Annotated in this window: 151 protein-coding genes and 7 pseudogenes; 102 read left to right on the top strand and 56 right to left on the bottom strand. The window is 40.6% G+C overall.

Annotated features, from left to right (window positions below):
* Positions 1-169: 169 nt before the first annotated feature.
* From gmk to HT711_RS07395, 12 genes are all read left to right on the top strand, one after another.
* Positions 170-796, top strand: a complete 627-nt coding sequence (gmk, locus tag HT711_RS07450; RefSeq protein ID WP_000775041.1) for a guanylate kinase — start codon at positions 170-172, stop codon at positions 794-796.
* Positions 797-820: 24 nt separating this feature from the next.
* On the top strand, positions 821-1135 hold the full coding sequence (rpoZ, locus tag HT711_RS07445; protein ID WP_000979235.1) for a DNA-directed RNA polymerase subunit omega: 315 nt from the start codon (positions 821-823) through the stop codon (positions 1133-1135).
* A 65-nt stretch (positions 1136-1200) separates the two neighbouring features.
* The gene (locus HT711_RS07440; protein WP_173249915.1) at positions 1201-3597 is read left to right on the top strand and encodes a primosomal protein N'; all 2397 of its coding nucleotides are present in this window, start codon (positions 1201-1203) and stop codon (positions 3595-3597) included.
* 12 nt (positions 3598-3609) lie between these two features.
* The gene (fmt, locus tag HT711_RS07435) at positions 3610-4545 is read left to right on the top strand and encodes a methionyl-tRNA formyltransferase (protein WP_173249914.1); all 936 of its coding nucleotides are present in this window, start codon (positions 3610-3612) and stop codon (positions 4543-4545) included.
* Positions 4538-5851 carry a 16S rRNA (cytosine(967)-C(5))-methyltransferase RsmB gene (rsmB, locus tag HT711_RS07430; RefSeq protein ID WP_166731952.1) on the top strand — a complete coding sequence of 438 codons (1314 nt, stop codon included), beginning with the start codon at positions 4538-4540 and terminating at the stop codon, positions 5849-5851. Before fmt ends, rsmB begins: the two co-directional genes overlap by 8 nt.
* A gap of 14 nt (positions 5852-5865) precedes the next feature.
* Positions 5866-6609: a Stp1/IreP family PP2C-type Ser/Thr phosphatase gene (locus tag HT711_RS07425; protein ID WP_166732303.1), complete on the top strand. Its 744-nt coding sequence runs from the start codon at positions 5866-5868 to the stop codon at positions 6607-6609.
* Positions 6606-8585: a serine/threonine-protein kinase StkP gene (gene stkP / locus HT711_RS07420; RefSeq protein ID WP_173233165.1), complete on the top strand. Its 1980-nt coding sequence runs from the start codon at positions 6606-6608 to the stop codon at positions 8583-8585. Before HT711_RS07425 ends, stkP begins: the two co-directional genes overlap by 4 nt.
* 114 nt (positions 8586-8699) lie before the next feature.
* The gene (locus HT711_RS07415) at positions 8700-9458 is read left to right on the top strand and encodes a threonine/serine exporter family protein (protein WP_023943605.1); all 759 of its coding nucleotides are present in this window, start codon (positions 8700-8702) and stop codon (positions 9456-9458) included.
* Between the two features lies 1 nt (position 9459).
* On the top strand, positions 9460-9909 hold the full coding sequence (locus tag HT711_RS07410) for a threonine/serine exporter family protein (RefSeq protein ID WP_057487161.1): 450 nt from the start codon (positions 9460-9462) through the stop codon (positions 9907-9909).
* 160 nt (positions 9910-10069) lie between these two features.
* On the top strand, positions 10070-10318 hold the full coding sequence (locus HT711_RS07405; protein ID WP_166732304.1) for a hypothetical protein: 249 nt from the start codon (positions 10070-10072) through the stop codon (positions 10316-10318).
* A gap of 130 nt (positions 10319-10448) precedes the next feature.
* Positions 10449-11621 carry a hydroxymethylglutaryl-CoA synthase gene (locus HT711_RS07400; protein WP_166732301.1) on the top strand — a complete coding sequence of 391 codons (1173 nt, stop codon included), beginning with the start codon at positions 10449-10451 and terminating at the stop codon, positions 11619-11621.
* Positions 11621-12895, top strand: coding sequence for a hydroxymethylglutaryl-CoA reductase, degradative (locus tag HT711_RS07395; protein ID WP_166732300.1), 1275 nt, complete (start codon positions 11621-11623; stop codon positions 12893-12895). Before HT711_RS07400 ends, HT711_RS07395 begins: the two co-directional genes overlap by 1 nt.
* Before the next feature lie 140 nt (positions 12896-13035).
* On the opposite strand, the gene HT711_RS07390 is transcribed toward HT711_RS07395, so the two are convergent.
* Entirely contained in the window at positions 13036-14001 is a 966-nt protein-coding gene (locus tag HT711_RS07390; RefSeq protein ID WP_166732299.1) for a LacI family DNA-binding transcriptional regulator, read from the bottom strand.
* Positions 13982-15436 carry a glycoside hydrolase family 32 protein gene (locus HT711_RS07385; RefSeq protein ID WP_173219990.1) on the bottom strand — a complete coding sequence of 485 codons (1455 nt, stop codon included), beginning with the start codon at positions 15434-15436 and terminating at the stop codon, positions 13982-13984. The genes HT711_RS07390 and HT711_RS07385 overlap by 20 nt, the downstream gene beginning before the upstream one ends.
* 379 nt (positions 15437-15815) lie before the next feature.
* Between HT711_RS07385 and HT711_RS07380 the strand changes: the two genes are divergently transcribed.
* Positions 15816-17702: a sucrose-specific PTS transporter subunit IIBC gene (locus HT711_RS07380; RefSeq protein WP_188109845.1), complete on the top strand. Its 1887-nt coding sequence runs from the start codon at positions 15816-15818 to the stop codon at positions 17700-17702.
* Positions 17703-17851: 149 nt separating this feature from the next.
* Positions 17852-18739 (top strand): fructokinase ScrK, encoded by an 888-nt coding sequence (gene scrK, locus HT711_RS07375; protein ID WP_000164310.1) that lies wholly within the window; start codon positions 17852-17854, stop codon positions 18737-18739.
* A gap of 319 nt (positions 18740-19058) precedes the next feature.
* Here the strand turns inward: scrK and HT711_RS07370 are convergent, their stop codons facing one another.
* Positions 19059-19676, bottom strand: a complete 618-nt coding sequence (locus HT711_RS07370; RefSeq protein ID WP_000076168.1) for a TVP38/TMEM64 family protein — start codon at positions 19674-19676, stop codon at positions 19059-19061.
* 401 nt (positions 19677-20077) lie between these two features.
* Positions 20078-20365: pseudogene (locus HT711_RS07365) on the bottom strand (IS30 family transposase); the annotation flags it as partial.
* Positions 20366-20703: 338 nt separating this feature from the next.
* On the opposite strand from HT711_RS07365, the gene HT711_RS07360 reads away from it, so the two are divergent.
* The 4 genes and pseudogenes from HT711_RS07360 (at position 20704) to HT711_RS11290 (ending at position 23728) form a co-directional block, all read left to right on the top strand.
* The gene (locus HT711_RS07360; protein ID WP_000895303.1) at positions 20704-21597 is read left to right on the top strand and encodes an ABC transporter ATP-binding protein; all 894 of its coding nucleotides are present in this window, start codon (positions 20704-20706) and stop codon (positions 21595-21597) included.
* The gene (locus HT711_RS07355; protein WP_173233163.1) at positions 21594-22793 is read left to right on the top strand and encodes an ABC transporter permease; all 1200 of its coding nucleotides are present in this window, start codon (positions 21594-21596) and stop codon (positions 22791-22793) included. The genes HT711_RS07360 and HT711_RS07355 overlap by 4 nt, the downstream gene beginning before the upstream one ends.
* A gap of 566 nt (positions 22794-23359) precedes the next feature.
* A pseudogene (locus HT711_RS11295) lies at positions 23360-23509 on the top strand (IS630 family transposase); the annotation flags it as partial.
* Between the two features lie 72 nt (positions 23510-23581).
* Complete coding sequence (locus HT711_RS11290) at positions 23582-23728, top strand: hypothetical protein (protein WP_240148993.1); 147 nt, start codon at positions 23582-23584, stop codon at positions 23726-23728.
* On the opposite strand, the gene HT711_RS07350 is transcribed toward HT711_RS11290, so the two are convergent.
* The 8 genes from HT711_RS07350 to HT711_RS07315 all read right to left on the bottom strand — a co-directional run bounded on the left by HT711_RS07350 (position 23725) and on the right by HT711_RS07315 (position 30918).
* Positions 23725-24420: an LrgB family protein gene (locus HT711_RS07350; protein WP_001288954.1), complete on the bottom strand. Its 696-nt coding sequence runs from the start codon at positions 24418-24420 to the stop codon at positions 23725-23727. The two genes, HT711_RS11290 and HT711_RS07350, sit on opposite strands and share 4 nt — an antisense overlap.
* A complete protein-coding gene (locus HT711_RS07345) occupies positions 24417-24791 on the bottom strand; it encodes a CidA/LrgA family protein (RefSeq protein ID WP_173233161.1) in 375 nt (124 codons plus the stop codon). The genes HT711_RS07350 and HT711_RS07345 overlap by 4 nt, the downstream gene beginning before the upstream one ends.
* A gap of 184 nt (positions 24792-24975) precedes the next feature.
* Positions 24976-26523: an ABC transporter ATP-binding protein gene (locus HT711_RS07340; RefSeq protein ID WP_173233159.1), complete on the bottom strand. Its 1548-nt coding sequence runs from the start codon at positions 26521-26523 to the stop codon at positions 24976-24978.
* The gene (locus HT711_RS07335) at positions 26516-27715 is read right to left on the bottom strand and encodes a radical SAM protein (protein ID WP_173219717.1); all 1200 of its coding nucleotides are present in this window, start codon (positions 27713-27715) and stop codon (positions 26516-26518) included. Before HT711_RS07335 ends, HT711_RS07340 begins: the two co-directional genes overlap by 8 nt.
* 238 nt (positions 27716-27953) lie before the next feature.
* Entirely contained in the window at positions 27954-28817 is an 864-nt protein-coding gene (locus HT711_RS07330; protein WP_173233157.1) for an Rgg/GadR/MutR family transcriptional regulator, read from the bottom strand.
* Between the two features lie 252 nt (positions 28818-29069).
* Positions 29070-29837: a hypothetical protein gene (locus tag HT711_RS07325; protein ID WP_057517360.1), complete on the bottom strand. Its 768-nt coding sequence runs from the start codon at positions 29835-29837 to the stop codon at positions 29070-29072.
* Between the two features lie 15 nt (positions 29838-29852).
* Positions 29853-30548: an ABC transporter ATP-binding protein gene (locus HT711_RS07320; protein ID WP_000054197.1), complete on the bottom strand. Its 696-nt coding sequence runs from the start codon at positions 30546-30548 to the stop codon at positions 29853-29855.
* A 4-nt stretch (positions 30549-30552) separates the two neighbouring features.
* Positions 30553-30918, bottom strand: a complete 366-nt coding sequence (locus HT711_RS07315; protein ID WP_000119148.1) for a GntR family transcriptional regulator — start codon at positions 30916-30918, stop codon at positions 30553-30555.
* A 139-nt stretch (positions 30919-31057) separates the two neighbouring features.
* On the opposite strand from HT711_RS07315, the gene nrdR reads away from it, so the two are divergent.
* The 34 genes from nrdR to HT711_RS07150 all read left to right on the top strand — a co-directional run bounded on the left by nrdR (position 31058) and on the right by HT711_RS07150 (position 64470).
* Positions 31058-31531 carry a transcriptional regulator NrdR gene (gene nrdR / locus HT711_RS07310; RefSeq protein WP_001203672.1) on the top strand — a complete coding sequence of 158 codons (474 nt, stop codon included), beginning with the start codon at positions 31058-31060 and terminating at the stop codon, positions 31529-31531.
* Positions 31532-32701, top strand: a complete 1170-nt coding sequence (locus HT711_RS07305; RefSeq protein ID WP_173233155.1) for a replication initiation and membrane attachment family protein — start codon at positions 31532-31534, stop codon at positions 32699-32701.
* A complete protein-coding gene (dnaI, locus tag HT711_RS07300) occupies positions 32702-33598 on the top strand; it encodes a primosomal protein DnaI (protein ID WP_173233153.1) in 897 nt (298 codons plus the stop codon).
* Complete coding sequence (locus HT711_RS07295) at positions 33595-34308, top strand: NADPH-dependent oxidoreductase (RefSeq protein WP_173233151.1); 714 nt, start codon at positions 33595-33597, stop codon at positions 34306-34308. Before dnaI ends, HT711_RS07295 begins: the two co-directional genes overlap by 4 nt.
* 13 nt (positions 34309-34321) lie before the next feature.
* Entirely contained in the window at positions 34322-35632 is a 1311-nt protein-coding gene (gene der / locus HT711_RS07290; RefSeq protein WP_001207696.1) for a ribosome biogenesis GTPase Der, read from the top strand.
* An 81-nt stretch (positions 35633-35713) separates the two neighbouring features.
* Positions 35714-36049 carry a hypothetical protein gene (locus tag HT711_RS07285; RefSeq protein ID WP_173233148.1) on the top strand — a complete coding sequence of 112 codons (336 nt, stop codon included), beginning with the start codon at positions 35714-35716 and terminating at the stop codon, positions 36047-36049.
* A gap of 32 nt (positions 36050-36081) precedes the next feature.
* Positions 36082-36852: a hypothetical protein gene (locus HT711_RS07280; RefSeq protein ID WP_173233146.1), complete on the top strand. Its 771-nt coding sequence runs from the start codon at positions 36082-36084 to the stop codon at positions 36850-36852.
* The gene (locus tag HT711_RS07275; RefSeq protein ID WP_173233286.1) at positions 36845-37486 is read left to right on the top strand and encodes a hypothetical protein; all 642 of its coding nucleotides are present in this window, start codon (positions 36845-36847) and stop codon (positions 37484-37486) included. The genes HT711_RS07280 and HT711_RS07275 overlap by 8 nt, the downstream gene beginning before the upstream one ends.
* Before the next feature lie 3 nt (positions 37487-37489).
* Complete coding sequence (locus HT711_RS07270) at positions 37490-38140, top strand: ABC transporter ATP-binding protein (RefSeq protein ID WP_173233144.1); 651 nt, start codon at positions 37490-37492, stop codon at positions 38138-38140.
* A gap of 10 nt (positions 38141-38150) precedes the next feature.
* Positions 38151-38441: a hypothetical protein gene (locus tag HT711_RS07265; RefSeq protein ID WP_173249913.1), complete on the top strand. Its 291-nt coding sequence runs from the start codon at positions 38151-38153 to the stop codon at positions 38439-38441.
* Positions 38442-38586: 145 nt separating this feature from the next.
* The gene (gene secA, locus HT711_RS07260; protein WP_173233141.1) at positions 38587-41100 is read left to right on the top strand and encodes a preprotein translocase subunit SecA; all 2514 of its coding nucleotides are present in this window, start codon (positions 38587-38589) and stop codon (positions 41098-41100) included.
* An 80-nt stretch (positions 41101-41180) separates the two neighbouring features.
* Positions 41181-42212 (top strand): 3-deoxy-7-phosphoheptulonate synthase, encoded by a 1032-nt coding sequence (locus HT711_RS07255; protein WP_173233139.1) that lies wholly within the window; start codon positions 41181-41183, stop codon positions 42210-42212.
* Between the two features lies 1 nt (position 42213).
* Positions 42214-43245, top strand: a complete 1032-nt coding sequence (locus tag HT711_RS07250; protein WP_173249912.1) for a 3-deoxy-7-phosphoheptulonate synthase — start codon at positions 42214-42216, stop codon at positions 43243-43245.
* Positions 43246-43289: 44 nt separating this feature from the next.
* Positions 43290-43652: a holo-ACP synthase gene (acpS, locus tag HT711_RS07245; protein ID WP_173233284.1), complete on the top strand. Its 363-nt coding sequence runs from the start codon at positions 43290-43292 to the stop codon at positions 43650-43652.
* Positions 43642-44745: an alanine racemase gene (alr, locus tag HT711_RS07240; protein ID WP_173233135.1), complete on the top strand. Its 1104-nt coding sequence runs from the start codon at positions 43642-43644 to the stop codon at positions 44743-44745. The genes acpS and alr overlap by 11 nt, the downstream gene beginning before the upstream one ends.
* A gap of 18 nt (positions 44746-44763) precedes the next feature.
* Complete coding sequence (gene recG / locus HT711_RS07235; protein WP_173233134.1) at positions 44764-46779, top strand: ATP-dependent DNA helicase RecG; 2016 nt, start codon at positions 44764-44766, stop codon at positions 46777-46779.
* 989 nt (positions 46780-47768) lie between these two features.
* The gene (locus HT711_RS07230; protein WP_173249911.1) at positions 47769-48749 is read left to right on the top strand and encodes an acetylxylan esterase; all 981 of its coding nucleotides are present in this window, start codon (positions 47769-47771) and stop codon (positions 48747-48749) included.
* 1017 nt (positions 48750-49766) lie between these two features.
* Complete coding sequence (locus tag HT711_RS07225; protein WP_173234597.1) at positions 49767-50219, top strand: YhcH/YjgK/YiaL family protein; 453 nt, start codon at positions 49767-49769, stop codon at positions 50217-50219.
* An 18-nt stretch (positions 50220-50237) separates the two neighbouring features.
* Positions 50238-51575 carry a sugar ABC transporter substrate-binding protein gene (locus HT711_RS07220; protein ID WP_000738775.1) on the top strand — a complete coding sequence of 446 codons (1338 nt, stop codon included), beginning with the start codon at positions 50238-50240 and terminating at the stop codon, positions 51573-51575.
* A gap of 78 nt (positions 51576-51653) precedes the next feature.
* Entirely contained in the window at positions 51654-52538 is an 885-nt protein-coding gene (locus HT711_RS07215) for a sugar ABC transporter permease (protein WP_000237985.1), read from the top strand.
* Positions 52538-53371, top strand: coding sequence for a carbohydrate ABC transporter permease (locus tag HT711_RS07210; protein WP_000730331.1), 834 nt, complete (start codon positions 52538-52540; stop codon positions 53369-53371). The genes HT711_RS07215 and HT711_RS07210 overlap by 1 nt, the downstream gene beginning before the upstream one ends.
* A 73-nt stretch (positions 53372-53444) precedes the next feature.
* Positions 53445-53717, top strand: coding sequence for a hypothetical protein (locus tag HT711_RS07205; protein WP_173234593.1), 273 nt, complete (start codon positions 53445-53447; stop codon positions 53715-53717).
* Positions 53669-54772, top strand: coding sequence for a Gfo/Idh/MocA family oxidoreductase (locus HT711_RS07200; RefSeq protein WP_173234598.1), 1104 nt, complete (start codon positions 53669-53671; stop codon positions 54770-54772). The genes HT711_RS07205 and HT711_RS07200 overlap by 49 nt, the downstream gene beginning before the upstream one ends.
* Positions 54773-54951: 179 nt before the next feature.
* Positions 54952-55650 carry an N-acetylmannosamine-6-phosphate 2-epimerase gene (locus HT711_RS07195; RefSeq protein WP_001135655.1) on the top strand — a complete coding sequence of 233 codons (699 nt, stop codon included), beginning with the start codon at positions 54952-54954 and terminating at the stop codon, positions 55648-55650.
* A gap of 20 nt (positions 55651-55670) precedes the next feature.
* Positions 55671-57188: a PTS transporter subunit EIIC gene (locus HT711_RS07190; protein WP_025172073.1), complete on the top strand. Its 1518-nt coding sequence runs from the start codon at positions 55671-55673 to the stop codon at positions 57186-57188.
* A 124-nt stretch (positions 57189-57312) separates the two neighbouring features.
* Positions 57313-58641: an ABC transporter substrate-binding protein gene (locus HT711_RS07185; protein WP_000672126.1), complete on the top strand. Its 1329-nt coding sequence runs from the start codon at positions 57313-57315 to the stop codon at positions 58639-58641.
* Positions 58642-58894: 253 nt separating this feature from the next.
* Positions 58895-59761 carry a sugar ABC transporter permease gene (locus HT711_RS07180; protein ID WP_162278974.1) on the top strand — a complete coding sequence of 289 codons (867 nt, stop codon included), beginning with the start codon at positions 58895-58897 and terminating at the stop codon, positions 59759-59761.
* Positions 59762-59776: 15 nt separating this feature from the next.
* Positions 59777-60616 carry a carbohydrate ABC transporter permease gene (locus tag HT711_RS07175; protein ID WP_001192006.1) on the top strand — a complete coding sequence of 280 codons (840 nt, stop codon included), beginning with the start codon at positions 59777-59779 and terminating at the stop codon, positions 60614-60616.
* Between the two features lie 227 nt (positions 60617-60843).
* Complete coding sequence (locus HT711_RS07170; RefSeq protein ID WP_173225697.1) at positions 60844-61296, top strand: YhcH/YjgK/YiaL family protein; 453 nt, start codon at positions 60844-60846, stop codon at positions 61294-61296.
* Positions 61297-61414: 118 nt separating this feature from the next.
* Positions 61415-61546 carry a hypothetical protein gene (locus HT711_RS11430; RefSeq protein ID WP_261013223.1) on the top strand — a complete coding sequence of 44 codons (132 nt, stop codon included), beginning with the start codon at positions 61415-61417 and terminating at the stop codon, positions 61544-61546.
* Between the two features lie 9 nt (positions 61547-61555).
* A complete protein-coding gene (locus HT711_RS11285; RefSeq protein WP_001810112.1) occupies positions 61556-61750 on the top strand; it encodes a hypothetical protein in 195 nt (64 codons plus the stop codon).
* Between the two features lie 82 nt (positions 61751-61832).
* Positions 61833-62477 (top strand): YesL family protein, encoded by a 645-nt coding sequence (locus tag HT711_RS07160; RefSeq protein WP_173234602.1) that lies wholly within the window; start codon positions 61833-61835, stop codon positions 62475-62477.
* 173 nt (positions 62478-62650) lie between these two features.
* Entirely contained in the window at positions 62651-63568 is a 918-nt protein-coding gene (locus HT711_RS07155; protein ID WP_173249910.1) for a dihydrodipicolinate synthase family protein, read from the top strand.
* A gap of 17 nt (positions 63569-63585) precedes the next feature.
* On the top strand, positions 63586-64470 hold the full coding sequence (locus HT711_RS07150) for an ROK family protein (RefSeq protein ID WP_173234606.1): 885 nt from the start codon (positions 63586-63588) through the stop codon (positions 64468-64470).
* A gap of 15 nt (positions 64471-64485) precedes the next feature.
* On the opposite strand, the gene HT711_RS07145 is transcribed toward HT711_RS07150, so the two are convergent.
* A complete protein-coding gene (locus HT711_RS07145) occupies positions 64486-65337 on the bottom strand; it encodes a MurR/RpiR family transcriptional regulator (protein ID WP_173234608.1) in 852 nt (283 codons plus the stop codon).
* Between the two features lie 193 nt (positions 65338-65530).
* Here HT711_RS07145 and pbp2b point away from each other — a divergent pair, with 193 nt between their 5' ends.
* The 18 genes from pbp2b (at position 65531) to HT711_RS07055 (ending at position 93766) form a co-directional block, all read left to right on the top strand.
* Complete coding sequence (gene pbp2b, locus HT711_RS07140; protein ID WP_173234610.1) at positions 65531-67588, top strand: penicillin-binding protein 2B; 2058 nt, start codon at positions 65531-65533, stop codon at positions 67586-67588.
* A 10-nt stretch (positions 67589-67598) separates the two neighbouring features.
* Complete coding sequence (gene recR, locus HT711_RS07135; protein ID WP_000966762.1) at positions 67599-68195, top strand: recombination mediator RecR; 597 nt, start codon at positions 67599-67601, stop codon at positions 68193-68195.
* Between the two features lie 176 nt (positions 68196-68371).
* Positions 68372-69415 carry a D-alanine--D-alanine ligase gene (locus HT711_RS07130; RefSeq protein ID WP_050278361.1) on the top strand — a complete coding sequence of 348 codons (1044 nt, stop codon included), beginning with the start codon at positions 68372-68374 and terminating at the stop codon, positions 69413-69415.
* Between the two features lie 83 nt (positions 69416-69498).
* Complete coding sequence (gene murF, locus HT711_RS07125) at positions 69499-70872, top strand: UDP-N-acetylmuramoyl-tripeptide--D-alanyl-D-alanine ligase (protein WP_173249909.1); 1374 nt, start codon at positions 69499-69501, stop codon at positions 70870-70872.
* 94 nt (positions 70873-70966) lie between these two features.
* Positions 70967-71671 (top strand): TIGR02206 family membrane protein, encoded by a 705-nt coding sequence (locus tag HT711_RS07120; RefSeq protein ID WP_001055261.1) that lies wholly within the window; start codon positions 70967-70969, stop codon positions 71669-71671.
* 218 nt (positions 71672-71889) lie between these two features.
* Positions 71890-73263, top strand: coding sequence for a cell division protein FtsA (gene ftsA / locus HT711_RS07115; protein WP_173249908.1), 1374 nt, complete (start codon positions 71890-71892; stop codon positions 73261-73263).
* Positions 73264-73279: 16 nt separating this feature from the next.
* Positions 73280-74539 (top strand): cell division protein FtsZ, encoded by a 1260-nt coding sequence (gene ftsZ, locus HT711_RS07110; protein ID WP_000144268.1) that lies wholly within the window; start codon positions 73280-73282, stop codon positions 74537-74539.
* A 4-nt stretch (positions 74540-74543) separates the two neighbouring features.
* On the top strand, positions 74544-75215 hold the full coding sequence (locus tag HT711_RS07105; RefSeq protein WP_173249907.1) for a YggS family pyridoxal phosphate-dependent enzyme: 672 nt from the start codon (positions 74544-74546) through the stop codon (positions 75213-75215).
* A gap of 9 nt (positions 75216-75224) precedes the next feature.
* The gene (locus HT711_RS07100; RefSeq protein ID WP_000053381.1) at positions 75225-75764 is read left to right on the top strand and encodes a cell division protein SepF; all 540 of its coding nucleotides are present in this window, start codon (positions 75225-75227) and stop codon (positions 75762-75764) included.
* Complete coding sequence (locus HT711_RS07095; protein ID WP_000576513.1) at positions 75764-76027, top strand: YggT family protein; 264 nt, start codon at positions 75764-75766, stop codon at positions 76025-76027. The genes HT711_RS07100 and HT711_RS07095 overlap by 1 nt, the downstream gene beginning before the upstream one ends.
* Complete coding sequence (locus HT711_RS07090; RefSeq protein ID WP_173249906.1) at positions 76024-76809, top strand: RNA-binding protein; 786 nt, start codon at positions 76024-76026, stop codon at positions 76807-76809. The genes HT711_RS07095 and HT711_RS07090 overlap by 4 nt, the downstream gene beginning before the upstream one ends.
* An 8-nt stretch (positions 76810-76817) precedes the next feature.
* On the top strand, positions 76818-77699 hold the full coding sequence (locus tag HT711_RS07085) for a DivIVA domain-containing protein (protein ID WP_050089380.1): 882 nt from the start codon (positions 76818-76820) through the stop codon (positions 77697-77699).
* A gap of 252 nt (positions 77700-77951) precedes the next feature.
* Positions 77952-80744, top strand: coding sequence for an isoleucine--tRNA ligase (gene ileS, locus HT711_RS07080; RefSeq protein ID WP_173249905.1), 2793 nt, complete (start codon positions 77952-77954; stop codon positions 80742-80744).
* A 183-nt stretch (positions 80745-80927) separates the two neighbouring features.
* Positions 80928-86924, top strand: a complete 5997-nt coding sequence (locus tag HT711_RS11280) for a ZmpA/ZmpB/ZmpC family metallo-endopeptidase (protein WP_240148992.1) — start codon at positions 80928-80930, stop codon at positions 86922-86924.
* A 144-nt stretch (positions 86925-87068) separates the two neighbouring features.
* Complete coding sequence (locus HT711_RS07070; RefSeq protein WP_000240129.1) at positions 87069-87761, top strand: phosphoglycerate mutase; 693 nt, start codon at positions 87069-87071, stop codon at positions 87759-87761.
* Between the two features lie 52 nt (positions 87762-87813).
* Entirely contained in the window at positions 87814-90225 is a 2412-nt protein-coding gene (locus tag HT711_RS07065; protein ID WP_173249904.1) for a glycoside hydrolase family 95 protein, read from the top strand.
* 129 nt (positions 90226-90354) lie between these two features.
* Positions 90355-91056, top strand: coding sequence for an ABC transporter ATP-binding protein (locus HT711_RS07060; protein ID WP_173234630.1), 702 nt, complete (start codon positions 90355-90357; stop codon positions 91054-91056).
* 1 nt (position 91057) lies between these two features.
* Positions 91058-93766, top strand: coding sequence for an FtsX-like permease family protein (locus HT711_RS07055; RefSeq protein ID WP_173234632.1), 2709 nt, complete (start codon positions 91058-91060; stop codon positions 93764-93766).
* A 209-nt stretch (positions 93767-93975) separates the two neighbouring features.
* Here the strand turns inward: HT711_RS07055 and tpx are convergent, their stop codons facing one another.
* From tpx to HT711_RS07035, 4 genes are all read right to left on the bottom strand, one after another.
* A complete protein-coding gene (gene tpx / locus HT711_RS07050; protein ID WP_061366224.1) occupies positions 93976-94467 on the bottom strand; it encodes a thiol peroxidase in 492 nt (163 codons plus the stop codon).
* Between the two features lie 122 nt (positions 94468-94589).
* A complete protein-coding gene (gene psaA, locus HT711_RS07045) occupies positions 94590-95519 on the bottom strand; it encodes a metal ABC transporter substrate-binding lipoprotein/adhesin PsaA (protein WP_023933209.1) in 930 nt (309 codons plus the stop codon).
* A gap of 31 nt (positions 95520-95550) precedes the next feature.
* On the bottom strand, positions 95551-96399 hold the full coding sequence (locus tag HT711_RS07040; RefSeq protein ID WP_000559787.1) for a metal ABC transporter permease: 849 nt from the start codon (positions 96397-96399) through the stop codon (positions 95551-95553).
* Positions 96396-97118, bottom strand: a complete 723-nt coding sequence (locus tag HT711_RS07035) for a metal ABC transporter ATP-binding protein (RefSeq protein ID WP_000619152.1) — start codon at positions 97116-97118, stop codon at positions 96396-96398. The genes HT711_RS07040 and HT711_RS07035 overlap by 4 nt, the downstream gene beginning before the upstream one ends.
* A 177-nt stretch (positions 97119-97295) precedes the next feature.
* Here HT711_RS07035 and pepO point away from each other — a divergent pair, with 177 nt between their 5' ends.
* A complete protein-coding gene (gene pepO / locus HT711_RS07030) occupies positions 97296-99188 on the top strand; it encodes an endopeptidase PepO (RefSeq protein WP_173234634.1) in 1893 nt (630 codons plus the stop codon).
* Between the two features lie 129 nt (positions 99189-99317).
* Here pepO and HT711_RS07025 read toward each other — a convergent pair whose 3' ends face one another.
* The 3 genes from HT711_RS07025 to HT711_RS07015 all read right to left on the bottom strand — a co-directional run bounded on the left by HT711_RS07025 (position 99318) and on the right by HT711_RS07015 (position 100698).
* Positions 99318-99947, bottom strand: coding sequence for an MBL fold metallo-hydrolase (locus HT711_RS07025; protein WP_173234636.1), 630 nt, complete (start codon positions 99945-99947; stop codon positions 99318-99320).
* Positions 99948-100073: 126 nt separating this feature from the next.
* Positions 100074-100298 carry a hypothetical protein gene (locus HT711_RS07020; RefSeq protein WP_308410031.1) on the bottom strand — a complete coding sequence of 75 codons (225 nt, stop codon included), beginning with the start codon at positions 100296-100298 and terminating at the stop codon, positions 100074-100076.
* Positions 100299-100383: 85 nt separating this feature from the next.
* Complete coding sequence (locus HT711_RS07015) at positions 100384-100698, bottom strand: hypothetical protein (protein ID WP_016397434.1); 315 nt, start codon at positions 100696-100698, stop codon at positions 100384-100386.
* A 279-nt stretch (positions 100699-100977) separates the two neighbouring features.
* Between HT711_RS07015 and HT711_RS07010 the strand changes: the two genes are divergently transcribed.
* The gene (locus tag HT711_RS07010) at positions 100978-103200 is read left to right on the top strand and encodes a bifunctional (p)ppGpp synthetase/guanosine-3',5'-bis(diphosphate) 3'-pyrophosphohydrolase (RefSeq protein ID WP_016397433.1); all 2223 of its coding nucleotides are present in this window, start codon (positions 100978-100980) and stop codon (positions 103198-103200) included.
* A 29-nt stretch (positions 103201-103229) separates the two neighbouring features.
* Positions 103230-103673 carry a D-aminoacyl-tRNA deacylase gene (gene dtd / locus HT711_RS07005; RefSeq protein WP_016397432.1) on the top strand — a complete coding sequence of 148 codons (444 nt, stop codon included), beginning with the start codon at positions 103230-103232 and terminating at the stop codon, positions 103671-103673.
* 38 nt (positions 103674-103711) lie between these two features.
* Here the strand turns inward: dtd and HT711_RS07000 are convergent, their stop codons facing one another.
* The 3 genes from HT711_RS07000 to HT711_RS06990 form a co-directional block, all read right to left on the bottom strand.
* A complete protein-coding gene (locus HT711_RS07000) occupies positions 103712-104125 on the bottom strand; it encodes a hypothetical protein (protein ID WP_078465556.1) in 414 nt (137 codons plus the stop codon).
* Between the two features lie 276 nt (positions 104126-104401).
* Entirely contained in the window at positions 104402-105619 is a 1218-nt protein-coding gene (locus HT711_RS06995) for a tyrosine-type recombinase/integrase (RefSeq protein WP_001291557.1), read from the bottom strand.
* A gap of 81 nt (positions 105620-105700) precedes the next feature.
* A complete protein-coding gene (locus HT711_RS06990) occupies positions 105701-105904 on the bottom strand; it encodes an excisionase (protein ID WP_000814511.1) in 204 nt (67 codons plus the stop codon).
* Between HT711_RS06990 and HT711_RS11275 the strand changes: the two genes are divergently transcribed.
* Positions 105888-106139 carry a hypothetical protein gene (locus HT711_RS11275; RefSeq protein ID WP_001845478.1) on the top strand — a complete coding sequence of 84 codons (252 nt, stop codon included), beginning with the start codon at positions 105888-105890 and terminating at the stop codon, positions 106137-106139. The two genes, HT711_RS06990 and HT711_RS11275, sit on opposite strands and share 17 nt — an antisense overlap.
* A 225-nt stretch (positions 106140-106364) precedes the next feature.
* Here the strand turns inward: HT711_RS11275 and HT711_RS06985 are convergent, their stop codons facing one another.
* Both HT711_RS06985 and HT711_RS06980 read right to left on the bottom strand, forming a co-directional pair.
* Positions 106365-106595, bottom strand: coding sequence for a helix-turn-helix domain-containing protein (locus HT711_RS06985; protein WP_000857133.1), 231 nt, complete (start codon positions 106593-106595; stop codon positions 106365-106367).
* Entirely contained in the window at positions 106592-107014 is a 423-nt protein-coding gene (locus tag HT711_RS06980) for a sigma-70 family RNA polymerase sigma factor (RefSeq protein WP_000804885.1), read from the bottom strand. The genes HT711_RS06985 and HT711_RS06980 overlap by 4 nt, the downstream gene beginning before the upstream one ends.
* Positions 107015-107519: 505 nt before the next feature.
* On the opposite strand from HT711_RS06980, the pseudogene HT711_RS06975 reads away from it, so the two are divergent.
* Positions 107520-107741 (top strand): annotated as a pseudogene (locus HT711_RS06975) (helix-turn-helix transcriptional regulator); the annotation flags it as partial.
* A gap of 73 nt (positions 107742-107814) precedes the next feature.
* Here the strand turns inward: HT711_RS06975 and HT711_RS06970 are convergent.
* The 5 genes and pseudogenes from HT711_RS06970 to HT711_RS11425 all read right to left on the bottom strand — a co-directional run.
* Positions 107815-110733 (bottom strand): annotated as a pseudogene (locus HT711_RS06970) (Tn3 family transposase).
* A gap of 3 nt (positions 110734-110736) precedes the next feature.
* On the bottom strand, positions 110737-111291 hold the full coding sequence (locus tag HT711_RS06965) for a recombinase family protein (RefSeq protein WP_000576156.1): 555 nt from the start codon (positions 111289-111291) through the stop codon (positions 110737-110739).
* Between the two features lie 354 nt (positions 111292-111645).
* Entirely contained in the window at positions 111646-112383 is a 738-nt protein-coding gene (gene erm(B), locus HT711_RS06960) for a 23S rRNA (adenine(2058)-N(6))-methyltransferase Erm(B) (RefSeq protein WP_001038790.1), read from the bottom strand.
* 124 nt (positions 112384-112507) lie between these two features.
* Positions 112508-112591 carry a 23S rRNA methyltransferase attenuation leader peptide gene (locus HT711_RS06955; RefSeq protein WP_001865637.1) on the bottom strand — a complete coding sequence of 28 codons (84 nt, stop codon included), beginning with the start codon at positions 112589-112591 and terminating at the stop codon, positions 112508-112510.
* Between the two features lie 48 nt (positions 112592-112639).
* Positions 112640-112723: pseudogene (locus HT711_RS11425) on the bottom strand (MLS leader peptide); the annotation flags it as partial.
* 283 nt (positions 112724-113006) lie between these two features.
* Between HT711_RS11425 and HT711_RS06950 the strand changes: the two are divergent.
* Positions 113007-113144: pseudogene (locus tag HT711_RS06950) on the top strand (XRE family transcriptional regulator); the annotation flags it as partial.
* 58 nt (positions 113145-113202) lie between these two features.
* Here HT711_RS06950 and HT711_RS06945 read toward each other — a convergent pair.
* From HT711_RS06945 to HT711_RS06870, 16 genes and pseudogenes are all read right to left on the bottom strand, one after another.
* A complete protein-coding gene (locus tag HT711_RS06945; protein WP_076640876.1) occupies positions 113203-113370 on the bottom strand; it encodes a cysteine-rich KTR domain-containing protein in 168 nt (55 codons plus the stop codon).
* 117 nt (positions 113371-113487) lie between these two features.
* Positions 113488-115407 (bottom strand): tetracycline resistance ribosomal protection protein Tet(M), encoded by a 1920-nt coding sequence (gene tet(M) / locus HT711_RS06940; protein WP_173249903.1) that lies wholly within the window; start codon positions 115405-115407, stop codon positions 113488-113490.
* Positions 115408-115422: 15 nt separating this feature from the next.
* Positions 115423-115531, bottom strand: a pseudogene (locus HT711_RS06935) (tetracycline resistance determinant leader peptide).
* Between the two features lie 244 nt (positions 115532-115775).
* A complete protein-coding gene (locus tag HT711_RS06930; protein WP_173249902.1) occupies positions 115776-116690 on the bottom strand; it encodes a conjugal transfer protein in 915 nt (304 codons plus the stop codon).
* Positions 116691-116704: 14 nt separating this feature from the next.
* The gene (locus HT711_RS06925; protein ID WP_020224359.1) at positions 116705-117706 is read right to left on the bottom strand and encodes a bifunctional lysozyme/C40 family peptidase; all 1002 of its coding nucleotides are present in this window, start codon (positions 117704-117706) and stop codon (positions 116705-116707) included.
* Entirely contained in the window at positions 117703-119880 is a 2178-nt protein-coding gene (locus HT711_RS06920) for a YtxH domain-containing protein (protein ID WP_173249901.1), read from the bottom strand. Before HT711_RS06920 ends, HT711_RS06925 begins: the two co-directional genes overlap by 4 nt.
* Positions 119881-119882: 2 nt before the next feature.
* Positions 119883-122330 carry an ATP-binding protein gene (locus HT711_RS06915; RefSeq protein ID WP_000331160.1) on the bottom strand — a complete coding sequence of 816 codons (2448 nt, stop codon included), beginning with the start codon at positions 122328-122330 and terminating at the stop codon, positions 119883-119885.
* Positions 122314-122706: a conjugal transfer protein gene (locus tag HT711_RS06910; protein ID WP_000723888.1), complete on the bottom strand. Its 393-nt coding sequence runs from the start codon at positions 122704-122706 to the stop codon at positions 122314-122316. Before HT711_RS06910 ends, HT711_RS06915 begins: the two co-directional genes overlap by 17 nt.
* Before the next feature lie 88 nt (positions 122707-122794).
* Entirely contained in the window at positions 122795-123292 is a 498-nt protein-coding gene (locus tag HT711_RS06905; protein WP_000342539.1) for an antirestriction protein ArdA, read from the bottom strand.
* Positions 123293-123408: 116 nt separating this feature from the next.
* The gene (locus tag HT711_RS06900) at positions 123409-123630 is read right to left on the bottom strand and encodes a hypothetical protein (RefSeq protein WP_001009056.1); all 222 of its coding nucleotides are present in this window, start codon (positions 123628-123630) and stop codon (positions 123409-123411) included.
* Positions 123631-123672: 42 nt separating this feature from the next.
* Positions 123673-124878: a MobT family relaxase gene (gene mobT / locus HT711_RS06895; RefSeq protein WP_000398284.1), complete on the bottom strand. Its 1206-nt coding sequence runs from the start codon at positions 124876-124878 to the stop codon at positions 123673-123675.
* A 22-nt stretch (positions 124879-124900) separates the two neighbouring features.
* Entirely contained in the window at positions 124901-125053 is a 153-nt protein-coding gene (locus tag HT711_RS06890) for a hypothetical protein (RefSeq protein ID WP_000879507.1), read from the bottom strand.
* A gap of 2 nt (positions 125054-125055) precedes the next feature.
* Entirely contained in the window at positions 125056-126441 is a 1386-nt protein-coding gene (locus HT711_RS06885) for an FtsK/SpoIIIE domain-containing protein (protein ID WP_000813488.1), read from the bottom strand.
* Positions 126442-126469: 28 nt separating this feature from the next.
* Entirely contained in the window at positions 126470-126856 is a 387-nt protein-coding gene (locus HT711_RS06880; RefSeq protein ID WP_000985015.1) for a YdcP family protein, read from the bottom strand.
* A 15-nt stretch (positions 126857-126871) separates the two neighbouring features.
* The gene (locus HT711_RS06875; protein ID WP_000420682.1) at positions 126872-127186 is read right to left on the bottom strand and encodes a YdcP family protein; all 315 of its coding nucleotides are present in this window, start codon (positions 127184-127186) and stop codon (positions 126872-126874) included.
* Between the two features lie 402 nt (positions 127187-127588).
* Positions 127589-128239, bottom strand: coding sequence for a metal-dependent transcriptional regulator (locus HT711_RS06870; protein ID WP_000188509.1), 651 nt, complete (start codon positions 128237-128239; stop codon positions 127589-127591).
* A 111-nt stretch (positions 128240-128350) separates the two neighbouring features.
* On the opposite strand from HT711_RS06870, the gene HT711_RS06865 reads away from it, so the two are divergent.
* Together HT711_RS06865 and HT711_RS06860 are read left to right on the top strand one after the other, a co-directional pair.
* Positions 128351-129193 carry a metallophosphoesterase family protein gene (locus tag HT711_RS06865; protein WP_173234638.1) on the top strand — a complete coding sequence of 281 codons (843 nt, stop codon included), beginning with the start codon at positions 128351-128353 and terminating at the stop codon, positions 129191-129193.
* Between the two features lie 75 nt (positions 129194-129268).
* Complete coding sequence (locus HT711_RS06860) at positions 129269-129706, top strand: Rrf2 family transcriptional regulator (protein ID WP_173234640.1); 438 nt, start codon at positions 129269-129271, stop codon at positions 129704-129706.
* A gap of 55 nt (positions 129707-129761) precedes the next feature.
* On the opposite strand, the gene HT711_RS06855 is transcribed toward HT711_RS06860, so the two are convergent.
* Complete coding sequence (locus HT711_RS06855) at positions 129762-130835, bottom strand: DUF2974 domain-containing protein (RefSeq protein WP_173234642.1); 1074 nt, start codon at positions 130833-130835, stop codon at positions 129762-129764.
* 155 nt (positions 130836-130990) lie between these two features.
* Between HT711_RS06855 and HT711_RS06850 the strand changes: the two genes are divergently transcribed.
* Entirely contained in the window at positions 130991-131668 is a 678-nt protein-coding gene (locus HT711_RS06850) for a response regulator transcription factor (protein ID WP_000548991.1), read from the top strand.
* Positions 131661-132635, top strand: coding sequence for a sensor histidine kinase (locus tag HT711_RS06845; protein ID WP_173249900.1), 975 nt, complete (start codon positions 131661-131663; stop codon positions 132633-132635). Before HT711_RS06850 ends, HT711_RS06845 begins: the two co-directional genes overlap by 8 nt.
* A 33-nt stretch (positions 132636-132668) precedes the next feature.
* Here the strand turns inward: HT711_RS06845 and thrS are convergent, their stop codons facing one another.
* Both thrS and HT711_RS06835 read right to left on the bottom strand, forming a co-directional pair.
* On the bottom strand, positions 132669-134624 hold the full coding sequence (gene thrS / locus HT711_RS06840) for a threonine--tRNA ligase (RefSeq protein ID WP_173249899.1): 1956 nt from the start codon (positions 134622-134624) through the stop codon (positions 132669-132671).
* Positions 134625-134945: 321 nt separating this feature from the next.
* Complete coding sequence (locus tag HT711_RS06835) at positions 134946-135320, bottom strand: hypothetical protein (RefSeq protein WP_173234647.1); 375 nt, start codon at positions 135318-135320, stop codon at positions 134946-134948.
* A gap of 202 nt (positions 135321-135522) precedes the next feature.
* On the opposite strand from HT711_RS06835, the gene rpsO reads away from it, so the two are divergent.
* The 6 genes from rpsO (at position 135523) to HT711_RS06805 (ending at position 141033) form a co-directional block, all read left to right on the top strand.
* Positions 135523-135792: a 30S ribosomal protein S15 gene (rpsO, locus tag HT711_RS06830; protein ID WP_001018251.1), complete on the top strand. Its 270-nt coding sequence runs from the start codon at positions 135523-135525 to the stop codon at positions 135790-135792.
* A gap of 880 nt (positions 135793-136672) precedes the next feature.
* Positions 136673-137293 (top strand): CadD family cadmium resistance transporter, encoded by a 621-nt coding sequence (locus HT711_RS06825; RefSeq protein ID WP_000531713.1) that lies wholly within the window; start codon positions 136673-136675, stop codon positions 137291-137293.
* Between the two features lie 233 nt (positions 137294-137526).
* Positions 137527-138573 (top strand): iron ABC transporter permease, encoded by a 1047-nt coding sequence (locus HT711_RS06820; protein WP_173234650.1) that lies wholly within the window; start codon positions 137527-137529, stop codon positions 138571-138573.
* Between the two features lies 1 nt (position 138574).
* Positions 138575-139330 (top strand): ABC transporter ATP-binding protein, encoded by a 756-nt coding sequence (locus tag HT711_RS06815; RefSeq protein WP_000364120.1) that lies wholly within the window; start codon positions 138575-138577, stop codon positions 139328-139330.
* Positions 139331-139349: 19 nt separating this feature from the next.
* On the top strand, positions 139350-140360 hold the full coding sequence (locus HT711_RS06810; protein WP_173234652.1) for an ABC transporter substrate-binding protein: 1011 nt from the start codon (positions 139350-139352) through the stop codon (positions 140358-140360).
* Positions 140341-141033: an alpha/beta hydrolase-fold protein gene (locus tag HT711_RS06805; protein ID WP_173234654.1), complete on the top strand. Its 693-nt coding sequence runs from the start codon at positions 140341-140343 to the stop codon at positions 141031-141033. Before HT711_RS06810 ends, HT711_RS06805 begins: the two co-directional genes overlap by 20 nt.
* 43 nt (positions 141034-141076) lie before the next feature.
* Here HT711_RS06805 and HT711_RS06800 read toward each other — a convergent pair whose 3' ends face one another.
* Complete coding sequence (locus tag HT711_RS06800; RefSeq protein WP_173226956.1) at positions 141077-141826, bottom strand: 1-acyl-sn-glycerol-3-phosphate acyltransferase; 750 nt, start codon at positions 141824-141826, stop codon at positions 141077-141079.
* A 132-nt stretch (positions 141827-141958) separates the two neighbouring features.
* Here HT711_RS06800 and HT711_RS06795 point away from each other — a divergent pair, with 132 nt between their 5' ends.
* The 6 genes from HT711_RS06795 (at position 141959) to HT711_RS06770 (ending at position 149066) form a co-directional block, all read left to right on the top strand.
* On the top strand, positions 141959-144295 hold the full coding sequence (locus HT711_RS06795; RefSeq protein WP_173234656.1) for a cation-translocating P-type ATPase: 2337 nt from the start codon (positions 141959-141961) through the stop codon (positions 144293-144295).
* Between the two features lie 101 nt (positions 144296-144396).
* Complete coding sequence (locus HT711_RS06790; RefSeq protein ID WP_112443961.1) at positions 144397-145074, top strand: tRNA (adenine(22)-N(1))-methyltransferase TrmK; 678 nt, start codon at positions 144397-144399, stop codon at positions 145072-145074.
* The gene (locus HT711_RS06785; RefSeq protein ID WP_173234658.1) at positions 145061-145858 is read left to right on the top strand and encodes a Nif3-like dinuclear metal center hexameric protein; all 798 of its coding nucleotides are present in this window, start codon (positions 145061-145063) and stop codon (positions 145856-145858) included. Before HT711_RS06790 ends, HT711_RS06785 begins: the two co-directional genes overlap by 14 nt.
* Before the next feature lie 16 nt (positions 145859-145874).
* On the top strand, positions 145875-146978 hold the full coding sequence (locus tag HT711_RS06780) for an FAD-binding oxidoreductase (protein ID WP_173234660.1): 1104 nt from the start codon (positions 145875-145877) through the stop codon (positions 146976-146978).
* A gap of 101 nt (positions 146979-147079) precedes the next feature.
* A complete protein-coding gene (gene galE, locus HT711_RS06775) occupies positions 147080-148099 on the top strand; it encodes a UDP-glucose 4-epimerase GalE (protein ID WP_112443967.1) in 1020 nt (339 codons plus the stop codon).
* Between the two features lies 1 nt (position 148100).
* On the top strand, positions 148101-149066 hold the full coding sequence (locus HT711_RS06770; RefSeq protein WP_345890041.1) for a glycosyltransferase family 2 protein: 966 nt from the start codon (positions 148101-148103) through the stop codon (positions 149064-149066).
* Positions 149067-149123: 57 nt separating this feature from the next.
* On the opposite strand, the gene HT711_RS06765 is transcribed toward HT711_RS06770, so the two are convergent.
* A complete protein-coding gene (locus tag HT711_RS06765; RefSeq protein WP_004235080.1) occupies positions 149124-149321 on the bottom strand; it encodes a ferredoxin in 198 nt (65 codons plus the stop codon).
* A 45-nt stretch (positions 149322-149366) separates the two neighbouring features.
* Here HT711_RS06765 and HT711_RS06760 point away from each other — a divergent pair, with 45 nt between their 5' ends.
* The 8 genes from HT711_RS06760 (at position 149367) to HT711_RS06725 (ending at position 154966) form a co-directional block, all read left to right on the top strand.
* Positions 149367-149858, top strand: coding sequence for an SAG1386/EF1546 family surface-associated protein (locus tag HT711_RS06760; protein WP_023946238.1), 492 nt, complete (start codon positions 149367-149369; stop codon positions 149856-149858).
* A 9-nt stretch (positions 149859-149867) separates the two neighbouring features.
* Positions 149868-150539 (top strand): (d)CMP kinase, encoded by a 672-nt coding sequence (gene cmk / locus HT711_RS06755; protein WP_153198729.1) that lies wholly within the window; start codon positions 149868-149870, stop codon positions 150537-150539.
* A gap of 129 nt (positions 150540-150668) precedes the next feature.
* A complete protein-coding gene (locus tag HT711_RS06750; RefSeq protein WP_173234665.1) occupies positions 150669-151007 on the top strand; it encodes a zinc ribbon domain-containing protein YjdM in 339 nt (112 codons plus the stop codon).
* A 2-nt stretch (positions 151008-151009) separates the two neighbouring features.
* The gene (locus tag HT711_RS06745) at positions 151010-151639 is read left to right on the top strand and encodes a Pr6Pr family membrane protein (RefSeq protein ID WP_173234667.1); all 630 of its coding nucleotides are present in this window, start codon (positions 151010-151012) and stop codon (positions 151637-151639) included.
* Positions 151640-151763: 124 nt separating this feature from the next.
* A complete protein-coding gene (locus tag HT711_RS06740) occupies positions 151764-152915 on the top strand; it encodes an MFS transporter (RefSeq protein ID WP_023946242.1) in 1152 nt (383 codons plus the stop codon).
* A gap of 99 nt (positions 152916-153014) precedes the next feature.
* Positions 153015-153764, top strand: coding sequence for a tRNA pseudouridine(38-40) synthase TruA (gene truA, locus HT711_RS06735; protein WP_173234669.1), 750 nt, complete (start codon positions 153015-153017; stop codon positions 153762-153764).
* Positions 153754-154527 (top strand): bifunctional hydroxymethylpyrimidine kinase/phosphomethylpyrimidine kinase, encoded by a 774-nt coding sequence (locus tag HT711_RS06730; RefSeq protein WP_173234671.1) that lies wholly within the window; start codon positions 153754-153756, stop codon positions 154525-154527. Before truA ends, HT711_RS06730 begins: the two co-directional genes overlap by 11 nt.
* A complete protein-coding gene (locus tag HT711_RS06725) occupies positions 154505-154966 on the top strand; it encodes an ECF transporter S component (RefSeq protein WP_173234673.1) in 462 nt (153 codons plus the stop codon). Before HT711_RS06730 ends, HT711_RS06725 begins: the two co-directional genes overlap by 23 nt.
* Before the next feature lie 74 nt (positions 154967-155040).
* On the opposite strand, the gene HT711_RS06720 is transcribed toward HT711_RS06725, so the two are convergent.
* From HT711_RS06720 to HT711_RS06700, 5 genes are all read right to left on the bottom strand, one after another.
* Entirely contained in the window at positions 155041-155199 is a 159-nt protein-coding gene (locus HT711_RS06720; RefSeq protein ID WP_173249898.1) for a hypothetical protein, read from the bottom strand.
* Positions 155200-155216: 17 nt separating this feature from the next.
* Positions 155217-156299 carry a Xaa-Pro peptidase family protein gene (locus HT711_RS06715; RefSeq protein ID WP_173234675.1) on the bottom strand — a complete coding sequence of 361 codons (1083 nt, stop codon included), beginning with the start codon at positions 156297-156299 and terminating at the stop codon, positions 155217-155219.
* Between the two features lie 127 nt (positions 156300-156426).
* Positions 156427-157209, bottom strand: coding sequence for a lipid II isoglutaminyl synthase subunit GatD (gene gatD, locus HT711_RS06710; protein WP_033686811.1), 783 nt, complete (start codon positions 157207-157209; stop codon positions 156427-156429).
* A complete protein-coding gene (gene murT / locus HT711_RS06705) occupies positions 157209-158552 on the bottom strand; it encodes a lipid II isoglutaminyl synthase subunit MurT (RefSeq protein ID WP_112443990.1) in 1344 nt (447 codons plus the stop codon). The genes gatD and murT overlap by 1 nt, the downstream gene beginning before the upstream one ends.
* Positions 158553-158650: 98 nt before the next feature.
* Positions 158651-159967: an FAD-containing oxidoreductase gene (locus HT711_RS06700; protein ID WP_000958960.1), complete on the bottom strand. Its 1317-nt coding sequence runs from the start codon at positions 159965-159967 to the stop codon at positions 158651-158653.
* A 193-nt stretch (positions 159968-160160) separates the two neighbouring features.
* Here HT711_RS06700 and HT711_RS06695 point away from each other — a divergent pair, with 193 nt between their 5' ends.
* Together HT711_RS06695 and HT711_RS06690 are read left to right on the top strand one after the other, a co-directional pair.
* Complete coding sequence (locus HT711_RS06695; RefSeq protein WP_000841581.1) at positions 160161-161387, top strand: OFA family MFS transporter; 1227 nt, start codon at positions 160161-160163, stop codon at positions 161385-161387.
* A gap of 197 nt (positions 161388-161584) precedes the next feature.
* Positions 161585-163159, top strand: a complete 1575-nt coding sequence (locus HT711_RS06690) for a DEAD/DEAH box helicase (RefSeq protein ID WP_173234677.1) — start codon at positions 161585-161587, stop codon at positions 163157-163159.
* Positions 163160-163344: the final 185 nt, after the last annotated feature.

Here is a 163344-nt window from a genome sequence, read left to right as displayed (position 1 = left end):
GTTACTTTGAGAAGTTACATATCATAGATTATGCTAAATAAATAAGAAAGAGCAGTTGAAAAATTACTGCTTTTTTGTTACACTAGATAGAAAGACTGTAAAGGATAATCTGGCTTTTGCCATTATTCTAGAGAAATGTTATTTCACAGACTGACTAAAAGGAGACACAATGGCAGACCGAGGCTTACTAATCGTTTTTTCTGGTCCTTCAGGGGTTGGAAAAGGAACGGTTAGAAGAGAGATTTTTGAGAGTTCTGAAAACCAATTTCAATACTCTGTATCGATGACGACACGTGCACAACGTCCTGGAGAAGTGGACGGTGTTGACTATTTCTTCCGTACTCGTGAAGAGTTTGAAGAGCTGATTCGTCAAGGACAGATGTTGGAATACGCAGAATACGTCGGCAACTACTATGGAACTCCTCTGACCTATGTCAATGAAACCTTGGACAAGGGAATTGATGTTTTCCTTGAAATTGAAGTTCAGGGTGCTCTTCAGGTCAAGAAAAAGGTTCCAGATGCTGTCTTTATCTTCCTGACACCACCAGATTTGGATGAATTGCAAGATCGTTTGGTAGGACGTGGAACAGACAGCGCAGAAGTGATTGCCCAACGAATCGAAAAAGCCAAGGAAGAAATTGCGCTTATGCGTGAGTATGATTATGCGATTGTCAACGATCAGGTGCCCCTAGCTGCTGAGCGTGTCAAACGTGTGATCGAAGCAGAGCACTTCCGTGTGGATCGTGTTATTGGTCACTATCAGGAGATGTTACCAAAATCTCCAACTACCCGATAAAATTTAGAAAATAGGTACAAGCAAATGATGTTAAAACCCTCTATTGATACCTTGCTTGACAAGGTTCCATCAAAATATTCACTCGTAATCTTGGAAGCAAAACGTGCCCACGAATTGGAAGCAGGTGCGCCAGCAACTCAAGGTTTCAAATCTGAAAAATCAACTCTTCGCGCTTTAGAAGAAATCGAATCAGGAAACGTTACAATTCACCCAGATCCAGAAGGAAAACGTGAAGCTGTGCGTCGCCGTATCGAAGAAGAAAAACGCCGCAAAGAAGAAGAAGAAAAGAAAATCAAAGAGCAAATCGCTAAAGAAAAAGAAGATGGTGAAAAAATTTAAGGTTGGGGGGACTCAATCTTATTTTTTCTATTGCAAGAATGTACTGACAAGGAGGAGGTGAGAAGATGGCTATAGCCAAGATTATCGTAGATGTGCCCTTGATGCAGACGGACCAGCCCTATAGTTACAGGATTCCTGAGGAATTTGAGGGAATGCTGGAAGTTGGGATGCGGGTTCATGTGCCTTTTGGTAAGGGCAATCGCCTGATTCAAGGGATTGTGCTTGGTTTGGAATCCCAATCAGATGAAGAAGAGATTGAGCAAGATTTAAAAGATATTGCCGAGGTACTGGATTTTTCTCCTGTTCTCACGCAAGAACAACTCTGGTTAGCTGAAGAGCTACGTAAATCTGTCTTCTCCTACAAAATCTCTATTCTCAAGGCTATGTTACCGGGATTTCTGAACTCTAGCTATGACAAAATTCTCTATCCTCTGGTAGGTCTGAGTCAGGAAGACCGAGAGCGCTTGTTTGGTTCAGAAGATTCGCTAGCCTTTTCTTCTCTGGATTTAGCTAAGCAAGCTGAAATGATGCGTTTGACTAGAAAAGGCCTGCTTGGTTTGGAATATCAGGCGGTCGATCAAAAGAAGGTCAAGACCCAGTCTTGGTATGAGGTAGACCTTGCTCAATTAGAAGATGTTGAAATATCTGCGCGTGCCAAGAAAAAGTTGGAATTGAGAGACTATTTGCTTTCTCATCCTGAGAGTGCTTCCTTGGCTAGTTTGCTAGAGTTCTATTCGAGGGAGCAAGTTAACTTCTTTGTGGAACAAGGTGCTGTGACCATAGTCCAAAAGGAAGTTCAACGCTCGGCTGCTTATTTTGAAGGTATTGAGGCAAGTCAGCCTTTAGAGTTGAATCCAGAGCAAAGACAGGCGCGAGATGTGGTTGTCAGTGCGATTGGAAGTCATCAGCCTCCCTTCCTCCTTCAAGGGATTACAGGAAGTGGGAAGACCGAGGTTTACTTGCAGATTATCCAAGGGGCCTTGGATAAGGGGAAAACAGCCATCTTGTTAGTGCCTGAGATTTCCTTGACTCCTCAGATGACGGAGCGTTTTATTGCCCGTTTTGGTGAGAAAGTTGCCATCCTTCACTCAGGCCTGTCCAATGGTGAAAAGTACGACGAATGGCGCAAGGTGGAGAGAGGTCATGCCCAAGTTGTGGTTGGCGCCAGATCGGCCATCTTTGCTCCGCTGAAAAATCTAGGTGTTATGATTATCGATGAGGAGCATGAAGCGACTTATAAGCAGGACAGCAATCCACGCTACCATGCCAGAGAGGTGGCTATTTTACGGGCACAGTGTAATCAAGCGGCTTTAGTCCTTGGTTCTGCAACGCCGAGCTTAGAGAGCCGTGCGAGGGCTGGCAAAGGCGTCTATCAACACTTACATCTAACCCAACGGGCCAATCCTTTGGCTAGGATCCCTGAGGTTCAAGTGATTGACTTTCGTGACTATATCGGACAAAACGAGACGTCAAACTTTACGCCTCCTTTGCTAGAAGCCATCCAAGACCGTCTGGCTAAAAAAGAGCAGGTGGTTCTCATGCTCAATCGTCGTGGTTATTCTAGCTTTGTCATGTGTCGGGAGTGTGGGACGGTGGATACGTGTCCTAACTGTGACATTTCCTTGACCTTGCACATGGATACCAAGACCATGAACTGCCATTATTGTGGTTTCTCGAAGGACATTCCTCAGGCCTGCCCTAACTGTAAGAGTCGCAGTATTCGTTACTACGGGACGGGAACTCAGAAGGCCTATGACGAGCTGGCAGAGCTTTTTCCTCAGGCACGCATTCTGCGCATGGATGTGGATACGACTCGCAAGAAAGGGAGTCATCAAGCTCTGCTTGACCAGTTTGGACAAGGGGAAGCGGATATTTTACTAGGTACTCAGATGATTGCCAAGGGATTGGATTTTCCCAATGTGACCCTAGTCGGAGTGCTCAATGCGGATACAGCCTTGAATCTGCCTGATTTCCGTTCTTCTGAGAGAACCTTCCAGCTCTTGACTCAGGTGGCAGGCCGTGCAGGCCGGGCTGAAAAAGCTGGTCAGGTCCTGATTCAGTCTTACAATCCTCAGCACTACGCTATTCGATTTGCCAAGGATCAGGACTACGAAGGCTTTTACGCTTATGAAATGGGAATCAGACGACAACTTGGTTATCCACCTTACTATTTCACGATTGGCATTACCCTTTCTCACAAGAAAGAAGAAGAGGTTGTCAAACGTGCCTATGAAGTTATGAACATTTTGCGATCAGGCTTGTCAGAGACCAGTCACATTCTGGGGCCAACGCCCAAACCCATTGCCCGTACCCACAACCTCTATCATTACCAGATTTTAATTAAATACCGTTTAGAAGATGAGCTGGGGCCGACCCTCAATCAGGTTTTGGCCCTGACTCAAGAACGGGAAAATAGTGAGCTCCGTCTCAGCATTGACCATGAGCCACAGCAATTTTTATAAGAAGGAGAAGATATGACAAAATTAATCTTTATGGGGACACCCGACTTTTCAGCAACAGTTTTAAAAGGGCTTTTGACAGATGACCGTTACGAAATTCTAGCCGTTGTGACCCAACCAGACCGTGCTGTCGGTCGTAAAAAAGTGATCCAAGAAACCCCAGTCAAGCAGGCTGCCAAGGAGGCTGGACTTCCTATCTACCAACCTGAAAAATTATCTGGAAGTCCTGAGATGGAAGCTATTATGAAGCTAGGAGCGGATGGAATTGTGACTGCTGCATTTGGGCAGTTTCTCCCAAGTAAACTCCTTGATAGCATGGACTTTGCGGTCAACGTTCATGCCTCTCTTCTACCTAAACACCGTGGTGGTGCGCCTATCCATTATGCCTTGATTCAAGGGGATGAGGAAGCTGGTGTGACCATTATGGAAATGGTTAAGGAAATGGATGCAGGAGATATGATTTCTCGTCGGAGTATTCCTATAACGGATGAGGACAATGTCGGCACCTTGTTTGAGAAATTGGCGCTAGTTGGTCGTGATTTGCTTTTGGATACTTTGCCGGCCTATATTGCTGGGGAAATCCAACCTGAACCGCAGAATCCAAGTCAGGTTACTTTCTCGCCAAACATCAAGCCAGAGGAAGAAAAATTGGACTGGAATAAAAGCAATCGTCAACTTTTTAACCAGATCCGTGGGATGAACCCCTGGCCTGTTGCCCATACTTTCCTTAAGGGCGACCGCTTTAAGATTTATGAAGCTCTAGCAGTAGAAGGTCAGGGAAATCCAGGAGAAATCCTCTCTATCGGCAAGAAAGAATTGATTGTCGCAACGGCAGAAGGAGCTTTGTCTCTCAAACAAGTGCAGCCAGCTGGTAAACCTAAGATGGACATTGCTTCCTTCCTCAACGGAGTTGGACGTACATTGACTGTAGGAGAACGATTTGGTGACTAAAGTAGAAACGGCTAGAAGTTTAGCCCTAGCGGTATTAGAAGATGTCTTTATCAATCAAGCATACTCAAATATCGCCTTAAATAAGTATCTCAAGGGGAGTCAACTTTCGGCAGCAGACAAGGGCTTGGTGACCGAGCTGGTCTATGGAACGGTAGCCAGTAAACTTACCTTAGAATGGTACCTATCCCACTTTATCGAAGACAGAGACCAGTTAGACAGTTGGCTTTATGTCCTTCTTCTCATGAGTGCCTACCAGCTTCGCTATTTGGATAAGATTCCAGACCATGCTGTGGTCAATGAAGCAGTAGAATTGGCCAAAGTCCGTAAAAAAGGCAGTGAAAAATTGGTCAATGCCCTCCTTCGTCGTATTCTGCGTGAAGGCTGGCCAGATATTGCCAGCATCAAACGAAAAAACAAGCGTGATTCCATTGCCTATTCTCTCCCGGTTTGGCTAGTTGCCAAGCTCAAGGAAGAATACGGTGAAGAGCGAGCAAACGCCATCTTTGAAAGTCTCTTGGTGCGAAACAAGGCCAGTATTCGTGTAACAGACCTAAGTCGAAAAGAGGAAATCCAAGCCTTGTTGGAGGCGAATAATTCCCTTTTAGCAACCACTGGTCTGGTTAAGGAGCAAGGGCATTTTGCAGGCCATGATTTGTTTGCGGATGGAGCCATTACCATCCAAGACGAATCCAGTCAGCTTGTTGCTCCGACGCTTGATTTACAAGGTGATGAACGAGTGCTTGATGCCTGTGCGGCTCCAGGTGGGAAAACAGCCCATATAGCCTCTTATCTCACGACAGGTCAGGTTACTGCTCTGGACTTGTACGACCACAAGTTGGACTTAATTCAAGAAAATGCCCAACGTCTGGGAGTTGCAGATCGGGTTCAAACGCAAAAATTAGATGCCAGAAAGGTGCATGAGTTTTTTGGTCAGGATTCATTTGATAAGATTTTAGTGGATGCTCCCTGTTCAGGAATCGGTCTTTTGCGCCGAAAACCAGATATCAAATACAATAAAGAAACAGCAGATTTCGCGTCCTTGCAGGAAATTCAGCTAGAAATATTAGGTAGTGTTTGTCAAACACTAGGCAAAGGTGGTATAATAACTTATAGTACCTGTACTATTGTCTCAGAGGAGAACTTTCAAGTCGTACAGGCATTTTTAGAAAGTCATCCTGAATTTGAGCAGGTAACACTAGAACATGAATGTAAGGATATCATGAAAGATGGCTGTATCCTCATCACACCTGAATTGTATGGAAGTGATGGATTCTTCATCAGTCAATTTCGTAAGATATCGGATTAGGAAGGAACTGACACATGGAAATTTCATTATTAACAGATGTTGGTCAGAAACGAACAAATAACCAAGACTATGTCAACCACTATGTCAATAGAGCTGGGCGTACCATGATTATTTTAGCTGATGGGATGGGAGGTCATCGCGCAGGGAATATCGCTAGTGAAATGGCGGTAACAGACCTAGGTATAGCTTGGGTTGATACCCAGATCGATACAGTCAATGAAGTGCGTGAATGGTTCGCCCATTACCTAGAAATTGAAAATCAAAAGATTCACCAGCTTGGTCAGGATGAAGTTTACAGAGGCATGGGAACTACTTTGGAAGTCCTTGCTATTATTGATAATCAGGCTATCTATGCTCATATTGGTGATTCGCGTATCGGCTTGATTCGTGGAGAAGAATACCACCAGTTAACAAGCGATCATTCCTTGGTCAATGAATTGCTCAAGGCTGGTCAATTGACACCAGAAGAGGCAGAAGCTCATCCGCAAAAAAATATTATCACCCAGTCTATTGGGCAAAAAGATGAAATTCAGCCTGATTTTGGGACAGTTATCCTTGAGTCAGGTGACTATCTCTTGCTCAATAGTGACGGCTTGACCAACATGATTTCAGGCAGTGAGATTCGTGATATTGTAACCAGTGATATTCCTTTAGCAGATAAAACGGAGACACTTGTTCGTTTTGCTAACAATGCAGGAGGTTTAGACAACATTACGGTTGCCCTTGTTTCTATTATGAACGAGGAGGATGCAGAATGATCCAAATCGGCAAGATTTTTGCCGGACGCTATCGGATTGTCAAACAGATTGGTCGAGGAGGCATGGCGGATGTCTACCTAGCCAAAGACTTAATCTTAGATGGGGAAGAAGTGGCAGTGAAGGTTCTGAGAACCAACTACCAGACAGACCCCATAGCTGTAGCTCGTTTTCAGCGTGAAGCGAGAGCTATGGCAGATTTAGACCATCCTCATATCGTTCGGATAACAGATATTGGCGAGGAAGACGGTCAACAGTACCTAGCTATGGAGTATGTGGCTGGACTTGACCTCAAACGCTATATCAAGGAACACTATCCTCTTTCTAATGAAGAAGCCGTCCGTATCATGGGACAAATCCTCCTAGCTATGCGTTTGGCCCATACCAGAGGAATTGTTCACCGGGACTTGAAACCTCAAAACATTCTTTTGACACCAGATGGGACTGTCAAGGTTACAGACTTTGGGATTGCAGTAGCCTTTGCTGAGACGAGTCTGACTCAGACTAACTCGATGCTGGGTTCAGTTCATTACTTGTCACCAGAGCAGGCGCGTGGTTCGAAGGCGACGGTACAAAGTGATATCTATGCAATGGGGATTATTTTCTATGAGATGCTGACAGGTCATATTCCTTATGACGGGGATAGTGCGGTGACCATCGCCCTCCAGCATTTCCAGAAACCACTGCCATCGGTTATAGCTGAAAATCCATCTGTGCCCCAGGCTTTGGAAAATGTTGTTATCAAGGCAACTGCTAAGAAATTGACAGATCGCTATAAATCAGTTGCTGAAATGTATGTGGATTTGTCTAGTAGTTTGTCTTATAATCGTCGTAATGAACCAAAGCTGGTCTTTGACGATGCGACTAAGGCGGACACCAAGACTCTACCAAAAGTATCCCAGAGCACCTTGACTTCGATTCCTAAGGTTCAAGCGCAGACAGAACACAAACCAATCAAAAAAACAAGCCAGGTTGTGACAGAGGAAACTTACCAACCACAAGCACCGAAAAAACGTAGATTTAAGATGCGTTACCTGATTTTTTTGGCCAGCATTGTGTTGGTGGCAGCTTCTCTTATTTGGATACTATCCAGAACTCCTGCAACCATTGCCATTCCAGATGTGGCAGGTAAGACAGTTGCGGAAGCCAAGGAAACCCTCAAGAAAGCCAATTTTGAGATTGGCGAGGAGAAGTCAGAGGCCAGTGAAAAGGTGGAAGAGGGGCGGATTATCCGTACAGATCCTGGCGCTGGAACTGGTCGAAAAGAAGGAACGAAAATCAATTTGGTTGTCTCATCAGGCAAGCAATCTTTCCAAATTAGTAATTATGTCGGCCGGAAATCCTCTGATGTCATAGCGGAATTAAAAGAGAAAAAAGTTCCAGATAATTTGATTAAAATTGAGGAAGAAGAGTCGAATGAGAGTGAGGCTGGAACGGTCATGAAGCAAAGTTTACCAGAAGGTACGACCTATGACTTGAGCAAGGCAACTCAAATCGTCTTGACAGTAGCTAAAAAAGCTACGACGATTCAATTAGGGAACTATATTGGACGGAACTCTACAGAAGTCATCTCGGAACTCAAGCAGAAGAAGGTTCCTGAGAATTTGATTAAGATAGAGGAAGAAGAGTCCAGCGAAAGCGAACCAGGAACGATTATGAAACAAAGTCCAGGTGCAGGTATCCCTTATGATTTGAGTAAACCTACTCAAATCGTCTTGACAGTAGCTAAAAAAGTTACAAGTGTTGCCATGCCGAGCTACATTGGTTCCAGCTTGGAGTTTACTAAGAATAATTTGATTCAAATTGTTGGGATTAAGGAAGCCAATATAGAAGTTGTAGAAGTGTCGACAGCTCCCGCTGGAACTGCTGAAGGTACAGTCGTTGAACAAAGTCCTAGAGCAGGTGAAAAGGTAGACCTCAATAAGACTAGAGTCAAGATTTCAATCTACAAACCTAAAACAAGTTCAGCTACTCCTTAAAATCAGATGGATAATCAAAATGAGTAATCAATCTTTGTCATGATTTCATGGCAAAGATTTTTTTTGACTCCAGATTTGTGATAAAATAGAGGGAGTTGATAAAAGGAGGAATGCATGGAAGAGTCAAAAGAATTAAATGCAGTTATTGATGTGATTATGCTAGCGGGGACTATTCTCCTTAAAAGTGGCTCAGAAATTCATCGTGTAGAAGATACCATGATTCGGATTGCGCATTCGCAGGGGATTGTGGATTGCAATGTCCTTGCCATGCCTGCTGCCATCTTTTTCTCCATTGAAAATACCAATATTTCGCGCATGAAGCGCGTGACCTCCTCTTCTTATAACATCGAAAAAGTCTGCGATGTCAACCAGATTTCTCGTCAGCTGGTTGGGGGGCAGATTGATTTAGAAACAGCCTTTAAGCAATTGACGGCCTTGCAAGCCCAACCCCTTCCCTATACCAAGTTGCAGGTAACTTTAGCTGCGACCTTAAGTGCTCCTTTCTTTTCGGTTATGTTTAGTGGAAATATCTACGACGCACTTGGGGCAGGAGTGGCGACCTTATTTGGTTTTGCCTTTTCCCTCTATGTGGAGAAGTTTATCCGAATTCCTTTTGTAACAGCCTTTGCTGGGGCCTTCGTCTTTGGAATGATTGCCCAGTTTTGGGCTCGCTACACAGGCTTTCCTTCAACGGCAGACTTGATTATAGCTGGTGCGGTCATGCCGTTTGTTCCAGGAATTGCCTTGACCAATGCGGTCCGTGATATTATGACCAACCACATAAACTCTGGTATGAGCAAGATGTTTGAATCCCTGCTCATTACCCTTGCTTTAGGGGCGGGAACTTCTGTCGCCTTGGTATTGATGAACTAATATGACACTAACAACCTTTTTATTACAAGCAGTGGCAAGTCTTCTTGCTATTATCACTTTTTTAATCGTACTCAATGTGCAACGCTCTATGCTCTTACCTGGAGGGATTTTGGGCATGGCTGTCTGGCTAATCTATCTCTTGCTCAAGGAACCGACCAATGTTATTGTGGCTACCTTCATTGCGGCCATTATCGGTTCATGTGTCAGCCAGATTTTGAGTATTCTTTATAAGACACCTGCTGTGGTCTTTATCTTGGCCATCTTGGCTCCTCTGGTTCCGGGTTATCTCTCCTATCGGACAACTGCCTTTTTTGTGACAGGGGACTATAATAAAGCGCTGGCAAGTGCAACATTAGTTGTTATGCTGGCTCTGGTCATTTCCATTGGAATGGCTAGCGGAACAGTGATTCTCAGACTGTATCATTATATAAAAACACATCGAGTATCGTAGATTTTACAGAAATAAAAGAATTTTCTGAAAAATAAGATAAATATAGTGACAAGGCTTTCTATATGTGCTATTCTCTATATAGAAAGGAGGAAAAATCATGAAAAAATCACTATTTTCCTTATTATCTGTAAGTCTACTGACCTTGCTGGTTATCCCAGTCATGGCTTCTAGTTCGGGTTCAGAGTTTCAAAGTGGATGGCAAGAGAATCAGTTGATTGCTGAGAAGGTTAGTAAAACACTTGATAAGGCATTTGATAAGGATGTCAGAGAAATTCCGACCAGTCAGTTTTATCAAGAATTTGTAGATGAGATGGGAAGAACTTACTCAGGAAATTTAATCCTCCAGGAACTGATAACTGAGAATGGGGCTTATAAAGCTACTTATGTTGGTGAACTCTATAGCAACTAATCATTCTTTAAAATTATGACCAATAAGAGGCTTGATTTGGTGAATCAAGTCTTTTTTCTCTCTTTTATTGCCATTTGTGATAAAATAGTACTGGACGATTTTTTACATGAATGATAAAACAGAGGTAAATATGACAATCGGTATTGATAAGATTGGTTTTGCGACCAGTCAATATGTCTTGAAATTACAAGACTTAGCAGAAGCGAGGGGCATTGACCCTGAAAAATTAAGTAAAGGACTCTTACTCGAGGAATTGAGTATTGCGCCCTTAACTGAGGATATCGTGACCTTGGCGGCCAGTGCAAGTGACTCTATTTTAACTGAGCAAGAAAGACAAGAAATTGATATGGTCATTGTGGCTACCGAGTCAGGAATTGACCAGAGTAAGGCTGCGGCCGTCTTTGTACATGGCTTGCTGGGCATTCAGCCCTTTGCTCGTAGTTTCGAGATTAAAGAAGCCTGCTATGGAGCGACAGCTGCCCTTCATTATGCCAAATTGCATGTGGAAAATTCTCCACAGTCCAAGGTCTTGGTCATTGCCAGTGATATTGCCAAGTATGGTATTGAAACTCCAGGAGAACCCACTCAGGGTGCTGGCAGTGTGGCCATGTTGATTACACAAAATCCACGCATGATGGCTTTTAATAATGACAATGTGGCTCAGACTCGTGACATCATGGATTTCTGGCGTCCAAATTACTCGACAACTCCTTATGTAAATGGTGTTTATTCTACCCAACAATATTTGGATAGTTTGAAAACGACTTGGCTTGAATACCAAAAACGCTACCAGCTTACTTTGGATGATTTTGCAGCTGTTTGCTTCCACTTGCCTTACCCTAAATTAGCACTCAAAGGCTTAAAAAAAATCATGGATAAGAGCCTGCCTCAAGAGAAAAAGGACCTCTTGCAAAAGCACTTTGACCAGTCTATTCTCTACAGTCAAAAAGTGGGGAATATCTACACAGGTTCACTTTTCCTTGGACTTTTGTCTCTCTTGGAAAATACAGATAGCTTGAAGGCTGGGGATAAAATCGCCCTTTATAGTTATGGAAGCGGGGCTGTAGCTGAGTTCTTTAGTGGTGAATTGGTTGAAGGATACGAAGCTTATCTGGATAAAGACCGTTTGAATAAGCTCAACCAACGAACTGCCCTGTCTGTTGTTGACTATGAAAAAGTCTTCTTTGAGGAAGTAGACTTAGATGAGACAAATTCTGCCCAGTTTGCTGGCTATGAAAATCAAGATTTTGCCTTGATTGAAATTGTTGACCACCAACGCCGTTATAGCAAGGTTGAAAAATAATGAAGATAAGTTGGAATGGATTTTCTAAAAAATCATACCAAGAGCGCCTCGAGCTGTTAAAAGCTCAGGCGCTCCTTAGTCCTGAGAGACAAGCGAGTTTGGAGCAGGATGAACAGATGAGTGTGACTGTGGCAGACCAGCTGAGTGAGAATGTGGTGGGAACTTTTTCTTTACCTTATTCGATGGTTCCAGAGATCCTCGTCAATGGTCAGGAATACACAGTTCCCTATGTGACAGAAGAACCGTCCGTGGTTGCTGCGGCCAGCTATGCCAGTAAAATCATCAAGCGAGCAGGTGGTTTTACTGCACAAGTCCATCAGCGCCAGATGATTGGGCAGGTAGCCCTTTATCAAGTTGCTGATCCTGAACAAGCCCAAGAGAAAATTGCCAGAAAGAAGGCTGAACTCTTGGAGCTTGCCAATCAAGCCTATCCTTCTATCGTCAAACGTGGGGGTGGGGCGCGTGATTTACATGTAGAACAGATAAAAGGCGAAACAGACTTCCTTGTTGTTTATCTCCATGTTGATACCCAAGAAGCCATGGGAGCCAATATGCTCAACACCATGCTGGAAGCCTTGAAACCAGTCTTAGAAGAACTCAGCCAGGGACAGAGTCTTATGGGAATCCTGTCTAATTACGCGACCAATTCTCTAGTGACTGCAACCTGTCGCATCGCCTTTCGCTACTTGAGCCGCCAAAAGGATCAAGGACGAGAAATCGCGGAGAAAATTGCTTTGGCTAGTCAGTTTGCGCAAGCTGATCCTTACCGAGCTGCTACCCACAATAAAGGAATTTTTAACGGTATTGATGCCATTTTAATTGCTACTGGTAATGACTGGCGTGCCATCGAAGCCGGGGCTCATGCCTTTGCCAGTCGAGATGGACATTACCAAGGTCTTAGTCAATGGACGCTGGACCTTGAAAGAGAAGAATTGGTCGGTGAGATGACCCTGCCCATGCCTGTGGCGACCAAGGGTGGCTCTATCGGTCTCAACCCTCGTGTAGCCCTCAGTCATGAACTACTGGGAAATTCTTCTGCCAAAGAATTAGCCCAGCTTATCGTGTCTATTGGGCTTGCCCAAAATTTTGCGGCCCTGAAAGCCTTGGTGAGTACAGGGATTCAGCAAGGCCACATGAAATTGCAGGCTAAATCCTTGGCACTTCTCGCAGGTGCTAGTGAATCTGAGGTAGCTCCCCTAGTCGAGCGCCTTATAGCAGAGAAAACCTTTAACTTAGAGACAGCCCAGCGTTATTTAGAAAATTTAAGATCATAAAAAACTCAGACAGATCGGTCTGAGTTTTCTTGTGCTTATACTCTTCGAAAATCTCTTCAAACCACGTCAGCTTCGCCTTGCCGTACTCAAGTACAGCCTGTGGCTAGCTTCCTAGTTTGCTCTTTGATTTTCATTGAGTATTAAATACTTTTTCCTGGTAATAATGTAACTGGTAAAAAGTAACCAGTTGTTGCGACTTCCTTGCCTTCAATCTTTTGCAAGAGTAGATCAACAGTGAGGCAGGCAATCTCTTCCAAAGGTTGCTTGATAGTAGCCAGTTGGGGGTAGTAATTCTCGATAAAGTAGGTCCCATCATATCCGATGACCTTGAGTTCTTCAGGGACAGAAATGCCCAGTTCTTGAGCAATTTTAATGACCAGAATAGCAGTCAAGTCATCTGAAGCAAAGATGGCATCTGGCTTTTGTCGAGTCAAGATATTCTTGATTTCCATTTCTTTTCTGACGGGAGAAAAGTCACTGGAAACATTGATAATAGGTGCTTTTGGGAGTACAGATGCAAAACCAGCGTGGCGCAGTCCAGTTGGCGAGTTAGAATTGTCATTCCCTGTAATCATGATGATAGATTGGGCGCCTGTCTTAACCAAGGTCTGGGCAGCAAGAACCCCACCAGCATAGTTGTCAGAGGAAACGACAGGAATGTCTGGCGACAGGTTGCGGTCAAAGGAAATAATCGGTGCTGTCACACGATTGTAGTCTTTGATTCCCAAGTTGTGACTACCAGAAATGATGCCGTCTACCTGATTGGCTTCCAACATTTCGATATATTCGCGTTCCTTTTCAGAATCGTGCTCACTGTTGCAGATGATGGTCTTATATCCATTTTTGAAGAGTTGGTGTTCCAGCTTATCAATCAATTCTGCATAGAAAACGTTAGAAATATTGGGGAAAATCAAGCCGATTAATTTAGCTGATTTTCCTTGCAGACTACGAGCTAGGTTGTTGGGTTTATAGCCCAATTCTCGCATGGCTTCATTAACCTTTTGAATGGTTTTTTCAGATAGATACCCTTTTTTATTGATAACCCGAGAAACGGTAGTAGGACTGACGCCTGCAAGTTTGGCGACATCAGTTAGTTTTGCGACCATAATCTAATTCATAGTAAGTTCCAGTTGGGTTTCCAGATTTAATCAGGATACCATTTTGGTCCTCATGTGGGAAGACACGACCAGAAAATACTTTTTCTCCTTTATTGATGAAAATTTCAAAGACAGAGTTATCGATGAAAATCGTAGCAGTAGTAGCCTGATTCTCGATTGGGCAAGAACGTGTAGTTCCAAATTCTTGGGCATACTGTTCTCCAGCATGGCTACGATCCACTGTCACTTGACCATTTACAAGGTCAAAGTTGATTGAAAGTCCCTTGCCTTCTTTATCAGCAAGTAAGACAATCTCGCTCTGGCTATTGGCTTCCAAGTTGAGTTCAAGTTCGTAAGTGTTCTTGGTTTGGGCACGGTTTGAGAAAGGTTCTTCAGAAGCACAAAGGTCCTTGATAGCTGCGACTGGGTATTGGTAGAGTTTGCCGTCTTTGATAGTGAGTTCCTTGACCAAAGAGAAGGTTCCTTGGTGGTCAAAACGGTCAGATGGATATGAAACATCAGGCAAGCCAAGCCAGCTAACAGCTAGAGCACGTCCATCAGGAGCGTTGAAGGCTTGAGTTGCATAGGCTTCGAAACCATAGTCCATGTTTTGAAGTTGAGACACATCTACCATTTTGGCATTTTCAGGGTCAAAGGAAGCCCCAATCTTATACATATTTGGAAAGATATTATCGTAGTCTAGAACGTTCTTATCCAATCCTTGTGGGCAGTAGAGAAGGACAGGTTGTTCCCCTACAAAGACCAGATTTGGACATTCCATCATGTAGGCAGTACGGTCGTTAGCAAAGTCAAGGTTGCCAACGGCTTGCCAGTTTGTATAGTCATTATCGACAGCCTTGTAGAGACGGACGAAACCTTTTTTCTCCAAGTCCTGTCCACCAACGATAGCATAATATTGCCCCTTAAAGTTAAAAATTTGCGGATCACGGAAGTGGTCAGTTGAGTCTGCTGGCTGGTCGATCAAGGTCTTGTCAATCTTGGTAATCTTACCATCCTTATCCATCAAAGCTCCAATCTGGTAAGGGTGACGGATCCAGTTTTCATCGCGGACATTTCCTGTATAAAATAGGAATAACTGATCACCAAATTGCATGGCAGAACCAGAGTAGGCACCGTGGCTATCTAATGGAGTATCAGGTAAAACTTTGACACCAGTTTCTGTGAAGTGAACCAAGTCCTCACTTTCCAATTGCACCCAAGATTTTAAACCATGGGCTGCACCAAATGGAAAGTTCTGATAAAAAACAATCCACTTGCCATCAAAGTAGGAAAAGCCATTTGGATCGTTGAGAAGTCCTGTTTTTGGCTCAACATGGTAATGAGTATGCCATGGAGATTGTGCTATATTTTCTTTTATATGTTGAATTTCTTCTTGCGTCCAATCTTGATAAAGTCTGTAACGACGCTCAGTTGTCCATTCCATTCATTCATTCCTCCAAAAATCTTATCACTTTTAATAGTAACCGTTTTCGATAAAAAATGCAAGCCTTTTATGTTAAAAAAGAGGAAAAGCTGTCAAGCGTTTATCACAAATTAAAACCAGAAAATCAATCATCTATCTACAAAAAAATGAAAGAAAGTGAAGCAAAATCCTTTTAAACAAGATTCCAAACTTATTTTTTTAAGAAATGCCTGCTAAAACAGTCAAAAACAATCAATCTATGGCGTGCCCACTAAGTGGATAGAATATTTTTTCTGCAAAACGCTTGACATATTTCTAAAACATGATAAAATAATAGTCGTAGGGCGAATAAAATCGCTTTCAAACAATAACAAAATTTTATATAAGGAGATTTTTGCAAATGAACAATCAGGAAATTGCAAAAAAAGTCATCGATGCCTTGGGCGGACGTGAAAATGTCAACAGTGTAGCTCACTGTGCGACTCGTCTTCGTGTCATGGTCAAAGATGAAGGAAAAATCAATAAAGAAGTGATTGAGAACTTGGAAAAAGTTCAAGGTGCTTTCTTTAACTCAGGTCAATACCAAATCATCTTTGGTACAGGTACAGTTAACAAAATGTACGATGAAGTTGTTGCGCTTGGCTTGCCAACATCATCTAAAGCTGACATGAAAGCAGAAGCTGCTAAACAAGGGAACTGGTTCCAACGTGCTATCCGTACTTTCGGTGACGTTTTCGTTCCAATCATCCCAGTTATTGTAGCGACAGGTCTCTTCATGGGTGTGCGTGGTCTTTTCAACGCTCTTGAAATGCCACTTCCAGGTGACTTTGCAACTTACACACAAATCTTGACAGATACGGCCTTCATCATCTTGCCAGGTTTGGTTGTGTGGTCAACCTTCCGTGTATTTGGTGGAAATCCTGCCGTTGGTATCGTTCTTGGTATGATGCTTGTTTCTGGCTCACTTCCAAACGCTTGGGCAGTCGCTTCAGGTGGTGAAGTAACAGCTATGAACTTCTTTGGTTTCATCCCTGTTGTTGGTTTGCAAGGTTCTGTTCTTCCAGCCTTCATCATCGGGGTTGTCGGAGCTAAATTTGAAAAAGCGGTCCGCAAGGTTGTTCCAGATGTGATTGACCTCTTGGTAACGCCATTCGTGACACTTTTGGTCATGTCTATCCTTGGACTCTTTGTCATCGGACCAGTCTTCCACGTAGTTGAAAACTACATCCTTATCGCTACAAAAGCGATCCTCAGCATGCCATTTGGTCTTGGTGGTTTCTTGATTGGTGGGGTTCACCAATTGATCGTCGTGTCAGGTGTGCACCACATCTTCAACTTGCTTGAAGTTCAATTGCTTGCTGCTGACCATGCTAACCCATTCAACGCTATCATCACAGCTGCTATGACAGCTCAAGGTGCTGCGACTGTTGCGGTTGGTGTTAAAACTAAAAATCCAAAACTAAAAACACTTGCTTTCCCAGCTGCTCTTTCTGCCTTCCTAGGTATTACAGAGCCTGCTATCTTCGGGGTTAACTTGCGCTTCCGTAAACCATTCTTCCTTTCATTGATTGCTGGTGCAATCGGTGGTGGATTGGCTTCTATCCTTGGACTTGCTGGTACTGGTAATGGTATCACCATCATCCCTGGTACAATGCTTTATGTTGGTAACGGACAACTTGCCCAATACCTTCTCATGGTAGCTGTATCATTTGCCCTTGGTTTTGCTCTTACTTACATGTTTGGTTACGAGGACGAAGAAGAAGTTACTACTGAAGCGACGACAGAACGTTTGGTCCAAGAAGAAACAACTGGTAATATTCCAGCAGCTCTTCAAAATGAAACACTTGTAACTCCTATCGTCGGTGATGTTGTAGCTCTTGCTGATGTTAATGACCCAGTCTTCTCAAGTGGAGCTATGGGACAAGGTATCGCTGTGAAGCCAAGTCAAGGTGTGGTATATGCACCAGCTGATGCTGAAGTTTCAATCGCCTTTCCAACAGGACACGCTTTTGGTTTGAAAACAACTGATGGTGCTGAAGTCTTGATCCACGTTGGTATCGACACTGTAACAATGAACGGTGAAGGTTTTGAAGCAAAAGTTGCTCAAGGTGACAAGGTGAAAGCTGGCGATGTTCTTGGAACATTTGACTTAAACAAAATCGCTGCAGTTGGTCTTGATGATACAACAATGGTTATCGTTACAAACACAGCTGACTACGCTTCAGTAGCTCCAGTCGCAACAGGTTCAGTTGCGAAGGGGGATGCTGTGATCGAAGTGAAAATCTAATCAATCCTCTCTAATGTGAAAACGAACAAATGACATGTTTGTTCGTTTTTGCTTGAATGGTAAGATTTACAGAGGAAAATCTAAAAAATAGAGAAATTTAGACTTTCGAAATATGCTATAATAAAGAAAATAAAAACAAGAGGTTTATCATGACAAAATTATATGGAAGCTTGGAAGCGGGCGGTACAAAGTTTGTCTGTGCTGTCGGTGATGAAAACTTTAACGTTGTAGAAAAAACACAATTTCCAACAACAACTCCAATCGAAACAATCGATAAAACCATTGAGTTCTTCTCAAAATTCGACAACCTTGCTGGTCTTGCAGTTGGTTCATTTGGTCCGATTGATATTGATAAAAACTCAAAAACTTATGGCTTTATCACGACGACTCCAAAACCAAACTGGGCAAATGTGGACTTGCTTGGTGCCCTTCGTCGCGCCCTCAACGTGCCAATGTACTTCACAACCGACGTAAACAGCTCTGCCTATGGTGAAGTGGTTGCCCGTAACAATGCGGGTGGTCGTATCGAAAACTTGGTTTACTACACAATCGGTACAGGTATCGGTGCAGGTGTTATCCAACGTGGTGAGTTTATCGGTGGTGTGGGTCACCCTGAAATGGGTCATTATTATGTTGCTAGACACCCAATGGATATTGAAAAAGAGTTTAAGGGTGTTTGTCCTTTCCATAAGGGATGTCTGGAAGGCTATGCAGCTGGTCCAAGTTTGGAAGCTCGTACAGGTGTTCGTGGGGAAAACATTGAACTCAACAACCCTGTTTGGGATGTTCAAGCCTACTATATCGCTCAAGCTGCGGTTAATGCGACAGTGACTTTCCGCCCAGACGTGATTGTCTTTGGTGGAGGGGTCATGGCTCAACAACACATGCTGGACCGTGTCCGTGAGAAATTTACATCTCTTCTCAATGGCTACCTACCAGTACCTGATGTGCGTGATTACATCGTGACGCCAGCAGTCGCAGGAAATGGTTCTGCTACTCTTGGAAACTTTGTCCTTGCAAAAGAAGTTTCAAAATAAAGCACAAAATCCGCTTGGGAAACCAAACGGATTTTGTGGTTGCAAATAATATTTTTGAGCCTTTCCTTAAGTGATTACGGACGGTAGCGACTTTCTTCGAAATTCCATACCTAAACTTTGAGCCTAATGTCTCAAAGTTTCCGAATACCTGAAACCATTAGATTTCAGGTGTTTCTATCACGGCGGAAAGGCTAGGTAAGTCCTCGCCTTACTATCGAAAAATATGCATGATTTCCATACCAAAGTATATTTAGTATTAAGCTATAGTTAATCTACGCTTTAAAAATCCACTTGGGAAACCAAACGGATTTTTTACGTGTCAAAGCATTTGCCAGAAAAAGTCAATAATATAGGTCAGACCGTAGGTATAAACCACGAGAGTAAAGGGTTTGGTCAGAATGATGATGGTCATATAGCGCTTGAAACTCATCTTGGTCAGGGCAGCCAGCATACAGAGAAAGTCAGCTGGACTAATGGGCCAAATCATCATAAAGATAAAGAAACGGTCAAAACGATTGCCCTTGTCCAACCAGCCGATGTACTTGTCATAGGTGCGCTTGCTGACGACAGACTGGACAAAGGCAGCCCCATAGAGGCGCACCAGATAAAAGATAATGGCACAGCCAATCACGATACCGATATAGTTGTAGATTGTCCCGATGATGTGACCGTAGATAAAGACCCCAGCTACCGAGGTCAAGGCCCCAGGAATGATAGGGACGACCGTTTGTAAAATCTGTAAAAAGATAAAGAGGGGTGGCCCCCAGATGCCTGCCTGCTGGATAAAGGCAGAGAGGGTTTCCTTAGACTGTAAAATCCCAGCCTGATAAGCCCAAATACAGAAAATCAAACTCCCAACCCCACCGACAATCGATGAGATATTGATAACTTGCTGCAGAAGGGGAGAAACAGCTTTCATTTGTTTATCCTGTGACATGTAAACTCCTCATAGATAGTATATTTCTACTATACCATATTTTGGAGGAGAAAGGGGGAATGAGTGTTTTTGATGAGGAATGGATAGTGAATAGTCCTTCGAGACTTAGAATAGGTCCGTTCCCTAAAGTTTACATGTATTCTAGGTTTAGAATAATCGCAATTACATAAATTTAAAAGCATTCTAAGTTTCGAATAGCTTATCTGAGATAATTTTGATGCATTCGAGCTTTCGAATAGTCATATTCCCTAAAGTTTAGATGTATTCTGAAGCTAGAAAAGCTAAAATCTAAAAATAATAAGGGTCTCTATCTGATGGATGTAATTTATGTCTAGTATGAATCCTTTGAATCGTTAGTTAATTTTAATATGAATCAGTTCTGAAATAATTACTAAATATAGTTAGATGGTGAATGAATTATTGCTAAATTTCGAGTTCAAGTTAGCCATCCAGAAGTCTTCTCTAGGCGACTTGTAGTTCAAGCATTTTTTAGGATAGTTGTTAATCCATTTTTCGATGAATGCGATTTCTTTGGGAGTCGTTTTCTTAGTTCCCTTAGGCTTAGGTAACCATCTACGAATAAGCCTGTTGTGATTCTCATTAGTTCCCCTTTCCCAAGAGGTATAGGGATGTGCATAGTAGATATGTTCCTTAGAAAACATATCGGACAGGCGGTTGAATTCCGTTCCGTCCATTAGTAGATAAAGGATTACTCCTTCTTGAAATGACAGATGAACTTGTTTCTTATAAAAAATGTTGTCTGAAATTATTCGCCTTTTTCCAGAAGTTTTAGAGGAAGAGAACTTTATGGGGAAAAAGGAGTTACTCAAATAACAATTCAGGATCAAAAATAGACAGTTGAGGAGCAGAGTGGATAAATTAAGTTTGCTACTGTATAATGGATTTATCACTAAAATCGCTCCATGCCCTATTTTACATAGCATTAGTCTTCTAAAAATGGACAGAAATCATTGTAAAGGCTATCAAAAAGGAGTATAATGAGTGAAAAAAATTTCGGAGGTTAAAGATGCTAGAAGTAAGAAGTCTAGAGAAAAGTTTTGGATCCAAGCAAGTTTTGTTTGGTATTGACTTTCAAGCGCGACCAGGTCGTATTTTGGGACTAGTTGGGAAAAACGGTGCTGGGAAGACAACAATTTTCCACAGTATTTTGAAATTTTTAGAATACCAAGGAGAAATCAGTCTGGATGGTCAGGATATTCGTCAGGAAACCTACGCTCGGATTGGTTATCTGCCTGAAGAACGCAGTCTCATGCCTAAATTGACAGTCCTTGAACAAGTTCGCTACTTGGCGACTCTAAAAGGTATGGATGCCAAGGAAGTTAAGGAAAAACTCCCTCAATGGATGAAGAGGTTGGAAGTGAAAGGAAAGCTGACAGATAAAATCAAGAGCCTGTCAAAAGGAAATCAGCAGAAGATTCAGCTCATTATTACTCTGATTCATGAACCAGACTTGATTATCTTGGATGAGCCTTTCAGTGGATTGGACCCAGTCAATACAGAATTGCTCAAGCAAGTCATTTTTCAGGAAAAAGAGCGCGGAGCAACCATTATCTTTTCTGACCATGTCATGACCAACGTTGAGGAACTTTGTGACGATATTCTGATGATTCGAGATGGTCGTGTGGTCTTGCATGGACCGGTCCAGGATGTCCGAAATCAATATGGGAAAACGCGTCTCTTTGTTTCAAGTGAACGAAGTAAGGAAGAATTGGAAAACCTTCCTCATGTCAAACAGGTGAGCTTGACTAAACAAGGCAGTTGGAAATTGATCTTGGAGGATGAGAGCGCTGGAAGGGAACTCTTCCCAATCTTGACTCAGGGGCAATATATCGCAACCTTTGACCAGCAAGCGCCAACAATCGATGAAATCTTTAAACTAGAATCAGGGGTGGAAGTATGAGAAATATGTGGGTTGTAATCAAGGAAACCTATCTTCGACATGTCAAATCGTGGAGTTTCTTCTTTATGGTGATTTCGCCGTTCCTCTTTTTAGGAATCTCTGGAGGAATTGGCTATCTCCAAGGTTCTTCAATGGCTAAAAATGATAAAGTGGCAGTGGTGACAACAGTGCCATCTGTAGCAGAAGGACTGAAGAATGTAAATGGTATTAACTTTGACTATAAAGACGAAGCAAGTGCAAAAGAAGCGATTAAAGATGAAAAATTAAAAGGCTATCTGACCATTGATCAAGAAGATAGTGTTCTAAAGGCAGTTTATCATGGCGAAACATCGCTTGAAAATGGAATTAAATTTGAGGTTACAGGTACACTCAATGAACTGCAAAATCAGCTTAATCGTTCAACGGCCTCCTTGTCTCAAGAGCAGGAAAAACGCCTAGCGCAGACAGTTCAATTCACAGAAAAGATTGATGAAGCCAAGGAAAATAAAAAGTTTATTCAAACAATTGCAGCAGGCGCCTTAGGATTCTTTCTTTATATGATTCTGATTACCTATGCGGGTGTGACGGCTCAGGAAGTTGCCAGTGAAAAAGGCACCAAAATTATGGAAGTTGTCTTTTCTAGCATAAGGGCAAGTCACTATTTCTATGCGCGGATGATGGCTCTATTTCTGGTGATTTTAACGCATATCGGGATTTATGTTGTAGGTGGTCTGGCTGCCATTCTGTTCTTTAAAGATTTGCCATTCTTGGCTCAGTCTGGTGTTTTAGATCACTTGGGAGATGCTTTCTCACTGAATACCTTGCTCTTTATTTTGGTTAGTCTCTTTATGTACGTCGTCTTGGCGGCCTTTCTAGGTTCTATGGTTTCTCGTCCTGAGGACGCAGGAAAAGCCTTGTCTCCTTTGATGATTTTGATTATGGGTGGTTTTTTTGGAGTGACAGCTCTGGGTGCAGCTGGTGACAATCTTATCTTGAAGATTGGTTCATATATTCCCTTTATTTCGACTTTCTTCATGCCATTTAGAGCTATTAATGGCTATGCAGGGGGAGTAGAAGCATGGATTTCGCTTGCTATTACAGTGATTTTTGCGGTGCTAGCAACAGGATTTATCGGACGCATGTATGCCAGCCTAGTCCTTCAAACGGATGATTTAGGGATTTGGAAAACCTTTAGACGTGCCTTATCTTATAGATAGAAGAGCCTCGCGAAAGCGAGGTTTTTTAGAAATGAAAAGAGTGAAATCACGAACCTAATTACTTACACATTATGTAAATAGGTTGCTTGAAAACTCAATTGTATAGTGAACTGAATCTGAAATAGGATAATATTGCTTCTAAAACATTCTTATAAATTGATTTGAATTCCAAAATCTCATCGTTCCGTTCTTATTTCATTTTGCGATATAGTGAAAGGAAATAAGTCAGCTCATAAAAAACGCATACTACCAGGATTTTTTAAGACCTGATAGTATGCATTTTTTGATTGTGAAGACTTTTCATCCAGCCTCTTTATGTGATAAAGTATCGTTAATAGTCAATGAAAATCAGACTGGGAAGTTAGCGGAAGGCTCCTCGAAACATAGTTTTGAGGTTGAGGAACTGACCAAGTCAGTAACATATACACACTAAGGACAAGTTGACGTGGTTTGAAGAGTATAAAAATCTGTTTCGTAAGCATCCAATAATAAGATGTTTTGATAGTGTAATCATTTGGATAAGCATTATAGTATAGTGATATGAAATCAACTAAACTAAATAAGAAATATAGATTATCAAAACTCTTTTAAAAGATTGCATTAAATCTAAATAACATAGACGTCTTCAGCGTGTGCTGTCTCATCTTATGCGAAAATCTTATAAGGAGAGTATAGAAAATCTCGATTGTAATCAACTAACTGATTGGAGAAATGTATAAATATGAGAAGTTAGCCCCCCATGTCACTACCATAATGAGATTGCTCGAATTCCTTGCTTTTTATACTCAATGAAAATCAAAGAGCAAACTAGGAAACTAGCCGCAGGTTGCTCAAAACAGTGTTTTGAGGTTGTAGATGAAACTGACGAAGTCAGTAACCATACCTACGGCAAGGCGACGTTGACGCGGTTTGAAGAGATTTTCGAAGAGTATTAACTCAATATCAAACTAGCTACGATGGGGCTGACAAAGACATAGAGAATACCGGTGACACCGATAGCCAAACCACCCATGGCTCCTGCTACAGAGCCGTATCGGAAGGCTGTACCTGTTCCGACTGCGTGGCCTGTTCCTCCAAGAGAAAGACCAACAGCTACTGGATCGTCAATTTTCAACCACTTCAAAAGGGTTGGTCCGATGACACTAGTTAAAATCCCAGTCGCCACTACAACCACTAAGGTCACAGTAGTCAGACCTTGCAATTTTTCTGTAATTCCTACTGCCATGGCGGTTGTCACTGACTTGGGAAAGAGAGAAATAGCTAGGAAAAAGTCCATGCCAAATATTTTCGCCACAAGGGCTGTGAAAGAGGTATTGACAACTACTGCTAGCAAACTACCAAAGAGAATACTCCGAGCATGGTGCTTCATCAGATGAAAACTCTTATAAAGCGGAATCCCTAGAGCCACGGTCGATGGGACAATCAAGTTGTTCAAATAAACCCCACCTTGGTAGTAATCTTGATAAGAAATACCCGTCACCTTTAGAATGATAATAATGAAAACAGCTGACAAAAGCAAGGGCGTTGTCAATGGATGAGGAAAACGTCTGTAAATCAACATCCCCACTAGATAAGCTAGGATAGATAAGGCAAGCCCAAACAGGGGATTGGAAACAAATTCACTCATTTGGCATCTCCTTTCTCATAATCTCCCTCAAATCGTCTCTTGATAAACTGAACCACCAAGGCAATAAGGATAATATTGATGACTGCTGCAAAAAAGACAATCAAAACAATGGGCAAAAGATAGGGAGCAATCACATCAAACTTCTCCATGATTCCCACTGCTGGCGGCAAAAAGAGAATGGTCATATTGGTCAGCAAGAAATTCCCCACCATGTTGACATGCCTAGTTCTCAGCCACTTGAATTGTAGGGCTAGAAAAAGAATAATCAAACCTATAATACTGCCGGGTATGGGCAAATGAAAGAAACTGGAAATCCCCTCTCCGATTAGAGAAATCACAAAGAGAATCATTAATTGAACATATAATTTCATCCTAAACTCCACGAAATAGACTTCTTGCATACCAGTTTACTCTTTTTTCAGAAAATTTCAAGGAAATGCACAAGGGATAATGAAAATTAAAGAACAAACTAGAAAGTCAGCTGCATGTTGCTCAAAGCAAAGTGTTGGGTTTGTAGGTCAAACTGACATAGTTTGAAGCGATTTTCGAAGAATACTACTTTTCTTTGCTTAAGTGAATGACTTGGTCATAGTGCTTTAAGTCCTCTTCTGTGTAGTGGTGAATGACTTCAATGACTGTTTGAGGTAGGGAGAAGAGCAAGTCGCTAATTTTTTTGCTATTTTCCGAGTCAAGATTGGCCTTAATCTCATCTGCTAAAATGAGTTGTCTATCGTGGTAGAGGGCGCGAGCGATTTCTAGGCGTTGTTTTTCGCCACCAGACAGACTATCATTGCTGAGGGGTCGATTTTTCAAATGTTCTAATCCTGTTTTTTTGAGGATATGATTTAAAGTCTCTGGATTTTTATCCAGTCCTAGAAGGATATTGTCTTCCAGAGATAGCGTGTCAAAGCAATGGCTATCTTGGAGAATATAGGAACTAATACTTGTGATTTCTTGACGTGACAGGTTCTGACCAGCAAAGCTAATCTGACCACTTGTTGGTGTCTCTTCTCCATGAATGATATTGAGCAGGGTTGTTTTACCAGAGCCGCTTTCCCCGATAATGGCAATTTTTTCTCCTTGCTTGATGTGTATGGAAATCGGAGACAAGAGGCTATTCCCCTCTTTTTCAAGGGAGATGGTGTCAAGTTGGATAGGGAAAATATTTTCTATGCTTCTAGGCGAGATGGGATCAGACTGGTTCAAAAGTTTTTGGTATTTGTTGAGAAGAGTTCGAGTCGCTTTTCGGGTGTTGGTAAAGTAAGCCAACTCTTGGAATTGATAGCCGATATTATGGGAAACTAGATAGATAGCCACAAAACTCGCCGCATCTAAATAATTATAGTAGGTCATAAAGCCACCGATGACGATTGGTGTGACAGAACAAAAGGCATCGATGCTATTGATCAAGAGACTGTTTAAAGTGCGTTGTTTTTCATAGTTGATTTCGGCATCTAGACTGGTTTGTAATTGTTTTTGGTAGCGAGTAAAAAAGTAGTCTTGTCCCTGATAATGGCGAATTTGTTGGCTACCACCAATAAAATTTGTCAAGCTTGCTAAGTAGCTCTGGTTAACAGTGGACCGCTTTTCAGAAAGTGAGTCCAAACGCTTTGATCCGATAGCACTGCAGAGTACAGGAAAGGAGTAGAAGAGGATGAAAATCAAGCCTAGGTAAAAATTAGTCCATAGGGCATAGAGAATGGACACAGTTGTGAAGCCAAGAGAAGAAATGATGATGACCGTTGGCTCAATATAGCTTTCTTCTAGTTGCTTGACGTCATTTTCTAGGTCGGACAAAATATCCTTTTCATCAATCTCATAACTGTTTAAAAATCGCTTGAAAATAGCACTCTTGATTCCATATTTGAAGTCAGTAATCAAACGAGCGTAGTAATAGCGTTTCCCAGCTAAGCCTAGTAAGAGGATGAGGTTTCCAAGGATTCCCAAAATCAAAACTTTCCAAAGAAGGCCTAGCTCTTGATTGGTAAAACTGGTAACAATATTCTGAACAAGGGCTGGTGTGATAATTGCTTCCAGCCAAGTAATCGCAATAGAAAAGAAGTAAAGTATGAGGTGTTTCTTGGAAAAGAAATTTTTAAGCATAGCGGATAAACCTTTTGAAATTATTAACGAGTTTAGATATTTTGGATTGATCTTGTGAAAGATAAATGATTTCTTTAATACAATATTCCATTAATTCAGGCTTATGACATTCTATAAATTGTCCATCTTCGTTAATTACTGAAGAATAACCATCAATGATATTAGCAACGCATTCAAGACACATACCTTTACACCAACAATCTTTACATTGTTGGAAGTATTCTTTATTATTAAATAGCTCTGCTTTAGAGCTATTATGAGTTCCCCAAAATCTAAAACACAATTTTTTGCTACCATCAACATCAAAAGTTATGGTATTTGAAGGATCTATATCGTCGCAGAATGTATGATTAGTACTCTTATAAATCATAGAAATTAAAACATCATATAGGATGGGACTTATAAAAGCTTTTTCATTATTTTCAACAATATTATTTATAGAATCAGTAATGAATTTTTTCCTATCTACTAAGCTTTTTTCCATTTCTTTAACCACAAGCACCTTATTTTTACTAAATACGTCATTGATGTTAAAGTGTACATCCATATTTGTAAAATATTGGAAAATATCATCTCTACTTAGAGAATGTAATTGATGTAGTCTAGTGTATGTTGAAGCAATTTCAAAATTAGTGTAGTTTATAGTTTTTAAATAGTGGATAAATTTAGTAGTTTTACGATGACTACCTTTACCTCTTAATTTATCATGTATAAATTCTGGACCATCTAAACTAATAGTTAGATATGGTTGGAAATTATCTATTATTTTTTTAACATTATTATTTAGTATTGTTCCGTTAGTCACGGTTTCTATTTTAAGTATAGTTGTAAATTTGGAAAATTCTTTAATAATGTATTCGAATAATTGAGTATTAAGAAAAGGTTCTCCACCAAATAGGATAAGTCTATTAATTTGTGTTATACCTCTAAATTTGACTTCGTTAATAATATTATCAGCAGTATCTAGAGTCATGATTTTATTATCCATGCCGTAATTTCCACCATCCGCATAACAGTAAGAACAGGATAAATTGCAACTGTTAGATATGTTAATAACAATTTTTTGTAAAACATTTTTGGGGATGTAGGGGGGCTTATAGGAGGTAGTTCCCTCTACTGAAGAAGTAGATAATGTGAATTTCTCACTATCGAAATAATAATCTCCAATATTAGTATATATTTTTTTTAGCATAATATCACCATTATAAAATAAAGGAGACGAGTGAGAACTCGTCTCATAGAAAACTATCGTCCGCCACCACAAGAATGGCTTGGACCACAATGACCTGGTACGGAGTAAGTTTGATCTGTATCTAATAGATCTTCAAGGTCAATAATTTGCACTGTTCTCATATTTTCACCTCCTTAATTTGATGATTTAATGATACTCTTTTTGAAATAATAATTAAAAATTTTCCCATATAAGAAAATTATTTCAGTTCTTCTATTACCTTTGCTAAATGTTTTTCAAATTTTTTTGCTAAGCTATCGCTGTGGACTAACTTCATCGTTGCTATGCACTTTCTCATTTCTAAAACAGAACGTTTATTTTTGTCTTTTTTTAAAGTATATAAGTTTTCGGCATAGTGAAAAACTAATTTTTCATATATCTCAGTTTCTGTAAAATAACAATGTTTTAGTTGCTTTTTAAAATATAAAGAATCTAAAAATTCCTCTCTTTCTATACACGTGATATATCCATTTAGTAACATGGTGGCAAGCAATCTACGATAATGTGGTAAATCTCTGTAGAATTCGGAACGTTGACACATTTCTCTTGATAAGCACATCATAGTAGGGTGAGATAATACATCTATAGTATTCATAAACAAAAGTAATTCATAGCATCCCCAGTATTCCACAGAAAAAAGATAGTCAGATAGATATTTAATATCAGATTCATGGTAATAGATTTTTTCTGACAAATCTTGTAAGCGAATTTTTACTAGAATGGTATTCAGAGTATAGAATTTCTCTCTTTTTGTAGTCTTTTCAAGTTGAGAAATAAGTAGTTTTTCCATTCCTGAAATATCTCTTTTAGAGCTTAGAAGTCGAATTTGCTCTAATAATTCATTTATTTCATCCCGATGAAAGTCATTTGCAGCATACATAAATTCTTCAACAGGAATATTAATAGCATCTAATGCTTGCATAAATTTACCAATCGTCAGATCAGAATTTTCTCTTTCAAATCTAGAAATATGTGATGTAGATAGACCATGTTTTGCAACATCTTTTAATGTTAATCCACGTGATTCTCTAAATTGTTTAAAAATTTTTCCGTAATTTTTCATTTCTGTCACCTCAATTGCTTATATGGGAATTTTTTAGTATGTTTTCAAAATATTATATCATATATAAAAAAGAAAGTGAGGTTGTTTATATGAATAAAAAGATGATTATAACCATGATTCTATGTATTCTAGAGTCAATAATTGTTATTGGTGTTGGCTAAAACCAAAATTAGTTAGCAATAATCTAAAAAACACAGAAAATCAATTTTTTATTAATTTGACTTTCTGTGTTTTTCTTATTTGATTTTAAAATTATTGCAAATTAACCTTGTTTCTCAAAATATAGTAGGTTCCGAGGTAAAAGATAGCTATGAAAATGAGTTCTTCAACAATGGCTATACCTGCTCCCATATAGAAATGGTCATTAAGCCCTACAAGTGAATTGACATAGAAATTAGAACTAAGATTGAAGAAAAGTTCAATAAATCCAATGACGATTTGGATACCAATGTAGGCTGCAACAGCGAGTGCTGTACGGTATTCATTGAAAAGCTGTCCAATGGAAATAGCCAAGTAGATGCAGAGGATGCTGGAAATGGTATTTAGTAGGAAGGATATACCTGTAAGAAAGATCTGAGGGAGATGTGTTTCTACAAATGTAATCACATAAGAAAGAGGGATCCATTCTGGAACCGTTATGGTCACAATAATAACAGCACTTAGAACTAGGATAGCAGTGCTAATCATCGACCAGATGAAGGCACCGACTAGTTTGGCTGTGATGATATGGTGTTCAGATACTGGAAGGGTCAAAGTCAGATAGCCTTGTCGGTCATAGACACTGCCTTTAAAGCGTTTAATGATTAAGAAAAGAGTTGAAATTCCAAGTGTAATCATCAAGCCACCAAAGACGAGGGCTAGAAAAGTAAGTAAAACAGGTTGGCTTTCTTTGACAGGCAGATTGTTATAGGTCTGTGCTTGTATCCCGATAAGGGCAGAAAGGACTAGCACGGCTGCGTAGAGGGCTAAATACCACTTGTTAACATTTTTAAATTCGTAGCGAACTAAATTCCAAAACATAATAATCTCCTTTGCTTAGGCCTTAAATTCCTGACGGAAGAGCTGGTCAATGGATTCACCAGACTCATAGCGAATATCGTCTACATTGCCTTGACGAACGACTTTTCCGTCTTTGAGGAAGACAATTTCATCCAAGATTGGCTCGATATCTGAAATCAAGTGGGTAGAAATCAAAACGGTAGAAGTTGGTGAGTAGTTGTTGATAATGGTATTGAGGATATACTCACGGGCTGCTGGATCCACCCCACCAATGGGTTCGTCTAAAACGTAGAGACGGGCATCACGGCTCATAACCAAAATCAATTGGACTTTTTCCTTGTTTCCTTTTGATAGTTTCTTGAGACGACTATTTTCATCAATACCAAGGTCTGCAAGTAGATGATGGGCACGTTCAAGATTGAAATCTTTATAGAAGGTCTTGAAGTAGGTTAGGGCTTCTTTGACCTTCATTTGTTCATTAAGATAGGTGGTATCAGGTAAATAAGCTACGATGGCCTTGGTTGCTGGGCTTGGGTCCATGTCGTTGATAAGGACACGTCCTTGATCTGGTTGTAAGAGGCCATTGATTAGTTTAATCAGGGTTGTTTTTCCTGAGCCGTTTGGGCCAAGGAGACCAACAATTTTTCCAGCTGGAATGTCAAGAGAAACATTTTCAAGGGCTGGTGTTGCTCCATATGATTTGGATACATTTTCAAATGCTAGTAATGACATAGGCTTAAACTCCTTTAATATAATCGCCGACTACGCTTGGTAGTTCTTCTTTTTCATAGCCAAAATGGGTCATGGAGGAAACGAAGTGTTCCAATTCTTCTTCTGATAATTGTTTGCGCGATTGGGCGATCAGCTCTTTATCTTCAGTCACAAATCGTCCAGTTGTGCGCTTGCTGTAGACAAATCCTTCTCGTTCAAGGTCTGACAAGGCTCTTTGGATGGTGTTTGGATTGACACCGGCCTCGCTTGCTAGCTCTCTCACGGTTGGAAGTTGTTGATTGGCTTCCAGTGTATGGGAAACAATCTGAAGCTTGATTTTCTCCATAATCTGTAAATAGATGGGTTTTTTGTTGTCAAATGTCCAGGACATCTTGGTCTCCTTTCTTTTATCTTTTTGTCTTAATTAAATAATACAACAAAACAAAAAACTTGTCAAGCAAAAAGAAGAATTGTTTTGGGAATCGTTTAAAAAATGGTATAATGAAAAGAAAACGATAAGGAGGGAAAGGATGCGTTGTCCAAAATGTGGGGCTACCAAGTCAAGTGTTATCGATAGTCGCCAAGCAGAAGAAGGGAACACCATTCGTAGAAGACGTGAGTGCGACGAATGCCAACACCGTTTTACAACCTACGAACGGGTAGAAGAAAGAACCTTAGTGGTTGTTAAAAAAGATGGCACACGGGAACAATTCTCCAGAGATAAAATCTTTAATGGGATTATCCGCTCAGCCCAGAAACGTCCTGTGTCAAGTGATGAAATCAACATGGTAGTCAATCGTATCGAACAGAAACTCCGTGGTCGAAATGAAAATGAAATTCAAAGTGAGGACATTGGTTCACTCGTCATGGAGGAGTTGGCTGAGTTAGATGAGATTACCTATGTACGTTTTGCCAGTGTCTATCGTAGTTTTAAGGATGTTAGTGAGTTAGAGAGCTTGCTCCAACAAATCACCCAGTCCTCTAAAAAGAAAAAGGAAAGATAAATGAAGCCAATTGACCGTTTTTCTTATCTAAAGAATAATCGGGTGTCGCAAGATACCTCATCTCTGGTACAGTGCTACCTCCCGATTATCGGTCAGGAGGCACTGAGCCTTTATCTTTATACGATTAGTTTTTGGGATAATGGCAGAAAGGAATATCTTTTTTCAAGCATTCTTAACCATCTCAACTTTGGGATGGATAGACTGATAAAATCCCTGAAAATCCTATCTGCTTTTAATCTCTTGACCCTCTATCAAAAGGGGGATGTTTATCAGCTAGCCCTCCATGCTCCTCTTTCAAGTCAGGATTTCTTGGAACATCCTGTTTATCGCAGACTTTTGGAGAAGAAGATTGGTGATGCAGCTGTGGAGGATTTGAAAGTTGAGAGCACTGAGGGAGAAGAAATACCTGTCTCACTCAATCAAGTCTTTCCAGATTTGGCAGAGCTGGGAAGTCAAGAAGACCTTGGTCTCAAGAAGAAAGTGGCCAACGATTTTGACTTGGACCATTTTCGTCAGCTTATGGCTCGAGATGGACTTCGCTTTGCGGATGAGCAGTCCGACGTCTTAAACCTCTTTGCCATTGCCGAGGAGAAGAAATGGACTTGGTTTGAAACCTATCAATTGGCTAAGTCAACAGCTGTTTCCCGGGTTATTTCAACCAAACGCATGCGGGAAAAAATCGCTCAAAAACCGATTTCCTCTGACTTTAGTCCTAAGGAAGCGACCATTATCAAGGAAGCCAAAAGTAAAACGGCCTTGCAGTTCTTGGCAGAAATCAAGCAAACACGCAAGGGAACTATTACTCAAACAGAAAGAGAACTCTTGCAACAGATGGCTGGCTTGGGCTTGCTGGACGAAGTCATCAATATCATTCTCTTGTTGACTTTTAATAAGGTGGATTCAGCAAATATCAATGAGAAATATGCCATGAAGGTAGCCAATGACTACGCCTATCAAAAGATACATTCGGCAGAAGAGGCAGTCTTACGAATTCGTGAGAGAGGGCAGAAGAATCAGGCTCAAAAAAGCAGTAACCCCAGTCCTGCCAAGTCCAATGTACCCAAGTGGAGTAATCCAGATTATAAGAATGAAACCAGCGAGGAAACTCGTCTGGAACTAGAACGTAAGAAACAAGAACTATTAGCTCGATTAGAAAAAGGAGGAGATTAGATGGAAAGTGTCGGAGACGTACTCAAACGTCAACCTAGCCGTTTTCATTATCAAGATTTGGTCCAGAAAATTATGAAGGACCCTGATGTTGCGGCCTTTATCCAGCAAGAATCCTTGACTCCAGAGGAATTAAATCGCAGTATCTCCAAGTTTAATCAATATATCACCGAGCGTGACAAATTTCTCCGTGGTGATACGGATTATATTGCTAAAGGCTACAAGCCGATTTTGGTTATGAATCATGGTTATGCGGATGTTTCTTACGAAGAAACTCCTGAACTAATTGCGGCGGAAAAAGAAGCGGCTATTAAGAACCGTCTCAAGTTAATCAATCTGCCAGCCAGTCTCAAGCAAGCTAGTTTGGCTCAAGTAGACTTGGATGATTTGGGTCGCTTGCCAGTTTTTGAAAAGTTATTAGCCTTCGTGGAGCAATATCCAGCTATTCGAAAAGGTCTTTACCTATATGGAGACTTTGGTGTGGGTAAAAGTTTCATGGTGGCTGCCTTAGCCCATGATTTGTCAGAAAAACGAGGTGTTTCATCAACTCTTCTCCATTATCCTAGCTTTGTCATTGATGCTAAAAATGCTATCAGTGATGGCAATGTGAAGACCTTGGTGGATGAGCTTAAGCTTTCTGAAGTCCTGATTTTAGATGACATTGGTGCCGAGCAATCAACAGCTTGGGTGCGTGATGAAATCCTGCAAGTCATTCTTCAATATCGGATGCAGGAAAATTTACCGACCTTTTTCACCTCCAACTTCAACTTTGAAGAATTGGAGCAGCATTTTGCTAAAGGGAAACATGGAAATGACGAAACCTGGGAAGCCAGACGAGTCATGGAACGCATCCGTTATTTGGCTGAGGAGACTCGTTTAGAAGGAGTGAACCGTCGATGACAGAAACAATCAAATTAATGAAGGCTCACACTTCAGTGCGCAGATTTAAGGAGCAATCCCTTCCTCAGGAAGACTTGACTGAAATCCTGACAGCAGCCCAAATGGCCTCGTCTTGGAAGAATTTCCAATCCTACTCTGTGATTGTGGTACGAAGTCAAGAGAAGAAAGATGCTCTGTATGAATTGGTACCTCAAGAAGCCATTCGCCAGTCAGCTGTTTTCCTTCTCTTTGTCGGAGACTTGAACCGAGCAGAAAAGGGAGCCCGACTTCATGCCAATTCATTCCAACCCCAAGGTGTAGAAGGTCTCTTGATTAGTTCAGTCGATGCGGCTCTTGCTGGTCAAAATGCCCTGCTGGCAGCTGAAAGCTTGGGCTATGGTGGTGTCATTATTGGCTTGGTGCGTTACAAGTCAGAAGAAGTTGCAGAACTTTTTAACCTGCCTGACTACACCTATCCTGTCTTTGGGATGGCACTAGGTGTGCCAAATCAACATCATGATGTGAAGCCAAGACTACCACTGGAGAATGTTGTCTTTGAGGAAGAATATCAGGAACAAACAGTTGATGTGATTGAGGCTTATGACCGTGTACAGGCTGACTATGCTGGGGCGCGTGCGACCACAAGCTGGAGTCAGCGCCTAGCAGAACAGTTTGGTCAAGCTGAACCAAGCTCAACTAGAAAAAATCTTGAACAGAAGAAGTTATTGTAGAAAGTGAGAAATTATGGCCCTACCAACTATTGCCATTGTAGGACGTCCCAATGTTGGGAAATCAACCCTATTTAATCGGATCGCTGGTGAGCGAATCTCCATTGTAGAAGATGTCGAAGGAGTGACACGTGACCGTATTTATGCAACGGGTGAGTGGCTCAATCGTTCTTTTAGCATGATTGATACAGGAGGAATTGATGATGTCGATGCTCCTTTCATGGAACAAATCAAGCACCAGGCAGAAATTGCCATGGAAGAAGCAGATGTTATCGTCTTTGTCGTGTCCGGTAAGGAAGGAATTACCGATGCAGACGAATACGTAGCCCGCAAGCTTTATAAGACCCACAAACCAGTTATCCTCGCAGTCAACAAGGTGGACAACCCTGAGATGAGAAATGATATCTATGATTTCTATGCTCTCGGTTTGGGTGAACCACTGCCTATCTCATCTGTCCATGGTATCGGTACAGGGGATGTACTAGATGCGATTGTGGAAAACCTTCCAAATGAATATGAAGAAGAAAATCCAGATGTCATTAAGTTTAGCCTGATTGGTCGTCCAAACGTTGGAAAATCAAGCTTGATCAATGCTATCTTGGGAGAAGACCGTGTCATTGCTAGTCCTGTTGCTGGAACAACGCGTGACGCTATTGATACCCACTTTACAGATACAGATGGTCAAGAGTTTACCATGATTGATACGGCTGGTATGCGTAAGTCTGGTAAGGTTTATGAAAATACTGAGAAATACTCTGTCATGCGTGCCATGCGTGCTATTGACCGCTCGGATGTGGTCTTGATGGTCATCAATGCGGAAGAAGGCATTCGTGAATACGATAAACGTATCGCAGGATTTGCCCATGAAGCTGGTAAAGGGATGATTATCGTGGTCAACAAGTGGGATACGCTTGAAAAAGACAACCACACTATGAAAAACTGGGAAGAAGATATTCGTGAGCAGTTCCAATATCTACCTTACGCACCGATTATCTTTGTATCAGCCTTGACTAAGCAACGTCTTCACAAACTTCCTGAGATGATCAAGCAAATCAGTGAAAGTCAAAATACACGTATTCCATCAGCTGTCTTGAACGATGTCATTATGGATGCTATTGCCATCAACCCAACACCGACAGACAAAGGAAAACGACTTAAGATTTTCTATGCGACTCAAGTGGCAACCAAACCACCGACCTTTGTTATCTTTGTCAACGAAGAAGAACTCATGCACTTTTCTTACCTGCGTTTCTTGGAAAATCAAATCCGCAAGGCCTTTGTCTTTGAAGGAACACCGATTCATCTCATCGCAAGAAAACGTAAATAAAAAAGCAGAATCTGGAATGACATTTCCAGATTTTTTTGATATAATAAAATAATAGAAAACGCTATCAAAAAGGAGGTGTCGATGAAACATTTGTTTAAATTTATAATCTTATTTCCCTGGTTTTACTTTTTCAACTGGATTGAAAAGGATAATAGAGAAAGTAAATTTTTCCCAATTTTTTACTATTTTTACTGGTTTTACATCCCCCTCTATGCTCTTTTTAGCCTTGCTTGGACAGTTGTTTCAGTTCTGTTTTTCAATATCGTCTTGAGAAATTTGACAGATATCAAGTTATGGGGCATTTGGTTTCTTTTTATTCTGCTAGCTATTGGTCTGAATTGGTTAACTTATTCCTGTTTCAAAAAAATGCTTAGACTAAGAAAGGAGTTAGGGAAATCTAAAGGTGGAAGGCATTGATTTATATGGTTTTTATTTTTAGGAGGTGGCTTATGAAGATTCCTCTCTTAACTTTGGCAAGGCATAAATTTGTTTATGTCTTGCTTACTTTGCTTTTTCTTGCTTTGGTTTATCGTGATGTTTTGATGACTTATTTCTTTTTTGATATTCATGCGCCCGATCTAGCTAAATTCGATGGACAAGCAATTAAAAATGACTTATTAAAATCAGCATTAGATTTTCGTATTCTCCAGTTCAATCTAGGTTTTTATCAATCATTTATTATTCCAATCATCATTGTTTTGCTAGGTTTTCAATATATTGAGCTGAAAAATAAAGTTTTACGATTGAGTATTGGAAGAGAAGTGAGTTATCAAGGGATACTTGCAAGTATCCCTTGTGTGATATATTTAGTGACTGTGCTGATAATTGCAATTTTAACTTATTTCTTTGGGACTTTTTCTCCTCTTGAATGGAATTCTCTATTTTCTGATGGGAGTAGTTTACAAAGGCTCCTAGATGGAGAGATAACAAGCTATTTGTTCTTTACTTGTGTCCTACTAATCGGTATTTTCATCAATGCAGTCTATTTTTTTAAAATAGTTGATTATTTAGGGAATGTGACTCGTTCGGCAATTGCCTATTTGATGTTTCTTTGGCTTGGTTCTATGATGCTCTATAGTATCTTGCCATACTATATGGTTCCTATGACGAGTTTGATGCAAGCTAGCTATGGGGATGTCAGTTTGATGAAACTCTTTACTCCTTATATCCTTTATATTGTCCCTTATATGGTGCTTGAAAAATATGAAGATAATGTTTAAGAACTTTAACAATACTTGGCTAAAGAGAAAGATCGTTTTACTACTTCGTATAGTTTTGATGATGATTTTGATAAACTATCTATTGTCAACAGTGGTTCAAAAGCAGGATGTTTTTCTCTTTTTCAAGAGGGAATTGATTTCAATCTTTTCCTATAATGACTATTCTGAAGCGAATTTAGAAATCCCCAAACTCTTGTTAAACCTTTCGATTTTCATGGTAGGATGGCTCTCTGTCATTTTGCTTGAAAGTGATTTGGCAGACCATTACCATCACTTAATTCGCTATCAATCAAGTTCCTTTTTCGATTATACAAGGAAACGATTGGTTGTCATCTCTAAATTTTTTATTCAAGATTTATTTGTCTGGTTCCTTGGTTTACTTCCTCTAGGAATTCATTTCAAAACAGTCGCACTTTTCTTTTTACTTGCTCAGTTAATGATCTTGTACTTACTACTGTCTTATCTGATAGCACTGATTAGTGCGGGCGCTGGTTTTTCCTTTTTTCTCTATTTTTTAGCATTTGTGGGACAAGAATGGATGATGGATCATATTGTAACAGTGTATTTAGTACTCTTAAGTTTATTAGTTATGTTGATTGTTAGTCGCTTGGAAGAGAAATTTAAGAAAGGATAAACGATGAGACTTGAAATTATAAATGGACAGAAAATTTATGGGAAAAGACCTATTTTAAATGAGTTAAATCTGGTCTTTCAATCAGGAAAAATTTATGGACTTAAAGGTGATAATGGATCTGGCAAAACGGTTCTTTTAAAGGTACTTGCTGGTTATATTAAGCTTGACAAAGGAAAAGTTCTTCAAGATGGGAAAGTTTACGGGGTAAAAAATCATTATATTCAGGATGCAGGGATTTTAATTGAAAAGGTAGAGTTTCTATCTCATTTATCCCTTAGAGAAAATTTGGAACTGTTAAGGTATTTTTCATCTAAAGTTACGGAAAAAAGAATTGCCGATTGGATCCAATATTATGATTTAAAGGAATTTGAAGATGTTGAATACCGTCATTTATCCTTAGGAACAAAGCAAAAAATAGCTTTGATTCAAGCCTTTATTGCCGAACCATCTATACTCTTTCTCGATGAACCCATGAATGCTTTGGATGAGAAGAGTGTGAGGTTAACCAAACAGGTCATTTTATCTTACCTGAAAAAAGAAAATGGTCTGGTTATCCTGACATCACACATATCGGAAGATATTTCAGACCTTTGCACAGATGTATTAGTTGTCGAAAATGGACATATACAATATTTAAAGGATATACAATCCTAGGAGGTGGCTTATGGAACATCTAAAATCATTTATTACACGCTATTCTAAGGTCTATATTGGTTTAGTTCTGTTGATCTGGCTGGCTTTCTTCTTTCTTCCTTGGGGCAGTCCGATTCTGGGGGGGAAGATTGACCTCTTCAGCATACAGAAAGTCTTGCTAGTTTTTGGTATTCTGTCTATTTTGATGGCCTTGCTGTCCAAGAAAGTCAGTCTCTTTGTTTTTGGATTGATCTGCTGTTTTTCTCTTTGGATAAATCTATTTATCCTATTTGCGATTTTGCCGATTTTTGTTGGCAATTAAAGCATCATAAAAGTCAGAGAGGTTAGCTTGGAAACTAGCCTCTTTTTCCTTTTCAAAATGGGGATTCTTCCTTGAAAATAATCAGTAATTGTGCTAAAATTAAAAGAACATTCTAAAATATTCGGAATTTAAAGTAAGGAAAAACATGGCTAATATTTTAAAAACAATTATCGAAAATGATAAAGGAGAAATCCGTCGTCTGGAAAAGATGGCTGACAAGGTTTTCAAATACGAAGACCAAATGGCTGCTTTGACTGATGACCAACTAAAAGCAAAAACAGTTGAATTTAAAGAACGTTATCAAAATGGAGAATCACTGGATTCATTGCTTTATGAAGCATTTGCGGTTGTCCGTGAGGGTGCCAAACGTGTCCTAGGCCTCTTCCCATATAAGGTTCAGGTCATGGGGGGAATCGTTCTTCACCATGGTGACGTGCCAGAAATGCGTACAGGGGAAGGGAAAACCTTGACTGCGACTATGCCGGTATACCTCAATGCCCTTTCAGGTAAAGGGGTTCACGTAGTTACGGTCAATGAATACCTGTCAGAACGTGACGCGACTGAAATGGGTGAATTGTACTCATGGCTTGGCTTGTCAGTAGGGATTAACTTGGCTGCCAAATCTCCAATGGAGAAAAAAGAAGCCTATGAGTGTGATATTACCTACTCAACCAACTCAGAAATCGGATTTGACTACCTTCGTGATAACATGGTCGTTCGCGCTGAAAACATGGTACAACGTCCGCTTAACTATGCCTTGGTCGATGAGGTTGACTCAATCTTGATTGATGAGGCGCGTACACCTTTGATCGTATCAGGTGCTAACGCAGTTGAAACCAGTCAACTCTATCACATGGCAGACCACTATGTAAAATCTTTGGACAAAGACGACTACATCATCGATGTGCAGTCTAAGACTATTGGTTTGTCTGATTCAGGGATTGACAAGGCGGAAAGCTACTTCAAACTTGAAAATCTCTATGACATCGAAAACGTAGCTCTGACTCACTTTATCGATAATGCCCTTCGTGCCAACTACATCATGCTTCTCGATATTGACTATGTGGTCAGCGAAGAGCAAGAAATCTTGATTGTCGACCAATTTACAGGTCGTACCATGGAAGGTCGTCGTTATTCTGATGGATTGCACCAAGCCATTGAAGCCAAAGAAGGTGTGCCAATTCAGGATGAAACCAAGACATCTGCCTCAATCACTTACCAAAACCTTTTCCGTATGTACAAGAAATTGTCTGGTATGACAGGTACAGGTAAGACCGAGGAAGAAGAATTCCGTGAAATCTACAACATTCGTGTGATTCCAATCCCAACAAACCGTCCTGTTCAACGGATTGACCACTCAGACCTTCTTTATTCAAGTATCGAAGCTAAGTTTAAAGCGGTTGTCGAAGACGTTAAGGCTCGTTACCAAAAAGGTCAGCCTGTCTTGGTTGGTACAGTAGCAGTTGAAACCAGTGACTATATTTCTAAGAAATTGGTTGCAGCTGGCGTTCCTCACGAAGTTTTGAATGCCAAAAACCACTATAGAGAAGCCCAAATCATCATGAATGCTGGCCAACGTGGTGCCGTTACCATCGCAACCAACATGGCCGGTCGTGGTACCGACATCAAGCTTGGTGAAGGGGTTCGTGAATTGGGTGGACTTTGTGTGATTGGTACAGAACGCCATGAAAGCCGTCGTATCGATAACCAGCTTCGTGGACGTTCAGGTCGTCAAGGAGACCCAGGTGAGTCACAATTTTATCTATCCCTTGAAGATGACTTGATGAAACGTTTTGGTTCTGAACGCTTGAAAGGAATCTTTGAACGTCTCAACATGTCTGAAGAGGCCATTGAGTCTCGTATGTTGACGCGTCAGGTTGAAGCGGCTCAGAAACGTGTCGAAGGAAATAACTACGATACCCGTAAACAAGTCCTTCAATACGATGATGTCATGCGTGAACAACGTGAGATTATCTATGCTCAACGTTACGATGTCATCACTGCAGACCGTGACTTGGCACCTGAAATTCAGGCTATGATCAAACGCACGATTGAACGTGTCGTTGATGGTCATGCGCGTGCCAAACAAGATGAAAAACTAGAAGCGATTTTGAACTTTGCTAAGTACAACTTGCTTCCTGAAGATTCTATTACGATAGAAGACTTGTCAGGCTTGTCTGATAAGGCGATTAAGGAAGAACTCTTCCAACGTGCCTTGCAAGTTTACGATAGTCAGGTTTCAAAACTACGTGATGAAGAAGCAGTTAAAGAATTCCAAAAAGTCTTGATTCTACGAGTGGTAGATAACAAGTGGACAGATCATATCGATGCCCTTGATCAATTGCGTAATGCGGTTGGACTTCGTGGCTATGCTCAGAACAACCCTGTTGTTGAGTATCAGGCAGAAGGTTTCCGTATGTTTAATGACATGATTGGTTCGATTGAGTTTGATGTGACACGCTTGATGATGAAAGCACAAATTCATGAGCAAGAAAGACCACAGGCAGAACGCCATATCAGTACAACAGCGACTCGCAATATCGCTGCCCACCAAGCAAGTATGCCAGAAGATTTGGATTTGAGCCAGATTGGACGCAATGAACTTTGCCCATGTGGTTCTGGTAAGAAGTTTAAAAACTGTCACGGTAAAAGACAATAAAATGAGATAGTTTAGAGGCGGATACCTTGTGAAAAGTAAATTTTTACTTGGTATCCGTTTGCTTTATAAGGAGATGAGTTATGGTATTTACAGCAAAAAGTCCTAAAATCAATATTGAAGAAGTTCGTGCCTTATCAAAATTAGAAGGCCAAGCTTTGGGGAGAAAATCTCAGCGTGATCAAGAGCTAGAAGCCATTATACGTGGAGAAGACCAGCGAATTCTCTTGGTAATCGGGCCATGCTCATCTGACAATGAAGAAGCTGTTCTTGAGTACGCTAAGCGTTTGGCAGTCTTACAAGAAGAAGTGGCAGACCGTATCTTTATGGTTATGCGTGTTTACACTGCCAAACCTCGTACCAACGGAGATGGCTATAAGGGTTTGATTCACCAGCCTAACGCGACAGAAGCGCCAAGCCTCATCAACGGAATCAAAGCCGTTCGCCATCTTCACTATCGTGTCATCACGGAAACAGGGATGACAACTGCTGATGAAATGCTTTATCCTGAAAACCTTCCGCTTGTAGATGATTTGATTTCTTACATGGCGGTTGGTGCCCGTTCAGTTGAAGACCAGCAACACCGCTTTGTAGCAAGTGGGGCAGGATTTTCGACTGGGTTTAAAAATCCAACCTCTGGAAATCTCAATGTTATGTTTAATGGGATTTATGCTGCTCAAAACAAACAAAGTTTCCTTTTCCTAGGAAAAGAAGTGGAAACAACTGGGAACCCGCTTTCGCACGCCATTCTTCGTGGTGCTCTTAATGAGTATGGAAAAAATATTCCCAACTACTATTATGACAATTTAATTGACACCATTGCCCAGTATGAGAAAATGGGCTTGGAAAATCCTTTTATCATCATTGATACCAATCATGACAATTCTGGTAAGCAGTATATGGAACAGATCCGAATTGTCCGCCAGACCTTGATTAACCGTGCTTGGAATGAAAAAATCAAGCAGTTCGTTCGTGGTTTTATGATTGAGTCTTATCTGGAAGATGGTCGACAAAATGAGCCAGAAGTGTTTGGTAAGTCTATCACAGACCCTTGCCTGGGTTGGGAAAATACGGAAGCCCTTGTCAGAGAAATTTACAAAACGTTAGGAGAATAAGATGGCATTTATTGAAAAAGGTCAAGAAATCGATATGGAAGTCATCAAGGCTGAAACCCAATTGTCTGCGGAAGCCTTGAGACTCAAGGAAAGCCGTGACAGGGAATTGGCAGATATTATTTCAGGGGAAGATGACCGTATCCTCTTGGTGATTGGTCCTTGCTCTTCTGATAATGAAGAGGCGGTCTTGGAATATGCCCGCCGTTTGTCCGCTTTGCAAAAGAAGGTGGTGGACAAGATTTTCATGGTTATGCGCGTGTATACTGCTAAACCTCGGACTAACGGAGACGGCTATAAGGGCTTGGTGCACCAGCCAGATACTTCTAAGGCTCCAAGCCTGATTAACGGTTTGCAGGCTGTGCGCCAGTTGCACTACCGCGTGATTACAGAGACTGGTTTGACGACGGCAGATGAGATGCTTTATCCGTCAAATCTAATCTTGGTGGATGACTTGGTCAGCTATCATGCCGTTGGCGCTCGTTCTGTGGAAGACCAAGAGCACCGCTTTGTGGCTTCTGGGATTGATGCACCAGTAGGGATGAAAAATCCAACCTCTGGAAATTTGGGTGTTATGTTTAACGCCATCTATGCTGCTCAAAACAAGCAAACCTTCCTTTATCATGGGCAGGAAGTTGAGACTTCAGGTAATCCTTTATCCCATGTCATCCTCCGTGGAGCAGTCAATGAGTATGGCAATTATATGCCGAATTACTACTATGAAAATCTACTCCAAGCCATTGAACGCTATGAAACAATGGGACTTGAAAATCCCTTTATCCTCATTGATACCAACCATGATAACTCAGGCAAGCAGTATATGGAGCAGATTCGAATTGTTCGCCAGACCTTGCAAAATCGTGATTGGAATGAGAAAATCAAAAAGACAGTTCGAGGATTTATGATTGAATCTTACCTAGCAGATGGTCGTCAAAACCAACCAGAGGTCTTTGGTTGCTCTATTACCGACCCTTGCCTAGGTTGGGAAAATACAGAGGCCTTGGTAGAAGAGATTTATGCTACCTTAACAAAATAAGTGAAAAGGATGGAGTTGGGGAATCTCAACTCCTTTTGATGAGAATGATAGTTGGACACGGAATTGACATCGAAGAATTAGCTTCGATAGAAAGCGCAGTTACACGACATGAAGGTTTTGCTAAGCGCGTGCTGACCGCTAAGGAAATGGAGCGCTTCACCAGTCTCAAAGGGCGCAGGCAAATCGAATATTTAGCTGGTCGCTGGTCGGCTAAGGAGGCCTTTTCCAAGGCCATGGGAACGGGTATTGGAAAACTCAGTTTTCAGGATTTGGAAGTCTTGAATAATGAACGCGGGGCGCCTTATTTTAGTCAGTCACCATTTTTAGGAAAGATTTGGCTGTCTATCAGCCACACCGATCAGTTTGTGACAGCCAGTGTCATTTTGGAGGAAAATCATGAAAGCTAGTCCGCATAGACCAACCAAGGCTCTGATTCATCTGGGAGCTATTCGACAAAATATTCAGCAAATGGGAGCTCATATCCCTCAAGGAACGCTTAAGTGGGCTGTGGTCAAGGCCAATGCCTATGGTCATGGAGCTGTTGCCGTTGCCAAGGCGATTCAAGATGATGTTGATGGTTTTTGCGTTTCGAATATCGATGAAGCCATTGAACTCAGACAGGCTGGGCTTAGCAAGAAAATCCTTATTTTAGGAGTTTCTGACATCGAAGCTGTTGCTCTAGCTAAAGAATACGACATCACCTTGACGGTTGCTGGACTGGAGTGGCTTCAAGCGCTCTTAACTAGAGAAGAAGACCTAGCTGGATTGACAGTCCACCTCAAGATTGACTCAGGCATGGGACGGATTGGTTTTAGAGAGGCCAGTGAAACTAATCAGGCTCAAGACTTGCTCAGACAACATGGTGCTCGTGTTGAAGGGATTTTTACCCACTTTGCTACTGCAGACGAGGAATCAGATGACTACTTTAATGTCCAGTTAGAACGGTTTAAAACTATTTTAGCTAGTATGAAAGGTCTTCCAGACTTAGTTCATGCTAGCAACTCAGCAACGACTCTTTGGCATGCAGAGACTATTTTCAATGCGGTCCGTATGGGAGATGCTATGTATGGTCTCAATCCAAGTGGAGAGGTTTTGGACTTGCCTTATGACTTGAAACCAGCCTTGATCTTGGAATCTGCTCTGGTTCATGTCAAGACAGTTCCAGCTGGAGCTTGTATGGGCTACGGAGCTACCTATCAGGCGGATAGCGAGCAGGTTATCGCGACCGTGCCAATCGGCTATGCGGATGGATGGACACGAGACATGCAGAATTTCTCTGTCTTGGTAGATGGCCAAGCTTGCCCAATCGTCGGTCGGGTTTCGATGGACCAGATTACCATTCGTCTGCCTAAGCTTTATCCGCTAGGAACCAAGGTAACCTTGATTGGCTCCAACGGTGACAAGGAAATCACTGCAACTCAGGTAGCTGCCTACCGTGGGACTATTAACTATGAGGTGGTTTGTCTCCTCAGCGACCGCATTCCGAGAGAATATTATTAGAAAAGAAAGGAGTGGAGCATGAATCTACATCAACCCTTGCATGTCTTACCTGGTGTGGGACCAAAGTCAGCAGAAAAATACGCCAAACTAGGAATTGAAAATTTGCAAGATCTCTTGCTCTACTTTCCTTTCCGTTACGAAGATTTTAAGACCAAGCAGGTGCTGGAACTGGAAGACGGGGAAAAGGCAGTTCTGTCTGGTCAAGTCGTGACTCCTGCCAGTGTCCAGTATTATGGTTTCAAACGCAATCGTCTACGCTTTAGTCTCAAGCAGGGAGAAGTTGTTTTTGCGGTGAATTTCTTTAACCAGCCCTATCTAGCAGATAAGATAGAGTTGGGAGCAACTCTTGCTGTCTTTGGAAAATGGGACCGTGCCAAGGCTAGTTTGACTGGGATGAAGGTCCTGGCTCAGGTGGAAGATGACCTCCAACCTGTCTATCGCTTGGCTCAGGGAATCAGTCAGGCCAGTTTGGTCAAGGTCATCAAGACAGCCTTTGATCAGGGACTGGACCTCTTGATTGAGGAAAATCTTCCCCAGTCTTTGCTGGACAAATACAAACTCATGTCCCGTTGTCAGGCTGTTCGTGCCATGCATTTCCCCAAGGATTTGGCAGAATACAAGCAGGCTCTTCGCCGTATCAAATTTGAGGAACTCTTTTATTTCCAAATGCAATTGCAGACGCTCAAGTCTGAAAATAGAGTTCAGGGAAGTGGTCTGGTTTTGAATTGGTCTCAGAAAAAAGTGACAGCAGTCAAAGAAAGCTTGCCTTTTGCCTTGACTCAAGCTCAAGAAAAAAGTTTGCTGGAAATTTTGGCTGACATGAAGTCCGACCATCACATGAATCGTCTCCTGCAAGGGGATGTGGGGAGCGGGAAAACAGTAGTTGCTGGCTTGGCTATGTTTGCAGCAGTGACAGCTGGTTATCAGGCTGCCCTCATGGTACCAACAGAAATCCTTGCAGAGCAACACTTTGAGAGTTTGAAGGGGCTTTTTCCTGACTTGAAACTGGCTCTCTTGACAGGTTCCTTGAAAGCTGCAGAAAAGAGAGAAGTCTTGGAGACTATTGCCAAGGGTGAGGCTGATTTGATTATCGGAACTCACGCTCTGATTCAGGATGGGGTGGATTATGCTCGCCTTGGCTTGATTATCATCGATGAGCAGCACCGTTTTGGTGTGGGGCAAAGGCGGATTTTACGGGAAAAAGGCGACAATCCAGATGTTCTCATGATGACGGCGACTCCGATTCCACGGACCTTGGCTATCACAGCCTTTGGAGATATGGATGTTTCCATTATCGACAAGATGCCAGCAGGACGGAAGCCTATTGTGACTCGCTGGATTAAGCATGAGCAACTACCTCAGGTCTTGACTTGGTTAGAGGGAGAAATCCAAAAAGGTTCACAAGCCTATGTCATCTCTCCCTTGATTGAAGAATCAGAAGCTCTGGATTTGAAAAATGCCATTGCCTTATCAGAGGAGTTGACAGCTCATTTTGCAGGCAAGGCAGAGGTGGCTCTTCTACATGGTAAGATGAAGAGTGATGAAAAAGACCAGATTATGCAGGAGTTCAAAGAGCGAAAAACGGATATTCTAGTTTCGACAACGGTTATCGAGGTTGGGGTTAATGTTCCCAATGCGACCGTTATGATTATCATGGATGCCGATCGGTTCGGGCTCAGCCAGCTTCACCAGCTTAGAGGTCGTGTCGGTCGGGGAGACAAGCAGTCCTACGCTGTTCTCGTTGCCAATCCTAAGACGGATTCTGGGAAAGACCGCATGCGCATCATGACAGAAACTACCAATGGTTTTGTTCTTGCGGAGGAAGATTTGAAAATGCGTGGTTCAGGTGAGATTTTTGGAACCAGACAATCAGGTCTCCCAGAATTTCAAGTGGCTGATATTATCGAAGATTTTCCGATTTTAGAAGAAGCCAGAAAGGTTGCTAGCTACATTAGTTCTATTGAAGACTGGCAAGAGGATCCAGAGTGGCGCATGATTGCCCTTCATCTGGAGAAGAAAGAACATCTGGATTAAGCTTTCTCTAAGGAAAACTTAAGCTAGCTTTCAGGTTTGACCCTTATACTAGAGTCATCAAAAAGAAACGAGGACTCTCACATGACAGTAACTATTAAAGTAAATTACCAAACCACTTTCCAAAAGAAAGAAGCAAAAAACTAATATAAATAGAAGGAAGAAAGAGCGAAATGCTCTTTTTTCGCTACACAGAAGCTTGGAAAGAAGATCCAGAGTGGCGCATGATTGCCCTTCATCTGGAAAAGAAAGAACATCTGGATTAAGCTTTCTCTAAGGAAAACTTAAGCTAGCTTTCAGGTTTGGCCCTTATACTAGAGTCATCAAAAAGAAACGAGGACTCTCACATGACAGTAACGATTAAAGTAAATTACCAAACCACTTTCCAAAAGAAGGAAGCAAAAAACTAGTATAAACAGAAGAGAGAGCGAAATGCTCTTTTTTCGTTACACAGAAGCTTGGCAAGAGGATCCAGAGTGGTGCATGATTGCCCTTCATTTGGAAAAGAAAGAACATCTAGATTAAGCTTTCTCTAAGAAAATCTTAAGCTAGCTTTCAGGTTTGGCCCTTATACTAGAGTCATCAAAAAGAAACGAGGACTCTCATATGACAGTAACGATTAAAGTAAATTACCAAACCACTTTCCAAAAGAAGGAAGCAAAAAACTAGTATAAACAGAAGAGAGCGCGAGATGCTCTTTTTTCGTTACTAAAACTACTTTCAGTCTGTAGCTTTGAAGAAAGAAAGGCTAAATTTACTTTCTATTTATACTCAATGAAAATCAAAGAGCAAACTAGGAAACTAGCCGCAGGTTGCTCAAAGCACTGCCTTGAGGTTGTAGATAAGACTGACCAAGTCAGTTACATATATAATCCAAGGCGACGTTGACGTGGTTTGAAGAGATTTTCGAAGAGTATTACCCTTCTTTCTTGCATTGCTTCCCTAGATATGTTACAGTTGTGATAGCGATTACAAAACAAAAGGAGCATGCTATGAAAAATCCAGCTTTGTTAGAAGAAATCAAGACTTATAAAGGCAGGGATGAGGTTCCAGAAGACTTTGATATTTTCTGGGATGAGGAAGTGAAAAAAGTTTCCACGCTTCCAGCCTACCAGTTGGAGGAAAGAAATTTCCACATTCCTCAAGTCAAGTGCTATGAGTTAACCTTTGAAGGAACCAATGAAGGCAAGGTCTATGCACGCGTCGTTCTTCCAAAGAGTGAGGATAAAGTTCCAATAATTTTCCATTTCCATGGTTATATGGGACGTGGCTGGGACTGGACCGACATGCTGTCCTTCACTGTAGCTGGTTACGGTGTTGTTTCGATGGATGTTCGAGGCCAGTCGGGCTATTCACAAGACGGTTTGCGCTCTCCTATTGGAAATACGGTTAAAGGGCATATCATCCGTGGTGCTGTGGAAAGTCGTGACCACCTCTTTTATAAGGATGTTTATTTGGATATTTACCAGTTGGTTGAAATCATTGCCAGTCTATCTGAGGTTGATGAGGAGCGACTTTCTAGCTATGGTGCCTCACAAGGAGGGGCCTTAGCTCTGGTTGCAGCAGCACTCAATCCACGGATTCAGAAAACAGTTGCCATCTATCCTTTCTTGTCAGACTTTAGACGGGTGCTTGAGATTGGCAATACCAGTGAAGCTTATGACGAACTGTTCCGTTATTTCAAGTTCCATGATCCTTTCCATGAAACTGAAGAAGAAATCATGGCGACCCTTGCCTATATTGATGTCAAAAATCTTGCCCATCGTATCAAGGGTGAGGTCAAGATGATTACGGGCTTGGACGACGCTGTTTGCTATCCCATTACCCAGTTTGCGATTTATAATCGTCTGACTTGCGATAAGGCCTATCGTATCATGCCTGAGTATGCTCACGAAGCCATGAATGTATTTGTCAATGACCAAGTCTACAACTGGCTTTGTGGTAGTGAGATTCCTTTCAAATATCTAAAATAAGGAGTCGACTCTAGGCACAAAATCTTAAAAAACACAAACACGCATAGTATCAGGTAATTAAAAAAACTTGATATTATGCGTTTTATAGTGCATTGAATCTATATTAGGACACAACAATTCTTAAATCATTGTTAGAAATTGGTTTGAATTTTCCAATCAATTTGTTCGATTTTTACATCATTGCATTATATCATGTGACTATTAACCTTGTTTTCTCCTAAAATTGACTTTCTTGTTTTTTATCTTGTCCACTCGAAACAAGTGTTGTAAGAATTTGATTATTTTTGAAAGTACTTTTAATGTAGTTTATATACTTAAAAAGATTTGAAACTAAATTCCAAATTAGAAAAAGACTTGAAATACTAAAAAAAAAAAAAGTATACTCTAATTGAAAACGGTAACAAAACTAATTTAGAGTATTTCTCTCTTAAAAAGTTCTTGGTGAAACGAGATGTAGAAAGGAGATTTAGCCAAAGAGTCTACTAGTGCTAGAATAATAGATTAGAATTATTTTAGAAAAACTAATACTCAATGAAAATCAAAGAGCAAACTAGNNGACGTTGACGCAGTTTGAAGAGATTTTCGAAGAGTATAAGTGAGCAGCTTATAAATTCAATTCCCCAAATAGATTCATACTAGTATCTTTTGCAAAAAATAAAGGGCGACTTTCTTCATGAGTATCAATTTCATCTATAAGGAAGGTAGCTAATTGAACTAATTTATTTGTTCTGTTTGTCGCTAGAAAAATCAGACCTCCTTGTGAAGATTGAGGAGATACTGAATGAAAATCAAAGAAGAAACTAGCAAGCTAGTAGCAGATTGCCCAAAATACCGCTTTAAGGTTGTAGATAAGACTGACCTATATAATCCAAGGTGAAGCGACTGTGGTTTGAAGAGATTTTCAAAGAGTATAGGCTAGAGAGTGTTGTGTTTTTATGTCCTTCTAGTAGAAAATGCTAGACAGAAGAATGGGGAACTTGGATAGGAAAAATAGATTGAGAAAGGAGGTTAGAAGAGATGATTATTACAAAAATTAGTCGTTTAGGAACTTATGTGGGAGTAAATCCACATTTTGCAACATTGATAGATTTTCTAGAAAAAACAGGACTAGAAAATTTAACAGAAGGTCCGATTGCTATCGATGGTAATCGATTGTTTGGGAGTTGCTTTACTTATCTAGCAGATGGTCAAGCAGGAGCCTTCTTTGAAACCCACCAAAAATATTTGGATATTCATTTAGTTTTGGAAAACGAAGAAGCCATGGCTGTTACGTCGCCAGAAAATGTAAGCGTTACCCAAGAGTATGATGAAGAGAAGGATATTGAATTATACACAGGGAAAGTGGAACAGTTGGTTCATTTGAGAGCTGGCGAATGTCTCATCACTTTTCCAGAAGATTTACATCAACCCAAGGTTCGTATAAATGATGAACCTGTGAAAAAAGTTGTCTTTAAAGTTGCGATTTCTTAATGTAGAAAGGGAAGAACGATGAAAAAAATGAGAAAGTTTTTATGTCTAGCTGGAGTTGCGCTAGCAGCTGTTGCCTTGGTAGCTTGTTCAGGAAAAAAAGAAGCTACAACTAGTACTGAACCACCGACAGAATTATCTGGTGAGATTACAATGTGGCACTCCTTTACTCAAGGACCCCGTTTAGAAAGTATTCAAAAATCAGCAGATGCTTTCATGCAAAAGCATCCGAAAACGAAAATCAAGATTGAAACATTCTCTTGGAATGACTTCTATACTAAATGGACTACAGGTTTAGCAAATGGGAATGTGCCAGATATCAGTACAGCTCTTCCTAACCAAGTAATGGAAATGGTCAACTCAGATGCTTTGGTTCCGCTAAATGATTCTATCAAGCGTATTGGACAGGATAAATTTAACGAAACTGCCTTAAATGAAGCAAAAATCGGAGATGATTACTACTCTGTTCCTCTTTATTCACATGCACAAGTTATGTGGGTTAGAACTGATTTGTTAAAAGAACATAATATTGAGGTTCCTAAAACTTGGGATCAACTCTATGAAGCTTCTAAAAAATTGAAAGAAGCTGGAGTTTATGGCTTGTCTGTTCCGTTTGGAACAAATGACTTAATGGCAACACGTTTCTTGAACTTCTACGTACGTAGTGGTGGTGGAAGCCTCTTAACAAAAGATCTTAAAGCAGACTTGACAAGCCAACTTGCTCAAGATGGTATTAAATACTGGGTTAAAATGTATAAAGAAATTTCACCTCAAGATTCTTTGAACTTTAATGTCCTTCAACAAGCTACCTTGTTCTATCAAGGAAAAACAGCATTTGACTTTAACTCTGGCTTCCATATTGGAGGAATCAATGCCAACAGTCCTCAATTGATTGATTCGATTGATGCTTATCCTATTCCAAAAATCAAAGAATCTGATAAGGACCAAGGAATTGAAACCTCAAACATTCCAATGGTTGTTTGGAAAAATTCAAAACACCCAGAAGTTGCTAAAGCATTCTTAGAATCACTTTATAATGAAGAAGACTACGTTAAATTCCTTGATTCAACTCCAGTAGGTATGTTGCCAACTATTAAGGGGATTAGCGATTCTGCAGCCTATAAAGAAAATGAAACTCGTAAGAAATTTAAACATGCTGAAGAAGTGATTACTGAAGCTGTTAAAAAAGGTACTGCTATTGGTTATGAAAATGGACCAAGTGTACAAGCTGGTATGTTGACTAACCAACACATTATTGAACAAATGTTCCAAGATATCATTACAAATGGAACAGATCCTATGAAAGCAGCAAAAGAAGCAGAAAAACAATTAAACGATTTATTTGAGGCTGTTCAGTAGGTGTAAAAGACTAGAAAATAGGTGGGCTAGTGAGCTGAAAAGCCCTAGCCCAATCTTGTAAAAGAAGGGAGAAGGAGAATGGTTAAAGAACGTAATTTAACTCGCTGGATATTTGTTTTGCCAGCTATGATTATCGTAGGATTACTCTTTGTTTATCCGTTTTTCTCGAGTATTTTTTATAGCTTTACCAATAAGCATTTGATTATGCCCAATTATAAATTTGTTGGTTTAGCTAACTATAAAGCTGTGCTATCAGATCCCAACTTCTTTAATGCGTTCTTTAATTCAATTAAGTGGACCATTTTCTCATTAGTTGGTCAAGTTTTAGTAGGGTTTGTATTGGCTTTAGCTCTTCACAGAGTACGCCACTTCAAGAAATTATATAGGACCTTATTGATTGTTCCTTGGGCATTTCCTACAATCGTTATTGCCTTCTCTTGGCAATGGATTCTAAACGGGGTTTATGGCTATTTACCTAATCTAATCGTAAAATTAGGTTTAATGGAACATACGCCTGCATTTTTGACAGATAGTACATGGGCATTCCTATGTTTGGTGTTTATCAACATTTGGTTTGGAGCGCCGATGATTATGGTTAATGTACTTTCAGCTTTGCAAACAGTACCCGAAGAACAATTTGAGGCTGCTAAGATAGATGGTGCTTCAAGTTGGCAAGTGTTCAAATTTATCGTCTTTCCACATATTAAAGTGGTTGTAGGGCTTCTAGTTGTTTTGAGAACTGTATGGATCTTTAATAACTTTGACATTATCTACCTAATTACAGGTGGTGGACCAGCCAATGCTACAACGACGCTTCCAATTTTTGCCTACAACCTAGGTTGGGGAACTAAATTGTTGGGTCGTGCTTCAGCAGTTACAGTATTGCTCTTTATCTTCTTGGTGGCAATTTGCTTTATCTACTTTGCTATCATCAGTAAGTGGGAAAAGGAGGGTAGAAAATAATGAAGAAGAAATCCGGTATTTATTTAGATATTCTCTCACATGTACTCTTGATTGGTGCGACCATTGTTGCAATTTTCCCATTGGTATGGATTATCATATCTTCTGTCAAAGGGAAAGGGGAATTAACTCAGTATCCAACACGATTTTGGCCTGAACAGTTTACATTGGATTATTTCACTCATGTTATCAACGATTTGCACTTTATTGATAACATTCGAAACAGTTTAATCATTGCCTTAGCTACAACCCTTATTGCGATTATTATTTCTGCTATGGCAGCCTATGGTATTGTTCGATTCTTCCCTAAATTGGGAGCAATCATGTCGAGACTACTCGTCATTACCTATATTTTCCCACCAATTCTGTTAGCAATTCCCTATTCAATTGCCATTGCTAAAGTTGGATTAACAAATAGTTTATTTGGCTTGATGATGGTTTATCTATCTTTTAGTGTTCCATATGCAGTTTGGCTCTTAGTTGGATTTTTCCAAACAGTTCCAATTGGAATTGAAGAAGCAGCTCGAATTGATGGTGCAAATAAATTTGTTACGTTTTATAAAGTTGTACTACCGATTGTAGCACCAGGTATTGTAGCAACAGCTATTTATACATTTATCAATGCTTGGAATGAATTCTTGTATGCTTTGATTTTGATTAACAATACAGGAAAGATGACAGTAGCAGTAGCCCTTCGTTCGCTTAATGGTTCAGAAATACTAGACTGGGGAGATATGATGGCAGCATCTGTTATTGTAGTTCTTCCATCAATCATTTTCTTCTCTATCATCCAAAATAAAATTGCAAGTGGATTGTCAGAAGGATCTGTGAAGTAATACTCAATGAAAATCAAAGAGCAAACTAGGAAACTAGCCGCAGGCTGCTCAAAGTACAGCTTTGAGGTTGCAGATGAAACTGACGAAGTCAGCTCAAAACATGTTTTTGAGGTTGCAGATAAAACTGACGAAGTCAGCTCAAAACACGTTTTTGAGGGTTGTAGATGAAGCTGACGAAGTTAGCTCAAAACATGTTTTTGAGGCTGTAGATGAAGCGACGTTGACGCGGTTTGAAGAGATTTTCGAAGAGTATAAGTTAAAATTAGAAAGTTTATTCAATAATAAAGGAGAAAAAACATGGTTAAATATGGTGTTGTTGGAACAGGATATTTTGGAGCTGAGTTAGCTCGTTATATGCAAAAGAATGATGGAGCAGAGATTACTCTTCTCTATGACCCAGATAATGCAGAGGCAATTGCAGAAGAATTGGGAGCGAAAGTAGCAAGTTCCTTAGATGAGTTGGTTTCTAGCGATGAAGTAGATTGTGTTATTGTCGCAACTCCAAATAATCTTCATAAGGAACCAGTTATTAAGGCTGCACAGCATGGTAAAAATGTTTTCTGTGAAAAACCAATTGCGCTTTCTTATCAAGATTGTCGCGAGATGGTCGATGCATGTAAAGAAAACAATGTAACCTTTATGGCAGGACATATTATGAATTTCTTTAATGGTGTTCATCATGCAAAAGAACTCATTAATCAAGGAGTTATCGGAGACGTTCTATATTGTCACACTGCTCGTAATGGTTGGGAAGAACAACAACCGTCCGTATCATGGAAAAAAATTCGTGAAAAATCAGGTGGTCACTTGTATCACCACATCCATGAGTTGGATTGTGTTCAATTCCTTATGGGTGGCATGCCTGAAACTGTAACTATGACAGGTGGAAATGTAGCCCATGAAGGTGAACATTTCGGTGATGAAGATGATATGATTTTTGTCAATATGGAATTTTCTAGTAAGCGTTTTGCCTTGTTAGAATGGGGTTCAGCTTATCGTTGGGGTGAACATTATGTCTTAATCCAAGGAACCAAAGGTGCCATTCGCTTAGACTTATTCAACTGTAAAGGAACTCTTAAGCTAGATGGACAAGAAAGTTATTTCTTGATTCACGAATCGCAAGAAGAAGATGATGATCGGACTCGTATCTATCATAGTACAGAGATGGATGGAGCAATTGCTTATGGTAAACCAGGTAAACGTACTCCATTATGGCTATCATCTGTCATTGATAAAGAAATGCGCTATCTGCATGAGATTATGCAAGGAGCTCCAGTATCAGAAGAATTTGCAAAACTTTTGACAGGTGAAGCTGCCCTAGAAGCAATTGCTACTGCAGATGCTTGTACCCAGTCTATGTTTGAAGATCGCAAAGTAAAATTGTCAGAAATTGTAAACTAAATTTTGGTATTCTCCTATTATAGGTCGACTTGCTCCTCTGAAAGTACTTTTAGAGGAGCTGTTTGACTTGGCTAGTTTTTGAAACTGAAATCTATTATACTACAAACTCTTGAAAGCGTTTTAATTTTAAGGTATAATAATCTCATAGAAATAAAGAAAAAAGAAAGGGAGGAAAGAAGATGCCACAGATTAGTAAAGAAGCCTTGATTGAACAAATCAAAGATGGAATCATCGTTTCTTGTCAGGCTCTTCCTCATGAACCGCTTTATACAGAAGCGGGAGGGGTGATTCCCTTGCTGGTCAAAGCGGCTGAGCAAGGTGGAGCAGTCGGTATCCGAGCCAATAGTGTTCGCGATATCAAGGAAATTAAGGAAGTCACCAAACTTCCGATTATTGGGATAATCAAACGAGATTATCCGCCACAAGAACCCTTCATCACGGCTACTATGAAAGAAGTTGATGAATTGGCAGAACTGGACATCGAGGTGATTGCTCTGGATTGTACCAAGCGTGAACGCTACGATGGTTTGGAAATTCAAGAGTTCATTCGTCAGGTCAAGGAGAAATATCCTAACCAGCTCTTGATGGCGGACACCAGTACTTTTGAAGAAGGATTGGCAGCGGTCGAAGCAGGAATTGACTTTGTCGGAACAACCTTATCAGGCTACACATCCTACAGTCCAAAAGTGGATGGTCCAGATTTTGAACTCATCAAAAAACTCTGTGATGCCGGTGTAGATGTCATTGCAGAAGGAAAAATTCATACACCAGAACAAGCCAAACAAATCCTTGAATACGGAGTGCGAGGCATCGTTGTTGGTGGCGCTATTACTAGACCAAAAGAGATTACAGAACGCTTCGTTGCTGGTCTTAAATAAGATGTGAGGGGGGGAGTTTTATATTTAAAGTTTTACAAAAAGTTGGAAAAGCTTTTATGTTACCTATAGCTATACTTCCTGCAGCAGGTCTACTTTTGGGGATTGGTGGTGCACTTTCAAACCCAACCACGATAGCAACTTATCCAATACTAGACAATAGTATTTTTCAATCGATATTCCAAGTAATGAGCTCTGCAGGAGAGGTTGTATTCAGTAACTTGTCACTACTTCTCTGTGTGGGATTATGTATTGGCTTAGCGAAACGAGATAAAGGAACCGCTGCGTTAGCAGGAGTAACTGGTTACTTAGTTATGACTGCAACGATCAAAGCTCTGGTAAAACTTTTTATGGCAGAAGGATCTGCAATTGATACTGGAGTTATTGGAGCATTAGTTGTCGGAATAGTTGCCGTATATTTGCACAACCGATATAGCAATATTCAATTACCTTCCGCTTTAGGATTCTTTGGAGGTTCACGCTTCGTTCCTATTGTTACATCGTTCTCTTCTATCTTAATTGGCTTTGTCTTCTTTGTTATTTGGCCACCTTTCCAACAACTTCTTGTTTCTACAGGTGGATATATTTCTCAGGCAGGTCCAATTGGAACTTTTCTATATGGATTTTTAATGAGACTTTCTGGAGCAGTAGGCTTACATCATATGATTTATCCTATGTTTTGGTATACTGAACTTGGTGGTGTTGAAACTGTTGCAGGACAAACAGTGGTTGGAGCTCAAAAAATATTTTTTGCTCAATTAGCCGATCCGGCTCATTCTGGATTATTTACAGAAGGAACAAGGTTTTTTGCAGGTCGTTTCTCAACAATGATGTTCGGTTTACCGGCTGCCTGTTTAGCGATGTACCATAGTGTTCCTAAGAATCGTCGTAAAAAATACGCGGGTTTGTTTTTTGGAGTTGCTTTAACATCTTTTATTACCGGTATTACAGAACCAATTGAATTTATGTTTCTATTCGTCAGTCCGGTTCTATATGTTGTTCACGCATTCCTTGATGGTGTCAGCTTCTTTATTGCAGACATCTTAAATATTTCAATAGGAAACACATTTTCAGGAGGTGTAATCGATTTCACTTTATTTGGAATTTTGCAGGGGAACGCTAAGACGAATTGGGTTCTTCAGATTCCATTTGGACTTATTTGGAGTGTTTTGTATTATATTATTTTTAGATGGTTCATTACTCAATTCAACGTTCTAACGCTAGGAAGAGGAGAAGAAGTAGATTCTAAAGAAGTTTCTGAATCCGCAGATTCAACTTCAAATACTGCGGATCATTTAAAACAGGATAGCCTACAAATTATCAGAGCCTTGGGTGGATCAAATAATATAGAAGATGTAGATGCTTGTGTGACACGTTTACGTGTAGCTGTAAAAGAAGTTAATCAAGTTGATAAAGCACTTTTAAAACAAATTGGTGCAGTTGATGTCTTAGAAGTGAAGGGTGGCATTCAAGCAATCTATGGAGCAAAAGCAATCTTATATAAAAATAGTATTAATGAAATTTTAGGTGTAGATGATTAAGTACTTACTGACTTAATAAAAAATAGAGGAGAGTGATTGATGAGTAGAATGAAATGAAATCGCATACAAGAAATAAAGAACTCATTATCCAAGTTGGATACGCTTATTACATAGGAGAATACAAATGAAATTTAGAAAATTAGCTTGTACAGTACTTGCGGGTGCTGCGGTTCTTGGTCTTGCTGCTTGTGGCAATTCTGGCGGAAGTAAAGATGCTGCCAAATCAGGTGGTGACGGTGCCAAAACAGAAATCACTTGGTGGGCATTCCCAGTATTTACCCAAGAAAAAACTGGTGACGGTGTTGGAACTTATGAAAAATCAATCATCGAAGCGTTTGAAAAAGCAAATCCAGATGTAAAAGTGAAATTGGAAACCATCGACTTCAAGTCAGGTCCTGAAAAAATCACAACAGCTATCGAAGCTGGAACAGCTCCAGACGTACTCTTTGATGCACCAGGACGTATCATCCAATACGGTAAAAACGGTAAATTGGCTGAGTTGAACGACCTTTTCACAGATGAATTTGTTAAAGATGTCAACAATGAAAACATCGTACAAGCAAGTAAAGCTGGAGACAAGGCTTACATGTATCCAATTAGTTCTGCCCCATTCTACATGGCAATGAACAAGAAAATGTTAGAAGATGCTGGAGTAGCAAACCTTGTAAAAGAAGGTTGGACAACTGATGATTTTGAAAAAGTATTGAAAGCACTCAAAGACAAGGGTTACACACCAGGTTCATTGTTCAGTTCTGGTCAAGGGGGAGACCAAGGAACACGTGCCTTTATCTCTAACCTTTATAGCGGTTCTGTAACAGATGAAAAAGTTAGCAAATATACAACTGATGATCCTAAATTCGTCAAAGGTCTTGAAAAAGCAACTGGCTGGATTAAAGACAATTTGCTCAATAATGGTTCACAATTTGACGGTGGGGCAGATATCCAAAACTTTGCCAACGGTCAAACATCTTACACAATCCTTTGGGCACCAGCTCAAAATGGTATCCAAGCTAAACTTTTAGAAGCAAGTAAGGTAGAAGTGGTAGAAGTACCATTCCCATCAGACGAAGGTAAACCAGCTCTTGAATACCTTGTAAACGGATTTGCAGTATTCAACAACAAAGACGACAAGAAAGTCGCTGCATCTAAGAAATTCATCCAATTTATCGCAGATGACAAAGAGTGGGGTCCAAAAGACGTAGTTCGTACAGGTGCTTTCCCAGTCCGTACTTCATTTGGTAAACTTTATGATGATAAACGTATGGAAACAATCAGCAGCTGGACTCAATACTACTCACCATACTACAACACTATTGATGGATTTGCTGAAATGAGAACACTTTGGTTCCCAATGTTGCAATCTGTATCAAATGGTGACGAAAAACCAGCGGACGCTTTGAAAGCCTTTACTGAAAAAGCGAACGAAACAATCAAAAAAGCTATGAAACAATAGTCCTTAGTTATTCTATGAAAAAGTAGTTTTTTAAAGAACCTAAGAGTGTATACCCCCCTTTTCCCTTTACACAGATAGTGTAAGAAAAGGGGGGCTTTTGTTTAAAATGTAAGAAATTGTCACGAAATTAAAATGAAGTTCTTACATAAGCGAATCATAAAAAATTTCATTTTGATTTTAAAACAGTTCAAGAAAGTCAAAAAATATTCTATTTGAAAGAGAGGTGCCTACTGTGAAAGTCAATAAAATCCGTATGAGGGAAACAGTGATTTCCTATGCTTTCCTAGCACCAGTGTTGTTCTTCTTTATTATCTTTGTTTTAGTACCAATGATTATGGGCTTCATCACAAGTTTCTTTAACTACTCTATGACTAGTTTTGAATTTGTGGGCTTAGATAACTATGTCCGTATGTTTAAAGATCCTGTCTTTACAAAATCTCTGATTAACACAGTTATTTTGGTTGTTGGCTCTGTACCGATTGTTGTTCTCTTTTCGCTCTTTGTAGCGTCACAGACCTACCATCAAAATGCTATTGCCAGATCTTTTTACCGTTTCGTCTTCTTCCTTCCAGTTGTAACAGGTAGTGTTGCCGTAACGGTTGTATGGAAATGGATTTATGATCCGCTATCAGGTATCTTAAACTTTGTTTTGAAATCTAGTCATATCATCACTCAAAATATTTCATGGCTGGGCGACAAGCACTGGGCATTGCTGGCGATTATGATTATCCTCTTGACAACGTCTGTTGGTCAACCGATTATCCTCTACATCGCAGCTATGGGGAATATTGACAATTCATTGGTTGAAGCAGCTCGTGTTGACGGTGCAACTGAATTTCAAGTTTTCTGGAAGATTAAATGGCCAAGCCTTCTTCCAACAACTCTTTATATCGCAATCATCACGACAATCAACTCCTTCCAAGTTTTCGCCTTGATTCAATTGTTGACATCTGGTGGGCCAAACTACTCTACAAGTACCTTAATGTACTACCTGTACGAAAAAGCCTTCCAATTGACAGAATACGGATATGCCAACACCATCGGTGTCTTCTTGGCAGTCATGATTGCGATCGTAAGCTTTGTTCAATTTAAGGCGCTCGGAAACGACGTAGAATACTAAAGAAAGGAGACAGCTATGCAATCTACAGAAAAAAAACCATTAACAGCCTTTACTGTTATTTCAACAATCATTTTGCTCTTGTTGACTGTGCTGTTCATCTTTCCATTCTACTGGATTTTGACAGGGGCATTCAAATCACAACCTGATACCATTATGATTCCGCCACAATGGTTCCCTAAAATGCCAACCATGGAAAACTTCCAACAACTTATGGTGCAGAACCCTGCCTTGCAATGGATGTGGAACTCAGTATTTATCTCATTGGTAACCATGTTCTTAGTTTGTGCAACCTCATCTCTAGCAGGTTATGTATTGGCTAAAAAACGTTTCTATGGTCAACGCATTCTCTTCGCTATCTTCATCGCTGCTATGGCGCTTCCAAAACAAGTTGTCCTTGTACCATTGGTACGTATCGTCAACTTCATGGGAATTCATGACACTCTTTGGGCAGTTATTTTGCCTTTGATTGGATGGCCATTTGGTGTCTTCCTTATGAAACAATTCAGCGAAAATATCCCTACAGAGTTGCTCGAATCAGCTAAGATTGACGGTTGTGGTGAGATTCGTACCTTCTGGAGCGTAGCCTTCCCAATTGTAAAACCAGGGTTTGCGGCTCTTGCAATCTTTACCTTCATCAATACTTGGAATGACTACTTCATGCAATTGGTTATGTTGACTTCACGTAACAATTTGACTATTTCACTTGGGGTTGCGACCATGCAGGCTGAAATGGCAACCAACTATGGTTTAATTATGGCAGGAGCAGCCCTTGCTGCTGTGCCAATCGTAACAGTCTTCCTAGTCTTCCAAAAATCCTTCACACAGGGTATTACTATGGGAGCGGTCAAAGGATAATACTCTGCGAAAATCGAATGCAAACTACGTCAGCGTCACCTTGCCATACTTAAGTATTGCCTGCGGTTAGCTTCCTAGTTTGTTCTTCAATTTTCATTGAGTATAAGAGAATATAGAGTTATAAGTGTCTACAAAATGGAGGGTATGCAGTTACTTTATGAAGTTTTGTCAGACACTTATCAACTTAAGAATGGTTTTAGTTAACTATCAGAAACGAAGGAAAGAGTATGATTTTTGACGATTTGAAAAACATCACCTTTTACAAAGGGATTCATCCTAATTTAGACAAGGCTATCGACTATCTCTACCAACATCGTAAAGATTCTTTCGAATTAGGAAAGTATGAGATTGATGGAGATAAAGTCTTTCTAGTTGTTCAGGAAAATGTCCTCAATCAAGTTGAGAATAATCAATTTGAGTATCATAAGAACTATGCAGATTTGCATTTGTTGGTAGAAGGGCATGAATATTCGAGCTACGGTTCACGTATCAAAGATGAAGCAGTAGCATTTGACGAAGCGAGTGACATTGGCTTTGTTCATTGTCATGAACACTACCCACTCTTGTTGGGTTATCACAATTTTGCGATTTTCTTCCCAGGAGAGCCACATCAACCAAATGGTTATGCAGGTATGGAAGATCAAGTTCGCAAATATCTCTTTAAAATTTTGATTGATTAAAAATAGGATGAATTGTCTTTTTGTAAATCTTTGACAATAATCTACCATGAAATTGGTCTTTTTGAGGTAGAGAAATGAGGTCTTATTGTCAGTATCTTTATTCAGAAATACTATTGGTATGGCAGGATTGAAGTTCAGCAAAGTCTTTATGGCTGCGGGAGCAAGAGTAGGATTACTGACCAAGATTTCTGGAAGGATTTTACAAATAGCTGTGAATCTAGTTGATGTATATGGTTGTATAAACTTTTAAAACGAGAGAATGAAAGCACTTTGTATTTTTTTATTGAATATGTTAGCTTGGACAGTGCTTGCAATGATAATCCGTGGAGGGCTAGATGGATTTAATGAGCATACTTGGAGTACTATTTTAATTGCTTCGCTGTCCGGGATATATATAGATTATATGTCCATAGATAAAAGTAGAAAAAAGTCCAAAAGAAAAAAGAAAAAATAGCTTTGTTCATGGTAGGGACTTATGAAAGCTTTACTGACAAAAAAGAAAACAGTTTACAAAGAAAAATGATGGAGGAGCAAAGATGTCACAAAAAGGAAGAAGTCTCATCAAGGCTGCATTTGATACAGATAATTTTCTAATGCGAATTAGTGAGAAGGTTTTAGATATTGTAACAGTCAATCTTCTCTTTGTAGTAACTTGTTTGCCAATCGTAACGATTGGAGTAGCCAAAATTAGTCTCTACGAGACCATGTTTGAGATTAAGAAGAGCAGACGGGTGCCTGTATTTAGAATCTACCTAAGAGCTTTCAAGCAAAATCTGAAATTGGGGTTTCAGCTGGGTTTAATGGAGTTAGGAATTGTGTTTCTTACCCTTTCAGATCTCTATCTTTTCTGGGGTCAAACAGCTCTGCCCTTCCAATTGGTGAAAGCTATTTGTCTAGGTATTCTGATTTTTCTTACTATTGTGATGTTGGCTAGCTATCCAATCGCTGCGCGCTATGACCTATCTTGGAAAGAAATTCTCCAAAAAGGATTGATGTTGGCTAGTTTTAATGCTCCTTGGTTTATCTTGATGATTGCAATTATCTTTTTGATTTTGATGATTCTATATCTATCAGCCTTTACCGTTCTATTGGGAGGATCAGCTTTTATTCTCTTTGGTTTTGGACTTCTTGTTTTTTTACAAGTGGGAGTGATGGAAAAGCTATTTGCTAAGTATGAGTAAGGGGTGCAATTATTTCTGAAACTACTTTCAAACGCTCCAAGCGCTATTCTATAAGCGAGAAACTAAAATCTAAGTGTCTATAAGATATTGAAAGCCTTTTCGGTAAAGTGTATACTAAAGAAGTAAAGAAAGAATCTGCTTTAGCAGAAAATAAAAATAATAGGAGAAAATCTATGTCAGATTTGAAAAAATACGAAGGTGTCATTCCAGCCTTCTACGCATGTTATGATGATCAAGGAGAAGTAAGTCCAGAGCGTACGCGTGCCCTGGTTCAATACTTCATTGATAAAGGTGTTCAAGGCCTCTATGTTAATGGTTCTTCTGGTGAATGTATCTACCAAAGTATTGAAGATCGCAAGTTGATTTTGGAAGAAGTGATGGCAGTTGCCGAAGGGAAATTAACCATCATTGCTCACGTAGCTTGCAACAATACCAAGGATAGTATGGAACTTGCTCGCCATGCAGAAAGCTTGGGTGTAGATGCCATTGCAACAATTCCGCCGATTTATTTCCGCTTACCAGAATACTCAGTTGCTAAATATTGGAACGATATCAGTTCTGCAGCTCCAAACACAGACTATGTTATCTACAACATTCCTCAATTGGCAGGTGTTGCTTTGACTTCAAGCCTTTACACTGAAATGTTGAAAAATCCACGTGTTATCGGTGTTAAGAACTCTTCTATGCCAGTTCAAGATATCCAAACCTTTGTGAGCCTTGGTGGAGAAGACCATATCGTCTTTAACGGTCCAGATGAGCAGTTCTTAGGTGGCCGTCTCATGGGTGCCAAAGCTGGTATCGGTGGTACTTATGGTGCTATGCCAGAACTCTTCTTGAAACTCAATGAGTTGATTGCTGACAAAGACTTGGAAACAGCGCGTGAATTACAGTACGCTATCAATGCAATCATTGGCAAATTGACTGCTGCACATGGTAATATGTATGGTGTCATTAAAGAAGTCTTGAAGATCAATGAAGGCTTGAATATTGGTTCTGTTCGTTCACCATTGACACCAGTGACTGAAGACGATCGTCCAGTTGTAGAAGCAGCTGCAGCCTTGATTCGTGAAACCAAGGAGCGCTTCCTCTAATCTCAAAGGAGGTATTTATGACATACTACGTTGCAATTGATATCGGTGGAACTAACATCAAGTATGGTTTGGTTGATCAAGAGGGTCAACTTCTTGAATCGCATGAAATGCCAACTGAGGCGCATAAGGGTGGACCTCATATCTTACAAAAGACCAAAGATATCGTAGCCAGCTATTTAGAAAAAGGCCCAGTAGCAGGTGTTGCCATTTCTTCTGCAGGGATGGTAGACCCTGATAAGGGAGAAATTTTCTATGCTGGGCCTCAAATCCCTAACTATGCAGGAACCCAGTTCAAGAAGGAAATCGAGACTAGCTTTGCTATTCCTTGTGAGATTGAAAATGATGTCAACTGTGCAGGTCTGGCTGAGGCAGTATCTGGTTCAGGTAAGGGAGCAAGTGTCACCCTTTGCTTGACCATTGGAACAGGTATCGGTGGTTGCTTGATTATGGATGGGAAAGTCTTCCATGGTTTTAGCAATTCGGCCTGTGAAGTCGGGTATATGCATATGCAAGATGGAGTTTTTCAGGATCTCGCTTCTACCACAGCTTTGGTTGAGTATGTAGCAACATCTCATGGAGAAGATGTTGATCAGTGGAATGGCCGACGCATTTTCAAGGAAGCCACTGAAGGCAATAAACTCTGCATGGAAGGTATTGACCGCATGGTAGACTATCTAGGAAAAGGTCTGGCAAATATTTGCTACGTTGCCAATCCAGAAGTGGTTATTCTTGGTGGTGGTATCATGGGGCAAGAGGCTATCCTCAAACCTAAGATCCGCACAGCCTTGAAAGAGGCTTTGGTACCAAGTCTGACTGAAAAAACACGATTAGAATTTGCCCATCACCAAAATACAGCAGGTATGTTGGGTGCCTATTATCATTTTAAGACAAAACAATCCTAGTTTGGTTAAACCAAACTAGGATTTTCTGATACGTTTTTGTCGACGATAGCCGTTGAGTTTTTTATTTTCCCAGTAGCTATTAAAGATTTTCTCCTTACTTTCACGATTGATTTCCAAAAAGTAGGCGTAAATCAAATCAATAAAGAAGAGCATAGGAAGTTGAGCGGATATTCGTTGGATATAGGAAGGCTGGCTGTGGGTGGCTACAAGAACAGTCTCTGTATAGGCCTGGCTATCTTTATTGGGAACACTTGAAAAGAGTACAGTCTTTGCCCCCATCTCCTTAGCGTCTAATAAACTGTCTAAAATAGAAGGTGTTGTGCCAGAGAGTGAAAAACCGAGCACTAGACAATTTTCATCCATGATGCTGGTTGTCCAGGCAAAGCCGTCTTGGTCTGTCAAAGCTTCGCAGACCACACCCAGACGCATGAAGCGCAATTTCATTTCACGAGCTACGAGGCCAGAACTCCCTGTTCCGAAGAAGTAGATACGCTCAGCATCTTCGATTAGCTGGGCAATTCGTTCTAGTTGGACTTCGTCAATCAAGTCTTGTGTTTGTTCCCTCATGTTGCTATAACTTCTGAGGACTCGTTTGGTCAGTGGACTGTGCTTGGAGACTTGGTTGGCTTGATTTTCTGCCTCATGTTGGTATTGGAAAATAAATTCTCGGTAGCCAGTAAAGCCACACTTTTTAGCAAAGCGAGTTAGTGCAGCCTGAGAGATATGTAATTTTTGAGTGACTTGTTGAGAAGATAAATCATCTGTAATCGTTTCTGCTTGTAAAAAATAGCGAGCGATTTCTTGCTCTAGGTCTGTCATTTCTTCAAAATGTGAATCAATGACAGTTGCGATATCTGGTTTGTCCATAGGGAAGGCTCCTTTAAATGAGTCGTGTTGGAAAAAGACTAGATTATTGAACTTTTACATTCATTATAACATATAATATAGGGATGGATAAATAAAAACGTATCTTACTGTAAAAACGAAAAAAAGCTTCTTTCTTTTCCATAATTTTCTGCTCAAATTGTGGTACAATTAAGAGTAAGATTTTAAGTTAGAAATGAGACTGATTTGTATGAGAAAATTTAACAGCCATTCGATTCCGATTCGGCTTAATTTATTGTTTTCAATCGTCATTTTACTCTTTATGACCATTATTGGTCGTTTGTTGTATATGCAGGTTTTGAACAAGGATTTTTACGAAAAAAAGCTAGCCTCAGCTAGTCAGACCAAGGTCACAACCAGTTCTGCCCGTGGGGAAATTTATGATGCTAGTGGGAAACCTTTGGTAGAAAATACGTTAAAGCAGGTTGTTTCCTTTACGCGTAGTAATAAAATGACTGCTAAAGATCTAAAAGAAATCGCTAGTCAGTTGCTGGGATATGTGAGCATCAGTTCGCCAAATTTGACAGAACGCCAGCTGGCTGATTACTATTTGGCTGATCCTGAAATCTATAAAAAAACAGTGGAAGCTCTCCCAAGTGAGAAACGCTTGGATTCAGATGGCAATCGTCTATCCGAATCAGAACTGTATAACAATGCGGTCGATAGTGTCCCAACAAGTCAACTAAACTATACAGAGGATGAAAAGAAAGAAATCTATCTTTTTAGTCAGTTAAATGCTGTTGGAAACTTTGCGACAGGAACCATTGCGACAGATCCTCTAAATGATTCTCAGGTAGCTGTTATTGCCTCTATTTCAAAGGAGATGCCTGGCATTAGTATTTCTACTTCTTGGGATCGAAAGATTTTGGAAACTTCCCTTTCTTCTATAGTAGGGAGTGTATCCAGTGAAAAAGCTGGTCTCCCAGCGGAAGAAGCAGAAGCCTATCTTAAAAAAGGCTATTCTCTAAATGATCGGGTTGGAACCTCCTATTTGGAAAAGCAATATGAAGAGACCTTACAAGGAAAACGATCGGTAAAAGAAATCCATCTGGATAAATATGGCAATATGGAAAGCGTGGATACAATTGAGGAAGGTAGTAAGGGAAACAATATCAAACTGACCATTGATTTGGCCTTCCAAGATAGCGTGGATGCCTTGCTGAAAAGTTATTTCAATTCAGAGTTGGGAAATGGTGGAGCCAAGTATTCTGAAGGTGTCTATGCAGTCGCACTTAACCCAAAAACAGGTGCTGTTTTGTCTATGTCAGGGATTAAACATGACTTGAAAACGGGAGAGTTGACGCCTGATTCCTTGGGAACGGTAACCAATGTCTTTGTTCCAGGTTCGGTTGTCAAGGCGGCGACCATCAGCTCAGGTTGGGAAAATGGAGTCTTGTCGGGAAATCAGACCTTGACAGACCAGTCCATTGTCTTCCAAGGTTCAGCTCCAATTAATTCTTGGTATACTGCCTTTTCTAGGCCAATGCCGATTACGGCGGTTCAAGCTCTGGAGTATTCATCCAATGCCTATATGGTCCAAACAGCCTTAGGTCTTATGGGGCAGACCTATCAACCTAATATGTTTGTCGGTACCAGCAATCTAGAGTCTGCTATGGGGAAACTGCGTTCAACCTTTGGCGAATATGGCTTGGGATCTGCGACTGGGATTGACCTACCAGATGAATCTACTGGATTTATTCCCAAAGACTATAACTTTGCCAATTTCATTACCAATGCCTTTGGGCAGTTTGATAACTATACCCCAATGCAATTAGCTCAGTATGTGGCAACGATTGCAAATGATGGTGTTCGTGTGGCTCCTCGTATTGTGGAAGGCATTTATGGCAATAATGATAAGGGGGGACTGGGCGACTTGATTCAGCAACTGCAACCGACAGAGATGAATAAGGTCAATATATCCGACTCCGATATGAGTATCTTGCACCAAGGTTTTTATCAGGTTGCTCATGGGACTAGCGGATTGACAACTGGACGTGCCTTTTCAAATGGTGCCTTGGTATCTATTAGTGGAAAAACGGGTACAGCCGAAAGCTATGTGGCAGATGGTCAGCAAGCAACTAATACCAATGCGGTGGCCTATGCCCCATCTGATAATCCCCAAATCGCTGTGGCAGTGGTCTTTCCTCATAATACCAATCTAACAAATGGTGTAGGACCTTCCATTGCGCGTGATATTATCAATCTGTATCAAAAATACCATCCAATGAATTAGAAAGGAAATTATGCTTTATCCAACACCCATTGCCAAGCTGATTGACAGTTATTCTAAGTTACCAGGTATCGGGATTAAGACGGCCACGCGTCTGGCCTTTTATACGATTGGGATGTCTGATGACGATGTCAATGAGTTTGCCAAAAATCTCCTTTCTGCTAAGAGAGAATTGACCTACTGTTCCGTTTGTGGACGTTTGACAGACGATGATCCCTGCTCCATCTGTACCGATCCGACTCGTGACCAGACAACGATTTTGGTGCTAGAGGATAGTCGGGATGTGGCGGCTATGGAAAATATCCAAGAATACCATGGACTCTATCATGTCCTGCATGGCCTTATTTCCCCTATGAATGGTATCAGTCCAGACGATATCAATCTCAAGAGTCTCATGACTCGTCTGATGGATAGTGAGGTTTCAGAAGTAATCGTAGCAACCAATGCCACAGCAGATGGGGAAGCGACTTCCATGTATCTTTCACGCTTGCTCAAGCCAGCTGGGATCAAGGTTACGCGTCTGGCACGAGGCCTCGCTGTCGGAGCAGATATCGAGTATGCGGACGAAGTGACCCTCTTACGGGCTATTGAAAATCGGACAGAGTTGTAAGTGTAGACAAATTTACGAACTCCATTCATTTATAAAAAAATCAAGGAGGCTGAAAATCGTTCCTATCGGCCTCTTTTTGCATAGTATGATGAGTAGTGTCAGGTTCAAGTTTTAAAAAAATAAGCAAATATGATATACTAAAGAGCGAGTATTCTAGTAGAATTAGGACAAATAATATGAAACAAACGATTATTCTTTTATATGGTGGACGGAGTGCGGAACGCGAAGTCTCTGTCCTTTCAGCTGAAAGTGTCATGCGTGCGGTCAATTATGATCGTTTCACAGTTAAGACTTTCTTTATCAGTCAGTCAGGTGATTTTATTAAAACGCAGGAATTTAGTCAGACTCCAGGTCAAGAGGACCGTCTCATGACCAATGAAACCATTGATTGGGATAAGAAAGTTGCACCAAGTGCTATCTATGAAGAAGGGGCAGTGGTCTTTCCAGTTCTTCATGGTCCGATGGGAGAAGATGGCTCTGTTCAAGGATTCCTTGAAGTTTTGAAATTGCCTTATGTCGGTTGCAATATCTTGTCATCCAGTCTTGCCATGGATAAAATCACGACTAAGCGTGTGTTAGAATCTGCTGGCATTGCACAAGTTCCCTATGTGGCTATCGTTGAAGGGGATGATGTGACTGCTAAAATCGCTGAAGTGGAAGAAAAATTGACTTATCCAGTCTTCACTAAGCCGTCAAACATGGGTTCTAGTGTCGGTATTTCTAAGTCTGAAAATCAAGAAGAACTTCGTCAAGCTTTGGAACTTGCCTTTCAATATGACAGCCGTGTCTTGGTAGAGCAAGGGGTCAATGCCCGTGAAATCGAGGTTGGTCTCTTGGGAAACTACGATGTCAAAAGCACGCTACCAGGAGAAGTAGTCAAGGATGTTGCCTTTTATGACTACGATGCCAAGTATATTGATAACAAGATTACCATGGACATCCCAGCCAAAATCAGTGATGATGTGGTAGCTGTCATGCGTCAAAATGCAGAGACGGCCTTCCGTGCCATTGGAGGCCTCGGTCTCTCTCGTTGCGATTTCTTCTATACAGATAAGGGAGAGATTTTCCTAAACGAGCTCAATACCATGCCAGGTTTCACCCAGTGGTCAATGTATCCACTACTTTGGGACAATATGGGAATCAGCTACGCAGAACTAATCGAGCGTTTGGTTGACCTTGCCAAGGAAAGCTTTAACAAGCGCGAAGCGCATTTGCTATAAAATGAAAGAGAGGGTAGAAGCCAGAACCATCACTGCCAGGTGACTAGAGTTCTCGGGCTTCGACCCTTTTTAAAGGAGTAGAAATGAAATTAACAATCCATGAAGTTGCCCAAGCTGTTGGAGCTAAAAATGATGTTAGTCTTTTTGCGAACGCTCAGTTAGAAAAGGCTGAGTTTGATAGTCGTTTGATTGGGACTAGAGATTTATTTGTGCCACTTAAAGGTGCGCGTGATGGTCATGACTTTATCGAAACAGCCTTTGAAAATGGCGCTGCTGTAACCTTGTCTGAGAAAGAGCTTGCAAATCATCCCTACATTCTAGTAGATGATGTGCTGACTGCCTTTCAAACCCTAGCTGCCTACTATCTTGAAAAAACGGCTGTTGATGTCTTTGCGGTTACGGGTTCAAATGGCAAGACAACCACCAAGGATATGTTGGCGCACTTGCTATCAACAACCTACAAAACCTACAAAACACAAGGAAACTACAACAACGAGATTGGCCTTCCTTACACAGTTCTCCACATGCCTGAAGGGACAGAGAAGCTAGTATTGGAGATGGGGCAGGATCACTTGGGAGATATTCATCTCTTGTCTGAATTGGCTCGTCCAAAGACAGCCATCGTGACCTTGGTTGGAGAAGCCCATTTGGCCTTTTTCAAAGACCGTTCGGAGATTGCGCAAGGAAAAATGCAAATTGCAGATGGCATGGCTTCGAATTCCTTGCTCTTGGTACCAGCTGACCCTATTGTAGAGGACTACTTGCCAACTGATAAAAAGGTGGTCCGATTTGGGCAAGGAGCAGAGCTGGAAATCACAGACTTGGTTGAGCGTAAGGACAGTCTGACCTTTAAGGCTAATTTCTTGGAACAAGACCTTGATTTGCCAGTGACTGGTAAGTACAATGCGACCAATGCTATGATTGCATCCTATGTTGCCCTGCAAGAAGGAGTTACTGAGGAGCAGATTCGTCAGGCCTTCCAAGGTCTTGAATTGACGCGTAACCGTACCGAGTGGAAGAAAGCAGCCAATGGAGCAGATATCCTATCAGATGTTTACAATGCCAATCCAACTGCTATGAAGTTGATTTTGGAGACATTCTCTGCCATTCCAGCCAATGAGGGCGGCAAAAAAATCGCTGTTCTAGCAGACATGAAGGAACTCGGCGATCAGTCTATTCAACTCCATAATCAGATGATTTTGAGCCTTTCTCCAGATGTGCTTGATACCCTTATTTTCTATGGAGAAGATATTGCTGAATTAGCCCAATTGGCCAGTCAAATGTTCCCAATCGGCCACGTTTACTATTTCAAGAAAACAGAAGACCAAGACCAATTTGAAGACCTAGTCAATCAGGTTAAGGAAAGTTTAGGAGTCCATGATCAAATCCTGCTCAAAGGCTCTAACTCTATGAATCTAGCCAAGTTGGTAGAAAGTTTAGCAACTGAAGCCAAGTGATTTTGTCAAACATTTACGTATTTCTAAATCCATTTTTGACAAATAGCATGGTATAATAATATGCAGGAAAATTTTGAATTATGAGGAAGACTAGATGAATTTATGGGATATTTTTTTTACAACTCAGCCAACAGAACCACCTAAATTTGACCTTTTTTGGTATGTTAGCCTATTTACGCTCTTAGCCTTGACCTTTTATACAGCCTATCGCTATCGTGAAAAGAAGGTTTACCAACGATTTTTCCAGATTTTACAGGCCGTTCAGTTGATCCTTCTTTATGGTTGGTACTGGGTCAATCATATGCCATTGTCAGAAAGCCTACCCTTTTACCATTGCCGTATGGCTATGTTTGTGGTACTCTTGCTTCCTGGTCAGTCCAAATATAAACAATACTTTGCATTATTGGGAACATTTGGGACATTAGCAGCCTTTGTTTATCCAGTGCCAGATGCTTACCCTTTTCCACATATCACCATTTTATCCTTTATCTTTGGTCATTTAGCACTCTTGGGGAACTCTCTAGTTTATCTATTGAGACAGTATAGTGCGAAATTGCTGGATGTGAAGGGAATTTTTCTCATGACCTTTGCCCTAAATGCCTTGATTTTTGTGGTCAATTTGGTAACAGGTGGGGATTACGGATTCTTGACAAAACCGCCATTGGTTGGGGATCATGGTCTAGTAGCTAATTATTTACTTGTTTCAATTGTGCTGGTAGCTACTATCAGTTTGACTAAGAAAATCTTAGAATTCTTTTTAGCTCAAGAAGCAGAAAAAATGATTGCAAAGAAAGCTTAACACAGAGCTTTCTTTTTTTGTCTTAGAGAGTTTTTACAAGCAGCTTATAAAATAAGAATTTCTGAACATAGAAACTCAAAAATTGGCTGGGAAATTTAGGAAAAAAGCAAGCATGATTAAATTTTTTGTGTTATAATATTCTGTGAATAGCTATGCCTAAGTTTAGCTATGGAATAATACGAAGTGCGAAACTTGGAAGATAGAGAGGATGCGATGTAATGGCTAGAGAAGGCTTTTTTACAGGTCTAGATATTGGAACAAGCTCTGTCAAGGTGCTTGTAGCCGAGCAGAGAAATGGTGAATTAAATGTAATTGGCGTGAGTAATGCCAAAAGTAAAGGTGTAAAGGATGGAATTATTGTTGATATTGATGCAGCAGCAACTGCTATCAAGTCAGCCATTTCCCAAGCAGAAGAAAAGGCAGGCATTTCGATTAAATCAGTGAATGTCGGCTTGCCTGGTAATCTTTTGCAGGTCGAACCAACTCAAGGGATGATTCCAGTAACATCTGATACCAAGGAAATTACGGATCAAGATGTTGAAAATGTTGTCAAATCAGCTTTGACAAAGAGTATGACACCTGACCGTGAAGTCATTACCTTTATTCCTGAAGAATTTATTGTGGATGGTTTCCAAGGGATTCGTGACCCACGTGGCATGATGGGGGTTCGCCTTGAAATGCGTGGCTTGCTTTATACAGGCCCTCGTACTATCTTGCACAATTTGCGTAAGACGGTTGAGCGTGCAGGTGTTCAGGTTGAAAATATTATCATTTCGCCACTAGCAATGGTTCAATCAGTTTTGAACGAAGGTGAACGTGAATTTGGTGCTACAGTGATTGATATGGGGGCAGGTCAAACGACTGTCGCTACAATCCGCAACCAAGAACTCCAATTCACACATATTCTCCAAGAAGGTGGAGATTATGTAACTAAAGATATCTCCAAGGTTTTGAAAACCTCTCGCAAATTAGCAGAAGGCTTGAAACTGAATTACGGGGAAGCCTATCCGCCTCTTGCAAGCAAAGAAACCTTCCAAGTAGAAGTTATTGGAGAAGTAGAAGCAGTCGAAGTGACGGAAGCCTACTTGTCAGAAATTATTTCTGCACGAATCAAGCACATCCTTGAGCAAATCAAGCAAGAATTAGATAGAAGACGTCTATTGGAGCTCCCTGGTGGTATTGTCTTAATCGGTGGGAATGCCATTTTACCAGGTATGGTTGAACTTGCTCAGGAAGTCTTTGGCGTCCGTGTCAAGCTTTATGTTCCAAATCAAGTTGGTATCCGTAATCCAGCCTTTGCGCATGTGATTAGTTTATCAGAATTTGCGGGTCAATTAACAGAAGTGAATCTTTTGGCTCAGAGAGCGATAAAAGGTGAGAATGACTTAAGTCATCAGCCAATTAGTTTTGGTGGGATGCTGCAAAAGACAGCTCAGTTTGTACAATCAACGCCTGTTCAACCAGCTCCTGCTCCAGAAGTAGAGCCGGTGGCGCCTACAGAACCAATGGCGGATTTCCAACAAGCTTCACAAAATAAACCGAAATTAGCAGATCGTTTCCGTGGCTTGATCGGAAGCATGTTTGACGAATAAAGAGGAAAAATAAATTATGACATTTTCATTTGATACAGCTGCTGCTCAAGGTGCAGTGATTAAAGTAATTGGTGTCGGTGGAGGTGGTGGCAATGCCATCAACCGTATGGTCGACGAAGGTGTTACAGGCGTAGAATTTATCGCAGCAAACACAGATGTACAAGCATTGAGTAGTACAAAAGCTGAGACTGTTATTCAGTTGGGACCTAAATTGACTCGTGGTTTGGGTGCAGGAGGTCAACCTGAGGTTGGTCGTAAAGCTGCTGAAGAAAGCGAAGAAACACTGACGGAAGCTATCAGTGGCGCCGATATGGTCTTCATCACTGCTGGTATGGGAGGAGGCTCTGGAACTGGAGCTGCTCCTGTTATTGCTCGTATCGCCAAAGATTTAGGTGCGCTTACAGTTGGTGTTGTAACACGTCCCTTTGGTTTTGAAGGAAGCAAACGTGGACAATTTGCTGTAGAAGGAATCAATCAACTTCGTGAGCATGTGGATACTCTATTGATTATTTCAAACAACAACTTGCTTGAAATTGTTGATAAGAAAACACCGCTTTTGGAGGCTCTTAGCGAAGCGGATAACGTTCTTCGTCAAGGTGTTCAAGGGATTACAGATTTGATTACCAATCCAGGATTGATTAACCTTGACTTTGCCGATGTGAAAACAGTTATGGCAAATAAAGGGAATGCTCTCATGGGTATTGGTATCGGTAGTGGAGAAGAACGTGTGGTAGAAGCGGCGCGTAAGGCAATTTACTCTCCACTTCTTGAAACAACAATTGATGGAGCAGAAGATGTGATTGTCAACGTAACTGGTGGTCTCGATTTAACCTTGATTGAAGCTGAGGAGGCTTCACAAATTGTGAACCAGGCAGCAGGTCAAGGAGTGAACATCTGGCTCGGTACTTCAATTGATGAAAGTATGCGTGATGAAATTCGTGTAACAGTTGTCGCAACGGGTGTTCGTCAAGACCGCGTAGAGAAGGCTGTTGCTCCACAAGCTAGACCGACTACTAACTACCGTGAGACAGTGAAACCAGCTCATTCACATGGCTTTGATCGTCATTTTGATATGGCAGAAACAGCTGAATTGCCAAAACAAAATCCACGTCGTTTGGAACCAACTCAGGCATCTGCTTTTGGTGATTGGGATCTTCGCCGTGAATCGATTGTTCGTACAACAGATTCAGTCGTTTCTCCAGTTGAACGCTTTGAAGCCCCAACATCACAAGATGAAGATGAATTGGATACACCTCCATTTTTCAAAAATCGTTAAGTAAATGAATGTAAAAGAAAATACAGAACTTGTTTTTCGAGAAGTCGCAGAGGCTAGTCTGAGTGCTCATCGAGAGAGTGGTTCAGTCTCTGTCATTGCAGTTACCAAGTATGTAGATGTACCGACAGCGGAAGCCTTGCTTCCGCTAGGTGTTCATCATATCGGTGAAAATCGTGTCGATAAGTTTCTGGAAAAATATGAAGCTTTAAAAGATCGAGATGTGACTTGGCATTTGATTGGTACCTTGCAAAGACGTAAGGTGAAAGATGTCATTCAATACGTTGATTATTTCCATGCCTTGGATTCAGTAAAGCTAGCGGAGGAAATCCAAAAAAGAAGTGACCGAGTCATCAGGTGTTTCCTTCAAGTAAATATTTCTAAAGAAGAAAGCAAGCACGGTTTTTCGAGAGAGGAACTGCTGGATATCTTGCCAGAGTTAGCCAGACTAGATAAGATTGAATATGTTGGTTTAATGACGATGGCACCTTTTGAGGCTAGCAGTGAGCAGTTGAAAGAAATTTTCAAGGCGACCCAAGATTTACAAAGAGAAATCCAAGAAAAACAAATTCCAAATATGCCTATGACCGAGTTAAGTATGGGAATGAGTCGTGATTATAAAGAAGCGATTCAATTCGGTTCCACCTTTGTTCGTATAGGTACAGCATTTTTTAAGTAGGAGAGAACCATGTCTTTAAAAGATAGATTCGATAGATTTATAGATTATTTTACGGAGGATGAGGATTCAAGTCTCCCTTATGAAAAAAGAGATGAGCCTGTGTTTACTCCAGTAAATTCTTCACAGGAACCGGCTCTCCCAATCACTCAAACTCCACAATCAGCTGGAACAAAGGAGAACAATATCACCAGACTTCATGCAAGACAACAGGAATTGGCAAATCAGAGTCAGCGTGCAACTGATAAGGTCATTATAGATGTTCGTTATCCTAGAAAATATGAAGACGCAACAGAAATTGTTGATTTATTGGCAGGAAACGAAAGTATCTTGATTGATTTTCAATATATGACTGAAGTGCAGGCTCGTCGTTGTTTGGATTACCTGGATGGGGCTTGCCATGTTCTAGCTGGAAGTCTGAAAAAAGTAGCTTCTACCATGTATCTGTTGACACCAGTGAATGTTATTGTGAATGTAGAAGATATTCGTTTGCCAGATGAAGATCAACAGGGTGAGTTTGATTTTGATATGAGACGAAATAGAGTACGATAATGATTTTTTTAATTCGTATGATTTATAATGCAGTGGATATTTACTCCCTGATTTTAGTAGCCTTTGCTGTCATGTCTTGGTTCCCAGGCGCCTACGAATCAAGTTTAGGTCGCTGGATTGTAGCGTTGGTAAAACCAGTGCTTGCTCCCTTGCAACGCCTGCCTTTACAGATAGCGGGTCTTGATTTATCTGTTTGGGTTGCGATTGTTTTGGTTCGATTTTTAGGAGAAAACCTAGTCCGTTTTCTGGCGATGATAGGATGAATAAAGGGATTTACCAGCATTTCTCCATAGAAGATCGTCCCTTTCTTGACAAGGGAATGGAATGGATAAAGAAGGTAGAAGATAGCTATGCTCCTTTTTTAACTCCTTTTATCAATCCTCATCAGGAGAAGCTATTAAAGATTTTGGCTAAAACCTATGGTCTTGCTTGTAGCAGTAGTGGGGAATTCGTCTCGAGTGAGTATGTTCGAGTTTTATTATACCCAGATTATTTCCAACCAGAGTTTTCAGATTTTGAAATATCTCTCCAGGAAATAGTGTATTCCAATAAATTTGAACACTTAACGCATGCTAAGATTTTAGGGACAGTCATCAATCAATTAGGGATTGAACGGAAACTTTTTGGAGATATCCTAGTAGATGAAGAACGGGCGCAGATTATGGTCAATCAGCAATTTTTTCTTCTCTTTCAAGATGGATTAAAGAAAATTGGCCGTATACCCGTTTCGCTGGAGGAACGTCCTTTCACCGAGAAAATAGATAAGCTAGAACAGTATCGAGAACTGGATTTATCTGTGTCTAGTTTTCGATTAGATGTTCTTTTATCAAATGTTTTGAAACTATCTAGGAATCAAGCAAACCAGTTGATTGAAAAGAAACTTGTCCAAGTAAATTATCATGTGGTAGACAAATCAGATTATACTGTTCAAGTTGGAGACTTGATTAGTGTGAGAAAATTTGGTCGCTTGAGATTGCTTCAAGATAGAGGACAAACAAAAAAAGAGAAGAAAAAAATAACCGTCCAGTTATTATTAAGTAAGTGAGGAATAGAATGCCAATTACATCATTAGAAATAAAGGACAAGACCTTTGGGACTCGATTCAGAGGTTTTGATCCAGAAGAAGTCGATGAATTTTTAGATATTGTAGTTCGTGATTACGAAGATCTTGTTCGTGCGAATCATGATAAAGATTTGCGTATTAAGAGTTTAGAAGAGCGTTTGTCTTACTTTGATGAAATGAAAGATTCATTGAGCCAGTCTGTATTGATTGCCCAGGATACAGCTGAGCGAGTGAAACAAGCGGCACATGAACGTTCAAACAATATCATTCATCAAGCAGAGCAAGATGCGCAACGCTTGTTGGAAGAAGCTAAATATAAGGCAAACGAGATTCTTCGTCAAGCAACAGACAATGCTAAGAAAGTTGCTGTTGAAACCGAAGAATTGAAGAACAAGAGCCGTGTCTTCCACCAACGTCTCAAATCTACAATTGAGAGTCAGTTGGCTATTGTTGAGTCTTCAGATTGGGAAGATATTCTCCGTCCAACAGCTACTTATCTTCAAACCAGTGATGAAGCTTTTAAAGAAGTGGTTAGCGAAGTACTTGGAGAACCGATTCCAGCTCCAATTGAGGAAGAACCAATTGATATGACACGTCAGTTCTCTCAAGCAGAAATGGCAGAGTTACAAGCTCGTATTGAGGCAGCCAATAAAGAATTGGCTGAATTTGAAGCTCAGGCTAAACAGGGAGTGGAAAATCCAACTCCTGTAGTGAGTCCTCAAATGGAAGAAGAGCCTGCTCATCCAGTTGGTCCAATGTACGAAGAACCAGAAGTAGCTCCAGTGCATCCGACAGGTCCAACACCAGCTACAGAAACGTTTGATTCAGCACCAGGATTTGAAGCACCGCAAGAATCCGTTACAATTTTATAAGAAATATTCTGAGAACAATATCTTATCCTTATATTTCCAGCGAGCAGGAGATGGTGTGAGTCCTGCATTCCCTAACGATAAGATTATCCTCTCAAACAATCAAGTCTGAATGGAGTAAGATTTGACGTTCCCCACGTTACGGGATAAGAGGGAGAAAGACTAGATCTTTTTCCGAATAAAGGTGGTACCACGATTTTCGTCCTTTTTGGCAGTCGTGGTTTTTAATTTGTTATTATTTATAAAGGAGATACCATGAAACTCAAAGATACCCTTAATCTTGGGAAAACAGCTTTCCCAATGCGTGCAGGCCTTCCTACCAAAGAGCCAGTTTGGCAAAAGGAATGGGAAGATGCAAAACTTTACCAACGTCGTCAAGAATTGAACCAAGGAAAACCTCATTTCACCTTGCATGATGGCCCTCCATATGCTAACGGAAATATCCACGTTGGACATGCTATGAACAAGATTTCAAAAGATATCATTGTTCGCTCAAAATCTATGTCAGGTTTTTACGCACCATTTATCCCAGGTTGGGACACTCATGGTCTGCCAATCGAGCAAGTTTTGGCAAAACAAGGTGTCAAACGTAAAGAAATGGACTTGGTTGAGTACTTGAAACTTTGCCGTGAATACGCTCTTTCTCAAGTAGATAAACAACGTGAAGACTTTAAACGTTTGGGTGTTTCTGGTGACTGGGAAAATCCATATGTGACCTTGACTCCTGACTATGAAGCAGCCCAAATCCGTGTATTTGGTGAGATGGCTAATAAAGGTTATATCTACCGTGGTGCCAAGCCAGTTTACTGGTCATGGTCATCTGAGTCTGCCCTTGCTGAAGCAGAGATTGAATACCATGACTTGGTTTCAACTTCCCTCTACTATGCCAATAAGGTCAAAGATGGCAAAGGTGTTCTAGATACAGATACTTACATCGTTGTCTGGACAACGACTCCATTTACCATCACAGCTTCTCGTGGTTTGACTGTTGGAGCGGATATTGATTACGTCTTGGTTCAACCTGCTGGTGAAGCTCGTAAGTTTGTCGTTGCTGCAGAATTGTTGACTAGCTTGTCTGAGAAATTTGGTTGGGCTGATGTTCAAGTGTTGGCAACTTACCGTGGTCAAGAACTCAACCACATCGTAACAGAACACCCATGGGATACAGCTGTAGATGAGCTCGTTATCCTTGGTGACCACGTTACCACTGACTCTGGTACAGGTATCGTCCATACAGCCCCTGGTTTTGGTGAGGACGACTACAATGTTGGTATTGCTAATGGTCTTGAAGTCGCAGTCACTGTTGATGAACGTGGTATCATGATGGCTAATGCTGGTCCTGAGTTTGAAGGTCAATTCTATGACAAGGTTGTACCAACTGTTATCGAGAAACTTGGCAACCTCCTTCTTGCCCAAGAAGAAATCTCTCACTCATATCCATTTGACTGGCGTACTAAGAAACCAATCATCTGGCGTGCAGTACCACAATGGTTTGCCTCAGTTTCAAAATTCCGTCAAGATATTTTAGATGAAATCGAAAAAGTGAAATTCCACTCAGAATGGGGTAAAGTCCGTCTTTACAACATGATTCGTGACCGTGGTGACTGGGTCATCTCTCGTCAACGTGCTTGGGGAGTTCCTCTTCCAATCTTCTACGCAGAAGACGGCACAGCGATCATGACTGCTGAAACGATTGAACATGTGGCTCAACTATTTGAGGAACATGGTTCAAGCATTTGGTGGGAACGTGATGCCAAAGACCTCTTACCAGAAGGATTTACTCATCCAGGTTCACCAAATGGTGAATTCAAGAAAGAAACTGACATCATGGACGTTTGGTTTGACTCAGGTTCATCATGGAATGGAGTGGTAGTAAACCGTCCTGAGTTGACTTACCCAGCAGACCTTTACCTAGAAGGTTCTGACCAGTACCGTGGTTGGTTCAACTCTTCACTCATCACATCTGTTGCCAACCATGGTGTAGCACCTTACAAACAAATCTTGTCACAAGGTTTTGCCCTTGATGGGAAAGGTGAGAAGATGTCTAAATCTCTTGGAAATACCATTGCTCCAAGCGATGTTGAAAAACAATTCGGTGCTGAAATCTTGCGTCTCTGGGTAACAAGTGTTGACTCAAGCAATGACGTGCGTATCTCTATGGATATCTTGAGTCAAGTCTCTGAAACTTACCGTAAGATTCGTAACACCCTTCGTTTCTTGATTGCCAATACATCTGACTTTAATCCAGCTCAAGACGCAGTAGCCTACGATGAGCTTCGTTCAGTTGATAAGTACATGACCATTCGCTTTAACCAGCTTGTCAAGACCATTCGTGATGCTTACGCAAACTTTGAATTCTTGACAATCTACAAGGCCTTGGTAAACTTTATCAACGTTGATTTGTCAGCCTTCTACCTTGATTTTGCCAAAGATGTTGTTTATATCGAAGGTGCCAAATCACTCGAACGCCGTCAAATGCAGACTGTCTTCTATGACATTCTTGTGAAAATCACCAAACTCTTGACTCCAATCCTTCCTCACACAGCAGAGGAAATCTGGTCATATCTTGAGTTTGAAGCAGAAGACTTCGTTCAATTGTCAGAATTACCAGAAGCGGAAACTTTTGCTAATCAAGAAGAAATCTTGGATACATGGGCTGCCTTCATGGACTTCCGTGGACAAGCTCAAAAAGCCTTGGAAGAAGCGCGGAATGCCAAAGTTATCGGTAAATCACTTGAAGCACACTTGACAGTTTATCCAAATGAAGTTGTGAAAACTCTACTCGAAGCAATAAACAGCAATGTAGCTCAACTTTTAATCGTGTCTGAATTGACCATCGCAGAAGGACCAGCTCCAGAAGCTGCTGTTAGCTTCGAAGATGTAGCCTTCACAGTTGAACGCGCTGCAGGCCAAGTATGTGACCGTTGCCGTCGTATCGACCCAACAACAGCAGAACGCAGCTACCAGGCAGTCATCTGTGACCACTGTGCAAGCATTGTAGAAGAAAACTTTGCGGACGCAGTCGCAGAAGGATTTGAAGAGAAGTAAGGTTGAAAAGTCTCTATGCGTCTAGTATATAAAAATCAGTTATTCCAAGTTTATAATCTCTCTTGTGAGATGCTAAAGTTTAATGAGAATTGGTTTTGCTAATACTAGGAGAAAGTAAGTATGCTAAAATCGCAAGATTGTTTTTCTTGCGATTTCTTAAACTAGTGAGGAAAAATAAACATTATGAGACAAACAAATGTTAGAGGAAGCTTGTCCCTCCGTGGCTTTAGAAAATTGAGAACTGGTGCAATTGTTGCGACAGGTGTCATTTTGCTAGGTCTGGGCTTTTTAGCTCCAACTGTGTCAGCCAGTGAACAAGATGGTGTCTGGGTAGCCAGAACAGTTGAGGAAGTGAAAGCTGACCTTCAAAAAGAAGGTGATTTATTTAAGTATGTCATTAAGTGGGGAGATACATTAAGTGTTATCAGCGAAGCAAGCAATATCCCGGTAGATGTACTCCAAGAAATGAATCAAGCTTCAGGTAAGAATTTATTCTTACCACACAATGAATTGTACTTTACTGAAGCTGAAACGGTTTCAGATACAGTCACAAAACACAAGATTGTCATCAAAGAAAGTGGTGCAAGTGGCGAAGTTCGCACTTACGAAGTCTTGCTCAAGAAAGATCAGGAAACAAAAGCTGTTACCTTTGAATTAACAGATGTCACTGAGAAAGTTGAAAAAATGACTGTGAACTATAGCCTAGTTTATCAGCCTGTATCAGCACCAGTAGTGGAAAGAGCGGAAGAATCGGGTGAAGAACCTGCTTCAGAAGCACCAGCAGAGACAAGCCCAGAAGTTAAAGAAGAAACAGAAGCTCCAGTAGCACCAAAAGCAGAAGAGCCAACTGTAACAACGCCAAAAGCAGAAAAACCAGTGTCTCCAGCACCAACAGAATCAGCGCCAGAGGTAGAAAAACCAGCTGAGCCTAAAGAAGCAGAATCAACACCTGAAGGAACATTTACAGGAACAGCAGAATCAGCACCAGATTCAACAGAATTAGTGGCAAATGGAGCTTCAGGAAGAACAGAAGGGGCTTCAGAAGTAACTCCAGGAGTAACAGGAAAAGAAACTGAAGAATCAGGAACAGAAGCACCTACAACTCCAAAAGAAGATACACCTGAAGGAACAGTTTCAGAAGGAGAAACAGGAACAGAGTCAGCAGAATTGGCTGAACCAAAAACAGAAGCACCTACAACTCCAGAAAATAAAGAAGAACAACCAGGTGCACCAGCAGCGGAAGGAAGTTCAGAAGCGACTCTAGGTTCAACAGAAGAAGCTTCAGGAACAACACCAAAAGCAGAAGTTTCAGAAGCACCAGTGGTAGAGGCTACAACTTCAGGAGAACAAAGCCAACCAGCAGAAGAAACTCCAGCACCATCAAAACCAGAAACCCCAGCTTCAACAGAAGCAGCTACAGAGGCTACAACTTCAAGTGAAGTAGGCAATGCAGAAGAAACCTCTGTTGAGGAGACAGGAAAACAAGATAGTGCAACAAATACACCGTCAGCTGAGTCTAAAGAAGAAGCGGTAACAACACCAGAAGCAACAGAAAAAGAAGCAAAAGCAGAAGAGTCAGCAGAACCAGGAACATCTGCAGCTGTGGAATCAACACCAGCAGGAGAAGAAGGTAAAGCCGAAGCAACGGAAGAAGCTGAAGAACCAGGAATAATAGCAGAAGCAACCCCAGCACCAAAAGAATCAGGAGAAGAAGGTAAAGCGGAGGATTCAGTTTCTTCAACTGAATCTTCATCAACTGCTTCTGAAGGGGAGTCAACAGCTACGCAGCCAGCTGTAGAAGAAGAAACAGATTCAACATCGGAAGCTGAAGAACTTGCAACTACGGAAACAGCAACAGCACCAAAAGCGGAAGAGCCAGAGGCGGCAACCCCAGCTTCAGAAGTACCATCAGAATCAGAGTCGAAAGAAGAAGATTCATCTGCAGGGGATACAACAGTTACAGAAGAACAGCCGGCTTCAGAAACTGTCTCTGAAGGTGGGTTACCAGCTACACAACCAGCTGGAGAAGAAAATAAATCCGAACCAACGTCAGAAACTTCAACTATTCCATCTGTAGATGCTACAAATGATTCAGGTAATTCAGAGTCATCACCTTCAGTAACAGAAGGCAATAAAGAAGAAACAAATTCACAAAATACTGAAGCTTCGACTGTGAACGAAAACTCAGAATCATCTAATTCAGATTCAGAAAAACCACAGGGTGATGAACCAGCTGTACAAGTAGGATCAGACCCAACAGCGTCAACAGAAGGAACATCTACAGGAAAAGAAGAATCAGCACCAAAAGCAGAAGAAAAACAAGTCGACAAGAAACTAGAGCTTAGGAATATTTCAAATGTGGAATTATTTACAGTAGAAAATAATAAATATTGTCATGTAACTTCACTTGCTACCTTACCAAGTAATCCAGATACTTACTTTATGAAAGTCAAATCAGAGAACTTTAAAGATGTGATGTTACCTGTTTCAAGTATTACAAGTGTTACAAGAGATAGTCAAGAAGTATACAAAATTGTAGGACAAGCTAATGATTTAATTCAACATGAAAATGATAGTACTGTAGAAAATTATACTTATTATTTACCAAAAACTATTAATAGTGAAAACGAAGTTTATACATCATTTAAAAATCTAGTAGAAGCAATGAATAGAAATTTACATGGTACGTTTCGTTTAGGAGCAACTATGGATGCTCGTGAAGTAGAACTTTCGGATGGTCAAGAAAGTTATATAAATCAAGAATTTAGTGGTACATTAATAGGTACAAACAATGATAAGAACTATGCTATATATAACTTGAAAAAACCGTTATTTAAAGTTTTAAATCATGCTGCTATTCAAGATCTTTCAATAAAAGAAGCTAATGTTTCTTTGAAAGAAGATGCTACTACAATAGCGAAAGAGGCGAATAATGGTACTACAATTACAAATGTTCATTCATCAGGTGTAATTGCTGGTGAGCGTAGCATTGGTGGTTTGGTTTCAAAAGTAACTGACTCTACAATTTCTAATAGTAGTTTTACAGGTAGAATAACAAATACTTATAATACAAATGCTACTTATCAAATAGGTGGTTTAGTTGGCAAACTTTCAGGTGTTGGTGCTTTAATAGAAAACTCAATTTCATCTATCGATATGGCGACAAACGCTAATCAAGGGGACCAAACAGTTGGTGGTATAGCTGGGGTTGTTGATAGAAGTGCTAGAATTAGTAATAGTTACGTTGAAGGAAATCTTAACAATGTGAAGCCTTTTGGTAAAGTAGGAGGAGTTGTAGGTAATCTTTGGGATAATTCAGGTGAAGTTGAAAATTCAGGTCGACTATCTGATGTATTAAGCGATGTCAATGTTACTAACGGTAATGCTATTGCTGGTTATGATTTTAATGGTATAAAAGCAACTAACACTTATAGTAATAAAAATAATAAGGTGGTAAAAGTAGTTCAAGTAGATGACGAAGTACTTAGTAAAGATTCTGAAGAGCAAAGAGGAACTGTGCTAGAAGCGGATGAGATTAATGTGAAAAAATCTCAACTTGTTCCTAAAAATAATATTAAAACTGAGGACTTTAATTTCTCTTCTAAATATGGAACGGATTATAGTAAATTAAAAGATGTTGATGTTTCTAGGTTAAGGGTGTATAAAAATATAGAAAAATTACTGCCATTTTATAACAGAGAGACTATTGTTAAGTATGGTAATTTAGTGGATACTAATAATGCTTTATATACTAAGGATCTTGTGTCTGTAGTTTCAATGCATGACAAAGAAGTAATTTCTGATATTAATAAACATAAAGCTAGTATTAATAAGTTGTTACTACATTATTCAGATAATACTTCTCAAACATTAGATATAAAATATCTACAAGATTTCTCTAAAGTAGCAGAATACGAAATAACTAATACAAAATTAATATACACACCTAATACGTTATTACATAATTACAATAATATTGTAAAATCTGTTTTAAATGATCTGAAATCTGTTCAATATAATTCAGCTGATGTTAGAAAAGTATTAGATATTTCTAATGATATAAAATTAACAGAATTATATCTAGATGAACAGTTCGATAAAACAAAAGCAAATATTGAAGATACTTTATCAAAACTTCTTTCTGCAGATGCGGCAATAGCTGAAAATAATAATTCGATAATAGATAATTATGTAGTAGAAAAAATTAAGAATAATAAAGAGGCGTTGCTTTTAGGTTTAACATATCTTGAACGTTGGTATAATTTTAAATATGATAATGCAAGTACAAAAGATTTAGTATTATATCATTTAGATTTCTTTGGTAAATCTAATAGTTCTGCATTAGATAATGTTATTGAGCTAGGTAAATCAGGATTTAACAATTTATTAGCTAAAAATAATGTAATTACTTATAATGTATTATTATCAAAAAATTATGGAACTAAGAGTTTATTTGAGGCATTGGAAAAATATAGAAAAGTTTTAGTGCCGAATAAAACAAATAACGAATGGTTTAAAGAACAATCTAAAGCTTATATAGTAGAAGAAAAATCTACAATTCCTGAAGTAAGCGAAAAACAATCTAAGGAAGGGACGAAGTATTCTATTGGAGTATATGATAGATTAACTAGCCCTTCTTGGAAATATCAAAGTATGGTGTTACCGTTATTAACACTACCTGAAAAATCAGTGTTTATGATAGCGAATATTTCAACTATAGGATTTGGAGCCTATGACAGATATAGAAGTTCAGAATATCCTAAGGGAGAAAAGTTAAACAAATTTGTAGAAGATAATGCACAAGAAGCGGCTAAACGATTTAGAGATCATTATGATTATTGGTACAAAATACTAGATACGAAAGAAAAAGATAAATTGTTTAGAAGTATTTTGGTATATGATTCTTTTAGATTTGGTAATGATAAAGATAAAAATACTAGTCAAGCAGATTTTGAAACTGATCATCCAGCAATAAAACATTTCTTCGGTCCTGCGGGGAATAATGTTGTTCATAATGGACACGGAGCATATGCTACGGGAGATGCGTTCTACTATATGGCTTATCGTATGCTTGATAAGGCTGGCGCAGTAACATATACTCATGAAATGACACACAACTCAGATAGAGAAATTTATCTTGGAGGATATGGAAGAAGAAATGGGCTTGGACCAGAGTTTTATGCAAAAGGATTATTACAAGCTCCCGATCATCCAGATGATGCAACAATCACGATAAACTCTGTATTGAAATATGATGAAGCGGAAAATGCTAATAGACTACAAGTGAAAAATCCAACTCAACGATTTAATAATGCAGAAGACTTGCGTAAATATATGCATAACTTATTCGATTTAGTTTATACACTTGAAAAATTAGAAGGAGAAGCAGTAGTTAACTTAGGTGCCAATGAGAAAGGTGAGCTATTAAGGAAAATAGAGAATGAGTATAAACCTGATCCTGATGGAAATGATGTTTATGCAACGAATGTAGTCCGTAGATTAAAACCTGATGAGCTTAATAAGTTAACCTCTTTCAATAGTTTAATAGAAAACGATATAATCACAAGAAGAGGGTATATTGATGAAGGTGAGTATAAACGAAATGGATACTACACAATCAATCTTTTCTCGCCAATATATTCTGCCTTAAGTAGTGATAAAGGGACTCCGGGTGATTTAATGGCTCGTCGTATGGCATTTGAACTATTAGCTGCAAAAGGATATAAAGAAGGTATGGTACCATATATTTCTAACCAATATGAAAATGAAGCGAAAGCTAATGGAAGTAAAATTAATTCATACGGTAAAGAAGTAGGATTGGTAACTGATAAATTAGTGCTTAATAAGATATTTAATAACCAGTATTCATCTTGGGCTGATTTTAAAAAAGCTATGTATAAAGAACGAGAAAATAAATTTAATAACTTAACAAATATTAGCTTTATAAATCCTAATAATTGGGGACGTCAAGAGACGATAACTATTGATAGTATTGCTAAGTTAAGAAATATAATTAAAGAAGCGGTTCAGGCGGATGCTACTAATTATGCTTCAATATTATATCCAAAAGAAAGTAGTAAAGTTTACAAACTTAAAAAAGCTATTTTCAAAGCTTATCTAGATAAAACTGATGATTTTAGAAGTTCAATTTTTGATGAGGAAAATAAATTTACTAATTAGGGTAGCACATGAAGATAGGTTTCGTTTCTTCATGTGTGAAACTCTTTCCTTTTTGGTTTTGACTAGCTTTTTTGTGAAAAATTGTGTAAAATAGAATAGATAAACGAGGGGAAACCTCGGAAAATTTAAAGGAGAATCCATCTAATGGTAAAATTGGTTTTTGCTCGCCACGGTGAGTCTGAATGGAACAAAGCTAACCTTTTCACTGGTTGGGCTGATGTTGATTTGTCTGAAAAAGGTACACAACAAGCGATTGACGCTGGTAAATTGATCAAAGAAGCTGGTATCGAATTTGACCAAGCTTACACTTCAGTATTGAAACGTGCTATCAAAACAACGAACTTGGCTCTTGAAGCTTCTGACCAATTGTGGGTTCCAGTTGAAAAATCATGGCGCTTGAACGAACGTCACTACGGTGGTTTGACTGGTAAAAACAAAGCTGAAGCTGCTGAACAATTTGGTGATGAGCAAGTTCACATCTGGCGTCGTTCATACGATGTATTGCCTCCAAACATGGACCGTGATGATGAGCACTCAGCTCACACAGACCGTCGTTACGCTTCACTTGACGACTCAGTTATCCCAGATGCTGAAAACTTGAAAGTGACTTTGGAACGCGCCCTTCCATTCTGGGAAGATAAAATCGCTCCAGCTCTTAAAGATGGTAAAAACGTATTCGTAGGAGCTCACGGTAACTCAATCCGTGCCCTTGTAAAACACATCAAAGGTTTGTCAGATGACGAAATCATGGACGTGGAAATTCCTAACTTCCCACCATTGGTATTCGAATTTGACGAAAAATTGAACGTCGTTTCTGAATACTACCTTGGAAAATAAAAAATTGTAAGCCTAGGATTGATTTCTAGGCTTTTTATGTTAGTATGGTAGTATGATAAGGAATAAAAAACAAGATTATGTATTGGCCTACAAGCAACCAGCGTCGACAACATATAAGGGTTGGGAAGAAGAGGCCTTACCGATAGGTAATGGTTCTCTAGGGGCTAAAGTCTTTGGGCTTGTAGGGGCTGAACGGATTCAATTCAATGAAAAAAGTCTCTGGTCTGGAGGTCCACTTCCTGATAGTTCAGATTATCAGGGTGGAAATCTTCAGGACCAGTATGGTTTTTTAGCTGAGATTCGGCAGGCTTTGGAGAAGAGAGACTGCAATACTGCTAAGGAACTGGCTGAACATCATCTGGTCGGGCCAAAAACGAGTCAATATGGGACCTATCTGTCCTTTGGGGATATTCACATTGAGTTTAGTAATCAAGGCAAGACTTTGTCTCAGGTGACGGATTACCAGAGACAGCTGAATATCAGTAAGGCACTTGCGACGACTTCTTATGCCTATAAGGGAACGCGATTTGAACGTGAAGCTTTTGTGAGTTTTCCAGATAATCTCTTGGTTCAGCGTTTTATTAAGGAAGGGGCGGAAACTCTAGATTTTACTATAGAACTATCCTTGACCTGTGATTTGGCTTCTGATGGAAAGTATGAGCAGGAAAAATCTGATTACAAGGAGTGCCAGCTGGATATTACTGATTCTCATATCTTGATGAAGGGAAGAGTTAAGGATAATGATCAGCGGTTTGCTAGCTGTTTAGCTTGGGAAACGGATGGAGACATTAGAGTTTGGTCAGATAAGGTTCAGATATCAGGAGCCAGTTATGCCAATCTTTTCTTGGCAGCTAAGACGGATTTTGCCCAAAATCCTGCTAGCAATTATCGCAAGAAACTAGATTTAGAGCAACAGGTGATAGACTTGGTGGACACAGCTAAAGAAAAGGGCTATGCCCAATTGAAATCAAGGCATATTGAGGACTACCAAGCCTTATTCCAACGTGTTCAATTGGATTTGGGGTCTGATGTTGACGCATCCACTACAGATGAGTTGTTAAAAAATTATAAGCCACAAGAGGGGCAGGCTTTGGAGGAGCTGTTCTTCCAGTATGGACGGTATTTATTGATTAGTTCTTCCAGAGATTGTCCAGATGCTCTACCAGCTAACCTACAAGGGGTCTGGAATGCGGTCGATAATCCTCCTTGGAATTCGGACTATCACTTAAATGTCAATCTGCAGATGAATTATTGGCCAGCCTATGTTACCAATCTCCTAGAGACGGCCTTTCCGGTCATCAACTATGTAGATGATTTGCGTGTCTATGGTCGCATAGCGGCTGCAAGGTATGCAGGAATCGTCTCTCAGGAAGGGGAGGAAAATGGTTGGTTGGTTCATACTCAAGCGACTCCCTTTGGTTGGACAGCACCTGGTTGGGATTACTATTGGGGTTGGTCACCAGCTGCCAATGCGTGGATGATGCAAACCGTTTATGAAGCCTATTCATTTTACAGGGACCAAGACTATCTCAGGGAGAAAATTTATCCCATGTTGAGGGAAACGGTTCGTTTTTGGAATGCCTTTTTACATAAGGATCAGCAGGCGCAGCGTTGGGTCTCTTCTCCATCTTATTCGCCAGAACATGGGCCGATTTCGATTGGCAATACCTATGACCAATCTCTGATTTGGCAGTTATTTCATGATTTTATTCAGGCTGCTCAAGAATTGGGGCTGGATGAGGACTTGTTGACTGAGGTCAAGGAGAAGTTTGATTTACTAAAACCTCTTCAAATCACTCAATCTGGTCAAATCAGGGAGTGGTATGAGGAGGAAGAGCAACATTTTCAAAATGAAAAAGTGGAGGCCCAGCATCGGCACGCTTCCCATCTGGTGGGACTCTATCCTGGCAATCTCTTTATCTATAAGGGGCAGGAGTATCTTGAAGCCGCACGTGCTAGTCTCAATGATCGTGGAGATGGCGGCACAGGCTGGTCCAAGGCTAATAAGATCAATCTCTGGGCGCGTTTGGGAGATGGCGATCGAGCCTATAAATTATTATCAGAGCAGTTAAAGTCATCCACCTTGCCAAATCTTTGGTGTAGCCATCCTCCTTTTCAGATAGATGGTAATTTTGGTGCTAGCAGTGGCATGGCAGAAATGTTACTCCAGTCTCATGCAGCTTATCTGGTACCTCTAGCTGCCCTACCTGATGCATGGTCAAGAGGTTCCGTTTCAGGCTTAATGGCACGTGGACATTTTGAAGTGAGCATGAGGTGGGAGGATAAAAAACTCTTACAGTTGACCATTTTATCAAGGAGTGGAGGAGATTTGCGAATCTCTTATCCAGATATTGAAAAAAGTGTGATTGAAGTGAATCAAGAAAAAGCAAAAGTGAAATGCAAAGAGAAAGATTGTATTTCGGTGGCAACAGCAAAAGGTGATCTGGTTCAATTTTATTTTTAAGAAGATGTTATAAGGCAGTAATTTGAAACTGCCTTTTTGAAGGATTTGAGAATGTAAGCAGTTTCCAACTAGTTGAAAAAGCGTTATAATGGTAGTAGGAAGTAATTTGTTTGAGAGAGGGTGGGTCTGATGGCTTATATTGAGATGAAACACTGTTACAAGCGGTATCAGGTTGGGGACACGGAGATTGTGGCCAATCGTGATGTGAATTTTGAGATTGAGAAGGGTGAATTGGTTATTATCCTTGGTGCATCTGGTGCAGGTAAGTCAACAGTTCTCAATCTCCTAGGGGGAATGGATACCAATGATGAGGGGGAAATCTGGATTGATGGTGCCAATATTGCAGACTATAGTTCCCACCAGCGAACCAATTACCGCCGCAATGATGTCGGATTTGTTTTTCAGTTTTATAATCTAGTTTCCAATCTAACAGCTAAGGAAAATGTGGAGTTGGCTTCAGAAATCGTGACAGATGCCTTGAATCCTGAGCAGGTCTTGACAGATGTAGGTCTGGTTCATCGTCTCAATAACTTTCCAGCCCAGCTTTCTGGAGGGGAGCAACAGCGAGTCTCCATTGCACGCGCGGTAGCTAAAAATCCTAAAATTCTCCTTTGTGATGAACCGACTGGAGCCTTGGATTATCAGACAGGTAAGCAGGTTTTGAAAATTCTCCAAGACATGTCTCGTCAAAAGGGAGCGACGGTGATCATCGTGACTCATAATGGAGCTTTGGCGCCCATTGCTGATCGCGTGATTCATATGCACGATGCCAGTGTCAAGGATGTGGTGATGAACCAGCATCCTCAGGATATCGACAGTTTGGAGTACTAGCATGATCAAGCGAAAAACCTATTGGAAGGACTTAATTCAGTCCTTCACAGGCTCCAAGGGGCGTTTTTTATCCATCTTAACCTTGATGATGTTAGGATCTCTAGCCTTAGTAGGTCTCAAAGTGACTAGCCCCAACATGGAGGCGACAGCTAATGCTTATTTAACAACTGCTCAAACCTTGGATTTAGCAGTTATGTCTAATTATGGTTTGGATCAAGCAGATCAAGAAGAACTAGAACAGATAGAGGGCGCAGAGGTTGAGTTTGGCTATTTGACAGATGTGACTATGGAAAATGGGCAGGATGCTATTCGGCTGTACTCCAAACCAGAGCGAATTTCAACCTTTCAGCTAAGAGAGGGACGACTTCCTCAGTCAGACAAGGAAATCGCTTTGGCCACTCATTTGCAAGGCCAATATAGCGTGGGACAGGAGATTAGTATTAAAGAAAAAGAAGAGGGTCATTCCTCTTTAAAAGACCATACTTATACCATTACTGGTTTTGTGGATTCAGCTGAAATCCTCTCCCAGCGAGATATGGGCTACGCAGGAAGTGGAAGTGGGACTTTGACCGCTTACGGAGTGATTTTACCTAGTCAGTTTAATCAGAAAGTCTACAATATCGCTCGTTTGAAATATCAAGATTTAGCAGGCTTAAATGCTTTTTCATCAGCCTATGAAGAAAAATCCAAGCAACATCAGGAAGACCTTGAACAAGCTCTATCAGATAATGGTAAGGCACGTTTGCAAGTCTTGAAAAAAGAAGGCCAAGAGTCTCTAGACAAAGGGCAAGAGACCCTTAATAAGACTCAGACTAATCTGCAGGAAGGCAAGCGTCGTTTAGCAGCTGCTCAAGCTCGTTTACAGGCGCAGGAAAGTCAACTAGCCTTGCTACCTCAAGCTCAGAGAGAGCAAGCTAATGCTCAACTTATCCAAGCCAAGCAGGAATTGGACAAGGAAGAAGATAAACTAAAGCAAGCTGAACAAAGTCTAGCTCAAGAAAAGGAAAAATTAGAAAAACATCAGAAAGTCTTGGATGATTTGGCTGATCCCAAGTATCAGGTTTATAATCGTCAGACCATGCCAGGTGGTCAGGGCTACCTCATGTACAGCAATGCTTCAGCCAGTATTCGGGCAGTGGGCAATATCTTTCCTGTAGTGCTTTATGCCGTAGCAGCTATGGTGACCTTTACAACCATGACTCGCTTTGTGGACGAAGAGCGAACTCATGCAGGGATTTTTAAGGCCTTGGGCTATCGCAGTAAGGACATTATCGCCAAATTTCTCCTTTACGGTCTGGTAGCTGGGACTGTCGGCACAGCTCTAGGCAGCGTGCTTGGCCATTATTTACTAGCTAGTGTAATTTCAAGTGTCATTACAAAAGGCATGGTGGTAGGAGAAACCCAGATTCAGTTCTATTGGAACTATAGTTTACTAGCTCTTGTTTTGAGTTGGTTGGCGAGTGTGTTACCAGCCTATCTGGTGGCTCGGAAGGAACTGCACGATGAAGCAGCCCAGCTTTTACTGCCTAAACCACCTGTTAAAGGAGCTAAAATCTTACTGGAGCGCATCGGTTTTATTTGGCGTCGTCTCAGTTTCACCCATAAGGTAACAGCTCGTAATATCTTTCGTTATAAACAACGGATGTTGATGACAATCTTTGGTGTGGCAGGTTCTGTAGCTCTGCTCTTTGCAGGCTTGGGAATCCAATCCTCTGTGGCAGGAGTTCCGTCTAGGCAGTTTCAACAAATCCAACAGTATCAAATGATTGTCTCTGAAAATCCTAGTGCGACCAATCAAGACAAGGCAAATCTAGAAGAAGTGTTGAAAGGGCAGGATATTCAAGCCTACCAGAAAATTTATTCTAAGACGCTAGACAAGGATTTCAAAGGCAAGTCTGGTCTTCAGACCATTACTCTTATGATGACAGAGAAGGAAGATTTGACTCCCTTTATTCATCTGCAACATCATCAGCAAGAGCTGACATTAAAAGATGGCGTCGTTATTACAGCTAAACTCGCCCAGCTGGCAGGTGTTAAGGTTGGACAGACTTTAGAAATTGAAGGTAAGGAGCTAAAGGTAGCCGCTATTACTGAGAACTATGTTGGTCACTTTATTTATATGAACCAAGCCAATTATGAGCAACTTTATGGTCATCTACCCCAAGCCAACACTTATTTGGTCTCGTTAAGAGATACCAGTGCTACTAGTATCGAAAGACAGGCCGGCTTACTTATGAATCAAGCTGCGGTGTCCAGCGTTGTCCAAAATGCTTCAGCCATTCGACTCTTTGACTCTGTTGCTAGCTCACTCAATCAGACCATGACTATCTTAGTTATCGTGTCGGTTCTATTGGCTATTGTTATCCTCTACAATCTGACTAACATCAACGTGGCTGAGAGAATCCGTGAACTCTCTACTATCAAGGTGCTCGGTTTTCATAATAAAGAAGTCACTCTTTACATTTATCGTGAGACGATTGTCTTGTCCCTTGTGGGAATCGTACTTGGTCTGGTATCAGGTTTCTATTTACACCAATTTCTGATTCAAATGATTTCGCCTGCGACTATTCTCTTTTATCCGCAGGTAGGCTGGGAGGTCTATGTAATCCCAGGGGCAGCAGTAAGCATCATCTTGACCCTGCTTGGTTTCTTTGTCAATCATCATCTGAGAAAGGTTGACATGCTTGAAGCTTTGAAATCTGTAGAGTAATACTCAATGAAAATCAAAGAGCAAACTAGGAAGCAAGCCGTAGGTTGCTCAAAGCACCGCTTTGAGGTTGCAGATAAAGCTGACGTGGTTTGAAGAGATTTTCGAAGAGTATAAGGTAGTTGTTCTTATCTGATTGAACTGGTATTTACTCGTAAACAAAAATCCTCCGTTTCAAAGAGCAGGAAACTCTTTGTGACAGAGGATTTTTTCTATAGTTCTTTAGCAGCTGCAATTGCGGCTTCGAAGTTTGGCTCAGAATTGATATTGTCCACGTATTCAACGTAGCGAATAGTATTGTCAGTATCAAGGACAAAGACCGCGCGTGCCAATAGGTGCCACTCATTGATTAAGAGGGCGTAATCACGTCCAAAGGAATGGTCGAAATAGTCTGAGAGCATGATGGCATTTTCAATTCCCTCAGCACCACACCAACGTTTTTGGGCAAAGGGGAGGTCCATTGAAACAGTCAAGACAACCGTATTATCCAGTCCAGCCAGTTCTTCATTAAAACGACGCGTTTGAGTTGAGCAGATGCCTGTATCGATAGAAGGTACGACACTCAAGACTTTTTTCTTTCCATCAAAATCAGCCAGAGATTTTTTAGAAAGGTCTGTTGTAGTGAGTGAAAAATCAAGCGCCTTGTCGCCGACTTGTAGTTGTTTACCTGTAAAGCTCACAGGATTTCCGAGAAAAGTTACCATAGGATACTCCAATCTTTTTTCTTCCATTGTAGCTGAAACGGTCAGAATTTTCCAATGATTTGACCGGAAATGTGTGCATAGAAAAAACGCCAGCTCATATGAGAATGACGTTTTTCAGAGGCTTATTTTGCCAATCCTTCAGCAATCTTGTCAAGGTTGTATTTCATCATGCTGTAGTAGCTGTCGCCTTCTTTACCTTGTTCTGCGATAGAGTCAGTAAAGATTTGTGCATAGATTGGGATGTTTGTGTCTTGTGAAACAGTCTTCATTGGACGGTCATCCACACTTGATTCTACAAAGAGTGATGGAACTTTTGTTTGGCGAAGTTTTTCAACCAAGGTCTTGATTTGTTCAGGTGTTCCTTCTTCTTCAGTATTGATTTCCCAGATGTAGGCACTTGGGACACCATAGGCTTTAGAGAAGTATTTGAATGCTCCTTCGCTGGTTACAATGAGTTTCTTTTCAGCAGGGATGTTATTAAATTTATCCTTACTTTCTTTATCAAGTTTGTCTAACTTATCAGTATATTCTTTGAGATTTTTTTCGTAGAATTCCTTGTTGTTAGGATCTTTGGCGCTCAATTGTTTAGCGATATTTTTAGCAAAGATAATCCCATTTTCAAGGTTGAGCCAAGCGTGTGGGTCTTCTTTACCTTTTTCATTTTTTCCTTCAAGGTAGATAACTTCAACCCCTTCGCTGACTGCAAAGTAGTCTTTGTTTTCAGTTTTCTTGGCATTTTCTACCAATTTGGTAAACCAAGCATTGCCACCTGTTTCAAGGTTGATACCGTTATAGAAAATGAGGTCTGCCTCAGAAGTTTTCTTAACATCTTCAGGAAGTGGTTCGTATTCGTGTGGGTCTTGCCCAATCGGAACGATACTATGAAGATCAATTTTGTCACCAGCAATATTTTTAGTAATATCAGCGATGATTGAGTTTGTAGCAACAACTTTTAGTTTTTGACCAGAAGCTGCATCTTTTTTTCCGCTAGCACATGCTACAAGAGCAATAACGGAAAGAAAGAGAACGAGTAATGTACCTAATTTTTTCATTAGATCCTCCAATTTATTGGGGCTTTGCCCCTTATTTTAACAAATGTTTATTTTTTAGTTTCAAATATCGTTGTTTTGGAGCGATAAAGAAGCTAATGAGAAAGAAACTAGCAGCTGTGAGCACGATACTAGAACCTGCCGCAACATTAAAACTATAGCCAATAAAGAGTCCCAAAACTGAAGCAGTAGCTCCAAAGGTTGAGGAAAGGAAAATCATGCTTTTCAGGCTATTAGCATACAGATAAGCAGTCGCGGCTGGGGTAATCAGCATGGCTACAATCAGGATAGTTCCGACACTTTGCATGGCTGTCACAGACACGAGAGTCAAGAGTACCATGAGAAGGTAGTGATAGAAATTGACAGGCATTCCCATGGCTTTAGCCAAGAGTTCATCAAAGGATGTTATCAAGAGTTGCTTGAAGAAAATCCAGATTAACAAGAGAATGACTGCTCCCACACCCATAGTAATAAACATATCCGTATCTTGGACGGCTAGGATATTACCAAAAAGGATATGGAAAAGGTCAGTTGAACTTTTAGCGACACTAATCAAGATGATACCGAGGGCTAAGAAAGAAGAAAAGGTAATGCCGATGGCGGTATCGCTTTTGATAATCGAGTTTCCCTTGATGTAGGTAATGATGATGGCAGCTAGCAGTCCAAAGACAATGGCTCCGATAAAGAAGTCAAGGCCCAAGATGAAGGAGAGGGCTACACCTGGTAAGACAGCATGTGAAATGGCATCTCCCATGAGTGACATCCCGCGTAGAATGATGAAACATCCTACAGCTCCAGCTACGACCCCTACGACAATGGCTGTTATCAAGGCATTTTGTAAGAAATGGAATTTTTGCAATCCATCGATAAATTCTGCAATCATAGGTCACCTCCATTGAAAAAGAGTCGATTACCGTAAGCTTCTTTGAGATTGGCTTCGGTAAAGGTTTCTTTGGTTGGACCAAAGGCAATCACTTCTCGATTGACAAGCAAGACTTGATCGAAGTAGTGGGGAACCTTGCTGAGGTCGTGGTGGACGATGAGAACCGTCTTCCCAGCTTTTTTCAGATCTCTCAGCGTATTCATGATGATTTCCTCACTGACAGAGTCAATCCCAACAAAGGGTTCATCCAAGAGGATATAGTCGGCTTCCTGTACCAAACATCTGGCAATCAAGACCCGCTGGAATTGACCTCCAGACAGTTGACTGATTTGCCGTTCAGCGTAGTCAGCTAGACCGACGATTTCAAGGGCTTCTTTCACTTTCTTCCAATGTTTAGCCTTTAAACTTCGAAAGAGAGGGATAGAGGGAAAGAGTCCTAACGAGACGCATTCCTTGACCTTGATGGGAAAGTTGTAGTCGATATTGATTTTTTGTTCGACATAGGCAATTCGGTGTAAGGATTTTTTAACTTCCTTGTTATCGAGAAATGCCTGACCTTGATGTGGGATAATTCCCAGCATCCCTTTTAATAATGTTGATTTTCCAGCACCGTTTGGGCCAATGATACCTGTAATTGTCGGTCCATGGAGCACTAGTGAAATATCCTTAAGTGCCAACGTTTCTTTGTAGGAGACACTGAGGTTTTCGATACGTATCATAAACTTATATTCCTCCTGTCTCTTAATATACATTAAAAAAAAAATTAAGTCAAGTTAATTTTTGAAAAAATTAAAATAATAACTGAAAAACAATGGGAAACATCCGTTCATTTTTAATTGCATTCCCAAGCAATTTTTGTTAAGCTAAAAACAAGTACAAATGAAAGCGAGAACAAGATGACACGTTATCAAGATGATTTTTATGATGCTATCAATGGGGAATGGCAACAGACAGCTGAAATTCCAGCAGATAAGTCTCAAACAGGTGGTTTTGTTGATTTAGACCAGGAAATTGAAGACCTGATGCTGGCGACAACAGACAAGTGGTTGGCAGATGAAGAGGTGCCTGAGGATGCTATTTTAGCAAACTTTGTCAAATACCACCGCCTAGTTCGTGATTTTGACAAGAGAGAAGCTGACGGTATCAAACCTGTCTTACCACTCCTTAAAGAATTCCAAGAATTGGAGACTTTTGCAGATTTTACAGCTAAACTAGCAGAGTTTGAGCTTGCAGGAAAACCAAACTTCCTTCCTTTTGGTGTATCGCCAGACTTTATGGATGCCAGAATCAACGTTTTATGGGCTAGCGCTCCAAGCACGATCCTGCCAGATACGACCTACTATGCAGAAGACCATCCTCAGCGCGAAGAACTCTTGACTCTTTGGAAAGAAACCAGTGCAAATCTCCTCAAGGCTTATGATTTCTCTGATGAAGAAATTGAAGACTTGCTAGAGAAAAGACTAGAATTGGACCGCCGAGTTGCAGCAGTGGTGCTCTCTAATGAAGAAAGTTCAGAATATGCCAAACTCTACCATCCATATGCTTATGAAGATTTCAAGAAATTCGCGCCTGCCTTACCTCTGGATGACTTCTTCCAAGCCGTTCTTGGACAAGTACCAGACAAGGTTATTGTAGACGAGGAACGTTTCTGGCAAGCAGCAGACCAATTCTACAGTGAAGAGGCCTGGCCTCTCCTTAAAGCAACCTTGATTTTGAGTGTTGTTAATCTTTCAACCAGCTATTTAACAGAAGAAATCCGTGTCTTGTCAGGTGCCTATAGCCGTGCGCTTTCAGGAGTTCCAGAAGCTAAAGACAAGGTCAAGGCAGCTTATCAACTAGCACAAGGTCCTTTCAAACAAGCCTTGGGTCTTTGGTATGCCCATGAAAAATTCTCTCCAGAAGCTAAGGCAGACGTAGAGAAAAAAGTAGCAACTATGATTGATGTCTATAAGGAACGCTTGGCTAAAAATGACTGGCTGACTCCTGAAACTCGTGACAAGGCCATCGTCAAACTCAATGTCATCAAGCCTTATATCGGTTACCCAGAAGAATTGCCAGCACGCTACAAAGACAAGGTAGTGGATGAGACTGCTAGTCTTTTTGACAATGCTCTAGCCTTTGCGCGTGTGGAAATTAAGCACAGTTGGAGCAAATGGAATCAGCCTGTAGACTATAAGGAGTGGGGCATGCCTGCTCATATGGTCAATGCCTACTACAATCCACAGAAGAATCTGATTGTCTTTCCAGCAGCTATTTTACAGGCACCTTTCTATGATTTGCATCAGTCATCTTCTGCTAACTACGGGGGTATCGGGGCGGTTATTGCCCATGAAATTTCTCACGCCTTTGATACCAACGGAGCTTCCTTTGATGAAAATGGTAGTCTCAAAGATTGGTGGACTGAGAGTGACTATGCTGCCTTCAAGGAGAAAACACAAAAAGTCATTGACCAATTTGATGGACAGAATTCTTATGGTGCAACTATCAACGGTAAATTGACTGTGTCAGAAAACGTGGCTGACTTGGGAGGAATCGCTGCAGCGCTTGAAGCAGCTAAAAGAGAACCAGACTTCTCAGCAGAAGAATTCTTCTACAACTTCGGTCGCATCTGGCGCATGAAAGGTCGTCCAGAATTTATGAAACTTTTGGCCAGCGTTGATGTACACGCACCAGCCAAACTCCGTGTCAATGTGCAAGTACCAAACTTCGATGATTTCTTTACAACCTATGATGTCAAAGAAGGCGACGGTATGTGGCGTTCACCAGAAGAGCGCGTGATTATTTGGTAATGTAAAAAATCTAGTCATCAGAAAAAAAGGCATCCAATCAGGTGTGAAAACCTTGATAGGATGCCTTTTATAATGGAAAGATTTGCTGGATAGTTTACTTAAATTGCGATATACATTATCATCATCTTGCTAGAAAAAAGGATTGAAGGTCTTTTCATGGGCGATGGTCGTAGCTGGACCGTGTCCTGGATAGACGTCGTAGTTTGGTAGGGTGAAAAGTTGGGTCTGGATACTATGAAGGAGTTGCTCCATGCTACCAGTCGGAAGATCCGTCCGTCCGATTGTTTCACGGAACAGGGCATCACCTGTCAAGACTAGGTGAGCATCAGGAAAGACTAGGGAAACACCACCGATAGAGTGACCTGGTGTTGGCAAGACAGTGAAACGAAATTCCTCTAGTTGGTATTCTTCGTGAAAGATAAAAGTGTGTTCTGCAGGTTTTGTGACCACATCTGCCATATCATCGTGGCGGGGAAGTCCAGAGAGATTGTCGACAGGAGTGTAGAGCCAGCTGGCTTCGCTCTCTGCGATATAGACAGGAGGATTGCCAAAAGTCTCGCGAACCAAGTCCAGACTCATGATATGGTCATAATGGGCATGGGTCAGGAGAATAGCGCATATAGGTTTATTGATGTTCTTTATTGTCTGACGAATAGCTTCCCAATGGCTGCCAGGATCGACGACGATGAGGTGTTTTTCACCCTCCAGGTAATAGGTGTTTTCATAGGCAACAGGATTCACGGTTTTATGGATTTTCATATTGGCTCCAATCTCAAAGAATGTACTAAATTAAGTATAGCACAGTTAGGGAGAATAGGTAAGGATTTAGAATGAACTTAAAAACCAGCATGACTAGAGGAAGACAGGCTGGTTATCAATTTATCACTATTGGAGAGGTGTCAATTGCCCTTCATAGGTTGCATAAACTCCGTCATTAGCTTGTTTGATAGATGTGATATTTAGAGTGCCACCGTAGTTGGCTTCTCGTTTATCGCTATATTCACTATAAGTTATCCTATTGGGTAGGTTCTGGTCGTTAGCATAGTATTGAACGACTGTTTTTTTATAGCTTTGCTGGCTGAATAGAAACAGGCAGCTAACTCCTAACACTAGGAGAGCAAAGATAGAAATAGCAGTTTTTTTCATAGGTGTTCTCCTTATAAACTAAAGGATAAAAGAAAGCATCTTGAGGATTTTAATTCCAAAATCCAGTCAAGGTACCAGTGTATGTGACACGAGTCCCACCGTTTGATCTTCGTACACTGTCTATTTCAAGTGTTCCTTTGAAGGTTGAATGGAAACTATCATTATATTCTGAATAGTAGATAGTTGGTGGGATGTAACCATCATCGTTATAGTATTTTGTTACTGTTTTACTATAACGATGAGAATATATACGCTCATAACGAGGACCTTCAAAGTTATTTGTTGTACTAGTTTCAGCAGCAGTGATTGGAACGGTAATAGATAGAGCAGTAGCTCCTAATAGTGTTAGTACAGTTTTTTTCATAGAATACTCCTTTGTAAAACGACGTCATTCAACTATATTGACTTGAATGAAAAGGTGATAAGGATAGGGAGTTAAATTATATTTAGGTTACAATATGGTTTCCGTTCTTCTATCTCTCCTTCTATCACCTAAATAGAAAATCTAACTGTACAATGTATTATAAAAAAATATTTCAGAATTGTCAAGCAATTCTGAAATATTTTTTTCCTATTCTGTTCCAATCTAGTTTTCATATTCTTAAAAAAGTGATAAAATGGTAGGAAGAATTGGAGAGTAGAGATGCCAAAAGAAGTGAATTTAACAGGCGAAGAAGTTGTCGCCTTAACCAAAGAATATTTAACAGAAGAGGATGTCCATTTTGTCCATAAGGCCTTGGTCTATGCGGTGGAATGCCATAGTGGTCAATATCGCAAATCAGGTGAGCCTTATATCATTCATCCTATCCAAGTGGCAGGTATTTTAGCCAAACTCAAACTAGATGCTGTAACAGTAGCTTGTGGTTTCTTGCATGATGTGGTAGAAGATACTGATGCGACCTTGGACGATTTGGAAAGAGAGTTTGGTCCTGATGTGCGGGTAATCGTCGATGGGGTTACCAAGCTTGGTAAGGTCGAGTACAAATCTATCGAGGAGCAATTAGCGGAAAATCATCGTAAGATGCTCATGGCCATGTCTGAGGACATCCGTGTTATCTTGGTCAAACTGTCTGACCGCTTGCACAATATGCGGACCCTGAAACATCTTCGAAAAGACAAGCAGGAGCGCATTTCCAAAGAAACCATGGAAATCTATGCTCCACTTGCCCATCGTTTGGGAATTTCCAGTGTCAAATGGGAGTTGGAAGACCTATCTTTCCGTTATCTCAATCCAACGGAGTTTTACAAGATTACCCATATGATGAAGGAAAAGCGCAGGGAGCGTGAAGCCTTGGTGGATGAGGTGGTCACAAAATTAGAGGAATATACGACAGATCGTCACCTAAAAGGGAAAATCTATGGTCGTCCCAAGCATATTTACTCGATTTTCCGCAAAATGCAGGATAAGAGAAAACGGTTTGAGGAAATCTATGACCTGATTGCCATTCGTTGTATTTTGGATACCCAAAGTGATGTTTATGCCATGCTTGGTTATGTGCATGAGCTTTGGAAACCCATGCCTGGTCGTTTCAAAGACTATATTGCTAACCGCAAGGCCAATGGTTACCAGTCTATCCATACGACAGTTTATGGGCCAAAAGGGCCCATTGAGTTCCAGATTCGAACTAAAGCCATGCACGAGGTTGCTGAGTACGGGGTTGCGGCTCACTGGGCTTATAAGAAAGGCGTTAAGGGGCAGGTTAACAGCAAGGAATCGGCTATTGGGATGAACTGGATCAAGGAGATGATGGAGCTTCAAGATCAAGCTGATGATGCCAAGGAATTTGTGGACTCTGTTAAGGAAAACTATCTGGCTGAGGAGATTTACGTCTTTACACCAGATGGAGCTGTCCGTTCTCTTCCCAAAGATTCAGGACCGATTGACTTTGCCTACGAAATTCATACCAAAGTCGGTGAAAAAGCGACGGGTGCCAAGGTCAATGGCCGTATGGTTCCACTGACAACCAAGCTCAAGACAGGGGATCAGGTTGAAATTGTCACCAACCCTAACTCCTTTGGACCGAGCCGTGATTGGCTCAATATGGTCAAGACCAGCAAGGCTCGTAACAAGATTCGTCAGTTCTTTAAAAATCAAGATAAGGAATTGTCTGTCAACAAGGGTCGTGAAATGCTGATGGCTCAGTTCCAAGAAAATGGCTATGTGGCCAATAAATTCATGGACAAGCGCCACATGGACCAAGTTCTACAAAAGACTAGCTACAAGACAGAAGAATCCCTCTTTGCGGCCATCGGTTTTGGAGAAATCGGTGCTATTACCGTCTTTAACCGTCTGACTGAAAAGGAACGCCGTGAAGAAGAGCGTGCCAAGGCTAAGGCGGAAGCAGAAGAACTTGTCAAAGGTGGCGAGATCAAGGTTGAAAACAAAGAAACCCTCAAGGTCAAGCATGAGGGTGGTGTGGTCATTGAAGGAGCCTCTGGTCTCCTAGTGCGGATTGCCAAGTGTTGTAATCCTGTTCCGGGTGACGATATTGTTGGCTACATTACCAAGGGGCGTGGTGTGGCTATTCACCGTGTGGACTGTATGAACCTGCGTGCCCAAGAAAACTATGAGCAACGTCTCCTTGATGTGGAATGGGAAGACCAGTACTCTAGCTCAAATAAGGAGTATATGGCCCATATCGATATTTACGGCCTCAACCGTACAGGATTATTGAACGATGTACTGCAAGTTCTTTCAAACACAACCAAGAATATTTCAACGGTCAACGCCCAACCAACCAAGGATATGAAATTTGCTAATATCCATGTGTCCTTCGGCATTGCCAACCTCTCTACACTGACTACTGTCGTAGATAAGATTAAGAGTGTGCCAGAAGTCTATTCTGTCAAACGGACTAACGGTTAATTGCCCTAGCTCTTACTAGAAAGGCTATTATGAAAATCATTATCCAACGGGTTACAAAAGCCCAAGTAAGTATCGAAGGTCAGGTGCAGGGGAAAATCAACCAAGGCCTCTTATTGCTGGTTGGTGTTGGACCAGAGGACCAAGAGGAAGATTTGGACTATGCTGTGAGAAAGCTTGTCAATATGCGGATTTTTTCAGACGCAGAAGGCAAGATGAACCTGTCTGTCAAAGATATTGAAGGAGAACTCCTTTCTATTTCTCAGTTTACCCTCTTTGCGGATACTAAGAAAGGCAATCGTCCAGCCTTTACAGGTGCAGCCAAGCCTGATATGGCATCAGACTTCTATGACGCTTTCAATCAAAAATTAGCGCAAGAAGTACCCGTTCAGACAGGTATCTTTGGAGCGGATATGCAAGTTGAGCTGGTCAATGACGGACCAGTTACCATTATCCTAGATACTAAAAATAGATAAGAAAGACCAAGCCCAGTCGGCTTGGTTTTTCTCATCTATCATAAAATACTCCAAAATGAAATCGTTTCTTGATAGGCTTTTGGGAAGTCTCTTTTCAGTCTTTGGCTTATGCGATAGGAAGAGATGAGATGTCCTAGGATTAGGAGAGTTCCCTGAAGGAGAAGTGGCACACCACTCAAACATATCAAGGAGAGAATCATCAGGCTATCCCATAGAAGGATTTGTAAGGCAAAATGCCAGAATTTTGGTCTAATCTGGGAATAGAGGTGACTAAAGTGGTCACAAAGCTGGTTTGAAAGATAGGCCAATAGCACAGGGTGAAAGAAAATGAGCCAACCACTATAAATTAAAATCCAATCCCAAGTGAGCCCCTCTTTAAATGTCAAAAATGCCAGCATAATTCCATCGATGGCAAGGAGCTCAATGGTTTTGATGAAGATGATTTTTTTCATGCTAAAACCTCCTTTTTTCATCTGTTAGTGACGTAATATTGAATATAATTATTATACAATATTTAGTTGGAGTGTGAAAGCGTTTACTATCTTTTTTCTTTGAAACAAAGTATAAATTTCTAATTATCTTTTTATATTTTCTTAAATGCTCGTAAAGCCTTATTCTATGTGCTTTCGAGTATTTTTACTGTAGGAAGATACTTCACGTTTCTTTGCATATTTCCTCATGTCTTAGCTGTCAGAAGTGGTAAATAAGTAGTAAATTCATTTGTACTACTAAGCAACAAGACGCTCCTGTTGCTTCTCTTTATTCAAGCGTTTCATTTCTGCCATTGCAGAATCGAATGTTGCATGTGCGTAATAGTTCAGCGTCATGGCTATATTAGCATGTCCCATAATGTACTGTAATGCCTTTGGATTCATTCCTGCATTTGCATAGTTGGTACAGAATGTATGTCGCAAACTATGTGGAGTGATGTGTGGCAATTTATCCTCGTTATACTTATTGTATTTCTTAACAAGACCTTTCATCATGCCGTTGTAATCACTTGCCACTTTTGGATAGTTCTTTCTATTAAGAAAGAGGAAATCACTATATCCATCAATCTCAACACGCTTATCATTCTTTCGATTCGCTAACACTCGCTTAAATGCTTGATAGGCTTCTTCAACCATAGGAACTTGACGTTCGCCACTTTTGGTCTTTGGTGTTTCAATGTAGTACCCAATTTCAGTATCTCTCAATAGCTGATGGTCTATATTGACAAGACGATTCTCAAAATCTAAATCTGGAAGTGTCAAACCACCAAACTCTGAAATACGAAGACCTGTTTTTAAGAGTATCAGAATTTCATCATAATTTTTGCTGTAGGTTTTATCAGCTTTTGCAAAGGCTAACAGTTTTTCTTCCTGTTCTTCTGTTAGTACGGTCTTAGGGACAGTATCATCATCAAGAACTGCTTTCAGTTGAAAGTCAAATGGATTCTTCCGAACACAATCATCTTGTATAGCAATATAGAATGAAGCCTTTAAAGAACGTTTGTAGTTATTGATGGTTTGATAAGCATAACCATTTTCACTCATTCTAATAGCCCATTCTTTAGCGTCTGATGGCTTAATACTGTCAATACTTCTTACACCTAACTTGTCTTTCTTCAAAATATCCATAAGATATTTGCGTCCAGTTTCAGTGTTTTTTCTAACCTTTGGTCTTTGAGCGTTCTGTTTTGCGTAAAGCTGGCAGAGTGTCATTTTCTTTCCTACAACATCAATACCATCATGAATGTCTTTCTGTAACTCTGCGATTTTCTCTCTAAGTGAGATACAATCACGCTTTCCTGCTGGTACTAGGTCTGTAGCCACAAGTTTCCACGAGTAAACAAATTGCGGTTCTCCAAATGAATCTATATATTTGTATAAGTATCTTCCGTCTTTTCGTTGGCTCTCTCCAGTCTTTAAGATTCGACCTTTATTGTCACGTCTTTTTTCTGACATGGCATTTGCTCCTTTCCTTTATGGAAAGAGCCTTGATACGACTTAATACTATTTTATCATATACAAGACCCTTTGGCGACGCTAGATTGCGTCCAATGTATCTATAATTTTTTCAAATTGTTTTCGTTTAATCTGAATACGATTGCCATTCATAATCAGCCAATTTGCATTTTTATTTTCCTCTGCCAAGCGTCGTAGCTTGTTTTCGCCAATACGAAAATATTTTGACGCTTCTTCAATGGTTAGGGTATAACGTTCCCAAATAGGAATGTCAGTCTGCTTCATAAAATCCTCCTTTCCAAATCACTTATTTGGATTTCATAAAAGTTGTTTTACCAGCAATCGAACAGCTTTAGCAAAGCTCACGGGAGTTCCACCCCTGCATGGTTCTCATGTAGCCATACTCATTGCCTGCGACGGTTTTATCACGCTCGGACTATTGACTGTATGGGAGTATCATTATCACGATAAGAATGTCGTTGCAGGCAATCCTGCTAAAGATTGCTTCTCGGATCACTAACATGAATCGCTCGCTATCTTTATAAGATAGGTCATGGCGGTTAGTTCCGTTGGCTCTTTTCTTATCGAAACGTATTCGATTACTTTTATTCAGTTTTCAAAGAACAATGGCTCGTTAGCCTATCAAAACACATTGAAAGCTCAATATGCTTTGGTGGAATAACAAACCTCCCTGTTCGGGAAGCGTGGAATGGTTTAGCACGCTTCCACGAAAGGAGAGAGGATATTACTTAATTTCAAATGACAAAATCTTTGTAATCAGTCTGGTTTCCATTCTTCCACGTAAGACTTCATCAACGACCATACTTTGATTGCCATATTCATCTTTCATAAGTCGTAGGGAACGCTTCGTTATGTACCCTCTGTAATGATGTAGAATCTGGTTAATCGCTTCGGTATCGCCATCTGTTGCCTTTACAATGAGAGGAAAGGGAATCATAGGATATTGTGTTTTCATTCTTCAAATTCCTCCATAAACTTTTTAATTAAGGCTAGTCCACTGGTTCTATGCCGATAGACAGTAGAACGGTTCAATTTCAACAGGTCTGCAATTTCTGAATCGCTCATGTCCATAAAGTAAAACAGCAGTAGAATTTCACGTTTCTTGTCTGGCAACTCACGTAATGCTTCACTCAACAAATCATTTTCAACGCCTACTGATAACCCATTGAGTGTAAAAATCTGAAAGTCAGTTGAATAGTTATCTGTTGTCGCAAACTGGCTAACAAGATAATCGCCAACATCCGAAAAGGACACCTCACGCTTTGCAATCCTTGAAAGATAAAGCATATAATTCTTTCGCTCGTCTTCCATAGCACGTTTACAGATATAGTCAAACTGATTTTCTATTGTGGTCTGAAAAGAAGATGGTTTCATGTTTCTCACCCCCTTTCTGTCTAGGAAAGGAAGTGAGCCTTGCTCGTTTATCTCCTTTCACTCTTAGTCCCAATGTGAAAGGGGGATTTGTTGCATTACTGATAAATAAACTTTGTAAAAAAGTTCTGAATAGCCAAAAAAGCATATAAACAGATTTATTTCTCTGTTTACATGCTTCTGATATTCTATCTATATGATTTATAAAACCACATTGGTGGACGTACTTATCTATTGCAGATAGACGACTTTTTTTGACAAGAACCCAATGTAAGGAAATTTATTGTATATGATGTACTTCATGGCGACGTTGACCTCCAACAAACCGCCATTTGGAAGTAATATACAATATTTTAACAGCGTAAATAGCACTACCATATAACGGTTTTTTTTTATTGGCGTTTAGTAGTGCTTTTTATTAAATATAAACCTATAAACCATATAACACGTTTTTCTATACCTGTTTTTAATTCAGTAGGAACAATAAAATGTATAGAGGTGGTCTACTATGCGTAAAAAAGAAGATAAATATGATTTTAGAGCCTTTGGTTTAGCCATTAAAGAAGCTCGATTGAAACGAGGTTTAACTCGTGAACAAGTGGGAGCATTGATTGAAATTGACCCACGGTACTTAACTAATATTGAAAATAAAGGGCAACACCCCAGCATACAAGTTCTTTATGACCTTGTATCGTTACTTCATGTTTCCGTTGATGAATTTTTCTTACCTGGGGTCCCGAGCGCTTAGTGGGAATTTGTATCGATAAGGGGTACAAATTCCCACTAAACCAATGTTTCAAGGCCTATTTATTTTTTATATTCAATTCTCTTAAGTGTTTAGGAATAGATAACAAGTCAAATTTATACTCTCCAAGAAAAGTGATATGCTCCCAATTAATAGGAGATACATGCTTCATATACTTAGTTACTTCGGGATCTATTTTGACGAGATAATTATAAGCTGCTTGTAAGTAGACGGCGTTCCATATACTTATTGCATTTATTAACACATTAAGCGCACTAGCACTTTGAAGTTGTCGGCGAATATCGCGCTCCATAAATTTTCCGCGTCGCCCAAAAAATAGTTCTCTAGCTAAAGCATTAATCGCTTCTGTCTTATTTAGTCCATGAGTGATCCTTCACCGTAGCTCACTATCTGTAATATAATCTATCATAAAAATGCTCTTTTCAATGCGACCTAGTTCTCTCAGTGCAAGAGCTACTCTATTCTTACGTGCGTATGAGCCTAGCTTTCCTAATAGTAAAGAACTAGATACTTTTCCTGTTTGAATCGAATAGGCGATTCGTTTAATTTCATCATAGTTTTCTTCAATAATTTTTACATTGATTTTTCCGCTTATATCTTCTGATAAGTTAGGGTAGTAGGAAGGTGATTTGATAGAAAATAATTGTGATTTTTTTATATTTCTGATGCGAGGTTCAAAATCAAAGCCTAGTAATGCGGTCATTCCAAACACCTGATCAGAATACCCATTTGTATCAGTAAAATGTTCCTCAATATCTAGATCTGTTTCATGATAAAGTAGGCCATCAAGGGTATGAGTAGCTTCCCTTGTATTAGTTGAAGCAACCTCGATATGATGAGTCGTATGCCTATCATTTATTGATCGAATCATTGTAGCTCCTTTTTCCATACTTTTGTAATGTGGATTAACATCGGATTTTAGAGCTGAGACGCCCACTGGGACGCGCATTCCGTCTGAAGCAGTGGTTTTTCCTTCACCCCAAAAGTCTGCAACAGGAAGCTTTAACTGATAATTAACCAAAACAGATTGAGCACGAGTCAGAGCTTCTTTATAAAAGCGCCATTGTTTGGCATTGGCTAACTGAGAATAAGAAATTCCAGGAGTTGATTGGGCCATTTTTTCAAGACCAATATTCATCCCTAAACCCAGCAAAGCAGCAAAAATAATTTTTCTTTCTTGTTCACTCGGCGGTTTCCCTGTAGAATCATGACTAAATTCTTGTGAAAAGTTGGTCCAACTGTCCACCTCAATTAAAAGATCACTAAGCCTTATCTTAGGAATTATTGAATAAAGTTTTTTTCTATATATTTCTGCTTCGCTAGGTGTAACTTTTTCCAACTTTTTAAGGTTTGCTCTTGAAATTCTCTTATCAACTGTCGAATAAAATTGAAGCTGTAAATCTAAAATTATTTCCCGATCCTTTAAATAGTCCTCAAACGTGTCTGGAATAGTTTCTGAATCAATACAAGCAGATAAATCAACTAAGTAATCATCAATATTTCGATGGATCATACTTCCTTCAACTGAAATATCTCCTGATCGAATATTGTTCTTTAGCTCGGTGAAAGCTACTAACTCATAGTAAGACCGATCTATTTTCCCCTCTTCTGGCCGAACAAGGCTTTTCCATTTTTTACTCACAAAATCAGTAGAAGTATCTGCCGGTATTTTTCTTTTACCACTATTGTGTAAATCAGTTAGTTGAGTTAGGGCCATGAGGACTGGATTTGCTGCCGGAGTTGCTTTGAACGAAAGGGTCCTCAATAACATTGGCGTGTATCTTCGGAGGTAATTAGCTTTATTTCGAACCATTTCTAAATAGCCATGATTTTTATTACCTGTAATTTTTTTAGCTTCTTCTCCATCTTGTACTAAATCTTCCCAAGGCATGATTCGTTCAATTTCGTCAAAAGGATTACTATCATTATCTTTTGCAAAGTGAAGAGCATCAATTAAAGAAGCATAATGTTCCAATTTTTTAGTAGCCAATTTTCCTTTTTCTTTTAACTGTTCTTGTGAATCACGTGTCCCTTTGCGTTTAATACTTGCTAAAATGCGGTCATTAATCTCAATCAGTTGATCGATCAGATATTGATGATGATTGACTAAAAAAGCAATAAGTAAAGAGTATCTTTTTTCAAGCTCAAAACGGGAGAAGTCATATGCATCATAATTTTCCCCTAGTCTAGCTAGCTGAAGAAACCTGTTCCGATTAATATGGGAGACATTAATTGTCCCGAGTCCCATGGAAGCAATCACTTCCACTTTTTTACAAATACTCATAAAGCTTTCTGGATTTGCCTTACCTGGAATGTCTTTTAGCCAAGCGAGTTTAGTTATTTTCGTCTCTTCATAAATTTGAAACAAACTCTCTAGTTTTTCAATTTGTATATCTGTTAATGAACAGAGTAATATTGAAAATAAGTTGTTTTCTGCTTTATCTCGACAGCGGCTTATAATGTCTTCAAGTGTAGCTATAGATGGAAAAATAATTCTTTTTCGAGTTAAGAAATCAATTGTTTTTTTCATTAGATAGATAGAGTCATCATTTTCTAAAGCTAGTTCAATTAAATATTCTATTAACTGTTTTTGTGTATTAGCACTACCGAATCGATGATAGTTGAATACTTCTAAGATCTCGTTGAAGTGATTTGCACGTGTATTTCTATGATCATATGAATTTAAATCAATTGCATCAAGATGGAGCTGTCGACTCACATAAGAAGTTAGTCTGGTTGATTTAATCGGCCAATTACTTAAAGAACACCCAGGATACCGGGCCAAACAAAGTTGTATCGCAAATCCTAGTTTATTGACCTTTCCACGGTGTTGATTAATAACCTCCAGATCATAATCAGAAAAACTAAAATACGCTTTAAAATCCTCTTCTGATAAGTGGTCTACAGAAAGAAGTTGTTCACGCTGTGAAGTAGTTAAAATTCTTTTCATAGCCATATCTTAAGCATTCCTTTTATTGAGGTAACGGTAAAAGGTTGTTTTGCTTAATTTAGAGGCATCAAGAATTTGACGAATAGAATACTCTTTGCTGTCATACATTTTTAAAGCTAAATCAATTGATAGCTTACCTTTACTTGGACGGCCCCCTTTTTTTCCTCGGACTCTGGCTGCCTTAAGACCAGAGTTAGTTCGTTCAATAATAATATCCCGTTCCAGTTCTGCTAAACTAGCCATAACTCGGAAAAAGAATCTTCCCATAGACGTTGAAGTATCTACGTTATCTTGAATAGATATAAAATTGACACTAAGTTCTTCAAATAATTCAGAAAGTTCAATCAAATGTTTAGTTGATCGTGAAATTCGATCTAACTTGTAAATGACAACAGAATCTCCTTCACGTAGTAGGTTGATCATTTCTTCTAATTGCGGTCGGTCTTTTTTCGCACCAGTTACTTTTTCTTGAAATAATTTATCAATTCCATAATGAGTAAGTGCATCAATTTGTAAACTAAGATTTTGATCATCCGTACTCACTCGAGCATAGCCAAAAATCATAAAAAAACCTCCTTAATTTTATAATTTAAATGTACCATAACTCATTAAGTATAACTATATAGGAACTATGAAAAAGGAACGGATTTTGGTACTTGATTTACTTAAAAAACATTTAGAAAAAGCAGGAAAATGAAAAGGTACCATAAACGGTCGTTTATGGTACCATTCAAATTTATCCTTATTGTACAAAATAACAGCGAAATTTTTAAATCTATTCCTTATCGATACAAATTCTCCGTAGGCGCTAGGGACCTCTTTAGCTCCTTGGAAGCTGTCAGTAGTATACCTAATAATTTATCTACATTCCCTTTAGTAACGTGTAACTTTCCAAATTTACAAAAGCGACTCATAGAATTATTTCCTCCCGTTAAATAATAGATAACTATTAAAAATAGACAATACTTGCTCATAAGTAACGGTACTTAAATTGTTTACTTTGGCGTGTTTCATTGCTTGATGAAACTGATTTTTAGTAAACAGTTGACGATATTCTCGATTGACCCATTTTGAAACAAAGTACGTATATAGCTTCCAATATTTATCTGGAACATCTGTGGTATGGCGGGTAAGTTTTATTAAGACACTGTTTACTTTTGGTTTAGGATGAAAGCATTCCGCTGGCAGCTTAAGCAATTGCTGAATCGAGACTTGAGTGTGCAAGAGCAACCCTAGTGTTCGGTGAATATCCAAGGTACGCTTGTAGAATCCTTCTTCAACAATCAGATAGATGTCAGACGCATGGCTTTCAAAAACCACTTTTTTAATAATTTGTGTGCTTAAATGGTAAGGAATATTCCCAACAATTTTATACCTCTGTTTGTTAGGGAATTGAAACTGTAGAATATCTTGGTGAATTAAAGTGACACGAATGTTCAGTTTTAATTTTTCTGACGATAAGTTGAATAGATGACTGTCTAATTCAATAGACGTTACCTGTTTACTTATTTTAGCCAGTTTCGTCGTTAAATGCCCTTTACCTGTTCCAATTTCGTAAACGGTATCGGTTTCTTTTAAATTCAATTGTTTTATTATTTGGTTGAGTACTTTTTCACTCGTTAAAAAGTTTTGAGAATATTTTATATTTTTGTTCATGTAATCACTCCTGAAGTGATTACATCTATAAATAAATACAGAAGTTAAACGATTTGTTTGTAATTTTAGTTATCTGTTTAAAAAGTCATAAGATTAGTCACTGGTAGGAATTAATCTAACGTATTTATTTATCTGTGTAATCACTGTTTTTAGTCTGTTTCAAAACAGTAGATGTTTTATCTACATTACGCATTTGGAATACCAACATGACGAATCCCTCCTTCTTAATTACAAATTTTTAGCATCTAATTTAACTTCAATTCCTATTATACAAAATTTTAAGATAATGCACAATCAACACACTCTTAAGTTTGCTTCTAAGTCTTATTTCCATAACTTTAGGGTTAACCATACGCAAGACCAATCACTCTCGGACAATACTCATGATTTTAATGATAAAATCCATGTTAAACCCATAGATAAGAAATACACCTGCAATAACCGTTACCTGTTTGTGCCAATTTAAAAATGCACCACTTTTTTATAATTAAAACGGTTGAAAACTGTACCACTAATAACTCACAATAGAGAGATGTCACCGTCAAGTTAAATGTACAAAATAACAGCGAAATTTTTAAATCTATTTCTTATCGATACAAATTCCTCGTAGGCGCTCGGGACCCCTACCTGCTAATAACTTGGTAAAAAGCACCCGACGATTACAGATAGAGAAATACATGGATAGCTTTACAGACAAAGAACTATCCTTAATGGAATCTTTAGCCAGCGGTATCAACGAAGCAAGAAACATCGAAGACTAATTAAAAGAATCCATACATAACAGAAAGAGTCGATAAGATGAGATTTTGATTTCTCAAATTATCGGCTCTGCGTCTTTGCGTCTGGCTCTGTAATCACAGTTACTTTGAACTGCTTTATTTCAATTAAATTTTCCTGTCTACATTTAGGACAATAGAGAGGAAAGTTCTTCAATTCAGTATCTTCCCTTATTTTCAAACGTGTTTTATTTCCACAGATGGGACACAGTACCCACTCACAGTTTATAATAATTATCTCCTCCTTTACATTTAATTTAAATCTGTATTAAAGAATATTTCATCTCGTTTAACAAGAAGCCACATTTATATAACAATATAAAATGTGTTAAGTTATTTTATTGAACATATATCGTACTTTATCTATCCGACTATTTGGACGACGGGGCTGGCAAACAGGTTCACCGGTAGTAACATGGTACCCTTTTAACTCTGTTAAACAAACACTACGTCCATTTGTAAAGAAAGTTAAATCACTACGATATTCTTGAATACACCGAGCAGGGATTTCTCCACTAAGAATGACCTCATTATTTTTCAATTGAGTGTCTACGATGTTCGCACAATATTTAGGAGCATCGTTGTATGCTCGTGAAAGATATTCCTGTGGCGCATAAATTTTAAAACTAAGATATGGCGCTAACAATTCTGTTCCAGCTTTTTTTAAGACTTGTTCCAATACAATAGGAGCAAGCATCCGAAAATCTGCTGGGGTACTAACAGGGCTATAGTATAAGCCATACTTAAAACAGATTTTACAGTCCGTCACATTCCAACCATACAATCCTTGTTCACAGCCATAGCGTATCCCCTCCATAACTGCATTTTGAAACGATTGATTTAAGTATCCAAGAGAAACCGAGCTCTCATACTGTACTCCGCTCCCTAATGGAAGCTGTGCTACAGATAGACCAATGGAAGCCCAGAAAGGATTCGGTGGAACTTCGATGTGAATGGTATACTCTGCTTTTTTTAACGGTCTTTCCATATAAATGACTGTAGGCTCTTTTATTTCTATCTCCACATGATACTTTTCTTGCAGCAGAGCACAAGTCACTTCCATTTGTACTTTCCCTAAGAAAGAAAGTATGATTTCATGTGTCGCAGAATCCACATAATATCGCAGAAGCGGGTCACTGTCGGAGATTTCTAAAAGTGCATCAAGTAACATTTCCCTTTGTTGAGGTTTGCTCGGTTCAACAGTCGTTTGCAGCAGAGGGAGGGGATTTTCAATTCTCTCTCTCTGTGGCAATAGCTTTGTATCTCCAAGAACACTATTTAACTTCAAAAACTCATTCTGCAAAATAACAATTTCCCCGGAATAAGCCTTATCAATTTTACATAATTCACCATTTATTGAAGTATACATTTCTGTAATTTTTATTTTTTCCTTTTCCGATATTCTAACCGAATCTCGCAAATGCAGTACGCCACTATAAAGACGTATATATGCAAGACGCTGTCTTTTTTCCGAATACTCAATTTTGAAAACTTTTCCGCAAAGTTCAGACTGACCTCGATGTGTTGATGAATAAAATTTATTCGTAATCACTTCTATAAGGTTATCAATCCCTATATTGTTTTTTGCACTTCCGTGATAAACAGGGAACAGAGAACAATTCTGAAATCTTATGCTTTCCTCTTGTTCGAGTTCCAATGCTTCTAATGATTTACCGGACATATATTTCTCTAAAAGGTCATCGTTTCCCTCTATTACCGTATCCCATTGTTCAGATTCGGTAAAGTTCGTCACACACATATTAGGATACAGTTCTACCTTCTGTTTGATTACAATTTCGGCAGAAAGTTTCTCTTTAATATCCTGATAAACCGTTGATAAATCAATTCCATTTTGGTCAATCTTATTGATAAAAAAGATTGTGGGAATCCCCATTTTCCTAAGTGCATGAAATAATATACGAGTTTGTGCTTGTACGCCATCTTTTGCAGAAATCAGTAGAATTGCCCCATCTAAAACTGATAATGAACGATATACTTCTGCTAAGAAATCCATATGTCCTGGCGTGTCTATGATGTTCACCTTCGTATTTTCCCACTGAAAAGAGGTTATTCCTGTCTGAATTGTAATTCCTCTCTGACGTTCTAAAAGCGTATTATCCGTCCTCGTTGTACCTTTGTCCACGCTTCCTAATTCTGTAATCGCTCCACTGTTATATAATAAGCTTTCTGTTAAGGTAGTTTTTCCTGCATCAACATGAGCTAAAACTCCAATATTAATAATTTTCATGTGATTTTCCTCCATTCAAAAACCCAAAAGGGCATAAAAATCCCAGTGATAAATCACTGGGATTTTTATGCATAACCATAGGCATACAAAGCATACAGATATTCTCCGGATACTTTAGAATCACATGATAAAGGTATTCTTAAACTGGGTACAAAAAACTAAGCCCTCCTAAAAAAGGACATCCAATTATTTGTTCCCACTATCAAATTGACAGTTTATTTAAGAATACCTTGCCGCATATTTATTAACTCCTTTTAAATAGATACTTAAATAATAGCACGTAAGAGCATATTTGTCAAGGAATCTCCAATTTTTTATCAAAGAGAGTACGTGATTACAAAATAGCTGTAATAATGTACCAATATTTGTTATTCTATAATCTTCCAATTACTCCCGTTCTTTTCAAGTACCAAATCAAATTGAGATACCTGCGTTGCTTTGGTCTGCTGGTCGATATACTCCACTGTCAGCGATACCGTGACTTGATTATCCTTACGATTGTGAATAGGATTTACCAGTTCTTGAAAGATGTACTCTTTTCCGATTGGTTTTAATATCCCGTCATTCACATAGTAGGAAAGTTCACTGGCTGTCGCTGTAGGATAGAGCTTGAAGAACGTCGTTAAAAACTCATTGATTTCATTGGTTGTAATGGAATCAACCGTCCCCTCACTTTCAATGGCTTTTGGTTTATAACTTGATTTCTTAGGTATGTTGGTAATGGTCGGATTCTTAACCAGTACCATATTTCCAGAACCATCTACATAGACACTCACTATATAAGCAGAGTGGACGGTCTTTGTATTTTCTCCCTCTGTAATGAGCTGGTCTACACTGTAGGTTACATTAAATTGATTGTCGCCATCTGCTTCTACCGTCCATATCTGAAATCCTTTTACAGAAGACGATACAGGAATATCTTTACGAACTGTATCGACATTCAGAGCTTGAAGTTCCTCTGTCAGATATGCTTTCAGGTTTTCTATGCGATTATCAATGGACTTGTCGTTTAGTTCCCATGAATAGTAGACTTTCGCAAAGTTCTCTACAAAATTTTCCACATGATGAGTATCGACATATTCCTTTTCTATGATGGTGGTTTCATGAATGGTATGGGTATCAATGGCTGTAAAGTGCTTGAATATCGCAAAGCTGAAACTAAGTCCTAAAAGTACCCATAGGACAATCACAACCTTTTTACGAGGATTGACCTTATAGACACGAGGTTTCTTTTCCTTTGGTGTCTGTTTTTCTGTATTCTGATTTTTTCCGAATTTCATCATTGAATCGTCCTTTCTTATTGTTTGATTCGTCCTGCTCCCACTAAATGCTGTTGCCAGTAAGAGCTTGTTAAGTCGGCATAACCGATAGGGTCGCCTGCATGAAACATACGGTTATCGCCTAAATAAATCCCGATATGAGTAATATAAGAGCCAGCGTTATAGGTAGAATGAAAGAAAACCAAATCGCCGGCTTTTGCTTCCAATAATGGGATATGCCGGGTTACATCATATTGCTGTTGTGCTGTTCGTGGTAAGTTGATTCCAGCTTTTCCATACGTCCATTGTGTCAGTCCGCTACAATCAAAAGAAGTAGTCGGGGAAGCTCCGCCATAGACATACTTCCAGCCTTCAAATTTCAGAGCTTCGTCCATGATGGCTTGTACTGTATCATCATTAAACTCTGTTGTGACAAGATACTGCGTTACCAGTTGCACATAAAACATATTCCCGTAATTGTATCGCCAGCCCCCATTGATAGGTATGGCTATGGGATTGGGGTAAGACACTTTTTCGTCACCCGAATACTCTTTTGAGAAACTTTGAGCCAGTTCAAAGGTATATTTATTCCCACGATTAGCCACATATCCTAAGAAACCACCACCATAATTGTAGGACTGGATAACCGATTCTAAATCTACACCAAGCCTTTCGCTACTGGCTAATAACTCACTGAAATACTTCACACCTTGCTTAATGGATTCTTCTGTACTCAATGAATTAGGTGGAAGACCGAGGGATTCCGAGGACTGCATAACATCTTCTGCTGTACCACCCGATTCCACCTGTATAATCGCAAGAAGTATATTGACGTATTCTTCAATTCCATATTCTTTGGCAACTTTTTCTACCATAGGCTTATGAGCCAGCACTTCTGCGGAAACATCCACACCGCCATAGTGAATGTTGGAAAAACCGCCATCTTGTTCATCTGAAAATAAAATGGCGACAAACAGAAGCAGTGAGAAGACCATCAAGAATAATCCAGAACCACCAATCACTAAAGTTTTCAGCTTCATGGTTTCTTACTGCCTTTCTTAATGGTGGCGGTTTTGATTGGTGGTCTACTTTTTGTATTTTGTAGTGGTACTCTTTGAACAGTAGACTGACGTTCTTTTGTGATTGAACGTTGTGAAGCTCTATCTGTTGGTGCAGTTGAAGTTACTGGCTTTTGAACCGTTCTTTCTTGAACTGTATTACTTTGACGTTCCGTTTTTAAACTTGAAGAATCGGACTTAACTGCTGGACGCTCTTGTTTGGCTTGTTGAGATTCCTTATATGAAGTCTGAATATTAGACTGTTTTGAGGTCTGTTCATCATGATATTGTTCTTGTCTTGTAGTCGGTCTTTCATGAACAGAAGAAGCAGGCTGTTTTTTCTGTTTGACCTGTTCCATTTCAGAGCGACGCTTCGCAATGGTTTTTCGCCTTTGTTCCTGCTGTTCCTTGCGTCCACTGGCTCTGTCCGCTTTGGTTTGAGAAATACTACTGGTTAAATCACGGACATTCTCTTTTACTTTGGATTTTCCTTGATATACTGCATATCTTGCATTGGTCGGCAAATCTTTAACCTGTTCTTTCAAACCACTAGCAGTGTCTACCATTCTGTCTTTGGTATCAGCTACTGTACCGATGGTTTGACCGATACGTTTTCCAAGTGTTGATTTTTCCTTTCCGTCTGGTCGGGAGTGATCTGCTTGTGTCCTTGCAGAACTCCCCGAACCCGACTGTCCTTTTTTACCTGTAACAATGGCAGACCCAGCCCCTAGAGTAGTCATGGAACGTCCAAGTTTCCGCTGTAGACGGTGCATGTGAGCGTGCATAAGCATACGAGGTTTTCTCATCACACGACTTCCCACACTTTGAGAATCGTTACTCTGTAGAGAAAACATACTCATTAAATCGCCCAGCTTGAAGTAGATTCCTGCAAAGGTCACAATCTGTAGAAAAGCAATCAAAAAGAACGGATAACCAGCCGATAAGGTATAGAGCATGGTTGAAATACTAAATGCTGTCGTAATAATCAATGTGATTCCAGCTCGTGTCAAAATGGTATTAAAGAGCTTTGTTATGGCTCGTTTTGACATACCATCAAATGATGGAATCATGCTTAAAATAAAGCTCACAGGCAGAAACATAGCATAGATGATAAAAAGTACCTGCGAGAAAATCATGATTCCTGTTAATAGGAATACAAATATGGAAATCCCAATATTGAAGACAAATAGGAAGAAGACTGTACCTAAACGGTTAATGGTCTTTGTAATGGTTAGATTGGTATTGCTTCTGTCTTCAATTTCTTCCGCAACAATTTTTTCTCTGTCTTCGCCATTGTTGGAATCTGGGCTGGTGGAGAGCAGGCTTTCCACACGGTCAATACCGATACTTTCAATGTCTGAACTGTTGTATTGAAGCAGTAGCCACGGTTGCTGAACCTGTATGGAAAACAGGCTATCTCTGATTAAGTCCACGCTGTCCTTGCCTTGACTATCGGAATGGGGCATGACAATCTTCGTGCCAAGTGATAAACTGGCATTACTGATGTCTGATGAAAAGTCATTGATTTTTTTAATGTAGTCGGGAGCGTAGGCAATAAAGGAAGCCGATAGGATAAACACCAGCACAAAATTCATAATGGCATGAATTGCCTTTGTGGTTTCTCTCTTTATCAGTCCCGTATAGGCAACATAAACCCCAAGAACCAAAATCAAGAGTAAGAGGAATCCAACATAGAAACCCTCTGTTGAAAATCCGTTTGCACTCACACCAGCTAAGGTCTGCATATTCTTACCAATGGAATCTGCTGTAGCGGAAATGAAGTCTAAGGAATAGGCTTCCTGTACTAAGTAACCTGTCGCATTGGAAACATACAAACTGATTGTCCAAATAAAATTGGTAATGGCATATAGTCCATACATGACCTGTTTTCCAATCCCGTCCGACCAGTTCCACGGAAGCCAGCCCCAGCTATTATCCACATAAAAATCCAGTTGATAGTTTTCAAGTGGGTATCGGCTGTATTCATTTGCCACATTGACCGTATCATCTACCAAGCCCGCAGCTTGAACCACCGTTCCCAGCATGGCTAAAAGAAAAATGGCAATCACAAGTGTGAAAGCCACTGTCATTGCCACTTTACCTAGACGTTTCAGCGTCCAGTTTGATTTTATTCTGTTTACTATTGATGGTTTCACATTTACACCTCTTTTCGCACAGGTGGTCTGGTATCAAAGGCATGGAGCAGTTCTTCAAATACAGGGTGGAACTGTATCACACCGACACGACCATATAAATCACTGATAAGGCATTGCCCGTTTTCCAAATCACGCAATCGCTTCTGATTGTTTTCGTCCTCTGGGTCTACACCAAAAAAGGCTAAGGTCTTTTTAATCTCGTTAAGGTCAGTGGAACGAAATGCAAATTTTAAGCCGAGGTTATTTTTCAGTTTTTCATCTAAGAGGTCGTCTGTATTTTGGGTCACGAAATATACCCCAGCGTTCATAGCACGACCAGCCCGAACCAGCTTCATAGATAGTGTTTTTCCTTGTGCTACCTGTAAAAAGCTCCATGCTTCGTCTAAATCTACAATCTTGAAAATGCTTCGGTCTGTATGGATAAAGTCTAAAGCAAAGGTACTAATGACAATCAGCATAGCAACGGATAAAAGCTCCATAGTGGTATATTCCTCAAAGGAAGTTTCCTTGTCGGGAAGTACCAAGTCCGCAACCTGTATAATGTTCAGTTGTTTTTCTAAGCTGATAGACTGCTCCACATAACCATTACTGAATAATAAATGTGCAAAGTCATAGTCTGTAAAACTTTCGATATGGTCGGCTATACTGGTACTTAGTGGCGTATTCTCAACCCGTAATTCCTCAATCACTTTCATCAACCCTCGTACTTCACTATTGGTTACTGCACGAATGGCTTTTCTAAGGATTGGGAAGCGTTCCCCATCACGAGAGGAAATCCCCGTAAGGAATGTCAGAATATCAATAGCCAGTGATTCAGAATCTTTGGGATTTTTCATAATCACATAAGGGTCAAGTAAGCCTTTGTTTTTCTCATCAGAAGTCAGAGTGACGATATTGATTTCATGGGAAATCTCTGGCAAGGTTTCTTTCCATCTGCCACGTTCTGCTTTTGGGTCTACAATCACTGCTTGTGCCCCATAAAGCACCGCATAATAGACGATAAGGTTATTCGCAAAGGATTTACCACCACCCAGCGAACCAACAAAAGCCGACGCTAACGCATTGGTTACTGAACCCTTAACCCCTTGACTGGCAAGAGCAGGTTTCAGATAGACATTGCGTCCAGTATCTAAGCTGTAGCCAACATAAATCCCCTCATTTTCCCCCAGCATTTGAGTAGCACCAAAACCTAAACCAGCGAGGAAATCAGAGGTCACGTATTGAATATAATCATTCATATAACGCTTGCTGGCAGGTAAAAATTCTTCATGTAAGCCGAGCATATCCCCAAATGGTCGTACCAGTTTTACGCTTAAATCGTCATAAAAATCTTTCACTTCATTACAACGACGTTTGAGTTCGTCAAGATCATTTGCTGATACCCTTACCACATAAGACAGCTTGTACATAGATTCCTTGCTTTGGTCTAAATTGGTTTCCAGCTCATTCACACTTTCCAGAGCTTCCGCCACATTGGAGCTGGTTTCATTATCACTTTGCCAAGCGTGGTTATCCAAGTCTTTCAGTTCTTTCTTTTTATTGCGGACAGTAGATAGGGCTTTACGATTCGCTACAATTTCCACATTCATTGACGTATCAATCGGGAATGTAAATTGCTGTTGCTGGTAGTAGAAGATTTCAGAGGACGGGAAGTCCAGTTCTCCGACAATGCTGTTAATGGTAAAGTAAGCTACATAGACGGTTTCATCTTCCTGCTGGATTTTCAAATATCGCTGTTTTTCTTCCACCAAACAGCGAGTAGGCTTAATCAAGTCATAGTATTTAATCAGCGTTTCATTATCCAGCTTTTTCTTTGATAGATGGTACTCATACTCTTCATAGGCAGTGCCTGTCTGTCCGTAAAGGTGTTCAATCAGATAGCCGAAGTCGTCCTTATCTAACCTGCGGATTTTGAAACGACGAGAGATTTTATTTTCTAAGAGCTTTTCCATCTTCTGAAAACGCAGGATTTCATCATTACTCATACTAACAAAATCGCCCATCAGCTTATGGTTCACATCATAGACAAAATCAGACAAAGCATTTTTTGCTTCAACGGTAAGACTTTTCATAGAAAACTCCTGATCGTTGAGAAGCAACTTAAAGCCGATAAAGAAACGGTAGTTCACTTGATTTTCGCCAATCATGGATATTAAAGCGTCTGTCTGTTGGTCGATTTTGTCATAGGCAACCGCTTTGAGCTTGCCAGTGACTTCATTTTTGGAACGCTCTTGTGCAGAACGTATGCTGGATTCTGTACTGATTTGTAAAGCATGAATTTTGCCATCACGATTTTGTGCGATAAGCTGTCTGAAAGAATCATGCACTTGTATTTTCTGTTCTGGACTTAGAAATGAGTAATTGTAAGGAACAAGCTCATAGTAAGCATAACATTCCCCGTCTTTATTCCAGACGAGATTGTTTTCAATGTATTTAATTGGATATGCCATAAAATTCACTCCTAACTGCTGTAATGGCTTCTTGTGGCTGGTTTCTGCCAAGCGTTACTTTTTTTCCTGCATAGGTCAGCTTTGGTCGCAGTGCATAAGCAATGACAGACTTCAAAAATCCATAAGGCTTTTTACCATCAAAAGTTTTTGTAGACATAAACCATGTGAAAGCCACAGGAATCCCAAAGTATTTGAGAAATGCTCCCTCTATCATGGAAAGAGGGGGCAAGTTGCCAAGTATCATCACTGCAAAGAGTGACACGACAAACCATGTCATTTGCGTAAAGGTTATGGGAAACGGAAGTCTAAAATCATTGATAGAATACAGTACCTTTTCCACAGACCAGATACTGGTATAGCTTCGTATTTTCTTCATGTAATCAATCCTTTCATAAAAAATAGGGGTAGCTGATTGAGCCACCCCGTAAAATAGAAAATCTGCCAGTAGTAATGTACCGACAGATTTAATAGACGATTTCAAAAATCCCATGATTGGTTGAGATAAACGTTCCTGAAAGGTCTAAATCCCGACCATAGGCTTGATAATCAATATAGTTTTGAAGACTAGCTGGTACTTCGCCTAAAGCACCCGTTTCTTCAATGTAGTAGCGTGCCACGTCATACATATCATCACAATCGGAATGAATGATAATATCCTCTTGATGTTCGCTTAGTTCTTCAATGCTTGAAAAATGAGTGAGCAGAGCAGATAGCTCCGATTGTAATTCTTCGGGTAATTCCGATACCATTTCCCATAGTCGATTGAGTTCGCCAATGGAAGTGTATTCGTCAACCGTAAAGGGTAACTCGTAGTCATGAATGGCGTATTCCTCATATTCATCATTCAAGCCGATTTTCTCTTTGACTTCCTCAAAGTCAATGGGAAAGGTAAACCACGCACCGACCAATTCGCCCTCATTGTATTTGCCTAAATTCGCAATATAGACTTGCATATCGTCCATATATTCACGTCCTTTCTTTGTAGAGATTCAAAAATCCCTACCGCACTTCGTTTGGTGTACCATTCCTTTGCGGAACATAAGAAAACCACTTATATTCCACAAAAGAACGGTTTTATTTAAGCACCAATAATGCGATTGAATAGCTCTAGTAAAATGTCTTTTACTCCAGCAGCGTTGAAGACTAAGCCAACCGCAATAATCGCAATAATTAAAAAGCCAATCAGTTTGCTAAACTCACGCTTGAAGCCAAGATACAAGCCAATCACAACGATTGCTAAAAGCACCAGTGATTGAGCGTTTGATAGAAACCAGTTATAAAGGTTTTGTCCAAAATTCATAAAAATGTTCTCCTCTCTATATTCAATGAATTTGTATTTGAGTTATTTTTTTGTTGTTATCACGTCCTGTTCTTTTACTGACTGTTGCTTCAAAATCTGCTTGTGTCGGTCTGTCAGTTTCGCATGGTCGAGAATGTCTTTTACAACCTGCGTCTGGTTGATTTCATCAAGTTTAATCGCAACCTTTAAGGTCGGGGCAACTTGATGAGATAGCCAGTTCAGCGTCCTTTGGAAGGAGTAAGGCTCTGGTTTTGTGGTTAGTTTTAATCGTTCACGATTGTTCCCAATAAACCAAGCCCATTCTTCATTCAGTTTCCAATCAGAACGAGGTTTGGAATCGTCTTTATCTACAAAACGGATATACCGATTGATAATTTTAAAGGCGGTATGCTCTGGATTGTCATAGACGAGTAAATCACGGACTGCATAATAGGCACGCTCATTTTTCAATCGAATCTCAAAACGGTTTTTTACTTCTGCGTCTTCAATGGGAATATCATTTTTCTTGTACTGCTCGTAGTCCTTTTCATAGATACAGAAATAAACTTCACTTTGTAATGAACCGATATAGAGGGTGTTTCCCATACATTCCTTTTCCTCTTTGCGTACCAGTTCGCCACTGCGATAGCTTTTAAAACTGCGGAAGACGGAGATACATTCTTCCTGTTGGCACTTTTCAGTGAGTACAGGGATATTCAAAATCCCTGTCTTATCGTTAATGGCAAGGTCAAGGCGTTTCATCACACCGCCAGCCACCAAAACGTCCATAAAGAACTCATACCAGCTTCTTTGTTGTGCCAGAAGATAGCTTTCAAATTGTCTGCACCCACGACCTTTCAATTCCACCAGAACTCCTTTGTCCAGTTCATGGGAGCAAAGGACGAATATGTCGCCTAAAGCATAATGCTCTGAATAAGAATAGAAACCATAGTCCTCATGAAGAAAATAGGACAGTTTCAGTTGTAAGATGTTTTCGACCACCTGCTGTACGTCTGTTGTCGGAAAGCGAATCCTTACATAATCAAACAGCATTTCAAGGGGAGCGTCGGGATTGAAGCGTTCCAGAGCTTCCCAAAGGGACTGCTGTAAATCCTCTGATGGCTTGACTTTTCCTGTTTCAATATCGCTTAGATACTGCCTTGTAATACCAGTCGCAACAGCTAAACGGTTTTGAGATAGTCCATAAGCCAAGCGTTTTTCTTTTAAATGCTGTAACCAAGTTTGTTCATTCAGTAAAAATCCCTCCAATCAAAAAGGCGTATGTCAACTTTTAAAGCCCATTTGACATACGCTGAAATTTTGTAAATCCCTTGTAACCAAAGGATTTTCTAATGTTTTTTTGACTGTTTCCTGTCGATTTGTACCCCCCTGTTAGATACGGGGGGTTAAGTGCTGGCGTGGCTATTGCCACACCAGCCAGCAAGATCAGTCCACACCTGCGACTTCCGCTTCGCACGTCGCCTGCGTGGACTGTCTGCTGTTGGATAACTTTTTAATTTCCTCCAAGAAATCATATCCTTTTGGTACAAGGGGAGTATAAAACTCTGATATGACACTTGTTCCTACATCAACATAGCCACGACCTTTGATTCGCTTTAAGAAGAAATCCTTTTGTACGTCACTGCCAAACATCATGCCATAGCCCATTTCAGACATACGACCTAAAGCCACTCTGAAATTAAACTGATCACGGATTCCGTCGCCTAAATATTTTGCGTCTGGACGTTGACAAGCCAGTATTAGAAAGAAGCCAGCTTGACGACCTAACATGACAATCTGTTTCAGCTTATTCATAACTGCGGTGTTTTCTTTTGTTCCCAGCATTTCCATGAAAGCGACGTATTCATCAAAGATTAAGAAGTGTGCCGGGAGACCTAAGTAAGCATAATTTTTGCCAGTCTTATAGTTCTTCATCTGCTTCATTTCCTCACTACGTTTCATCATTTCTTCATAGAATGTTTCAATGCAAGAAAGCAAGTCTTCTTTTCTATAGTAGACATTTGCCATCACAGAACCTAAGTCCGCAAGGTCAGCATTTTTCGGGTCAAGAATATACAGTTTTGAATCTGTATGAAGCAAGGCTTCAATCAGTGTCAGTATAAAGTAAGTTTTACCGCCACCTGTACCACCAGCAATCAACATATGAGGGAGCTTATCATATTCCCACCATACGTTTTTCATTAAGCGAAGTTTACCATCTTTAGCTTCTACTTCATCAATAGAAATACGACTGGCTATGGTGTCATAGAGCAAAGTATATTCCACATAGGAATCCTTTAACTCTTTATCCGTCAGCTCACAGTACAAGCCACTCTCTAATTTCTTTTCCAAGTGTAAGAGTTGGTCTTGATATTTTCCCAGCGTGATTTCCACCCGTATCTGTATCAAGCCATTTTTAAGTCGATAATACATTTTAGGGAAGTAGGTTATCTTTTCCTTTGTACGACCAGCACTATCTTTAAAGAAACCCTCTGTTTTGACCTGTTCAGATTCATACCACTTGTTTTCAAGTATCATCTTTGCCAGTTTTTGACGGTGGTAAAGTTGTTTAACCGTATCATAGCGAACCCGTTTGAATACAAACGCTACCAGCAAGCAGATAAGAATTGCGACACTGAAACTGATAATTAAATAGGGAATGTCAATCTTATCTGCTTGTGATAGGTTAAAATCCTGCCAGTTGATCTGCTGGATTGTCTTCACATGAAACAGTCCGACAACCAGCAGGAAAACAGGCAGGAGTGACGCTATCGTAAAATGAAAGACTAAATCTTTACCAGATGGGCGAATCCTTTTACCACGCTGTTTCATGCGAAAAAGTCTCCTTTCTACCTAGCGACTATTTGTCTTGTGTCGGTTCTTTCTTTGCTTGTGGTTGAGCTTTGAATGAACTAGAATCCTTTGTCAGCACAATATCGTCTGCCTTGATATACCAGTCAACATCTGCTCCTTGATAGGTGGCAGTAGCAACGGTGTCCGCAATGGGATTGATAAGTTCCACCCGTGCGTTATAATCAAACTCTTTCAAAGGCACGCTGGCAGGAATACTTACTTGAATCATGCGTCCTTGTCCTTTGGATTTTAAGTCATAGGTACGTTCCTTGATTTCATCTGAAACCGACCCGTCTTCATTTTGGATTCTCACTTCACGACGTAGAGCAGAGAATTTCAATTCTCCAAAAGTCGTGTCTTTATCTAATACAATGCCATTTGCTAATCTCATCATTTTTCCTCTCTTTCTTTATTCTTTTATCATGTCGTCAGCATGTAAAAGGTAATTTGTAAAACCACGAGTGCCGATTTTGTAGCCCTCTGCGGTAATACGTGGATTGACTAACTTCACACGTTCCTCAAAGCCGAAATGTTTTTCGCCAGCTTCAGCAGGAAGCACCACCACAATATCATCTGCTCTTTGAACATCAGAATAGAGATTATAGCTTCTTGATAAGACAGTTAGCCGTCCGTTGATTCTTCGCTGAACGACTTTATCCTCGCCAGCAAATTCTAAATTGCCGAATGTTTTTTCCATGTTGGGAATCACAAATTTAAGTTCCATATTTTTACCTATCCTTTCTTTTTTATTGGCTGAATGAATGTTTGATGGTCTTAAAGAGTGGGGAACGACCTTTTGATTCTTGATTTTTTGTTTTCATAAGTTCACTTCCTTTCAAAATCGGGTAAAAAAATAGACACCTCATTTTTTGAAGTGTCTACCTATTAAATATTCAAATTTTATTGGAAGTATCTTTATATCTTCACTTTTCAAGGATAAATCGTCGTATCAAAGCTCATTCATAAGTAGTAAATTAGTAGTAAATTGAGTGGTTTTGACCTTGATAAAGTGTGATAAGTCCAGTTTTTATGCGGATAACTAGATTTTTATGCTATTTTTGATATAAAAAATAGATAAGAAAACCCTGAAAATCAAACTTTCAGGGTTGGTAGGGGATTGGAGAAATTAGTTGATTTTCTCGACATAGAGTTGTTTTGCAATGTCCATACTTACTTGTAAGTCCTCGTCTTTACTAAGGATAGTGAAGGTGTTGCTGAAGCCATCAAACTGCTTGACTTGGAGCTGATCACCGATGTGAAGTGAGTGCTTGTCCAGATAATGGAGAATGTCAAAACTATCATGCACCCGAGTCAGGCGGTAGGAGCCAGCTTCCTTGATGTCAGCTAGTGGGAGGTTATTGATTTCAACTAGGAGTTCTCCCTTGGCAGGAATGGTTCCTCCGTGAGGGCAGGTCTTGGGAAATCCAAGCAATTTATCCAGTCTTTCCACGAAGAGGTCAGAGACAGTATGTTCCAATACCTCAGCTTCCTCGTGAATCTGGTCACTCGTATAGTCTAAATGATGAACTAGAAAAACTTCAATCAAGCGATGTTTACGGTAGAGCTCAGAGACCAGTTTGAGGCCGAGGTCAGTCAGTAGATAGCCACATTCCTTGTCCTTGAGGATGAGATTTTCACTCTTCATCCGTTTAATCATTTCAGTTACGGCAGGGGGAGAGACTTGCATGCGGGCAGCAATTTCCTTGTTGGTAATTTTATGCAGGTCTATGCCGATTTCATAAATACATTTTAGATAGTCTTCTTTATTCGGGGTCATTCGCTTCCTCTTGTCTAATATCTTTATCTAGTATATCAAAAAAAGCTAGATTTCTCTAGCTGTGACTTTTTATGTTATACTTATTGCAAGAGAAAAAACGAGGAGATGGATATGACGAAAATAGCTCTTCTTTCAGATATTCATGGAAATACCACCGCCTTGGAGGCTGTTTTGGCAGATGCTCGGCAGCTAGGAGTGGATGAATACTGGCTTTTGGGAGACATTCTCATGCCAGGGACAGGGCGTAGAAGGATTTTGGACTTGTTGGCTCAACTACCGATTACAGCTAGAGTTTTGGGAAACTGGGAAGATAGTTTGTGGCATGGTGTCCGTAAGGAATTGGATAGTACTCGTCCCAGTCAACGCTATCTCTTGCGCCAGTGCCAGTATGTTTTAGAGGAAATTTCCCTAGAAGAAATTGAACTGCTCCACAATCAACCTCTCCAGCTTCATCGTCAGTTTGGGGATTTGACGGTGGGAATTAGCCACCATCTTCCTGATAAGAACTGGGGGCGAGAGTTGATTCATACTGGAGCGCAAGAGGATTTTGACCGCTTGGTGACCAATCCCCCTTGTGATATTGCTGTTTATGGCCATATTCACCAGCAGTTGCTTCGTTACGGGACTGGTGGACAATTGATTGTCAATCCAGGTTCGATTGGGCAGCCTTTCTTTCTAGATGCTCAGTTGCGGAAGGACTTGCGGGCCCAGTATATGATTTTGGAGTTTGATGACAAGGGCTTGGTAGATATGGACTTCCGACGGGTAGATTACGATGTGGCAACTGAATTGCAGCTAGCTAAAGACCTGAAACTTCCCTATTTTGAGGTTTATTATGAAAGTCTGGTCAATGGTATTCACCATACTCATCATCAGGAATTTTTGAGAGAATTGGCCCAGAAAGAGGGCTATGATAGGGAATTAGATGCTTGGTTGAAAAGTGGTAACGATTGACATTACAACTAAAAAGGGTATAATAAAAGAAAAAGAAGAGTAGAGGTAGGGATGCCTCGTAAAAAGGAGAAGAGTATGCAAATTCCAAGTAGATTTACCATTGCGACTCATATGCTGATTATTATCGCTCTCAAGGGGAAGGAAAGCAAGGTGACCAGTGATTTTCTGGCTGCTAGTGTCGGGGTCAATCCTGTCATTATCAGAAAGACCTTGTCCCAGTTGAAGAAGGCAGAGCTGATTTCAGTAGCGCGTGGAACAGGGGGAACAGAGATTGTCAAGGATCTCAAGGAGATTAGTCTTTTAGATGTTTATCAAGCGGTCGAGTGTCTTGGTAAGACAGGTCAACTCTTTAGTTTCCATGACAATCCAAATCCAAATTGCCCAGTCGGAGCTCATATTCATGAGGTTTTGGATCAAAAATTGGAGAGAATCCAGCTAGCTATGGAGGCGGAGCTTGGTCAGACTAGTTTAGAACAAGTCGTGGCCGATGCAGAGAGTCAGATGAAGGATTGAATTTTCTTTAAAACAAGAAAGCTTATGAAAAGGCAAAAACCTTATCATAAGCTTTTTATCTATTCTTCCATGCTTGGTAACGGGTATCAATCAATAACTGGGTAAGGCGTCCCATGGTTTCTCTTTCTTCTGGAGTGAGGGATTGAGCTTGGACAAAGAGATGATGAATGTGTTCGATAGCCTTGAAGGAAGATAAGTCATTGATGGAGCTAATTCCAGCATCAAGAATAGTGCCAAAGAAGAGGTCGAAGTAGAGCTGGAGTTCTTCATCAGGGACTGTCGCTACCCATTCTTTAAAGGTTGTGTCTACTTGTTGGCTATCACTGTTGGTCTTATTCAGTTGGACGAAGTGCTTGTCCTCAATCTGCCAACTAAAGGTATCGTGCTGGGCGATGCCACCCAAGGCAGTACTCTGAACGATGATTTGGTGGGCAGGAATTTCTAGCATCCTACCGATAATGGAACCTTGTGGAATGAAGACCTTGGTTCTATCCATTATCCTTTGATAACCCTCGGTCTGTGTCAATTCTGTGTGAAGACCAGGCGCATCAAATGTATAAACTGCTGTGATCTGATCTTGCAAGCTTTGCTCAATTTGGCTAGTAGCATAGATAGCTAGATTTCCTCCCTTGGAATGCCCAGCCAGAATGACCTTTTTCTTTGGATGGTGGGCAAAAAAGTTCTTTAAATAGCGGAGGGCGTGCTTTTGAGCAGGAATTTCCTTCATATAGGTCAGGTGGAAATCTTCCTTCCAGCCAATGATACTATCATCAGTCCCACGAAAGACAATCAGATAGGTATCGAGAGTGAGGCGGTAGGTCATAGCAGCAAATTGCTTTTGCAGCTCAGGGTCGATGTCGTTGATAAAATGGGAGAGTTTGCAATTTTTGAAGCGTTTGTGTTGAGCTAGTTCATCTAATAGCTGGAGGCGATTTTTGCTGGTCAACATGTTAGGTTCTCTTGGAACCTGAGGTGCCAGTTCTAAAAGTCGCTGAGGAGCTGTGGAGACCAGATTATCAAAGGAGAGATAGGCGGTTTCTGTTAAGGCTAGAATGTCTAATTCATTTAAAGGAAGGTCGTAATAAGAATCGTATGCGACATCTTTCAGATAGTCAAAAATATTGGCCATAAGAGCTCCTTTCTTTTTATTTATCTTATCAAATTTCCCTCAAATTAGCTACTAGGGTTACCTCACTTTGTTAGCTGAAAACAAGCTATTTCAAATTCAGTTTCAGACCTGCTAGCATGGAAAAATCTGTTATAATAATAGAAAAGGAGAAGCGCATGCACAAGATTTTATTAGTAGAAGATGATCAGGTCATTCGTCAACAAGTCGGGAAAATGCTCTCTGAATGGGGATTTGAAGTGGTCTTGGTAGAAGACTTTATGGAAGTTTTGAGTCTATTTGTTCAGTCGGAACCTCATCTGGTCCTCATGGATATTGGTTTGCCCTTGTTTAATGGTTATCACTGGTGTCAGGAAATTCGCAAGATTTCCAAGGTACCCATCATGTTTCTGTCTTCCAGAGACCAGGCTATGGATATCGTCATGGCGATCAATATGGGGGCGGATGACTTTGTGACCAAGCCTTTTGACCAGCAGGTTCTTTTAGCCAAGGTTCAGGGCTTGTTGCGTCGTTCCTATGAGTTTGGGCGTGACGAGAGTTTACTGGAATATGCTGGTGTTATCCTCAATACCAAATCCATGGATTTACATTATCAAGGCCAAGTCTTAAATTTGACCAAGAACGAATTCCAGATTTTACGAGTTTTGTTTGAGCATGCGGGCAACATCGTAGCGCGTGATGACCTGATGCGGGAACTTTGGAACAGTGACTTTTTTATTGATGATAATACGCTCTCTGTTAATGTGGCTCGATTGCGTAAAAAGTTGGAAGAGCAGGGCTTGGTAGGTTTTATCGAGACCAAGAAAGGAATAGGGTACGGATTAAAGCATGCTTGATTGGAAACAATTTTTTCTAGCCTATCTGCGCTCCCGTAGTCGTCTTTTGGTTTATCTGCTTGCTTTGGCATTTCTGGTTTTGCTCTTTCAGTTTTTATTTGCAAGTTTAGGAACTTACTTTCTCTATTTTTTCCTCTTGTGTTGCTTTGTAACCATCTTATTTTTCACTTGGGACATATTGGTAGAAATGCAGGTCTATCGTAAGGAACTTCTCTATGGGGAGAGGGAGGCCAAATCTCCTTTGGAAATAGCTTTAGCAGAAAAATTAGAAGCGCGTGAGATGGAACTTTATCAGCAGAGGTCAGATTCAGAAAGAAAACTGACGGATTTGCTGGATTACTATACCTTGTGGGTCCATCAGATAAAGACCCCCATTGCAGCCAGTCAACTCTTAGTTGCAGAAGTAGATGACCGCCAACTGAAGCAGCAATTAGAACAGGAAATTTTCAAGATTGACTCCTATACCAATCTAGTTTTACAGTACCTGCGTTTAGAAAGTTTTCATGATGATTTGGTCTTAAAGCAGGTTCAAATTGAGGACTTGGTCAAGGAAATAATTCGTAAATACGCTCTTTTCTTTATTCAAAAAGGCCTAAATGTCAATCTACATGACCTTGATAAAGAAATCGTGACGGATAAAAAGTGGCTGCTAGTGGTCATTGAGCAAATCATCTCAAATAGTCTCAAGTACACTAAGGAAGGTGGTCTGGAGATTTATATGGACGGTCAAGAGCTCTGTATCAAGGATACAGGAATCGGAATAAAAAACAGTGATGTTCTCCGAGTCTTTGAACGTGGATTTTCAGGATACAATGGGCGCCTAACCCAGCAGTCATCTGGACTTGGTCTTTACCTATCCAAGAAAATTTCTGAAGAACTGGGGCACCAGATTCGTATCGAGTCTGAGGTTGGTACAGGAACGATAGTGCGGATTCAGTTTGCTCAAGTGAACTTAGTCCTTGAGTGAGAATAGACGAAAAAGCCTCCGGATTGGAGGCTTTTATGCTAGATTCTTAGACTCAACTCGTGATTTGTTGGCGATATCAGCTAGGATAGCTTGAACAAAATCATCTACTGAGACAGTTTGTGTTTCTTTTTGGCCGTAGCGACGAACGTTGACTGTTCCGTCTTCCATTTCCTTGTCCCCAACGATCAATTGGTAAGGAATCTTGCTGGTTTGTGACGCACGGATTTTAAACTGCATTTTTTCATTGCGTTCATCTACGTCTGCACGGACACCACGGTCACGGAGTTTTTTAGCTACTTCCCAAGCGTAGTCCACGTGTTTTTCGTTAGATACTGGGATGAGGGTTACTTGGTGTGGTGCAAGCCATGTTGGGAAGGCACCCTTGTAGTTCTCAATCAAGATAGCTGTGAAGCGTTCCATAGTTGAGATAACTCCACGGTGGATCATAACTGGACGGTGCTCTTCGCCATCAGCTCCGATGTATTTAAGGTCGAAACGTTCTGGAAGCAAGAAGTCAAGCTGGATAGTAGAAAGAGTTTCTTCTTTTCCAAGAGCGGTCTTAACTTGGATATCCAATTTTGGTCCGTAGAAGGCTGCTTCACCTTCGGCTTCAAAGTAGTCCACACCCATTTCATCAAGGGCTGCGCGAAGCATGGTTTGAGCATTTTCCCACATTTCATCGTTATCAAAGTACTTGTGAGTATCTTGAGGGTCACGAAGAGAGAGGCGGAAGCGGTATTCATTCAAGTTGAAGTCTTCATAAACATCGATAATCAACTGAAGAGCACGTTGGAATTCTTCTTGGATTTGTTCTGGAGTAACGAAGAGGTGACCGTCGTTGAGTGACATTTCACGTACACGTTGAAGACCAGTGAGGGCACCAGATTTTTCATAACGGTGCATCATACCGATTTCAGCGATACGGATTGGCAACTCACGGTAAGAGTGAACATGATGTTTGAAGACTTGGATGTGGTGTGGGCAGTTCATTGGACGAAGGACAAATTCTTCCCCGTCACCCATGTCCATAGTTGGGAACATGTCTTCTTGGTAATGATCCCAGTGACCAGAAGTCTTGTAAAGTTCAACAGAAGCAAGTGGTGGAGTGTAAACATGTTGGTAGCCAGAAGCCAACTCTTTGTCTACGATGTAGCGTTCCAACTCACGACGAATAGTCGCACCATTTGGCAACCAGAATGGCAAACCTTGTCCCACTTCTTGTGAAATCATGAAGAGGTCAAGCTCTTTACCAAGTTTACGGTGATCACGTTCCTTAGCTTCTTCACGCATTTGAAGGTAGTTCTTCAAGTCTTTCTTGTCAAACCAAGCTGTACCGTAGATACGTTGCATCATAGCGTTGTCGCTATTTCCACGCCAGTAAGCACCTGCTACATGGAGAAGGTGGAAGATTTGGATACGGCCTGTTGAAGGGACGTGTGGGCCACGGCAAAGGTCTACATATTCCCCCTGACGGTAGATGGTCAAACCACCTTCGTCTTCTGAGTGTTCTTCAATCAATTCTAATTTGTAAGGGTCATTTTTGAAGATTTCACGTGCCTCGTCTTTAGTAACTTCTTCACGGATTGATGGGAAGTTTTCTTTGACAATTTTTTGCATTTCTTCTTCGATACGAGGAAGGTCTTCGTTAGAGATTTGACCAGCTGTGTTGTCAGTATCGTAGTAGAAACCATCTTCGATGGCCGGACCAACTCCCAAGTGAATGTCTGGGAAAAGACGACGAGCTGCTTGGGCGAACAAGTGAGCAGCTGAGTGACGCAAGATTGGAAGGGCATCTTCGTGATCAGGTGTCACGATTTCGATGCTTCCATCTTCAGTGATAGCACGAGTAGTGTCGATGAGCTTGCCGTTGAATTTACCAGCCAAGGCCTTTTTAGCTAGAGAATTGCTGATAGATTGGGCAATTTCAAAAGTTGTAACGCCAGATTCGAATTCACGAACAGCGCCATCTGGGAAAGTAATGTTAATCATGATGTTCTCCTTACTTATATTATTGACGAATGTGTTAACCCTATTCTGAAAACAGGGACAGAGGATTGTGAAAGATAGAAAAACAAAAAGCGACATCCTCGAAAGGACGTCGCAACGTGGTTCCACCTTCATTTATGTTCCTCAAAAGAGAGGGACACCTCTGATTGGCTCTAACGTGGCCACCGTTTTATGTTTTCATAAAAACTCAAGAGTAGTATCAGTTTAGGCTTTCTATGCGTTTCCAGCAACCACGCACTCTCTAGTAGAAAGGGACTAAGTGACTTGTCTCTATGGATTATTATAGCATGATTGTGAGATTTTTCAAGGATTTTGTGAAAGTTTTTTGTTTTTCAGTTTTTGCACTAGATTCTTAATAGCGGCACCGACAGCCATACCAACTATGGCAAAGATTTCATAGGCTAGGAAGTAGAGAAGGATAAATTCTCTGAAAGTAATGATGGTAAAACAAAAGAGCAGTCCGTTACCAATTAACCACCAAAGTGAGAAACGGAAACGGTAGCTATAGAGTAGCGATATAATCAAGATTACCAGAGGTGTAAAGAAGAGAATATTATTTACGTAGAGACTCTTGAGCAAAAGGGGGTCAGAAATGATTAGTGATAACAACTCATAAAATGGCCAATAAAAGAAAAATACGACCAAATAGTAGGGGACATGGGAATAGAATCTAGGCATGATAATCACCTCGTTTAAAAACAGATAACTTGGATTTCTTGCTATGATTATTATAGCATGTTTAAAACAAGAAAGTAAATCTGTTGACAAAGAAGTTAGTTATTGGTAGAATAGGGATTGTCGTAAAGACAAATAACTTCTTCTTGGTTACAGGCATGCCAACCTGTCACTCGGATGAAGCCAAATAAAAAGGAGAAACATCATGGCAATCTCAAAAGAGAAAAAAAATGAAATCATCGCACAATATGCACGTCACGAAGGTGATACAGGTTCAGTAGAGGTTCAAGTTGCTGTCCTTACTTGGGAAATCAACCACCTTAACGAACACATCAAACAACACAAAAAAGACCACGCTACTTACCGTGGATTGATGAAAAAAATCGGTCGCCGTCGTAACTTGCTTGCATACTTGCGTAAAAACGACGTTAACCGTTACCGTGAGTTAATCAACTCTCTAGGACTTCGTCGTTAATTCAAGATACAAAGGCCGTCAAAAGCACAAAGCAAAAATAGGAAAATTGACGAAGAAACTTCAGTTTCTAGGAGATTTTATCTTTTTTGCCAAGTGCTTAGGCCGTGTTCAATTGAGCATATCTTGATAATGAAGCTACTCTAAATTGGGTAGCTTTTTTACTTTTGTTACCTTACTTCGATATACTCAAGTATAATCTTCGGTTACAGTTCCTAGCACTGTAAGGTAAAATAAACCAGAATGATCTCCCTTCGGGGAGATTTTTTTGTTTCACTAAAAATTTTGTACAATCTTCGGCTTACCGCCTAGTCTATAAACGGTTTATCCAGCAAGAATTATGATGCTAAGGGCGTAAGAAATCCGTATGAAAATAGGGAAATGACACAGTGTTCGATGAACACAAGGAGTTTCATCTTTTTCACTAGGATTTTAGCCCGGGCTCAAATCAGCTCTCGGACTTCAGAGGGCTTTTTTATTGAGATTTTATCGGTCACAATTTTGGAGACTACAAAAACTATCGGTCAACTCGACTTCTGGCAAGATGTGTTTTATCGGTCACAATTTTGGAGACTACAAAAACCTCAAATGGTATCAGCTAATTACACCATAAGGGTGCGTAGCTACTCGGCTTGAAAAGCCGAGTAGCTGTCTGCAAGCCCCTTCGGAGAGCCCACACTTTACGAAGTAAAGTATAGTATGTTATACTTTACATGGAAGTAGTCACCGAATTCCAGTTAGAAATTACTTTGTAACTACGTTTTGAGGAGGAGTAAAATGCTTTCCTATGTTCGAAATTACCCACTAGCGATAGCTAAATTAATGTGTCTGTGCTCTCCTAAAATCTGCTGATTTATTACTGACTAATACAGGAGGGTTTTTTATGGGACAGACAATCATATCTGCTATTGGTGTTTATATTTCCACCAGTATCGATTATTTAATTATTTTATTTATTTTATTTGCACAGCTATCACAGAATAAACAAAAATGGCATATTTATGCGGGGCAATATCTAGGCACGGGCTTACTTGTAGGGGCGAGTTTAGTTGCTGCTTATGTCGTTAATTTCGTGCCTGAAGAATGGATGGTTGGATTGCTTGGTTTAATCCCTATCTATTTAGGGATTCGCTTTGCAATTGTTGGAGAAGGTGAGGAAGAAGAGGAAGAAGAGGAAGAAATTATTGAAAGATTAGAACAAAGCAAGGCAAATCAACTGTTTTGGACAGTTACATTGCTAACAATTGCGTCTGGCGGAGATAATTTAGGTATCTATATACCTTATTTTGCTTCATTAGATTGGTCACAGACCCTCGTGGCCTTGCTTGTGTTTGTAATCGGCATAATTATCTTATGCGAGATTAGTCGGGTGTTATCCTCTATTCCCTTAATATTCGAGACAATTGAAAAATACGAGCGAATCATTGTGCCCTTAGTATTCATTCTACTTGGACTATACATCATGTATGAAAATGGCACGATAGAGACTTTTCTGACCGTGTAGATTTTTTTGTTTCACTAGGATTTTAGCCCGAGCTCAAATCAGCTCTCTGACTTCAGAGAGCTTTTTATGTTGTCACCTTACCTCGATATACTCAAGTATAATCTTCGGTTATGATTATTAGCACTGTAAGACCAACTATATTTATTTTTCTCATCTTGTTCCATTGTTGAAAATATGGTATACTTTTCATGAGAATTTTCTAAATTTTTAATATTCTGTCAAAGGAGGTTTGCATGCTTTCCAAATTTTCTGGAAGCCGACAAGACCAGCAATTTGTGTTACTTTTAGTTATTTTGCTAGGTGTTTTAGGGATTTCTCTCTTTCTAGCAGTTTCAATGGGAGCTGTTGCGATTGATCTAGGAGATACCTATCGGATTATTTTGAGCAGGTTGGGATTTCCTCTTGAGGTAGGAGAGGTTTCCAAGTCCACTCTTGCCATTGTATGGAACATGAGATTCCCTCGAGTATTGTTAGGTCTGATAGTAGGGGCAGGTCTTTCTATGTGTGGTAGCGTGATGCAGTCCACAGTGAACAACCCCATTGCAGAGCCCTATGTCTTAGGTATCTCTGCGGGTGCAACTCTAGGGGCAACTTTGAGCATCATTCTCGGTTTAAAAGTGATGATTAGCCTTGGCGCTTTTCTTGGAGCTATTTTGGCAACCATTGCTGTCCTCATCATTGCCTCTATGCAGGGCAGGATGACGACTTCTAGTCTCATTTTATCAGGAACTGTGGTCAATGCTCTCTTTCTGGCATTTTCCAATTTTATTATCTCAGTCGGCGCTAATGCGGACAGTGTGATGACCATTAAGTTTTGGACCATGGGTTCGCTTGCCGGAACTAACTGGTCTGACTTAGTCTTGCCAACTATAGTAGTAGGATTGGCCTTTCTATTTTTCTCTACTCAGTATCGTGTTTTTAATGCGATGATGATGGGAGATGAGGCTGCTTTAACGTTGGGGATTCCCTTACGCTTTTATTGGTATCTTTATGTGACCATGGTGGCTGTGCTGACAGCAGTCTTAGTGGCAACTTGTGGGATTATTGGATTTGTTGGTCTGATTACTCCCCACTTAGCTCGAGGGTTAGTAGGAACGAATTACAGGAGACTTTTTCCCGTTGCGACCTTACTGGGTGCCCTCTTTGTTATTTGGGCAGATGTACTCTCTCGTGTCATCATTCCAAACGCTGAGCTGCCGATTGGTATTTTCACAGCCTTAGTAGGTGCTCCCTTCTTTATCTACATTGTTGGAGGTAGGCGAAGGGAGGTGAGGGCCTGATATGGACTTGATTTGTCAGGATGTCCACTTTGGACTAGGAGAGAAAAAAATCCTCAAAGGAGTTTCTCTTAAGGTTGAGGGGCATCAATTTCATACGATATTAGGGCCAAATGGAAGTGGAAAAACCAGCCTGCTTAAACTCCTCTATCGTCAGGAAAAGGCGGACAAAGGCTTGATAAGCTTAGATGGAAAGCCTTTGGAACATTGGTCACTCAAAGAAACAGCTAAGCAGATGGCGGTCGTCACCCAGTTTAATCAATTGCAGTTTGATTGTACAGTTGAGGAAATCGTCTTGCTGGGAAGGACTCCACACCTCTCTTTTTTACAGAAGGAAAAGGAAAGGGATTATGCCCTCGTTCAAGATGCTCTCGTCAAGGTGGATATGCTTGAGAAGAAAACTCGTCTCTATTCGTCTCTTTCAGGTGGGGAGAAACAGCGAGTCTTATTAGCACGCGCCTTGGCGCAAGAACCGACTCTCTTGCTCCTGGACGAGCCAACCAATCACCTGGATATCAAGTACCAGTTAGACTTGCTGGCCATTGTGAAGAATCTCAAGGTCAATGTTCTAGCTGTCCTACATGATATTCAACTTGCTTGTCGCTATTCGGATTATCTCTATCTGATGAAAGAGGGGGAAATCCTTTACCAAGGGACTCCAAAGGAGACCATCACCCCTGAGTCATTGCAAACTGTATATGGAGTTCAAAGTCAGGTGACTTGGACTGAGGATCAGCAAGCTATGATTCACTATTTATAAGAAAGAAAAGGAAAACAAAATGAAAAAAACACTCAGTATTTTACTCGTAACAGTAGCTACCTTAACGATGGCAGCATGTGGCAATACTACTACAGAAAAAGCTACCACACAATCTAGCACAGAAACAAGTCAAAAGGCCAGCACAGAGACGACTTATCCGTTAACGGTCAAGACCTATGATGCTAAGGGAAATGAAGTCGAACAAGTCTTTGAGAAGGCACCTGAAAAAGTTATCACCAACAATCTTTCAACTACTGAAATTTTGTTGGAGTTAGGCTTGAAGGATAAAATTGCTGGCATGCTCAACCCTGACAATGCTGTAACGGACAAATACAAGGATGCTATTGCGACGATTCCTCAAATTGGCGATAAAAAAACAGTCTCACAAGAGACAGTCCTTTCTTATGAGCCAGACGCTGTGATGGGTCGAAACATGATGTTTTCTGAAAAATCCTTGGGGACAGTTAGCACTTGGAATGAAAACAAAATCCCAGTCTATACGCAAAAAGCTTCTCTCTCAACGATTCAGCAAGATTTGGGGAATATCGTAGAAGATGTCAAAAATCTTGGAATGATTTTTAATGTGCAGGACAAGGCCAATGAATACGCAGCCCAATTACAAACTAAAATTGACGCTGTTAAGAAAGCAAATCCAGCAAGTCAAGGTGAAAAGAAAAAGGCTTTGATTATGGTTGCTTATAATGATGAAACCTTCGGTGCCTACAAGTCTGCTTTGCAAGAAAGTTTGCTCAACCAACTTGGTTATACAAACGTTGCTACGGGGACATCAGGCTTGACCTTGGAAAATCTCGTGTCAATGGATCCTGAATTGATTATCTATGTAACCAGCGATCGCAATAAAAAATTGGATGAAAAAGCAGTAGAGTTGATGAAGGCAAATGCTGTTTTGGAAAGCGTTCCTGCTATTAAGAATCAAAAAATCATGACCATCTCTTACGATGAATTGATGGACTATGGTCCAGCAGTGATTGATTCCCTTGAGAAAATCAATGACTTTATCAATAAATAATGAGTTTGATTGGGAAGGAATTCAAGTTAAAATTAGCCTTCCTTCTAACTACGACCCCAATCAAACCTATCCGGCTATTTTATTGAATGATGGAAACTTGGATTTCCTATCGTCCCTTTCCGAATCTGTGATTTTAGTGGGCTTGACCTCTAAAAATCGCTTAGACGACTACACTCCCTGGGCGACATCGGCTCTGAGAGATGGAGCTCCAGATTTTGGCGGTCAGGCCAACGTCTATCATGATCATTTATTTGGAGGTCTTTTAGATAAGTTGCAGTCGCTTTATCGACTGGATGAAGCACGCCTTGCCTACGGAGGTTATTCACTAGGTGGCTTGGTGGCAGTTTACAGTCTTTTCAGCTTTGATAAGGTTTCCTGTGTTTTTTCTATCTGCGGTTCCTTTTGGTATCCTGATTTTGTGGCTTACTGCAAGGCAGAGACAGTGAAAAATCTAGACTGTTTGCTGTATTTACAGAATGGTCAAACAGAAGGAGTCAATCATAGCAATCGCTTGGCTCAAGCACCAGTCTATGCTGAGAAAATCCATACCAGTCTTCAGAAACGCTATCCGAACAGCCAGTTTGTCTTTGACCCTTATGGACACCACGAACAAGTAGCTGAGCGATTCCTAGCTTTTTCTAGCTGGTTGGCCCAAAAATGGAAAATCGAATAAAAGATTTATCCCTTGGCTTTTGCCAAGGGATTGTTGTATTTATTTAACCAAGGTTTTCTCTCTTTTTATCTGGATTCCATACAAAGCTTGCGATAAAGCTAAAGATGATGGTTAGGATAGCGAGGATAATGGCAAGGATGAGGGCAGGGATGCGGATAAACCACCAGAGTGGATTTGGTTTTTTATTATTGTGCCATTGTTTCGTTTCTTCATCCAGACGTTGGAATTCTGCTTGGATACGATTGGCGACTGTTTCAATGCCTTCATCATTCATTTTCTTGATATCTGAGATATCGATTGGATTTCCAAAGTTCATATCAACACGCTCACGGCTAACCAAGCCCTTCAAGGTCATAGGACCTGTATAGGTAACCGGCATGATACGGACCTTGGCCATTTTGGCAATCAGGGCTACGCCACCCTTGACATCGTTTGAGTGACGGCTCCCACTTGGAAACATGATGAGAGAGCGGTCACTTTTTTTAAGAACATTGATAGGGTATTTGATGGCTGAGGCGCTAGGATTTTCACGGTCGATAGGAAAGGCGCCACACATACGGATCCACCAACCAAAGATACGGTTGGTAAAGAGCTCTTTTTTGGCCATAAAGATGAACTGTTTTGGCTTGGTCGCAAAGGCCATGTAAACAGGATCCCACCAGGTACGGTGAGGCGCAACCAAAATATAATTTTCATCTTGATTAGGAATTTTATCAGTATTATGATAGTGGGCATTGCCATTGATGGACCATAGGAGCAAGACAACTAATCCACGTAAATAAGTATAAAACATGCGATCTCCTTCGATTCTTTTCTTGTTATTATTATACCTTATCAAAGAAGGGCTGGCAAACTTTTCCCTTGACCAGGTCCATATTTGGGATGAGATTAGAATTCTTTTAGAAAAAATGATATGATATAATTTATGGATAAAAATAAGATTATGGGATTAACCCAAAGAGAAGTCGAGGAAAGACAGGCTAAGGGCTTGGTCAATGATTTTACTGCTTCGGCCAGTACCAGCACTTGGCAAATCATCAAACGAAATGTCTTTACCCTTTTTAACGCTTTGAACTTTGCCATTGCTTTGGCCCTTGCCTTTGTGCAGGCTTGGAGCAATCTGGTCTTCTTTGTCGTTATCTGCTTTAACGCTTTTTCAGGGATTGTGACGGAGCTCCGTGCCAAGCATATGGTGGACAAGCTCAATCTCATGACCAAGGAAAAGGTCAAGACTATTCGTGATGGCCAGGAAGTGGCTCTTAATCCTGAAGAATTGGTGTTAGGAGATGTCATTCGTTTGTCTGCTGGAGAGCAAATTCCTAGTGATGCCTTGGTTTTGGAAGGCTTTGCGGAAGTCAATGAAGCCATGTTGACGGGGGAAAGTGATTTGGTGCAAAAGGAAGTTGACGCCTTGCTTTTGTCAGGAAGTTTCCTAGCCAGTGGGGCAGTTTTAGCTCAAGTTCACCATGTCGGTGCAGACAACTATGCTGCTAAACTTATGCTTGAGGCTAAGACTGTGAAACCTATCAACTCTCGTATCATGGAATCGCTGGACAGGTTAGCAGGTTTTACTGGGAAAATTATCATTCCTTTTGGTCTAGCTCTCTTGCTAGAAGCCTTGATTTTAAAAGGCTTGCCTCTTAAGTCGTCCGTTGTAAACTCGTCGACAGCTCTTTTGGGGATGTTACCTAAGGGAATTGCCCTTTTGACCATCACTTCGCTCTTGACAGCGGTGATTAAGTTAGGCTTGAAAAAGGTCTTGGTGCAGGAGATGTACTCCGTTGAGACCTTGGCGCGCGTGGATATGCTCTGTTTGGATAAGACGGGCACCATCACCCAAGGAAAGATGCAGGTAGAGGCTGTTCTTCCTCTGACGGAAACTTATGGTGAAGAGACTATTGCCAACATTTTGACTAGCTATATAGCTCATAGTGAGGATAAAAATCCAACTGCCCAAGCTATTCGCCAGCGATTCCAAGGCCAAGTAGCCTATTCTATGATTTCCAATCTCCCCTTCTCAAGCGACCGCAAGTGGGGTGCTATGGAGTTAGAAGGTTTGGGAACAGTTTTCTTAGGGGCGCCTGAGATGTTGCTGGATTCTGAGGTCCCAGAAGCCAGAGAGGCCTTGGAGAGAGGTTCACGTGTCTTGGTCTTGGCTCTCAGTCAGGAAAAACTAGACCATCACAAACCACAGAAACCATCTGATATTCAGGCTCTAGCCTTGCTGGAAATATTGGATCCCATTCGAGAGGGAGCAGCAGAGACGCTGGACTATCTCCGTTCTCAGGAAGTGGGCCTCAAGATTATCTCTGGTGACAATCCAGTTACGGTATCCAGCATTGCCCAGAAGGCTGGTTTTGCGGACTATGATAGTTATGTAGATTGCTCGAAAATTACGGATGAGGAATTGGTTGCTATGGCGGAGGAGACTGCTATTTTCGGACGGGTTTCCCCTCATCAAAAGAAACTCATCATCCAAACTCTGAAAAAAGCGGGTCATACAACGGCTATGACGGGAGACGGAGTCAATGATATTCTGGCTCTTCGTGAGGCGGATTGTTCTATCGTAATGGCGGAGGGAGATCCTGCGACTCGTCAGATTGCAAATCTGGTTCTCTTGAACTCTGACTTTAATGATGTTCCTGAGATTCTCTTTGAAGGTCGTCGCGTAGTCAATAACATTGCCCATATCGCCCCGATTTTCTTGATTAAGACCATCTATTCTTTCCTATTAGCGGTCATCTGTATTGCCAGTGCTCTTCTGGGACGGTCTGAATGGATCTTGATTTTCCCCTTTATTCCAATCCAGATTACCATGATTGACCAGTTTGTGGAAGGTTTCCCACCATTCGTTCTGACTTTTGAGCGAAATATCAAACCTGTCGAGCCAAACTTCCTCAGAAGATCCATGCTTCGTGCTCTACCAAGTGCTCTCATGGTTGTGTTCAGCGTTCTTTTTGTGAAAATATTTGGAAGTAGCCAAGGTTGGTCTGAGTTAGAAATTTCAACTCTACTCTATTATCTCTTGGGGTCAATTGGTTTCTTATCTGTATTTAGAGCCTGCATGCCATTTACCCTATGGCGTGTCCTCTTGATTGTTTGGTCAATAGGAGGCTTCCTAGCCACAGCTCTCTTCCCAAGAATTCAAAAATTGCTTGAAATCTCCACCTTAACAGGACAAACATTACCTGTTTATGGTGTCATGATGTTGGTCTTTACCGTGATTTTCATCCTGACTAGTCGCTATCAAGCCAGAAAATAAAGAAAGGCTGTAATCTGTGGATTGCGGTCTTTTTAGGTACAAGATTGCCAGCTGAAATGTGGTATAATAAGAGGTAATAGAGTTTTGGAAAGAGAGAGAAAATGATTTCAAAGAGATTAGAATTAGTGGCTTCCTTTGTGCCACAGGGAGCCATTTTACTCGATGTGGGGAGTGACCATGCTTATCTGCCTATCGACTTGGTCGAAAGAGGACAAATCAAAAGTGCCATTGCAGGTGAGGTTGTGGAAGGTCCCTATCAGTCTGCGGTCAAAAATGTTGAAAGTCACGGCCTAAAGGAGAAAATCCAGGTTCGTTTAGCCAATGGCTTGGCAGCTTTTGAAGAGGCAGACCAAGTGTCTGTCATTACCATTGCTGGTATGGGCGGACGCTTGATTGCTAGGATATTAGAAGAAGGCTTGGACAAGCTAGCTAATGTAGAACGATTGATCCTCCAGCCCAATAATCGTGAAGACGATTTGCGTATTTGGTTGCAAGACAATGGCTTTCAGATTGTGGCAGAAAGCATTCTAGAAGAAGCTGGTAAGTTTTATGAGATTTTGGTGGTGGAAGCAGGACAAATGAAGTTATCAGCCAGCGATGTTCGCTTTGGTCCTTTTTTGTCCAAAGAAGTCAGTCCAGTATTTGTCCAAAAATGGCAAAAAGAATCTGTTAAGCTAGAGTTTGCCCTCGGACAAATCCCTGAAAAAAATTTGGAAGAACGTCAAGTTCTAGTAGATAAAATTCAAGCCATCAAGGAGGTTCTCCATGCTAGCAAGTGAAGTCATTAACCGATATGAAGCTTATTGTCCTCAGGAATTTTCCATGGAGGGAGACAGTCGTGGTCTGCAAATTGGAACTTTGGACAAGGCTATCCAAAGTGTCATGGTGGCTCTGGATATTCGTGAAGAAACGGTGGCTGAAGCCATTGAAAAGGGTGTGGACTTGATTATTGCCAAGCACGCGCCGATTTTCCGTCCCATCAAGGATTTGGTAGCTAGCCGTCCGCAAAATCAGATTTACATTGATCTTATCAAGCATGACATTGCAGTTTATGTCAGCCATACCAATATTGATATTGTTGAAAATGGTCTCAATGATTGGTTCTGTCAGATGCTAGGTATCGAGGAAACGACCTATCTGCAGGAGACAGGTCCTGAACGTGGAATTGGTCGTATTGGGAATATTCAGCCTCAGACCTTTGGAGAATTAGCCCAACATGTCAAGCAAGTCTTTGGCCTAGATAGCCTTCGAATGGTGCATTATCAAGAGAATGACTTGCAGAAGTCTATTTCAAGAGTGGCTATCTGTGGTGGAAGCGGGCAGTCTTTCTATAAGGATGCTTTAGCTAAAGGAGCGGAAGTCTATATCACTGGTGACATCTACTACCACACTGCCCAGGATATGCTGTCTGATGGCTTGCTAGCATTGGATCCAGGACACTATATCGAAGTGCTGTTTGTGGAAAAAATCGCAGAGCTTCTTAATCAATGGAAAGAGGAAAAAGGTTGGGAACTAGAGATTTTACCTAGTCAAGCATCAACCAATCCTTTCCACCATATCTAGTTAGAAAGTGAAAACAATGAAAAAAGTTGCCATTATCGGAGCAGGAATTGTGGGTGCAACAGCTGCCTACTACCTCTCGAAAGAAAGTGACCTAGAAGTAACCGTCTTTGACCATGGACAAGGTCAGGCTACCAAGGCTGCAGCAGGAATTATCAGCCCCTGGTTTTCCAAACGACGCAATAAGGTCTGGTACAAAATGGCGCGCTTGGGGGCTGATTTTTATGTGGATTTATTAGCTGATTTAGAGAAATCAGGGCAGGAAATTGACTTTTACCAGCGTTCGGGAGTCTTTCTCTTGAAAAAGGATGAATCCAAGTTGGAAGAACTCTATCAACTAGCCCTCCAGCGTAGAGAAGAATCTCCCTTGATAGGCCAGTTAGCCATTCTGAACCAAGCATCAGCCAATGAATTATTCCCTGACTTGCAGGGATTTGACCACCTGCTCTATGCTTCTGGTGGAGCGAGAGTAGATGGTCAACTCTTAGTGACTCGTTTGCTGGAAGCCGGTCAGGTCAAGCTGGTCAAAGAAAAAGTGACTCTGACACCTTTAGCATCAGGTTACCAGATTGGCGAAGAGGTGTTTGATCAGGTTATTTTGGCGACGGGAGCTTGGTTGGGACACCTGTTAGAGCCTTTAGGTTATGAAGTAGATGTTCGTCCCCAAAAGGGGCAACTCCGAGATTATCAACTTGCCCAAGATATGGAAGCTTACCCTGTTGTTATGCCAGAAGGGGAGTGGGATTTGATTCCTTTTGCAGGTGGGAAATTATCTCTAGGCGCTACTCATGAAAATGATATGGGATTTGATTTGACGGTAGATGAAACCTTGCTCCAACAAATGAAGGAGGCAGCCTTACCTCACTATCCAGTTTTAGCTAGAGCGACTTCAAGAGCTGAGCGTGTGGGAATCCGTGCCTATACCAGTGATTTCTCACCTTTCTTTGGGCAAGTACCTGGCTTAGCAGGTGTCTATGCTGCTAGTGGACTAGGTTCATCAGGCCTCACAACGGGGCCTATTATCGGTTACCATCTAGCTCAACTGATCCAAGACAAGGAGTTGACCTTAGACCCAGCAAACTACCCAATTGAAAACTATGTCAAGCGACTAAAAAACGAATAAAATTTTACTGAAATTTTATCCTACCCTCTAGGATGGCAAATGACATTCCCTATCAAAAATGGTAAAATAAGAAAAAATAATCCGAGAATCGAGGAAAGAAGATGCAAGAAAAGATTTTGGTAACGGGTGGAGCAGGTTTTATCGGAACCCACACTGTTATTGAGTTAATCCAAGCAGGTCATCAGGTTGTTGTGGTGGATAACCTTGTGAATAGTAACAGAAAAAGTTTAGAAGTTGTTGAGAGAATTACAGGAGTTGAAGTGCCTTTCTATGAGGCAGATATCCGTGACACAGATACCCTCAGAGATATTTTCATGCAAGAAGAACCAACAGGGGTCATTCACTTTGCTGGCTTGAAGGCTGTCGGTGAATCTACCCGTATCCCTCTTGCCTACTATGACAATAATATCGCTGGAACTGTTAGCCTTTTGAAAGCTATGGAAGAAAACAACTGTAAAAACATCATTTTCAGTTCTTCTGCGACAGTGTACGGAGATCCGCATACAGTGCCCATCTTGGAAGATTTCCCACTTTCAGTGACCAATCCATACGGTCGTACCAAGCTCATGCTAGAGGAAATTTTGACAGATATCTACAAGGCAGATTCAGAATGGAATGTGGTCTTGCTTCGTTACTTTAACCCAATCGGAGCCCATGAGAGTGGTGATTTGGGAGAAAATCCAAACGGTATTCCAAACAACCTCTTGCCATATGTGACTCAGGTAGCCGTTGGAAAATTAGAGCAAGTGCAAGTATTTGGAGACGATTACGATACGGAAGACGGAACTGGTGTTCGTGACTATATCCACGTTGTTGACTTGGCTAAAGGTCACGTTGCAGCTCTGAAAAAAATCCAAAAAGGCTCAGGTCTAAACGTTTATAACCTTGGAACAGGTAAAGGCTACTCAGTTCTTGAAATTATCCAAAATATGGAAAAAGCAGTGGGACGTCCAATTCCTTACCGCATCGTAGACCGTCGCCCAGGGGATATCGCAGCCTGCTATTCAGATCCTGCAAAAGCCAAAGCAGAACTGGGCTGGGAAGCAGAATTAGGCATCACCCAAATGTGTGAAGACGCATGGCGTTGGCAAAGTAAGCATCCAAATGGATTTGAAGACTAAGATGGTGATGTCAATCATAGTCCCCTGTTTAAACGAAGAGGAAGTACTTCCTCTTTTTTATCAGGCTTTGGAAGATTTGATTCCTGATTTGGAAACAGAAATCGAGTATGTCTTTGTCGATGATGGCTCAAGCGATGGAACCTTGGAACTCTTAAAGGCCTATCGGGAACAAAATCCGGCAGTGCATTATCTTTCTTTCTCGCGAAATTTTGGCAAAGAAGCAGCTCTCTATGCAGGCTTGCAATATGCGACAGGAGATTTGGTGGTGGTGATGGATGCAGACCTCCAAGATCCTCCTAGTATGTTGCTTGAGATGAAAGCTCTACTAGACAAAAATGCAGACTTGGACTGTGTTGGAACACGCAGAACCAGTCGAGGGGGAGAACCCTTCTTTCGCAGTTTCTGTGCTAATCTCTTTTATCGTCTTATGCAAAAAATTAGTCCAGTAGCCTTGCCGTCAGGTGTCCGTGATTTTCGCATGATGAGAAGATCTGTAGTCGATGCTATTTTAGCTTTGACCGAGTCCAATCGTTTTTCAAAGGGGCTCTTTGCCTGGGTGGGTTTTAAAACCCACTATCTGGACTATCCAAATGTCGAAAGGCAGGCTGGCAAGACCAGTTGGAGTTTTAGGCAACTCTTTTTCTACTCCATTGAAGGGATTGTTAATTTTTCAGATTTTCCCTTGATTATCGCCTTCGTGGCAGGTCTCCTATCTTGTTTTATTTCTCTACTTATGACCTTTTTTGTTGTGGTTCGGACCCTCATTTTGGGCAATCCGACATCAGGTTGGACCTCTCTGATGGCTGTTATTCTCTTTCTCGGAGGGATTCAACTCTTGACCATTGGGATTCTCGGCAAGTATATCAGTAAGATTTATCTAGAGACTAAAAAAAGACCACTTTATCTCGTCAAAGAAAAAAGTGACCTTCCTGATCTTACAGAAAAAAATAAAGAGAAAAGACTATAATTTTGCATGGAAATATGCTAAACTAGAAGGAGTGGAACGTTCTTATCGATGTTAGAGTTAATCTTTAATCAAGGCACGTGTCGGACAGTTTCTAACAGCTTCTACGACGTCCTGACTAGGAGAGATTTCTTTTTCTAGTTGGTCAGGGTCATCGTAAAAACGCACGATTCCATTATCGTGGTAATCAAATAATTCAGAATAAGTTTGGCAAAGCCCACAGGCAATGCAACGTTCAGGTATAAGTGTGATTTTCATATTTATATTGTAATAAGAAAAGTAAAAAAAAACAAGGAGTAAGGTATGGCAAAAGAACCGTGGCAAGAAGATATTTATGAGAATCAAGAAGAAACAAGATCAGAACGTCGTAAGAGAGAACAAGGTGGAGGAGTGCTGGCTAATCGTATCTTGACTATTTTAGCAAGTATTTTCTTTGTGATTGTAGTTGTGATGATTATTGTTCTTATCTATCTTTCATCGGGTGGGAGTAATCGCACAGCAGCCTTGAAAGATTTTCACGATTCAGATACAAAAGTAGAGCAAGTTTCTTCTACTTCTAGTAGTAGTTCAGAGCAGGCATCTTCTAGTTCAGAGGAGAAGGTAGAAGAGTCATCTAGTAGCTCAGAACATCCAAATGATCCAGAAGGAACTACAAAAGTTATGGCTGGAGAAGGAGAAGCCGCCATTGCCGCTCGTGCAGGAATCTCGATTGCTCAGTTAGAGGCTTTGAATCCTGGCCATATGGCTACAGGATCTTGGTTTGCTAATCCTGGAGATGTGATTAAGACTAGATAGGAGTCATAAATGAAGACGATTCAAATTGCTATCGATGGTCCAGCTTCAAGTGGCAAGAGTACGGTCGCAAAGATTATTGCCAAGGATTTTGGATTCACCTACCTAGATACAGGTGCTATGTATCGTGCAGCGACCTACATGGCTCTCAAGAACCAATTAGAAGTTGAACAAGTTGAAGAACTCTTAGACTTATTGGACCAGCATCCAATCAGTTTCGGGCGCTCAGAAACTGGAGAACAGCTTGTCTTTGTAGGAGATGTGGATATTACCCATCCTATCCGTGAAAATGAAGTGACCAATCATGTTTCTGCCATCGCAGCAATTCCTGAAGTGCGTGAGAAACTAGTTTCTCTCCAACAAGAGATTGCCCAGCAAGGTGGGATTGTCATGGACGGTCGCGATATTGGAACGGTTGTATTGCCACAAGCAGAATTGAAAATTTTCCTAGTAGCTTCGGTAGATGAAAGAGCAGAGCGCCGTTACAAGGAAAATATTGCCAAGGGAATTGAAACAGACCTTGAAACCCTAAAAGAGGAAATTGCTGCGCGTGACTACAAGGATAGCCATCGTGAGACTTCGCCTCTCAAACAAGCAGAGGACGCTGTCTACCTTGATACAACTGGCTTGAACATTCAAGAAGTAGTTGAAAAAATCAAAGCAGAAGCTGAAAAAAGAATGTAAATGTAGAGAAGCCGATAGATTGATATCGGTTTTTTCTAAATTTGTCAAAATGCTGATTTTAGGGTATAATAGTTGCTGTTCGAGAAATTTTGATTTTCAAAGAATAGTGAATGATGATAAGGAGAAACCATGAACAACTTACCAAATTGCCCAAAATGTAACTCAGAGTATGTCTACGAAGACGGTGCCCTACTGGTTTGCCCAGAGTGTGCTCATGAGTGGAATCCTGCTGAAGTTGCAGATGTAGAAGAGGGCCTTGTTGCTATCGATGCCAACGGGAATAAATTGTCTGACGGTGATACTGTAACCCTCATCAAGGATTTGAAAGTAAAAGGTGCGCCAAAAGATTTGAAACAAGGGACGCGCGTGAAGAATATCCGCATCGTAGAAGGCGACCATAATATTGACTGTAAGATCGATGGCTTTGGTGCCATGAAACTCAAATCAGAGTATGTGAAGAAAATTTAAGCATGTCAAAGAACTACAAACTTACATTTTATAGCCGTATCTTCTTGTTTCTAGCGGCTTTTACGGGAGTTTATCTTGAAATCGCCAAGCATGGTGGATTTGGGATGTTACTCTATTATACGGTTCTGTCCAACCTTTTAGTCGCGATTTTTACGCTCTATCTCCTAAAGGTTATGAGCCGTTTAGGTGAAAACTGGCAAAGACCAAGTCTCTTGCGCTTAAAAGGTGGGGTCACCATGAGTATCATGATTACCTGTGTGATTTACCATTTCCTTTTAGCGCCTATTGCGACTAATTTCTATACTCTAGAAAATTTCCTTTGCCACTATATCGTTCCCCTCTGGTTTTTAGCAGATACCCTCTTTTTTGACAAACAGGGTCAATACAAGATTTGGGACCCAATTGTGTGGACGATTTTACCCTTGCTGTATATGATTTTTGCTCTTTTTAATGGCTTGGTATTGAAACTTGATGTTCCTAATTCTAAGGTCAGTCCCTTCCCGTACTTCTTTTTGAATGTGAACAAGGGTTGGGATGTCGTGTTCAAGTGGTGTCTGATTATCTTTGTTGCCTATATGGTGGCAGGATTTATCTTCTACTTTATTAAGCAAATCAAGAGAAAATCATCCTAAGACACAAGGGATTCATTTTCGAGTTTAAGAAGGAGTCTGTACACTAAAGAGGCTTCTTCTTTTCTTGCTTGTTTGATGACTATCAAAAAAGTAGAAGATTAAGAGAAATATAGAAAGAGATTTCATGAAACAATTTTTAGAACGGGCCAGTATTTTGGCTCTCTCCCTCGTTTTGATTACGTCCTTTTCCATCTCGAGTGCCCTGCCAGCCATGTTTGACTATTATCAAGGTTATCCTAAGGAACAAATTGAGCTCTTGGCGAGCTTGCCTTCCTTTGGAATCATGATTATGTTATTACTAAATGGTTTCTTAGAAAAAATATTTCCTGAGCGCTTACAGATCAGTTTGGGATTGCTGATTTTATCACTAAGTGGAACTGCTCCCTTTTGGTACCAAGCTTATCCTTTTGTCTTTGGAACACGGATTCTTTTTGGTTTAGGTGTTGGGATGATCAATGCCAAGGCCATTTCTATTATCAGTGAACGCTATCAAGGAAAAACGAGAATTCAGATGTTAGGGCTACGCGGTTCTGCAGAGGTCGTTGGGGCTTCTCTCATTACCTTGGCAGTCGGCCAATTGTTGGCCTTTGGTTGGACAGCTACTTTCTTAGCTTATAGTGCTGGATTTTTAGTTCTGATCCTTTATCTGCTCTTTGTACCTTATGGAAAAGAAAAGAAAGAAGTCAAGAAAAAAACGAAGGAAGCAAGTCGCTTAACTCGGGAAATGAAGGGCTTGATTTTTATCTTAGCTATTGAAGCGGCGGTTGTAGTTTGTACCAATACAGCTATTACCATCCGTATTCCAAGTCTGATGGTGGAAAGAGGACTGGGAGATGCCCAGTTATCTAGTTTTGTTCTTAGTGTCATGCAGTTAATCGGGATTGTGGCTGGTGTGAGTTTTTCTTTCCTGATTTCAATATTTAAAGAGAAACTGCTCCTATGGTCTGGAATTACTTTTGGCTTAGGGCAAATTGTGATTGCCTTGTCTCCATCCTTGTGGGTGGTAGTGGCAGGGAGTATTCTAGCTGGTTTTGCCTACAGTGTAGCCTTGACGACGGTCTTTCAACTTGTCTCTGAACGAATTCCAGCTAAACTCCTCAATCAAGCGACTTCATTTGCTGTATTAGGCTGTAGTTTCGGAGCCTTTACGACCCCATTTGTTCTAGGTGCAATTGGGTTACTAACTCACAATGGCATGTTGGTCTTTGCCATTTTAGGCTCATGGTTGATTGTAACCTCTATCTTTGTCATGTACCTACTTCAAAAGAGAGCTTAGGATTGGTTTCCTAAGTTTTTCTTTTTGTGAATTTTGTACCCAGACAATATTTGATTTAGACCCTTGTTTACAGACTAATTTCTTGATAAAATAGGAGTTATGACAAGATATAAAGCAACTATTTCCTATGATGGTTACGCTTTTGCTGGTTTTCAGCGCCAGCCTCATGCGCGTAGCGTTCAGGAAGAAATTGAAAAAACCTTGACCAGGTTAAATAAAGGGCAAGCCATTACTGTTCACGGTGCTGGTAGGACAGATAGTGGAGTTCATGCCCTAGGCCAGGTTATTCATTTTGACCTACCTTATCAGATGGATGAGGAGAAGCTCCGTTTTGCTTTGGACACCCAGTCTCCTGAAGATATTGATGTGATTGCGATTGAGCTTGTGGCGGATGATTTTCATTGCCGTTATGCCAAGCACAGTAAGACCTATGAGTTTATCGTGGATAGAGGCCGTCCCAAGAATCCTATGCGCCGTCACTATGCCACTCACTTTCCCTATCCACTCTATGTGGAACGGATGCAGGAGGCTGTCAAAAAGTTAGAGGGAACCCATGATTTTACCGGTTTTACAGCCTCTGGGACTAGTGTAGAGGATAAGGTTCGCACCATCACAGAAGCTAGTTTAACAGTTGATGAGACAGGTCAGTTTTTGACCTTTACCTTTTCAGGAAATGGTTTCTTGTATAAGCAGATTCGCAATATGGTGGGGACACTGCTTAAAATCGGCAATAATCGCATGCCAGTAGAGCAGATTGACCTCATCTTGGAGAAAAAGGACAGGCAGCTTGCAGGTCCCACTGCAGCACCAAATGGTTTGTATTTAAAGGAGATTCGTTATGAAGAATAATCGTATTTTAGCACTTTCAGGAAATGATATTTTTAGTGGTGGTGGATTGTCCGCTGATTTGGCTACCTATACCTTGAACGGCTTGCATGGTTTTGTAGCAGTGACTTGTTTGACAGCCTTGACGGAAAAGGGCTTTGAAGTCTTTCCAACTGACGATACCATTTTTCAACATGAATTAGATAGCTTACGTGATGTGGAGTTTGGGGGAATTAAGATTGGTCTCCTACCAACTGTCAGTGTGGCTGAGAAGGCATTGGACTTTATCAAGCAACGCCCAGGAGTGCCTGTGGTTCTGGATCCTGTCTTGGTCTGCAAGGAAACGCACGACGTAGCAGTTAGTGAACTCTGCCAAGAGTTGGTTCGCTTTTTCCCTCATGTCAGTGTGATTACGCCTAATCTTCCTGAAGCAGAATTACTAGCAGATCAAGAGATTAAAACCCTTGAAGATATGAAAACTGCAGCACAGAAATTGCATGAATTAGGAGCGCCAGCAGTTATTATCAAGGGAGGCAATCGCCTTAGTCAGGACAAGGCTGTAGATGTCTTTTATGATGGACAAACCTTTACAGTGTTGGAAAATCCTGTCATCCAAGGGCAAAATGCTGGCGCAGGTTGTACCTTTGCCTCTAGCATTGCCAGTTACTTGGTTAAAGGTGATGAACTTTTATCAGCAGTAGAAAGCTCTAAGGCTTTCGTTTACCGTGCCATTGTACAAGCAGATCAGTATGGAGTAAGACAATATGAAGCAAACCAAAACAACTAAAATCGCCCTTGTATCCCTATTAACCGCCCTTTCTGTGGTTCTAGGTTATTTCTTAAAAATTCCAACACCGACAGGCATTCTAACTCTTTTAGATGCGGGTGTCTTCTTTACGGCCTTTTACTTTGGTAGTCGTGAAGGGGCTGTAGTCGGAGGACTAGCAGGCTTCTTGATTGACCTCTTATCAGGCTATCCTCAGTGGATGTTCTTTAGCTTGGTCAACCATGGCTTGCAGGGATTTTTCGCAGGATTTAAAGGAAAAACTCAGTGGTTAGGCCTTATCTTAGCAACGATTGCCATGGTAGGGGGTTACGCCTTGGGTTCTACATTGATGAATGGCTGGGCAGCAGCCCTACCAGAAATTTTACCAAATTTCATGCAAAATATAGTAGGGATGATTGTAGGATTTATTCTTAGTCAAAGTATCAAGAAGATTAAGTAAAGAGACTGAGTCAAAAGTCTTTCAAATAAGAAAAACGCATAGTATCAGGTGTTCAAAACTTGATACTATGCGTTTTATTGTGGGAAGATTTTATACTCTTCAAAAATCTCTTCAAACCGCGTCAACGTCGCCTTGTCGTAGATATGGTTACTGACTTCGTCAGTTCTATCCACAACCTCAAAACAGTGTTTTGAGCTGACTTCATCAGTCTTATCTACAACCTTGATTTTCATTGAGTATTAGATGAATATTAATCAAAATAAAGCAAGTCTTTGCTGGTGCTTGTAAAGAGGTCAAAGCCATCCTTGGTAACAACACCGCAGTCTTCGATACGGACACCGACTTTACCAGGGATATAGATACCTGGTTCAACAGAGAAGCACATGCCTTCTTCGATAACCAAGTCATTTCCTTCCATGATAGAAGGGAATTCGTGGACATCCATACCGATACCGTGACCGAGACGGTGGTTGAAGTACTCGCCGTAACCAGCTTTTTCGATGACCTCACGGGCAGCGCGATCCACTTCATGGGCAGTCACCCCTGGCTTGATAAAGTCAAGAGCAGCTTGTTGGGCTTCAAGAGTCAAGTTATAAATGTCTTTCTTGAATTGGTCTGGTTTGCCGACAGCGACCGTACGAGTCATATCTGACGCATAGCCGTTGACTAGAACACCAAGGTCAAAGAGGAGAAGGGCGTTATTTTCAACTTTGTTTGCTGCTGGAATACCGTGTGGATTTGCAGCATTATCACCAGTCAAGACCATGGTATCAAAACTCATTTCATAACCTTCACGCTTCATAGCAAAGTCAATTTGGGCGATGATATCTGTCTCAGTCTTATCAAGAGAAATATTGTCAAAACCAACATTAACAGCCTTGTCCGCATAGAGACCTGCAACCATCATTTTTTGCACTTCATCAGCTGATTTGATGAGGCGCATGCGTTGGATACGAGGAGTGAGGTTTTCAAACTCAGCAGTTTCAAAAACGGTTTTTAAACCATGATATTTGGTTAAGATGAGATTGTCAAACTCAACAGCGACACGTTTGAAATCAAGCTGTGGTAGAGCATGTTTCATTTTTTGCCATGGATTTTCAGAATCCACATAGCCCACAACTGGGAAGGAAACAGTGCTAGTAGCACGCTCAACCTCAAGGGCTGGGACAAAGAGGAGGGGTTCTTGATCCGCTAGGATAAAAAGGAACATTTGGCGTTCATGGGGATCACTGTAAAAGCCAGTGAGGTAATTGATTGTGACGGGGTCAGATACGACAGCGACGTCTAGTTTTTCTGATTCAAGATATGTTACGATTTGTTGTAATTTAGACATATGCTACCTTCTTTCTACTCCTCTATTTTGGCAAAAAATGAGAGAAAATGCAAGGGAGAAGGGTAAAAGAACAGACAAAAAGAACTCCGACAAGATAACAGAGTTCTTTGATATAATTTCCTTTTGTTTAAGAAAAGTCAGCCTTGCTTTTGACATCACTGTATTCTTCAGCGATTTCTTGGCTGAGAATATCTTCATAGGCAGGGAGTTGGATGTCCTGACCATATTTCTTCTTGAGGGCTGTAGTGACTAGGCGATAAGCCAGATTGGCATTACGAGAGAGGATAGGCCCGTGGAAGTAGGAACCAAAGACATTCTTATAATGAACCCCTTCGCCGACTTTTTCTTCGTTATTTCCATTTCCATAGACAACCTGTCCCAGTGGTTTTTGATCATCTGAGAGGAAGGTACGGCCCTGATGATTTTCAAAGCCATAGTAGGTTTCATTGAAATCTTCATTGTGAATCTTGATGTCACCGATAAAACGGTTATTGGTCTGGTTGAGCGTGTAGTGGCCCATGACACCTAGCCCTTCGATACGTCTCCCTGAAGCTTCAATATAATATTGACCCAATAGTTGGAAACCACCGCAGATAGCCAGAACCACACCGTCATTTTGGATGTAGTTGTCAATGCTCTCTTTTTTAGCAGGTAGGTCGTCTGCAATGATACTCTGTTCAAAGTCTTGACCACCACCGAAAAAGGCGATGTCGTAGTGATTTTCATCAAAGTCATCATGGAGAGAAACGATGTCAACCGTCACATGGGCTCCCAGCTTTTCAGCCACATACTTGAGCATGAGGATGTTTCCATTGTCCCCGTAGGTATTCATGAGATTTCCGTAGAGGTGGGCAATGTTGAGCTGATAAGGGTAATTGCCATCTTTTGAGGAAAGTGAAGTATAAACCATTAGTTCATCTCCTTTCTAACAATCTGACGACTAGCCAGCAGTTCGCGGAATTCCAGCATAGCAGTATAGGTAGCCAGGATATAGGCATGCTTGCAGTCTTGGTTTTCAATGGTCTTAAGAACTTGTTCCAGATTACTTGTCTCAGTAATTTTCTCAGCTGGGTAACCAGTCACACGAAGACGGCGTGCGATTTCAGAATGGCGAACACCGCCAGCGTTGATTTCAGGGATGTCCATGTCAGTGATTTGTTCAAAATCAGCATCCCAGATCCAGCTTGTGTCAATCCCATCAGCATAGTTGGCATTAAGGAGGACGGATAGGCTAAATGGATAAGGTGCTAGTTTAATCATCTCGATAGCTTGGGTTGCACCGACTGGATTTTTAATCAAAACAAGGGTGCATTCCTTGTCACCGATATGGAAGGTTTCCTGGCGTCCAAAGACAGCACGGCTCTTGTCAAATCCCTGCTTGATGAGTTGGGAATCGGCGCCGAGAAAGCGGGCGATGGCAACTGCAGCTAGGGCGTTGTAGATATTATAGAGACCACCGATTTGGATACCATATTCTTGTCCGTCTATGACAAAGCGAGAGCTATTGTTGGTCAACTCAACTAGTTCTGTCAAGCGATAGTCGAGATCAGGACGTTTACATCCGCAGCCTTCACAGATATAGGCACCCAAGTTTGCATAGGTATTCTGCTCATATTTGAGGATTCCTTGGCAGTCAGGACAGAGAATCCCTTCTGTATTATAGTGAGCCAGCTGGGCTGGTCTTTTCTCCAAGTCAAAACCAAAATACTCTACAGGATTTGGAATAGCTGGCTTGTAGAAAAGTGGACTGTCTCCATTAAGGAGAACAGTAGCCGTAGGCACCTTACGAATGGCATCCAAAATCATCTTGTAAGTTGTGTAAATCTCACCATAGCGGTCCATCTGGTCACGGAAGATATTGGTGATAACAAAAAGGCTTGGCTGGATATAGTCACAGATACGAGATAGACTGGCTTCATCAATTTCTAAGACGGCAATATTTTTTCCAGTTTTAGAAGATTTGGCTGTTAAGAAGGTTGTCGCAATTCCTGTAATCATGTTGGCACCGCTTGGGTTGGTCAGAACTTGACCATAAACCTCTTTTAAAATACCGACAGTGAGGGCAGTTGTCAAGGTTTTTCCGTTGGTTCCAGTGACCACGACAATCTCGTAGTTCTTAGCTAGGTTTTGTAAAATATCTTTATCAAATTGAAGGGCAAGTTTTCCTGGGAGCGTACTTCCACGGCCAAGACGGCTTAAAACGAAGTGGGAAGAGCGCCCAGCAATAAGGCCCAAAGTAGTTTTTAAGTTCATGTTTCTATTATATCACAAAAGAGTGAAAAGACAGATTTGGTGTTTCGCAGAAGCAAAAACAGCCCAAAGAGGGCTGTTCGATACGATCAAATCTCAACTTAAATCGCAAACAAGTCATTCAAGTTCTCAGCCAAGGTTGGGTGAGTGAAGATTTGTTTTGTGAAGTAAGTATAAGGAATCTTGTTGTCCATAGCAACAGTAATGATGTTGATGATTTCTTGAGAACCTTCTGAGAAGATGCTTGCTCCAAGAATTTCTTTTGTTTCAGTATTCACAACAGCTTTGAAAGCTCCGCGAAGGTCTCCATTTACGTGACCACGAGGCATGGCTGCAACAGGGATTTCTTTCACTGCGTATGGAAGTTTCAAATCAGCTGCTTGGCTTTCAGTTAAACCAACTTGTGAAAGGGCAGGTGTGATAAACATGGTGTTTGGTACATTGAGACGGTCTTCAAGAGTGTAGCTGCCATCTCCAGCAAGGTAGCTGTAGACAACACGGAAGTCATCAAGTGAAATGTAAGTAAATTGAAGGCCACCGTTGACATCTCCAACTGCAAAGACACCAGGAACGTTTGTTTGACAGTGTTTGTCTACTTTAATAGCGCCACGTTCAGTTAGTTCAATATCTGTATTTTCAAGTTGAAGTGGTTCTACATTTGGTTTGCGTCCAGTTGCGTAGAGAAGGGCATCGAAACGGTAAGTTTCGTTTTCAGTCACGACAAGGACTTGGTCACCGTCGTTTTTGATTTCAGTAGTATGGATATTTTGAAGCAATTCAATACCGTCTTCTTCCATATATTGTTTAGCAAGAGCTGCGATGGAAGGTTCTGCACGAGGTAGGAAAGTATCCAAGGCATCTAGGACTGTGACCTTGCTTCCAAGTTTGTTGTAAAGGCCAGCAAATTCAAGACCGATATTTCCGCCACCAAGGACTCCAAGTTTTTCAGGCAACTTGTCCAAGTTTTGGATCCCTGTTGAGTCAAAGACGTTTTTGCTTGTAGCAAGTCCAGGGATTGGCAAGACGTTTGAAACAGCACCAGTGTTGATGACGATTGTTTCAGCAGTCAGTTCTTTCTTTTCATCACCAGCTTGGATTTCGATGACTTTATTTGAAAGGAAGTGAGCTTCCGCATCAAAGATATCCACGCCTGTACCAGCAACAGTCGCATAGTTTTTACCGTTGAGGCGACCAGTGATAGTATTTTTGGTAGCAATGACTTCTTCAAAAGACAAGCCCTTCTCAGCAGCAACTAGCAAAGTCTTAGTTGGGATACAACCGATGTTGATACAAGTTCCACCGTACATAGCTTTGCTACGTTCAACGAGGGCAACTTTTTTGCCAGCTGAAGCCAATTTACCAGCTAGTGTTTTACCAGCCTTACCAAATCCGATAACGATTAAATCATAAGTTAACATTTAGAGTTCCTCCTATTCGAATTACATTCTAGCACAAGAAAAAAACTTTTGCACAATTCTGCTACGAAAAAGACAGAAAAAAATAAAAACGCTTTCCAGACAAAAAGCTAGTAATTTTTTGACAAGCTTGATAAACTAAAATCCTATCTATTTTTATATAAGATAGAATAAATGTTCGAAAATAGGAGGTTTTATGAAATCGAATCGTTATATTATTGCCTTTGCTGGGGTCATTTTACACTTAATGCTGGGTTCGACTTATGCTTGGAGTGTTTATCGTAACCCTATTATTGAAAAAACGGGATGGGATCAGGCTTCTGTTGCCTTTGCCTTTAGTCTAGCAATCTTTTGTTTAGGCTTATCGGCTGCATTTATGGGGCGTTTGGTAGAAAAATTTGGTCCGAGAGTCATGGGGAGTCTATCTGCTTTTCTATACGCAGGTGGAAATATCTTAACAGGATTTGCAATAGACCGTCAGGAACTGTGGTTGTTGTATCTGGCTTACGGCATTTTAGGTGGGCTTGGTTTGGGAGCAGGCTATATTACCCCTGTGTCAACGATTATAAAATGGTTTCCTGATAAACGTGGTCTCGCAACAGGTTTAGCGATTATGGGGTTTGGTTTTGCTTCTTTATTGACTAGTCCCATAGCGCAACATCTCATCGCAGGGATAGGGCTTGTAGAAACTTTTTATATTTTAGGTGCAAGTTACTTTATTATCATGCTCCTAGCTTCACAATTCATTAAGCGTCCAAATGAGCAAGAGCTTGCAATTTTATCTGCTTCAGGGAAAGAAAAAACAGCCTCTTTGACGCAAGGAATGGCTGCAAATCAGGCTCTGAAAAGCAATCGGTTTTATATACTTTGGATTATTTTCTTTATCAACATAGCTTGTGGTTTAGGCTTAATTTCAGCGGCATCGCCAATGGCACAGGAGATGGCTGGCTTGTCTACAAGTCATGCAGCAGTAATGGTGGGCGTTTTAGGGATTTTCAATGGATTTGGTCGCTTGCTCTGGGCGAGCTTATCTGACTATATCGGTCGCCCCCTAACCTTTAGTATATTACTGCTTGTCAATCTTTTCTTTTCTCTCTCACTTTGGCTCTTTACAGATTCCGTTTTATTTGTAGTCGCTATGTCTATTTTGATGACTTGCTATGGAGCTGGTTTTTCATTGATTCCAGCTTATCTCAGTGATATTTTTGGAACCAAGGAATTGGCCGCTCTGCATGGTTATATTTTAACAGCTTGGGCAATGGCTGGTTTAGCAGGACCTATTTTATTAGCAGAGACTTATAAAATGGCTCATTCTTACACACAAACCTTGTTCGTTTTTATCATTTTATATAGTATCGCCTTGGCTTTGTCTTATTATCTAGGTCGTTCCATCAAAAAGGAAAGCCAAAAACCGCTTACATGATTTTCTAGAGAAATTAGGCTATCTTTTGCTCTGGTCTTGTGTTATACTAGATGGGTTGCAAAGAAAACAGTACTTTTCTTTTGTGGAAAAGAAGCAACACGATTTTGTATCCAGTATATGAAAATACGTCATAAAAAGAAAAGTATACACTAAGCCCTATAGGGTGGCTTCGCACCACCTTTAGAAAGAAGAATAACGTGAAATTTAATGAATTAAACTTGTCTGCTGATTTGCTAGCAGAGATTGAAAAAGCTGGTTTTGTAGAAGCCAGTCCGATCCAAGAACAAACCATTCCTTTGGCCCTTGAAGGCAAGGACGTTATCGGTCAAGCTCAGACTGGTACAGGAAAAACTGCAGCTTTTGGCTTGCCTACTCTTGAAAAAATCCGTACAGAAGAAGCGACCATCCAAGCCTTGGTCATCGCTCCAACTCGTGAACTCGCTGTCCAAAGTCAAGAAGAACTATTCCGCTTTGGTCGTAGTAAGGGAGTCAAAGTTCGCTCAGTATATGGCGGATCAAGCATTGAAAAACAAATTAAGGCTCTTAAATCTGGTGCCCATATCGTGGTGGGAACACCTGGTCGTCTCTTGGACTTGATTAAACGCAAGGCCTTGAAATTACAAGATATTGAAACTCTCATCCTTGACGAAGCAGATGAAATGCTCAACATGGGCTTCCTTGAAGATATCGAAGCCATCATTTCTCGTGTTCCTGAAAACCGTCAAACCTTACTTTTCTCAGCAACTATGCCAGATGCTATCAAACGTATCGGTGTTCAGTTTATGAAAGAACCTGAGCATGTGAAGATTGCGGCTAAGGAATTGACAACAGAATTGGTTGACCAGTACTATATCCGAGTTAAGGAACAAGAAAAATTTGATACCATGACTCGTCTTATGGATGTGGAACAACCAGAACTTGCTATCGTATTTGGTCGTACTAAACGCCGTGTAGATGAATTGACTCGTGGTCTTAAAATCCGTGGTTTCCGTGCCGAAGGAATTCATGGTGACCTGGACCAAAACAAACGTCTGCGTGTCCTTCGTGACTTTAAAAATGGCAATCTTGATGTTTTGGTTGCGACAGACGTTGCTGCGCGTGGTTTGGATATTTCAGGTGTGACTCATGTCTATAACTACGATATTCCACAAGATCCTGAAAGTTATGTTCACCGTATTGGTCGTACAGGTCGTGCTGGTAAGTCAGGTCAGTCTATTACTTTCGTATCACCAAATGAAATGGGTTACCTCCAAATCATTGAAAACTTGACTAAGAAACGCATGAAAGGTCTCAAACCTGCAAGTGCAGAAGAAGCCTTCCAAGCTAAAAAGCAAGTAGCTCTTAAGAAAATCGAACGTGATTTTGCAGATGAAACCATTCGTGCCAACTTTGAGAAATTTGGCAAGGATGCTCGTAAACTAGCTGCCGAATTTACTCCAGAAGAATTGGCAATGTATATTTTGAGTCTGACTGTTCAAGACCCAGATAGCCTTCCAGAAGTGGAGATTGCGCGTGAAAAACCACTGCCATTTAAACCATCCGGTAATGGCTTCGGTGGTAAAGCTAAGGGAGGTCGTCGTGGAGATGACCGTCGTGATAATCGCCGTGGAGACAACCGTCGTGGTGGCCGCCGTGATGATTTCAAAAAAGGAAGTCGTGGCAACGATCGTTTTGATAAGGAAAAACGTTACCGTAAGGATAATAAAAAACCACGCACTACTTCAAGCGAAAAGCAAACAGGCTTTGTTATTCGTAACAAGGGCGATAAATAGGAAAAAGCGGTTCAAAATGAATCGCTTTTTTATATAAGGAGACCGAATGTGAAAAAAGATAAATAAAATTGTTGTATTATCTTTTTATAATGTTATGATACACAAAAACAGGCAACTTGTCAATAGAAAAGGAACAATTTAATTAAAAATATTCTGGTTTTTAAAAATGGTAAATTCCCAAACTA

Source organism: Streptococcus sp. 1032 (assembly GCF_013277015.1).
Classification (GTDB): domain Bacteria; phylum Bacillota; class Bacilli; order Lactobacillales; family Streptococcaceae; genus Streptococcus.
This window is presented reverse-complemented; position numbering and strand designations above follow the sequence as displayed.

What these genes read in the sequence shown, in the direction of transcription:
- gmk (WP_000775041.1), top strand. Translation starts at nt 170, where the DNA reads ATGGCAGACCGAGGCTTACTAATCGTTTTTTCTGGTCCTTCAGGGGTT.
- rpoZ (WP_000979235.1), top strand. Translation starts at nt 821, where the DNA reads ATGATGTTAAAACCCTCTATTGATACCTTGCTTGACAAGGTTCCATCA.
- HT711_RS07440 (WP_173249915.1), top strand. Translation starts at nt 1,201, where the DNA reads ATGGCTATAGCCAAGATTATCGTAGATGTGCCCTTGATGCAGACGGAC.
- fmt (WP_173249914.1), top strand. Translation starts at nt 3,610, where the DNA reads ATGACAAAATTAATCTTTATGGGGACACCCGACTTTTCAGCAACAGTT.
- HT711_RS07425 (WP_166732303.1), top strand. Translation starts at nt 5,866, where the DNA reads ATGGAAATTTCATTATTAACAGATGTTGGTCAGAAACGAACAAATAAC.
- stkP (WP_173233165.1), top strand. Translation starts at nt 6,606, where the DNA reads ATGATCCAAATCGGCAAGATTTTTGCCGGACGCTATCGGATTGTCAAA.
- HT711_RS07415 (WP_023943605.1), top strand. Translation starts at nt 8,700, where the DNA reads ATGGAAGAGTCAAAAGAATTAAATGCAGTTATTGATGTGATTATGCTA.
- HT711_RS07410 (WP_057487161.1), top strand. Translation starts at nt 9,460, where the DNA reads ATGACACTAACAACCTTTTTATTACAAGCAGTGGCAAGTCTTCTTGCT.
- HT711_RS07405 (WP_166732304.1), top strand. Translation starts at nt 10,070, where the DNA reads ATGGCTTCTAGTTCGGGTTCAGAGTTTCAAAGTGGATGGCAAGAGAAT.
- HT711_RS07400 (WP_166732301.1), top strand. Translation starts at nt 10,449, where the DNA reads ATGACAATCGGTATTGATAAGATTGGTTTTGCGACCAGTCAATATGTC.
- HT711_RS07395 (WP_166732300.1), top strand. Translation starts at nt 11,621, where the DNA reads ATGAAGATAAGTTGGAATGGATTTTCTAAAAAATCATACCAAGAGCGC.
- HT711_RS07390 (WP_166732299.1), bottom strand. Translation starts at nt 14,001, where the DNA reads ATGGTCGCAAAACTAACTGATGTCGCCAAACTTGCAGGCGTCAGTCCT.
- HT711_RS07385 (WP_173219990.1), bottom strand. Translation starts at nt 15,436, where the DNA reads ATGGAATGGACAACTGAGCGTCGTTACAGACTTTATCAAGATTGGACG.
- HT711_RS07380 (WP_188109845.1), top strand. Translation starts at nt 15,816, where the DNA reads ATGAACAATCAGGAAATTGCAAAAAAAGTCATCGATGCCTTGGGCGGA.
- scrK (WP_000164310.1), top strand. Translation starts at nt 17,852, where the DNA reads ATGACAAAATTATATGGAAGCTTGGAAGCGGGCGGTACAAAGTTTGTC.
- HT711_RS07370 (WP_000076168.1), bottom strand. Translation starts at nt 19,676, where the DNA reads ATGTCACAGGATAAACAAATGAAAGCTGTTTCTCCCCTTCTGCAGCAA.
- HT711_RS07360 (WP_000895303.1), top strand. Translation starts at nt 20,704, where the DNA reads ATGCTAGAAGTAAGAAGTCTAGAGAAAAGTTTTGGATCCAAGCAAGTT.
- HT711_RS07355 (WP_173233163.1), top strand. Translation starts at nt 21,594, where the DNA reads ATGAGAAATATGTGGGTTGTAATCAAGGAAACCTATCTTCGACATGTC.
- HT711_RS11290 (WP_240148993.1), top strand. Translation starts at nt 23,582, where the DNA reads ATGAAAATCAAAGAGCAAACTAGGAAACTAGCCGCAGGTTGCTCAAAA.
- HT711_RS07350 (WP_001288954.1), bottom strand. Translation starts at nt 24,420, where the DNA reads ATGAGTGAATTTGTTTCCAATCCCCTGTTTGGGCTTGCCTTATCTATC.
- HT711_RS07345 (WP_173233161.1), bottom strand. Translation starts at nt 24,791, where the DNA reads ATGAAATTATATGTTCAATTAATGATTCTCTTTGTGATTTCTCTAATC.
- HT711_RS07340 (WP_173233159.1), bottom strand. Translation starts at nt 26,523, where the DNA reads ATGCTTAAAAATTTCTTTTCCAAGAAACACCTCATACTTTACTTCTTT.
- HT711_RS07335 (WP_173219717.1), bottom strand. Translation starts at nt 27,715, where the DNA reads ATGCTAAAAAAAATATATACTAATATTGGAGATTATTATTTCGATAGT.
- HT711_RS07330 (WP_173233157.1), bottom strand. Translation starts at nt 28,817, where the DNA reads ATGAAAAATTACGGAAAAATTTTTAAACAATTTAGAGAATCACGTGGA.
- HT711_RS07325 (WP_057517360.1), bottom strand. Translation starts at nt 29,837, where the DNA reads ATGTTTTGGAATTTAGTTCGCTACGAATTTAAAAATGTTAACAAGTGG.
- HT711_RS07320 (WP_000054197.1), bottom strand. Translation starts at nt 30,548, where the DNA reads ATGTCATTACTAGCATTTGAAAATGTATCCAAATCATATGGAGCAACA.
- HT711_RS07315 (WP_000119148.1), bottom strand. Translation starts at nt 30,918, where the DNA reads ATGTCCTGGACATTTGACAACAAAAAACCCATCTATTTACAGATTATG.
- nrdR (WP_001203672.1), top strand. Translation starts at nt 31,058, where the DNA reads ATGCGTTGTCCAAAATGTGGGGCTACCAAGTCAAGTGTTATCGATAGT.
- HT711_RS07305 (WP_173233155.1), top strand. Translation starts at nt 31,532, where the DNA reads ATGAAGCCAATTGACCGTTTTTCTTATCTAAAGAATAATCGGGTGTCG.
- dnaI (WP_173233153.1), top strand. Translation starts at nt 32,702, where the DNA reads ATGGAAAGTGTCGGAGACGTACTCAAACGTCAACCTAGCCGTTTTCAT.
- HT711_RS07295 (WP_173233151.1), top strand. Translation starts at nt 33,595, where the DNA reads ATGACAGAAACAATCAAATTAATGAAGGCTCACACTTCAGTGCGCAGA.
- der (WP_001207696.1), top strand. Translation starts at nt 34,322, where the DNA reads ATGGCCCTACCAACTATTGCCATTGTAGGACGTCCCAATGTTGGGAAA.
- HT711_RS07285 (WP_173233148.1), top strand. Translation starts at nt 35,714, where the DNA reads ATGAAACATTTGTTTAAATTTATAATCTTATTTCCCTGGTTTTACTTT.
- HT711_RS07280 (WP_173233146.1), top strand. Translation starts at nt 36,082, where the DNA reads ATGAAGATTCCTCTCTTAACTTTGGCAAGGCATAAATTTGTTTATGTC.
- HT711_RS07275 (WP_173233286.1), top strand. Translation starts at nt 36,845, where the DNA reads ATGTTTAAGAACTTTAACAATACTTGGCTAAAGAGAAAGATCGTTTTA.
- HT711_RS07270 (WP_173233144.1), top strand. Translation starts at nt 37,490, where the DNA reads ATGAGACTTGAAATTATAAATGGACAGAAAATTTATGGGAAAAGACCT.
- HT711_RS07265 (WP_173249913.1), top strand. Translation starts at nt 38,151, where the DNA reads ATGGAACATCTAAAATCATTTATTACACGCTATTCTAAGGTCTATATT.
- secA (WP_173233141.1), top strand. Translation starts at nt 38,587, where the DNA reads ATGGCTAATATTTTAAAAACAATTATCGAAAATGATAAAGGAGAAATC.
- HT711_RS07255 (WP_173233139.1), top strand. Translation starts at nt 41,181, where the DNA reads ATGGTATTTACAGCAAAAAGTCCTAAAATCAATATTGAAGAAGTTCGT.
- HT711_RS07250 (WP_173249912.1), top strand. Translation starts at nt 42,214, where the DNA reads ATGGCATTTATTGAAAAAGGTCAAGAAATCGATATGGAAGTCATCAAG.
- acpS (WP_173233284.1), top strand. Translation starts at nt 43,290, where the DNA reads ATGATAGTTGGACACGGAATTGACATCGAAGAATTAGCTTCGATAGAA.
- alr (WP_173233135.1), top strand. Translation starts at nt 43,642, where the DNA reads ATGAAAGCTAGTCCGCATAGACCAACCAAGGCTCTGATTCATCTGGGA.
- recG (WP_173233134.1), top strand. Translation starts at nt 44,764, where the DNA reads ATGAATCTACATCAACCCTTGCATGTCTTACCTGGTGTGGGACCAAAG.
- HT711_RS07230 (WP_173249911.1), top strand. Translation starts at nt 47,769, where the DNA reads ATGAAAAATCCAGCTTTGTTAGAAGAAATCAAGACTTATAAAGGCAGG.
- HT711_RS07225 (WP_173234597.1), top strand. Translation starts at nt 49,767, where the DNA reads ATGATTATTACAAAAATTAGTCGTTTAGGAACTTATGTGGGAGTAAAT.
- HT711_RS07220 (WP_000738775.1), top strand. Translation starts at nt 50,238, where the DNA reads ATGAAAAAAATGAGAAAGTTTTTATGTCTAGCTGGAGTTGCGCTAGCA.
- HT711_RS07215 (WP_000237985.1), top strand. Translation starts at nt 51,654, where the DNA reads ATGGTTAAAGAACGTAATTTAACTCGCTGGATATTTGTTTTGCCAGCT.
- HT711_RS07210 (WP_000730331.1), top strand. Translation starts at nt 52,538, where the DNA reads ATGAAGAAGAAATCCGGTATTTATTTAGATATTCTCTCACATGTACTC.
- HT711_RS07205 (WP_173234593.1), top strand. Translation starts at nt 53,445, where the DNA reads ATGAAACTGACGAAGTCAGCTCAAAACATGTTTTTGAGGTTGCAGATA.
- HT711_RS07200 (WP_173234598.1), top strand. Translation starts at nt 53,669, where the DNA reads ATGGTTAAATATGGTGTTGTTGGAACAGGATATTTTGGAGCTGAGTTA.
- HT711_RS07195 (WP_001135655.1), top strand. Translation starts at nt 54,952, where the DNA reads ATGCCACAGATTAGTAAAGAAGCCTTGATTGAACAAATCAAAGATGGA.
- HT711_RS07185 (WP_000672126.1), top strand. Translation starts at nt 57,313, where the DNA reads ATGAAATTTAGAAAATTAGCTTGTACAGTACTTGCGGGTGCTGCGGTT.
- HT711_RS07180 (WP_162278974.1), top strand. Translation starts at nt 58,895, where the DNA reads ATGAGGGAAACAGTGATTTCCTATGCTTTCCTAGCACCAGTGTTGTTC.
- HT711_RS07175 (WP_001192006.1), top strand. Translation starts at nt 59,777, where the DNA reads ATGCAATCTACAGAAAAAAAACCATTAACAGCCTTTACTGTTATTTCA.
- HT711_RS07170 (WP_173225697.1), top strand. Translation starts at nt 60,844, where the DNA reads ATGATTTTTGACGATTTGAAAAACATCACCTTTTACAAAGGGATTCAT.
- HT711_RS11430 (WP_261013223.1), top strand. Translation starts at nt 61,415, where the DNA reads ATGGCAGGATTGAAGTTCAGCAAAGTCTTTATGGCTGCGGGAGCAAGA.
- HT711_RS11285 (WP_001810112.1), top strand. Translation starts at nt 61,556, where the DNA reads ATGAAAGCACTTTGTATTTTTTTATTGAATATGTTAGCTTGGACAGTG.
- HT711_RS07160 (WP_173234602.1), top strand. Translation starts at nt 61,833, where the DNA reads ATGTCACAAAAAGGAAGAAGTCTCATCAAGGCTGCATTTGATACAGAT.
- HT711_RS07155 (WP_173249910.1), top strand. Translation starts at nt 62,651, where the DNA reads ATGTCAGATTTGAAAAAATACGAAGGTGTCATTCCAGCCTTCTACGCA.
- HT711_RS07150 (WP_173234606.1), top strand. Translation starts at nt 63,586, where the DNA reads ATGACATACTACGTTGCAATTGATATCGGTGGAACTAACATCAAGTAT.
- HT711_RS07145 (WP_173234608.1), bottom strand. Translation starts at nt 65,337, where the DNA reads ATGGACAAACCAGATATCGCAACTGTCATTGATTCACATTTTGAAGAA.
- pbp2b (WP_173234610.1), top strand. Translation starts at nt 65,531, where the DNA reads ATGAGACTGATTTGTATGAGAAAATTTAACAGCCATTCGATTCCGATT.
- recR (WP_000966762.1), top strand. Translation starts at nt 67,599, where the DNA reads ATGCTTTATCCAACACCCATTGCCAAGCTGATTGACAGTTATTCTAAG.
- HT711_RS07130 (WP_050278361.1), top strand. Translation starts at nt 68,372, where the DNA reads ATGAAACAAACGATTATTCTTTTATATGGTGGACGGAGTGCGGAACGC.
- murF (WP_173249909.1), top strand. Translation starts at nt 69,499, where the DNA reads ATGAAATTAACAATCCATGAAGTTGCCCAAGCTGTTGGAGCTAAAAAT.
- HT711_RS07120 (WP_001055261.1), top strand. Translation starts at nt 70,967, where the DNA reads ATGAATTTATGGGATATTTTTTTTACAACTCAGCCAACAGAACCACCT.
- ftsA (WP_173249908.1), top strand. Translation starts at nt 71,890, where the DNA reads ATGGCTAGAGAAGGCTTTTTTACAGGTCTAGATATTGGAACAAGCTCT.
- ftsZ (WP_000144268.1), top strand. Translation starts at nt 73,280, where the DNA reads ATGACATTTTCATTTGATACAGCTGCTGCTCAAGGTGCAGTGATTAAA.
- HT711_RS07105 (WP_173249907.1), top strand. Translation starts at nt 74,544, where the DNA reads ATGAATGTAAAAGAAAATACAGAACTTGTTTTTCGAGAAGTCGCAGAG.
- HT711_RS07100 (WP_000053381.1), top strand. Translation starts at nt 75,225, where the DNA reads ATGTCTTTAAAAGATAGATTCGATAGATTTATAGATTATTTTACGGAG.
- HT711_RS07095 (WP_000576513.1), top strand. Translation starts at nt 75,764, where the DNA reads ATGATTTTTTTAATTCGTATGATTTATAATGCAGTGGATATTTACTCC.
- HT711_RS07090 (WP_173249906.1), top strand. Translation starts at nt 76,024, where the DNA reads ATGAATAAAGGGATTTACCAGCATTTCTCCATAGAAGATCGTCCCTTT.
- HT711_RS07085 (WP_050089380.1), top strand. Translation starts at nt 76,818, where the DNA reads ATGCCAATTACATCATTAGAAATAAAGGACAAGACCTTTGGGACTCGA.
- ileS (WP_173249905.1), top strand. Translation starts at nt 77,952, where the DNA reads ATGAAACTCAAAGATACCCTTAATCTTGGGAAAACAGCTTTCCCAATG.
- HT711_RS11280 (WP_240148992.1), top strand. Translation starts at nt 80,928, where the DNA reads ATGAGACAAACAAATGTTAGAGGAAGCTTGTCCCTCCGTGGCTTTAGA.
- HT711_RS07070 (WP_000240129.1), top strand. Translation starts at nt 87,069, where the DNA reads ATGGTAAAATTGGTTTTTGCTCGCCACGGTGAGTCTGAATGGAACAAA.
- HT711_RS07065 (WP_173249904.1), top strand. Translation starts at nt 87,814, where the DNA reads ATGATAAGGAATAAAAAACAAGATTATGTATTGGCCTACAAGCAACCA.
- HT711_RS07060 (WP_173234630.1), top strand. Translation starts at nt 90,355, where the DNA reads ATGGCTTATATTGAGATGAAACACTGTTACAAGCGGTATCAGGTTGGG.
- HT711_RS07055 (WP_173234632.1), top strand. Translation starts at nt 91,058, where the DNA reads ATGATCAAGCGAAAAACCTATTGGAAGGACTTAATTCAGTCCTTCACA.
- tpx (WP_061366224.1), bottom strand. Translation starts at nt 94,467, where the DNA reads ATGGTAACTTTTCTCGGAAATCCTGTGAGCTTTACAGGTAAACAACTA.
- psaA (WP_023933209.1), bottom strand. Translation starts at nt 95,519, where the DNA reads ATGAAAAAATTAGGTACATTACTCGTTCTCTTTCTTTCCGTTATTGCT.
- HT711_RS07040 (WP_000559787.1), bottom strand. Translation starts at nt 96,399, where the DNA reads ATGATTGCAGAATTTATCGATGGATTGCAAAAATTCCATTTCTTACAA.
- HT711_RS07035 (WP_000619152.1), bottom strand. Translation starts at nt 97,118, where the DNA reads ATGATACGTATCGAAAACCTCAGTGTCTCCTACAAAGAAACGTTGGCA.
- pepO (WP_173234634.1), top strand. Translation starts at nt 97,296, where the DNA reads ATGACACGTTATCAAGATGATTTTTATGATGCTATCAATGGGGAATGG.
- HT711_RS07025 (WP_173234636.1), bottom strand. Translation starts at nt 99,947, where the DNA reads ATGAAAATCCATAAAACCGTGAATCCTGTTGCCTATGAAAACACCTAT.
- HT711_RS07015 (WP_016397434.1), bottom strand. Translation starts at nt 100,698, where the DNA reads ATGAAAAAAACTGTACTAACACTATTAGGAGCTACTGCTCTATCTATT.
- HT711_RS07010 (WP_016397433.1), top strand. Translation starts at nt 100,978, where the DNA reads ATGCCAAAAGAAGTGAATTTAACAGGCGAAGAAGTTGTCGCCTTAACC.
- dtd (WP_016397432.1), top strand. Translation starts at nt 103,230, where the DNA reads ATGAAAATCATTATCCAACGGGTTACAAAAGCCCAAGTAAGTATCGAA.
- HT711_RS07000 (WP_078465556.1), bottom strand. Translation starts at nt 104,125, where the DNA reads ATGAAAAAAATCATCTTCATCAAAACCATTGAGCTCCTTGCCATCGAT.
- HT711_RS06995 (WP_001291557.1), bottom strand. Translation starts at nt 105,619, where the DNA reads ATGTCAGAAAAAAGACGTGACAATAAAGGTCGAATCTTAAAGACTGGA.
- HT711_RS11275 (WP_001845478.1), top strand. Translation starts at nt 105,888, where the DNA reads ATGTCAGTCTGCTTCATAAAATCCTCCTTTCCAAATCACTTATTTGGA.
- HT711_RS06990 (WP_000814511.1), bottom strand. Translation starts at nt 105,904, where the DNA reads ATGAAGCAGACTGACATTCCTATTTGGGAACGTTATACCCTAACCATT.
- HT711_RS06985 (WP_000857133.1), bottom strand. Translation starts at nt 106,595, where the DNA reads ATGAAAACACAATATCCTATGATTCCCTTTCCTCTCATTGTAAAGGCA.
- HT711_RS06980 (WP_000804885.1), bottom strand. Translation starts at nt 107,014, where the DNA reads ATGAAACCATCTTCTTTTCAGACCACAATAGAAAATCAGTTTGACTAT.
- HT711_RS06965 (WP_000576156.1), bottom strand. Translation starts at nt 111,291, where the DNA reads ATGATTTTTGGCTATGCTCGAGTGAGTACGGATGATCAAAATCTTAGT.
- HT711_RS06955 (WP_001865637.1), bottom strand. Translation starts at nt 112,591, where the DNA reads ATGTTGGTATTCCAAATGCGTAATGTAGATAAAACATCTACTGTTTTG.
- HT711_RS06930 (WP_173249902.1), bottom strand. Translation starts at nt 116,690, where the DNA reads ATGATGAAATTCGGAAAAAATCAGAATACAGAAAAACAGACACCAAAG.
- HT711_RS06925 (WP_020224359.1), bottom strand. Translation starts at nt 117,706, where the DNA reads ATGAAGCTGAAAACTTTAGTGATTGGTGGTTCTGGATTATTCTTGATG.
- HT711_RS06915 (WP_000331160.1), bottom strand. Translation starts at nt 122,330, where the DNA reads ATGGCATATCCAATTAAATACATTGAAAACAATCTCGTCTGGAATAAA.
- HT711_RS06910 (WP_000723888.1), bottom strand. Translation starts at nt 122,706, where the DNA reads ATGAAGAAAATACGAAGCTATACCAGTATCTGGTCTGTGGAAAAGGTA.
- HT711_RS06905 (WP_000342539.1), bottom strand. Translation starts at nt 123,292, where the DNA reads ATGGACGATATGCAAGTCTATATTGCGAATTTAGGCAAATACAATGAG.
- HT711_RS06900 (WP_001009056.1), bottom strand. Translation starts at nt 123,630, where the DNA reads ATGAATTTTGGACAAAACCTTTATAACTGGTTTCTATCAAACGCTCAA.
- HT711_RS06885 (WP_000813488.1), bottom strand. Translation starts at nt 126,441, where the DNA reads ATGAAACAGCGTGGTAAAAGGATTCGCCCATCTGGTAAAGATTTAGTC.
- HT711_RS06880 (WP_000985015.1), bottom strand. Translation starts at nt 126,856, where the DNA reads ATGATGAGATTAGCAAATGGCATTGTATTAGATAAAGACACGACTTTT.
- HT711_RS06875 (WP_000420682.1), bottom strand. Translation starts at nt 127,186, where the DNA reads ATGGAACTTAAATTTGTGATTCCCAACATGGAAAAAACATTCGGCAAT.
- HT711_RS06870 (WP_000188509.1), bottom strand. Translation starts at nt 128,239, where the DNA reads ATGACCCCGAATAAAGAAGACTATCTAAAATGTATTTATGAAATCGGC.
- HT711_RS06865 (WP_173234638.1), top strand. Translation starts at nt 128,351, where the DNA reads ATGACGAAAATAGCTCTTCTTTCAGATATTCATGGAAATACCACCGCC.
- HT711_RS06860 (WP_173234640.1), top strand. Translation starts at nt 129,269, where the DNA reads ATGCAAATTCCAAGTAGATTTACCATTGCGACTCATATGCTGATTATT.
- HT711_RS06855 (WP_173234642.1), bottom strand. Translation starts at nt 130,835, where the DNA reads ATGGCCAATATTTTTGACTATCTGAAAGATGTCGCATACGATTCTTAT.
- HT711_RS06850 (WP_000548991.1), top strand. Translation starts at nt 130,991, where the DNA reads ATGCACAAGATTTTATTAGTAGAAGATGATCAGGTCATTCGTCAACAA.
- HT711_RS06845 (WP_173249900.1), top strand. Translation starts at nt 131,661, where the DNA reads ATGCTTGATTGGAAACAATTTTTTCTAGCCTATCTGCGCTCCCGTAGT.
- thrS (WP_173249899.1), bottom strand. Translation starts at nt 134,624, where the DNA reads ATGATTAACATTACTTTCCCAGATGGCGCTGTTCGTGAATTCGAATCT.
- HT711_RS06835 (WP_173234647.1), bottom strand. Translation starts at nt 135,320, where the DNA reads ATGCCTAGATTCTATTCCCATGTCCCCTACTATTTGGTCGTATTTTTC.
- rpsO (WP_001018251.1), top strand. Translation starts at nt 135,523, where the DNA reads ATGGCAATCTCAAAAGAGAAAAAAAATGAAATCATCGCACAATATGCA.
- HT711_RS06825 (WP_000531713.1), top strand. Translation starts at nt 136,673, where the DNA reads ATGGGACAGACAATCATATCTGCTATTGGTGTTTATATTTCCACCAGT.
- HT711_RS06820 (WP_173234650.1), top strand. Translation starts at nt 137,527, where the DNA reads ATGCTTTCCAAATTTTCTGGAAGCCGACAAGACCAGCAATTTGTGTTA.
- HT711_RS06815 (WP_000364120.1), top strand. Translation starts at nt 138,575, where the DNA reads ATGGACTTGATTTGTCAGGATGTCCACTTTGGACTAGGAGAGAAAAAA.
- HT711_RS06810 (WP_173234652.1), top strand. Translation starts at nt 139,350, where the DNA reads ATGAAAAAAACACTCAGTATTTTACTCGTAACAGTAGCTACCTTAACG.
- HT711_RS06805 (WP_173234654.1), top strand. Translation starts at nt 140,341, where the DNA reads ATGACTTTATCAATAAATAATGAGTTTGATTGGGAAGGAATTCAAGTT.
- HT711_RS06800 (WP_173226956.1), bottom strand. Translation starts at nt 141,826, where the DNA reads ATGTTTTATACTTATTTACGTGGATTAGTTGTCTTGCTCCTATGGTCC.
- HT711_RS06795 (WP_173234656.1), top strand. Translation starts at nt 141,959, where the DNA reads ATGGATAAAAATAAGATTATGGGATTAACCCAAAGAGAAGTCGAGGAA.
- HT711_RS06790 (WP_112443961.1), top strand. Translation starts at nt 144,397, where the DNA reads ATGATTTCAAAGAGATTAGAATTAGTGGCTTCCTTTGTGCCACAGGGA.
- HT711_RS06785 (WP_173234658.1), top strand. Translation starts at nt 145,061, where the DNA reads ATGCTAGCAAGTGAAGTCATTAACCGATATGAAGCTTATTGTCCTCAG.
- HT711_RS06780 (WP_173234660.1), top strand. Translation starts at nt 145,875, where the DNA reads ATGAAAAAAGTTGCCATTATCGGAGCAGGAATTGTGGGTGCAACAGCT.
- galE (WP_112443967.1), top strand. Translation starts at nt 147,080, where the DNA reads ATGCAAGAAAAGATTTTGGTAACGGGTGGAGCAGGTTTTATCGGAACC.
- HT711_RS06770 (WP_345890041.1), top strand. Translation starts at nt 148,101, where the DNA reads ATGGTGATGTCAATCATAGTCCCCTGTTTAAACGAAGAGGAAGTACTT.
- HT711_RS06765 (WP_004235080.1), bottom strand. Translation starts at nt 149,321, where the DNA reads ATGAAAATCACACTTATACCTGAACGTTGCATTGCCTGTGGGCTTTGC.
- HT711_RS06760 (WP_023946238.1), top strand. Translation starts at nt 149,367, where the DNA reads ATGGCAAAAGAACCGTGGCAAGAAGATATTTATGAGAATCAAGAAGAA.
- cmk (WP_153198729.1), top strand. Translation starts at nt 149,868, where the DNA reads ATGAAGACGATTCAAATTGCTATCGATGGTCCAGCTTCAAGTGGCAAG.
- HT711_RS06750 (WP_173234665.1), top strand. Translation starts at nt 150,669, where the DNA reads ATGAACAACTTACCAAATTGCCCAAAATGTAACTCAGAGTATGTCTAC.
- HT711_RS06745 (WP_173234667.1), top strand. Translation starts at nt 151,010, where the DNA reads ATGTCAAAGAACTACAAACTTACATTTTATAGCCGTATCTTCTTGTTT.
- HT711_RS06740 (WP_023946242.1), top strand. Translation starts at nt 151,764, where the DNA reads ATGAAACAATTTTTAGAACGGGCCAGTATTTTGGCTCTCTCCCTCGTT.
- truA (WP_173234669.1), top strand. Translation starts at nt 153,015, where the DNA reads ATGACAAGATATAAAGCAACTATTTCCTATGATGGTTACGCTTTTGCT.
- HT711_RS06730 (WP_173234671.1), top strand. Translation starts at nt 153,754, where the DNA reads ATGAAGAATAATCGTATTTTAGCACTTTCAGGAAATGATATTTTTAGT.
- HT711_RS06725 (WP_173234673.1), top strand. Translation starts at nt 154,505, where the DNA reads ATGAAGCAAACCAAAACAACTAAAATCGCCCTTGTATCCCTATTAACC.
- HT711_RS06720 (WP_173249898.1), bottom strand. Translation starts at nt 155,199, where the DNA reads ATGAAAATCAAGGTTGTAGATAAGACTGATGAAGTCAGCTCAAAACAC.
- HT711_RS06715 (WP_173234675.1), bottom strand. Translation starts at nt 156,299, where the DNA reads ATGTCTAAATTACAACAAATCGTAACATATCTTGAATCAGAAAAACTA.
- gatD (WP_033686811.1), bottom strand. Translation starts at nt 157,209, where the DNA reads ATGGTTTATACTTCACTTTCCTCAAAAGATGGCAATTACCCTTATCAG.
- murT (WP_112443990.1), bottom strand. Translation starts at nt 158,552, where the DNA reads ATGAACTTAAAAACTACTTTGGGCCTTATTGCTGGGCGCTCTTCCCAC.
- HT711_RS06700 (WP_000958960.1), bottom strand. Translation starts at nt 159,967, where the DNA reads ATGTTAACTTATGATTTAATCGTTATCGGATTTGGTAAGGCTGGTAAA.
- HT711_RS06695 (WP_000841581.1), top strand. Translation starts at nt 160,161, where the DNA reads ATGAAATCGAATCGTTATATTATTGCCTTTGCTGGGGTCATTTTACAC.